The 230686-nt window shown below is 46.7% G+C and carries 182 protein-coding genes and 3 tRNA genes (2 of these 185 only partly in view); 119 read left to right on the top strand and 66 right to left on the bottom strand.

Features of this window, described 5'->3' with window-relative positions; all coding sequences use genetic code 11:
* Positions 1-76: the 5' end (the start) of a FecR domain-containing protein gene (locus PV783_RS21675; protein WP_420989531.1), read on the bottom strand. The gene continues 989 nt to the left of window position 1, outside the view; only the first 76 of its 1065 coding nucleotides appear in the window; it begins with the start codon at positions 74-76; its stop codon lies off the left edge, out of view.
* A gap of 115 nt (positions 77-191) precedes the next feature.
* Positions 192-785, bottom strand: coding sequence for an RNA polymerase sigma-70 factor (locus PV783_RS21670; protein WP_159454450.1), 594 nt, complete (start codon positions 783-785; stop codon positions 192-194).
* A 165-nt stretch (positions 786-950) separates the two neighbouring features.
* Here PV783_RS21670 and xseA point away from each other — a divergent pair, with 165 nt between their 5' ends.
* Entirely contained in the window at positions 951-2390 is a 1440-nt protein-coding gene (gene xseA / locus PV783_RS21665) for an exodeoxyribonuclease VII large subunit (RefSeq protein ID WP_111579317.1), read from the top strand.
* Positions 2368-2583: an exodeoxyribonuclease VII small subunit gene (gene xseB, locus PV783_RS21660; RefSeq protein WP_079472732.1), complete on the top strand. Its 216-nt coding sequence runs from the start codon at positions 2368-2370 to the stop codon at positions 2581-2583. Before xseA ends, xseB begins: the two co-directional genes overlap by 23 nt.
* 202 nt (positions 2584-2785) lie before the next feature.
* On the opposite strand, the gene PV783_RS21655 is transcribed toward xseB, so the two are convergent.
* From PV783_RS21655 to PV783_RS21645, 3 genes are all read right to left on the bottom strand, one after another.
* Complete coding sequence (locus tag PV783_RS21655) at positions 2786-3940, bottom strand: BamA/TamA family outer membrane protein (RefSeq protein WP_079472733.1); 1155 nt, start codon at positions 3938-3940, stop codon at positions 2786-2788.
* Positions 3941-4074: 134 nt separating this feature from the next.
* Positions 4075-6303: a hypothetical protein gene (locus PV783_RS21650; protein ID WP_420989530.1), complete on the bottom strand. Its 2229-nt coding sequence runs from the start codon at positions 6301-6303 to the stop codon at positions 4075-4077.
* 79 nt (positions 6304-6382) lie between these two features.
* Positions 6383-6502, bottom strand: a tRNA-OTHER gene (locus PV783_RS21645).
* A gap of 243 nt (positions 6503-6745) precedes the next feature.
* Between PV783_RS21645 and PV783_RS21640 the strand changes: the two genes are divergently transcribed.
* Positions 6746-7756 carry a helix-turn-helix transcriptional regulator gene (locus PV783_RS21640; protein ID WP_079472735.1) on the top strand — a complete coding sequence of 337 codons (1011 nt, stop codon included), beginning with the start codon at positions 6746-6748 and terminating at the stop codon, positions 7754-7756.
* Between the two features lie 22 nt (positions 7757-7778).
* On the opposite strand, the gene PV783_RS21635 is transcribed toward PV783_RS21640, so the two are convergent.
* The 5 genes from PV783_RS21635 to PV783_RS21615 all read right to left on the bottom strand — a co-directional run bounded on the left by PV783_RS21635 (position 7779) and on the right by PV783_RS21615 (position 15345).
* Positions 7779-9218, bottom strand: coding sequence for a c-type cytochrome domain-containing protein (locus tag PV783_RS21635; RefSeq protein WP_420989529.1), 1440 nt, complete (start codon positions 9216-9218; stop codon positions 7779-7781).
* On the bottom strand, positions 9215-10147 hold the full coding sequence (locus PV783_RS21630) for a sugar phosphate isomerase/epimerase family protein (protein ID WP_420989528.1): 933 nt from the start codon (positions 10145-10147) through the stop codon (positions 9215-9217). Before PV783_RS21630 ends, PV783_RS21635 begins: the two co-directional genes overlap by 4 nt.
* A gap of 7 nt (positions 10148-10154) precedes the next feature.
* Positions 10155-11642, bottom strand: coding sequence for a DUF1501 domain-containing protein (locus PV783_RS21625; RefSeq protein WP_079472738.1), 1488 nt, complete (start codon positions 11640-11642; stop codon positions 10155-10157).
* Positions 11643-11648: 6 nt separating this feature from the next.
* Positions 11649-14387 carry a DUF1553 domain-containing protein gene (locus PV783_RS21620; RefSeq protein WP_420989527.1) on the bottom strand — a complete coding sequence of 913 codons (2739 nt, stop codon included), beginning with the start codon at positions 14385-14387 and terminating at the stop codon, positions 11649-11651.
* 76 nt (positions 14388-14463) lie between these two features.
* Entirely contained in the window at positions 14464-15345 is an 882-nt protein-coding gene (locus PV783_RS21615; RefSeq protein WP_420989526.1) for a helix-turn-helix domain-containing protein, read from the bottom strand.
* A gap of 161 nt (positions 15346-15506) precedes the next feature.
* Here PV783_RS21615 and PV783_RS21610 point away from each other — a divergent pair, with 161 nt between their 5' ends.
* Both PV783_RS21610 and PV783_RS21605 read left to right on the top strand, forming a co-directional pair.
* Positions 15507-15866, top strand: coding sequence for a hypothetical protein (locus PV783_RS21610; protein WP_420989525.1), 360 nt, complete (start codon positions 15507-15509; stop codon positions 15864-15866).
* Between the two features lie 3 nt (positions 15867-15869).
* Positions 15870-16250: a hypothetical protein gene (locus tag PV783_RS21605; RefSeq protein WP_079472742.1), complete on the top strand. Its 381-nt coding sequence runs from the start codon at positions 15870-15872 to the stop codon at positions 16248-16250.
* Between the two features lie 67 nt (positions 16251-16317).
* Here PV783_RS21605 and PV783_RS21600 read toward each other — a convergent pair whose 3' ends face one another.
* Complete coding sequence (locus PV783_RS21600; protein ID WP_159454452.1) at positions 16318-16902, bottom strand: pentapeptide repeat-containing protein; 585 nt, start codon at positions 16900-16902, stop codon at positions 16318-16320.
* A gap of 124 nt (positions 16903-17026) precedes the next feature.
* Between PV783_RS21600 and dinB the strand changes: the two genes are divergently transcribed.
* Positions 17027-18145 carry a DNA polymerase IV gene (gene dinB, locus PV783_RS21595; protein WP_420989524.1) on the top strand — a complete coding sequence of 373 codons (1119 nt, stop codon included), beginning with the start codon at positions 17027-17029 and terminating at the stop codon, positions 18143-18145.
* A gap of 195 nt (positions 18146-18340) precedes the next feature.
* Here dinB and PV783_RS21590 read toward each other — a convergent pair whose 3' ends face one another.
* From PV783_RS21590 to PV783_RS21570, 5 genes are all read right to left on the bottom strand, one after another.
* Complete coding sequence (locus tag PV783_RS21590; RefSeq protein ID WP_079472745.1) at positions 18341-18748, bottom strand: contact-dependent growth inhibition system immunity protein; 408 nt, start codon at positions 18746-18748, stop codon at positions 18341-18343.
* A gap of 332 nt (positions 18749-19080) precedes the next feature.
* Complete coding sequence (locus tag PV783_RS21585; protein ID WP_079472746.1) at positions 19081-19392, bottom strand: hypothetical protein; 312 nt, start codon at positions 19390-19392, stop codon at positions 19081-19083.
* Between the two features lie 98 nt (positions 19393-19490).
* Complete coding sequence (locus PV783_RS21580; protein ID WP_420989523.1) at positions 19491-20390, bottom strand: NAD(P)/FAD-dependent oxidoreductase; 900 nt, start codon at positions 20388-20390, stop codon at positions 19491-19493.
* A gap of 72 nt (positions 20391-20462) precedes the next feature.
* A complete protein-coding gene (locus PV783_RS21575) occupies positions 20463-21299 on the bottom strand; it encodes an ankyrin repeat domain-containing protein (RefSeq protein ID WP_420989522.1) in 837 nt (278 codons plus the stop codon).
* Positions 21300-21393: 94 nt separating this feature from the next.
* On the bottom strand, positions 21394-23154 hold the full coding sequence (locus PV783_RS21570; protein WP_420989521.1) for an ABC transporter ATP-binding protein: 1761 nt from the start codon (positions 23152-23154) through the stop codon (positions 21394-21396).
* Between the two features lie 134 nt (positions 23155-23288).
* Here PV783_RS21570 and PV783_RS21565 point away from each other — a divergent pair, with 134 nt between their 5' ends.
* The 9 genes from PV783_RS21565 to PV783_RS21525 all read left to right on the top strand — a co-directional run bounded on the left by PV783_RS21565 (position 23289) and on the right by PV783_RS21525 (position 36086).
* On the top strand, positions 23289-23807 hold the full coding sequence (locus PV783_RS21565) for a DUF4251 domain-containing protein (RefSeq protein ID WP_420989520.1): 519 nt from the start codon (positions 23289-23291) through the stop codon (positions 23805-23807).
* 249 nt (positions 23808-24056) lie between these two features.
* Positions 24057-24677, top strand: a complete 621-nt coding sequence (locus tag PV783_RS21560) for an HAD family hydrolase (protein ID WP_420989519.1) — start codon at positions 24057-24059, stop codon at positions 24675-24677.
* 435 nt (positions 24678-25112) lie between these two features.
* Complete coding sequence (locus PV783_RS21555) at positions 25113-26972, top strand: family 16 glycoside hydrolase (protein ID WP_420989518.1); 1860 nt, start codon at positions 25113-25115, stop codon at positions 26970-26972.
* Between the two features lie 21 nt (positions 26973-26993).
* Positions 26994-28937 carry a hypothetical protein gene (locus tag PV783_RS21550; RefSeq protein WP_420989517.1) on the top strand — a complete coding sequence of 648 codons (1944 nt, stop codon included), beginning with the start codon at positions 26994-26996 and terminating at the stop codon, positions 28935-28937.
* A 213-nt stretch (positions 28938-29150) separates the two neighbouring features.
* Entirely contained in the window at positions 29151-29762 is a 612-nt protein-coding gene (locus PV783_RS21545) for an RNA polymerase sigma factor (RefSeq protein ID WP_420989516.1), read from the top strand.
* Between the two features lie 141 nt (positions 29763-29903).
* Positions 29904-30902: a FecR family protein gene (locus PV783_RS21540; protein ID WP_420989515.1), complete on the top strand. Its 999-nt coding sequence runs from the start codon at positions 29904-29906 to the stop codon at positions 30900-30902.
* An 85-nt stretch (positions 30903-30987) separates the two neighbouring features.
* On the top strand, positions 30988-34446 hold the full coding sequence (locus tag PV783_RS21535; RefSeq protein ID WP_420989514.1) for a TonB-dependent receptor domain-containing protein: 3459 nt from the start codon (positions 30988-30990) through the stop codon (positions 34444-34446).
* 32 nt (positions 34447-34478) lie between these two features.
* Positions 34479-35273, top strand: coding sequence for a hypothetical protein (locus PV783_RS21530; protein WP_420989513.1), 795 nt, complete (start codon positions 34479-34481; stop codon positions 35271-35273).
* A gap of 15 nt (positions 35274-35288) precedes the next feature.
* Positions 35289-36086, top strand: coding sequence for a hypothetical protein (locus PV783_RS21525; RefSeq protein WP_420989512.1), 798 nt, complete (start codon positions 35289-35291; stop codon positions 36084-36086).
* Positions 36087-36422: 336 nt separating this feature from the next.
* On the opposite strand, the gene PV783_RS21520 is transcribed toward PV783_RS21525, so the two are convergent.
* Both PV783_RS21520 and PV783_RS21515 read right to left on the bottom strand, forming a co-directional pair.
* Positions 36423-37115, bottom strand: coding sequence for a response regulator transcription factor (locus PV783_RS21520; RefSeq protein WP_420989511.1), 693 nt, complete (start codon positions 37113-37115; stop codon positions 36423-36425).
* Positions 37116-37119: 4 nt separating this feature from the next.
* Complete coding sequence (locus tag PV783_RS21515; protein WP_420989510.1) at positions 37120-38550, bottom strand: sensor histidine kinase; 1431 nt, start codon at positions 38548-38550, stop codon at positions 37120-37122.
* A 199-nt stretch (positions 38551-38749) separates the two neighbouring features.
* Here PV783_RS21515 and PV783_RS21510 point away from each other — a divergent pair, with 199 nt between their 5' ends.
* Positions 38750-39667: a hypothetical protein gene (locus tag PV783_RS21510; RefSeq protein ID WP_420989509.1), complete on the top strand. Its 918-nt coding sequence runs from the start codon at positions 38750-38752 to the stop codon at positions 39665-39667.
* Between the two features lie 32 nt (positions 39668-39699).
* Here PV783_RS21510 and PV783_RS21505 read toward each other — a convergent pair whose 3' ends face one another.
* The gene (locus tag PV783_RS21505; protein WP_420989508.1) at positions 39700-40167 is read right to left on the bottom strand and encodes a hypothetical protein; all 468 of its coding nucleotides are present in this window, start codon (positions 40165-40167) and stop codon (positions 39700-39702) included.
* A 274-nt stretch (positions 40168-40441) separates the two neighbouring features.
* Between PV783_RS21505 and PV783_RS21500 the strand changes: the two genes are divergently transcribed.
* The 5 genes from PV783_RS21500 to PV783_RS21480 all read left to right on the top strand — a co-directional run bounded on the left by PV783_RS21500 (position 40442) and on the right by PV783_RS21480 (position 46046).
* On the top strand, positions 40442-41074 hold the full coding sequence (locus PV783_RS21500) for a TetR/AcrR family transcriptional regulator (RefSeq protein WP_079472759.1): 633 nt from the start codon (positions 40442-40444) through the stop codon (positions 41072-41074).
* Positions 41064-42425 carry a TolC family protein gene (locus tag PV783_RS21495; protein WP_079472760.1) on the top strand — a complete coding sequence of 454 codons (1362 nt, stop codon included), beginning with the start codon at positions 41064-41066 and terminating at the stop codon, positions 42423-42425. The genes PV783_RS21500 and PV783_RS21495 overlap by 11 nt, the downstream gene beginning before the upstream one ends.
* 70 nt (positions 42426-42495) lie before the next feature.
* Positions 42496-43584, top strand: a complete 1089-nt coding sequence (locus tag PV783_RS21490; RefSeq protein WP_079472761.1) for an HlyD family secretion protein — start codon at positions 42496-42498, stop codon at positions 43582-43584.
* 174 nt (positions 43585-43758) lie between these two features.
* Positions 43759-45336 (top strand): DHA2 family efflux MFS transporter permease subunit, encoded by a 1578-nt coding sequence (locus PV783_RS21485; RefSeq protein ID WP_079472762.1) that lies wholly within the window; start codon positions 43759-43761, stop codon positions 45334-45336.
* 137 nt (positions 45337-45473) lie between these two features.
* Complete coding sequence (locus PV783_RS21480) at positions 45474-46046, top strand: hypothetical protein (RefSeq protein WP_420989507.1); 573 nt, start codon at positions 45474-45476, stop codon at positions 46044-46046.
* Between the two features lie 6 nt (positions 46047-46052).
* Here PV783_RS21480 and PV783_RS21475 read toward each other — a convergent pair whose 3' ends face one another.
* Both PV783_RS21475 and PV783_RS21470 read right to left on the bottom strand, forming a co-directional pair.
* Complete coding sequence (locus tag PV783_RS21475; RefSeq protein ID WP_420989506.1) at positions 46053-46514, bottom strand: DUF962 domain-containing protein; 462 nt, start codon at positions 46512-46514, stop codon at positions 46053-46055.
* 65 nt (positions 46515-46579) lie between these two features.
* Complete coding sequence (locus tag PV783_RS21470) at positions 46580-52348, bottom strand: alpha-2-macroglobulin family protein (RefSeq protein ID WP_420989505.1); 5769 nt, start codon at positions 52346-52348, stop codon at positions 46580-46582.
* A gap of 114 nt (positions 52349-52462) precedes the next feature.
* Between PV783_RS21470 and PV783_RS21465 the strand changes: the two genes are divergently transcribed.
* On the top strand, positions 52463-53350 hold the full coding sequence (locus PV783_RS21465; protein WP_420989504.1) for an NAD(P)-dependent oxidoreductase: 888 nt from the start codon (positions 52463-52465) through the stop codon (positions 53348-53350).
* Here PV783_RS21465 and PV783_RS21460 read toward each other — a convergent pair.
* Both PV783_RS21460 and PV783_RS21455 read right to left on the bottom strand, forming a co-directional pair.
* A complete protein-coding gene (locus PV783_RS21460) occupies positions 53347-53751 on the bottom strand; it encodes a winged helix-turn-helix transcriptional regulator (protein ID WP_079472767.1) in 405 nt (134 codons plus the stop codon). The two genes, PV783_RS21465 and PV783_RS21460, sit on opposite strands and share 4 nt — an antisense overlap.
* Positions 53752-53925: 174 nt before the next feature.
* Entirely contained in the window at positions 53926-55836 is a 1911-nt protein-coding gene (locus PV783_RS21455) for an SPFH domain-containing protein (RefSeq protein WP_079472768.1), read from the bottom strand.
* Positions 55837-56355: 519 nt separating this feature from the next.
* Between PV783_RS21455 and PV783_RS21450 the strand changes: the two genes are divergently transcribed.
* From PV783_RS21450 to PV783_RS21420, 7 genes are all read left to right on the top strand, one after another.
* Positions 56356-57234 (top strand): ROK family protein, encoded by an 879-nt coding sequence (locus PV783_RS21450; protein ID WP_420989503.1) that lies wholly within the window; start codon positions 56356-56358, stop codon positions 57232-57234.
* Between the two features lie 197 nt (positions 57235-57431).
* Positions 57432-58049 (top strand): RNA polymerase sigma factor, encoded by a 618-nt coding sequence (locus tag PV783_RS21445; RefSeq protein WP_111579343.1) that lies wholly within the window; start codon positions 57432-57434, stop codon positions 58047-58049.
* 71 nt (positions 58050-58120) lie between these two features.
* A complete protein-coding gene (locus PV783_RS21440; RefSeq protein WP_420989502.1) occupies positions 58121-59242 on the top strand; it encodes a FecR family protein in 1122 nt (373 codons plus the stop codon).
* Positions 59243-59362: 120 nt separating this feature from the next.
* Positions 59363-62635, top strand: coding sequence for a TonB-dependent receptor (locus tag PV783_RS21435; protein ID WP_420989501.1), 3273 nt, complete (start codon positions 59363-59365; stop codon positions 62633-62635).
* Between the two features lie 18 nt (positions 62636-62653).
* Entirely contained in the window at positions 62654-64252 is a 1599-nt protein-coding gene (locus PV783_RS21430) for a RagB/SusD family nutrient uptake outer membrane protein (RefSeq protein WP_420989500.1), read from the top strand.
* A gap of 167 nt (positions 64253-64419) precedes the next feature.
* Positions 64420-65697 carry a Gfo/Idh/MocA family oxidoreductase gene (locus tag PV783_RS21425; protein ID WP_079472773.1) on the top strand — a complete coding sequence of 426 codons (1278 nt, stop codon included), beginning with the start codon at positions 64420-64422 and terminating at the stop codon, positions 65695-65697.
* A gap of 19 nt (positions 65698-65716) precedes the next feature.
* On the top strand, positions 65717-69073 hold the full coding sequence (locus PV783_RS21420) for a DUF1080 domain-containing protein (protein ID WP_420989499.1): 3357 nt from the start codon (positions 65717-65719) through the stop codon (positions 69071-69073).
* Between the two features lie 50 nt (positions 69074-69123).
* Here PV783_RS21420 and PV783_RS21415 read toward each other — a convergent pair whose 3' ends face one another.
* Positions 69124-69474, bottom strand: a complete 351-nt coding sequence (locus PV783_RS21415; protein WP_420989498.1) for a VOC family protein — start codon at positions 69472-69474, stop codon at positions 69124-69126.
* A 239-nt stretch (positions 69475-69713) separates the two neighbouring features.
* Here PV783_RS21415 and PV783_RS21410 point away from each other — a divergent pair, with 239 nt between their 5' ends.
* From PV783_RS21410 to PV783_RS21330, 17 genes are all read left to right on the top strand, one after another.
* A complete protein-coding gene (locus PV783_RS21410) occupies positions 69714-70763 on the top strand; it encodes a hypothetical protein (RefSeq protein WP_420989497.1) in 1050 nt (349 codons plus the stop codon).
* 14 nt (positions 70764-70777) lie between these two features.
* Positions 70778-72199 (top strand): hypothetical protein, encoded by a 1422-nt coding sequence (locus tag PV783_RS21405; RefSeq protein ID WP_420989496.1) that lies wholly within the window; start codon positions 70778-70780, stop codon positions 72197-72199.
* A 164-nt stretch (positions 72200-72363) separates the two neighbouring features.
* A complete protein-coding gene (locus PV783_RS21400) occupies positions 72364-75771 on the top strand; it encodes a hypothetical protein (RefSeq protein WP_420989495.1) in 3408 nt (1135 codons plus the stop codon).
* A 131-nt stretch (positions 75772-75902) separates the two neighbouring features.
* A complete protein-coding gene (locus tag PV783_RS21395) occupies positions 75903-80267 on the top strand; it encodes a DUF6443 domain-containing protein (RefSeq protein WP_420989494.1) in 4365 nt (1454 codons plus the stop codon).
* A 7-nt stretch (positions 80268-80274) separates the two neighbouring features.
* Positions 80275-80811: a hypothetical protein gene (locus PV783_RS21390; RefSeq protein ID WP_420989493.1), complete on the top strand. Its 537-nt coding sequence runs from the start codon at positions 80275-80277 to the stop codon at positions 80809-80811.
* Positions 80812-80883: 72 nt separating this feature from the next.
* Positions 80884-81579, top strand: a complete 696-nt coding sequence (locus PV783_RS21385) for a hypothetical protein (RefSeq protein WP_420989492.1) — start codon at positions 80884-80886, stop codon at positions 81577-81579.
* A gap of 10 nt (positions 81580-81589) precedes the next feature.
* The gene (locus PV783_RS21380) at positions 81590-82207 is read left to right on the top strand and encodes an RHS repeat-associated core domain-containing protein (protein WP_420989491.1); all 618 of its coding nucleotides are present in this window, start codon (positions 81590-81592) and stop codon (positions 82205-82207) included.
* Between the two features lie 190 nt (positions 82208-82397).
* Positions 82398-82583 (top strand): hypothetical protein, encoded by a 186-nt coding sequence (locus PV783_RS21375; RefSeq protein ID WP_420989490.1) that lies wholly within the window; start codon positions 82398-82400, stop codon positions 82581-82583.
* The gene (locus PV783_RS21370; RefSeq protein ID WP_420989489.1) at positions 82580-83134 is read left to right on the top strand and encodes a hypothetical protein; all 555 of its coding nucleotides are present in this window, start codon (positions 82580-82582) and stop codon (positions 83132-83134) included. Before PV783_RS21375 ends, PV783_RS21370 begins: the two co-directional genes overlap by 4 nt.
* Positions 83135-83315: 181 nt before the next feature.
* On the top strand, positions 83316-84335 hold the full coding sequence (locus PV783_RS21365) for an RHS repeat-associated core domain-containing protein (RefSeq protein WP_420989488.1): 1020 nt from the start codon (positions 83316-83318) through the stop codon (positions 84333-84335).
* On the top strand, positions 84332-84883 hold the full coding sequence (locus PV783_RS21360; RefSeq protein WP_420989487.1) for a hypothetical protein: 552 nt from the start codon (positions 84332-84334) through the stop codon (positions 84881-84883). Before PV783_RS21365 ends, PV783_RS21360 begins: the two co-directional genes overlap by 4 nt.
* A 164-nt stretch (positions 84884-85047) precedes the next feature.
* Positions 85048-85584 carry a hypothetical protein gene (locus PV783_RS21355; protein ID WP_420989486.1) on the top strand — a complete coding sequence of 179 codons (537 nt, stop codon included), beginning with the start codon at positions 85048-85050 and terminating at the stop codon, positions 85582-85584.
* 200 nt (positions 85585-85784) lie between these two features.
* A complete protein-coding gene (locus tag PV783_RS21350) occupies positions 85785-86414 on the top strand; it encodes a hypothetical protein (protein ID WP_420989485.1) in 630 nt (209 codons plus the stop codon).
* Positions 86415-86470: 56 nt separating this feature from the next.
* Entirely contained in the window at positions 86471-86986 is a 516-nt protein-coding gene (locus tag PV783_RS21345; RefSeq protein ID WP_420989484.1) for a hypothetical protein, read from the top strand.
* A 50-nt stretch (positions 86987-87036) separates the two neighbouring features.
* Entirely contained in the window at positions 87037-87477 is a 441-nt protein-coding gene (locus PV783_RS21340) for a hypothetical protein (protein ID WP_420989483.1), read from the top strand.
* Between the two features lie 477 nt (positions 87478-87954).
* Positions 87955-88305 (top strand): hypothetical protein, encoded by a 351-nt coding sequence (locus PV783_RS21335; protein ID WP_420989482.1) that lies wholly within the window; start codon positions 87955-87957, stop codon positions 88303-88305.
* Positions 88306-88309: 4 nt separating this feature from the next.
* A complete protein-coding gene (locus PV783_RS21330; RefSeq protein WP_420989481.1) occupies positions 88310-89002 on the top strand; it encodes a hypothetical protein in 693 nt (230 codons plus the stop codon).
* A 157-nt stretch (positions 89003-89159) separates the two neighbouring features.
* Here the strand turns inward: PV783_RS21330 and PV783_RS21325 are convergent, their stop codons facing one another.
* Both PV783_RS21325 and PV783_RS21320 read right to left on the bottom strand, forming a co-directional pair.
* Positions 89160-89918 (bottom strand): M90 family metallopeptidase, encoded by a 759-nt coding sequence (locus tag PV783_RS21325; RefSeq protein WP_339546479.1) that lies wholly within the window; start codon positions 89916-89918, stop codon positions 89160-89162.
* 29 nt (positions 89919-89947) lie between these two features.
* On the bottom strand, positions 89948-91567 hold the full coding sequence (locus PV783_RS21320; protein ID WP_235016039.1) for a M28 family metallopeptidase: 1620 nt from the start codon (positions 91565-91567) through the stop codon (positions 89948-89950).
* Positions 91568-91772: 205 nt separating this feature from the next.
* On the opposite strand from PV783_RS21320, the gene PV783_RS21315 reads away from it, so the two are divergent.
* From PV783_RS21315 to rpiA, 5 genes are read left to right on the top strand one after another with little or no spacing between them, the layout of a single operon-like run.
* Entirely contained in the window at positions 91773-92696 is a 924-nt protein-coding gene (locus tag PV783_RS21315) for a dihydrodipicolinate synthase family protein (protein ID WP_420989480.1), read from the top strand.
* Positions 92693-94282: an aldehyde dehydrogenase (NADP(+)) gene (locus tag PV783_RS21310; protein ID WP_420989479.1), complete on the top strand. Its 1590-nt coding sequence runs from the start codon at positions 92693-92695 to the stop codon at positions 94280-94282. The genes PV783_RS21315 and PV783_RS21310 overlap by 4 nt, the downstream gene beginning before the upstream one ends.
* Before the next feature lie 14 nt (positions 94283-94296).
* A complete protein-coding gene (locus PV783_RS21305) occupies positions 94297-95298 on the top strand; it encodes a 4-hydroxyproline epimerase (protein WP_079472786.1) in 1002 nt (333 codons plus the stop codon).
* Positions 95299-95309: 11 nt separating this feature from the next.
* Positions 95310-96554: an NAD(P)/FAD-dependent oxidoreductase gene (locus tag PV783_RS21300; RefSeq protein ID WP_420989478.1), complete on the top strand. Its 1245-nt coding sequence runs from the start codon at positions 95310-95312 to the stop codon at positions 96552-96554.
* 27 nt (positions 96555-96581) lie between these two features.
* Complete coding sequence (gene rpiA, locus PV783_RS21295; RefSeq protein WP_420989477.1) at positions 96582-97283, top strand: ribose-5-phosphate isomerase RpiA; 702 nt, start codon at positions 96582-96584, stop codon at positions 97281-97283.
* On the opposite strand, the gene PV783_RS21290 is transcribed toward rpiA, so the two are convergent.
* On the bottom strand, positions 97249-98532 hold the full coding sequence (locus tag PV783_RS21290) for an MFS transporter (RefSeq protein WP_420989476.1): 1284 nt from the start codon (positions 98530-98532) through the stop codon (positions 97249-97251). The two genes, rpiA and PV783_RS21290, sit on opposite strands and share 35 nt — an antisense overlap.
* 259 nt (positions 98533-98791) lie before the next feature.
* Here PV783_RS21290 and PV783_RS21285 point away from each other — a divergent pair, with 259 nt between their 5' ends.
* Positions 98792-98983: a cold-shock protein gene (locus PV783_RS21285; RefSeq protein WP_079472790.1), complete on the top strand. Its 192-nt coding sequence runs from the start codon at positions 98792-98794 to the stop codon at positions 98981-98983.
* Positions 98984-99140: 157 nt separating this feature from the next.
* On the top strand, positions 99141-99860 hold the full coding sequence (locus tag PV783_RS21280; RefSeq protein WP_420989475.1) for a hypothetical protein: 720 nt from the start codon (positions 99141-99143) through the stop codon (positions 99858-99860).
* A 471-nt stretch (positions 99861-100331) separates the two neighbouring features.
* Here PV783_RS21280 and PV783_RS21275 read toward each other — a convergent pair whose 3' ends face one another.
* Complete coding sequence (locus PV783_RS21275; RefSeq protein WP_420989474.1) at positions 100332-101285, bottom strand: nitrilase family protein; 954 nt, start codon at positions 101283-101285, stop codon at positions 100332-100334.
* Between the two features lie 120 nt (positions 101286-101405).
* On the opposite strand from PV783_RS21275, the gene PV783_RS21270 reads away from it, so the two are divergent.
* From PV783_RS21270 to PV783_RS21165, 22 genes are all read left to right on the top strand, one after another.
* Positions 101406-103646, top strand: coding sequence for a helix-turn-helix domain-containing protein (locus PV783_RS21270; protein WP_420989473.1), 2241 nt, complete (start codon positions 101406-101408; stop codon positions 103644-103646).
* Between the two features lie 364 nt (positions 103647-104010).
* Positions 104011-104766, top strand: a complete 756-nt coding sequence (locus PV783_RS21265; RefSeq protein WP_420989472.1) for a (Fe-S)-binding protein — start codon at positions 104011-104013, stop codon at positions 104764-104766.
* A complete protein-coding gene (locus tag PV783_RS21260; protein ID WP_420989471.1) occupies positions 104747-106123 on the top strand; it encodes a lactate utilization protein B in 1377 nt (458 codons plus the stop codon). Before PV783_RS21265 ends, PV783_RS21260 begins: the two co-directional genes overlap by 20 nt.
* Entirely contained in the window at positions 106120-106692 is a 573-nt protein-coding gene (locus PV783_RS21255; protein WP_420989470.1) for a LutC/YkgG family protein, read from the top strand. Before PV783_RS21260 ends, PV783_RS21255 begins: the two co-directional genes overlap by 4 nt.
* 968 nt (positions 106693-107660) lie before the next feature.
* Positions 107661-109463: a polysaccharide biosynthesis protein gene (locus PV783_RS21250; RefSeq protein ID WP_420989469.1), complete on the top strand. Its 1803-nt coding sequence runs from the start codon at positions 107661-107663 to the stop codon at positions 109461-109463.
* 43 nt (positions 109464-109506) lie between these two features.
* Positions 109507-110322: a polysaccharide biosynthesis/export family protein gene (locus PV783_RS21245; protein ID WP_079472798.1), complete on the top strand. Its 816-nt coding sequence runs from the start codon at positions 109507-109509 to the stop codon at positions 110320-110322.
* Between the two features lie 17 nt (positions 110323-110339).
* Positions 110340-112733 (top strand): GumC family protein, encoded by a 2394-nt coding sequence (locus tag PV783_RS21240; protein WP_336387946.1) that lies wholly within the window; start codon positions 110340-110342, stop codon positions 112731-112733.
* A 129-nt stretch (positions 112734-112862) separates the two neighbouring features.
* Positions 112863-114176, top strand: coding sequence for a nucleotide sugar dehydrogenase (locus PV783_RS21235; RefSeq protein ID WP_079472800.1), 1314 nt, complete (start codon positions 112863-112865; stop codon positions 114174-114176).
* A 49-nt stretch (positions 114177-114225) separates the two neighbouring features.
* Positions 114226-115746: an oligosaccharide flippase family protein gene (locus tag PV783_RS21230; protein ID WP_079472801.1), complete on the top strand. Its 1521-nt coding sequence runs from the start codon at positions 114226-114228 to the stop codon at positions 115744-115746.
* Complete coding sequence (locus PV783_RS21225; RefSeq protein ID WP_079472802.1) at positions 115743-116837, top strand: polysaccharide pyruvyl transferase family protein; 1095 nt, start codon at positions 115743-115745, stop codon at positions 116835-116837. The genes PV783_RS21230 and PV783_RS21225 overlap by 4 nt, the downstream gene beginning before the upstream one ends.
* A 3-nt stretch (positions 116838-116840) precedes the next feature.
* Positions 116841-117392: a serine O-acetyltransferase gene (locus PV783_RS21220; protein ID WP_079472803.1), complete on the top strand. Its 552-nt coding sequence runs from the start codon at positions 116841-116843 to the stop codon at positions 117390-117392.
* Entirely contained in the window at positions 117389-118537 is a 1149-nt protein-coding gene (locus PV783_RS21215; protein WP_420989468.1) for a glycosyltransferase family 4 protein, read from the top strand. The genes PV783_RS21220 and PV783_RS21215 overlap by 4 nt, the downstream gene beginning before the upstream one ends.
* 5 nt (positions 118538-118542) lie before the next feature.
* Positions 118543-119913, top strand: coding sequence for a hypothetical protein (locus PV783_RS21210; protein ID WP_111579656.1), 1371 nt, complete (start codon positions 118543-118545; stop codon positions 119911-119913).
* 14 nt (positions 119914-119927) lie between these two features.
* The gene (locus PV783_RS21205) at positions 119928-121976 is read left to right on the top strand and encodes a hypothetical protein (RefSeq protein WP_420989467.1); all 2049 of its coding nucleotides are present in this window, start codon (positions 119928-119930) and stop codon (positions 121974-121976) included.
* Positions 121973-122944, top strand: a complete 972-nt coding sequence (locus PV783_RS21200) for a glycosyltransferase (RefSeq protein WP_363439335.1) — start codon at positions 121973-121975, stop codon at positions 122942-122944. The genes PV783_RS21205 and PV783_RS21200 overlap by 4 nt, the downstream gene beginning before the upstream one ends.
* 111 nt (positions 122945-123055) lie before the next feature.
* Positions 123056-124174, top strand: coding sequence for a non-hydrolyzing UDP-N-acetylglucosamine 2-epimerase (wecB, locus tag PV783_RS21195; protein WP_363439338.1), 1119 nt, complete (start codon positions 123056-123058; stop codon positions 124172-124174).
* The gene (locus PV783_RS21190) at positions 124171-126063 is read left to right on the top strand and encodes a heparinase II/III domain-containing protein (RefSeq protein WP_420989466.1); all 1893 of its coding nucleotides are present in this window, start codon (positions 124171-124173) and stop codon (positions 126061-126063) included. The genes wecB and PV783_RS21190 overlap by 4 nt, the downstream gene beginning before the upstream one ends.
* Before the next feature lie 5 nt (positions 126064-126068).
* Complete coding sequence (locus PV783_RS21185) at positions 126069-127346, top strand: glycosyltransferase family 4 protein (RefSeq protein WP_420989465.1); 1278 nt, start codon at positions 126069-126071, stop codon at positions 127344-127346.
* Positions 127321-127932, top strand: coding sequence for a sugar transferase (locus tag PV783_RS21180; protein WP_079472811.1), 612 nt, complete (start codon positions 127321-127323; stop codon positions 127930-127932). Before PV783_RS21185 ends, PV783_RS21180 begins: the two co-directional genes overlap by 26 nt.
* Before the next feature lie 20 nt (positions 127933-127952).
* Entirely contained in the window at positions 127953-128534 is a 582-nt protein-coding gene (locus PV783_RS21175; RefSeq protein WP_111579661.1) for an acetyltransferase, read from the top strand.
* 19 nt (positions 128535-128553) lie between these two features.
* Entirely contained in the window at positions 128554-129732 is a 1179-nt protein-coding gene (locus PV783_RS21170) for an aminotransferase class I/II-fold pyridoxal phosphate-dependent enzyme (protein ID WP_420989464.1), read from the top strand.
* Between the two features lie 140 nt (positions 129733-129872).
* Positions 129873-131450: a gliding motility-associated C-terminal domain-containing protein gene (locus PV783_RS21165; protein ID WP_420989463.1), complete on the top strand. Its 1578-nt coding sequence runs from the start codon at positions 129873-129875 to the stop codon at positions 131448-131450.
* Here the strand turns inward: PV783_RS21165 and PV783_RS21160 are convergent, their stop codons facing one another.
* Together PV783_RS21160 and PV783_RS21155 are read right to left on the bottom strand one after the other, a co-directional pair.
* On the bottom strand, positions 131451-132191 hold the full coding sequence (locus PV783_RS21160; protein ID WP_420989462.1) for a tyrosine-protein phosphatase: 741 nt from the start codon (positions 132189-132191) through the stop codon (positions 131451-131453). It abuts the gene before it with no gap.
* 47 nt (positions 132192-132238) lie between these two features.
* Entirely contained in the window at positions 132239-132709 is a 471-nt protein-coding gene (locus PV783_RS21155) for a GAF domain-containing protein (protein ID WP_420989461.1), read from the bottom strand.
* 176 nt (positions 132710-132885) lie between these two features.
* Between PV783_RS21155 and idi the strand changes: the two genes are divergently transcribed.
* Positions 132886-133419, top strand: coding sequence for an isopentenyl-diphosphate Delta-isomerase (gene idi, locus PV783_RS21150; RefSeq protein ID WP_079472817.1), 534 nt, complete (start codon positions 132886-132888; stop codon positions 133417-133419).
* Positions 133420-133632: 213 nt separating this feature from the next.
* Positions 133633-134607: a terpene synthase family protein gene (locus PV783_RS21145; RefSeq protein ID WP_420989460.1), complete on the top strand. Its 975-nt coding sequence runs from the start codon at positions 133633-133635 to the stop codon at positions 134605-134607.
* A 55-nt stretch (positions 134608-134662) separates the two neighbouring features.
* Here PV783_RS21145 and PV783_RS21140 read toward each other — a convergent pair whose 3' ends face one another.
* Positions 134663-135703: a hypothetical protein gene (locus PV783_RS21140; protein ID WP_420989459.1), complete on the bottom strand. Its 1041-nt coding sequence runs from the start codon at positions 135701-135703 to the stop codon at positions 134663-134665.
* Between the two features lie 11 nt (positions 135704-135714).
* A complete protein-coding gene (locus tag PV783_RS21135; RefSeq protein ID WP_159454455.1) occupies positions 135715-136419 on the bottom strand; it encodes a TMEM175 family protein in 705 nt (234 codons plus the stop codon).
* 175 nt (positions 136420-136594) lie between these two features.
* Here PV783_RS21135 and PV783_RS21130 point away from each other — a divergent pair, with 175 nt between their 5' ends.
* Genes PV783_RS21130 through PV783_RS21115 form a run of 4 tightly spaced genes read left to right on the top strand, consistent with a single transcriptional unit; the run spans position 136595 to position 143077 of the window.
* Positions 136595-137941 (top strand): TolC family protein, encoded by a 1347-nt coding sequence (locus PV783_RS21130; protein ID WP_420989458.1) that lies wholly within the window; start codon positions 136595-136597, stop codon positions 137939-137941.
* 35 nt (positions 137942-137976) lie between these two features.
* Entirely contained in the window at positions 137977-139113 is a 1137-nt protein-coding gene (locus tag PV783_RS21125) for an efflux RND transporter periplasmic adaptor subunit (RefSeq protein ID WP_079472822.1), read from the top strand.
* Positions 139114-139134: 21 nt separating this feature from the next.
* Positions 139135-142308 (top strand): efflux RND transporter permease subunit, encoded by a 3174-nt coding sequence (locus tag PV783_RS21120; RefSeq protein WP_079472823.1) that lies wholly within the window; start codon positions 139135-139137, stop codon positions 142306-142308.
* Between the two features lie 16 nt (positions 142309-142324).
* On the top strand, positions 142325-143077 hold the full coding sequence (locus tag PV783_RS21115) for a class I SAM-dependent methyltransferase (protein WP_420989457.1): 753 nt from the start codon (positions 142325-142327) through the stop codon (positions 143075-143077).
* Positions 143078-143081: 4 nt separating this feature from the next.
* Here PV783_RS21115 and PV783_RS21110 read toward each other — a convergent pair whose 3' ends face one another.
* Together PV783_RS21110 and PV783_RS21105 are read right to left on the bottom strand one after the other, a co-directional pair.
* A complete protein-coding gene (locus PV783_RS21110) occupies positions 143082-146006 on the bottom strand; it encodes an FAD-binding and (Fe-S)-binding domain-containing protein (RefSeq protein ID WP_420989456.1) in 2925 nt (974 codons plus the stop codon).
* Between the two features lie 86 nt (positions 146007-146092).
* Entirely contained in the window at positions 146093-146986 is an 894-nt protein-coding gene (locus PV783_RS21105; RefSeq protein ID WP_079472825.1) for a DUF72 domain-containing protein, read from the bottom strand.
* A gap of 177 nt (positions 146987-147163) precedes the next feature.
* Here PV783_RS21105 and PV783_RS21100 point away from each other — a divergent pair, with 177 nt between their 5' ends.
* The 3 genes from PV783_RS21100 to PV783_RS21090 are packed head-to-tail and all read left to right on the top strand — an operon-like array spanning position 147164 to position 151378.
* The gene (locus tag PV783_RS21100; protein WP_420989455.1) at positions 147164-148579 is read left to right on the top strand and encodes a glycogen synthase; all 1416 of its coding nucleotides are present in this window, start codon (positions 147164-147166) and stop codon (positions 148577-148579) included.
* 43 nt (positions 148580-148622) lie between these two features.
* A complete protein-coding gene (locus PV783_RS21095) occupies positions 148623-149894 on the top strand; it encodes a glucose-1-phosphate adenylyltransferase (protein WP_111579668.1) in 1272 nt (423 codons plus the stop codon).
* 14 nt (positions 149895-149908) lie between these two features.
* Positions 149909-151378 (top strand): glycoside hydrolase family 130 protein, encoded by a 1470-nt coding sequence (locus PV783_RS21090; RefSeq protein ID WP_420989454.1) that lies wholly within the window; start codon positions 149909-149911, stop codon positions 151376-151378.
* A gap of 9 nt (positions 151379-151387) precedes the next feature.
* Here PV783_RS21090 and PV783_RS21085 read toward each other — a convergent pair whose 3' ends face one another.
* Positions 151388-152389: a glycosyltransferase family 4 protein gene (locus PV783_RS21085; protein WP_079473118.1), complete on the bottom strand. Its 1002-nt coding sequence runs from the start codon at positions 152387-152389 to the stop codon at positions 151388-151390.
* Between the two features lie 219 nt (positions 152390-152608).
* Between PV783_RS21085 and bshC the strand changes: the two genes are divergently transcribed.
* The gene (bshC, locus tag PV783_RS21080; RefSeq protein WP_420989453.1) at positions 152609-154192 is read left to right on the top strand and encodes a bacillithiol biosynthesis cysteine-adding enzyme BshC; all 1584 of its coding nucleotides are present in this window, start codon (positions 152609-152611) and stop codon (positions 154190-154192) included.
* A gap of 226 nt (positions 154193-154418) precedes the next feature.
* Here bshC and PV783_RS21075 read toward each other — a convergent pair whose 3' ends face one another.
* Positions 154419-156650 carry an FUSC family membrane protein gene (locus tag PV783_RS21075; RefSeq protein ID WP_420989452.1) on the bottom strand — a complete coding sequence of 744 codons (2232 nt, stop codon included), beginning with the start codon at positions 156648-156650 and terminating at the stop codon, positions 154419-154421.
* A gap of 415 nt (positions 156651-157065) precedes the next feature.
* Between PV783_RS21075 and smc the strand changes: the two genes are divergently transcribed.
* Together smc and PV783_RS21065 are read left to right on the top strand one after the other, a co-directional pair.
* A complete protein-coding gene (smc, locus tag PV783_RS21070) occupies positions 157066-160596 on the top strand; it encodes a chromosome segregation protein SMC (protein ID WP_420989451.1) in 3531 nt (1176 codons plus the stop codon).
* Between the two features lie 77 nt (positions 160597-160673).
* Positions 160674-161069, top strand: coding sequence for a DUF4259 domain-containing protein (locus tag PV783_RS21065; protein WP_079472833.1), 396 nt, complete (start codon positions 160674-160676; stop codon positions 161067-161069).
* 266 nt (positions 161070-161335) lie between these two features.
* Here PV783_RS21065 and PV783_RS21060 read toward each other — a convergent pair whose 3' ends face one another.
* Positions 161336-162601, bottom strand: a complete 1266-nt coding sequence (locus PV783_RS21060) for a NupC/NupG family nucleoside CNT transporter (RefSeq protein ID WP_079473119.1) — start codon at positions 162599-162601, stop codon at positions 161336-161338.
* A gap of 153 nt (positions 162602-162754) precedes the next feature.
* Between PV783_RS21060 and PV783_RS21055 the strand changes: the two genes are divergently transcribed.
* The 3 genes from PV783_RS21055 to PV783_RS21045 all read left to right on the top strand — a co-directional run bounded on the left by PV783_RS21055 (position 162755) and on the right by PV783_RS21045 (position 167275).
* A complete protein-coding gene (locus PV783_RS21055) occupies positions 162755-165049 on the top strand; it encodes a DUF7133 domain-containing protein (protein WP_420989450.1) in 2295 nt (764 codons plus the stop codon).
* Positions 165050-165317: 268 nt separating this feature from the next.
* On the top strand, positions 165318-166883 hold the full coding sequence (locus PV783_RS21050; RefSeq protein WP_420989449.1) for an FMN-binding glutamate synthase family protein: 1566 nt from the start codon (positions 165318-165320) through the stop codon (positions 166881-166883).
* 17 nt (positions 166884-166900) lie between these two features.
* The gene (locus PV783_RS21045; RefSeq protein ID WP_079472835.1) at positions 166901-167275 is read left to right on the top strand and encodes a GreA/GreB family elongation factor; all 375 of its coding nucleotides are present in this window, start codon (positions 166901-166903) and stop codon (positions 167273-167275) included.
* 78 nt (positions 167276-167353) lie between these two features.
* Here PV783_RS21045 and PV783_RS21040 read toward each other — a convergent pair whose 3' ends face one another.
* The 5 genes from PV783_RS21040 to dnaE all read right to left on the bottom strand — a co-directional run bounded on the left by PV783_RS21040 (position 167354) and on the right by dnaE (position 175909).
* On the bottom strand, positions 167354-167884 hold the full coding sequence (locus PV783_RS21040) for a DUF192 domain-containing protein (RefSeq protein WP_420989448.1): 531 nt from the start codon (positions 167882-167884) through the stop codon (positions 167354-167356).
* A 12-nt stretch (positions 167885-167896) separates the two neighbouring features.
* Positions 167897-169078, bottom strand: a complete 1182-nt coding sequence (gene mqnE, locus PV783_RS21035; protein WP_079472837.1) for an aminofutalosine synthase MqnE — start codon at positions 169076-169078, stop codon at positions 167897-167899.
* Entirely contained in the window at positions 169075-171216 is a 2142-nt protein-coding gene (locus PV783_RS21030; RefSeq protein WP_420989447.1) for a M43 family zinc metalloprotease, read from the bottom strand. Before PV783_RS21030 ends, mqnE begins: the two co-directional genes overlap by 4 nt.
* 617 nt (positions 171217-171833) lie before the next feature.
* Entirely contained in the window at positions 171834-172151 is a 318-nt protein-coding gene (trxA, locus tag PV783_RS21025) for a thioredoxin (RefSeq protein ID WP_079472839.1), read from the bottom strand.
* Positions 172152-172261: 110 nt separating this feature from the next.
* Complete coding sequence (gene dnaE, locus PV783_RS21020) at positions 172262-175909, bottom strand: DNA polymerase III subunit alpha (RefSeq protein WP_079472840.1); 3648 nt, start codon at positions 175907-175909, stop codon at positions 172262-172264.
* A 157-nt stretch (positions 175910-176066) separates the two neighbouring features.
* Here dnaE and PV783_RS21015 point away from each other — a divergent pair, with 157 nt between their 5' ends.
* The 8 genes from PV783_RS21015 (at position 176067) to PV783_RS20980 (ending at position 183192) form a co-directional block, all read left to right on the top strand.
* On the top strand, positions 176067-176741 hold the full coding sequence (locus tag PV783_RS21015) for a C40 family peptidase (protein WP_111579676.1): 675 nt from the start codon (positions 176067-176069) through the stop codon (positions 176739-176741).
* Positions 176742-176830: 89 nt separating this feature from the next.
* Positions 176831-177769 carry a hypothetical protein gene (locus tag PV783_RS21010; RefSeq protein WP_420989446.1) on the top strand — a complete coding sequence of 313 codons (939 nt, stop codon included), beginning with the start codon at positions 176831-176833 and terminating at the stop codon, positions 177767-177769.
* The gene (locus PV783_RS21005) at positions 177762-178454 is read left to right on the top strand and encodes a methyltransferase domain-containing protein (protein WP_420989445.1); all 693 of its coding nucleotides are present in this window, start codon (positions 177762-177764) and stop codon (positions 178452-178454) included. Before PV783_RS21010 ends, PV783_RS21005 begins: the two co-directional genes overlap by 8 nt.
* 25 nt (positions 178455-178479) lie before the next feature.
* The gene (locus tag PV783_RS21000; protein WP_420989444.1) at positions 178480-179478 is read left to right on the top strand and encodes a polysaccharide deacetylase family protein; all 999 of its coding nucleotides are present in this window, start codon (positions 178480-178482) and stop codon (positions 179476-179478) included.
* A 3-nt stretch (positions 179479-179481) separates the two neighbouring features.
* Positions 179482-180723, top strand: coding sequence for a glycosyltransferase (locus PV783_RS20995; protein WP_079472845.1), 1242 nt, complete (start codon positions 179482-179484; stop codon positions 180721-180723).
* A gap of 8 nt (positions 180724-180731) precedes the next feature.
* On the top strand, positions 180732-181487 hold the full coding sequence (locus PV783_RS20990; RefSeq protein ID WP_363439390.1) for a glycosyltransferase family 2 protein: 756 nt from the start codon (positions 180732-180734) through the stop codon (positions 181485-181487).
* Positions 181488-181597: 110 nt separating this feature from the next.
* Positions 181598-182314, top strand: coding sequence for a class I SAM-dependent methyltransferase (locus tag PV783_RS20985; protein ID WP_079472847.1), 717 nt, complete (start codon positions 181598-181600; stop codon positions 182312-182314).
* A 5-nt stretch (positions 182315-182319) separates the two neighbouring features.
* Positions 182320-183192 carry a glycosyltransferase family 2 protein gene (locus PV783_RS20980; protein ID WP_420989443.1) on the top strand — a complete coding sequence of 291 codons (873 nt, stop codon included), beginning with the start codon at positions 182320-182322 and terminating at the stop codon, positions 183190-183192.
* 72 nt (positions 183193-183264) lie between these two features.
* On the opposite strand, the gene PV783_RS20975 is transcribed toward PV783_RS20980, so the two are convergent.
* On the bottom strand, positions 183265-185796 hold the full coding sequence (locus PV783_RS20975; protein ID WP_363439396.1) for a YfhO family protein: 2532 nt from the start codon (positions 185794-185796) through the stop codon (positions 183265-183267).
* 343 nt (positions 185797-186139) lie between these two features.
* Here PV783_RS20975 and PV783_RS20970 point away from each other — a divergent pair, with 343 nt between their 5' ends.
* Entirely contained in the window at positions 186140-186946 is an 807-nt protein-coding gene (locus PV783_RS20970) for a queuosine precursor transporter (RefSeq protein ID WP_079472851.1), read from the top strand.
* Between the two features lie 42 nt (positions 186947-186988).
* Here the strand turns inward: PV783_RS20970 and PV783_RS20965 are convergent, their stop codons facing one another.
* On the bottom strand, positions 186989-187441 hold the full coding sequence (locus tag PV783_RS20965; RefSeq protein ID WP_079472852.1) for an NUDIX domain-containing protein: 453 nt from the start codon (positions 187439-187441) through the stop codon (positions 186989-186991).
* 18 nt (positions 187442-187459) lie between these two features.
* A complete protein-coding gene (locus PV783_RS20960) occupies positions 187460-188398 on the bottom strand; it encodes a magnesium transporter CorA family protein (RefSeq protein WP_079472853.1) in 939 nt (312 codons plus the stop codon).
* An 89-nt stretch (positions 188399-188487) separates the two neighbouring features.
* Here PV783_RS20960 and PV783_RS20955 point away from each other — a divergent pair, with 89 nt between their 5' ends.
* Entirely contained in the window at positions 188488-189987 is a 1500-nt protein-coding gene (locus tag PV783_RS20955) for a polysaccharide biosynthesis C-terminal domain-containing protein (RefSeq protein ID WP_079472854.1), read from the top strand.
* 64 nt (positions 189988-190051) lie between these two features.
* Here the strand turns inward: PV783_RS20955 and dapF are convergent, their stop codons facing one another.
* Complete coding sequence (gene dapF / locus PV783_RS20950; RefSeq protein ID WP_079472855.1) at positions 190052-190834, bottom strand: diaminopimelate epimerase; 783 nt, start codon at positions 190832-190834, stop codon at positions 190052-190054.
* Between the two features lie 30 nt (positions 190835-190864).
* Positions 190865-191743: a nucleoside phosphorylase gene (locus PV783_RS20945; RefSeq protein WP_420989442.1), complete on the bottom strand. Its 879-nt coding sequence runs from the start codon at positions 191741-191743 to the stop codon at positions 190865-190867.
* Between the two features lie 205 nt (positions 191744-191948).
* Between PV783_RS20945 and PV783_RS20940 the strand changes: the two genes are divergently transcribed.
* Positions 191949-192019 (top strand) — tRNA-Cys (locus tag PV783_RS20940).
* A 472-nt stretch (positions 192020-192491) separates the two neighbouring features.
* Complete coding sequence (locus tag PV783_RS20935) at positions 192492-192986, top strand: GNAT family N-acetyltransferase (protein WP_079472857.1); 495 nt, start codon at positions 192492-192494, stop codon at positions 192984-192986.
* Between the two features lie 54 nt (positions 192987-193040).
* Here the strand turns inward: PV783_RS20935 and PV783_RS20930 are convergent, their stop codons facing one another.
* From PV783_RS20930 to PV783_RS20915, 4 genes are all read right to left on the bottom strand, one after another.
* The gene (locus PV783_RS20930; protein ID WP_111579686.1) at positions 193041-193778 is read right to left on the bottom strand and encodes a 3-keto-disaccharide hydrolase; all 738 of its coding nucleotides are present in this window, start codon (positions 193776-193778) and stop codon (positions 193041-193043) included.
* A 49-nt stretch (positions 193779-193827) separates the two neighbouring features.
* Complete coding sequence (locus PV783_RS20925) at positions 193828-195150, bottom strand: Gfo/Idh/MocA family protein (protein WP_111579687.1); 1323 nt, start codon at positions 195148-195150, stop codon at positions 193828-193830.
* 305 nt (positions 195151-195455) lie between these two features.
* The gene (locus PV783_RS20920) at positions 195456-196961 is read right to left on the bottom strand and encodes a sigma 54-interacting transcriptional regulator (protein WP_079473121.1); all 1506 of its coding nucleotides are present in this window, start codon (positions 196959-196961) and stop codon (positions 195456-195458) included.
* Positions 196962-197042: 81 nt separating this feature from the next.
* Positions 197043-198137, bottom strand: coding sequence for a vWA domain-containing protein (locus PV783_RS20915; protein ID WP_079472860.1), 1095 nt, complete (start codon positions 198135-198137; stop codon positions 197043-197045).
* 165 nt (positions 198138-198302) lie between these two features.
* On the opposite strand from PV783_RS20915, the gene PV783_RS20910 reads away from it, so the two are divergent.
* Positions 198303-199148 (top strand): sugar phosphate isomerase/epimerase family protein, encoded by an 846-nt coding sequence (locus tag PV783_RS20910; RefSeq protein WP_420989441.1) that lies wholly within the window; start codon positions 198303-198305, stop codon positions 199146-199148.
* A 214-nt stretch (positions 199149-199362) separates the two neighbouring features.
* On the opposite strand, the gene PV783_RS20905 is transcribed toward PV783_RS20910, so the two are convergent.
* From PV783_RS20905 to PV783_RS20890, 4 genes are all read right to left on the bottom strand, one after another.
* Positions 199363-202599, bottom strand: a complete 3237-nt coding sequence (locus tag PV783_RS20905) for a DUF2723 domain-containing protein (protein WP_420989440.1) — start codon at positions 202597-202599, stop codon at positions 199363-199365.
* Between the two features lie 184 nt (positions 202600-202783).
* Positions 202784-203077 carry a putative quinol monooxygenase gene (locus tag PV783_RS20900; protein ID WP_336387913.1) on the bottom strand — a complete coding sequence of 98 codons (294 nt, stop codon included), beginning with the start codon at positions 203075-203077 and terminating at the stop codon, positions 202784-202786.
* A complete protein-coding gene (locus tag PV783_RS20895) occupies positions 203074-203901 on the bottom strand; it encodes an SAM hydrolase/SAM-dependent halogenase family protein (RefSeq protein ID WP_079472864.1) in 828 nt (275 codons plus the stop codon). The genes PV783_RS20900 and PV783_RS20895 overlap by 4 nt, the downstream gene beginning before the upstream one ends.
* Before the next feature lie 247 nt (positions 203902-204148).
* Positions 204149-204961 carry an SDR family oxidoreductase gene (locus PV783_RS20890; protein ID WP_420989439.1) on the bottom strand — a complete coding sequence of 271 codons (813 nt, stop codon included), beginning with the start codon at positions 204959-204961 and terminating at the stop codon, positions 204149-204151.
* Between the two features lie 191 nt (positions 204962-205152).
* Here PV783_RS20890 and PV783_RS20885 point away from each other — a divergent pair.
* The 7 genes from PV783_RS20885 (at position 205153) to PV783_RS20855 (ending at position 210119) form a co-directional block, all read left to right on the top strand.
* A tRNA-Lys gene (locus PV783_RS20885) sits at positions 205153-205225 on the top strand.
* A 253-nt stretch (positions 205226-205478) separates the two neighbouring features.
* Positions 205479-206039 (top strand): Crp/Fnr family transcriptional regulator, encoded by a 561-nt coding sequence (locus PV783_RS20880; RefSeq protein WP_420989438.1) that lies wholly within the window; start codon positions 205479-205481, stop codon positions 206037-206039.
* 86 nt (positions 206040-206125) lie between these two features.
* Positions 206126-206527, top strand: a complete 402-nt coding sequence (locus tag PV783_RS20875) for a hypothetical protein (RefSeq protein ID WP_420989437.1) — start codon at positions 206126-206128, stop codon at positions 206525-206527.
* 159 nt (positions 206528-206686) lie between these two features.
* Positions 206687-207019: a hypothetical protein gene (locus PV783_RS20870; protein WP_420989436.1), complete on the top strand. Its 333-nt coding sequence runs from the start codon at positions 206687-206689 to the stop codon at positions 207017-207019.
* Positions 207020-207054: 35 nt separating this feature from the next.
* Entirely contained in the window at positions 207055-207597 is a 543-nt protein-coding gene (locus tag PV783_RS20865) for a hypothetical protein (protein ID WP_420989435.1), read from the top strand.
* Positions 207598-207617: 20 nt separating this feature from the next.
* A complete protein-coding gene (locus PV783_RS20860; RefSeq protein WP_420989434.1) occupies positions 207618-208739 on the top strand; it encodes a catalase family protein in 1122 nt (373 codons plus the stop codon).
* A 30-nt stretch (positions 208740-208769) separates the two neighbouring features.
* Complete coding sequence (locus tag PV783_RS20855; RefSeq protein WP_420989433.1) at positions 208770-210119, top strand: Dyp-type peroxidase; 1350 nt, start codon at positions 208770-208772, stop codon at positions 210117-210119.
* A 165-nt stretch (positions 210120-210284) separates the two neighbouring features.
* Here the strand turns inward: PV783_RS20855 and PV783_RS20850 are convergent, their stop codons facing one another.
* Positions 210285-210779: a hypothetical protein gene (locus PV783_RS20850; protein ID WP_420989432.1), complete on the bottom strand. Its 495-nt coding sequence runs from the start codon at positions 210777-210779 to the stop codon at positions 210285-210287.
* Positions 210780-210952: 173 nt separating this feature from the next.
* On the opposite strand from PV783_RS20850, the gene PV783_RS20845 reads away from it, so the two are divergent.
* From PV783_RS20845 to PV783_RS20835, 3 genes are all read left to right on the top strand, one after another.
* Complete coding sequence (locus tag PV783_RS20845) at positions 210953-214012, top strand: DEAD/DEAH box helicase (RefSeq protein WP_420989431.1); 3060 nt, start codon at positions 210953-210955, stop codon at positions 214010-214012.
* Positions 214013-214354: 342 nt separating this feature from the next.
* Positions 214355-214930, top strand: coding sequence for a cupin domain-containing protein (locus PV783_RS20840; RefSeq protein WP_420989430.1), 576 nt, complete (start codon positions 214355-214357; stop codon positions 214928-214930).
* Between the two features lie 78 nt (positions 214931-215008).
* Positions 215009-215359 carry a lipocalin-like domain-containing protein gene (locus PV783_RS20835; protein ID WP_420989429.1) on the top strand — a complete coding sequence of 117 codons (351 nt, stop codon included), beginning with the start codon at positions 215009-215011 and terminating at the stop codon, positions 215357-215359.
* A gap of 215 nt (positions 215360-215574) precedes the next feature.
* Here the strand turns inward: PV783_RS20835 and PV783_RS20830 are convergent, their stop codons facing one another.
* Positions 215575-216357 carry an NIPSNAP family protein gene (locus tag PV783_RS20830; RefSeq protein WP_420989428.1) on the bottom strand — a complete coding sequence of 261 codons (783 nt, stop codon included), beginning with the start codon at positions 216355-216357 and terminating at the stop codon, positions 215575-215577.
* A 270-nt stretch (positions 216358-216627) separates the two neighbouring features.
* Here PV783_RS20830 and PV783_RS20825 point away from each other — a divergent pair, with 270 nt between their 5' ends.
* Positions 216628-217932, top strand: coding sequence for a hypothetical protein (locus PV783_RS20825; protein WP_420989427.1), 1305 nt, complete (start codon positions 216628-216630; stop codon positions 217930-217932).
* 52 nt (positions 217933-217984) lie between these two features.
* Here PV783_RS20825 and PV783_RS20820 read toward each other — a convergent pair whose 3' ends face one another.
* Entirely contained in the window at positions 217985-218431 is a 447-nt protein-coding gene (locus PV783_RS20820; protein ID WP_420989426.1) for a hypothetical protein, read from the bottom strand.
* A gap of 219 nt (positions 218432-218650) precedes the next feature.
* Between PV783_RS20820 and PV783_RS20815 the strand changes: the two genes are divergently transcribed.
* Entirely contained in the window at positions 218651-219172 is a 522-nt protein-coding gene (locus tag PV783_RS20815) for a dihydrofolate reductase family protein (protein ID WP_420989425.1), read from the top strand.
* Positions 219173-219177: 5 nt separating this feature from the next.
* Here PV783_RS20815 and PV783_RS20810 read toward each other — a convergent pair whose 3' ends face one another.
* The 3 genes from PV783_RS20810 to PV783_RS20800 form a co-directional block, all read right to left on the bottom strand.
* A complete protein-coding gene (locus tag PV783_RS20810; RefSeq protein ID WP_420989424.1) occupies positions 219178-219939 on the bottom strand; it encodes a hypothetical protein in 762 nt (253 codons plus the stop codon).
* Between the two features lie 149 nt (positions 219940-220088).
* Positions 220089-221099, bottom strand: coding sequence for an OmpA family protein (locus tag PV783_RS20805; protein ID WP_420989423.1), 1011 nt, complete (start codon positions 221097-221099; stop codon positions 220089-220091).
* Between the two features lie 88 nt (positions 221100-221187).
* A complete protein-coding gene (locus tag PV783_RS20800) occupies positions 221188-222810 on the bottom strand; it encodes an NADP-dependent glyceraldehyde-3-phosphate dehydrogenase (protein WP_111579707.1) in 1623 nt (540 codons plus the stop codon).
* Between the two features lie 327 nt (positions 222811-223137).
* Between PV783_RS20800 and PV783_RS20795 the strand changes: the two genes are divergently transcribed.
* Positions 223138-223974 (top strand): hypothetical protein, encoded by an 837-nt coding sequence (locus tag PV783_RS20795; protein WP_420989422.1) that lies wholly within the window; start codon positions 223138-223140, stop codon positions 223972-223974.
* Between the two features lie 94 nt (positions 223975-224068).
* The gene (locus PV783_RS20790; RefSeq protein ID WP_111579710.1) at positions 224069-224458 is read left to right on the top strand and encodes an STAS/SEC14 domain-containing protein; all 390 of its coding nucleotides are present in this window, start codon (positions 224069-224071) and stop codon (positions 224456-224458) included.
* A gap of 59 nt (positions 224459-224517) precedes the next feature.
* Here PV783_RS20790 and katG read toward each other — a convergent pair whose 3' ends face one another.
* The 5 genes from katG to PV783_RS20765 all read right to left on the bottom strand — a co-directional run bounded on the left by katG (position 224518) and on the right by PV783_RS20765 (position 229094).
* On the bottom strand, positions 224518-226794 hold the full coding sequence (katG, locus tag PV783_RS20785; RefSeq protein WP_420989421.1) for a catalase/peroxidase HPI: 2277 nt from the start codon (positions 226792-226794) through the stop codon (positions 224518-224520).
* Between the two features lie 327 nt (positions 226795-227121).
* Positions 227122-227856, bottom strand: coding sequence for an NADPH-dependent F420 reductase (locus PV783_RS20780; protein WP_420989420.1), 735 nt, complete (start codon positions 227854-227856; stop codon positions 227122-227124).
* An 11-nt stretch (positions 227857-227867) separates the two neighbouring features.
* Positions 227868-228326 (bottom strand): SRPBCC family protein, encoded by a 459-nt coding sequence (locus PV783_RS20775; protein WP_420989419.1) that lies wholly within the window; start codon positions 228324-228326, stop codon positions 227868-227870.
* 11 nt (positions 228327-228337) lie between these two features.
* Complete coding sequence (locus PV783_RS20770) at positions 228338-228661, bottom strand: ArsR/SmtB family transcription factor (RefSeq protein ID WP_111579714.1); 324 nt, start codon at positions 228659-228661, stop codon at positions 228338-228340.
* Positions 228642-229094 carry an SRPBCC domain-containing protein gene (locus tag PV783_RS20765; protein WP_336389592.1) on the bottom strand — a complete coding sequence of 151 codons (453 nt, stop codon included), beginning with the start codon at positions 229092-229094 and terminating at the stop codon, positions 228642-228644. The genes PV783_RS20770 and PV783_RS20765 overlap by 20 nt, the downstream gene beginning before the upstream one ends.
* Before the next feature lie 232 nt (positions 229095-229326).
* Between PV783_RS20765 and PV783_RS20760 the strand changes: the two genes are divergently transcribed.
* On the top strand, positions 229327-230148 hold the full coding sequence (locus tag PV783_RS20760; protein WP_420989418.1) for an alpha/beta fold hydrolase: 822 nt from the start codon (positions 229327-229329) through the stop codon (positions 230146-230148).
* A gap of 157 nt (positions 230149-230305) precedes the next feature.
* On the top strand, positions 230306-230686 hold the 5' portion of the coding sequence (locus tag PV783_RS20755; protein WP_159454456.1) for an RNA polymerase sigma factor. 222 nt of this gene lie beyond the right edge of the window; only the first 381 of its 603 coding nucleotides appear in the window; its start codon is at positions 230306-230308; its stop codon lies off the right edge, out of view.

The raw sequence follows: 230686 nt of genomic DNA, 5'->3' as shown, positions 1-230686 counted from the left end.
ATGCTGCGGCTTCTTTTTCAGTTAATTCGCCGGCCATTTCGCGGGCCAGCAACGCATAAAGTTTTTCCTGATCCATAGTGTCAGTGAAGAATAAAAAGGCGCCAGTTTAATGTAAGCAGCCATTTTGTTCCTGCATCTGTAAGAAGGACAAACTAAACAGTAAAAATTCCCTAAAGGAAATCAAAAAAAAATTATGAGTCCAGCCGGAGGTAGGTTTGAGCGGTTTCGTCCGACAGGTCGAAACGGATGGCCTGGGATATTTTTTTAACGGCGATAGTGAGTTGCGCATCTACCGTTTTTGTGGAAATATTGAGCAGTTCCGCAACTTCGCGGTAACTGAGGCGGTCTTGTTTTATTAAGCGGAAGATAAGCTGGCAGCGGGCGGGCAGGCTGCGGATAGCCCTTTCTATTTTTTGCGATACTTCGGCGGATACCATTCCGTTTTCTGCATCGGGGGCAATGGCCAGCATGTCTGTATTCAGTGTATCCAGCGAATGGTGCTGGTGTCTTTTCTGTTGGCGCAGGGTATTCAGGGAAAGATTTTTGGTGCTTACATAAAGATATACCACCGGGTTTTGCACATGCGATAAATCATTCCGTTTTTGCCACAATGATAGAAATACATCTGACACAATTTCTTCTGCCAGGTGAAACGAGGAAACAATGGATGCAGAAAAATGTATCAGCCGGGTACATAACGCTATGTATAATTCATTATACGCCTGAATACTGTTATCATAGCAGACCCTTTCAAAAAGCCCTTTTATCTGCTCATTTTCTCTCATGGCGCAAAAATATATAAATCGGAATAAGTCTGTTATTAAGTGTTTGTTACGGTTTTGGTTGACCTGGTAATCTATTCGCTGTTCAATGCGTAGCAATATATACATTTCCCCCGGTATTCCATGAGCGTGTTCATAATAAACGTTTTCTTATCTTTACCCACTACCATGACCGATTCTCCGTCCATAAAACTATCCGTTCTTACCGGGAAAATCCAGCAGGCGCTTCAACAGGTGTTTGCAGAGCAAACCTATTGGGTAGTAGCGGATATCACCAATCATTCCTACTACCAGCAAAAGGGATATCATTATTTCGACCTGGTGGAAAAAGAAGAACATGCGGGTGGTATTGTAGCCAAGGTTTCGGCAGTTGCGTGGGGAAATGGCGCTATCCGGATCAAGGAATTTGAAATAGTTACGGGGCAGCAGTTTAAAAATGATATTCATGTATTGGTAAAAGTATCGGTAGGGTACCACCAGGTGCATGGATTACAGATCACGCTGCTGGATATAGATACCAGCTTTACAGTAGGGTTGCTGGAACAGCAGAAGCAGCAAACCCTGTTACGGCTTACTACTGAATGCGCGGATTTTATCCGTAAGTCGGGCGACCGGTACATTACCCGCAACAACCAGTTGCCTTTGCCTGCAGTGATCCAGCGGCTGGCGGTGATCACCTCCGGCAACTCTGCCGGCTACCAGGATTTCCGGCATACCCTGGAGCACAATCATTTCGGGTACACATTTAAAATCGATAACTACTTCACGGTAGTGCAGGGCGAAACCAAAGCGGAGCTGGTACAACAACGGCTGATAGATATCTACCAGCGCCAGGTACCTTATGATGCGGTGGTAATTATCCGCGGGGGCGGTGCGCAAACCGACTTCCTGATCTTCGATACTTTTATCCTGGGCAGGGCGGTGGCAAAATTCCCGATCCCGGTGATCACCGGAATTGGGCATCAGAAAAATGAAACCATTACGGATATGATGGCGCATACCGCCACCAAAACGCCTACCAAAGCAGCAGAGCTGATCATTGCGCATAACCGCCTGTTTGAAGAAGCGGTGATCAATATGCAGCAGAATATTGTGATCCGGTCGCAACAGCTGTTTTCCGGGCACTTCCAGGCACTGTCTTATCTCAACAGCGCCATTATTAACCAGTCACGCACGTTGCTGGCCAATCATAAAGAAGCCTTGCATGCCCGCAACAATGTGGTGCTGCATACCTCGAAATCAATACTGCTGAACCGGCACCGGGAGCTGATGACCGTATCCAACGCCGTGTTATCGAAACCACGGATCATGGTTTCCAACCGGCTGAATGACCTCGACAATATGATTGGGCGTTTCCGTTCTTTCAGCAGGTTATTTATTCAAAGCAAAAGGGGGCAGGTAGCGCATTACGACTCCCTGTTCAAACTGATGAGTCCTGCCAGTATCCTGAAACGTGGCTTTGCCATTGTATACCAGGACGGGCATATTCTTCCCGATGCGTCCACTCTCCAGCCCGGAAGCCATATCAGGGTGGTGCTGCAGGATGCATCACTGGAAGCCACTATTACTGAAAAAAACATTTTACATGAGCCAGGAACTGACATATGAAGCTGCCTACAATGAATTGCAACTGATTGCGGAAGAAATAGAGAATGAAGCTGTTTCGGTAGACCTGCTGGCAGAAAAGGTAAAACGGGCAGCTGTTCTTATTGAATTTTGTCAACAGAAATTGCGCGCCACGGAAACGGAGGTGAATAATATTATCAAGCAAATGGAGGGGACGAAGGGGGGAGAGAAGTAAGGGCTTTCCACTCAGCTTTGAAACCGGGAAGAAGATATACCGGATCCGGGTAGCACCCACTTAGGATATGCTTAGGACATGGGGAATACGTGCACTGAAGGTGGAGGTGACGTGGAGGGGATGTGGACTTGATCTGGAAACGGTCTGCTGTAAAGGGTTTTGAGCGAAATTGAAGGTCGTGGTTCTGTACCCGGGGATCTCCCTAAAAAACCTCGTTAATACCAAAGTAAAAACCCGATTGATCCTTGCCCATGCCATAATCCAGCCGGATATTGATCCGTTTTTTAAACTCCCAGCGATAGCCGATGCCATAGCTGACCAGCGACTGGCGGAATTCCAACTCATTAAAGCGGGGAAATACGTTACCACCTCCAATCCAGGCAACCACGCCGCTGCGGTTGTAGATCTTCTGGCGTAGTTCCACCTGGGCAGCCAGGTAGTTCTTATCGCGGAAGCGGCCTTCGTAGTAGCCCCTGAGGCGGTTGGAACCGCCGGCTTCTCCGAGGAGGCTCCAGGGAACATCGCCGCTGCGTTCTTCTGCGTAGAGGTCGGTAGCCAGTACGGCGCCTTTCCATAGTTGTTTGTACCAGTCGAACTGCAGATCCAGTTGTGAAAATACGGTTTTATTGCCCAGGAACGAGGGGAAAAAGCGATAGCCCAGTCGTATGTACATGCCTTTATAGGCATTGGGTATAAAATCGCGGGTATCGTATACAATAAACGGGCCGGCGCCGATGCCCAGTACCTTTCCGGGAACCATGAGGGGCTTGCCGCCGGCAGTATCGAGTTTTTTGGTTTGTACATTCTGGATTTGGGTACAGAGGCCCATGAACAGGTTTCCGTTCAGGTTGATGCTGAAGTCGGCCTGGAGTTTTTCGGTGAGCTGCACGTATTCGGTATAATCATCTTTATGGCTGCCGGCTTCGTAGCCGATGCCCCAGTATTTATTGGGCCGGGAGCTGAAAGAGGCTTTCAATGCCAGCCGGAACCGGTCGTGCGGAAATATGGTGGTGTTGCTGATGCCGATTCCATAAAACCCGGTGAGGGCGCCGGAGGCGTATACCGCGGCGTTGGAAACGGGCAGCAGGGAATCTGTTTTATCTGTTTTGTATTGTGCGGCCATCATTACGGCGATGCCGAAGCTGGTTTCGGGGGTGTATACGGGGCCGCCGATGAAGCTGAGGTCTACCTTTTTCTTTTTCTTTTCTACGTTGGTATTTTTAAGATAATACTTGATGTTATCAAAAAATCCTTTAGGCGCTGAAAATGTGGCTGTTGAGTCTGCCCGGTCTTCCTGCTGGGCATACCCTGCAGCAGGTGCAACCAGTAGCAGTAGTAGTAAAATCTTTCTATCCATGTATGACAATGCAATGAATATAGGACGATTTTCAGAAAACTGATGAAGTGGTATGCAAAAAGTGTGTTAAATCATAAAACGAACAGCAGCGCGGGTTGGCCCGGCTGCTGTTGTTTTTTATAGGGGTAAACAAATTAATCGATGAGCAATTGTGTCACGGCGGCGGTGTTGAGCGCCCATTGCATGTTATACACTTCATCGGCGTGCGCTTCAGGGGCGGCCTGCAATTGCTGGGCCTCGGCCTTGGCGGCCAGGAGCTGACCAATGCTCAGTTTGCTGTCCAGTTTTTTCAGGATAGCCTGTACATTAGCCGTGCTGAGGTCCTGGATGATCTGGCCATCGAAGGCCATTTCCAGCCAGATGATTTCCCGGGCTGCCACATCCAGTACACCAAATACGAGCCCTTTGGTTAATCCGCCGGTGATGCGCACCATATGATCCACGCAGGACGGATCGTAGGCCACACCCTTTTTGGATACCTTCATAGGGTGTTTGCTGTTCATCCACCCCAGTACCAGGTTCATGGCGATGGCGCCCTGGCTGTAGGCATTGCAGGTGAAGGTGACATACTGCGCGCCGGCTTTGGCCAGTGCAGGAATGTCTATTTCGATGTATTCGGCCGTACCTACTTTATCTGGTATGGAACGGATATCGCCGCTATGGATACATCCGGTTGTTTGCAGGTATTGGAAGGAGCAGGTATCCGTACGGTTGTTTTCGTAGGCGATACGGCAGCTCAGGTCCATATCCAGGTGCTGGGCAGGTAATCCTTTACCCCATTGCATGAACAGGATAATTTTATCTCCTTCCACTTTAAACCGGGTTCCCATCAAAGCGCCGGGCAGATCCTGCACCTGTTCGCTGCGGTCGCCGATAGCCAGTGGTATTTTATACAGTTCCGGTGCAATGTAGATGCTTTTGGCAGTGGTGGCCACTGCGGCAAAGCGTTTCTTCATGGCCGAGATACAGAGATTTGTTACGGCCTGCTGCATTTCCTGCAACTGTTCGTCTTCGTAGATGTTCAGCTGCCGGTTAGCCGGGATGCTTTTCCCTACGCCGCCCAGTGGTTTTACCGCACGGGTGGTGGATTTATCGAAGTAATACAGCGCGTACATCTGTAAGGTCAGCAACAGGCGGGCCGGCACTTTATCCGTGATTTCCGCAAAGGCGGCGGTTACCGCTTCCGGTCCGAACCACAGCATGTTGGCAAACAGCGAGCGGGCAAAAAGACCCGGACGTTGTTTCAACAGTTGCAGGGTGTTGGCTTCATCGTAACGCAAACGGTAGTGGTTCACCTGGCCCTGCCACACGGTATAATCCTGGCGGTAGAACCGGTCCATCAGTTCGCGCAGTTTGTCAAAGCCATCGCGTTTGCTGAACTCGGCCAGGCGCAGGGCGCGGATGAAGCGTACCCACATGTTACGCTGCGGATGCATGATTTCGCACATGGCCGTTACATCCATATCCAGGCTATTCAGCCAGCGGGCTGCCATCAGTCCCTGTTGGCGGTTGTATTTCAGTTTCAGCGCCGCTTCCGCGGATGCCACTTGTACTGTAGGATAAATATCCCCGTAGATCTGCCGCTGGTTTTTATTTTTTCGTTTGGTGATGGTACCTGGCTTCACCAGTTGCAGGAACCCGGTATGTTTGTACCACAGGTAACGGAGTATATCCGTTGGCGTGGTAAACAGTTTTGCGGCTTTTTCTGCCTCATCTTTTTCAATCAGCACATCTACTACTGCAATGACGGTTTCTTTCATACCTGGTTTTACAGCAGGCAGCGGAAAGATATGCAGCAATGTTTTCAGGCTCTCCACCTGGGTAGCATCCAGTGCTGTTTTGGAGGTCAGCAGGTTTTCCATGTATTGAGCCGCCAGCTCGTTGTTCCAGCGTTTCAGCACACGGATCTTACTTCCCTGGCCCATGTTTTCCAGTTCGCCGAACTCGAACGGCGTACCGCAATAAGGACAACCGTTATATCTTTCCAGTGGAAAAGTATTGGCAGGAATAACATGGCCGCATTGGAGCTTAGTACCGGCGCCCGTGAATTTATTGGTCAGGTATGTGATAAAGTGATCAATGAACGATTCATTGGTAGGTACCTGCCAGTCTTTTATCAGCGGGGTCCAGTTGGTATTCACGCCCATCACTTCCCGGAATGTTTCCAGGATAGTAGCCTGGTAAGCAGGAGAGGTATGGTTTAACGCATGCAGGAGATCTTCTGTTACCCCAAATCCCAGTTTAGCGAGATTGGCTACCAGCATACCGGCGGCCGGGGTAATATGCAGCGTGTCTGTATTCACCACTGTATCAGGAATGTAAATAGCCTGTTGTCTTAATCCTGTTCTTAATAAAGCGTCCATTGTAATTGTGTTTAAATAATCAGATAATTTTGCTGCTGTTTATCCAAAAAAGAAGTAAGCAGCAATTGACCTCGATTTGTAAAGCAGGCTGGATTCGAACCAGCAACTCCGGATTGGAATCAGGAAGTAAGTTTTAATTGACCCTGAAGATAATTTTAAAACTACAGGATCCGGTGTTCAACCATTGAACTACTGCTTTTCCATCTTCTGCGTTAATTATAAATGTTCTTTTGGATCGAATGAAGTAACATTTATTTGACCGCTTCCGATGACACAAAGATGCGCAGGTATCTACGCAATACACTTGCGCACTTAAATATTTCTTAAAAAATAATTTTAACTACTTGATTATCTGTCATTTATTTTTTCTTCTTCCAAAGAAGAAAAAATACTACGCAGGTATAATGCGCAGTATTTTTGTTTCTTTGTATAAATTATTAGTATGTCCATCAATAAGCTGGCCCTGATCCGGTACAAGGCCATCGATGAATGCCTGCGTAACCGCTATCGTAAGTGGACGCTGGAAGATCTCATTGAAAAAGTAGCAGACGTGTTGTATGAACTGGAAGGCATCAGCAGCGGCGTGAGTAAACGTACCATCCAGGCGGATATCCAGTTGATGCGCAGTGATAAGCTGGGTTATAATGCGCCCATCATTGTAAAGGACCGTAAGTATTATGCCTACAGCGATGCTGCCTACAGCATCACCAACGCGCCCATTAACAACGCGGATGTAGATAAAATGAAAGAAATAGTGGCCGTGCTGAAACAATTTAACGGTTTCAGTTACTTCGATGATATGAGCGATATGATTGCGCGGTTGGAAAACAACCTGTATAAATCTACCGACGCGCATCTCAACTGTATCCAGCTGGAAAATAATCATCGCCTGCTGGGCTTATCGCATATCAACCCGCTTTACCAGGCTACGCTGCATAAAAAAGCGCTCCTGGTAGAGTATAAATCTTTCAAAGCCAGCAAGGCACAGGAGTTTATCTGTTATCCCTACCTGCTGAAAGAATACCGCAACCGCTGGTTCCTGATCACCCGGAATAAACGTACCCCGCAGCTGCTCACCCTGGCGCTGGACAGGATCATCAGCCTGCAGGAACTACCTAAAGAAAAGTTTATTGCCTGGGAAGGTATTCCCTTTGACGAATATTATGATAACCTCATTGGCGTTACCAAATCAGAAAAAGATCCTGTACATAAAGTAGTACTGCAAATTGATGCAAAGCATGCCCCTTACGTGCTGACAAAGCCATTGCACCATTCGCAGGAAATATTAAAGGAAGATGAACAGGCCACCATAGTGAGTATCGACGTGGTGCTGAACTTTGAACTGGAGCGGGAAATCCTGGGATTCGGGGAACATATGAAAGTACTGTCTCCCAAATCCCTGGCTAAAAAAATTGCATTGCGACTGGCACAGGCTGCGCAGGCGTACGAATAACGGGTACGTCTGCACGTATTTATTACCCGCTGACTTTATGATAAATAACCGTATCGGAAGCCAGCTGTTGTAAACGGTAACCGCCGGTATCCAGTTTCAGTTTTGGCAAAGATTGCTGTAGCTGCCGGAGCGCAGCAGGCGTAAAGCCCGCCTGGTATACATATAACTGTTGCAGCTTTTTATTTTGCTGCAGGGATAATAATCCTTCGGCATTTACCGCCGTTCCGGCGAGATTGAGATAGCGCAGCTCCCTGCAGTTGCCCAGTGCTTTTATACCATTGCCCTTAACCGCTGTATTCCTCAGATCAAGACGGGTGAGCTTCTTCAGCTGCCCCAATACAGCAAACGCGCTGTCGGTAACAGCCGTACCGGAAAGATCCAGCCAGATCAGCTGCTCCTTTAATCCCAGTAACAACTGCATATCACGGTCGCTGAACCCGGCGGCGTTGATCGCATCTACCGTGAGGTAGTGACTGCCGGCGCCCACAGGCATTACTTTTACTTTTAAGGCTTCCAGTGCGGCCATCTTCTGTTCACTGGGTGCGCCGGTACTTTCTTCCGGAACAAATTCCTGCTTATCCAGCGGGGTAGCGGGTTGCATTCCTTCCAGCACCGCCACGATCCGGGGTGTTTTTTCCAGCTCTTTTACTGTTTTACCGGCAGGCGCACCTGCTGCAATCCACCAGTGCAACAGTTCTAATTCCTGCGGCGTTACGGATGGCTTGCCTTTTGGCGGCATCCGGTGTTCGTCTTCTTCAGGAAGCAGCAGCCGTTTGAATAATTCGCTTTCTTCCGGTAGACTGTCCTTCAGCACCGGTCCGTGCTCTCCGCCTTTACGGATGAGGGCAATGGATTCCAGGCGCAAACCGCCTTTCAGCTTCTGTTCATTATGGCAGCCATAGCAGCGGTTGGTGAGTACCGGCCGCACAAGGTCTTCATACAACCGGGCATCGCCGATATTCGTATAGGTGGCAGCGTTAGCCACCGCTTTGTTCATGCCGGTGATCCGCTGTAAAGGAGCGGGCATGGCCTGTGTGAGGTAATCGTCGCCGTGGGTAAGACTACCGCCGTAATGCCCTGCGGCGCTCAGCAGCAATACCATCAGCAATGCTGCCGGTAGTTGCAGGCGGGGAAAGCGGTGTTTATTTCTTTCCAGCAGGTATAATGCGGTGCTGATAACGGCTACGCCTATACCGAGATATTTATGCGTTTGCAGTAATTTTTCTTCATAACCTCCATCGAGTGAAAGGAGGTAGCCGGTGATGCAGCTGAATATAGCCGACACGGCTGCCGCCAGTAATACTGCCGGCAGGGCTGTTTGTACGTGCCGCCATTTTTCCCTGCAGGCCAGCAGTGTTAATATAAATGCGATAATTAAAATGCCGATAGGCAGGTGTACCAGTAAAGGATGCGAACGTCCTATAAACATACTCCAGCTGCCGCTACTGATCAGTAATCTCATGGTTTGCTGTAACGTTGTTTTAGCTGGTTCATCATAAATACATTGATATCCCATTGGTCGGCCACCGGCTGCCGGGTATAAGGCAGGGTAGGCAGGTAGTCGGCCGGACCAAACTCAGTAAGAAACGTGAGCGGTTTGCCGGCGGCCTGGTGCCGTTGCACAATCTGATCCCACCAGCTGAAATGCGCTTTCACCGCAGCGGCCCATTCCGGCGCGCGGGGATCGTTCACCTGTGGTCCTTCCGGGTGCCCGATGCGGGCGTGTACATGACCTGCACGTGCCAATGCTTTGGCTACAGTGGCCTGCTGATCCTGCAGTAAGGATTCGTGTACGTTGCACCAGTGCGAAATGTCGAGCGTAAGCCGCAGGTCGGGTTTTGCATCGATGAATTTGCCGGCGATATGTGCGGCAAACAACATCCGTGAACGATGCGTTTCATGATATACCGGTATGCCTGTTTGTTTGGATATCCGGGTGGTCATATCTATTAACGCGCTGTTTTGTTCAAAGGAAAAATAATCCCTTCCGGAGTGGCAGTTAATATACAGCGGTTTAATTTTATTGTTCCCGGTGGCTGCTTTCAGCATGGTTTCAAATTGCTGCGCATGTTTCGTATAGTCGCTGTCGTAGCCCGCGCATAAATAGCCCACTTCCAGTCCGTGTTGTTCCAGCGCGGCAAATAATTCCTGTTGTGCGGCGGCTTCATTGGGCCACCAGATTTCGAGTCCGTCGTATCCGGCCTTTTTGGCCTGTGCACAAAATTCGTTGATGCTGCCGGTGTAGCCCCAGTTGGTGGCCAGTACAATAAGGCGGTATCCGTCTTTTGCGGCAGCAGGTGTGGCTGTGGCAAATGCCGGCAGGGAAGGGATACATAATGCGGAACCCAGTATGGCTGATTGTTTGATAAAATTTCTTCGGTTACTGTTCATGTACGGTTTAGCTTAGTATGGGTGTAATTACTTTTCCGCCGGTGTCTGTAAGGCGGAATGGCCGGCCCTGGAACTGGTACGTGAGCTTTTCATGATCAAAGCCCAGTTGTTGCAGGATGGTGGCGTGAATATCGTTGATCGCTACTTTTCCTTTCACGGCGGCATAGCCTATTTCGTCGGTTTCTCCGTAGGAAAATCCTTTTTTGATACCAGCGCCGGCCATCCACATGGTGAAGGCTTCTACGTGGTGATCACGGCCCAGGAAAGGCATGTCTTTGCCGTCCCTGTTTTCCTGCATGGGGGTTCTGCCAAATTCGCCACCCCATACTACCAGGGTTTCATCGAGCAGGCCGCGTTGCTTCAGGTCCTGCAGCAGTGCGGTAATGGGACGGTCAATTTCCCGGCATTTATTACGGAAGCCGTAATCGATAGCAAGGTTTTCGTCGGTACCATGACTATCCCAGCCCCAGTCGTACAGTTGTACAAACCGCACGCCTTTCTCAACAAGTTTACGGGCCAGCAGGCAGTTGTTGGCAAATGATTCTTTGCCTGGCTGTGTGCCATACATTTCATGAATGTAATCCGGTTCTTTGTTAATGTTCATTACTTCCGGTACGGAGATCTGCATTTTATACGCCAGCTCGTACTGTGAAATACGAGACAGGGTTTCCGGGTCGCCAAAGGTGGTATATTCCTGTTTGTTGATTTCATTGATGGCATTGATGGATTCCTTGCGCAGGTCCCTGCTCATGCCTTCCGGATCGGTGAGATAGAGTACGGGTTCGCCCTTGGTTCTGCATTGCACGCCCTGGTATACGGAGGGGAGGAAACCGCTGCCCCACACGCTTTTACCGGCATCGGGTGTTTTACCGCCGGAGGTGAGCACTACAAAGCCGGGGAGGTTATCGTTTTCGGAGCCGAGGCCGTAAGTTACCCATGAGCCGATGCTGGGGCGTCCTAACCTGGCGCTGCCTGTTTGCATCAGCAGCTGGGCAGGGCCGTGGTTAAACTGGTCCGTTTGTACTGCTTTCAGGAAGCTTACTTCATCGGCCATTGTAGCGAAATGCGGCAGGTGGTCGGACACCCAGGCGCGCGATTCTCCATGTTGGGAGAAGATGGCTTGCGGTCCGAGCATTTTGGGAACGCCGCGGATGAAGGCAAACTTTTTACCTTCCAGCAGGGACGGAGGACACAGCTGGTTATGTAATTTCTGCAGGGCAGGTTTATAGTCGAACAGTTCCAGCTGGGAAGGTGCGCCAGCCATGTGGAGATAGATCACGCTTTTGGCCCGTGCGGGGAATTGTGGCACCCGTGGCGCCATTGGGTTACCCGCGAGGTCCAGCAGGGTTTTGCTGCTGCTGCCGCAGCTGGCCAGGAAAGAGCTGAAGGCGGCGGCGCCCAGGCCTTTTACACAGTCCATCAGGAAGTGGCGGCGGGTGAAATACCGCAGTGTTTGATCGTTTGCTTCCTTTATCAGTCGTGCGTGTTTAGTCATACCGGATCAGGATTTAGTCAGGAATTCATCCAGGTTCATAATCGCGTTGGCTACTACGGTGAGTGCTGCCAGTTCCGCCTTTTGTGGTGTATTATCTTTATGCTGCAACAGTTTATCGGCTTCCGCGGGCTTTTGTTTGTATTCCGCGAGCGCTTCTTTATACAGTGTTTGCAATACTTTCAGTTTATTATCGGGCAGTGGTTTATACATGGCGGTTTGATAACCCCAACGGATACACGCCGCAGCGTCGTTGCCGCCGTTTTTCAGCATATGCCTGGCCAGTGAGGCGGCTGTTTCCACATATACCGGATCGTTGAGGGTAACCAGTGCCTGTAGTGGTGTGTTGGTGCGGATGCGCCGTTGCAGGCATACTTCGCGGCTGCTGCCGTCGAAGGAGAGCATCGACGGATAGGGGCTGGTACGTTTTTGAAAAACATATACTGCCCGGCGGTACTGGTTGCCGTCGTCGGCGGTTTTCCAGTAGGCGCCGCTCCAAACGGATTGCCAGATGTTATCGGGTTGGTACGGCATGATGCTGGGGCCGTGCAGCTGGCGGTTCAGCAGGCCGCTCACGGTGAGTGCCTGGTCCCTTACTTCTTCTGCTGTAAGCCTGAAATGCGGGCCCCTGGCGAGCAGACGGTTAGCAGGATCTTTTTCCTGCAATTCAGGGTTGCTGGCAGAGGATTGTTTATACGCCGCAGATAATACTATTTCGCGCAGCATTGGTTTTACATGCCACTTGTATTTGTGCATAAACTGGTAGGAGAGATAGTCGAGCAGTTCAGGGTGCGATGGCGTGAAACCCTGTGTGCCAAAGTCTTCTATGGTTTCCACGATACCGGTGCCAAAGATCTGTTCCCATAAACGGTTCACCATTACACGGGCGGTGAGCGGATTTTTTGTATCGGTGAGCCACATGGCAAAACCAAGACGGTTACGTGGCGCTTTTGCCGGGAATGGGTTCAGGGAGTGTGGTACATCCGGCGTCACTGCTTTTCCTTTTACCATCCAGTTGCCGCGTTCAAACACGTTGGTAACGCGTGCCATTACAGCAGGGTTTTCTATCATCACCGGCACGTCGTCGGGGTTTTGATTGATGAGTGATAACCAGGCGTTGTTGATTTTATCATAGCCGGGCTTTCCTTTACCGGGAATATCGTCGCGGTAGGCAAACCATTCCACGCTGCACACCGCATCTGCAGGGTTGAGGGAAGGGTTGCGGAAAATGAGGTAAAGATCGTGCGTGCCTGTTATGGGCGGCAGCGGCATGCTGATGGCGAGCCGTCCGTTGGTGGGCGCCAGGGTATGTTTGATAATGGTACGGCCATTTAAGCTGTCCAGTCTGAATTCTACGGTGCCGCCATTGCTGCCGGTCCAGTAGTTCATGAGCAGTTGCGTTTTGCCTTCCATGTTTTGTTTGGGAAGGCGGCAGCTGCCATTATTCCGGATGCCCATGTATTTGGTGTCCAGCAGGGCGCCGTTGATATAGTTATCGGCTACGTGTGCGTGTACTTTCGGTTCCAGTACTTTCAGGAATTCCTGTACATCCTTTGCCTGTTGGGTGGTGCCGTTTTGCGCTACCCAGTCGCTCACCTGTTTTACTTCTGCTGTACTAACGCTGTCGTACAAACGAAGTTTAGGGTGTTCCATGTGGGTATCTTCATCACGGGTATTATTGAGGAAGGCCATCAGTTTATAATAGTCTTCAAAGCGGAAAGGATCGTAAGGGTGACTGTGACATTGTACGCAGGCGATGGTAACGCCCTGGAATACATCCATGGTGGTGCTTACCCGGTCCATTACGGCGGCGGTGCGGAACTCTTCGTCCTGGGTACCGCCTTCGTCGTTGGTCATGGTGTTGCGGTTAAACGCGGTAGCGATGAGTTGTTCGCGGGTAGGATCGGGGAGCAGGTCGCCGGCCAGTTGTTCGATGGTGAAGCTGTCGTACGGCATATCGTTATTGAATGCATCAATCACCCAATCGCGGTAGCGCCATATTTTGCGGCTGTCGTCCCTTTCATAGCCTTTGGTATCGGAGTAGCGGGCGAGGTCGAGCCACATGGCGGCCCAGCGTTCGCCGTAGTGTGGCGATTTGAGGAGGCTGTCTACTATTTTTTCGTAGGCGTGTTCGTCGGTGCTGGCGGCAAACTGCTGTGCCATTTCAGGTGTTGGCGGCAGCCCGGTAAGATCGAGGCTTACGCGGCGGAGCAGGGTCATTTTATCTGCTTCGGGCGAGGGTTTCAGTCCTTCCTGTTTCAGCTTTTCCTGTATGAAGTGGTCTATTTCATTACCGTTGGCGATGGTAATATCCGGTACCGGAACATTTTTGGGAGATATATACGCCCAGTGTTCTCCCCATTCCGCGCCCTGTTTCACCCACCGGGTAAGCATATCTATTTCGGCGCTGGTGAGCGGTTCTCCTTTCTGCGGCATCCGTTCTTTTGGATCTTTGCAGGTAAGGCGGCGGATAAATTCGCTTTTTTCAGGATGACCTGGAATGATGGCGGGCTTGCCGGATTTGGTAACGCCCAGGGCTTCTTCCCGGAACAGTACACTGAATCCGCCGCTTTGCTTCACTCCTCCGTGGCAACTGATACAGTGCTTGTTAAGCACTGGTTTTACCTCGGTACTGAAGTCTACCTTTTTATCAGTGTGACAGGCGGCAAACAGCAGGCCTGCCCCCACCGCTATAGTGAGGCTCACTGTAATCCTCAACGTGGAAAAATGGGACATTGTTTTTTTCATTGACGTCCGTAAAAATAAGCAGGTGCCACTGAATAGTGGCTAGATGATATGCTGATTATGATGGATTATCTTACGGTTAGAATTTCCTTTCCCGGTATTGATTGGGCGATACACCCATCACTTTGGTAAACATGCGGGAGAAGTAGTAGGGATCTTCCATGCCGAGTTGTGCGGCTATTTCCTTGATGCGTGATTGCGTGAAAAGCAGGTGCTGGCAAGCCTTCTGTACTTTCAGCTGGTTGAAGTATTCGATGGGAGAGAAGCCGGTGTTGTTTTTGAAGAGATAGGAGAAGTGCGACTGGGAGAGGTTTACGGCCTGCGCCATCTGCTGCAGGGTAAGCATCTTGTCCAGGTGTTTATTCATATAGTCGATGCATTGATCAATGGCATCGTGCTGCTGGGACGGCTTTCCGGGTTGGGTGAAATCCGGGTAAATGCAGGACGACAGGAACGACCAGAAATTCATATTGGACCAAACCAGGTTTTCATCACGGTAGCCCCGCTGAAGCTGGTGATAGATCCGCTCAAACAACTGGATCCTTTCCGGGGAATGGGGGAGGAATATGCGGTGCCCGTTCCATGCGCTGACCGCTGTCTGCACAATCCCATCTGCACTGGTTCCCTGGAAGTGCGCCCAGTAGATGGTCCACGGGTCGCTTTCATCCGCAGTGTATTCATGCGCCCATTTGCGCGGCAGCAGGAAGCAATCGCCCGCCTGGATGGCATGTACGTCTTTTTTCAGCGTAATACTGCCTTTGCCCTCTACGCAATAAATTAAAATATGCTGCTCCGCGCCCTGTGCCCTTTTGCGGTGGTGGAACAATGCTTTCGGATAATAGCCGATATCCGTGATGTACAGGGGAGTAAGCGCCGCTTCCCGGGCGCATTTCCTGCTCAGGATGTTACGTGGAATCACTATCATACGCTGGCCCTGAAAGCCTTCTTTCTTCCTGATCATAACGCAGCCGGTTTTCTTCCCAAAGTAAGAAAATCCATTTTTATAACATCATGCAGCGAACGCCATCTTATCTTCTTACTATTTATTTTACCAAACTTTCAGAATATTTTGAAAATACAATAAGTTTGAATAATTTTGATGCCGAAAGCAAATGCACTGATATGAACACCATTGCTTACGCGATCTATCTCGCAATAACATACCTGATTACGGTGAAAGTGGGATGGCGGTTTTACCGCAACGGAAGGGTTTTTATCCTCGGACTGCTGGAGCAAAACCACACGCTGGCAGATGCTATTAATAATATTTTACTGGTGGGATATTACCTCGTTAACCTGGGCTACGCAACTGTGATGATCAGCACCTGGGATACGATCCACAACTGGACGGAAATGCTGGTGAGCATTACTGCCATGACCGGCCAGATCCTTTTGTCGCTGGGCATTTTACACTGTTTTAACATGCTTGTTATATATATTATCAGTAAAAGAAATCATTCCATTCAACCACTTAAATTATAGTATATGTCTTCCTCTTTTAATTTCCTGGCCTACATGATCTATTTGCCTGTTGTGATCAGCGTTACCTGGCTGGTAGCCATTACCCTGTTCAAAAACAGTAAAGTATTTATGCTTGATATTTTTCATGGCAACAACGAGCTGGCCACCGCTACTAATAAACTATTTGAAACAGGATTTTACCTGCTGAATGTAGGCTTTGCGTTCTGGATCATGAAAATTGCGGAAACTATTTCCAACCCGCGTTCCATGATGGAAGTCCTGAGCGGCAGGATCGGCGGCTTCTTCATCTGGCTGGGCATCATGTTGTTCCTTAATTTATATCTCTTCTTCCGTGGCAGAAGAATTTCAAAAGCAAAAAGTAAAGTTATCATCCCTGTAGCCTGACGCCAGCCTTTATCCATTGTTCCGCGGATTTTGTCTTTCCAAAAGAAAGATAAAATCCGCACTTTTTTTATTCCACGATCTCCACACCCAATCCATCCAGCAGCGACAATGCATCCGGCAAACTGAATTTAGCCTTCTTCACTTTATTGGTGCGTACATCAATGGCATACCGTTGTGCGCCTGCAAAATTAGCCTGGGTGAGATCTGTTTCGAAGAAGCGCGCCCCGGCGAGGTCTGTACCACCGAAATCGGCCTGTGATAAATTGCAGCCGGAAAAATCTGCTTCGTCTGCCTGGCAATGAAGGAAGATGCCTTTTTTCAGGTTCTTGCCGGAAAAATTGCAGTAGCTCAAACGGCTGTGATGAAACTCCACCGTAAGCGCATTACGGGCATTATGCCAGGCAATACCAATTGCTTTGCTGTGTTGCAGGATTACTTTGTTGAAAGATGTTTGTTTGAATTGTATCAACGACAGATCGCATTCTTCAAAGGTGCATTTATCAAAAACACATTCTTCAAAAACGCACTCCTTGAGGCTGCATTTATAAAAATGACAATCATAGAACTCCCTGCCGGAGATGGTTTTACCTTCCCAGATGATGTGCTCGAATTTTTTATGTTCGTGTGAAATTTCCTGATCGTAACCGGCCACGGTGAAAAGTTTAAGGTGTGAAGGTAGCAATTATGTTTTAGCAGCGAAGCATGTAAAAAAAATCAATTTTGTGGTCTGAATAGCCAAATACTGAATATCTTTACTTTGCTTCCGGGATGTAGAAATGGAGAACAGTTCAAACAGCATACAACGAAAAATTATTCATATTGATATGGATGCGTTTTACGCATCTGTAGAGCAACGCGATAACCCGATGTACCGCGGCAAAGCCATTGCTGTGGGCGGTTCGCCGGAAGGCCGTGGTGGAGTGGTAGCCACCGCCAGTTATGAAGCGCGCAAATTTGGCGTACGTTCCGCGATGCCTTCCAAAAGAGCGCTGCAGTTATGTCCTGAACTGGTTTTTGTGCGCCCCCGTTTTGATGCTTACAAAGAGGCGTCCCGGCATATCCGGGAAATATTTTCCCGTTATACGGATCTGATTGAGCCATTGTCGCTCGATGAAGCCTACCTGGATGTAACGGAAGACAAGCAGGGCATCGGCTCCGCTATTGAAATTGCCAAACTGATCAAACAGGCCATCCGGGATGAGTTGCAGCTGACTGCTTCCGCGGGTGTGTCTGTGAACAAGTTTGTAGCTAAAATAGCCTCGGATCTTAATAAGCCGGACGGGCTTACGTTTATCGGGCCATCGTCTATTGAATCATTTATGGAAACGTTGGCGGTGGAAAAGTTTCACGGCGTGGGAAAGGTGACCGCTGATAAAATGAAAAGGATGGGGCTTTTTACCGGGGCTGATCTGAAGAAGCTGTCAGAGCAGGACCTGAAAACCCATTTTGGCAAGGTAGGTAGTTTTTACTACCGGATTGTGCGGGGGATAGATGACCGCGAAGTGCAGCCGCACCGGGAAACCAAGTCACTCGGCGCGGAGGATACGTTCCCATACGATCTTACGGTGATTGAAGATATGGAAGCGGAGCTGGAGAAGATCGGGAAAACGGTGTACGACCGGCTGCAGCGCTATAACCTGAAAGGCCGCACTATTACCCTGAAAATAAAATACAGTGATTTTAAACAGATCACGCGGAATCAATCCTTTCCGTTTCCGGTAGGGGATTACGATATCATTGTAGACACGGCAAAGCAGTTGCTGGCGGCTACTTACCCGGAAGATAAGCGGATCCGCCTGTTGGGCATTACCCTGTCTAATTTCAATGATGGGCCGTTGAACCAGGAGAAACTACCTCCGTCGGGACAGCTGTCGTTGTTCAATTTTGAGGAATAACGATTGCTTCTGCAGCCGTACAGGCAAAGGTTTCACTATCCCGCAGTATTTACTGTCAGCTGCTCCGGTAATATCATTACTGAAAATTAACGTGGAGTTGTCTTGTAGTGTGTACTGAAGGAGATGTTACAGGTTTTCCGGTGATGATGTTATTTTATGCGGGAGAAGATAAGTTGCCGCAGAAAACAACAATGGTTACATGACCAGGTTGTTACGCCAGAATTCAGGTAAGTCTATTTCTGTTTCAATTTCTTCGCTTCTTTCCTGCATCAGGTCGAGCAGGCTTTTGTGAAGGTCGGGATGTTCTTCCCAGAAAGCAGCAGGAACATCGAGTACGGCTTTCAGCAGGTCGCCGGGATACATACCGGCAGTTACCAGTACGTCGTTTTGTAATATCTCCAGTGCTAAAGGAACCAGGTAGGAAGGATTAAAGGATTGTCCGATTAAGATCCGCAATTCGCTTGCGGCTAATTTTACTACTGGTACTTTAACTAAGGCAAGACATTTCTGAATTATTCCCGAATCTTGATCTGTGGCCGGTCCCCAACTCTTATTCTCCAACTGCTCCAAAGATTTATATCTCCAGATATCTTTCTTATTCATAAAAATGTGTCTCTCTTTTCGTGCTAATAAAATGTTTAATTATGAAGATGATTTCAACGCGCAATTTTTTCTTTTGATGGTGATCATCTGTCAGAACCTGCGGAGTATTGCAGGTGTTGCGGTAGCCGGTTAGTGCCAGCGGTTATAAGAAACCAGGATCAACAGGTATAAATATAATGAATATTGTTGATGGCGAAAGAAAATTTTCCACCTTTAACATTTTATGTAACAAAACGGACCGTTAAATGAACATAAACGACCGTATGGATATGATTTATATATAAAATCCCCCGGCTGCACGCCGGGAGATTTTCGTATAATCTGTTCCGTTATTACACGGCCCTTTGGTATTTTGGCAGTACCAGCAGTTTCACGATGCTGTGTGCTGCGGCCGACAAAACCAGTGCTATCACGATCAGCAGGGAGGCTTTGCCGGGGGTATCAAATACATCGATCACGCCGGAAACATTTTTACCGGCGAAGAGGATGGCAATGAGGCAGGCAAGCGCTCCTGTAATCCACAGGGTAATATGCGACCACAGGTATTTTCGTTTTTGAAATCCTTTTTTTCCAAATGAGGTAAACAGGAGGTAAACGTGGGCAAGGAAAAATAAAACGGCTAAAACAGTAAGTGTTGTGAGCATGCTGGTTAATTTAGGTAATGGGTAATAATCATTCGTTCTAAAATATGAAATTATTTCTACATGTACAAATAGCTGCGCACAACACCCTGGCTGCTTTATTAAAATTCACTGATGATGAGTTCCCGGCTAATCATAGCGCCGGCGAGGGTGCCTGCTGCTACCGATATGGAAACGCTCCTGAAAGGATTGGTGGCATCGCCGGCTGCATATACGCCGGGTACGGTGCTGGCCTGGAATTCGTTCACTACAATATGACCAGCCGGCGTGAGTTCGCAACCCAACGCTTCCGGAACGGCGCAGTGCTGCCGGAAAGCAGGCTTGTGGTATAGTGCATTCAGCGTAAAGGAACTGCCGTCTTTGAAAAGCAGTTCGCTTATTTGTCCGCCTGTATGTGTGATTTCCGCGATTTCTTTTTCGTTGACACCGATATGATGTTGCTGCAGTTTTTCGACCTGTTCCGCTGTGAGCGTGGATGGGCCGTTGGTAAATATGGTCAGCTGACTGGTCCAGTTGCGGATCATTTTAACGTATTCAAAAGCGTCATCACCGTTGGCGAGGATGCCGGTGGGTGTTTCCTTTACTTCATAGCCGTGGCAATAGGGGCAATGCAGTACAGAGATACCCCAGCAGGCTGTAAATCCTTTGATAGCAGGCATTTCGTCCTTTACGCCTGTGGCGAATAACAGTTTTTTAGCAGCAAACTGTTCGCCTGCGGCGGTGGTAATTGTAAAGCCTTCCGTGGTGGGCGTAGCGCCGGTTATTGTTCCTTCCTGGAAATGTATTCCGGGATATTGCGATACCTGGGCTTTGGCCGTAGCCGCTATGGCAGCGGGTGTAGCGCCATCCTGTGTGAGAAAGTTGTGGGAGTGTGGCGTTTGCCGGTTACAGGGTTTGCCGCTGTCTATTATGAGTACCTGTCGCCGTGCGCGGCCCAGGGCCATAGCGGCCGATAACCCCGCATAGCTTCCCCCGGCAATGATCACATCGTATGTTTGCATATGGTGGTATTTAAGCATGACGTAAGACGGCAAAAATACAGTATTGCAACATTGTTGCAAAATTAAAATGTATTACACGTTATCGCCGGCATTGGCGCGGATGGTGGAGATATGTTCTGCGATGAGGTGAAGGCGGTAGTAGTATTTTTCAAAGATATCGTCGTACATGCGGTGCCTGTTTTCCAGGAAGGCATTCAGGGCTTCGTAAATAAATTCTTCAAAAGTATGGTGTTCACTCACTTTGATCACGCATTCAAATACGGGTTCCATGCTGGTGGCAAACTTTGTTTTCACCTGGATATCGGTCATGCAGGTGATCATATCTTTATACAGGTTAGGGGCTTTGGCAAACGGAACATAATGGATAGCAGTAAACCCATCTTCATCGTACACGTATTTGTTCACTTCTTCCGATAATAAAAACTGCACTACTTCCCGGTTATTATTATGCCGGGTGGCCAGCAGCAAAGGCGTATCCATACTTGCCAGCACAAAATTGAAGTGGATGTTGTGCTCAATCAGGATCAGCAGGATATCGGTGATCGCCGCGAGCCGGTGATGTTTAAAGATATAGGCAATGGCAAAAAGGTAATCGGCGTTGCCGATATAAAGCGACGCGCCTTTTTTCAGCAGGTATTGCACTGCCTGCGGCTTATTGGCGCCTACCGCGCAGAAAATGATCGGAATAATGCCTTCCTTCTTATAACAGATATCCGCCCCGCCTTCTTCAATCAGCAGTTCCGCGGCCTCAAAAAATATTTCCTGGTATTCAAGTAAATCGCATAGTAGTTGTGACCGTTCCTCCCGCGTAAAAAACGAGAGGTTATATCCGAGCAGCGTGATAATTTCATCCGGCTCCTGACTGTTTCTTAGCTTACGTTTCAGGTCGTACAGCGAAATTTTTTGCATAGAGTTTTCATAGTGTAATATTAGCCGGTGGGAGAGAACCATTACATAGGATGAAAACGCGGCTGCAATGATAATGCAATATTATCAAAAAAAGTTATTTGTTTTCCTGGTGTTTCCAAAGTTCCTGGAAAGCGGCGCTATTCGCGCGCAGGTAATGAAAAGTACCTTCAGACACGATGCGGCCCTGATCCAGCACATATATGTAATCAAACTGCGGCAGCAGGTGCAGCCGGTGCATGGCAGAAATAATGGCTTTGTCGGAGAATGCCTGGAACATTTTTTCATAGATCATAGCCTCGGTTTTAGGATCTACGCTGCTGGTGGGTTCATCCAGCAGGATCACCTGGCTGTTGCGGGCCGCAAGGATACCGCGGGCCAGCGCCAGCCGCTGTTTTTGTCCGCCGGAGAGGTTCACGCCTTTTTCACGGATGTCGGATGCCAGTCCCTGTGGCAGCATTTCCACCACTTCCGAAAAGTGGGCGCTGCTGCATACGGCCATGATCTCATCGGGCTGAAAGGGCAGGCCAAGCGTAATATTATACTCGATGGTATTTTCAAAGATCTCCGGTTCCTGCGGGAACAGGGTAACGCTTTCATTTACGGTGGCTAACGGTAACGCCTCTCCGTTTATCTGTATCACCACACCGGGTTCCGGTTCATAGAGACCGCGTAAAATAGCCAGCAGCGTACTTTTTCCGCTGCCGCTTTCACCAATTAACGCGATCCTTTTTCCTTTTTCAATCAGGATGTGAAGGTCATGCAGTCTTTGCGGAGCGGCGTTATCCTCGTAAGTAGCCGTATGCGAAAAGCTCAGGGAGCTGATGGTGATCTGCTGCCAGTGAACCGGCAGTTCCGGCGCGGTATCTGCCCGGTGATGCTGCGTGTAGGCGTCGCTGATATTGCCGGCGGTATCTACTGCAGTATTGTATTGCACCACGTCGGTATATTGCCAGGCAACATCCTGGAACACGCTGGTGAACTGGTTTACATAACCCAGGAGGGTAACCAGCCCGGCTACATAAAACATTTCTCCCGGCACCCAATGCTGGAAAACATAGCCTATGGTAATAACGCAGTAAATAAGGGTGATCATCATTTCTGCCACAAACCATTTCCATTCGTTGATCAATGTGTTTTTCCTGAAGGGCGACAGGATGCGCTGCACCTTTGCCAGCAAACCGTTTTCCATACTCTTTTCCAGCCGCAGGGTAATAACGGTCATGATATTGGAAAGACTGTCGAACAACGTGGCGGATACCACATGTTCCCCTTCATTTATTTCATTGAGCGTTCTGATAAAGGGGCGGTCGAACCGCAGCACGAGCCATATACACAGTACACCCAGCGCGATGCCGATACCGCCGTACAGCGGTGAAAAATACAGCATAGCGATCATGGAAAACAACAGTTTGCAGATCGCATGGAGATACATAAAGCCCCTTTCGAAAAACTCTTTCAGGGCCTCATATGCTTTTCTGATCCGGTTGATCACGGAGCCACTGTGATTATCCTGGTGCCATTTTACGGGGAGATGCAGGGCCTGGTGGTAGCGTTCCTGCAGGAAGTTCCGGCTCAGGTTAAATGCCAGTTGCCGTTCCATCACGCGGGCGGGGCCATGAAAGCACCACTCCAGGAATTTAAGCCCGAAGTAGGAGGCGGCAAAGATGAGGGTATACCGGGGCAGATGGGCGCTGTCGCGCTGTATGCTTCCAATAAACCAGCCGAATAACACCGGGTTCAGGGAAAAGATCACATTGGCCATCAGGAACAGGAAGTACACCAGCAGGTATTTTTTACGTTCCTTCCGGGCATATTTCCAGGCAGTTTTCAGTAACGAGATATATGGGTTGGGCATGTTTCCGGGTTTAATCATTGGCCCTTAAAAGTAACATTTTAACAGCAAATTGTATTTCCGTGGTGGTGAACAAAACGTACCGCCGGCTGTTATGGTACGATATTAGCACTTCCCCTTATGTAAAAACTTACCATATGAAAAGGTTCTTTGTATTAAAAACAGTGGTGCTTCTCTTTATGGGAGCCCTTATTTCTACCGGTCTTTTTGCACAGGAAACAAAGGCGCAGCAAAAAGCGGATAAAGTGGCTAAGATCAAATCCCTGATAGATTCGCAGAATTATGTTTTTGTAGCGCAGAATGCCCTGCCCATGAGTGGCCGCATGCGTAATTTAACATCGGAGTACAACGTGATAGTAGGGGCGGACTCGGTGATCAGCTACCTGCCTTATTTTGGCCGGGTTTATACATCCGTGGATTATGGTGCTACGAAGTCGCCACTGGATTTTAAAACCAAATCTTTTGATTACAATGCAACGCCCGGCAAAAAGGACGGCTGGAATATTACCATTAAGCCCAAAGATCACAGATCGGTGCAATCAATGAACCTGAGCGTTTCCAGCGAAGGATATGCATCGCTCCAGGTAACCAGCAGCGACAGGTCGCCGATCAGCTTTAACGGTTATATAACAGAAAGAAAAGTTAAAAAGAAATAACGCGGATGTTGTCTTTCTTGCTGATTAGACTGATTTAGCTGATTTTGTTGATTTGATCATTTTTGATTTTAAAAGATTGGGGGAGACATAAGCGAGTATATATCCGCTTATGTCTCCCCCAATCTTTTAAAAATCTTACAAAATCCCAAAAAGTAAAATCAACAAAATCAGCTAAATCAGTCTAATCAGCAAGAAAGACAAAATCCGCCATCTTCTTCTTACATTAGTATAGCAATAAATTTTCTGCAAATGGACAACCATGTAAAGATTACGACGCTGTTCCTGGATATAGGCGGTGTGTTATTAACCAACGGATGGGACAGGGCTGCGCGTAAACTGGCGATACAAACTTTTGGGCTGGATGCGTTAGAAACGGAAGAACGGCATCACCTTACTTTTGATACTTATGAAGAAGGTAAACTTACGCTGGATGAATACCTGAGCCGCGTAGTGTTTTATGAAGAAAGATCCTTTAGCCGGCAGGATTTCCGGGAGTTTATGTTTGCCCAATCGGCGCCATACCCCGAGATGCTGGAGCTGATCCCGCAGCTGAAAGAAAAGTACAAGCTGAAAATTGCTATTGTTAATAATGAAGGAAGAGAGCTGAATGAGCATCGTATCCATCATTTTAATATCAGTCGTTTTGTTGACTTCTACATTTCCTCCTGTTTTGTACATTTCCGCAAACCCGATGCAGATATCTATAAAATAGCGCTCGATATTGCGCAGGTAAAACCTGCCGAAGTGGTATATGTGGAAGACCGCTCCATGTTCATCGATGTAGCGGCGGGTCTTGGTATCAATGGCGTTTGCCATACGGATTATGAAAGCACGCTGAAAAAACTGGCGGCTTTCGGATTAACATTATAGATTGTTGCGAATTTTGTCTTTCCCAGGATTACGCTGATTATATTGATTTTTTCTTTTTGATTTTATAGAGGATTAAGGGAGATAAGAGCGGGTATATATTCGCTCTTATCTCCCTTAATATATTACTGAATAAGAAAATCCCCAAATAAAATCAATATAATCAGCGTAATCCTGGGAAAGACAAAATCCCCTGCGATCCACTCCGCATTTTTACCGCTGGTGTAATTTTTTTTCCCTCACTAACAACTTTCTTACAATTAATTTCTATTTTGGCACCCGTGATTCAAATTTAGTCCAGTCCCACGTTTAGCGATAGTTGAGAATTTAAATTTCATTAACAATTGGGGTTGCCTATATAAAAAATAATGATGTATCAGCTGCAAGGCTAAATGCATTTAGCAATCAATGTAAACTTTTTAAAAAAAATCCAGATCTATGCTTAGATGGAACAAGTTCCGTCCAAAGTTGAAGCAGTTACGTGTGTACGACCGGAGAACTTTGGTATTGATTTTAAGTATTGGCAGTTGTCAGCAGATGATGGCACAGAACAAATTGCCGTTAACAGATTTATCTGCATTTCAGCAGCCTGCAGCCAACTGGCGTATAGCCGGCGGCGTTAAAGCAGACCTGCAACAGAACAACCTGCTGCAAACGACTGCAGGAACAGGCATCCTGGTAAACCTGCCTGAAAAGAATGCACATGGACAGGACCTTTTCAGCACCCTGCAACACGGTGACCTGGATCTCGAACTGGATTACATGATGTCTAAAGGCTCTAATTCAGGTATTTATCTACAGGGAAGGTATGAAATCCAGTTGCTCGACAGCTGGGGTACTTTAGCTCCCCGCGCTTCCGACAACGGAGGTATCTATGAACGCTGGAATGACAGCAAACCGGAAGGACAGCAGGGCTATGACGGTCATGCTCCCCGGCAGAACGTAAGCCGCGCACCCGGTTTATGGCAGCACATGAAAATTTCATTCCAGGCGCCCCGCTTTGATGCCGCCGGCAATAAAACCGCCGATGCCGTTATCCTGAAGCTGGAACTGAACGGCGTAACCATCCAGGAAAATGTAGTGCTTTCCGGACCTACCCGTGGCGCCATACAAAATAATGAAGTGGCTTCCGGGCCGCTCCGTATCCAGGGAGACCATGGTACCGTGGCTTTCAGGAACATCGTGATCCATAACTTCAGCGCCCCCAGGCCAACACTGGAAAACGTAAAATACAGCGTGTACAAAGGCGGCTTTGATAAAGAACCCGACTTTGCTACCCTGAAACCCATAACTAGCGGAACTTCTGCGCTGCTTACCTCCAACATAGCAGGTTTGCCGGACAATGAGTTCCTGGTGCGTTACACCGCTACCATCGCCATTAAAACCGCTGGTAAATACAACTTCAACCTGCATACTTCCGGTGGCGGAGGCGTATTAAAAGTGAATAACCAACCTGTTATCACACCACAGGGTTGGGATGGCCGCGGCAGCATTGAATTGCAGCCCGGCAGCTACCCGGTGGAAGTGCTGTATGTCAAAAATACCGACTGGGCAAAACCATCCATCACTTTATCGGTGAGTGAAGCCGGTATCCGCGACTTTGTGATCAGCGATACCAACGTACCCGTAGATGATCCTACCGATCCTATCCTGGTAACCGCCAACGAAAACACCGTATTGCGCAGCTTCATGGATGTACGCGGTGGCAAACGCGTGGTACACGCCGTATCTGTAGGCAGTCCCACCAAAGTGCATTACACCTACGATATGGACAACGGCTTACCCTTCCAGGTATGGCGCGGCGAATTCCTGAACACCACTCCTATGTGGCACGACCGTGGCGATGGTTCTTCCCGTCCGCTGGGGACTGTGCAGGTACTCACCAATCAGCCTGCGCTGGCCATCGGTAAACTGGCCACTAAAGAAACTGCCTGGAGCACGGATACTGCCGGTACCGGCTTCCGTCCAACCGGCTATGCACTCGATGAAAGCGGCAAGCCAACTTTCCGTTATAATATCTATGGTACTGCTGTAACAGACGATATCAGCGTGCTTCCGGAAAACCAGGGCATCCACCGTACTGTTACTGTGCAGCAACCTGCTTCCGACCTGTATCTGCGTATAGCCGTAGGGGATAGTATTGAGCAGGTGTCTCCGGGATTATATGTGATCGGCGACAAATCTTATTATGTGAAGATGGATGATGCCAAAGCGAATCCTATTATCCGCAACCAGAACGGCCGCGCGGAGCTGATAGTGCCGGTACAGGCGAAAACAGGTTATGCGGTTATCTTCTAAGCAGCAACACTAATGACTATTATGAAACTGAATTATAAAAGTATTACAGCAGGAATAGCCGCAGGTATGTTCCTGATGACAACGGCCATCACGCCTGTAAAAGCACAGGAGTCCCCGAAGGAAGAGGACTTTTTCCGCATCGCGCGTATCAGCTCACCCGAAGGTACCCTGCTGGAAGTAGGTGGTTTATGCACCCTTCCCAACGGCGACCTGGGCGTAGCCACCCGCCGCGGCGATATATTTATAGTAGAGAATCCTACCAGCAAAACACCTTACTTCAGGAAAGTGGCCTCCGGGCTGCATGAAGTACTGGGACTGGCCTACAAAAACGGTTCCCTCTACTGCGCACAACGCGGTGAACTCACCAAAATGACCGATACCAATATGGACGGTAAAATGGACCTGTTTGAAACCGTGTACTCATGGCCTTTGTCCGGTCATTATCATGAATACAGCTTTGGCCCGGTACTGGGCACAGATGGCTCTTTCTTTGTTTCCGGCAACGTGGCCTTTGGCGATGAAGAATGGTGGCGCGGTGAAAGCCGGGTACCCTGGAGAGGTTGGATGATGCACATTACAGAAGACGGTAAAATGGAACCATTTGCGACCGGTTTCCGCTCTCCGTGCGGACTTGGTACGATCGATGGAGAACTGTTCTATACAGAGAACCAGGGCGACTGGATGGGTTCCGGTGGCTTAACCCACGTGAAAAAAGGTAGCTTTGTTGGTCATCCTGCAGGTTTACGCTGGACCAACCTGCCTAATTCCCCGGTAAAACTCACCACAGAAGCGCTCTACAGCAAAGTAGATCCACGCTTCCGCAAAGATGCCAACGGCCGTGCTATCAAACCGGAAAACGTAGAGAATGAAAAGTTTGTGACGCTGTTTGATATGAAGAAATATTTCCCGGAAGTACAGCTGCCGGCAGTTTGGCTGCCACACGGTATCCTGGGTATTTCCAATGCACAGCTTACCACCATCCCCGAAGGAGCCTTTGGCCCGTTTGCCAAACAGGTGCTGATCGGCGACCAGGGACAGAGCAAAATTGTACGTGTATACCTGGAGAAAGTAAACGGCGAGTACCAGGGTGCTGCCTGGGATTTCAGAAGCGGCTTCCAGTCGGGCGTACTGCGCCTCGCCTGGGGTAAAGACGGTTCCCTCTTTGTAGGTGAAACCAACCGTGGATGGGGTTCTGCCGGTGATGCCAACCAGGGCCTGCAACGTTTGGTATGGAACAACAAAGTGCCGTTTGAAATGAGAACGGTAAGCGCCATGCCCGATGGTTTTGAAATTACCTTCACCTTACCGGTAGATAAAAAGTATGCAGAAGATATTGCTTCTTACAATGTAGAAAGCTTTATCTATAAATATCACCCGGTATATGGCAGTCCTACTGTTAACTCAGAAAAGCTGACCATCAAAGGAGTACAGGTATCTCCTGACGGTATGAAGGTGCGCCTCGTGATCGACGGGCTGCGCCAGTACTACATCCATAAGCTGTCGCTGAATGGTATCCGTACCCAGGAAAATTCCTATTCACTGGTACACCCTGATGTGTACTACACCCTGAATAATATTCCTGACGGCGCAAAGCTGGCGGTTTCCGCACTGAGCACTAAAAACTCTGCTGCCAAACCAGCTACCACTGCCACGAAAATAGCAGATGCAAAAGCCGCTTCCACAGCAGCCAAAGCAGCTCCTGCAAAGGCGCTGACTTATGAGCAGATCAAACCGTTGCTGAACAAGTATACCTGTTCTTCCTGCCACAATCCTGATAAAAAGCAGGTGGGACCCGGTTTCCGCGATGTAGCCAAAAGGAATTATTCTGTTGCCAAGATCCTGGCGCTGATTAAAAATCCGCAGGCAGAGAACTGGCCAGGCTATGCTACGCCAATGCCGCCGTTCCCACAGGTACCGCAGGCAGATGCCACGAAAATAGCTACCTGGATCAATTCGCTGAAATAAGTCAATAACGTAATAATGGGGTGCCCCGAAAGGTCTGTGCCCGCAAAAAAGAAAAACATATGGCCTGCCTCGGCGGGCCATATGTTTTTGTAGATTATTTTCACGCTCCCTCTCGTCCACGATATTCCTTTGTGATCTTACCCATACCATAACCGTTAACTTTATGATAATATTGCAAGATTATATTTGCCCTGCACAAGGACAAATCAGTACATGGCTTCAGGCATCCACGATCACGCTGCATTATGGCAACAGGTAAAACAGGGAGACCGCACCGCTTTTGACCAGGTGTATCATTTGTATGCCGCTCCTATTTTTAGTATGGTGTACAAACATATCCGTAGCCGGGCCGATGCGGGAGATATTACACAGGAAGTTTTTATGGATTTGTGGGATAAGAGAGCGGATATTATTATACAAAGTTCCCTTTTCAATTACTTATACAGCATAGCCCGTAACAGAACACTCAGATATATAAAACGTAATGCTGCCCGTCCGGAAAGCCTGGACTTGCTGCAGGAACTACTGAATGAACAAGGCATGCCACCGGTTTTCCAGGAGGCTTATTCTGCATCTGTCATCCGCACGATGGAATCCTCTGTAGCCAATGAAATTGCCGGGTTGCCTGCACAAATGAAAAAGGTGTACCACTTGAATCAGGAAGCTGGTATGAGCGTACCTGAAATAGCTGAATTGCTGCTGATTTCTCCCAACACGGTTAAAAACCATCTTTCCAAAGTGCGCAAGCGCCTCCGCCAGGCTGTATCCCGGTTAACTTTCCTGTTCTTTATGTTTTTTATTGTTTTGCTCATCGCAGCAAGGTGACTGTGATTTAATCCCCCCTCGCAATATTACCAAATTATTAACTCCATTTTCCGGAGTAGTCTGCTTTTCGTTTTTAGGCTCTATCCTGTAAGGGGGTACTATAAATAGTATTTACGGCCCTCCCTTCTTAAATAAAAAGCTATGCAAACAGAACAACGTTTCAGGGAACTTTTAGACCGGTATATAGCTGGTACCTGCACTTCTCAGGAAAAAGCCATTATGGAAGAATGGTTTGAAAAAGGGGGGGATATGAAGAAAGCAGACCTTCAGTTAAGTGCGGAAGATGAAGCGCGGTTACTAAATAATATTCACCGCTTGCAGGATAAAACGACCGTTCCTGACAGCCTCCCGGTGCACAGGAGTAAGCTGCTGAGGCCATTATCCAGCTGGCGTGCCGCAGCTGTGTGGATGGGGGTGCTGATTACCGCAGGCGCCGGTATATGGAAGGCAGGAACAATCCAATACGCAGCTACTCCTGCACAAACTGCCGTGGTGTTCAAAGAAATAGCAACTGGTAAAGGGGAAATAAAGCAGGTGGTATTGCCCGATAGTTCAGTAGTGCTGCTTAATGCCGGTTCCACATTGCATTATCACGCCGACTTTGCCCGTCACCGCCAGGTGCAGCTTTCGGGTGAAGCGTTGTTTACCGTAACCCATGACGACAAACATCCTTTTACCGTGCAAACTGCCGACAGCCTGGCCACTTTGGTACTGGGCACACAGTTCAATATCAGCAGCTACGCCCAGGGAGAAGATATACAGATCACCGTTGTATCCGGTAAGGTGCAGGTCAGTAAGCCGGGCAGCGCACCGGATATCCTTACCCGGGCACAGGCCATCCATTACAATAAGGCCAGCCGGGATTATACCATCCAACGTGCTGTATCTGTGGAAAGCCTGACCAGCTGGGCAAAAGGCGAATGGGATTATGAAAATGTCCGGTTCAATGATCTGGTGGTGCTACTGCAAAATCAATATGGTGTTACCCTCCATACGCGGCGGAATCCGCATCAACTGCAAACCAATGTCAATGTCAATTTTAATAAGGAGCAATCGGCCAGTGAAATCGTGGAAGTGTTTTGCAGTTTAACCGGATGCCGGTTCCGGATCATCACCCCTGCTGAAATAGAGATCTATTAACCGCTATAAAAGCAAAAGCCCTGCTGTGAACAGGGCCAATGCCATTTTTTCATTCGTTAAAATAAAAAAAGTAAAAAACAAAGTTATGCTACTAACATGGTTGAAGCAACCTGGAGGGAAATTATTTATCCTGCCCGCCCTGATCCTATTATTGTTACTGTCACCTATGGTAATGCTGGCGCAGGAAACGAGGTATTCGGTAAAATTTCAACAAGGCAGTTTAGAACAGGCGCTGGGTGTACTCCGTAAAACAACGGGTATGAGTATTGCCTTTAGTAAAGAAGAAGTAAATGGAGTTGCGATAAAACCAGCGGAATACAACAACAAAACGGTGGAGCAGATTTTAAGCGGGCTGGTCACCAACATTCCGTTTACTATAGAAAGAAGAGGCACTGCCTGGCTGGTTAAAAAATCCGCGGATAAACAAACGCCATCTGCCACTCCTCAAAAAGCTCCCGGAAAAATCAGCGGGAAAATCATTGATGAAGAAAACGGTGATCCTATACCAGGTGTCAGTATCCGCATTGGCAATAATGGAACAACCACCAGCACAGATGGTTCTTTTAGTATTGCACTGCCAAAGGGGGCCTATCAGGCAGAAATCTCGTCCTTAGGTTATGGTACCAAACAGGTCACCGATATCGAAGTAAAGGACAATCAGATTTTTGCATTAAACGTAACGCTTAAAAGAACGAAGCATACACTGAGTGGCGTAGTGATTACCTCTTCTGCAAAAAAAGAAAGCATCAAAGCGCTCTATGCCCGCCAAAAGAACGAAGCAGGTATCTCCAACGGTATAAGCAGGGAACAGATTGCAGCGTTGCCCGACAAAAACATAGGGGAAACATTAAAGCGGATTTCGGGAGTGAGCACTAATGACAACCGGCGTGTGGTGATACGAGGTATTGCGGAGCGCTACAACCTTGCTATGATGGACGGCGCCACATTACCCAGTACGGATGTACAGGTGCGCGACTTTGAGTTCGATATTGTTCCCAGTAACCTGATCGACAATGTAATCGTATCTAAAACGGCAACGCCTGATATGAGCTTTGGCTTTGGCGGCGGGTTGGTACAGATCAACACGTTTGCGATTCCTGATCAAAACTTTACAACAATAGGTATTGGCGGAAAATATACAAGCGGAAGCACAGGAAAAGACTTCCTGGGTTATGGCCGTGGAAAAAATGACTACCTCGGCTTTGATGACGGCAGCAGGGAGCATTTCCCCAAAGACCTGCTGATCTTTACCAATCAAAACTATAATCCTATCAAGCCGTATGATCTTCCTCCCAAAGATATTCCGGCAATAACACCTGAAATGATTGCAGCGCAGAACAAAAGAATAGGTGGTTTGGAACGGATAGGCACCAGGACCTACAAGGCATTACCGGGACAAAACTACCAGTTCAGCCTGGGACGTAGCTACAATATTAGAAATAGCCGTTTCGGTTTTGTGGCTTCACTCAGCTACCGCAATGAGCAATCTATTGATGATATTTCCCATTTTGAACGGGGCGACTGGGAGAAGATCGGCAATCGCGTTTACAACGTAGCCACCGGGGAAGAAATCGACCCTACTTTTTCCAACCAGTATAATTTCAATACCACCTGGGGCGCCCTGGTCAACCTGGGGTGGCAATCAAAGCATCACAAAATCACTTTCCGCAATTTCTATTCACGGGTATTTAACAACCAGTTTTCCCGTATCGTGGGATATGGTAATGACATTGGTTATGGCGAACATCCTGCCATCCGGGAATACGACCGTCCAAAGTTTATTGACCTTTTGCAAAACCGTATCAATGGTGAACACACCTTTGGTGCTTTCCGTTTTGATTGGAATGTGGCCCGGAACAAACTCACCAACCTCGAAAAAGATGCCGTGGAAGCCTGGCTGATGCCTGCAAGTACGCTTAATGGAAGCAGTTACAATATAACACCCAGTGGCGTTACCAATCCAGGTGGCGGAACATTTAACAGGGCGCAATACCGGTACGAGGAAACCAATAAAATAGCGGAAGGATCCCTGAGCTATCATTTCAACGTACTTGGAAAAAAGCAGATAGTAAAGTCCGGCTATCAGTATATGGAGCGCCACGGTCTTTACGACTGGACCCTATTGCCGATCAGTACCGTACGAACAATAGGTAGCATATATGCGCATGTTCCTGTACAGGAATGGGGACAATTCCTGGAATTCAAAGATCCCATGAAAGACTTGTTATATTATCCTGCCAGTTTTTCCCGGAACGGATATGAAGGAAAGAATACCAATCAGGCAGTTTATGGTATGATGGATAACCGTTTTACCAACTGGCTGCGTTTGGTATGGGGTATTCGGGCTGAATACTACGATTACGAAAGGATCAGGAGCGGTGCCAATGACCTATCTATCAGTACACTCATAGAACGGGGCGAAAAATACAGGTTCGTGGACCCTGAAACCGGAAAAATCGTAACACCTACAGCTGATCCGGAAACTGAAGAAAAAAAATGGCGTTACCTGCCTTCAGCAAGCCTTACTGCCACACCATTGAAGGATTTTAATATACGGGCTGCTTATTCACAATCGGTGGTAAGACCCGCACTGATCGAAAACTCCCGGATGATCCGCTATGATCCGGCCATAGGTGCTTTTCGCCGGAATGAAGGTGTGCTTTCTACCTTGATTGACCACTATGACTTACGACTGGAATGGTATCCCAAACCTGGTGAGGTGATTTCTGTTGGTTATTTCTATAAGTATTTTGACAAGCCGGTAGAGCTGTACCGTATACAACCGGATGCCACTATGCGCGTATATGTATCTACCCAAAATTCAGATTGGGCAAAGGTGAACGGGTGGGAATTTGACCTGCGTAAAAGCCTGGGTTTTATCTATCCGCAGTGGAAATTGCTTGATAATATTTACCTGAGTGGTAACCTTACCTTACAGCGTTCCGAAGTACAGGCTGCTATGTTTGTAGGAAAGAGTATGATTGAAGACAAATACGGCAGAAGCTATGAATACCGCAGCAAAGTATTCCAGAGAGAAAAAAGACCATTATATGGACAGGTGCCTGTGCTGTACAATATAGGATTGCAATATGATGGCAACCGTTTAGGGGTCAATATGGCCTTTAATCACATGGGCTACAAAACCTTCTCCACAGGCATTACGCCGAATATTGTAGAGTATGAACGTCCACGCGATCAGCTGGATGCCCAATTAAGCTATAGTTTTCTGAAAAACAAAAAGCTGAAAGCAAAGCTGAACATCAGCAACCTGCTAAATACTCCTTACCGCTTTTATATTAACAGTACTGACACGTATAAGCTGCTTGATAAATGGAAAGGTCTCCCTATGTCAGAAATTTCTTCTACCGGAGCCACAGAATGGAGTGATATCTACGAATGGAAATATGGCTTCTCCCAGAAATATGAAGAAGGTTATTATGAAACATCAGCAGACGGGAAAACTAAAACCCGGATTGGCGACAAGGATACCTTCATTCGTAAGATTGGCACCTCTTTCAGTTTATCCGTTTCTTATTCCCTTTAGATTTCATCTGATTATAATAAAACCGTAGCGTCATGAAGACAATAAAGATATCTTATACCATACTGACAGGTGCCTTCCTGTTGATACTGGCTGCCTGCAACAAAGGGAAAGACGATTTTTTATACAAGGAAACGATAGCGCCTGTGATGTTGAAAGGCTATAATAGCAGCAATGAAACATTGGAAATAAAACTGGATACCTTTAAGATCAATTATCCATTGTCACCCAATAGTGCCTTTGATCTTATCGATGCGTATACGTTCCATGGCAATACCAATAAAGTAAAGCTGTCATTAACAGAAACAGGAACGGGAAAAGTGGTGCTGGAGAAGGAAATAAAAAGGGGAGACGGCCCTACCAACCTCAAATTTCTTTATCTGAATGGTAAAGTAAATGACCTGCCGGAAAAGCCGCTGGTTGAACAGGGAAAAATAAAAATCAGTTACCTGTTCATGCCAACGCTTACTAATTATACAGCACCTGTAGATATTGTGCTGATAAAATACTATTTCACACCCAAGGCTTTTGAGGAGATCATCCGGATTAAAAATGTAAAGCCTTATGAATGCAGTGAGCCTGTCACTATTTCCAGCTTTCCAACTTCGGGGCAAGAATATAATGGACAACCTACCAGTGTGCTGTTTAAGGCTTATATCTACAAAGCAGGTACGAATGAATTTTACACGGAGGGAACGGGATATACCTGGCATGCCACTTCCTCCAGTGCCCCTACACCACCTGCATCAGTGGCATCTTCCAATTTGTATATATTCAATGAAAGCACTGCAGGAAATAGTATAAGGTTTACCAAACTATTTGAACTATAACTAATAAACGAACCAATGAAGCAATTAATACAATACATGAAAATAGCTGGTATCATTACCATGCTTAACGTGCTTGCAGCGTGCAACAAAGAGGAGCTCAATCCGGAAAAAGCAATACAGGTGATTATCAGTGGCTACAATGGCAGTGCGAACGAACTGGAAGTATCAATAGATACCACCAGGTACGACAAGAGTTTGGCCAACGGAAAATTTATACTCCAGCCAGCCTCTTTAATAGGCTTTAACGCAGTATATACCTACCGTGACCCGGCGTTACGTTCGAAGGTTACCCTGACAGATCCTGCTACCGGGGAAATAGTCTTTAGTAAACCACTTCCTGCATCAGGCACAAAAGCCTGTTTTAATTACATCTATTTAGATGGTAAGGTGGTAGAAGTAAATCCACCAGCCGCCGAAGCCACCACCAATAAATTGGGATTTTATATTCACTATGCGGATAGCGATGCCCCCTTTGATATTTTCCTGTACAGAATTGATAACACCACCGGGCAGGAATACCGGGAATACCTGGCAAAGGATGTAAAACGAAAATCATGGATTTATATAGATTATATTCCTTCCGCTGATTTTGATAATAAAAATGCCCTGAGCAATAGCAGTGTTTGTTTTACGAAGGCAGGTACCACAGATCAATGGGCCTTTCAGGATAATGAAACCATGAGTAAAGTGCCGGCAATGGGAATGGGTTTTCCCCTTGCCGGTGAAAAAGGTTTGGTGTTGCCTTATTTTATTACGCCTGGCTCCTGGCAGTTAGAGCAGTCCCGTTTGTTTTTTTACCCGGACAGGTTCTAGTAAATATGGATCATCGCAACGCAATTTGCAGATAAAATTCCCGGGCTGACCAAAAAGTAATGGTCAGCCCTACTCCTGACCACCCGCTGGCCAGCACCCTAAAGTCAGACCCTTTTTCTGAAAGACTACCACCCGCTGGTGAACTTTTTCCGGTTACCCCTGTTAACTATGTATCACTATGAAAAACACCTATAGCGGCAAAGCCCTCCTGTATTTGTTTTTCCTTTACACGACTTTACTGAAATGATGAAGATACGGTTGATAAACAGGCACAACATCTTGTAAAAGATGTGCAGGGGCGGGCCCTTAAGCGATGTAGCGCCCGCCCTTTTTTATTTAGGTAAGGCTGAACATGAACCCGATCCCATAAATGTTCCGGATACTGATATTTTCATTCCCCTGGAAGTATTTGCGGAAGCGGGATACAAATACATCTAAACTTCTTCCTACAAAATAATCATTCGCTCCCCATACCTGGTGGAGGATATCTTCCCGCCGGATCACCTTATTGCTGTTGTGATAGAAGTGCAGCAGCAGATCGCTTTCCAGCGGCGTGAGAATGGTTTCCTTGCCATTGCCAATAAGCTTCAGCGAGTCTTTGTGAAAACGCATCCCTCCAAGTTCAATGGCGTTGCTGCCGGCTATGCTGTTTACGATCTGGTTTCTTTTCAGGATGTTTTTTATGCGGAGCACCAGTTCATCTACATCAAACGGTTTTACGATGTAATCGTCTGCCCCGATCTTCAGGCCATACAGGCGGTCTTTCTTTTCACCACGTGCTGTGAGGAAGAGGAACGGAACGCTTGGTTGTATTTTCACCAGTTCCTGGGCCAGTTCAAAGCCATCCATTTCGGGGAGGTTGATATCTATCAGGATGATATGCCAGGCCGTGGGAGTGGCGGCAAAAGCCTCCAACGCCGCCCGCCCGTTTTGTTGCCAGTCGACAGTGAAATCCATCAGTTCCAGGTATTGTTTTACAACGTTACCGAGATCCGTTTCATCTTCTACCAGCAGAATGTGATGTTTCATAGCGTTATATTTTTGAAGGTATGGTAATTACGAAAGTACTGCCTGCACCGGGTTCGCTGCTCACTTTAATGCTCCAGCCATGTGCATCCACGCACTGTTTTACATAATAAAGCCCAAGGCCCAGGCCCTTCGTGGGCCTGGACAGATTGGGCTGGTGCCGGTAAAATTTCTCAAAGATATGGCGGAGGGTAGCGGCGTTCATGCCGATACCATTGTCTTGTATGATCAATGCGATAGATTCTTTTTCCTGCAGCGTAGTAATGGTGATGATTTTCTCCGGCTGGTCGTTGTACTTCACGGCATTATCCAGGATGTTTTGCAGCAGGGTGGTAAAATGAAAGGTATCTGCTTCAATCATCACCGGCTGGCCGCTGTTGTTGAACGTGAAGCGGATGGCCTGCTTCATGGTATTAAGACTATACACCGCCAGTATCCCGCTGATCAGTTCATTCAGATCTGTGGTAGTGGTTTTGAGCGCCAGTTTTTCCGTAGCTGCAATATTGATCACCTTTTCCACCAGTAGTTTCAGGCGTTCCGCCTGCCGGTGGATAATCTCGGAAAGTGCGGTAACGCTTTGTTTGTTATCCAGCGTTTTTTCATTCTGGATATTTTTATTGGCAACGATAATAGCCGTGATGGGCGTATTAAACTCGTGGGTGATATTATTGATAAAGTCTGATTTCATATCAGACAGGTGTTTTTGCCGGATCCATTTGAACAGGGTGATGGCAAACAGTGTAATCACCGCCAGCAGGGTGAGTATGCCGGGCAGGATGGTATATTTCATTTGCCGGAGTACAAGGGTGCGGCGGTTATAGGGGTCTGCATAAAATGAGAACGACAGGGAATAGGAGTAGGGCAGGGGCGAATTGGCCACCAGCGAGGATGCTGCGCTGTTTTCATTGAGCTGCGGCAGGTTGCCGCAAATAAAAAGCCCCATTTCCTTTTGTCTGTTGGCCGGGATGAGCGGGTACTTTTTAAAGCGGTTGTATATGTTCACGTACTGACTGTCTTTGAACTTGATATCCAGCCGGTGAATGCATAAGGCAAACAGCAGGGAATCCTTGATCCCGTCGTTGGCTTTAATGGCTTTCAGCATGCTGTCGGTGTTCTCGTGCTTTACCAGTTCGCGGATAATGCGGTTCACGAGGTTTTGTGCGGCGGTGTCGAAGCCGTGGCGGTTGGTGTTATACAGTTGTTCCAGGTAAGGATATTGTGGCACAATGATGCTGTCCAGCAGGGGTTGTCCTCCCGGGAACAGCTTATCGTTGGCGATAGCCAGGTTGTAGGCTTCACCGATCCTTCCTTTTTCCACGTAGTTAAAACGACTGTCCAGCAACTGATAGGTATTATATATCAGGAAAAACTGTACAATAGCCAACGCGATAATACAGATAACAGCTGTCAGGATATACAGCTTGATAGAATGCCTCATGCTTCGCTTTGTTACTTTTGGTTGACCTTTCCTGTTCATCAATTGATAACGACGTCCGCTCCTGATACTTTTAAGTTTTGTTTACAATCCGTTAGGGATTTTTTAAAATTGATTCGATTCCTGTTGGCTATTTTCACCATTAAGATACTACTTTTTTGGTATTAGAAAATCGATTTAGCATTTTTTATAAAATCCCTGTATGAAGAGATATTTATGCTATGTATTATTAGTTGGTGGCAGTCTTTTTACCCTTGCCTCCTTTGCTTCGAAAAATACCGCGTGGATGGCGCCTGTGGTGAAGGATACCATGGCTGCACCACCACTTACCTGGAAGGAGCATTGGTTTGAGCATGCGCAGGTAATGCGCCGGGTGTTCAGCAATTCGTCGGTAACGGTGTATTACGACAAAGAAACGCCTGAGAGTATTACCTGGCCGGATACGCTGTTAACGAAGGTATGGAACTACACCACTAAAACTTATGGCGCCTTTGGCAAGGATAACCGCCTCTTTGTATTGCTGCATACCGGCAAATACGGCGGCGGGCATCCGTCTACCTATTTCGACGGCAGCCACGACTACCGCAATGTAATTGATGTAGGGCATGAAGGCGATTGGGTGAGCAATACCGGCTGGAACCTGGATGCGGCCGTGCATGAGGTAGGGCATATTGTGGAAGGCGCAGCCAAAGGCGTGCATGGGTCGCCGGCTTTCCCGATATGGAAAGACAGCAAGTGGATGGAGATCTATCAGTATGATGTATACCAGGCATTGGGCTGGGATGCAGAAGCCAGGCGCTGGTTTGATATGCAGATGAAAGGCACGGACAATTTTCCGCGGCCGGGAACACAGTGGTTCAAAAACTGGTTTTACCCGATTTACCATCAGTACGGCGGGGCCAAAGTGCTGAACAATTTCTTTACATTACTGGCCGCCAATTTCCCCCGTAACGGCAACGCATATACGCGGGATTTGAACTGGGGAGAGTTTATCCATTTCTGGAGCGGCGCTGCGGGTGTAAACCTGAAACCACAAGCCACTATTGCTTTTGGCTGGCCTGCCAGTTGGGAGGAGGAGTTTCTGCAGGCGCAGAAAGAATTTCCGGGAGTAAAATATTAAAGATAAAAGGCGGAGGGCACGCCCTCCGCCTTTTATCTTGTGTAATACTTACGGGCCATGAAGGAAAGTGGTAATCCAATCATCGCCATCAGTATCAGTATATTAATAACGGAGTTGACTAAACGCAGCGGCCCATGCGGTACCTGGCTTAACGGCACTACCACCAGGTTCATTACACACCATACCAGTAAACCATAAACAAGCCCGGTGGCCACCGGGTGTTTGTGCAGCCCTGCTATCTTCGGATAGAGGACAAAGAAAACAAACGACCACGTCAGCGCAATAAGATAATGAAACAATAACCCCCACCACATCATGGCCGGCCCCCCGCTAAAGGCCGCTTTACCAAATACCCCGCTGCTGATGTATACCAGTATTTTGCCGACAGGCTGACCATGACTAACAACCGAAAAATACACAAACGCAGAAAGAATGTCCAGCGTACCGGTAATAAGGCCGGCCAATAAAACAGTTCCCGGAAAGGAGGAAAAAGGACGCATGTAATTTGTTTTTATATGGTAAAACAGGGCGGTATGAGTATATCTCTTAAATTATAAAATTCTGCTATGAAAACCTCGCTATTGGTAGGATTTTCTTCTTTTTTATTAAGCTATTATTAAGAAATATTAAAAATAGCTTAAAATTTTAGACAATTTTATTGATTATCAATTATATACAGTTTTAAATATTCAAAATTTAAACAAACAGTTAAATAAACGCTTGTTTAAATTAAACGTTTGTTTAACTTTGTCCTGTCAAATCTAAAAAAGGAACATGGAAGAGTATAGTGAAAAACAGCTCTCAATTTTAACGGTTGCGGAGCGGCTATTTGCCGATCAGGGCTTTCATGGCACATCGGTGAGAGATATAGCACAGGAGGCGGATGTGAACATCGCCATGATCTCCTATTATTTTGGTTCAAAGGACAAATTGCTGGAATCTATTTTCAAATATAGAATGGAGGCTTCCCGGAAGTTCATTAATGAATTACTGGAGAACGACACGATGGAGCCACTGGAGAAAATAAACAGCCTGATCGACCGGTTCATCAATAAAATGCTTGGGGAGCAGTATTTCCAGTGCATTATGAGCCGCGAACAGCTGAACAGCCAGCAGAGTCCGGTCAGGGATCTGATCTGGCAACTGAAAGGGGAAATGCTTGGTCTGATGCGCCCCATCGTTACAAATGCCCAGGAAGCGGGCATCTTTTATAAAGATGTAGATGTGGAAATGCTGATGACTTCTTTATTCGGGACTATCCATCAGGTAATACCTGCCAAGCATATATTAAGAACGAACCCTGAAGCAAAGGATCTGAACGACGATGAATACAGGGAGTATTTGAAAAACAGAGTAAGTACACATTTAAAAAAATTGTTCAAAGCAATCCTAACACATGAATTCTAAAAGCATATACACACGATTATATGCGCTTGCATCGGGAATCCTGCTGACTTTTTTCTTTCAGACAGCATCCGCACAACAGAGCGTAAAACCGCTTTCGTTAAATGAAGCCATATCGCTGAGTATACAAAACAGCAAACAACTAAAGGTGAGTCATGCTAAAGTGGATCAGGCTACCGCCTCACTGAAAGAAGCCAATGAACGCCAGTTACCGGATGTAAGTGTTTCCGGTTCTTATCTCAGGCTTACACAGCCTAATATCGACATGAAACTTAAACTGGGAGATGATAGCAACGGTGGCACCAAAAGTGAAAGCCCCAAGGTGAATTCAGCAGCTTATGGTATCGCCAGTGTATCCGTACCCATCTTTGCAGGTGGATTGATACAAAGCGGTAAAGAGTCTGCCCGTTACCTGGCAGAAGCAGCGCGACTGGATGTTGATAAAGACCGTGAAGATGTGATCCAGAACACCATCGCCGCCTACAGCAATCTTTATAAGGCAAAAGCTGCAGTAGCACTGGTACAGGAAAACATCCGGCAGTCGGACGAAAGGGTGAAAGAATTTTCCAACAAGGAAAAGAATGGTCTCCTTGCCCGCAACGATCTCTTAAAAGCAGAATTACAGCAATCTAATTATCAGCTGGCACTGATGGACGCTGAAAACAACCTGAAAATTGCCAATCTGAATATGGATATCATGCTGGGCCTGCCGGATAACACCATGATCCAGGTAGACAGCACCGTATTCAAAGTAGATGATAAGGTAGATGGCCGCGGAGTAGCAGAGTTTGAGCAACTGGCTTACCAGAACCGTAAGGATGCAGCCTCTCTCACTGCACGGGAAAAAGCAGCGAATGCAGGAATAAAAGGAGCTAAAGCGGATTATTTCCCATCACTCGCTGTAACCGGCGGATATGTGGCTGCTTACATTCCTAATGTGATCACCATTACCAATGCCGTAAATGCAGGAGTAGGGCTGAAATACAATCTTTCTTCCCTCTGGAAAACAGGATCAAAAGTAAGCAATGCAAAGGCGCAACTGGCGGAAGTACAGGCCAATGAGGCGAAGCTCGTGGACGGTATTCACCTGGACGTATACCAATCTTACGAAAACTACCTCCTGAGCCACAAGAAAATGGATACTTATATCAAAGCGATAGAACAGTCGGAAGAAAATTACCGGATTACGAAGAACAAGCACGATAACAACCTGGCTACTACAACAGATCTGTTGGATGCCGACGTTGCAAATCTGCAGGCGCATCTCAATTATGCGTACGCAAAGGCAGATGCACTGGTAGCATATAACAAACTGTTACAGTCTGCAGGTATACTGGAATCCAACAACAAATAATACCAACAAACCAATAAATATCAAAGCCGTGGAAACGCAAACTCAAACAAAACCTACTAACAATATAAACATGCAGGAAACAACCGCGCCTAAAAAGAAAAGCAAAGGATTCGTTATAGTGCTGGCAGTGCTGGTGCTGGGTGGCGGTGCATTTGGTATCACCAAGTATGTTCATGGTCAGCACCATGAAGAAACTGATAATGCGCAGATCGATGCTAATGTGAGCCCGGTTATACCCCGCGTATCCGGTTATGTGAAAGAAGTAAGAGTGAAAGATAACCAGGTGGTGAAGAAAGGAGATACATTAGTAATCCTGGACGACCGCGACCTGGCCATAAAAGTACAACAGGCAGAAAACGCCCTTTATGCTGCACAGGCTAACCTGGGCGCTGCACAGGCCAGCACTGCTGCTGCGGAAGCAGGTATCAGCACCGCACAGGCGCAGGTAGGTACTATCGATGCACAGATCGAAGCCGCCAAAGTAAACCTCTGGAGAGCCAGCCAGGATTACGACCGTTACGCTAACCTGATCAAAGATCATTCTATTACCCAACAGGAATTTGAACAGGCTTCTGCTGCCAAACAAACTGCTGAACGTCAGCTTGATGTACTGGCCCGTCAAAAGGCAGCTGCCAGCCGTCAGACAAACGTAGTGAGTTCCCAGAGCGGCGCTACATCCAAACAAATTAACGTAGCGAATGCAGGTATCAAACAACGTGAAACAGATGTGGAAGATGCTAAACTGAACCTGTCTTATTCCGTGATCCTTGCTCCGGAAGATGGCGTACTGTCAAAAATCTTCGTACAGCCGGGACAGTTTGTTACTGCGGGTCAGTCTTTATTCAGCGTGGTACTGAGCACTACTCCTTGGGTAGTGGCCAACTTCAAGGAAACACAGCTGGATAAAATGAAACTGGGTCAGAAAGTAACGGTACACATCGATGCTTATCCTGAAAAAGGACTGGAAGGTAAAGTAACTTCCTTCGCACCGGCTACCGGCTCCAAATTCGCCCTGCTGCCTGCGGATAACGCTTCCGGTAACTTCGTAAAAGTAGTGCAGCGCTTACCGGTAAAAATTGAGTTCGATAACCCTAACGATGAACTGGTAAAACAGTTACGCCCGGGTATGAACGTACTGGTAGACGTGCATCTCAACTAATCATATACATGAACAGCAACGTATCCGGAGTTAATAATTAGTGGGAACCATGCAATAATTAACAGACAGGCATAATCGATTAGCATAAATAACAGATCATCAACAGAAAGGTCATGTTCGTCATTAATTATTAACTCCGGGTAGTGTTGTTTTCATTCAAAATATAAGTGCTGCATGCAACAAGAATCATTGATAGAATACGGCTCGCGCAGGGTGATCATTACGATCACCGCTATATTCTGCGCTTTGCTGGAGATAGTGGATACCACTATCGTAAATGTGGCGTTGAATGACATGCGTGGTAACATGGGCGCCACACTCAGTGAAATCGGATGGGTCATCACCGCATACGCTATCGGTAACGTAATCATAGTACCGATGACCAGCTGGTTATCACAGCAATTTGGTCGTCGTAACTATTTCGCGGCGTCTATTATTATATTCACCGTTTCCTCTTTCCTCTGCGGTAACGCAACTGCCATGTGGGAGCTGATCATATTCCGCTTCATACAGGGTTTGGGTGGAGGTGCATTGCTGGTGACCTCTCAAACGATTATCACTGAAAGTTATCCGCCTGAAAAACGCGGTATCGCCCAGGCCATTTATGGATTGGGTGTAATTATCGGCCCAACGTTAGGCCCCCCGTTAGGTGGTTACATCACCGATAACTATTCCTGGCCTTATATCTTTTACATCAACATTCCGATCGGTGTAATCGCTACCCTGCTCACTTTGCAGTTTGTACGCAGCCCGAAATATGGTGAAAAAAGAGCAATGTCGGAGATAGATTTCCTCGGTATAGGACTCCTGGCGGTGATGGTAGGGTGTTTACAATTTGTATTGGAACGCGGACAGGAAGACGACTGGTTTAACGACTCTACCATTACAGCCCTGACCGTAACAAGTGTATTGGCCCTGTTCTTCTTTGTATGGCGTGAACTTACCTATAAGAACCCCATTGTGGAGCTGAGGGTGCTCAAAAACGGAAACCTCCGGGTAGGTACCATTCTGTCGTTCATCATGGGCTTCGGATTATACGGATCTACCTTCATCATCCCGCTGTACACACAAGGTTCGCTGGGATGGACAGCTACCCAATCCGGTATGCTCATGATTCCTGCGGCGTTGACTACCGCAGTGATGATGCCGCTCATCGGTAAGATGCTGGAAAGAGGTATTCCACAACAATACCTGGTGGCAAGTGGTATGTTCCTGTTCTTTGTGTTCTGCTTCTGGGGATATAAAATTATCACACCGGCAGATACCGGTTCAGACGCTTTCTTCTGGATGCTGATTGTTCGCGGTATAGGTATGGGTTTACTCTTTATTCCTATCACCACGTTGTCGCTGTCTGGTTTGAAAGGACAACAGATTGGCCAGGGAGCAGCCTTCACCGGTATGATGCGTCAGCTGGGAGGTTCATTTGGGGTGGCTTTGATCACTACGTTTATGGCCCGTCAGAATATGCTGCACCGGAGCGACCTGGTAGCAAAACTGGATACCAATAACCCCGATGTAATTAACCGGGTAAACGGGTTACAGCAGAGCTTCGGCGCCAAAGGAATGGACCCTCACCAGGCACTGAATTCGGGTTATAAATTACTGGATTACAGTGTTACCAAACAGGCCGCCATATTATCCTATATGGATGTGTTCCTGTACCTGGGCCTGATATTCCTGATTTGTGTACCGTTTGTACTCATGGTAAAAGCTAAGAAAGCTGCAAAACTCGATCCGTCTGCTATGCACTAACGGAAACAGTTTTTCAAGATAAATTATTGTTGCAATAACAGTGTAACAGTTGTAGGTTTAGGTAAATAAGCCCCGATTTTAATCGGGGCTTTTGTTTTTTCAGGAGCAATGAATTAAATTCATAGAAACACCCCGCTATGGAAACATTCGGCCATGTAAGAATGGTGATAGGATTTATCCTGAGCCTCAGCATTGCCCATCTGCTCAAAGGCACTGCTAAATTCATCCAGCATCCCAACCGGGAAAAACCTTACTGGGTACACCTTTCATGGGTAGCTTACATCTTTGTGCTGCTGGTACATTTCTGGTGGTGGGAAATGCCATTGCACGCATTGAAGAAATGGACTTTCCCGGAATATATCTTTATCATCTCTTTTATTACTACCTTTTTCCTGCTCTGTGCACTGTTGTACCCGGATGATCTGAAAGATTATAAAGGATACCAGGACTACTTTTACTCACGACGAAAGTGGTTTTTCGGGGTACTGGCATTTTCGTTTATTGCAGATATAATAGATACGCTGATAAAAGGACAAGACTACTTTCATCATTTCGGGATAGAATATCCGATCCGCAATATCATTCACTTTGTCCTTTGCCTGTTGGCCATCAGGATCAGTAACCGCACCTTTCACGGGGCGCTGGTCATTATATTTATGCTATACGAAATGAGCTATGTGCTGCGGCTTTATTTATCCGCCGCTACATGAGGACTTTTACAGGCGGATACCCACTTTTTTATAGATAAAGCTCAGCAGCCAGGCCGGCCCGATGAGCAGGAATTGCAGATCCTTGAAGAAAGAAGGTTTGGCGCCTTCTATTTTATGACCAATAAACTGCCCGATCCAGGCCACTACGAAAATAAACAATGCCACCTGCCAGATCACCAGCGGAGTGGCTGCTATGAGGCGCCATAGCCATAAACAGATCACGCCGATGAGCAGCATACCTGCCGCCAGGGAAGGAGAGAGGCGCAGATAGTAAATGATCAGTAATAGCAATACCACATGTGCCACCGAAATATAAGAACGCACGCCACCAATGGGCAACGGGATTGCGTATAAAAATCCGACGATACTGAAAAAAATAGCGGGCACACAAATCCAGTGAATCAGTTTGTTGGTGTGGTTACGGTGGCTGCTGCCGTACTCGTCCAGCCATTGATGGATTGTTCTCATAGCGGTGGCGGTTTATAAAGTGCTGCTATTAAAATACGTTAAATAACCCAAAATGAGTGATGATTTTATTTGCCCCTGATCGCCACCTTTTTCATGCCTTCTCTCCCAAAAAATACCGGGAAATACATCATTTCTGCTTTGGCCGGGTTCAGGTGGTAATACCCTGTATAGCGCGGCATCAATGACACCGTAAAGCGGTAAGTACCTTTGTTTAAATAATCACTGAAGATGCTTACCTTGTTTTTAAAGTACTCGCGGTGTACTTCATGGTTCGACCACTGACTGTTTTTTCCCTCATAGGAACAGCCTGCCGGCACCGGTATTTCCACCATCACGTAATCCGCATCTGCCTTTACTTCCACGGTAACTTCAAGGGTAACAGCGCGGCCTGCGGTGAGGAAGTTCACAGCCGTATCCTGCTGCAGGAACTGACTGCTCACGCTGAACTGGTGTGCTGCAGGTGGCGGCGCCGGATTCCAGTGCTGTTGCCAGCCGGTAAAATATACGGTGGAGCCGCCCTGCTTAACGACGTTTAATGGCTTACCGGCTGTAAAAATATGCGTATAAGGAAAGGCACTCACCTGTTCCCCGTTAATACTAAGCCCCGGCGTTTGCATCTCCGAAGTTTGCAACGCATCCGGCAGGATGGTAGCCAGGATAGTAGCAGATTCGTAGGTATTGCGCCAGTTGCCGCTGCGCCGCTTTTCCATGAACCAGTCGCGGATAGTGCGTAACAGGGCGTCATGTCCTCCTTCGGCCCGCAATATTTTATATGCCAGCAAGGTGAGTTGTACATCATTGTTAAAGAGCTGGTAACTATCTTCCCCCCAGTAACTATTGCCCATCATGGTGGTTTGCCGCGCAGCCATCAGTGAGGCTGTATTTACGTGTATGCCTGTCCGTTGTTTCAGGTATAATAAACGGAACTGGTCATACTTACTGCCTTTGTTTGCCGGTATGGTATCGAGGTAAGCCGGGAAATTAATTTTGGCGTCCAGCTCGTACAATGTTTCCAGCAGGGTTAAATTATTGGTGTACGCATCCCTGGCGTGCACGGAACTATTCAGCTGGAATACGGAGTAATCGATCAGCGCTGCTTTGTTGATGTTGGGCTTAAATCCCTCTTTTTCAGCCATCAGCAAGGCTTTTGTTACATGTTGTGAAACCCAGTACACAGAAGTGCTTTTATTCCACCAGCCCCAGCCGCCATCTTTATTTTCATTCTGTTCCAGTTTACGGATCAGCTCAGAGATCTTTTTCAGATCCTTAAACGGTAGCCCAAGGAATTTACGGGCTTGTTTCTCCAGCAGCAGGCCGGTGAGTTTGGAGGCCAGTTGTTCATTGCATAGATATTCATAACGCCGGAGATAATCTATTTCATCCAGCAGTACCGGTAGCATGCCGGTGCAGGCATACAGGTGAACAGCAGCGGTATCGTCTGCAAAAGACAGGGAGAAGCTGGTATCGGCCGGTAGTGCGGCAAAGAAGCCTTTGGTTTCTGTTACGCCTTTTTTAAAGACAGGAATAGCGCGGTATTCTCCGTCGAAGTAATCCTGGTTACCGGTGATGGTATATTTAAAGGAGATGCTGTCGCCCGATAGGGGAACATGCACCGGGAAGGTATCAATCAGGCTGTTGCGCACGCCAATGGAACGGGTGTTGGTGAGTACCTGGTTGGTGTAGAAGCTGCGGCTGACAGTAGCGCTGTCGGTGCCATAGTTCAGCACCTTACCGATAATGTTTACGCTGTCGCCTTCAACGGCAAACACCGGGAGCGACAAGTTTGCGCTCAGCGGTTTATATGATTTGATCTGTACCTGTGCACTGCCGGTTTGTCCCTGGTCAGTGAATGCCAGTGCATAGGTTTTCCAGTTGGTGATATCATCCGGGAAGGTTACCTTAAAAGAGGTTTCTCCTTTTTCGTTGGTGCGTAACCGTGGTTGCCAAAATGCATCATCCCGGAAGTTGCTGCGCAGGCTATTGGCTTCTGCCGGCAGGGCTTCCTGGCTGGCTGCCGCTATAAAACCCGCTTTGCTGCTGGTGATGAGGATTACTCCGTTGGCGGCCCTGGCGCCATAAATAGCGGTGGCGGCGGCATCTTTCAGCACCGACATATTTTTAATAAGAGACGGATCCAGGCTTTCCAGTAAACCTTCATAGGGAACACCATCAATGATAATCAGTGGCGGCGTGTTAATGCTGTCGGCGCCCCGTATAGTGACGCCTGCCACTACGCCATTAAGATTGCCGGTAATGAAGTGCGAAGCAGCGGCGGTAATTTCCTTTTTGCGTTGCGTGCCGTAACCCACTACCACCGTTTCACTCAGGGATTGTATTACCGGTTTTAATTTTATCTCAATAAAATCCTGGTCCCTTAAAGTAACAGTTTCGGCGTTATACCCAATAGCATTAACGGTGAGCTGTCCTTTTTCTGTAACGGCTAAGGAGAAATATCCTTTTGCATTGCTCAGGGTGCCATACCTTGTTCCCTTCAGAATAATGGAGGCGCCGGGTACGGGGCCGTTCGCATCTGTTGTTATCACCCCGGATATACGACGGGTGAAGCCGGAAGTATCCAGGTATTGGTTGTTGAACGGCGTGGTAAAGTCGGTCGTCGCGTTGGTCGACATCTGTTGTGTTTCATAACCTCTCCAGTCCAGTATCGCTTTTGATAATGCAGCGCTTGTGGAGTCTTTTTCCATTACTTTCCGGGCGTGTAACCGGTAATAGGTATTGCCGCCGGCATTAGCTTTCAGGCTATCGGCCACATAGTATTTATTTTTCTTCAGCAATACCAGCAGGCGGTAATTGCCAGGCTCGAGGTTATAAAACCAGGTGGTTTGTCCGCGGTAAATACGGATATAAGTGGGATCATCGTAGCGGTAAAGGAACAGCTGCCGCGGTTCATTCCCTTTGAAGGCAGTATCCGGCGAAATGATGAGGTTAGAGGTATTCCCGTCGCCTCTTGCATTGGAGTATAGCTCCTGGTTTATCTGCAGGCCATCCAGGTGATCATTCCAGATACTGTCCATTTCACTTTCTGTGATCACATGATCATATAGCTGTGGCTGATCCACTTCTTTCGGCAAATAGAATCTGAGTCGCTGATCGCTGGTACTCGTTTCTTTCACTAACCCTTGCCGGATCTCAAATGTATAACCCGGTTCAGGTACAAAAGATTGTATAAACCTGCCTTTTACAATATAGTCGGCATCATTGTTTTTCAGTGGTCCGGCCAGCTGGATGCTTTTGCGGTAACCATAGATGGGGGTAAACCATTGTATATTTCCATTCTGGTTAATATACGTATACCCGTCATTGTTATCCGTGAGAAATGGTACCACGTAACGCTTATATAGATTTACTTCCAGCGGGGTAAGTTCCGTTGGCATTTTGGTGATGCGTACGCGTTCATCGGGTTTATCGGCAGCGATGCTGATAAAGGTTTTAAGTCCTTCTTCGGCGTAGATGCTGTCGATGATAATTTCCTTATCAGAAGTACGGATTTCCAGTTTGTGTTTGCCGGGCCATACCGCAAAGCTATAGGCTGGCCGGAGGTCCGTATTGGCGAAGAACACCGGTTGTTCATCTATCTTCACACGACTGATAAACTGTACAGCGCCATTTTCTGTAACAAACGGGGATATCTGTGTGATATCATTCTTCGCAGGTTCCGTGCTGTAACGTATTCCATCCGGATGCAGGAAGCGATAATACGCGTTGCTATCCAGCGTCATTTCGTTTTTCCACCGGTCCCAGTTCATGATCTGTTTGCCGGATACGGTTTTTCTATCAAATAACCGCTGTTGGCTATATGCTTTCCGCATAGGATGCCTTTTATCAAGATTGGGCAGGTTAGGCATGGTATAGTTAAACCTGGTAGTCATCGCATAAGCCGTAACATCTGCATCCTTTACAGGCCGGCCTTCTGCATCAGTAACTGTGATGCCTATACGAACTGTTTGCCCCGGGTACACAGCTACCGGGTTATTGATGGTTACCTGTAATTGTTTTTCAAGATAAGGGATGATGAAGTGCTCATCTTTCACCTGGTCATTCCAGATATATTGCAGGGAAACAAAATAATACCCGCGGGTGGCGGTGGCGGCTTTCCACGACAGCTGCCGGTCGTAGCCCTGTGCCACCAGTTTGTTGCCGGCAAAGATGCTATACCAGAAGTACAATTTTTTTGGATTCACAATATCTGCAAATACGGAATCGCGGGTACGGCTGGCATTGCACTGGATCATGCCATTTTCACCGGATGACAGGTAGCTTTTAGTGACGTTGCCTGCTGTTACCCGGTAGGTATTTACATAAGGATGCAGCGGCAATACGGCGGGCAATGAGATAGCAGAAAGAGCAACCGTATCACGCTTTGCATTCAGCAACAGCAGCGTGGCCTGTGAAGGTATGACGTGGCCGGAGCGTTTAAAGTCAACAGATAAGCTATCGCCTTTTGGTGTGAAACTGATTTCATCCGTATCATAATAATATTGCTGGGAAATACGGCTGCTTTGGCTTTCATTGTTGCTGTTCAGAAACTGCGTGCTGATGTTATAGGAAAAAGAAGCGGCCGGGAAAATACTGTCCGGCAGCGTTACTTTGGTTTCCCCGGTCATATCCAGCGCTACTTCATGTTTCCATAACTGGTGGGGTATAAATACCACCGGCGCGTGATATTGTGAAATGTTGTTAGGGGTAACGGTGATGGTTACACGCCCATCCATTACCGGCAGGTCGTTTTCATCGGTGGCCTTCAGGAACAGGGATACCGGCGTGCCACGGGTATGTTCTTTCACATCGGTGCGGGCGGTAAAACGGATCGATTTCAGCTCATACTCTTCATATTCAAACGTACCGCGCATCAATACTTTCCGCCTGGCAAAGTATTCATCATCATCCAGGTCGGTTTCGTTATTGTCGGAGGTATATTTCCTGCTGTCCAGGGTTTCCAGGGTAAACAGGTAGTCTGTGTCCAGATCGAGGTCCAGGCTGTCACTGAGCACCATTTCGTAATCATAGCCTCCCGGCCGGTAAGGACGGATAGTGGTGAGGATTGTATCGATATCCATGTCTTCACTGTAAAGTCGTAACAGCAGGGGTTCATTTACCGGCTTTGTATGGCGATTAATGATGAATGCCTTCATCCGCAGGGTATCGCCGGGCCTGTATTTCGCTTTACTGAAGGCCATGAAGCCCTTGTATTTTTTTTCGGTGGAAGTAGACTGCGAAAATCTGGGTTCATTATGATAATAATTTTTTTTGCGGGGGAGCAACTTTTTCCAGAAGTGGAGCCTGCCCTTACGCTTGGGGACCGTCAGGTTAAAAAGGTTCAGCACCTGGTTATGGTACACCTGTATGATACCGCCTTTTTTGTAGCGCGGAATGCGATAGGTTTGTGTGCGTGCATCCCAGGGAATAGTCCGTTGGTTGATCCGCACGCTGGCATTGGAAATCGGTTTCCCATTTTTATCATGTAAGAGCAATGCCAGATCGTAGTTATTGGTAACTACCTTCAGGATTACATTCTGTACGGGTTTGTATTCATACGCCAGGTTATTCTGCAGGCCGGTTACCACTACATAATTTCCGGGGGCAGTACCCGCAGGGAAGCTGGCGCCAAACGGATAAGTGCCGGCTGCGGTATGCAGGTATTTTTCATCTGCCCAGGGTTTGGATGCTCTGCTCAGCTCAAATATCCGGAGCGCTTCCTTATCTGTTATTTTATAGATGTTATTTCTTTCACTGGTGGTTTTACTTTGGGAGATGTATTGCTGGGCGCTGGCTGTGATGCTACATAAGCACAGCAGAAACAATGAAATTCTTTTCAAGGTATAAGGATTATATGCTGAATTTAAGGAAAAGAAGGGAAACTAAAAATCCACATATCTTTATATAATCATTTTGAAATGATAGATTTGAACCAACAAGATAACTGAAGAATTATGGAAACCATTGGATTTATCGGCACAGGCCATTTGGGCTATCCCATTGCAGAGAACCTGCTGAAGGCAGGTTATACTTTAAGAATTTATAACCGTACCCGGGAGAAGGCATTGCCGCTGGAACAGCTGGGTGCCATACTGGTGAACAGCCCGGAGGAAACCGCTGTGAAAGGAGGGGTTGTTCTGAGCCTGGTGGCGGATGACAAGGCGCTGGAAGCAGTGGCCACCGATGCGTTGGTGCAGGCGCTTGGAGAAGGCGGCATCCATGTGTCTATGAGCACTGTTTCGCCGGATATATCGAGGGAGTTGTCGGTGCGGCATGGGAAGCACGGGGTGTTGTTTGTAGGTGCGCCGGTATTTGCGCGGCCGGAGGCGGCAGCGGCGAAAGCAGGTAATTCGGTGATTTCCGGTCCTGCTGCGGCTAAAGAAAGGATACGCCCTTTATTGGAGGCAGGGTTTGCCCGTAATATTTTTGATCTTGGAGAAGATGCCGGTAGCGCCAATGTGCTGAAGCTGATGGGTAATTTTATGATTGCCGGGGCGCTGGAACTGATGGCAGAGGCTTTTGCGCTGGCAGAGAAAAACGGGGTAGATCCCAGGGAGGCGTATGAAATGCTCACCACTACGTTATTTTCGGGCCCTATTTTCAGGAATTATGGCGCCATGATCCTGGATCGTAAATTTACCGGTAATCCTTCTTTCAGTGCGGAATTAGGGTTGAAAGATATGGACCTGGTATTGCAAACGGCGCGGAAATCATATACGCCGATGCCGCTGGCTAACCTGGTGCAGAACCGGCTCACCACCATCCTGGCGAAGGATATACATGATGCCGACTGGACGGCGCTGGCTTCCGGTGCGCTCGAGGACGCCGGACTGGCAGTTTAACCTTTATCAGCCATAGCCGCCACGGTTTTTTCTTTGGATGCCTGGCGTGCTATGGCATCTTCCCGGTGCATAGTGCCCCAGTCGGAGATATGCTGCAACATGCTTTCCATGCTCCATCCCAGCGGGGTGAGTTCATACTCTACCCGTGGAGGTACTTCCGGGTACACGATCCGTTTAACAAGGTGGTCGTTTTCCAGTTCCCTCAACTGCAGTACCAGCACTCTTTCAGAGATGCCGGTGATCGACTTTTTCAGTTCATTATAGCGTAGTTTACCATCCAGTAAGCGCCACAGTATGCTGGGTTTCCAGCGTCCGCCGATCAACGACAGGGTATACGCTGTTCCGCAGTCGCCGCGCAGCTGTTTTCCGTTGATGGCATTAGAGGAATTTTCTTTTCGCATACGTTCATATTTTCTTTCCGGGTATAAAGATACGCAATGCACTGCTATAGTGAAGGATACCGCTATCCTTTTGGTAACCCTGTTCTCTGGTGACTTACAGTATTGATAACCGCAGGGCATAAAGCAAAAAGGGGAAGGCGCACACCTTCCCCTTTTGTTATGCTTCTTGCAGTTTTATTCTGCCTGTTTTCCGGCTTCGTTTTTCTTTGCCACATCTTCCAGTAATTTGAGACCGAGCAATCCGCTGATCGGACCGTTGGCGCCGTCTCCGCCGCTGATGAGCACATCCGGCATAATGCGGATTTGCTGTGATCCGATGGCTTCCATTACTTTCAGTTGGGTAAAGTTGTTGCCACCCATTGCTTCTACTGCCAGTTTGTAGGATTCCGCGCTGGACTGACCAATGGCCAGGATCTTTTCTGCTTCTGCTTTACCGGTGAGGGCAATTTTTTCCGCATCGGCTTTTGCAATCCACTCGGTGCGTTCCGCTTCTGCTTTGGCCAGCAGGCGTACTTTTTCTGCTTCACCGCCGGCCAGTAATTTCATCCGGTCGCTTTCCGCGTTGGCTTGCAGCCGCACGCTGTTGGCGTCACCGGTGGCTTTTTTCACGGAGGCGTCTGCATGTCTTTCCGCAATCCAAACGCCCTGGTCGGCTTTTACAATTTCCTTCTGCATTTCTGCAATGGCGGTTTCTTTTTCCAGCGTCTGACGGGTTTCCTGTGCCAGTCGCTCTGTATCATAGGTAATTTTCTGTTCTTCTGCAATTTTACGGTCGGTCAGTGTTTTCATCAGTGTTTCCGGTGGCACAATGTCGCCGATAAGGGTATCTACCCCGAACACATTGTACTGATCCAGTACCTGGCCGATATGTTCCTTCGCGGAAGTTTGCCGTTCCTTACGGCTGGTGAGGAAACTGATCACATCTGATCCCTGGGCGGAGTTACGGAAATAGTTACCGATGGTAGGTTCCAGTACCTGTGTTACCAGGTTGCTCATGTTACCGAAGCGGGCAATTACTTTAGGGGCTTCAGTAGTTGGGATGTGGATGATCTGCGCTACGTCGAGATTAAAAGTAAAGCCATCTCGGCTTCTCACGGTGATGGTAGAGAGGTTTTTATCCAGCTGGTGGGCCTCACTTCTGGCGGTGGCCCAGTTCAGCACCAGGTTGGTGGTAGGCACCAGTTCTACTTTCATGATATAGGGATTAACAGGATACTTACCCGGTCCCAGTGGCTCGGCCCATACACCTTTGGTGCCTTTGGCCACGATGTTACCGTGTTTGAACTCTGCGCCGCTGAGATCCACGCCATCATTACCCACGAAGGAGATCACCACGCCTACGTGGCCGATGGCGATTTCCGTCATACGCACCATTTCCAGTTTGGCGAACCATGGGTTAATAAAGTAGGAGCCGGCCAGGATCACCTGTTCCTGTAAGCCTTTGTAGCCGCCTTTTTCGAGGAAGGCATCCACATCCTGGAAGTTGTTGTGGTTTTCGATGGTTTTACCCGCAATGGAGCCGGTTTCAATGGCCTGTCCTTCGAGAGTGGTAACAATTCCCACGGCATTATCGGGGATGGATAGCATGTCGGTGATTTCCACTTCAAACAGGAAGGTATTGATACGGTACGATCCGGGCGTGATAATGGCGGTTTGCCGGCCTTTGCGGCCACCGTTCTGCAGGAAGGCCACGGCGTCCTGGAAGGAGTCGCAGGGAACCTTGCGGGCCAGGATGGAACCTGTTTCCAGTTCTGAACCGTCTTTCGCCAGTACCAGTCCGATTTTACCGGTGGGGATGATGGTAAACGGTTGAAAGGTAACGCTGTACTGCCAGATCCATTTCCAGAAGTATACGCCGGGAGCGAGTGTTTGCGCCTGGAAGCCAGCTTCGCCATTGGTGGCAAGGATGCGGCCTTCGGGCAGTTCCTGTTTACCGATCAGTACAAATTTTTTAGTAACCAGACCGATACGGTCTTCCGGTACAATGACTACGCCAAAGCATATACGAAGAATTACTTTGTACAGTACAAGGCATAGAATGGGCAGGCCGATAAGCAAAGCCCATCTGAGAAATGTGTTTTCCATTTGTAGGGTTGTTGTTAAGGTATGTGTGTTTGTAAAGATGAATTTAAATGCACGGCGAAACTGCTGACGGACGTGTCACTTCAGGGTTTGGGCCATGCATATCTATTTCAGAAAAGTGGGGGCGAAGTGTTGAAGTTCGTAGCGATATAAGCTATCAGGATGTTGTTGCCGGAGCAATGATCAGATTCCATTGAAAAATGAATTTCGGATGTAAAAGTGATGATTATTTTTCATCTGTCAAAATAATTTCCGGCAGATGATCATGGAGGTTAGCCGGGAATTTCAGATAAATGTTTCCGGATGACCTTTGCTGATTATTTCAGATAATGGCAGGGAGGTTTCTTTGAGAACTATTGAAAAATCTCCCGTTTTTTTTGATTTTTGGAAAAACGCCCTATATTGAGAGCTGTTTAACTGTTTTTCACTTTGCTAAAACGATTTTTCTGAGCATGTCAACCAAATAGTTTTTTATATTTGTATAGCTTTAACGATTTAGCAAACATTCTATTTATTGAATTTATGACAAATTCCACGGCGTTAGGAATAGATATCGGCGGCTCCCACATTACCGCAGCACTGGTAGATCTTAACACAAGATCGATCATAGAAGGCACATGGAACCGCACCCGTATTAACTCACAGGGCGAAGTAGCGGATATCATCGATGGCTGGGCGGCTGTTATCAGGGAAGTATTTACCCACGCTTCAGCAGATGTCCGGCATATTGGTATCGGCATGCCGGGTCCGTTCGACTATGAGCACGGGATCAGCCTCATGAAAGGGCAACATAAATATGACGCATTATACAACCTGAACGTAAAAGAACTACTGGCAACAAGCCTCGGAATTTCACCGGAACAGATCCGCTTTATCAACGATGCCGGCTGCTTCCTGCAGGGCGAAGTGTTCAGCGGCGCCGGCAGAAACCACCAATGCGTGATCGGGCTTACACTGGGCACGGGCCTGGGTTCAGCCATTTACCGCGATGGAGCAGCCAATGATGCCAACCGCTGGTGCTCTCCTTTTAAAGACGGCATGGCGGAAGACTATCTTTCTACCCGCTGGTTTGTAAAACGCTATGAAGAAATAAGCGGTGAAACAGTAGCAGATGTAAAAGCACTGGTAGCTCGTATAGGCGTTGACGATAGAATACCGCAACTGTTCAACGAGTTTGCCGTAAACCTCGGCACTTTACTTACTGCCTTTATTAAAGAAGAACAACCCGAAATTGTAGTGATCGGCGGCAACATTGCCAACGCGGCTGACCTCTTCTTCCCTCAACTGAAAAAAGAACTGGAAAAACAACAGATCACCGTTCCGGTAGTTACTGCTACCCTCGGTGAGGCGGCAGCCCTGATCGGCGCAGCCAGCTTATGGCATGCCTTCCAGGAGGCATAGCACAGCCTGTTCAACGAAAACATAAATTTAAAAGAAGCTATTGGCGCAACAACCAAAGCAGGTAGGTTCCGGGCATATCCATCTCCGGAAAAAATATCCGCCCTGGTGTTTGTGCCAATAGCTTTTTGTTTAATGCTTTAACCTTTCTGCTTTTTCCTTTATATTAGGGGCATCAACCACTTCTAAATATTTACTGTTTGAAAGACCGCCTAATTGCAGCTGATAATATTTTGTGGAACAATGTCATCCTGGGGGATCAGCAAGCCTACAGGGAATTGTATGAGATGTATGCGGATATGCTTTTCCGGTATGGCTTAAGATATATAAAAGATACCAGCACTATAAAGGATTGTATCCAGGAGCTTTTTACCAGTCTTTATCACTACAGGAGTAACCTCGCTCACGACGTGAACATCCGGTTTTACCTGCTCCGGTCGTTCCGCAGGAAGATCCACCAGGCCGTAAAAAAGAATGCCACCATTCTCCATACCGTCAATGCGGAGGACTATTTCTCCATTGTTTATGAACCAGATGCCGAACAGCTGTTGATTGCGGCCGAACAACAGCAGGAAATGCTGCGATTGCTGGCCCGTGAACTCAATGAATTACCTGCCCGGCAGAAAGAAGTCCTTTTCCTTAAGTTTAACTGCAACCTGTCGTACGAAGAAGTGGCCGGTATCATGAAAATAAGTGTACCTACCTGCCGCACCCTTGCCTACAGAGCCTTCCGGCAACTGCGCGCCAACATGGAAAAAGTGCCGGTGCTGCCGTTAATGATCCTCTTAATGTCCTGGATTTCCCGGGAGCATCCCTGAATAAAAAAAAGTTTCGTTCCGGAGTCTATATCCTGTTTGTTTGTTGCTCTATATAGCAAAGATGCCGCAAGATGCCTGATAAGAAACACCTGAAATTGGAAGACCTGCTTGGTAATGACCATGAACAGCCTGTACAGAGCGATGATCCCGTGCAGCAACAGATGGCAGATGCCGTGCAGCGCATGATCACAAACGCCGGCGCAGAAACATGGGATCCGGCCGATAAAGCCCTGCTATGGCAGGACATTGCGGCGGGTTTAGTGTCCAAACCATCCATACACAGGTACCTGTTCCTAAAAATCGCCGCCGCCATATTATTATTGCTGTCGGTAGGCGCCTGGTTGTTCTGGCCCCGGCCCACGCACTCACTGGTACAGTTTGCCCGGCAACAACACGTGGAAAGCGCCACCGATACCCGCCTGATCCTCGGACAACAACAGGCCATTGTGGTATCCGGGAAAAACGCATCGCTTGTATACGGAGGCAAAGGAGTAACCATCAATGCAGACAGTACCCTGTCGTCGGCAGCCCCGTACAACACGCTGCTGGTGCCTTACGGCCGCCGCGCCCGCCTGCAGCTGGAAGATGGGACCATCGTGCTGCTGAACGCCGGCTCCCGCCTTGTTTATCCCGCTACCTTCCGGCAAAAGAAACGGGAAGTATACCTGGAAGGAGAAGCCTTTTTTGAAGTGGCCCCTGATGCCCATGCTCCTTTTTTCGTATATGCTTCACGTATAGAAACAGAAGTGCTCGGTACCTCCTTTAATATCAGCGCTTATCCGGACGACCGGCAACAAAGCCTGGTGCTGGCGTCGGGCAGCGTACGTATGCAGCTGCCGTCACAACATCTTTTCGGAAAACATTCCCGTAAGCTGCAACCCAACGAGATGGCTACAGTAGGTGTGGAAAGCGGAGACCTGCAGGTAAGCACCGTAAACGTAAGTACTTATACCGCCTGGAAAGACGGACGCCTGTTGTTTTACAGCACGCCGTTGAAAGAGATCCTGAAAAAACTAACGCGTTACTATAATATACAGCTGGACCTTGCATCAACACAACCCGGACTGGAAACCTGTTCCGGTGACCTTGACCTGGAAGATAATCTTGAAAACGTATTGGATGTGATCTGCGCCACCAACTCGCTGCGCTATGAGCGCCACGGACAGCGCATCATCCTGAAAGAGAAAGACTAAATACCATATATATCGCCAAAAAAAACCGGAAGATGGTGGGACATCTTCCGGTTGCACTGCCCCGCCGGAAGCGGGGACGGGCTTGTCTTTTTGTTTAACTAAAAAAACTGTAGTGAAGTTATGAAAAAAATCTATGCACAATGGCGCGTACCGCCAGGCAATGTTTTTGCCATTAAACTCGTGAGAACAATGAAACTGACTGTAATTTTACTGTTCGCCGCTATTCTTGGGGTTTCTGCTACGGGTAAGTCGCAGGACGAACACCTCAACATTAAACTGCACCAGGGCACTTTACCCCAGCTGTTTAACCAGATCCAGTCGCAAAGCCGCTGGCGTATCTTTTATAAAGATGAACTGGTAAACAGGGAACAACCGCTGACCCTTGAACTGCAGGACAAAAAGATCAACGAAGTGCTGGACAAAGCCCTGTTAAATACAGGACTCAGCTACCGCATCATGCGCAACCAGGTAGCCATCATCCCGAAAGAAAAAAGTAAACCCGACCAGCGCCTGTCCTCCGCCTCGCCTTCGGAAGACAGTACCTACCTCATACGTGGACGGGTATACGATACGCATGAACCGCCGCAGGCATTACCCGGCGTGACTATACGGGTGAAAGACAATAACAGTCTTGGTACCACTACCGACGCCGATGGCTATTTCACCTTCCATGCTAAGAAAAACGCCGTGCTTGTTTTTACGCAAATGGGTTATCTCCCGCAGGAATACACCATTATCCGCAGCCATAACGCGCTGAATATTTCCCTGAAAGAAAACGTAGCCGCACTGGATGAAGTAGTGGTGGTGGGCCTTTCAGAGCAGCAACGTAAGCATATTGCCAGCTCCATCAGCTCCGTAAATATTGCGCAGCAAACCAATGGCAAGCCTATTACTGCATTATCACAGGCGTTGCAGGGTGGCGTTACCGGTTTACAGGTAACGCAGAACTCCGGCCTGCCCGGTGGTGATGCCGCCGTGATAAAGATCCGTGGCATCAGCACGCTCAATGCCTCTAATCCGCTCGTAATGGTGGATGGCGTGCCGATGGACATGAACTACATAGATCCCGTTACCGTAGAAAGCGTAACGATCCTGAAGGATGCCGCCGCTGCTGCTGTGTACGGCGCCCGTGCTGCCAACGGCGTAATACTGGTAACTACCAAACGCGGCGTAGCCGGAAGGGTAGCCGTTACCTATGATGGTTATTATGGCGTACAATCGCCATCCTCCATGCCCAAACTTGTAGAAGCGCCGGAATACATGCGCATGTTTAATGAAGCACAGGTGAACGCGGGAAATGCACCGTTCTATTCCGAAGAAGATATTCAACATACCGAAGCCGGCGACGACCCGGTAAAGTATCCCAACACCGATTGGCAGAAAGAAATCCTGAACCGCGCAGCGCCTATTACCAGTCACTCGGTGGGCGTGAGCGGTGGTAATAGCCTCGCACGTTTTGCCTTAACCGCCAATTATCAGAACCAGCAGGGGATGATCCCACTCAACCACTCCAATAAATATAATATCCGCGCCAACACTTCCATTACCCTTACCAAAAAGTTCCTGGTATACATGGACATGCTGGCCATTAAACGGAATACTTTTTATCCTAACCGCCCCAATGGCAGTAATGGAAACAGGATACTGGAGGATATTTTCCGTGTACCGCCCACCATTCTTCCCAAATACCCGGCAAAAGACGGCGCCCCGGTAATATACGGGCGCTACGTGGATATTGTAAACCCGGTGGCTTATGCAGAACATGGCGGTAAAGCCGCCAACGAGTACGGGCAATCCAGTATCAATTTACAGCCTAAGTGGGAAGTTTTACCCGGACTGAATCTCCGCGGACAATTCAGCTTCCGGCTGAACAGTGATGTAACCCGTACTACCCGCGATAATTATTACTTCTTCGATTATTATACCGGTAAACTGGTGCAAACGTGGGGTGTGCAGCGCTCTGCCACTATGGGTAGGACTACTTACTATTATGCAGGCGTTACCGCCGACTATACCTATGATCTGAAAGATCATCATTTTTACCTCATGGGTGGTTATTCACAGGAAGAGAACAACAGCGGAAACTGGGATGTAAATTCCCTGCTGTCGTTTTATGGAAAAGTAAATTATTCTTATAAAGATAAATACCTGCTGGAAGGAGCCATTCGTACCGATGGTTCATCGCGCTTTGGTCCAGGTCATAAGTACGGTACTTTCCCGTCCGTGGCATTGGGCTGGAATATACATAAAGAGCCCTTTATGGCGCCGGTGTCTTTCATTAATAGCATGAAACTCCGTGCATCTTACGGCCGGCTGGGCAACGAGAATATAGCGCTTTACCAGTATCAGAATATGATCAGCGCTAGTGATGGCGTGGAATCCGTATTCGGTAACCCCGACATCACCTGGGAGACCGTAGATATGCTGGATCTTGGTCTGGACCTGGCTTTGCTCCGGAGCAAACTGGAACTCACTTTCGACTTCTATAACAAAACCACCAATGGTATCATCCTCTGGCCGCCGGTATCTTATGTGGGCGGTATGGGAATTCCTCCTATCAATGCAGGCCGGTTACGGAATAAGGGCGTGGAGTTGTCGCTGAATTATAACGGTCGCATTGGTAAGGATATCACTGTTTCTGTGCGCCCCGGTGTTTCCTATAACAATAACACCTTCCTCACGGTATTGGGTGGTCCTTATATCGATGGCAAAAAAATTAACAAAGAAGGTTACTCGCTGAATAGTTTGTACGGATATAAAACAAATGGTTTGTTGCAGGCGGCAGATTTTAAGCCGGACGGTACGCCACTGGTGCCGGTGATCGCTAACGCCAAACCGGGGGATATCCGCTACCTGGATCAGAACGGTGATAATATCATTGATGGCAACGATCAAACGGTGATCGGCAACCCTACGCCCCGTGCCGATTTCTTTGCCAACTTCCGCATTACCTATAAAAAATGGGAGCTGGAAATGCTGTTGCAGGGCGTGAGCAAAAACGATGCGGTACTGGCAGGTATGCTGGCTTATCCGTTGGACATGTCTTTTGATGGCGGCGTCCCTACGAAATACTATGCAGATAACTACTGGACGCCGGAACGCACCAATGCACGCTTTCCGCGCTTAACCACTACACCGGATATCAACAAGTTATCGTCCGATTTCTGGATACAGAACGGCGCATATATCAGGATGAAATATATCCAGCTGGGTTACAATTTCAGCAGTACCACATTAAAGCGTATAGGCGTTAACGGTGCCCGGGTGTATGTGAATGCACAGAACCCGTTTGTATTCACTTCCATGAAACTGGTAGACCCCGAAAGCCAGGGTAACCAATGGACTTATGGCATTATGAAAATGTATACAGCAGGGGTAAGTATTCAACTATAACCATTCAACTTTTTCACGATGAAAATGAAATTCAACATAACAATGATACTGGGCCTGATATTACTGTGTTCATCGGCCTGCAAAAAATTTCTCACCCACGATAACCCGTCCGGCGTAACCGATGAGGAATGGTGGAAAACGGAGAGTCATGCCTATAGTGCGCTCGGCTCTATTTATGCAGGCGTACCTGCAGGTTCCAGCGGCAGGAATGTAATGTTCTGGTCGGGGCTGAGCGATGAAGCTGTTTGCCGCGGCGACTTCAGGGGCAACTATGATATTTATACACGTGGCTTGCAGAACCCTACCTGGGATGTGGCGGAATGGATCTGGCGGGATGATTATATAGATGTACGCCGTGCCTGTCGCTTTCTTGAAAACGTAGATAAATGTTTTATGGACGACCAGCTGCGTACCCGTATGAAGTATGAAGCCCGCGCATTGCGTGCTTTTTATCATATGGAGATCATGTTGTTTTTTGGTGACATCCCCATTGTAACGAAGTCGGTTACCCCGCTGGAGAATCACCTGAAAAGAGATCCGGCAGAGAAAGTGTATGAATTTATTTTGAGCGAATTAAAAGCGTGTGCGGAAAATTTGCCGAAAGAATATGACAGCGATGAAACCTGGCGTATTTCTGCCGGCGCCTGTAATGCGCTGATCGTGCGGCTGGCCTTATTTTTTCATCATTATGATGTGGCCAGGGACGCAGCGGCAAAGATCATCGGCACCGGGGTTTATAAATTGCACCGCAGCGAAAAAGCGGGTGTAAACAGCTATGCGGAATTGTTCAGTTATACCGGTGAGCTGAATAAAGAGCGTATTTTTTTCAAAGCCAATGGTTGCGATAACGCATGGACCACCTTTGCGCCTTATGGTATTGGGGGGGAAACTTATGTATCGCCCACCGCGCAGGTAGTAGATAACTTTGAAACAAAGCAGGGTAAAACGCCGGCGGAGCTGGGAGCGGATTCTGTGGCGGTATACCGCAAGGATCCCAACTACAAAAATAACCGTGATCCCCGGTTAGCCGTGTCTGTTCTATATCCCGGCCAGTCGTATTTAGATGCTAATTATATTCTTTCTCCCTTTGATAATTCTACCAACAACACCGATAAGATAGGTGTGCAGAAATCTACCGCTACCGGTTACTGGATCCGGAAATATCTCGATCCGCGCGACCGGCAGGGCAGAGGGGGCTCACTCGATTTTATGTATATCCGTTACAGTGAGATATTGTTATCCTATGCAGAAGCCGTGATTGAGCTGGGCAACTGGCAGGATCCACTGATCATACAATATTTGAATGACGTTCGTACCCGGGCAGGTATGCCGGTAGTAGACCAGCAGCGGTATAACAGTGCGGCCACGCTGCGGCAGCTGGTGCGCCGGGAACGGCAGGCGGAGCTGGCATTTGAAGGACAGCGTTATTTTGATATCCGGAGATGGGGACTGGTTAAGCAGGTAATGAACGGGCAGGTATTCGGCGCCACCAATCCGGAAACGGGTGTTGCTGTAAAGGTGCAGGACCGTTCGTATATCGACCGGGATTATCTCTGGCCTATACCGGAAAAAGAAATGTTATCTAACCCGGAAATGACACAGAACCCCGGGTATTAATTTCTTACCGTTTATCAAATTTCCGTTACTGTATTTGCATATCATCTAGTTAGATTATATCTTACCATCCAGACGAACCACGATGTGACAAAACAGTGAATATATCATCATACAGTGAACTAATACTATCAATCAAAACAAATCCAGGCATTCAATTAAACTGAATTATGGCGAAACAAAACAGCGATTCAAGGCGGGCATTTCTCAAAAATTCCCTGGGAGCGCTTGCTGCATTTACAATTGTGCCCAGGCATGTGCTGGGCCGCGGTTACCTGGCGCCCAGCGACCAGCTGACCAAAGCCGTTATAGGCACCGGTGGCATGGGACGTGGCCACTTTGGCTACGCCGGCACACGGGTAGTAGCGCTCTGCGACGTAGACCGCAGTCACCTGAAACTGGCGATGGACCAGCTGGGTGATAAAAGTAAAGGCGTAAAAACCTTTGCCGACTACCGCGAAGTGATCACCTTACCGGAGGTAGATATTGTACACGTGGCTACCCCGCCGCACTGGCACGGTATCATTGCCGCAGACGCCGCACGCGCCGGCAAAGACATCTGGTGTGAAAAGCCGATGACCGCCACCATTGGCGAAGGCAAACGCCTCGTGGAAGCAGTGCAGCAACATGGAAGGATTTTCCGCCTGAATACCTGGTTCCGCTTTGAAGACCGTTTTTATGGAATGGGCACCACGGTGAAGCCGATTAAAAAACTGGTAGACAGCGGTCTGCTTGGCTGGCCGCTGAAAGTGACCGTGAGTAAGCATACCGGTTTCGACTGGAAATTTTACTGGGTAGGTAAAACCAACCTGGAAGCAATGCCGGTGCCGAAAGAACTGGATTATGATATGTGGCTGGGGCCTGCGCCTTATCGCCCGTATAACCCGCACCGTGTACACCAAACCTTCCGTGGTTATTGGGATTATGATGGAGGTGGTTTGGGAGATATGGGCCAGCATTACCTGGATCCTATCCAGTATTTCCTGGGGAAAGATGACACCAGCCCGGTAAGTGTAGAAGTAGATGCACCACAACAACACCCTGATGCAGTGGGCACCTGGAGAAGAATTACTTACACCTATGCAGATGGTTGCCAGATCATCCTGGATGGTGATGGCGCCGATGAAAAGGCCGCTTATATAGAAGGACCAAAAGGAAAACTGTACCCCGGTTTCCGTTCAGATATCCAGGACCTGGAAAAGAAACTGGCTGCATTCCCTGACCCTGCGCCTCAGCAAACAGATTTTGTGGACGCCGTAAAGAACCGCCGGAAATTTGCGCTGAATGAAGAAAATGGTCATCGTTCCGCTACCCTCGTGAATATGGGTAAGATTGCCCTGCGCCTGAACCGCTCGTTGAAATTCGATCCGGTGAAACAGGAATTTATAGATGATGCAGGCGCTAATGCGCTGATCTATCAGCCAATGCGCGGACCGTGGACTATCTAAACAATCAAGTAAACGAATTATGAAAAAGATACAATACTTACTCGTTGCATTACTGGTTGGCTGGAGTAGCCTGGTTTCCGCACAGGGGCCATCAGATCAGCGTGCGTTTCATACCAAAATAGCCGATGTGCTGGCGTTGATGCCGGCCCCCAATAAAACGCAGTTTAATACCAATATGGAGTCGATTGCAGCGCTGGGGGAAGAAGGGCTTACTACTATTGCCGGTATGCTGGCAGCGCCCGGAAAGGGCAATAATACGCAGCTGGAATATGCGCTGGCAGGATATGCCTATTATGTTACCCAACCGGGAAAAGAAACCGCCCGCAAACAGGCTTCTGTGGCGCTTTGCAAAGCATTGGCAAAAACAGCGGAACCGGAAAATAAATTTTTCCTGATCACCCAGCTGGAAACATTGGCAGATGATAATGCTGTCAGCACGTTGCAATCATATCTCACGGATAACCGTTTGTGTGATCCTGCTGCACGTGCACTGGTAAAAGTTAATACGCCCGCCGCACAGCAGGCCCTGTTACAGGCGCTCAGCGCAGCTTCCGGCGACAACCGCATCACCCTTACAGAAGCGTTGGGTGATAGCCGTTATACTGCCGCTGCTGCCGCTATTGCACCACTGGCAACCAATGCAGATAAAAAACTCGCTAAAGTAGCGTTATATGCACTGGCGCAGATCGGCGCACCGGCTTCTGCACCGGTATTAGCCACTGCTGCCGCCAATAGCGGTTATTCCTACGATGTAACCGACGCTACTGCTTCTTATCTGTATTACGCTGCCAATATCACTGATAAAGCAGCAGCTGCAAAAATAGCAGAGAACCTGCTGAAGCAAACAAAAACAGACGCACAGGTACACACCCGTACAGCAGCATTAAAATTGCTCACCTCTATCCGTGGTGAAAAAAATATGCCGCTGCTGTTAGCTGCTGCAGATGATAAGAATGCGGAATACCGTGATGCTGCGCTGAAATTTGCTGGTCAATACGGCCTGGCTGGCAATGCACTGTGGCTGAAGAAACTGTCAGGTTCCGATAATGCCAATAAAGCCGATGTAATAGGTATGTTGGGAGATAATAAAGTGGCCGCTGCTTTACCTGCCCTTCAGAAATTACTGGGTAGCAAAGAGGAGAGCGTGAAACTGGCTGCCATCAAGGCGGCCGGCAAAACCGGCGGCGCCGCTGCCTTGCCTTCCCTGCTGCAAACCATGAAAACAGGAGATGCTGCTACCGTGGAAGCGGTAAAAGAGGCGCTCCTGATTATGCCGGGTGACGAAGTTGCTGCACAGTCGGGCGCCTCGCTGGCAACTATGCCGGCAGCCGCGCAAACGGCTTTACTAACGGTACTGGCTGCACGTAAAGCAGACAACCGCGTAAACGATGTATTACCGCTTACCGCCAGCACAGACGCCGCTACCCGCAGCGCGGCCATCGCCGCATTGAAGGATGTGGCTACAAAGGCAAATCTTCCTGAACTATTTACGTTACTCAATAACACCACCAGTGAAACGGATATCGCCAGCATACAGGAAGCGCTCATCAGCGCAGGCGCCACCAGCAACGATGTGCTTGCACAGATGAAGCAGGCGCCCGCCGGTCAGCAATCCCGCTACCTTCCTGTATTGGCAGGTATTGGTGAAAAAGATGCCTTATCACCGGTAGTGGCCTCCTTTAATAACGGTGACGCTGCTACGAAAAAAGCAGCAGTAAAGGCATTGTCTTCCTGGAAAGATATTGCCGCCACACCTGCGCTCTTAAAAATAGCCCGTGAAGATGCTACCTATCGTGATGAAGCGCTTGCCGGCTATGTAGTGCTTACCCGTCGCTCCGCTTTGCCTGCCGATCAGCAACTGCTGATGTTCCGCAACGCAATGGAGCTGTCGCCCTCCACCGTTATACAGCAAAAAGTGCTGGAAGGCGTGGAGCGTTGCAAAACATTGCCTGCATTACTATTTGCGGGCAACTACCTCGACAACGCACCGGTGCAACAAGCAGCCGCCAATGCTGTAATGAACATCGCACTGGCGGATAAAAGTTACAATGGCGCCATCGTACGCTCTCTGTTAGAGAAAACATCCAAAGTACTGAACGGACCCGATGCCGATTATCAACGGCAGTCGATCCGCAAGTACCTCGCGGAAATGCCTGCCGGCGAAGGATTCGTTCCGCTCTTTAATGGTAAAGACCTTACCGGCTGGAAAGGGTTGGTGGAGAACCCCGTAGCACGCGGTAAAATGGATGCCAAAGCACTTGGCAAAGCGCAGGATAAGGCAAACGACAACATGCGCAAAGGCTGGTCAGCGAAAGATGGTCTGCTTGTATTTAGCGGTAGCGGCGATAACCTCTGCACCGAAAAGAAATACGGCGACTTTGAAATGCTGGTAGACTGGAAGATCACCTCACAGGGCGACGCCGGTATTTACCTCCGTGGCTCCCCCCAGGTGCAGATCTGGGATACCTCCCGCACCGATGTGGGCGCACAGGTTGGCTCCGGTGGTTTATACAATAACCAGCAACATGAAAGCAAACCACTGAAACTTGCAGACAACGCTATCGGCGAATGGAATCATTTCCGCATCCTCATGCAGGGCGATCGCGTAACGGTATATCTCAATGGCGAACTCGTAACCGATAACACCATCCTGGAAAACTACTGGAACCGCGGATTGCCGATCTTCCCCGAAGAGCAGATCGAATTGCAGGCACATGGCACCTATGTAGCATACCGCGATCTTTACATCCGCGAAATTCCCCGTCCGAAGCCTTATGTACTGAGCGATGAAGAAAAGAAAGCCGGCTACAAAATGTTGTTCGACGGTACCAACATGCACGAATGGACAGGCAACACCAAAGACTATGTGATCGATAACGGTAATCTCGTGATCTATCCAACCAATGGTGGTCACGGTAACCTCTATACGAAAGATGAATACAAAAACTTCTCTTTCCGTTTCGAATTCCAACTCACACCCGGCGCTAATAACGGTCTGGGTATCCGTGCGCCACTCGAAGGCGATGCTGCCTACGAAGGTATGGAGTTACAGATCCTCGATAACGAAGCAGATATCTATAAAGACCTGCAGGTATACCAATATCATGGCTCCGTATATGGTGTAGTCCCTGCCAAACGTGGTTTCCTGAAACCCGTTGGAGAATGGAATACAGAAGAAGCGATTGTAGATGGCACTCACATCAAAATAATACTGAATGGCACCGTTATCCTCGACGGTGACATTGCAGACGCCCGTAAAAACGGTACGCTGGATCATAAAAAACATCCTGGTCTGAACAGGGAAACCGGTCATATCGGCTTCCTGGGACATGGATCGATTGTAAGGTTCAGGAATATCAGGGTGAAAACGCTGTAGTTTTTTGTTTGAGATATAGAACCGTTCCTGCGCAAGTGGGAGCGGTTTTTTTATGGTTGTACCAGTTCAATTTTTCTTCCGTCAGGATCCTGGATAATGGCGGTATATCCCCATGCTGTTGATGCAGGTGCGGTGAGGATATTTTCTTCAGGGAGTTCTTTTATCAGGTTATCAAGATCGGCAATTTTGAAGCCCAACCTGGTAGTATTATCTGCAACAGTAATTCCTTTGGGCAAGGGATAGATTTCCAGTACGATGTTCCCATTGATGCTTGCATAATGATAAGGTCCTGTACCATGCCGGTGATAATCAAACTGAAAATGAAAACCAAGCTTAGCATAGAATGCAGCATGTTCGGCAAGTTGGCTGGTTTTTATAACGAGCAGATTCAGGTCGGGCATTATTTACTATTTATTTTAATGTGAAGTTAATATTAAAGTACCTGGCAAAATACCACGAATGTGGGATGATCCGGTTAATGATAAGTTAATTACTTTTGGCCTTGGATTTAATTGATTTTTACTATTTTGCGTCAGAATTAACTGTAGTGTTCAACCCAGTAAGAATGTAATTGTTTACCCTGATAGTAAGTCATAGTCATATACCTGATAAGTTTGTTTAATTGTTTTATCCTTTATTTATGAAATATTCTTGTTCCCTGCTCCTTTCTTTTGTTGCGTTAAGCAGTTATGCCCAGAACAAACTGGAAGCCACTGGCAATGCGGGTATTGGCACTACTGCGCCTACTGAAAAGCTGGAAATATCTTCCAACGGTTCTTCAAACATTAAACTAACGCATACCGCGGACGTATTAGGCGTGGTAGGTGCACTCAAATTCAATATGGCAGGTTCTGATCTGGGAAGGCTGGAAGTAGAGAGAACTGATGCTTCAGGAAGGATGTCTGCCATGAAGTTTTTTGTGCGGGGTAGTGGGGGCGAATTTGAAACAATGAGGATTGTGAATAATGGATTTGTAGGGATTGGAGAAACCTCTCCATCTGCCAGGCTGCATGTTGATGGTTCGCCTGGAACTGTATTTGCCAGATTTACACAAACAGATGTTTCCGCGGCGGATGGCGCACTGAGTTTTATGAATGGCACTGGTAGCACAGGGAATTATATTCCCGTTATCAACGGACGGAGTTATATGCCAGGTCGTTCGTTGGGTCTTTATCTTATAGCCGATGTAGAGGACGTACTTCCAGCTTCTGATATTGCCTATGGCGCGATGATACTTGACAGCAGAAGTAAAACAGGGGCGAGGCTGACAACCAGTAATGTTCTGGCGGTTAACAGCGGAGGAGTAAACCTGATGCTGGTAAAAGCCAACGGCAGTGTGGGCATAGGCACCACGGATACTAAAGGATATAAGCTGGCCGTAAACGGCAGCGGCATCTTTACAAAAGTAGTGGTGAAATCCTATGCCAATTGGCCCGATTTCGTTTTCCGCTCAGATTACAAATTACCAGCCCTGTCTGAAGTAGAACGGTTTGTTGCAAAAAATCAGCATCTCCCAGGTATACCATCGGCCAGCGAAGTAGAAAAAAACGGAGTGGATGTAGGAGAAATGAACAAACAATTATTGCAGAAAGTTGAGGAACAAATGTTGTATATTATAGAGATGAATAAGCAACTCGCCACTCTTTCAAAAGAAGTGGAAGTGCTTAAACAGAAGATCGCCACGAAATAACCCCCTGATTTGCCATGAAAACTATTTATCAACTGACCTTACTATTGTTCGCCTGCCTGTGTACTGCTCAGGCCCAGGACAGCCTGTTGCAAAAAGCGAATGCCATTCCGGGTAAATACCTGTCGCAGGTAAAACAAAAGTCCGATAAAATGGAACGGCAAATCACCCAGCGCAGCGAAAAAGCCCTGAGCCGGTTTATGAAACAGGAAGAGAAGCTGAAACGCAGGCTGGGTCGTATCGACTCCCTGAAAGCCAATAATCTTTTTGCGCATTCGATCGATTCCCTCGGAAGTTTGAAGTCCCGCATGAAAGGCAAGCTTGGGAAGTATTCCGGTGCTTTAACACAGTCCGGCGGTCCTTACCTCGATAGCCTTAGCAATTCCTTGTCTTTTCTGAAAGACTCCAAAGGCTTGCTGGAACAATCCAAAGGGATTACCGATAAATTGAATGGTTCGTTAAAATCTGTCGATAACCTGAAAGACAAACTGGCCCAGGCAGAGCAGATCAAAGCGTATATCCGTGAGCGTAAACAGCTGCTGAAAGAACAGTTAAGTCAGTATACCGGTTTCACCAAAGATCTGCAGAAGATGAACAAGGAAGCCTATTACTATGCACAGCAACTGAAAGAGTATAAAGAGGTTTTTAAAGATAGGAAGAAGGCGGAGCAAAAAGCGATGGAAGTGATTAAGAAGATACCTGCTTTCAATGACTTCATGCAGAAACATTCCCAGCTCGCCAGCCTGTTTAATATACAAGGCGCTACTGCATCAGCGCCAAACCTAGAAGGACTGCAAACACGCAACCAGGTGGAACAGCTCATCCAGCAGCGCTTAGGTAGCGGCCCCAATGCCAGCGCCGCCGTAAGTCAGCAAATGGCCGAAGCCCGCAGCAAATTCGACGAACTGAAAAGCAAGTTCCCCGATCTTGATAATGCCGCGGAGATGCCGGATTTCAAGCCAAAGGAAATGAAAACAAAAAGTTTCCTGCAACGATTGGAGTTTGGAAGCAATATACAGTTCCAGCGCAGCAATAAATTCTTTCCCACCACCGGCGACCTCGCCGGGCAAGCCGCCTATAAGTTTCATAAAAATGGAAGCGCTGGTCTTGGACTTTCTTACAAACTGGGCATGGGCACCGGCTTTGACAATATCCAATTCTCCGGTCAGGGTATGGGGATCCGCTCCTTCATCGACTGGAAACTAAAAGGCACCTTTTTCCTGAATGGGGGCTATGAACAGAATTATCAACCTGATTACGCCGGTGTGCCGGAAGGAGTAGGGCAGAAGTGGACCCAGAGCGGGTTGATTGGTATCAGTAAGAAGTATAAGATCAATAGTAAGCTGAAAGGGAATATGATGGTGTTGTTTGATTTTTTGTATAACCAGCATGTGCCACGCACGGATCCCGTGAAGGTGAGGCTGGGGTATAATTTTTAAGCCATTATATACTATTACTATTTATTGAGGGATAGTTATTTTAAAACCTATACTTAGCTTATTAAACGGTGAAATGCCGGTTCAATAAGCATATCAACCAAGATTAATACAATATGTCCAGTGATTTCTATCAAAAAGTAAGATGTCTTTCAATCTTTCTTTCTATGCTCCCTTCATTTCTGAGCGCCCAGAATAATTATCTTAATACAAAAAATGTTGTACTACCTTCTCCTAATGTGGCAGCTATACAACGATATGGAAACTGGCCGCTAGGTAGTTTCACAGGAACTGCACCTGTCAGTATTCCTTTATTTGAAATTAAATCCGGAGAATTGTCCTTGCCGGTTTCACTGTCTTACAGTTCCGGAGGGATAAGGGTCAATGATGTTGGCTCAGAGGTAGGAATAGGATGGTCTATGAACGCTGGTGGTGTGATCAACAGAACAATGATGGGGGGACAGGTGGATGACAACTCAAATGACGGATTCTGGGCCCGCTACCCAATAACATTTGTGCCAGACAATCCTTATATGGAATATGAAAGGGTGAACCTTTATAGTTTAGGAAAGCTGGATGCACAGCCTGATCTTTTCAGCTATAACGTTGCTGGTATGAGCGGTAAATTTGTTTTTGATTACCAGAAGAATGTTTACCCAATCCCTTATTCCAGTAATCTGATAACTCCGATAATCCAGGGTAGCTATATAAATTCATATACAGGTATTACTGTAACAGATGCTATTGTAGGGTTTAATCTTACAGACGAAAATGGTACTCAATACCAGTTTCTGACACCAGAATTGTCTGTAACTACACCATATACCTATATCAATGATGATTTCAGTCCCCAGCCCCCTGATGATTTTACCCATGTATCTGAAAGTTATATATTCAATTGGCATTTGACCAATATTATAAGTGCCAGTAAGAAAGATACCATCAGTTTTGTCTATGAAACTGCAGACACCTATTATTGGACTTCCGGCTCAAGTGATATTCATTCCACCAAACAATTAGCTGGTAATCTCTCACCAAAACTTTCACCGTATAAAAGCAGGACCAATTTTAAAAATCAGATCCAATCACAGCGGATAAAGTTTATAAAGTTTAATGGTGGTTATCTGCAATTCTACGGAAATACGGACCGGAAAGATATGCAGCAAGGAAAACGTTTGGATAGTATTGTTCTTTATAACGTGAAGAATAATAAAATAAAGGCATACAATTTTGACTACCAATATTTGTATAAGACTTTTTTATATAAAGATGCTGAAGTACCGGGAGCCGCGCCTAAAGAGGAACTGAGATTAATGTTATACAGTGTTAAAGAAACAGGTGGAAATGGTAGTTCCTTACCGCCTTATCTTTTCGACTATGAGCACTCAATAGAATTGCCTTCAAGACTGATGTCTGGTGGAGATGCGTGGGGATTTGCCAATGGAAAAACTTATAAAGGGATTGGCGATATTATTCCAGGCAGAAGCTTTGACGCATTTATGGGATATCAAAAGGATTTGACACTTTTAAAAAAGCCGGATTTTAATTATGCAGTCCAGGGGGTTCTTACAAATATTCAATATCCTACCGGTGGCAGTACGGCTTTTGCGTATGAGCCTCACTTCAGTGAACTTATATCCACAACTGAGCCTGTTGAGATATGTGATGGTAACATTAACACTAATTTTACCGGAGTACAGTTTGCACCTCTTATTCCCAATGATCCGGATGCGCTCGCGCCACGTGAATTTCATGTTTCTGTTAATAGTTCTGCTGTAGAAGTTGTCACTTCACTTGATGCCAGGTATAGTAATTTTCCGCCGTATTACTATATAGAAATAAGGGATAGTGCCACTAATAACCTCATTTATACCTATCGGAATAGCTCGTTATTTTGTGATAGTTATTCGCAATATCCTTATCCCACGTGTACAAAAGGTTTGATATTGAATAAAGGAACATACTATATATATCCTAAGAATACCGGCCAAACTTACCCGGGAAGCGCGGATGATATTTTTTGCAATATGAGGATTGCGCCTTTTAATTGTCATACGGAGTATATCACGACAGTAGACAATGTTGCAGCGGGAGGAATAAGACTTAAAAGTGTTACAGACATCGATTCTGTATCCGGAAACAAAACGGTGAGAGATTATGAATATAGTAATGGTATAAGACCGCCCTGGAACGGAGATTATTATTTTGAGAAGTATGCTGATTTTCTTTATACTGATTTATCCGGGCAAAACGATGGCTACTCAAATGAACAGGAGAAGGTAATCTCTTCCAGTAGTCTTTATCCCATTATTGATATGATGGGCGGCGTAATTGGATATGGTACAGTCAAGGAAACACAACGTAATCTTATAACTGGTGCTACCAATGGATACACGATTACCTACTTTGATAATAATATTGACGACTCGCCCGGTGGAGAAAATTATAAGTTCATACCTTATCCACCATTTACAGGTAATAGTTGGACCTATGGAAGATTATTAGGGAAATCTGTATATAAAATTCAGGGAACTGGAACATCCCTGGTATCAGAGGAGAAGAGAAGTTATTCCGACTTAAAGCGTAATAGAAAAGCTTATGGGGAGGCATTTTTTGCATCCAGGTATTTGGTGCCGGGTAGCTCTTATCCATTTTGGAGCAATGGTCACCATGAATACCAGTTACAGGAGTATTTCAGACATGCCACCTTTAACTATACATCTGGATATAGCACACTGGATAGTGTTGTTGTAAAAACATATGACGATAATGGCAATGTAAATATTGTTAAAGAACAATACGATTACGATACTACGACCACTTTACTGAAGCAAACAAAGAAGAACGACAGTAAAGGAGAAATGAGTATTACCAATATTCTGAGAGCATCTGATTATGGGAATCTGACAGCTACAGATCCAACAACTGCCGGCGTTAAACTATTACAGCAAAGGCATGTATATGCACCAGAAATAGAGCTTAGCAGTTATAAGGCAAATTCGGATGGTACTAATGCACGGTTGTTATCCTCTTATTTCTCTTCATTTCGTTCAGATTTGCCTTTAAAGGATAAGGTTTACAGTTTGCAAAGCAATGCGCCAATAACTGATTTTGTAGCATCAAGAAATCTTACAGGAGCCGTTACCAAAGATACCCGCTATACAGAACGTATTTCTTTCAATAAATATGATGTCAGAGGAAATCTGACAGAGCAGCAAAAAACAAATGATGTTAAAGAAGCTTATTTATGGGGATACGGAGGGATGTACCCTGTTGCCAGAGTGATCGGAGTAGAGTACGATACGGCGAAACAGTATGTTAATCAAAATATTCTCGATAATCCTACTGATGATGTCCAATTACGTGCAGAATTGGCCAATCTGAGAATCAACCTTCCAGGGGCAATGGTAACCACATATACCTATAGCTTGTTGAAAGGGATGACATCTGAAACAGATCCTTCTGGTAAAACAATCTTTTATGAGTATGATGGTTTGGGAAGACTTAAGCTTATAAAGGACCAGAACGGAAAGATATTGAAACAGTTTGATTATCAATACAAGCAAACGAATTAACTAAACTAATTGCAGATACCTAAAGTAACTATATGTTTTATCTGTCAGCCCGTATTTTAAAAATAACCTCTTGTATATGGCTACTTTTAATTGTAGTCAACGTACAAGCTCAAACACCCGGTGGAACGCAATTGCCAACAGCAACGCCTGTACCTTTGCCTTCTGCCTATACCAATCCACTCATCAACTACGTCCGTACCTGGGAGCCCGCACTGCCAACTACAGACACCGCATATGTGGCATCAGCCAGTCGATCGGTTACTGAGGTGAGGCAAACAACAGCCTATGTGGATGGACTTGGAAGGCCGTTACAAACCGTGGCCAAAGCAATGAGCTTTGGTGGTAACGATATTGTATCTCCCGTAGTTTATGATCAATTTGGAAGAGAACAGACTAAATATTTGCCTTATGTTCCGCAGGGTGTGAAAGATGGCAAGTTTAAAACGGATCCATTTAACGCGCAGAAAAGTTTCTATCAAACACAGGTGCCCGGTGCCAGTGGAGAAAGTGTATATTATAGTCGTGTTGATTATGAAGCATCGCCTTTGAACCGGGTCTTAAAAACCTATGCCCCTGGCAACAGCTGGGCAAAGAACGATCCTTCGACAGTGGAAAGGGGAGGAAACCACCCGGTGGAAAATCAATACCTGATAAATGCCGCGACAGATTCAGTGCGCATCTGGGACTTGGCTGCCGGAGCCATCATTCCTACGAGTGCAGCCGGGCGCATATATGCCGCCGGCCAGCTGTATAAAAATATATCAATCGATGAAGCAGGTAGCCAGGTAGTTGAATACAAGGATAAAGAAGGTAAGGTTCTGCTTAAAAAAGTACAACTGGGTACAAATCCTGGTACTGGTCATATGGGCTGGTTATGCACCTATTATGCCTATGATGACCTGGGTAACCTGCGTTTTGTAATACCTCCCAAAGCAGTGGAAGCCATTATCAGTAACTGGACAATCAGTACGGCCATCGCAGCCGAACTCTGTTTTATCTATCGTTATGATGGTCGCAACCGTATGATCGTTAAAAAAGTACCCGGTGCCGACTCCACAGAAATGGTCTATGATGTGCGGGACAGGCTGGCTTTCTCACGGGATGGCAATATGAAGGGGGAAAGCTGGCTGGTGACTTTCTATGATGGGCTGAATCGTCCTACAATGACAGCCCTCTACAACGTTGCCACCGACCGGGCCATATTGCAGGCAACTATGAATACGGCAACCAGCAATACGCAAAGCCTGTCGTATAACTTTCCGGGAACAGCGGACCTGGTACTGGCGTTTCATAATGGGAGTAACTCCTACGTGGCTACCAACAGTATTACTCTTACAGATGGTTTTGACACCGGAACAGGAACGGAGGTGATCGCAGAGATCAATACCGCAGCCAGTAATGGTACCGCCAGTGTTACTGTTACTAATCCGCTGCCTAATATACCCATCAGTGCACTAACACCGCTGACTTACACCTTTTACGAGAGTTATGGATTTGCCGGTAAGCAAAACTACGTCAGTACAGATATTACTAAACCGCAAGCCGGTAGTAACTTAAATGCAGAAGCGCTACCTGCCACTGCAAGCACTATGATAAAAGGGCTGGTTACTGGCACTAAAGTAAAAGTGCTGGATACTGACCAATGGCTGACCACCACCAACTATTACAACGACAAAGGACGACTGATCCAGACGATATCGGACAATGTCAGCAGAGGGCAGGACGTGACCACTAACCTGTATGATTTTAATGGAAAGCTGTTAAGCACTTATCTCAGTCACAGGAATCAGCGCAGTGGTACCCGTCCTCAAACGGACGTACTAACTATGTTGACATACGATGCCGGCGGGCGTCTGCTTAACATCAAAAAGAAGCTGAATAATGACGCAGATCTGGAAAGGACAATAGCCGTAAATGAGTATGATGAGCTTGGTCAGCTAAAGAAAAAGCGTTTAGGTATAAACGGAACTGGCGCTCCGGTGGAAACGTTAAATTACGACTACAATATCCGGGGCTGGCTAAAGGGAATTAACAAGGATTTTATTCCTGCAGCCGGAAGCATAACAAACTGGTTTGGGCAGGAGCTTAGTTATGATTACGGTTTCACCGCTTCTCAATTCAATGGAAACATTGCAGGCGCGAAATGGAAAAGCCGTAGTAATGGAATTGTACGCGCCTATGGATACAGTTATGATAAGGGTAATCGCCTGACGGGGGCACAGTTTACTCAGCAAAACACGGGCAGTACCAACTGGACTGATAATCTGGCAAATTTCTCCGTAAGCGGATTATCGTATGATGCCAACGGCAATATCCTGTACATGAACCAGAAAGGGTTGAATGGCGCCGTAGTGCAAACCATTGACAGCTTAAAGTATGGTTATGTTGCAGGAAGTAATAAACTATCATTTGTAACAGACAGGAAAAACAACACGCAAAGCCAGCTGGGCGATTTTAAAGAGATCAATAACAATGAAACAGCGGATTATATTTATGATGTAAATGGTAATCTCACAAAAGACGCCAATAAGAATATAGCCGCTATTCGTTATAACCATCTCAATCTGCCGGATAGTATAGCTATTACCGGTAAGGGCCTCATCAAATATCAATACGACGCTGCCGGGAATAAACTAAGAAAGATAGTTTTAGATAATACCCTTACCCCTGCCAAAACTACCACGACGGATTATATCAACGGTTTTGTTTACCAGAATGATACCCTGCAGTTTTTGGCTCATGAGGAAGGGCGGGTGCGTGCTGTTTTTGAATCAGGTCAACCACCTGCATTTGCATACGATTACTTCGTAAAGGATCATCTCGGAAATGTACGGATGGTGTTGACAGAGCAAACAGATCTTTCGATGTATGCAGCCACAATGGAAACATCCGCGGCAGCAACAGAAACTGCTTTGTTCAGTAATATTGATAACACCCGTTCAGCTAAACCTGCAGGGTATCCATCAGATGAGAGTGCGGGGACTAACGCTTCTGTGTCAAAATTGACAGCAGCCAATGGTGGTAAGAAAATAGGTCCTTCGCTTGTACTGAGGGTCATGGCTGGAGATACGATCCAGATTGGAGCAAAAGCCTTCTATAAATCCGCGGGACCTCAGAATAAGAATACCCCAACAGCGCCTGCGGAAAGTATGCTGGCGGACCTGGTACAGGTATTTAATGGCAACACTTCAGCAGACGGTACTCACGGTGTGGCATCCTCTGAACAGGCAACGCCGTTTAACAGCAGTTTCTATAATAATGATTACCAACGTTTGAAGGAAAAGGAACCTGATCAGCAGAACCCTGACAGACCTAAAGCCTATCTTAATTTTGTTTTGTTTGACGATCAGTTTAAATTAGTAGACGGGAATAGTGGAGTTAAGCAGGTGAAAGCAGAACCGGATCAGCTACAAACATTGGCCCAGGATAAAATGGTGATAGAGAAGAGTGGGTTCCTGTATGTTTACACAAGTAATGAAAGTCCGCAGGATGTGTTCTTTGATAATGTAGTAGTAGCGCAGGCGAGTGGGCCGTTGTTGGAGGAAACGCATTATTATCCGTTTGGGCTGACGATGGCGGGGATTAGTTCGAATGCGTTAAAGGGGACGAATTACCCTGAGAATAGGATGAAGTATAATGGGAAAGAGTTACAGAGTAAGGAGTTCGGAGATGGTAGCGGGTTGGAGTGGTATGACTATGGAGCGAGGATGTATGATGTGCAGATTGGAAGGTGGCATTTGATAGATCCTTTGGTAGATAAATGGAACAGTTATTCACCTTATAATTATACACTAAACAGCCCTGTGAACTACGTAGACCCTGATGGCCAGGATGTACGGATTGGAATTCAACAGGATAAAAATGGTAGTTGGACAATTACACTTTCCTCAACAATATATGTAACAGGATATGAGGCTGACAAACGGGTTGGTGAATATAATAAGTACTTAAAAGATCATCCTGGTTTGTTGACTAATACAACCAAGAATCAAGACGGTACCACAACCAGTATCAATCTGGATTTTAAATATGAATTGGCCACCGATGAAGATATTGCCCGAGTTGGGAATGAAGACACGCGCAATGGTGATAATTTAATCAAATTAGAGAATAATGAATACCAGTCAGCTTCCGGTGGCTATAGCAAAGAGATTTATAGTAAGGAGAAGAATCCCGCAACTGGAAAATGGGATAAAATTGGTATGGAGGTTTTTACGGATTTCAAAGTGGCAATGGGTAATTCACAAAAGGAACTTGGACGTTATTTTGGCTCGCCACATACAGCCTTTCACGAAGTAATGCATTTATTCGGATTAAAAGACTGGTATAAGACTGCGGCAGCACAAAAAACGGTAGGCCCTAATGACATAATGAATAGATCGATTTCCCCCACACCTATTATTCACCAAACACATTGGAATAGTTGGGGAAAGGATATCCGAACAAGGCAACAGCAACAGGGAAATAATTTCATCTTAAATCATTTTGTAGAATAGCATGATTATGAAAATATATTTAATCCTCAGTTTTTTCTTTTTTTGTATGTCCTGTAATATGGCTTTGTTTGTTCCCCAAAAGGATGTAATCCGTAATCAGAAAGGATATATAGTTTTTTATTATCAGGGCGAAGAAGCGTTATTTTTCCCTTGGAAGGACACGGTTGATAATCAGTTTTTAGGCAGAAATCATTTAGACGGTTACAAGATAAATAATGGGGAGAGAGATCTTGAGTATTTAAAGGAACTGGCAATAGATCAGATAGTAACAAAAAATGTATTGCAAAATGGAAAGGCAATCCAAGTTGATGAGACAGTAAAGCTAATCCCTGTTAATATTAGATACTTCTGGGGTGAGGGGTGGCAATTGAAGAAAATAAAAGGGAAAGAACAAAAAGTGAATATAAAGTATACATTTCTAAACAGAGATGTTGATCTTATATACAGGATATACAATGACAGGCAAATAATGTCAATCACACCAACACGTGTAAGTGATAAAGTGAGAGTTAAAGAAGTTGAACCAGTTGATCTTAAAAATTAGTTATAAGTATATAGCCACCCTGAAGCTTTAATATTATGAAGTGAGGATCTTGTCGTATTAGTAGTAAATAGTATGAGAGTATTTACAATAGTTGCCATTATAATCTTCTTTTCAATATATGGCAACTGCCAAACACTAAAAAAGGAACCTGTTGCTAAAAGTGATAGGATGAATGGTGTTTTCCTTAAGTTCAACTTTTCAGCTAAAGACAGTCATGGTGCTATTAGCTTAATACTGAAAAGGGATAGCACTTTTTCTTATCGTGCAAATACTTTTGCAACTCATGAAATAAGTGAGGGTAAATGGAAAATGAGTAAAGGTCTTTTAATATTGGAAAGTACATTTCAAATGGATAATATTCCGGCAGAGGTAACTTATGGGGGAAATAGAAGATTTGTTGATAGTTGTGATATTGCTGTTGTAGAAAATATCAAACATGAACTTCTGACGGATGCTTTTGTGGTAGTTAATAATGATACCATAAAATGTCTTCCAATGATTGGAAAATGCAACAGCTCATTTGAGAAGATAGATAGGGTAAAAATTGTTTTTGAGAATGGTATGTCTTCAGAATGGATTCCAGTTAAATTTAATGAAAAAAAAATAGCGCTTACTGTATTGACCGATATTCTCATCAGGAATTATGTCGTTATGAACAAGCGAAAATTTAAACTAGTTGGAAACCCATTTAAGACAGCTTTGATCATGAATAATATTGCTGAAGGAGACGCATTATTATCCGTTTGGGCTTACGATGGCGGGGATTAGTTCCAATGCGTTGAAAGAATCGAATTATCCGGAGAACAACTTGAAGTATAATGGGAAGGAATTGCAGAGTAAGGAGTTTGGAGATGGAAGTGGGTTAGAGTGGTATGACTATGGGGCGCGGATGTATGATGCACAAATAGGGAGATGGGGAGTCATAGATGGAAAATCTGAAAAATATATTTCTTCTTCACCTTACCATTATGCCGCAAACGATCCTATCAGGAATTATGATATCGATGAGAATGAATTTACAGCTGCTGCCTGGAACTGGGTTAATCGCTTGACGAAAGATATAGATAATCAATTAGCATCCTATGATAGTAAAATAAAAGGTACACAAGCGTCATTGAACAAAGAAGGGCTATCTGATAAACAAAAACAAAAGCTTAATAACAAACTTCAAAGATTGCAAGATGGTCGTTCAGATTTATTAAGTCGCTCCAATGAAGTTTGGAGCGAAATAACAACATTGGCTTTATCGAGTCAAATGTACGATGTCACTTCAAGTGATAGATTTAGTGATGCAGGAGTAAATAGGGCTGGAGCATCTTTTAATTTTCAGAATGGGTATTTTGAAATGGTTCTTTTCAGCGGTGCTGGATTGAGTTCATCGTCCAGAGTTAAGTGAGCATATTGGAGGAAAAGGAAGTGAAAATAATATCATCGCAATTGATGCTAGGTCAGCAAAAACTTCAAGTGAAGGACTTAACGTTTCACCTGAGGAAGGTACGGCTTTCTTCATAAATCATGGAGCGGGTCATAATGCAGATCTAAATGATGGAGATAGAAATAACAATTTCTCTCTTTACACATCAGTAATGTCAGACGGGCAAGCTGTTTATAATTTTGTTAACCAGCATAAGGCTTGGAGCAATATTAATAACCCAAATTTTAAAAAATTGGGAGATTTTATAAGAACAAATGATAATCGCGGCATGATTCAGCAAAGTTATTTAAGAAGATTCGGTAACAATACCCCTAAACCTAAATTACCTGTAGAATGATGAGAACATCTAAGTTATCCTTCATAGTTATTGCAATGTTTTTTTTAGTCTTCTGCAATAGCAGCAATAAGTATTATTCTCCTGAACTCTATAAAAGTTTTTCAATTAGGGTACCTGTTTCTTGGGATTCAATAGCGTATAATTATAACGATGGTGGTAATCAGGGGCAGATATTGTGCGACAAGTTCATAGGTGAACGCAATATGCAGACAGGAATGGTCGCCGAGGTTTATGAGATTGGAGATCGTAGTTCTTTATTATTGGATTCTTTGTTGGAAAGGCAAATGAAAATACAGATTATAAAAAATATTACAACAGAAATACTTTATAAAGGAAAGAAAGATATTAACAACAATAAGGTTGGAATTATACAATATCTTTTTACAAAGAATAATAGAAAATGTTATGGTGAAACATGTTTGCTGATTAACGGAAATGAATTTTATCTTTTTGATATTTATAGTATAAAGTATAACCCAAAGGAGTTTCAGGATCAATGTGCCAAGATAATTGAATCTATTGTTTTTTCTAAAGAAAAAGAGAAGAGTTGATTAGGTACCGTCTGTATGATGGTGCTGAATAATACACCTTTTCATTTCGATAAAGTAAAGAGTGGAGCAAAACCGATTTAATATTGATTCCTTTTAAGCAAGAATATTCAGAAACGATCCTTCGCGGAAATTATTGTTTTTTGACTTTAGAGAAATCTTGTTAAGCGCAGATTCTACCCAAATGTCAGCTAAGAAAGAAATCAGAGAGCTAAAGTCAAAAGTGACACTAGAAACCTCACAAGAGGTGTTCTTTGATAACGTAGTAGTAGCGCAGGCGAGTGGGCCGTTGTTGGAAGAAACGCATTATTATCGGTTTGGGCTGACGATGGCGGGGATTAGTTCGAATGCGTTGAAAGGAAGCAATTATCCGAAAAATAGAAAAGAGTTTAACGGGATAGAGCACACAACAGATCTAGATTTGAATCAATATGATGCGTTTTATAGGAACCTTGATCCACAGATAGGTAAATGGTGGCAAATAGATAGTAAGCCCAATCATGTCGAAAGCCCATATGCATCAATGAGTAATAATCCGATTGGAATGGTAGATCCGTTAGGAGATACGACTCAGTACATGGATCATAATGGGAACTCACTTTATGTATCAAATGATAATCTTCCTAATGCACTAACAGTTACACCCGAACAAAATAGCGGAGGTTTTGCCTTAATCTTAGCTTTTTTAAACACAAAGTATGGAGCAAAGTATAAGAATAATAATAGTTTAAATGAAGTTTTAAGAAAAACTGGAAAGAGTTATTCAGCCGATCAATATTTCAAATTATATGATGAGCATCAGGATAAGTATAATGGGAAAGATGAAGTGCCTGTTGATGGGAAAGGACCTTTGTACAAGGAATTCAAGATTCAAGTATTTGATGATAACGGAGATATGACAGCGCGTGGGAATTCTGATAATGATGGCACTCCTGGCCTTAGTATAGTGGATCAAGGTGATGCCGCGGCAACCCTACATACTCACCCTAATGAGGGCCGAAGAGTTAGAAAGAATTCAGGTATTGGATCTTATGGAGTGGGTGAAAGTGGAATGGAAACTGATCTATGGAAGACAACTCAAAAACCAGGATCAGGCTATTTCAATATTGTTGTGACTCAGGGTCAGGTTAGGTTATATAACAGTAGCGGCGTCAAAATAATTATAAACAGAAATGGTCATATTTTTAAAAAGACTAAAGAATGAAATGGATTTTAGTTATACTGGCTTGCTTCAGTGGATGTAATATAGCTAATGAAAAACATAAAATTGATTCGGATTCCCAAAGAACTACTCAGGTTTATGTGAGTGATGAATTTGGTAAAACTGAGAGAAAAGAGGTTATAGACTCATTAAAATGGATATTTTATAGTTTGAATTATGAATATAACGCCAGGCATTATATTCACAGTAATTCTAAATTGAAGTCGATTGAATGCGACCTTCGATTACGGAAAATTGTGAGAATAAAAGATACCTCTGAATATTATTTTTTAAGTTATAGCAGAGAACCCTCCGAAATATATTTGATAGAGCCAGATGACTATATTGGAATCGCTACAGTAGATGGGCGGGTACGCTATACTATTGGTGGGAATTTTACTTATGATAAACCTGTTACTTCGCAAGCAGCGGATTCATTCTTTCGACGTAATGATTCACTTTTTATCAATTATATAATTCATTATAAGGGAGCTATGAATGGATGGTTGAAAAGTGAAGTGGATAGGAGGAGAATAGTTGTCGGGCAATAATTTGGGTCATCGAATATCTTTGGAAGAAACACATTATTATCCATTTGGACTGACCATGAGTGGGATATATACGAATGCTTTGGAGGGGGAGTTATTCGTTGAAATTCGAAGATTTGGTAATAATACACCTACTCCTGAATTACCTGCAGAATAAGATTAATCTTATGAAAAAAAGTATTCTAATTAGTATATTAATAGCAATAGCAGGTTGCGTAGAGCGAAAAGAGAAGGCTGCTACAGAATTATATAATGACAAATCGGTTTTTTGCATAAGGGCACAGCTCCCTGAAGCATGGTCGGACTATAAAGGAATACGTGCGTTTTTAGATGAAGATTTTATATTCCAAAATATAAAGGGGGCAAAAGACACTTCATCATGGATGGTATTACGTGTCTATGAATTTAAATCGGTGGAGCAAAGCAGATTGAATATTGATTCAATACTAAGCTGGCAGATAAATTTAGTTCAAACAGAAAATAAAACTACCCATCTTTTAAGTAAGAATGTAAACAAGCGGTCTTCAGGGAAGGTTATTGGTTATTTTGATTTTACGACAAAGAATGCTAATAGACTGGATTATTCAAGGTTCCTGGTTTTTTTAAAAAGAAAGAAAATCGGGGTTTTGGAATTGCATCATAGAGTTAATCAGGATACGTTTTTGAAGATAGCTAATCCAATAACAGAATCTTTAGATTATTGAGATAGCTACAAGAATAACGTAAAAAAATAGATTTGATATAAGAATATGGAAACAGATGTAAATAATCCGCAGGCATTGTCTACGGATTATTTACATCTGTTTAAAGTTATCACTTTTAACAAGAGCATCCGGTGTATATAATATGCTGTTTATCTTTTTCCGGGAAACCAGCAATATCATCAGGCGTTTGAGCATATAATATGAGAACAATTTTTATAGTTGTCATTATAACCTTCTTTTCAATATATGGCAACTGCCAAACGCTAAAAAAGGAACCTGTTGCTAAAAATGATAAGATGAATGGTGTTTTCCTTAAGTTCAACTTTTCAGCAAAAAACAGTCATAGTGTTATTAGCTTAATACTGAAAAAGGATAGTACTTTTTCTTATCATGCTAATACTTTTGCAACTCATGAGCTAAGTGATGGTAAATGGAAAATGCATAAAGGTATTTTAATATTGGAAAGTACATTTCAAATGGATAATATTCCGGCAGAGGTAAGTTACGGGGGGAATAGAAGATTTGTTGATAGTTGTGATATTGCTGTTGTAGAAAATATCAAACATGAACTTCTGACAGATGCTTTTGTGATAGTTAATAATGACACTATAAAATGTCTTCCAATGATTGGAAAATGTAACAGCTTAGTTGAGAAGATAGATAAGGTAAAAATTATTTTTGAGAATGGTATGTCTTCAGAATGGATTCCAGTTAAATTTAATGAGAAAAAAATAGCACTTACAGTATTGACTGATATTCCCATCAGGAATTATGTTGTTATGAGCAAGCGAAAATTTAAACTAGTTGGGAAGCATTTAATGCAGCTTTGACCACGAATACTACGGCTAGCTGGTTTTATAAAGAATTTTTTATTATTTGAGTCTATATGAAAAAAGAACATCTCGATAAATTGATTGCCTACATTATAAAAGAAGATATTTCCTCTCCCAGGTTTAAGTTTGATGGGAGAGTACTGTATATTTTCTCGCCCATCTTTAGCTATAATAGGGTCATTACCTTGATTCTATTGATATTGATAATAATTTTAATGCAGCATATAAATCTTTTAATAGGATTTTTAGTGTTGGGCGCGGCAGTCTTTTCCCTTTGGTACGATTTCGAATCAGTTAACAGCGTAGAGATCGATCTGGATAATGATCGTTTCATAATAAAGAAAAGAAGCCCATTTGCAAGATTACTTTTTTTTATTAATAAGAATGTGGCGTTTTCTATTGCTGATATTGAGAGATTCTCCTATAGATCAACGCAGCAAGAAGCTTCCTCCAGAAGATATCGTTTTTATGTAACTCTGATAAATGGTGATGAATTTTTATTTTCAGATATTGGGCTAGAAGAGAGGGCAAGAGAGATTGTGTTTTTTTTGAATAAGGCATTTAAATAGACAGCTTGAGAGTGTAACAAATATCATTAAGTTCCCCCATTCGATTAATTATGTTGGTATATTTTACTGAAGAGCTGTCAATAGAAGTCGAACAAAAGTTTAAGGATGTTGTTCTTCTCGAAAAACAGGTACAACGTGAGTTTAAGGATAAGGCTTATGGTGAGGACTTAACAGCGGTGTATATCTCTTTACTATGTAATAGCACTAAATTTGAATCTTTTATTAAAACCAGAAAACCTAATTATAAAAGTGAGAACAGAACATATGTACATCAGGCGGTTGAGATAGAGCGTGAAGGGAAAAGCCTAAGCTATGACTTGAAGTTGAATTATGAATTATATGTTGGCACTGAGAATATAAAGAAATTGTTGGCCCATGATATATTGAAATCGCTGGATGTGATTGATACGATCAAAAAGATAAAAGATTTTGACTTGGATCAATTTAAGATTGATTTTGAATCGTTTTTTCAACGAAATGGTTTGATATAATTATTTTTATACAACTGAGTTTGCAAGAAAAAATTTTACAGGATATTGCCGATAGAATTGGACATACTTTTAGAGTAAATGGAACTACCTACTGTAACTCAAAATAAATATGAGAAGCTATATATTCTTTTTATTATTTCTCTTATCAGGTTGCACTTTAAGAACAAATAAACTTATTGGGCGCTATAGAAGTAGTTGCTATATAAATCTTTATCCAAATGTCATTTTATCGTTGGATAGCGAGCATGCTTTTTCATATAAAATGGCATATTTAGACGATAAAATTAAAGGTAATTGGATGGTGCGAAAAGACACCTTGTTTTTATTTTCGGAGTAGTTTAAGAAAAAAGCAGTTGATCCCTTTGAGCCTATACACAAAATCACTGATTTAATCAGTTACCGGCAAATGCCACAATAGGAGGTACCAAATTGGGATTTGCAAATAATCCTGCTGGAGTGAGTCAGATCGCGGTGGTTATGAGTATTACAGGTAGTGCAAACGCCGTGCATGAGATTACTCACGCTTATCAAGGAGGGATAAGCCACTCTATAAGGCTTAATGGGACGGGAGCCGCCTTCTCTGGTGCAAATCCCTTCATGCAACAAATCTCTAATGCAAATTCTGAGATTGAAGCCTATAGGGCACAGTATGGGTTTGATCCTGCTACAATGCCTTCGTCAACAATGGGAGCAACTCCGCAAAGTATGGACGCTGTAAATAGTTTTTATGTGGGTGGAATTAATGATAATTCAAATTCACCTCAGCCTGTCTATCCAAACGTTCGAAACTTGACTAATACAATTTTTCAATTACTTAAAGTTCTTTAATAGTATGAGAACACACCCGCAAACAACAACGCTAATTTTTGTGTTTTTATTTATTGAAGCTTGTACTTCTGCCGGTCAGGTTAGAGGGAGATATACCAATGTGTTTGCAGATCTGACGGTAGACGAGCTTAGGTTTTCTCAAGAGTCCAATAAATTTGATTATTATTCCAGGACGGAAGGAGCATTAAAGGGCTATTCTTTGGGGACCTGGAAACAGAACAATAGAACAATTTTCTTAAATGGGTTCAATGATAAAAATATCAATATCTTGGATGTTGAAAGTAAGGTCGAAGATTATTCAAATGAGAATAAAGACAGAATTGTGGTACAATACAAGAACGATCCACTTGATACATTCACCAAAGTTGATATAGTAGTAAATGGAGGATCTGGAACTCGAGTCTCAGGTGATACCACTTATTTTGTGGATGCAATAGTTAAAACACTTCAGGTAAAGTCTTATCTGGTGCATGAAGGTTTGCTATTAGGGGCTCCTACTTATATTGATACACTTTATTCTCCTGGAATAGAAATGGGGAATCTAAATGGGCATAAAAAAATACTGCTTAGTCTCAATGTTGCTCAAAGGGATTTCTACAGAATAAAGGTCACAGATACTTTATTTATTAAGAATAGACATACTATTATATGGCGTAAGAAGCAGTTTAAAAAAACAAGAGAATACGAGCCGAGGTGAATAGAAACGAAGGAGCCTCAGATGTCTGTTTTTTTGTGATTAAGATGGAAAGTATCAATTCGTATCATAATTTATCTTATAAAGCTAAATGTAAAAGTCGAAGGAGGAAAATAAAGAAGCCGCAAGTTAAATGCTTACGGCTTCTTTATTTTCCTCCTCACCCCTTCCCCGCAGGGTCCTGCCTGAATATCCGCACCAGCATCCCATACAACTCCGGGTGCTTCTCCGCCAATAAATCCGGCCGCTCAAAAAAGTACTCCGATATCACCGCAAAAAACTCCGCTTCATTCATGGCGCCATAAGGATTTATATCCGTATGCCCTTCTGATATCTGTTGAATCGTTTGATGCACCAGCTTCATCCACGGAATGCTATAGCTATGATCCAGTAGTTTACTGGGGAAGCCATCTATGGAGCCATCCGTTTTATCGAGGAGGTGTACAAATTCATGAATGGCGGTATTGTTTTTATCGGTTACATTGGAGAACCCTTCCCGCAGGGCGGAGCGGGAGAGGATCATTTGTCCGTTCAGTGCGCCGGTGCCTACCATGCCGAGGATGTTACGGCGATTGCCTTCATACTGGTAAGTTTCGTCGAAGGTATCGGGATAAAGGATTACGTTGGTAAGATTGAAATATTCCCAGTCTTTGAATCCAAAGATGGGGATGATGGCGCTGGCGGCTACCAGCACGCGGTCCAGCGGTTCTACTTCGGTGCCTACGCCTTCTATGCTGGTTCTTTTAAGGAAGCGTTGCAGCATGCTTTCAAAGCGCGTTTTCTCTGTGGGTTGCAGCTGCTGGTAGTAGCGTACATGTTCTTCTAACAACGACTGGTACCCTTCGGGGACCGCCGTTTTCTTCCCTTTCCTGCGACCGTACATATTCTGGAAGTACAGGAACAGGATAAGTCCTATCATTATCAATCCGAATAAAACCATGTCTGTAGTTATTTTCTGTATGCTTTAAACTCTGAACCTTTCTTCCATGCAGGGAAACTGCTTTCATTGCTGAGGTGGTAGCCCACGTCGAACAGGAGGCGGATATCTTCTACCATGCCATCCATGTTCCAGGTGGCGGCGTCAAATTCATCGGCGGGGGAGTGGTAACGCAAACGGTTATACGCAGCGGTCTGTTCTTTTCCCCAGCCGGCCTCATGCCCGATGGCGTCGTTACCCGGACCGATATACAATCCCGGTACACCTTTCTTGGCGAAGTTGAAATGGTCGGAGCGGAAAAACCAGCCACCTTCCGGATTGGCTTCAGGAACGGTGATACGGCCCTGCTTTTTAGCGGCGCGCAGCGCGTATTCATCCAACTCTGACTGACCAAAGCCAATAACCGTGATATCACGGGTACGGCCAAACGTATTGAGTACATCCAGGTTGATATCTGCTACGGTTTTCTCCATCGGGAACACGGGATGTGCGGCGTAGTATTCCGATCCCAGCAGCCCTTGTTCTTCGCCGGTAACGGAAAGGAACAGGAGGGAGCGGGCCGGTGGCTGCGGCAGCTTAGTGAAGGCAGTGGCCAGTTCCAGCAGTCCTGCGGTGCCGGTGGCATTGTCTACGGCGCCGTTGTATATGGAGTCTCCTTTAACGGGCTCGCCTATACCAAAATGATCCCAGTGGGCCGAATATACTACGCATTCCTGCGGACGTTTAGCGCCTGGCAGTATTGCCAGCACATTATGGGAGGTAGATTTTTTGATAGTATTATTTATAACGAGAGATGTATTTAAGTGGAGGTCTACGGGCTTGAAACCTTTTGTCCTGGCCTGCTGCATAATATCGGGCGATACGCCGGCCAGCTGAAAGATTTTCTTTGCGGCGTCCAGTGTAATCCATCCTTCCAGTGCGGTACGATGCATATTGTTATTAGCGGTTTGCAGGTGCAGCTTGGAGTTGGACCAGCCACTGCGCACTACCTTCCACGGATAGCTGGCGGCGGCAGTTTCATGGATGATGATCACGCCGGTGGCGCCCTGCCGCGATGCCTCTTCAAATTTATAGGTCCAGCGGCCGTAGTAGCTCATGATGCGGCCTTTAAACAGGGTGCTGTCGGCAAAGCCGGGGTCGTTGATCATCACGATCACGGTCTTGCCTTTTACATCCAGCCCCTTATAATCGTTCCAGTTATATTCAGGCGCTACAATGCCATAGCCGGCAAACACCAGTTCGCTGGTGGGAATGGTTACCTGCTCCTGCACGCGGCGGGTTGCGGCTACAAAGTCTTCGAGGTACTGCAGCGATACTTCGCCACCGGCGCCTTTTATGACCAGGTTACCGGCGGGTTTGGAACTGATAGACACCATCGGTACTTCCTGGAAATAGCTGTTGCCATTACCAGGCTTTAATCCCAGCTGCTTAAACTGTGCCGCCAGGTATTGAATGGAGCTGTCTTCTCCGCGGGTAAAGGGTTTGCGGCCCTCAAAAGCATCGGATGCAAGTACGCTGATGTGCCGGGCGAAATCTGCCGGGTTAATAGCTTTGATGGCCGCTGAATCCTGCGCTTTCAGCCCGATACCGGGTAAAAGCGCTGTGAGGGCCAGTATAATAGGTACTTTCAATGTTTTACGGTTTATTCAGGGCAAAAATTAGCGGACTTAAGCTAGAATTCCAAAAAATAGGTACAGTGATAATATGCGGATATTTTTTAAATATCGGTAGATGAAGGGTTTTTTCGGTTAAAATCTGCGCAGTATTGATTAATTACAGCAGCGTGCTATCGGGCCTCTCCGGCTATTTTTGTTGACATAAAAAAGATAGGAAAAAATGGCAGCAATTAACTGGCAAGGCGTATTTCCCGCACTGCTCACCCCTTTTACTGCGGATGATCATATTGATTATGAGATGTTCGACAAAAACCTGCAGGCACAAATCGATGCAGGCGTTAATGGTATTATCCTCGGCGGCTCGCTGGGAGAAGCCAGTAGTTTACTGAACGAAGAAAAGTATGCGCTCGTGCGGCATGCAGTGGCTTTTCTGGCCGGTAAAGTACCGGTAATCATGAATATTGCAGAACAAACTACTACAGCAGCCATCGCCTGCGCTAAAGCCGCAGAAGAAGCCGGTGCAGCAGGACTCATGCTCCTGCCCCCCATGCGCTATAAGGCAGACGACCGCGAAACAGTGGCTTACTTCCTCGCCGTGGCAGGCAGCACTGCTTTACCGATTATGATCTACAACAACCCGGTGGATTATAAGATCCTTGTAACGCTGGATATGTTTGAAGAGTTGTCAAAAGCACCAAACATCCAGGCAGTGAAAGAATCTACCCGCGATACTACCAACGTAATCCGTATGATCAACCGCTTTGGCGACCGTTTCAGCATCCTCGGCGGCGTAGATACGCTGGCGCTGGAATGCCTGGTACTGGGCGCTAATGGCTGGGTAGCCGGACTGGTAGATGCTTTCCCGCGGGAAACAGTAGCCATCTATCGTTTGGTGAAAGCAGGCCGCATCGCGGAAGCACTGGCTATCTACCGCTGGTTTATGCCACTGCTGGAGCTGGATATCGATCCTAAACTGGTACAGTATATTAAGCTGGCAGCCACCGCTACCGGTATCGGCAGTACGAATGTACGTGCACCACGACTGGTACCACAAGGTGCTGATCTGGCCTATGCGGAAAATGTAATTGCAACAGCACTGGCTGTACGCCCCCAACTGCCGGATTATTTAAAACTCCCTGCATGATAACAGGCAAAAATATTATAGGCTTCGCGGCAGCTGCAACGGGAACGGATACACTTCGTGCATACGATCCCGTTAGCAACGCCACGCTGCCGGAAATGTTCGCAACCGCAACAACGGAAGAAGTAAACCAGGCGTTGGAAAAGGCCACCACGGCTTTTAAAACATACCGCCACACTTCCCCGGAACAACGGGCAGCATTCCTCGAAGCCATCGCTACAGAAATACTCGCCATCGGTGATCCGCTGCTGGAAAGAACGGTAGCGGAATCCGGACTCCCGCTGGCCCGCATCACCGGCGAACGTATGCGTACGGTTAACCAGCTCCGCCTGTTTGCCGCAGTGCTGCGGGAAGGCTCCTGGGTAGAAGCTATTATCGACCCCGCCCAGCCGGAACGTACCCCGCTACCGCGGGCGGATATACGGAAAATGCTGGTGCCGCTGGGTCCCGTGTTAGTATTTCCTGCCAGCAATTTCCCGCTGGCATTTTCTACTGCCGGAGGCGATACGGCATCTGCACTGGCTGCGGGCAACCCTGTTATTGTAAAGGCGCATGAATCACATTTAGGCACCAACGAACTGGTGGCTACTGCTATTCAAAGAGCCGCCCAATCCTGCGGTATGCCTGATGGTGTGTTTTCCAGCCTGAACGGCGCCGGCGCTTTATTGGGACAGCAACTCGTAAAACATCCCGGCATTAAAGCCATTGGCTTCACAGGCTCCTTCAAAGCAGGCACGGCTATCTTTGATGCAGTAAACCAAAGGGCAGAACCCATCCCCGTGTACGCGGAAATGGGTAGCATTAACCCTGTATTGCTGTTACCCGGCAAACTGACCGCATCTGCGCAACAAACGGCGCAACAATATGCGCAATCCATCACGCTGGGCACCGGGCAATTCTGTACCAATCCAGGCCTGCTGATAGCGTTGGCCGGCGATGCCACAGAACAATTCGCAGTGGCATTGCAAAAGGAAATGGCTGCTATCAACGCAGGAACCATGCTCAACCCCGGCATCTGTTATCACTATTATGAAAACAGGGAGCAGTTGTCGCGCCGCAAAGGAGTGCAAACATTGTATGCCGGTCCGAAGGAGAAGGATGCCACCAAAGGCTCACCCGCGCTCTACCGCGTAGATGCAAAGGATTTTATAGCCAGTGAAGAACTGCAACAGGAAGTGTTTGGACCCGCGTCCCTGCTGGTAGTGTGTAAGGATGATGCAGAACTATCAAAGTTGTTATTACATTTACATGGCCAGCTAACCGGTACAGTAATGGCTTCCGCCACCGACTTGTTAACATATGCGGATGCAGTGGAAATCCTGTGCCAGAAAGTAGGCCGGGTTATTTTGAATAATGTGCCTACCGGTGTGGAACCTGGTTATGCTATGCATCACGGAGGCCCGTTCCCCGCTACCACGGATATACGAAGTACCTCTGTGGGCGCATCGGCGATCGTTCGTTTTGCAAGACCGCTATGCTTCCAGGATTGGCCACAGCAGCTGCTGCCGGATGCCCTGAAAGATGAGAATCCGCTTGGCATCTGGAGAAAGATAGATGGTCAGCTGACAAAGGACACCGTTAGTCGTTAAAATATTAAATGATTATGTCGACCAAGACTTTTTTTTGTATAGATGCGCATACCTGCGGCAACCCGGTTCGACTGGTAGCCGGCGGTGGCCCCGTGCTGAAGGGAAACAACATGATGGAGAAACGCCTGCATTTCCTGCAGGAGTTCGACTGGATCCGTAAGGGGCTCATGTTTGAGCCCCGCGGCCATGATATGATGAGCGGCAGCATCCTGTACCCGCCCACTGATGAAGCAAACGATACCGGCGTATTATATATTGAAACCAGTGGCTGCCTGCCAATGTGCGGTCATGGTACCATCGGTACCGTAACTATCGCCATTGAACAGGGGCTTATTATTCCAAAGGTTCCCGGCCAGCTGCGACTGGAAACACCAGCCGGACTGGTACTGGTGAGCTATGTACAGGAAGGGAAGAAGGTGAAATCCGTAAAGCTCACCAACGTGAAATCTTTTCTCGCTGCAGAAAACCTGGAAGTGATGTGCCCCGATCTCGGATTGCTGAAAGTAGATGTGGCCTACGGCGGTAACTTCTACGCAATAGTAGACCCGCAGGAAAACTTCAAAGGACTGGAAAATCATACGGCCGATCAACTGGTATCCTGGAGCCGCGAATTACGGAAAAGACTAAACGAAAACTATTCCTTTGTGCATCCGGAAAATGAGCATATCAAAGGATTAAGTCATATTCTCTGGACCGGCGCCACTATCAGCCCGGAAGCAACGGCGCGTAACGCGGTGTTTTATGGCGATAAAGCCATTGACCGTTCCCCCTGCGGTACCGGCACATCCGCAAGGATGGCACAGTGGCACGCCAAAGGAAAACTGAAAGCAGGCGACCGTTTCATCCATGAAAGCATCATCGGCTCACAATTCACGGGCACCATTGAAGCAGAAACCACCATTGGCGGGAAACCCGCTATTGTACCGGGTATCGAAGGCTGGGCAATGGTAACCGGCTATAACACTATTATACTGGATGACGACGACCCGTATGTACACGGATTCCAGGTGATCTAACTTATTAAAACATGAAAGCAATCGTCATCGGTGGTGGAATTATCGGCCTTTGTACCGCTTACTATCTGAACGAAAGCGGTTGGGAAGTAACCGTACTCGATAAAGGAGATTTCAGCAACAACTGCTCCTATGGAAATATGGGCATGATTGTTCCAAGTCATTTTGTACCACTGGCTGCACCGGGCATCATCTCACAGGGAATCCGGTGGATGTTTAGCAGCAAAAGCCCTTTTTATGTAAAGCCTTCGCTGAATAAACAACTCATCGGCTGGGGGCTTAAATTCATGAAAAGCGCTACGGTAAAGCATGTAGAAGCCTCCGCGCTGCCACTGAGGGATATCAATTTACTCAGCCGCTCGTTGTATACATCGCTGGCGCAACAGCCCGGGTTTAACTTCGGACTGGAGCGCAAAGGCATTATCATGTACTATAAAACCGCTGCGGTGGCGGAAGAAGAAGCACACCTCGCCGCCCAGGCCAATACAATGGGACTGGACGCGGTAGTACTGGATAAAACCGCACTACAGGCACTGGAACCACAGGTACAGCTGGATGTATTGGGCGGCGTGCATTATCGCTGCGATAGCCATCTCTATCCCAACGACCTGATGCAGCAACTGAAACAATACCTGGAACAAAAACAGGTGAAGTTCCTGCCACAGCGCGAAGTAACAAAAATCAAAACCAGCGGCAATAAAGTAACGGCAGTAATAACCGGGCAGGAAACACATACCGCAGATGTATTTGTACTGGCAACCGGCTCCTGGAGCCCTGCTGTAGCGCATCTGGCGGGTGAACGTCTTCCCATGATGCCGGGTAAAGGCTATTCAGTTACCCTGGAGTCGCCGTCCGTGAACTTAAATATCCCGGCGATTCTTTGTGAAGCACGGGTGGCACTAACGCCAATGGGTAATCGTTTACGTTACGGTGGTACCATGGAAGTAGCGCCGGTGAACGACCAGGTAAACATGAACCGTGTGGCCGGAATCGTGGATTCAGTGAACCGGTATTTCCCCAATCTCCCTATACAAACACCCGATAAAAAACAGGTATGGAGCGGTTGCCGCCCCTGTTCACCGGATGGCCTGCCCTATATCGGTTATGCGCCCTCCCACACCAATTTGCTGATCGGTACCGGTCACGCTATGATGGGCCTCAGCCTGGGACCCGCTACGGGCAAGCTGTTGGCGGAACTGGCTAATGGTTCCAATACCAGTATGGATATTGCTGCATTTTCTCCCGCAAGATATCGTTAGCTAACAGCGAATAGTTATATTTGTTCCATGCAAACAGATATCGGTAAAAAAGCAGCAGGCGAAAAAGCCGCTGAATATATTAAGCCTGGTATGACCGTTGGTTTGGGTACAGGCAGCACAGCGTATTATACAATTCTGCGTATAGGCGAGTTAGTTAGAGCGGGCCTTGATATAAAGGCGGTGGCTACTTCCGCACAATCGGAGCAACTGGCCATAGAGCAGCAGATTCCCCTGGTAGATTTTGAACAGGTTGAGAAGATAGATATTGATATAGATGGGGCAGATGAAGCAGATGCGCAGCTGCAACTGATCAAAGGAGGGGGCGGCGCATTGCTGCGGGAAAAAATTATCGCAGCAGCATCAAAAGAGATGCTGGTAGTGATAGATGAAAAAAAACTGGTAAAGCACCTGGGCAAATTTCCTTTGCCGGTAGAAGTAACCACCTTTGGATGGGAGCTTACCTTCAAACAACTGGCGGCGCTCGGAGCGCATCCTGTTTTACGTTTAAAAGATAACAACCGTTTTGTTACGGACAATGGCAACTATATCCTCGATTGCCATTATCAGAAAATACATAATGCGGCAGCGCTGCATGCACAACTGAATAATATTCCCGGCGTAGTGGAAAATGGATTATTTCTCCACTACGCTACCCGGTTGATCATCGGTAATGCCGATGGCTCCATCAGGGAAATTACGCATCCCTATCAAGCAAAGACATCTTTTTAGTATCCCGCGAAGTAGCATATACCAGCAGCGAAATAAAAATGCAAATGGTTACATACCAATAGTACAGCGGTTCGTATCCTATCTTTTTAAAGTAAAGCGCAATAGGTTCCGCGGTGCCGCCAAAAAGCGCCACCGTAATGGCATAGGGGAAACCAACTCCCAGCGCCCGCACTTCCGCGGGGAACATTTCCGCTTTTACTACGGCATTGATAGAGGTATAACCGCTTACAATCAGCAGCGCCATTAAAATAAGCCAGAAGGCCGTCCATTCGGAGGTAGCATGACTGATACCCGTTAAAATAGGAACGGTAAATGTTGTCCCTAACACACCAAACCCGATCAGCAAAGGCTTCCGGCCATAGATGTCTGAAATCCAGCCAAAGAGCGGTTGCAAAATGGCAAAGATGAGCATGAGGAAGAAGGTGAGGGTAGTGGCGTGTTCTATGGTCAGATGCACGGTATTTACCAGGAACTTCTGCATGTAAGTAGTATAGGTATAGAAGGCCAGTGTGCCGCCCATCGTTAATCCCACTACCGTCATCACTGCCCGGGGATGCTTTTTAAACAGCAGTTTCAGGGAGCCTTTATCTTTTGTTGCTTTTATTTTTTCGAAAGAAGTGGATTCCTGCATATGCCGGCGCAGGTAGAGCGCAAAAAATGCCAGCGCGGCGCCAATCACAAACGGGATACGCCATCCCCATTCATGCAGCTGGGCCGGCGTAAGGAATACCTTCTGCAGCAGCATCTGCACACCAAGTGCCACCAGCTGCCCGCCTATCAGCGTTACATACTGAAAACTGGAGTAAAAACCCCGCAGATCTCTGGTGGCCACCTCGCTGAGGTAGGTGGCGGAGGTGCCGTATTCGCCGCCTACGCTGAGGCCCTGTAGCAGGCGCGCTATCAGCAGCAACGCGGGCGCCGCCAGGCCAATGCTGTTATAGGAGGGCGTAAATGCAATGAGCAGGGAACCCAGCGACATCAGGAGCACGGAGAGCGTCATGGAGGCTTTACGCCCCTGTTTATCGGCAATGCGGCCAAACATCCAGCCGCCAATGGGCCGCATCAGGAAACCCACCGCAAATATGGCTGCCGTATTGAGTAACTGGGCGGTATAACTGCCCTTCGGAAAGAAGACCGGCGCGAAATAGAGTGAAAACGTGGCGTAAATGTACCAATCATACCATTCTACGAGGTTACCGGCAGAACCGGTTAATATGGCTTTTATCCGCCATGCGTCAGGATGTTTCATATAGAATGCGAAAATATATTTTAATATGGAATTATGAGCCAGCAGGCCATAGTGGCGAAGAAAAAGTTTAAAATAAATTAGGGTTGTATTCAGGAAATCATTTATCTTCGTACCGCTTCTTAAGGATAATGTATTTCAATTCTGTTGGTAGATCACCTCTTCACATTCAGCTTTTTCTTACAGTCTTTCTTCTAGTTGCCCAGGTAGCCGCCTGCTGTAATAATGGCGAGAACACGTTCACAATTAAATATTAAATATAATGCAAACAGGTGTAGTAAAATTTTTTAATGAAGCTAAAGGTTTTGGATTCATTAAAATCGAAGGTTCAGGACAAGAAATTTTTGTTCACGTATCTGGTATCAAAGAAAGCATCGGCGAAAATGACCGCGTAGTTTTTGACGTGGAAGAAGGTAGAAAAGGCCCGAATGCTGTTAACGTAAGACTGGCATAATTTATTTTATAATAGTTCGTTATAAACCGCGCTGGCTTTGCCAGGGCGGTTTTTTTATGCATGTAATCCTGCGCGCTGTTCATTTTGTTCAGTCTCTTCTTCCTGTCTCTCCGGCCAGCCTGTTTTCGTAATTTTAAGGAAACAGATTTATCAAACGATGGCAAAACAAACAGGGATCGTCCTTTTTACCGGTAAGCTGGAAAACCAGGTAGGTTACCGGAGAAATGGAATTTATTTTATCCGCGCAATGGCGCAATCAGTGCGGCAAACCGGCGCTACCAGGCAATCTGCCCGCGAGTTCGGCATAGCCAGCACAAAGGCGAAGCTGATCAGGCACGCCATTGGCCCGCTGCTGGATATTATGCCGGACGATACCTGCGTGAACCGCCTCAACAAAGCACTGATCCGGGCCGGGAAAAACGGCATGCAGGAACTGCAGGGCTTCCGGTTCAACAGGCATACCGCGGTGGAACAGTTTTTTAGCCGGCAACCGGTGTTAACGCCCTCCGGAACCTGGAACATACCCGCACAGGAGCTGCTTCCCCAGGGCAATGCCACACACCTCCATATCACCGCTATTGCTGTCCGTATCAGCTTTATGCAACGGCGCATCATCAGCAGCTGCGCAAAGGTGGTCACCATCGATTTAAGTAAGCCCTTTCAAGGCGCAGCACTGGATACACGCCTCAGTGGCCACGGTACATTGCTGCACGTATTACAAATAAATACATCCGCTAACAAGGCCGCCCTGGCCAGCCGCCGTTTCACCGCCGCCGATATCATGCACGTGGTACCCCCCATAACCAGCAAAATAAAAACCGCCGGAACCCCTACTGGCAGTGCGTTTCCCGATCAAGTCCACGTCCCCTCCACGTGAACTCCACGTTCACTCCATGTAATCCCCATCTCCACTGTATTTCCTATCCCATCTCCAGGTAATATCCCTGTAATAGCTATGTATATCCATCTCACACAATAATAACTATCTCTGATAGCCAAATCAGTGAAATCAGCATAATAAGTTTAATCCTGCTCTAAGACAATTTGAAAGCGCCGAAGGCGCTGCACACCCCCGTCCCGGAAAACAAAAAACCGCTCCACAAGGGAACGGTTCTTTTATACAAGAAGCTAAAAAACGGGTTATCTTAAAGCTCTGTAAACATGTGTCAGGAGTTGCAAAGATAACCGGCCAGATGGATTTCCCGGTTTTATTTAGGGCCAATCGGCTAAAACCCGCAACCAATCGTGTTTTTTTATTTGTATTATAATTTAGTTTAAATTATCAAGTCCCCGTGCTGCCGGTCAGGAATGCCGTATCAGCAGCGCCTCCGCTGCTGCCATAGCGTATCTACTCCTTTTCCTGGAGCCATACCACCTTTTGTACCGGCGTATGCGCCGCTGCAATCACTTCTCCATACAAATCGGGCCGGCGCGCCAACCGGTACCGGTGCCCACCGGCTTCGGTCAGTTTATTTCGTGTAAGCGTGGCCGTTACTACGTCATTGTCCAGTTTCCGGCATTCTGCAATTACATCACCAAACGGATCAATGATCATGGAGCAGCCGTTTTTCAGCTGGTCGTCGTCCATGCCGATAGGGTTGGAGAAAACGGCATACACCGCATTGTCATACGCACGCGCGGGCAACCACTTCATCAGCCAGGAACGGCCTTTCATACCGTCAAATTCCAGTCGCAGCGAAGTAGGGTCTTCCCGGCGTTTTTCCCAGAGCGCCGGGTCCACAAAACCCGCACCGGGCCGTGTAGATGGCGTACACATGGTTACATGCGGCATGAAAATGATTTCGGCGCCCAGCAGGGCCGTTGCGCGTACATTCTCCGTAATATTATTATCGTAACAAATCAGCATACTGCACTTCCATCCCTTCAGATCAAAAATAACATATTCATTTCCCGGCTGCAGATGCGGATTGATAAACGGATGCAGCTTGCGGTACTTCGCTACCAGCCCGTTTTTATCTACACATACATAGGCTTTGAATAAATTATCGTCTGCATCTTTTTCAAACAATCCCGCCAGCACGGCAATATTATTTTCAGCAGCAATATCCTGCAACGCCTTGATAGACGGACCTCCGGGGATTATCTCCGACAACTCCAGCATCTGCTCCCGCGATAAATTCCTGGCAAAAGTATAACCCGTCACAGAACACTCGTGGAAAGCCACCGCATCAGCGCCGTCGGCAGCGGCCTGCCGGGATAACTCCCGGATAACACCCAGGTTATAGGCTTTATCATTACTCCTGTTTTCAAATTGCGCGGTAGCAATTCTGATATCGTTCATGTGAAAAAAGTTTTTTGTTGACGGAAAGTAAAACGAAGATACTTTACATTTGGTTACACGCAATATCTCCGCCGTTTTCGCCACTTTTTCTGTATATTCGCCCTTTCAATTTAACAGCAAATGCCCCAACCGGATAATACAAATACTATCTTTCACCTGGCGGCAGATTTCATAAACCACACACACCGCCATATCTTCCTTACCGGTAAAGCCGGTACAGGGAAAACTACGTTCCTGAAATATATCAAAGAACATACGCGTAAAAACACGGTAGTAGTAGCGCCTACAGGAGTAGCCGCTATCAACGCCGGTGGTGTTACCATGCACTCTTTCTTTCAGTTGCCCTTCGGACCTTTTATTCCCGGCACTAAAAGAGGATTTGGAATGGATGAAATCAGCAGTACAGATAAACACGGCCTGTTCCGCAATATTCGTTTCACCAACGATAAAAAAGTATTGCTGCAGGAAATGGAATTACTCATCATCGATGAGGTAAGTATGGTGCGCTGCGATATGCTGGATGCTATCGACGTGATCCTCCGCCATTTCCGCAATAAACCACTGCTGCCTTTCGGCGGTGTACAGGTATTGTTTATCGGGGATCTGTACCAGCTCCCGCCGGTGGTGCCGGATGCAGAATGGCGCATGCTCTCTGAATATTACAACAGCACCTTTTTCTTTGCCGCCAAAGTAATAGAACAGGCGCCGCCACTGTATATTGAACTGAAGAAAATTTACCGGCAAAATGAACAGCACTTTATTGATGTGCTGAACCGGATCCGCAATAATGAAGTACTGCACGAAGACCTGCAGTTGCTGAATGAACATTATCAGCCGAATTTTAAGGGAGAAGACGAAGAGTACATCGTACTCACCACCCATAACCGGAAGGCCGATGAAATCAATGCCCGGCGACTGGCAGATATGCCCGGAAAAGTATATCGCTTTGAAGGAAAGATAGAAGGGGATTTCAGCGACAAAGCATTACCTACAGAACTATTGCTGCAACTGAAAGTTGGCGCACAGGTGATGTTTCTCAAAAACGACCTGGCGCAACCCCGTCGTTATTACAACGGCAAAATAGCTACTGTAAAGGAAATCAACGACGATGAAATTATGCTGGTGCTCGCAGGCTCCCATGAAGAGCTTAAACTGGGAAAGGAAACCTGGCGAAACATCCGCTACTCCTACAACCAGGATGAGAACAGCATTGAGGAAGAAGAAATAGGCAGCTTTACCCAGTTCCCGATACGCCTGGCATGGGCCATCACCATCCACAAAAGCCAGGGCCTTACCTTTGAACGCGCCATCATCGACGCAGGATACGCCTTCGCACCCGGGCAGGTATACGTGGCACTGAGCCGCTGTACTTCACTCGATGGACTGGTACTGCATTCCCGCATCGGGCACGGCAGCATCAGAACAGACCGACAGGTAATTGAATTTGCAGAAAAAGAAAACGAAGCCAATGAACTGGTAGTGCTGCTGGAAATGGAAAAGAAAAAGTTCCAGGCTACGTCGCTGCTGCAGTTGTTCGACTGGTACCGTATGCAGGCCACCATCCGCAGCCACGCCGTATGGATCCAGGATAAAAAGCTCCCCGACTTCGACGCAGCCATTAAACTAAGCCGCGCTATGTCTGCCAAAGTAGAGCAGCAACAGGAAGTAGCGGCCCGGTTTGTAACACAGCTGCACCAGCTGCTGGATACCGCAGTGCAAACAGGGGAAATGGAACAGCTGAAGCTACGGGTAAATAAAGCCATCGGCTATTTTACCCAAAGTATTTATGAAGATCTTATCCAGCCTTTGCAAACACACATCGCTGATGTGAAAAAAGCAAAGTCGAAAAAATATCTCCTCCAGCTCATGGCCCTCGAAGCCGATTGCTGGAATAAGCTGCGGCACGTTTGGGAAGTATCCTATGCTGACCTGGACTTTACCACCGGTTTAAAAGACTACACCAAACTCAGAGACGCGGATGCCGCCGCCGCCGCGGCGCCTGTTACCGCTGCCAAGGAAAAAGCTGCCAAAGGCAAAGTAGAAAAGGGCAGCAGCCGTCGCGGTACACTGGAACTATACCTCGCCGGTAAATCTATCCCCGATATTGCCACGGCGCGCCAACTCGCCATCAGTACCATTGAAAGCCACCTGGCCCAATGCGTGGAAGCCGGTGAAATGGACATCAACCGTTTTGTTACCGAACGCACCATGCGCCTTATCCTCAAGCATATCGGCGAATTGGGCGCCACAGCCGCGGGTCCCATCAAGGAAAGAGTAGGCGATGCCGCTACTTTCGCTGAAATCCGCGTGGTACAATGGTATCTCAAAAAGAAACAGGAAGAACAGATCATGAACGATTAGCGCGCCTTCGGCGCTTTTAAATTGTCTTGGAGCAGGATTACGTTGATTATACTGATTACCTTGATTTTATTTTTTGGGATTTTTTTAAGGATTAAGGGAGATATAAGCGAATATCTCCCTTAATCCTTAAAAATCAAATATGATCAAATCTGATAAATCATTATAATCAACGTAATCCTGCTCCAAGACAATTTAAAAGCGCCGAAGGCGCGCAACAGGACAGACCGGGTTGCCAACCTCCAAACACTGCTTTAATTTGGATCAGTGAAAAATAAGCCAGTAACCGGTAAAAAAGAGGGAGGATTACTGTCGCGTTGCCCGCTAAATTTGCAGGTCAGCAATGATCATTTAAATTACTTTACCCGTGAAAGTAGGATTATTTATACCATGTTATATTGACCAGTTCTACCCGCAGGTAGGCATTGCCACCCTGCAGCTGCTGCAGAAACTGGGTTGTGAAGTGGAGTTTCCCCAGGGGCAAACCTGCTGCGGCCAGCCAATGGCTAACTCAGGATACGAACATCTTACGCACCAGTGCAATAGCCTGTTCATTAAAAACTTTGCTGACTACGACTATATTGTAGGCCCCTCCGGTAGCTGTGTGCTGCATATCAAAGATCATTTGCACGATCCGGCAGCAGAAACAGCAGCTACTCATATACGTGAACGGATCTACGAACTCACGGAATTCCTCACAGATGTACTCAAAGTAGAAAAGCTGACAGCCCGTTTCCCCTGTAAAGTAGGATTGCACCAGAGTTGTCACGGTCAACGTGGCCTCGCCCTTGCGCAGATGAGTGAACTGGTGGCGGCGCCTTTCTCCAAACCGGAGCGGTTACTGCGTATGGTGGAAGGAGTGGAGCTGGTGCCACTGGACCGGCAGGATGAGTGCTGCGGCTTTGGAGGCACTTTCTGTGTTACCGAGGAAGCCGTATCCGTAAAAATGGGAAAAGATCGTGTAGCCGATCACGTTAAACATGGCGCAGAGGTGATCACCGGAACAGATGTGAGTTGCCTCATGCACATGGAAGGCATTTTACGCCGGCAGCACGCTGGGGTAAAGGTGATGCATATTGCAGAAATTCTCAATCAGAATATCCATGAACAGGCAAACAGCTGATCACGCCACGCTGGCAGACAAGTTCAACGAGAATGAGCCGCGGGTGGACTGGCACGACCAAACCCTCTGGTGGGTACGCGCCAAAAGGGATAAGATGGCCTGGAGCATCCCGGAATGGGAACAGCTGCGGGAAACCGCTTCCGCCATCAAGCTGAACGCCCTGGGCAACCTGCACGATTATCTCGTACAGTTTGAACAACAGGCAATACAGAATGGCGCCATCGTTCACTGGGCCGCAGATGCGGAAGAGCATAACCAGATCGTAACAGGCATACTGAAAAAACACGGGGTGCATCACCTCGTGAAAAGTAAGTCCATGCTCACGGAAGAATGCCATCTGAACCCTCACCTCATGGCCAATGGCATCGAGGTAATTGATACCGATCTGGGAGAACGGATTGTGCAGCTTGCCAAAGAGCCGCCCAGTCATATTGTACTGCCCTGTATTCATAAAAAGAAAGAAGAGATAGGAGAGCTGTTCCACGAACACCTGGGTACGCCCGCAGGTAATGCAGACCCGCAATTCCTGACCGCTGCCGCGAGGCAGCACCTGCGGAAGGAATTCCTGCAGGCCAAAGCAGCGATCACCGGTGTGAACTTCGCAGTAGCGGAAACCGGTGAAATGGTGGTATGCACCAACGAAGGTAACGCCGACATGGGCGCGCACCTTGCAGATGTGCATATTGCCTGTATGGGCATCGAAAAAGTAATCCCGCAGCGTAAGCACCTGGGAGTGTTCCTGCGCCTGTTGGCCCGTAGCGCCACCGGGCAGCCCATTACCACCTATTCCAGTCATTTCAGGCAGCCCCGGCCCGGCCAGGAGCTGCATATTGTACTGGTGGATAATGGCCGTTCCAGGCAGCTGGGGCGGGAAGACTTCCGCAATTCACTGAAGTGCATCCGTTGTGGCGCCTGCATGAACACCTGCCCGGTATATCGCCGCAGCGGTGGACATAGCTATCATACCGCTGTAGCGGGCCCTATTGGCGCTATTCTGGCGCCTAACCTCGATATGAAGGATTATGCCGACCTCCCCTTTGCATCTACGCTGTGCGGCTCCTGCTCCAATGTATGCCCGGTGAAAATAGATATTCACCAGCAGCTGTATAAGTGGCGGCAGGTATTGGTAAAGGAAGGCTATACTACGGCTGCAAAAACAGCCAGTATGAAGGCAATGAGCGGCGTGTTATCTACGCCCGCTGTTTACCGGACCGCCGGTAAAATGGGCCGATGGGTAATGCGCGCTTTCCCCGGTATGGTAAATAACCGTTTAAATCCCTGGTATAAACAAAGGGAGATGCCGGCTCCGCCGAAGCAATCCTTCTCCCAGTGGTACGAAAAAAATAAAAAATCATGAGCAGCAGGGACCAGATATTAGCCGCTGTGAAGCAACATCAACCGGAGGCTTCCGTATTGCCGTCTTTAGAAGGATTATCCGGTAATATGCCGGGTACGCTGGAGGCCTACCGCAAAGTATTGGAAGGATTAGGCGGCAGTTTGTTTGAGATAAAGGATGAAAGTGAAATACCAGCATTACTGGCGGAGCATTATCCGCGCCTGCAGCGTATTATCAGGGTAGGGGATGAACAACGTGCATGGATAAACGAAGATCCGCACCTGCTGGAAGATGTGGATATGGCGGTTGTGCCCGGTCAGTGGGGGGTAGCGGAAAACGGCGCCATATGGCTTACTGAAGCCGAAATACCGGTAAGGGTATTACCTTTTATCTGCCAGCATCTGGCCATTGTACTGCCAGCCGGCAGGCTCCTGCCTACCATGCATGAGGCTTATGAAAAGATCGGTGCGCCGCAAACCGGGTTCGGGGTATTTATTGCAGGCCCATCCAAAACAGCAGACATCGAGCAATCGCTGGTGCTGGGCGCACATGGGGCGAAGAGCCTGGTCGTATTTATTACCGCCGGGTAATATCTTTTACGTATACGCCATTACGTTATACTCACTAAAAAAACGGACTCACCGGTAACCGGTGAGTCCGTTTTTTAGTGAGGCATCCTGAGTGAGTATGCTATAATTATCTACAGAATATTTTCGTTATTTTTTAACAATTAAAGGAGTATAATAAATACTTCATTAACTTTAGGCCGGGAAATTAAACAGATCCCTTAAATTGGTATGGTGTTTGTTCAATTGCGTGCGTTGCAAGAATCGATAGCGCAGTGATTTTTTTAACCATATTATTATAGCCATATTTTTAGCAGCTGCGTTAACCAGAAAAATTGAAAGACCATGTTTCATCTATTTAACACTTTAGAGCGGCATCAGAACAAGTCGTTACAGCAAAAGATCGGGGTGCATCACCACCAATGTAGCATCACAGGAAAATTTTCTTTAATAGTATGCAAACTGGACAGCATGATTGGCTGATCCGCATTTTTCGTTTATCCGGCGGGGTTATTTGTCGTTATGTGCCAACAGACCAGTGTTTGAGCAGATAGCCCATAGGAAAAATGGTAGTCATAATCGCTTTGTTAAAAGGGGTTCGGAAGTGCTTTGTGTGATTAATCTTTCAGAAGAGTAGAACGTTGAAAAAAAAATTTAACAGTTTACTTTTTCATAACAGAACTTTTCATTTTTAGTAGTTATCTTGCGCTAACTTTGAAAACCGAAAGAAAGATTATAATCAATTAATTCTCCGTCCTGTATTCTAACTAAGCGCCTCTATGAAAACCTTGAAACTTGCGCGACCTTAGTTGAACAGGCGAGCTTATATTTAATAACCATATCTTATTATTGAACCTATGGTGCGTAATTCATCATGGATTACCCCGTCATGGCTAATCTTACTGTTAGACCTGGGGTGCTCTGTCATCGCAATCAATTTAGCATTTCTCCTGAGACTAAATTTTGATGCATCTGCTATTGTTTTGTTTCCATTGGAAAAGATAGCATTGCTTACCGGAGCTGTAACGCTCGCGTTATCTTTGCTGCTGCACACTTACAGGGGAATCGTCCGTTTTACCAGCCTCGCTGATATCGGGCGTATTGCAGCATTGAACATTATCAGCTGTGGTATCTATCTCGCTGTCAGCTACAGCCATCTGCTGGATCGGGAACAGGCGCTTTTTCCCATGTCTGTGATCCTGATCAACTTCTTCATCAGCTCCTTCCTCCTGTTATCCTACCGCCTGCTGGTGAAATGGATCTTCAAATATTATAATAATTTCCGCGCGGTGAACAGAACCCGTGCTGCGATTTATTATACAGGACATTCCAGTCTCATGCTGCGGAAAGCGATCAGCGATGATCCGCACTCTGATATCCGTATCACCGCTTTCCTGGCAGACACCAATGCACATGCCGGTAAGTCGCTGGAAGGATTACCCATCTACGCTTCCCGCAAAGGAGAACTGTATAAGCTCGTAAAACAGGCAAAGGCAACTTTGTTGCTGATTCCGGAAGATCACCTGGACAGGACACATCTCAATGAACTCGTAGAAGAATGTATCGCATTAAACATACGTGTACAAAAAATCATTCCCGTGAGCCAGTGGACAGAAGGTAACACCAATAGCGGTATCCAGTTAAAGGATATCAACATAGAAGATCTTCTTGAAAGATCTGTTATCAACATCAAAAACGTACAGCTCAGTAAAGAACTGAAAGGAAAGAGTATCCTGGTTACAGGAGCTGCCGGTTCTATTGGTAGTGAAATTGTAAGACAGGTAATAAAATATGAACCATCGGTAGTTATACTCTGTGATAAAGCAGAATCGCCGCTGCACGAACTGGAGCTGGAACTGGCGGAAGCCATCAGCGGGGTTCCGGTGATTCCTTTTATCGGTAATGTATGCGACCGTATACGGATGCAGCAACTGTTTGAAATCTATGCGCCGGTAATCGTTTATCATGCCGCTGCCTACAAACATGTACCCATGATGGAAAAAAATCCTTCCATCGCAGTAATGAATAATGTACTGGGTACTAAAATAGTAGCGGAACTGGCGGTGGAATACGGCGCCGAGAAATTTGTCATGGTGTCTACGGATAAAGCGGTGAACCCTACCAATGTAATGGGCGCCTCCAAACGTATTGCCGAAATCTTCTCCCAGTCGTTCAATAACCATCTGAATGAAAAATACCAGAAAATAGGACCGGTGTATGGTACACCTCCCACACGCTTTATCACTACCCGTTTTGGCAATGTACTGGGCTCAAACGGATCTGTAATTCCACGTTTCAAACAACAGCTTGAAAAGGGTGGCCCGCTAACGGTTACCCATCCGGATATTACCCGTTACTTCATGACCATCCCCGAAGCCTGCCAGCTGGTGCTGGAAGCCGGTTCTATGGGACAGGGAGGCGAAATATTCGTGTTCGATATGGGTAAACCCATGAAGATTGCGGAACTGGCGCGTAAAATGATCCGTATGTCCGGCAAGGAACCCGGAAAAGATATACAGATCGTTTTCACCGGCTTACGCCCGGGGGAAAAACTGTATGAAGAATTACTGAACAATGCAGAGAATACCTTACCCACTTACCACGAAAAAATTATGATTGCCAAAGTACGTGCATCAGATTTTACGGAGGTGAATGAACAAGTGAATCAACTGATAGAATCTGCCAGGAAACATTATCTCACGCCAACGGTGGCCAGGATGAAACAACTGGTACCGGAGTTCATCAGCAAAAATTCTACTTATGAAGAACTTGATAAGGGAAAGATGATCATCTGATCATCCGGTATTCATTACTAAATAAGAAACAAGAGCAATCAATATGTGTGAGCGATCTATCAGAGATTTTAAAGGATTATTAATGGTGTTGTCGGGGGTGGTCACGTTATTTATCACGTCCTGTTCGGCGCCAAAAAACATTACGTATTTCAGAGATGTACCGGATACTATCAAACAACATGAAATACAACAGGCCACTTACTCAACGCCGTTAATCCAGGCAGATGATATCTTACAGATAACCATCCAAACGCTTGATCCAACGGCTACCGCCATGCTGAATCAATCCGGCGCAGCAGTGCCGGTAAGCGGTAATACCGCTGCAGCACCCGCTGCCGCAGCAGTAAGCGGCTACCTGGTAGATAAAGACGGATATGTGGTACTGCCATTGATTGGTAAAATAATGGTGCAGGGCAAAACAACCGACAGCGTCAGGGAAGAGATCAAAACAAAAGCAGCTACCTACTATAAAGATCCGGTAGTAAACGTGCGGTTTGCCAATTTTAAGATCACCGTATTGGGAGAAGTGAACAAGCCTTCTACCTATGTGATGCCCAATGAGAAGGTAACTTTACTGGACGCACTGGGCGCAGCCGGCGATCTTACTATCTACGGAAAAAGGGAAAATGTACTACTGATCAGGGATAATAATGGAAAGAAGGAATTTGTAAGACTGAACCTGAACCAGAGCAATATTTTTTCGTCTCCCTACTTTTACCTGCATCAGGGAGATGTAGTATATGTAGAACCTAATAAATCGAAAGTGTCCAGTACGGACTTTGCACAGGTAAAACGTATTTCAATCCTGGCATCTGTTTTATCACTGTTGATCGTGGCGGTGTCGAGAATTAATTTTTAATTTTTTAATAAGAAAATATGCCAGAGCATATCTTTACGAATCACGCAGCTCATTTAAATGGGCACGAGGCAAGGGAGCCGGAAAAAGACGGTGGGATCAACCCCCGTTATATACTGGATACCCTTATGAGACATTGGTACCTGTTTGTTATTTTCATAATAATGGGTGTGTCTGCTGCGTGGTTGTATCTCCGCTACGCCACTCCAAGTTATAAAATCAGTGCTAAAGTACTGGTGAAGGATGACCAGAAAGGTGGCGATATCCCCGGTCAGGAGATACTGCAACAGCTGGAAGTTTTTTCCAATAAAAGCAGCGTGGACAATGAAGTGGAAATATTAAAGTCACGTACCCTCATGCAGAAGGTAGTGAACAACCTGCAACTGAACACATCTTATTTTGTAGATGGAAGAGTGAAAGAATCCGAGCAATATGGTAACCTTCCTTTTTCATTGCAATGGCTTTCCCTCAATGATACCATTAACAAAACCTCTTATGTTATTACGCCATTGGGGAATGATAAATTTGAATTGTCCGGCAAAAAAGGTACACGTACCGCTGCCTGGAATGATACGCTTCACCTCCAGGAAGGCGTGGCAAAAATAACCCGTACAGAGTTTCCTTTCACCCGGTCGGCTTACACCGTCAAAGTGGCGTCTGTAGATGAAACTACGGCTAATTACCAACTGCTGCTGGATGTGCGTATTCCCAATAAACAGGTGAGTACCATCGATCTGAGTTTAGATGCACGGATTCCTGAAAAAGGAGAAAAAGTGCTGAACAACCTGCTGACCACTTACCTGAAAGCAAGTGTGGAAGACAAAAACCGTATTGCCGACAGCACCATCGCCTTCATCGACAACCGTCTTGTTATTGTAACACAGGAGTTGTCGGGGGTAGAAAAAAATATACAGCAGTTCAAACAGGATAATGAACTGGCAGATATTGAATCACAGTCGAAATTACTGGTAGAAGGTACCGGCGACGCCCGCAAACAGCTACTGGAACAACAGGTACAGTTAAACGTGGTAGAGTCGCTGGAACAATATATGCGCGACACCGAAAACAATAAAAGGGTAGTGCCTTCCTCCCTCATTGTACAGGACCCTACCTTTGTAGGATTGGTACAGCGTTATAACACCCTGCAGCTCGACAGGGAACGCCAGCTGATGTCCAGCACAACTACCAACCCGGTAGTGGTGAATATGGACCAGCAACTCGCAGGCATCCGTTCCGACCTGCTCAGCAACCTGGCTTCCCTGAAAAGAGGTATCCAGGTGGGTATCGAAGAACAGCAAAAGAACGCCAGCGCCCTCAATCAGAAAATCAGGCAGGTGCCTGCCAAAGAAAGGGTATTCCTGGACATCTCCCGTCAGCAGGCCATCAAACAGGAACTATACCTGTTTCTCCTGAAGAAAAGAGAAGAGTCCGCGATTTCCAAAACTTCTAACCTGGCTATCGCCCGCATTATTGACGATGCAAAAAGCGATGCACTGCCTTTCAAACCAAAACGCATCCTCATCCTTCTGTTAGGACTGGTACTGGGTGTAGCACTCCCGGCCGGATACCTGTACATGAGAGAACTGTTAAGCAGAAGGATCCTCAATAAGCAGGACATTACCAGCAACACACCGGTGCCGGTACTGGCGGAAATTGGCCACGCTTCATCAAATATGATTGTCACCAAAGCCGATTCACGTACGCCGGTAGCGGAGCAGTTCCGTGCTTTAAGAACCAATCTCCAGTTTGTATTATCTGATATCAGTAATAAAGCGGTGATTGTTACTTCCAGCATGGGAGGAGAAGGAAAGTCCTTTGTGTCTACCAACCTGGCGGCCATCCTGGCCCTTTCAGGAAAGAAGGTAGTGCTGATGGAAATGGATTTGCGCAAGCCTAAGATCGCAGAGCGACTGGGCCTGCCCAACCACGAAGGCTTCAGTACTTACGCCATCGGTAAAACTTCTATGGAAGCGCTGATCAGGCCATCAGGGATTCATGAAAACTGCTGGATCATCAGTTCCGGTCCTATTCCGCCAAATCCTACCGAGCTGTTATTGCAGCAAAGGACAGAAGCGTTGTTTAAAGAACTGAATGAACGCTTTGATTATATCGTGATCGACTCCGCCCCGATAGGGCTGGTAACAGATGCGCAGGTACTGGCCCGCTATGCGGATGCCACCCTGTACCTGGTTCGCCACGGCTTTACTTTCAAACAGCAGCTGCAGATTTCTAAAGACCTGTACCTGCAACGTAAACTGCCCCGGATCAATATCGTTATCAATGATGTGAAGAATAAGAGCGCCTACGGCTATGGCTACGGGTATGGATACGGGTACGGTTACGGCAATGAAGACGGCGGTGGTAAGCGTTTCCTGGGGAAATGGAGGAAACGGGCCGTGCTGGACGGGAAATAGCATTACGATATTATGTATATTCGTGTATGCATCGCCATTTTGCCCCGGATATACCCTGTACTTATCAGTTGGATGGATGGCAGGACTGTATTAAAAGACTTAAAAAAATAAAAGACAGACAAATATTTTATGGTTAAGATTAGCAACAGCGTTGAGAATATCCATCTTGCCGTTATAGGCCTGGGCTATGTTGGTTTGCCGTTAGCAATTGAATTTGGCAAAAAATACGATGTGTTGGGATTTGATATCAACAAGGAAAGAGTAAAAGAACTGGCTGCGGGCGCTGACCGTACCAGGGAAGCTAACATGGAAGATCTGACCGCCGTGATAGCATTGAAAGCCGGGAAGAAATCAGACATCGGGCTTTCTTTCTCTTCCAATGTGGAAGATCTGAAAAAGTATAACACGTTTATTGTAACGGTTCCCACACCGATAGATGCCTACAAGGCGCCGGATCTCCGCCCGCTTATCAAAGCGTCTGAAATGCTGGGAAGCATCCTGAAAAAAGGTGACCTCGTAATTTATGAGTCTACCGTATACCCAGGCTGTACAGAAGAAGATTGCGTTCCCGTACTTGAAAAAGTATCCGGACTGAAATATAACACCGACTTCTTTGTGGGATACTCCCCGGAAAGGATTAACCCGGGTGATAAAGTAAACACCCTCACAAAGATCAAGAAAGTAACCAGCGGCTCTACCCCTGAAATTGCAGATAAAGTGGATGCCCTGTATGGTTCTATCATTGAAGCAGGTACCCACAAGGCGCCAAGCCTGAAGGTGGCCGAGGCTTCCAAAGCTATTGAAAACGCACAGCGCGACGTGAACATCTCATTTGTGAACGAACTGGCGCTGATCTTCGATAGGATAGGTATCGATACCAACGACGTTATCGACGCCGCCGGCACCAAATGGAACTTCCTGAAATACAAGCCAGGATTGGTGGGTGGTCACTGCATCGGTGTAGATCCTTATTATCTCGCACACAAAGCGGAATCTGTAGGCTATCACCCGCAGGTGATCCTGTCCGGCCGCCGTGTAAACGATCATATCGGTCACTTCGTAGCCAATAAGGTAGTGAAACTGATGATCGATAAAGATCATAAAATCAAAGGATCAAAAGCGCTCATCATGGGAATTACCTTCAAGGAAAACTGCCCGGATGTACGTAATACCCGCGTGGTGGATATTTATCACGAACTGAAACAGTTCGGTCTGAATGTAGATATCTACGATCCCTGGGCTGATCCCGCAGAAGTGGAAGAAGAATATGGCGTGAAAATCTTAAACGCTATTGATAAAGGCGCTGTATACGACGCTATCATCGTAGCAGTAGCACATAAAGAGTTTTTAACCTTTGATTACCTGAAGTACAGACGTAACAACGGGGTCATTTTTGATACCAAAGCTTGTGTAGATAGAAGCCTGGTAGACGGCAGGCTCTAAAAGCAGTTAACGCAGAAACATATATAAATAATTTGGAAATTGATATTTGATGTCAACGAAAGGGGTGAGCTATGAGATGTCGCTAAACTTAGGGACTAACTTTCTGGCTTTGGTTTTAAATATTTTACTGGGGCTGGTAGTAGTACCTTTTTATATCGCGAAGATCGGTGTGGATGGCTATGGTATCATAGCACTGGCTACTTCTTTCAGTTCATACTTGTCTATCATTACCATTGCTATTGACGCGGCGGTAGGAAGGAACTTTACACTGGCAATGAGAAAGGATGATCATGCGTCTTCAAACGCCATCTATTCATCCTCCATCATTTCAGCCACCCTGTTAATTGTTGCTATCCTGCCGCTGATAGGCTGGTTCTTATATAAAATAGACAGCATCATCAGTTATCGCGGATACGCCGTGGGAGAAATGAGGTGGGTGTTCATCGCCATTATCACCTCTTTCGTACTCACCTTTATCCGCGGACTTTTCCTGGTACCGGCATTTGCGTCGAATAAAATTTATATCCAACGCATCATTGCCATCCTGGAAATAGTGGTAAGAACAGCGCTGATCTTTTTACTGCTGAATACTTCGGCAAAGTTAAGCCTGATAGGAGTTTCCTTCTTCCTGGCTTCACTGGTGTCATTTGCAGCAGCGCTGATCTGGATCATCCGGAAATTTCCGTTTCTGAAATTACGGATGGCCAGTTTTGATAAGAAGATAGTGAGATATGTGGCCTCCATGAGTTTCTGGCTGGTGATTAACCAGATAGGCACCTTGCTCTTTATCAATATTGACATCATTTTACTGAATCATTACTATGGAGCCACAGCTACCGGTGAATTCAGTACCGTAGCCCAGTGGCACACGTTATTACGTTCATTTGCAGGGGTATTTGTAGCCATATTTACACCAGTGGTATATAAATATTATGCAGATAAAGACTTCAGCAACCTGCTGAAGTTTTCGAAGTATTCGGTGGTGGCAATGGGTCTGGTACTGGCTATTCCAATAGGTATTATCGTTGCCTATTCGGATGTGATTCTCCGGTTGTGGGTAGGTGAAAAGTTCACCCATTTTTACCCGCTCATGATCCTGCTGACCGGTCATTTGATCTTTAACCTGTCAGTATTGCCCATACTGTCTATCAATTCGGTATATAACAAAGTAAAAGTACCGGGACTCACGTCCTTCTTCTGTGGCATACTGAACCTGGTGTTAGGCATACTGGTCATAAAATATTTTAACTGGGGCATCTATAGCGTAGCCATTGTATCGGCAGTATTATTAACGGTGAAGAACCTGATATTCTCACCCACCTATGCTGCCAGGATCCTGGAGCAGAAACCCTGGTTTTATTATCCCAGTATTTTGCGTGGATGCGGATTGTTTGTGTGGGTACTGCTATTATCGTGGGGGTGCAGGAAATTCATGTTGCCCGGTTCCTGGGGTGGGCTGATGGTATCAGCTATCATAATTGGCATTGGCAGTGTTCCTTTTGCCTGGTTTGTAAGTTTAAATAAAGATCAGCGATCATTGATCGGAAAATTGATAAGAAGACAAATATGAAAAAGGCGTTAATCATTAATGAAGGGTTTTCCAATAATCTGGGTGATCAGGCCATCCGTGAAAGCATGACCAGTTTATTGCGGGATAGCGATTTCAGTACAGATTTTGCCTATTTCACCAATCCGGGTATGAACAGCATGCCGGCATATAATTACCTGGAAGCAGGAACAGGCGCTATAGCACCGCCTGCGCTGTCGTTTGCAAAAAAAGCAAAGTTGAAACTGGCTGGTTTATACTGGATCGGTATCAACTATAAACATATCCGCGCCAAATTACGCAAAGGAAACTACGACATCGTGGTGATTGGCGGCGGACAACTGATTGAATCATCAGGAAAAGACTATCCCAGCCGCTTTGCAATTGCCATGTATTGGTGGACGCTCCTGGTAAAGAAATTTACCCGTGCGAAAATTTATATCATTGGCGTGGGAGTGGGTACTACCTTCAATGCAAAGGAACAGTCCCTGTTCTCAAAAGCATTGTCAAAGGCAGACCTCATCTGGGTCAGAGACAGTTATTCCAAAGCATCCCTGTTTGAAAAGTTTGGCCACAAAGCAGTGCTCACGCCGGACATCGCTTTTTACAGCGGTAAAAACAGGATTGAAGAAGGAAATACAAACAGGAAAGCACTGGTAGGAATTACCAGTTTTAACGAGGTGTTTGCAAAATATAACCAGCCCGGTAAAACCAATGCAGATTACTATGAAGAGTGGTTTGCAGTGGTAAAAGGATACCTGGATGCAGGATTATCTGTAGAGCTGTTTTATACTACCATCACCGATGCGGCCGAAACCATTGCTTTCCGGAATTATATAAAACTGAATTATCACCTGGAGTTGCCGGTGGCAAAACTGTCTTCTGTCAATGACCTGAAGCAGCTGTACCAATCCGCTTCCGATGTGTATTCCGGCAGAATGCACGCATTGATCTTAGCCATGAAACATCAATGCACCGTGAAGGCTTACCTGATTTCGCAGAAATTAAAATCCTTTCACCAGGAATATATTTTGCCGGGAAACCAGCCTACGGAATACAGCCGGAAGATCCGTGGAACATTTAATGATCTGATGCTCAACAATGTTAAACCGTAGTTTATGAGAGTCAGGCAATTGATTAAATCAGATTTACACCGGTATCACGGGAAAACAGATGCAAAAAGCTTTGTAAAGGCTTTCTTTTTAATAGAAGGATTCCGCTACATGTTTTTTTTCAGGCTGCATAAAGGCGCTGCGGCGCCATTCAGAATTTTGCTGCGGTTAATACTCCGGCATTATTCTTATAAATATGGATTCCAGATACCACATACCACCAAAGTGGGTTATGGATTGTATATCGGGCATTTCGGCACGATTGTTATCAATGGGAATGCGCAACTGGGAAACAATGTAAATCTTTCGCCCGGCGTAGTGATAGGGCAGTCGAGCCGCGGCCGCCTTATGGGCGTGCCGGTGGTAGGCAACCGGGTGTGGATTGGATCCAATGCAATAATTGTAGGTAAAATTAATATCGGAGATAATGTGATGATAGCACCGGGAGCATATGTAAACAGGGATATTCCTGCTAACTCGCTGGTGATGGGTAACCCCGCAGTGATTTACGAGGGAAAGGATGTAGAGGGGTATATCTGTAACGAATGGGGTCTATGAAAAATGTTTTAATCATATCTTACGAATTTCCGCCTATCATCGGAGGCGCGGGCGTGTATGCACACGACCTGGCCATAGGACTGGTGAAAAACGGGCACCAGGTGAGCCTGCTCACCTATAAAACGCCACGTAATGAAGCCTTCCTGGCATCATTTGAAAAAACGTATGGCATTCACTGTTATACTATCCCCGAAAAGAAATATGTTCACTTTTACCTGTTCTTCCGTCAGCTGAAGAAGATAGTAAAGGAGCAGTCGTTTGATACCATCATTTTCAGCGACGCCCGTGCAAAAAAAATGGGCGCCCTGTTCCACCCGGCATTAAAGGACTTGTCGGCCCGCTCCTTGTCGGTGCTGCATGGCAGCGAAAAGGCCAGCTTCTTTGAAAAGCCTTCCTTCCTGTTGCGCGCTTTTGGCATGCAGCGGCGGATGCTGAATTTCCTGCAACAACAGAAGAAAATAGTAGTGGTTAGTGAAGCCGAATATGAGTTGTGGACGAAAACCGCACTCAAAGAAAAGCTGCTGCTGATCCGTCATGGAATTGATACGGATATTTTCCACCAGCGTACCCCGCAGCAGGTAAGCGCTATCAAAGGCAGGCTGGGCATAGATCCTGATCGCCCTGTGCTTTTCAGCGCTTCCCGCCTGGTAAAAGAGAAAGGACAGGAACTGGTCATTGAAAGCCTGCCCGGAATAGTGGCTGCTGTGCCGGATCTGCTTTGCATTATTGCAGGTAGCGGTGCTTATCTCCCTGCATTACAACAACAGGTAAAGGAACTGAAACTGGAAAAACATGTATTGTTTACCGGGGGCGTTGCCCGCGAAATACTCTCCGATTATTTCGCCGTCTGCGATCTCTTTATTCTTCCCAGCCAGTTTTATGAATCTTTCGGATTGGTATACCTCGAAGCGGCAGCCTGCGGCAAAACAGCCATTGCAGGCAACCGGGGAGGAACCAACGAAGCGGTGGTGAATGATGTAACCGGCTACCTGGTAGATCCGGTATCAAAAGAAGAAATTATCAATAAAGTGGTGACTGTTCTGAAAGATGCAGATCTGAGAAACAGGTTGCAAACCACTGCTTATACACGGGCCATGTCGGAGTTTTCAAATGTAACGATGGCCGGCAAAATTATTAATATCTGATAGGAATGAGGAATAGCAATGCCAATACCAATTTACTGCTCCTGCTGAATTTTATATTCGCTTGTATTGCTGGTATTGTATCAGTGAGTGTAGCCACTTTCCTGTTTAATATGATCCTGCTGGGTACCGGCATGCTGATTATAACAGCCATGTTTAAAGAACCGGCCCGCAGGCAAACAGGGCTGCGGCTTTTCCTCTCGTTTTTCCTGGTGTATGGTATCTTTATGCTGGTAACGAATGCTATCTATATCCAGGATCCTTTCCGGGATATTTTCTATGCAAAGGATTCGGTAACGTTTTATACCTACATCGATAAAGTAGCATCGATGCGGACGTTGGGCGATATTACAGCATATTACCGGGATGACTTCTTCTCGGCCGACTGGAAGGGCTTCGCCTGGTTTTCCAGCGTGCTGGGCTTCCTGGCCAAAGGCATTGATAATAATACGCTGGTATTGCAGAAATTACAGATCGTGTTCTGCTCAGCGCTGATCCCCGTGATCCTGTTCAGCATTTTATCAACTTATATCAATCGTGAACTCAGCATAAAGTTTACGGTTGTATATGCTTTCCTGTCTTATAACTTTTTCTTTTCTGCTGTATATCTGAGAGATGTACACATCGGTTTGCTGTTTGGCTTGTACTTCCTGCTGATCATTAACAGGCAGGGACTGGCAGGTATTTTTTATGGCATCCTGCTTACAGTACTGATCTACTTATTCCGGCCGGAGCATGGCTTTTTCAGCGCCTCGTTCTTAATGGCGTATATCTATCTGCTGGTAACAGACAAGAATAACAAAACACTCAATAAATTTAAAATACCCATCTTAATCCTGCTGGCATTACCGGCGTTAACGCAGGTGGTTTACCTGCAGCAGGGCTTCAACACTATTCAGAGTACCAGTGAAAATTACCTGGACTCTTCTATGTCAAACGCAGGGTTAGGCTCATTTGGCAGCCTGCTGCTGAAACTGCCTTTTGGTGTGCGGCACGTGGTGGTGGGATTGTTTTCCCAAACGTTGCCGTTTCCTTTTTATGCGGTGCTGGAAGAAAACCCCTTCTTCATTCCCTGGGCATTGGCGGCCCTTTTCTGGTTTGTGGTTTGGGGCGTTATTATTTATACGGCTATTATTAAACCGCGTAATCCATTCTTTAAGATCAGGGAATTACGTTTCCTGTTCATCATTGCAGCGCTGCTGATCCTCGGGGCCAGCTCCAATGCGGATACGAGAAGGATTATGTCGGTATACCCGGTTATATATGTTGTTTTTGCAGGTGGATTTTTATCACTGGATAAAGTAAAGCGGAAGCAGCTCATCGCAGCATCGCTCCTGTTTTACTTTGGGTTGGTATTTGTTTATGCGTTGATTAAGTGACAAATTTTTTTGCTATGGTGAGATCAGTATTTTTCCTTTTTTGCATGATACTGGCGATACAGTTTCCCGCTGTCTCCCAGCAGGCCATCTCCGGGTGGCAATGCAAGGTAACGCCTGCACCAAATTATAGTCTTACGAAAGATCAAAGCCAGGTAAGCTCTTTATCTGACGGAAAATATATTACCGGTAATTCTTTCTGGAAAGATCCCGGAACGTTGGGCTGGCAAAACACCGGTAAAATTACCATTGATATTACCTTGCCGCAGCCGGTACCGGTAACGGGTATTAACCTCAATACCGTAACGGGGCAAAAAGCCCAGGTAACGCTGCCTCTGAGCGTATTGGCATTTGTAAGCAATGATCAGCAGAACTGGTCATTTGCAGGTGATATGATGGGGCAGTCGTCCGTAAAAGATGAGTACTACCGCATTGTGCCGTTATCGCTCCGGAATATTGGCATAACGGGAAAGTATATACGGCTGATAGTAGTTCCCAATGGCAGTTACTTTTTTACAGATGAAATACAGGTGTTCACAGGCAAGCAGGCCGCCGGCAAAAAATCAATGATGGTGGCTTCTTCTGCGATGGAAGGATTTGTAAAGGAGCAGCGTACCGCTACTATCAATAAACGTTTCTCAGCAGAAGGCGCGGGCGGGGATGCACCGGTTGCCAAAAGTATGGCGCCTGCCGGCGGAAGTGGTATAACATTAACGCCGCTGGCCTCCGGTTTGGCGGGTTCCGGTCAAACAGCCGGCGGGGATATTGCGATCCAAACCCTGCCCGGTGTTTCTGAATATGCGGCTTTTTCCTTAATCAATAATACAGCGGCGGCTACCGGTGTGAAGGTTACTTTTACGGCCTCCACACCAGCTGTCCGTTACCAGGTGTACTGGGCGAAGCCGGTGAAAAGCCGCGATTTTAAAGTAGTGCCCGATGCACTCATGGAAATAAAGAGCGGGGAAACAATGAACCTTGCCCAAAATGAGTCGGGGCTATTGCTGGTAAAGGCGGTGGCAACGCAAAGCGGCGCGGGTAAACTTACATTGAGTGCAGGTAATACCAGCAGGACGCTTACCGTTACCGCCGGCAACGGCGCTTTATCTGCCTACCGGCAATACAAACCCGATGTAAATGTATGGCCTTACTTTAATGATACCTTCTTTAAAGGACGCGAAGAAAGCGCCCGGCAGGATTTGCTGGCGCACTATGTAAATACCTTTGTGTTTCATCCGGGTATTTTGCTGCCCAATATAGAACTGGCTAAAAATGAAAAGCTCCGTAATAACCTGTCGTATGTAAAAGGATTTCAGAATGTGTTACTCTTCCTTGATTTTTCCGGGAAGAAGGACGACTTTTTATCCGACACCTGGAAGCAATCTTTTTTAACGTGGTATGATGCGATGGTAGCTGCCTTGCAGCAACAGGGCATTGCGGCATCCAATATTTACCTCTATCCTTTTGATGAAATTAAACCGGCGCAGTTACCGGTGTACAGGCAGTTTGCCACCTGGGTGAAGTCGGTCAGGAAAAATGCAAAACTCTTTGCTACAGTGTCCAATGCCACTGTGTTAAACGGCTTATCCGGGCAGGTGGATATTTTCCAGCTATACGATAACGGCAATGTGCTGAAAGCTTACCGTCAGCAACGTTTATCGGCCCAACAGGTATGGCTATACGATACAAAGAAACCTACCAAGTCATTGTCGCCCTACGGCTACTATCGCTTAATGGCCTGGAAGGCGTATGCAGATGACGTTACCGGTATCGGGTTCTGGCAGTATGCAGATGCGGGACACGAGGCGGGCGCCACCTCACTCTGGGATGATTTTGATGGCAAGTCGGCCGACTTTGCCGTAGTATACGATAATGGCAGCCAGGTGATTTCCAGCAGGAGATGGGAGGCTTTTAAGATGGGTGTGGAAGATTATATGCTGCTGAATGCCTATGCTAAAAAGTATGGTAAAGCTGCGGCCATGAAAATATGTAACCGGGTGTTAGGCGATGCGGACAACCCGCAAACAGGCGATCAGGCAAGGACTCAACTTATAAAAGAACTGGAATGAAGCAACGCTCAAAATTATTAATACTGGCTACCATGCCGCCGCCTATTGGTGGTGTGACCATCCATATACAAAGACTGTTACAATACCTGAATAACAACGGATATGAGTATACGTTTACCGATTTCCGGAGAAGTACCAAAGGTGATATTTTAAAGCAGATCAGGCAGCACCGGTTCATTCATTTTCATATTTATCACCCGGTAGTCCGCTGCTGCTTTGTGTTGTTGGGTACAATATTTGGTAAGAGGATGCTCTTTACTTTGCACGGAAACCTTGGCAGGCACAATGCTTTGTACAACCTGCTGGATCAGCTTGCATTCAGGATCGCTTATATGCCTATTGTACTGAACCAGAAAAGCTTTGAAAAAGGCAGGAAATGGAACAAACGGACACAGATGATCGGCGCATTTATTCCGCCACAGCAGCCGGAAGAGCTAACAGCGTCCATCCAGGCCGCCGTGGCCGGCATGCGGGCGAAATATGCAGGAATATATGCTACCAATGCGTCTACTGTTTCTATTGATAAGGCCGGTAATGAAACCTACCAGGTAACACTGCTGGTGAATATTTTCCGGAAAATGAAGGACGATGCGCTGGTGATTTCAGACGCTTCCGGCCGCTATAAATCTTTCCTGCAGCAACAGGGACTTGAAATACCCGCCAATGTTTTATTGATCAGTGAACCACATCCATTCTTCGAGATCCTGAAAAGGTCGGATGTGTTTTTAAGGATCACTACTACAGATGGCGATTCTTTATCAGTGAAAGAAGCCCTGTTTCTTGGCAAACAGGTGCTGGCTACTGATGTGGTGAACCGGCCTGCCGGCACACAGCTGGTGGCATTGAACGAATGGGATATTGCAGACGCGATCGGTAAAATGCGGCATGATAATACCGTATACAACCGCCACACGTTAAGCAATGGGGGAGAGGAATTACTGCAACTGTATAAAAAAGTAGTAGCATAACAAACGTGCCGGGTAAACGAAGTATCCCGCACGCATAAACGAAAAACCAGATTGAAAAATCCCCTGCACCTCCGGGACCGCAGGGATAAACCATATTAAAACCATATCGATATGAAGTTAACCATCATCGCGGGTGCGCGCCCTAATTTTATGAAAATAGCTCCTATCATCGCTGCCGTTCAGGAAAAGCGGAAGGAGGGTTATAACATCAGTTACCGCCTGGTGCATACCGGGCAGCATTACGACAAAAACATGAGCCAGTCGTTTTTTGAGCAGCTGGGTATTCCTGAACCGGATGCAAACCTGGAATCAGGTGGCGGTACCCAGGCGGAACAAACGGCGAATATCATGATCCGCTTTGAAAAAGAACTGACGGCGCACCCCTGCGATCTGTTGCTGGTGGTAGGCGACGTTACTTCCACCCTTGCCTGCGCCATTGTAGCCAAGAAAATGAAAATAAAAGTAGCGCATGTGGAAGCAGGCATCCGCTCCGGTGATATCACTATGCCGGAAGAAATTAACCGCCTGGTAACAGACTCTATCACCGATTACTTCTTTACCACCTCGGTAATTGCAAATACAAATCTTCAGAAAGAAGGTAAGTCACCGGAACAGATCCTCTTTGTAGGAAATACCATGATTGATACCCTGCTGAAACAGCGGAGCCGCTTTACACCGCCCGCGATCTGGCAACAGGCAGGATTGCAGCCGCAGCAGTACCTGGTAATGACCCTGCACCGCCCGGCGAATGTAGATGAAGAAGAAAACCTCGCTTTACTGATCAATGAAATTATGATTCATAGCCAGCAATTGCCGGTCATCTTCCCGGTACACCCACGTACCGCTAAGAACCTGGAAAAAATTGCAGTGGAACATCCGCGTTTGCACCTGGTAGAACCACTGGGATACCTGGAGTTTAATTACCTCGTGGAAAATGCAAAAGCCGTTATCACCGACTCCGGCGGCATTACAGAGGAAACCACTGTAATGGGCGTTCCCTGCATGACATTAAGGGATTCTACAGAAAGACCGGAAACATGTCTCACCGGTACCAACGAATTACTGGGCACTGATCCCAAGGCATTGGCGCCGGCTATGCAGAAATTATTTGCCGGCCAGTGGAAGAAAGGCTCCATCCCTGCTTTATGGGACGGCAAAACATCAGAAAGGATTACCGAACATTTAACACAAATATTTGCTGTAAAACAGCAACAGACAGAAGTGGTATGAGTAGTTTGAATACAGTAATAAATGGATTGAAGGTAGTGAGGAATATGGGTTGGCGCTATGTGGCATTCCGTTCTGTTCACGAGTTGAACCGCAGAACCGGGCGCCTCAAAAAGCGCTTTCCCCAGGCGCCTGCATTTCAGCGTTATCTGTCATTGGAAGAGTGGAAAAAACAACCAGTGGTGTTCTTTTTCCAGAGCAGGGAAGAAGTGACTGCGGTACGGAAGCCGGAACCGGTGCTGGCAGAGCGCTTTAAACAGATCAAAGGAGGAAAGCTCACTTTTTTCAACGGCGCTACTTTATCGCTCGGCAAAGATTTCCCCTGGATGAAAAACCCGGATTCGGGATTCATGTATAATGGAGAACAGCACTGGACGGAAGTAAACGATTATTCAGCAGAAGCCGGCGATATCAAGTATGTATGGGAGAAAGCCCGTTTTGCTTACCTGTACGATATTATCCGGTATGATCATCACTTCGGAAAAGACAATGCCGCGCTGGTGTTTGGCGATATCCTGTCGTGGATCAGCGCCAATAAAGTAAACAGTGGTCCGCATTACAAATGCAGCCAGGAAATAAGTTTGCGGGTGCTGAACTGGACCTTTGCCTTATATTACTACCGGCACTCGCCAGCACTCACCGAAGAAGTTTTTGACCAGATCCAGTACGCTATTTACTGGCAACTGCATCATGTATTTCATAACATCAATTTTTCGCGGATCGCTGTACGTAACAATCACGCGATCACGGAAACGCTGGCATTATACCTCGGCGGATTGTTGTATCCAACATTGCCCGGCGCCGCTACCTGGAAAGAGCAGGGGCGGAAGTGGTTTGAAGAAGAAATTGCTTACCAGGTATATGACGATGGCACCTTCCTGCAGTTTTCCATGAACTACCACCGGGTAGTGATCCAGCTGTTTACCTGGGCATTGCGGTTGTCGGCGCTCAACGGGGAATCCTTTGCGCCGCATGTGAAAGAAAAAGCGGCTAAGTCGCTGCGCTTTCTGCGTGTATGCATGAACGATGGCAACGGCTGGTTGCCGAACTATGGGGCCAACGACGGCGCGCTGTTCTTCCGTCTTAATAATGAGCATTACCGCGACTACCGTCCGCAGCTGCAGGCGCTTGCCACGCTGCTGCAAATGGATGCAGAGTTCCCGGAAATCAGTGAAGACCTTTACTGGTACGGATTGCAGCCGGCAGCATATGAAACCACGGTGCTGGAAAAAGATCAGATGCTGTATTCGTTTCCCGAAGGTGGATATTTTATCTGCCGGGAGAAGGAAACGCTCACCTTCCTGCGTTGCGGAAATCACCGGGACAGGCCCTCGCAGGCGGATAACCTGCACCTGGATATCTGGTATAAAAACGAAAACCTGCTGATGGATGCAGGCAGCTATAAATATAATACCGATGAAGAAACCCTGCGTTACTTCATGGGCACCGCTTCGCATAACACCGTTATGCTGGATAACTACGACCAGATGTTGAAAGGTCCGCGATTTATCTGGTATAACTGGTCGCAGTGCTCACGCGCAAGACTATACGAAACTACGGATGAATATATCTGGGAAGGCGCCATAAGCGGATTTCAGCATGTGGGGCCAGATATTGTCCACATCCGCCAGGTACGGAAGAAAAAGAACGCGCCGGTATGGATTGTAAAAGATCATATCCAGCACAAACCTCCTTACCTGGTGATGCGGCAGTTGTGGCATACCAGCACACCGGAGAAATTAATTACCAAAGCGGAAGACAGCAGTGGCGCCATTTTGCAGCCGCTGTGTAAACCGGGCATGTATTCATCTCTCTATGGCGTGAAGGAAGAAAACAGCAGCATCATATTTACTTCGGATGCTGATACCATTATTACTGAGATCATAATTTAATATCCATGAAAATTTTATTAGTACACCAATATTTTTTAGAAGAAGATGATCCGGGTGGCTCGCGGTGGAATGAAATCACGAAGTCCTGGACAGATCAGGGCGCAGAAGTGACGGTGCTGGGTGGCATGATGCATTACAACGGTTCCGCAAAAAGAGAGGAGTACAAAGGGAAATACTTTGTAAAGAAACAACAGGGCGCCGTTACCGTATGGCGTTGCCATGTGTCGGAGTCTTATAACACTAACTTTCTCGGCAGGCTGTGGGGATATTTCTCTTTTATGTTTTCCTCCCTCTGGGCCGGCCTCTTCAAGGTGAAAGGTAAGTTCGACGTAGTAGTGGTTACCTCTCCGCCTTTATTTGTGGGCTTCTCCGGCTACCTGTTGTCCAGGTTGAAACGGATGCCGCTGATATTTGAGGTGCGGGATCTCTGGCCGGAATCAGCCATTGATACCGGTGTTCTGAAAAATAAGTTTGTTATTAAACTGGCCTATTGGGTAGAAGATTTTATTTACCGGAAAGCAGACCTGATCAATGTATTAACGCCTGCGTTTTATAATACACTCCGGGATAAGAAAAAAGTGCCGGAACAGAAACTGATCTTCATTCCCAATGCAGCGGATTTTTCCTTGTCGGATCACCTGCTGCAATCCTTTGACAGCGGGGCTTTCCGCCGGGAACATCAGCTGGATGGAAAATTTGTGATCACTTATGTGGGAGCACACGGAGTAGCAAATCACCTGGAACAGATCCTGGATGCGGGCAAAGCGCTGGAAGATACGCCGGTGTTATTCCTGCTGATAGGACAGGGAATGGAGAAGCCCAGGCTGCAGCAACTGGCCGCCGAAAGAGGAGTCACAAACGTGCGTTTCCTGGATGCAGTACCAAAGGCTGAAGTATTCAAATATATCCTCGCGTCTGAAATGGGCGCTTCGGTATTAAAAAGAGTAGACACGTTTAAAACGGTTTACTCCAATAAAACCTTTGACTACATGGCCTGCAAAAAGCCGATCCTGATGGCCATCGACGGCGTATCAAGAGAGCTGGTGGAAACAGCCGGAGCGGGTTGTTATGTGGAGCCGGAAAACACCGCGGCCTATAACACTACGATCCGCAGCTACCTGCAGGACCCGCAGCGCCTGCAACGTGAAGGTGAGAGCGGCTTTCAGTACGCCAAACAAAATTTCGACCGGCAGGTACTGGCCCTCCGCTATCTGAATTATATCAGGCAAAAAGTAACAAAAGAAATAAAAGCAACCGATGCATTGGTACAGGAATCTATTTAAACCACTCGTGGACATTTCCGCGGCACTGCTGGCACTGGTATTACTATCACCGGTGATGGCAGTGCTGATCGTATTACTGACCATCGCCAATAACGGTAAGCCTTTCTTTTTACAGCCCAGGCCGGGAAAGAATGGCCGCGTATTCCGTGTCATCAAGTTTAAAACCATGAACGACCGGAAAGGTGCGGATGGCCGGCTCCTGCCGGATGAAATCCGGCTCACACCCGTGGGGAAATTTGTCAGGAAAACATCGCTCGATGAAATTCCCCAGCTGATCAATGTACTGAAAGGAGATATGAGCCTGATAGGCCCGCGGCCTTTGCTGGTAGATTATCTCCCGTTATACAACGCCACGCAGCACCGCCGTCATGAAGTACGGCCCGGTATCACAGGCTGGGCGCAGGTAAATGGCCGGAATGCCATCAGCTGGGAGCAAAAATTTGAATACGATGTGTGGTATGTAGATAATATCAGTTTGGCCCTTGATATAAAAATAGCCTGGATGACCGTACAGAAAGTAATTAAGTCAGAAGGGATTAACGCGGCCGGTGCAGCTACTATGGAGCGTTTCATGGGCAATGGATGAAATAATTAAAATAAGCAGATATGTATTTATTCGGCGCAGGCGGACACGCTAAAGTGATTATCGAAATATTACAATCCCGGGGAATCCCTGTGGACGGTTTGTTTGATAACAACCCGGATATAAAGCAGATCTGGCAGTACCCGGTAACGGCGTATTCACCCGCATTATCATCTCCGGAAATTATTATCTCCATAGGTAAAAATTCAACCCGGAAAACCATTTCAGAACAACTGCCGGGCCGCTTCGGAATGGCCCTGCACCCGCGGGCCAATATCTCCGTTACTGCCATGATCGCGGAAGGAACAGTGGTGATGGCCGGTGCTACCATTAATGCCGACGTGCTGATTGGCAGGCATTGCATCATCAACACCAATGCTTCGGTAGATCATGATTGTGTACTTGAAGATTTCGTTCACATTTCCCCTAACGTAGCCTTATGTGGAAATGTAAGGGTGGGGGAAGGCGCACATGTTGGCGCCGGCGCTGTAGTTATTCCTGGTATTACTATTGGCAAATGGGCCGTGATCGGCGCCGGCGCTGTAGTTACCAAAGATATTCCTGATCATAGTGTAGCGGTGGGAAACCCCGCACGTAAAAGATAAACGCAAAAAAATTATCGTCATGAACAAAAAAATATGGTTATCGTCGCCTCATATGGGAGCAAATGAACAGGTGTATGTGAAAGACGTATTTGATTCCAACTGGATCGCCCCTTTAGGCGCCTATGTGGATGGATTTGAAAAAGATCTTGCGGACTATACGCATACTGCATATGCCGCGGCTTTGTCGTCCGGAACAGGCGCGCTGCACCTTGCCCTGATATTGGCAGGTGTGGGTGCAGGCGATGAAGTGATTTGCCAGAGCATGACCTTCTCTGCGTCAGCCAACCCAATTGCTTACCTGGGCGCAACGCCTGTTTTTGTTGACAGTGAAACCAGTACCTGGAATATGGACCCGGTGCTGCTGGAGCAAGCCGTGAAAGACAGGATTGCAAAAGGTAAGAAGCCTAAAGCCATTATCCCTGTTCATTTGTACGGCATGCCGGCACAAATGAATGAAATCATGGAAGTAGCCAATCGTTATGAAATTCCGGTAATTGAAGATGCGGCGGAAGCATTGGGTTCGTTATATCACGGACAGCCATGCGGCAGCATCGGCAAGCTGGGGATTCTTAGTTTTAACGGCAATAAGATCATCACTACCAGCGGTGGCGGCGCCCTGATAGGCAATGACGAAGCGGCCATCAGCAAAGCGCGCTTCCTGGCTACACAGGCCCGTGATCCTGCTCCGCATTATGAACATACGCACATCGGTTACAACTACCGGATGAGCAATGTTTGCGCTGCTATCGGCCGCGGACAAATGGAAGTGCTGGACGTGAGAGTGTCCCAGAGAAGAGCCAACTACCAGCATTATGTGGAGCAGTTGTCAGATCTGCCAGGTGTTACGCTGGTAGCGGAACCAACCGGTTTTTTCAGTAACCGCTGGCTTTCCACTATCCTGATTGACCCGGTGCTGAGCAATGGCATTACCCGTGAAACGGTGCGCCTTGCACTCGAGAAAGAAAATATTGAGTCCAGGCCCTTATGGAAACCCATGCACATGCAGCCGGTTTTTGAACACGCTCCTGCATATGTAAACGGTGTTTCAGAAAACCTGTTTAATAATGGACTGTGCCTGCCGAGTGGGTCTAATCTCACCACAACAGATCTTTCAAACGTTACAAATCGTATAAAGGAATTATTTGCGGGGAATACAGCAGAAGTGAACGTTTCCCCCGCTTGTCTTTCCCAGGATTAGACTGATTATATTGATTACGCTGATTTTATCTTTTTGAAAGCGTAGTAGAAAAAATAAAATTCCCACAAAAAAATTAAAATCAGCGTAATCAATATAATCAGTCTAATCCTGAGAAAGACATCCTCAAAAACATACTAACTATGAAACCACTGCTGTTAAAATATTCCGATATTATGTACGGTGTATGTAAACACCTTGCAGCAGTATTGTTCTGTACTATGAGCGCCTTGCATCCCCTTACCGCGCAGAATATTCTACTGAAAAATCCTTCCCTGGAAGGAACCCCGGGGCAGGGTAAAGTGCCCCCTTCCTGGAGAGGAAGAAATACGCCTGATATACAACCGGGCACTCTCAATATCACACAACCCGCTTCGGATGGAGCAACTTATATAGGACTGCACAGCGGTCCCGCATGGCTGGAATCCATTAGCCAGGAGGTGCCGCTTATTGGCGGTAAAAGTTATACGGTATCAATGGATCTCGCCTATGCTCCTGAATACGCATTCCTGGCCTGTTACGCAAACCTTACGGTGTATGGTGGCAATGCCCCCAGCGATACGGCGGAAAGACTGGCAAGTACCGGCGCTTTCTTTCATACCAACTGGAAGCGCTATACTTTTGTTTTTCATCCCACCCGCAACTATAAGTTTATCACTTTCATGGCCGATCCGGCCATTCCCTGCGATAAAAGTATTTATGGTTCTGCACTGTTGATAGATAATATTTCTGCTGCACTGCTGGAAACGCCGCAGCTTTCCCTCACGCTGAAACATACGTGTAAAGGGGAACGCACCGGTGAGGCAAGCGTGAGCATTACTGGTGTTACCAGCAATTGTACAATCCGCTGGAGCCCGGGCGGAGAAACCACTTCACGCATCACCGGACTGGCGCCCGGCGATTACGAGGTAACGGTAACACATCCCAATGGCGTGAGCGTAACAAAACGCGCCACGATTATTGGAAAGGAAGTGAAAAGTAAAGTGACCGTAACGCCTTCGCCGTGTTATGGCGATAACGATAATACCATCGCACTGGAAACTGATGGCGGTACGCCGCCCTATCGTTATTATTTCAACGGCAGTACCAGCGGTACCTATACGTCTTCTTTCCCAAAACTGTCGCCGGGCAATTATAGTGTGCTGGTGAAGGATGAAGAAAATTGCGCTGAGCAACTCGATAGAATCGAAGTGGTGGAGCCTTCGCCGGTGAGCATTGCAGGAGTGCGTAAAAAAGATGTGAGCTGCACTACCACGATGGATGGAAAGATCATGCTGGATATCACAGGAGGTACGCCTCCTTATGCATATAGCCTGGATAATGGCCACTGGCAGGGGGATAGCAGCTGGTCGGGGTTAGACGCGGGCACGTTTCATTTCAAAGTGAAGGATGCACACAGTTGTGAAGTTGAGGGCAGCGCGGATATAATCCGCAACGTCCGTGAATGCGCCGTTTTCGTACCCACTGCATTCTCTCCCAACGGCGACGGGCAAAATGACCTGTTCCGGGCAAAAGTACATGACGATGTGCATGATTACAAGCTGGAAGTGTATACCCGCTGGGGACAAACGGTATTCAGTACCAACAGTCCGGATGGCGCGTGGGACGGCCTCTTCAAAGGAAAGATGTTACCAACTGCCGCTTATGTATGGGTACTTTTGTATACTGATAGCAAGCAGCAGGCGAGAAAGCAAACCGGTTCGGTGATGCTGATCCGCTGATTATAGTGCGGCGTTGCCGAATGGATAGGCTTCCAGTGTTTTGCGGAGCTTCGTGTTTTTGGCAATGCCGGCAATGGCGCGCAGGTGCTTCTCGTGATGAAGGTCGGTGCCGATCAGGTCCGGTAAGCCGGCCGCCATGAGTTTTTCAGCCGCCTGTTGTACATGTTTTCCATAGTAGCCGGTGAGTGACAACAGGTTAAGCTGCAACAGGCAGCCCTGTTGTTTCAATTGTTCGTACTGCGGTATGTTAGCGTGGTAATAGCCATATCTCTCGGGGTGGGCCAGTACCGGCTGATAGCCGGCCGCCTGTATATCAAACAGCCATTGCGCCAGTTGTGGCGGGGCCGACATAAACGAAATTTCCACCAGTACCATATTCCCGGAGATGGTAAGCAGCGGTTGCTGCATCAATGGCACAAACTGTTCATCAAGATAGTATTCTGCAGCAAAGTGAAAAGGAAGCGGACTGTTTTTCCGGAGCAGTTCCTGTTGTACCTGCTGATATGGATCGGTTAAGGTGCCGGCGGAATTGGGGTACCGGTCCATCATGATGTGTGGGGTGGTAATAATTTTCCGGATCCCCATTGCCTGCAATTGTTCAATAAAATGTAAAGACGTAGCCACGTCGGGTACGCCATCATCCACACCCGGTACAAGATGCGAGTGGATATCTGTCGTCATAAATGCCAGCAGATCTGCAGGTGGTACTGTTTCGGTATTTTTTTTTCTGAAAAAAAGCATAATAATGGTTCCTCAATAAAGCGATGATACAAAAATCCGCTTTGTTATCACACAATCAGTGCCACAATTTCTTCCAGGTATTGCTGATCAGTAACATCAAAATGAGCAAGATGTTCACTATCCACATCCAGTATGGCCGTTACTTCGCCGTTGCGGATTACCGGTACCACTATCTCAGATTTTGATAAGCTGCTGCAGGCGATGTGTCCGGGGAAGGCTTCCACGTCCGGCACAATAAGTGTACGGGCCTGTGCCCAGCTGCTGCCGCAAACACCCCTGTTCTTACGGATACGGGTACACGCTACCGGACCCTGAAACGGACCAAGCACCAGTTCATCTTCTTTCACCAGGTAAAATCCTACCCAGAGCCATCCAAACTGCTCTTTCAGCGCAGCGGCCACATTGGCCATATTGGCCACCAGGTCGGTTTCCCCTTCCAGTAATCCTTTGATCTGGGGAAGAAGGGAAGTGTACTGCTCTGCTTTATTTCCTTTGATGATTTGTAAGTCTTCTGCCATTTTTGTGGTTGTTAATATTGCAAAAGTCCGGAAAATTTATATTATATTTATCTAAGTAACCGTTAAAGTATTGCTGTTAACCATTCAACCAATTATTATTTGTTTAAGCATAGTTTTTTGATTCTTTGTCCTATTTTCATCTGCCGGAAGCGTAATTAAAATATCTTTGACAGTCTATGAAATCACCGGATGTAATATTAGTGAACGAACAGGATGAGGCTATTGGAACGATGGAGAAGATGGAAGCCCACGAGAAAGGATTGCTTCATCGCGCTTTTTCTGTATTTATCATCAATGATGCAGGCGAGATTTTATTGCAGCGCAGGGCGCTGGAGAAATATCATTCTGCCGGGCTATGGACCAACGCCTGTTGCAGCCACCCGTATCCCGGTGAAGATACTGCGTCAGCAGCGCACCGGCGTTTAAAAGAAGAAATGGGATTCGATTGTGACCTGCAGGAAATTTTTTCTTTTACTTACAGAACCGGTTTTGATAACGGGTTAACCGAACATGAATTTGATCATGTATTGCTGGGTACCTATAATGGCAGCATATTTCCCGAAGCATCCGAGGTGTGTGATTACCGCTATCTGTCACCCGGCGAAATACTTGAATTAATGGAAAAAGAACCGGCTGCGTTTACCATCTGGTTCCATCGCGCACTACCATTGGTACTGCAATATCTCGGTACGCCGGTCAGCGCCGTTTAATTAAACTTTTATTTTACTATGCCAGTTTTTTCGCTGTTAACCGGGTTGTTTTAATTTAAGAGATTATAACACACCTACCTGCCTTGTTTTCTGCTTTTAAGTAGCGGTTGTTTACCTGTGCCCCGCTCCTTTGCACCCTTCCGGGATTCCCTCCCGGTAATGCCAACGTCATTTTTATTACCCACCATAGTTAACTATTAAACCAAAAGACACATGACAACCATCCAAATGCCAACTATCAGTTATCCATTCCCTTCCGGCGTTAACCAACACGCAGATGAAGCCCAGCAACACATTGCTTCCTGGGTACAAACTTATGGTCTGATCACCTCCGAGCTTGCCTGGCGGCGTTTTGAGAAAGCCCGTTTCGCCTGGCTGGCTGCCAGGGCCTTTCCTGATGCGGCTTTGCACGAGCTTTGCATCATCGCGGATTTTAACACCTGGCTGTTTATCCTTGATGATCAGTGCGATGAAGCTGCTATGGGGCGCAAAGCGGATTACCTCAAAAGCATGATGGCCGGGTTAATGGACATCCTGTATCATAACCGCCAGGTAACCCTGGAAAGCGGCGGCCCGCTGCCGGCAGCCCTGAGCAGCATATGGGAACGTATGCGTGCCATCAGCAGCCCGGCCTGGCGCCTGCGCTTTATCCGTAGCATGGACGATTATTTCACATCCTGTATCTGGGAAGCCGAAAACCGCGAGGCCGGTATTGTTCCCTCCGTGGCCGATTATGTACATATGCGGCCCTTTACCGGCGCCCTCCTGGCGGATATTGAAGCCATAGAGATTATTGAGAAAGTGTATCTCAGCCGGGAAATAATAGAACAGCCCCTGATACAGCGCATGATCCAGGCCTGCAACAATATTGTTTGCTGGGCTAACGACCTGTTTTCCTGCACGAAAGAAGCCAGGCAGGGCGATGTGCATAACCTGGTGCTGGTGCTGCAACATGCGCGGCAATGCAGTCTCCAGGAGGCTATTAATGAAGCCACCCGGATGCACAACGAAGAAGTAGCCATTTTCGTTACGCTGGAAAAACTGCTTCCCCTGAAAGGCGTTGAAACCGATTATGAATTGTTAAGGTACGTGTCTGTGCTCCGGTCCTGGATTACAGGCAATTACGACTGGAGTGTGAAAGATACCGGCCGCTATGGTATGGCCGTAGGAGATGTGGTAGCAGCGTAGAAGAGCGCCTGCGGCGCTTGTTTTTTCAGCAGGAAGCATACCGCCGCAGGCCTTTCTATTTCCGTTCATTTCCCTGTTTCATCCGCTTTTCAATGAGCCGTCCTACCCACCAGAACGACAGCGCCAGGATGGCAAAGAAGAGTCCCTTATTGGTGAAATCCCAGAGATATTCAAAATAGCGGGTGTACAGGTCCAGCAACAGGAAGGCAACACCCAGGTCGCGCAGCAGGTCGTCTTTTAACCGCAGCCCCAGCAGGAATACGCCGGCACACAGCACCGTGTAAATGATCACCCATTGCAATAAGTGAACCTGCCGTAATTGCTGCCATTCGTCCCAGGTACCACAGTTACCAAAAATAGAGATCAGCCAGCCGGAAATCAGCAACAGCAGCCAGCCCCCGCTCCAGGTAATATCCTTGATGGGCGCATATACTTTGAACTGACGCAGGAGCCAGGCCACACCGGTGAGCAGCACTCCCAGCAGGGCCATGCGGCAGGGGAGATTCATGCCCAGGAAATAAGCCGCGTCTCCGGTAAGGAAATAGGTGAGCTTTACATAAGCCGGGATCAGGCAAAGCAGGGTGGCAACCCATAGCAGCCGGGAGTGAAGCGTAATGCCCAGCACGCCGTAGCAGGCGGTAGCCAGCAACCAGAAAGCGCCATAATTACCTTCCAGGTAGTTCAGGCTTTTACCCAGGTAAACCACGCTTACGCCTATACTAAGAACAGGCAGCAGCCAGAAAAGTTCCCGGTTAAACGAAAACAGCGGTTGATGTTTATTACGGCGCCATCCTTCGTAACAAAGAAAAACAGTGAGCGCACCAAATACCAGGGCAATTACACTGTCGGTCAGCGAAAACTTCTTCCTGATAATCTCTATCCACTTTTCATCCAGCACCAGCGACCCGAAAGCCATCAGCGCGCAGGATATGGCCGCAATAAAAATATAAAGCGTAAGGGTTTGCCAGTCGGTGTTCACCACTTTATAGCTTTTCTGCAGCTCGCCGGCCTGCTCATCGTTGATGAGGCGGTCGCGCTGCCACGACTGAATAGCCCGTTGTACTATCTGCGCTTCCTTTTTGTCCAGTTCTAACATAGGCTGCTTTTTCAGTTGTTTGCCCCCATTTTGTGTACCAGGCGGAGCGTATTGCGTTTCTTTATCTTTAAACGGAAATAATTAAACAAAGCCAGCGCAGGGATCAGCATATAACTGATACGCTGGTACGCTGTATTCTCCGGGTACAGGAAATAGGTCATGGCTATGCAGGTGAAACCCGTTGCCATAGTGAGAAAGCCGTATTTAAACCGCTGGTATAATAGTTCTTTTTCGGTATGATGACCGGCAATGGCCAGGTCCGGATTTTTCTGGAATACATAATAGCTGATCCAGAACAAGGCTGCCAGGCAACCCGCCAGGTTGCAGAGGTAGATAAAGAAAGGCAGCATAAAATGCGAACTGGTATGCAGCAACGCAGAAGTAGAAAAAGGAAACGTCACAATAAAAAATAAAAAGAAAAGATGCCGGTGAATCAATCCTTCATTGTAATTTTGGAGAAACCGGCATAATTGAAGATGCCGTACCCAGAAGTTCCCGATAAAGACAAAACTTACCACGAATGTTAAAAATTCAATAGCGGTAGGTTCAAAAAAATCCCAATAGCCGTTGGCAGGCATTTTCCCCGGAAGGGCAGGCAGTTTTATTCCGATGATCAGTAATGTAATAGCAATGGCAAACACCGCATCACTGAAAAACATCAATCGCTCCAGCTCAAACTCACGATGAAACGGTTTGGGTTCTTTTATGACAGACATAGACATAGTTAACAATAACTTTTCCGAAAGATACGAAAATAGCTTTTAGCTGGCAGTTATTAGGCATTCTGCCCATTTTCCGGAGCCCGTGCAATAGCCGGCTCCCCAACAGAACCTTTTTACCTGTTTGTTGTTAAGTATTTATCAATCATCATATACTTTCAAAGTAATACGTATGCATTGTCGTCTTTTTCTATTCACCTTTGTTTTACTTTCAGGGATAACAAGAGCTTACGGGCAAACAGATACGGCGCAACAGGGACCCTTTGCTTTTAATCTGGCGAATTGCATACAGTATGGCCTGGCCCATCAGAATGATGTCGTAAATGCCCGGCTGGATATCAATTTCTCCCGGGAACAGATCAAGGAAGCTACCGGAAAACTGCTTCCCCACGCAGATGTCAACGCCAGCTTTACCGATAACCTGAAACTGGCCACGTCTTTAATACCCGATCTTACTGATCCGACTTCCGGCGTAAGAATCCCCGTACAATTCGGAACCCGCTACGCCTCCTCCGTAACCGGGCAGGTAAACCAGACCATCTTCAACAGCGACTACTTCCTCGGACTGAAAGCCGCAAAAGTATATGGCGGCCTGGCAGAAAGAACCTATAAAAGAACAGAAATTGACACCCGCGTGGCCATTACCAAAGCCTATTACGCCGTGTTGGCCAACGAAGAAAATATCCGTCTCTCCAAAGCCAATATGGAACAGCTGGAGAAAACCCTGAAAGATACCAAAGCCCGCTACGATGTAGGAGTGGCGGAAAGAGTGGATGTGGACAGGATCCAGGTGTCCTATAATAATGTGGTAACCGATATCGAAACCCAGATCCGTTTACTCGTATATACGACCCAGTTATTAAAATTCCAGATGGGCATGCCCCAGGAAGCAAAACTGGACCTCACAGAATCCGTACAGGACCTCAACGTGGAATCATTTATTTCAGATACTATTGATTACCAGGTGCAGGACCGGGTAGAATACGGGATACAAACTACCCAGATTGCCCTGAATCAACTGAACCTGAAAAGTAAGAAGATGGCCTACCTGCCATCTTTAAATGGTTTTGTGAATTACGGCTGGAACTATTTCTCCGCAAATTTCGGGGATCTGTATAAAACCGGCTTCGGCGCCTCCGCACTGGGACTAACCCTGGCATGGCCCATTTTTACCGGTACCGAAAGATTACACCAGATCAGGCAGAATAAAATTACGCTGGAGAAATCAGAGAACGACCTCAGTTACCTGTCGCAGCAGATCAAACTGGAAGTGACCAACGCCAATACACAATATCTTAATAACAAGTCACGGTTCGTGACCCAGAAAACAAACATGGGATTGACCCAGGGCATTTATGACCGTATTGTGCTCAAATTTGAACAGGGAGTGGCGAGCAGTCTTGATGTGATTTCAGCGGAAAGTGAACTGAAACAGGCGCAGGTGGATTATGTGCAGGCCCTGTTAAACACCCTGATCAGCAAAACAGACCTGGATAAAGCTATGGGCAAAATTAAATAAGTATCAGCATTCGTAATTCGCAATTAATTTCTCATATGTATCTAATAAATTACAAGCGGACCTTTTATGTGGCAGGAATGATACTCTGTGTAGCCTGTGGCAACAGCAAAAAGCAACAGCAACAGGCCGCTATGATGGGGAAGATGAAGCCAACCGTAGTAGCCGCAGAAGTAGTACCGGCCGTATATACCGTGTCGGAGAAATTCCCTGCTACCCTGATGGCCCACGATATTGTGCAGCTAAAGCCGGATGTTTCCGGTTACCTGGAAGCCATCCGGGTGGCCGACGGCAGCAACGTAACGAAGGGCCAACCCCTGTATGATATTGACAGAAGCCGCTATGCCGCCGCCTACGGGCAGGTAGCCGCCACCCAGCAACAGGCGGAAGCCGAACTGGCGCAACGGCAACGCGACTACGAAAGATATAAATCCCTCCTGGACCACGATGCCATTTCCAAACAAACGGTAGATCAGGCTTACACCGCCATGCTAACCGCCCAGGCCAATGTGGCGGCTGCAAAAGCTTCCGTGACAAGGGCCGGCACCGATGTAAGCCATGCCGTGGTGCGGGCGCCTGTAACCGGTAAAATTGGTATCGCCCAGATAAAAGTAGGAGACGTGATCAATGCCGGGCAAACCCTCATCAACACCATCGTAAATGAACACCCCATGTTTGCAGATATGGATATTCCACAGGCCCGCCTGCCGGAATTCCTGCGCATCCAGAAAGGCCAGGGCGGTGATGAAAAATTCTATATCCAGTTTGGCGATGGTACCCGCTACGGCGAAACTGGTAAAGTGTTAACCATCAATAATATTGTAGATCCGCAAACCGGTACCGTAAGGGTACGACTCGTTTTTGAAAACAAGGATAATATGCTGAAGTCAGGTATGAGTATCGTGATTGTGATGCAATACGGCACTCCCGCCACACAGCTGGCTATTCCGGCGAAAGCCATTATCCAGAATTTATCGGAAACAAGCGTATATACAATTTCAAAAGACAATGTAGTTGGCGCCCAGGACATTGTTCCCGGCCCGGTTACAGATACCATGCAGCTGGTTACCAGCGGACTGAAAGCCGGCGACAGGATCGTGGTGGAAGGCATCCAGCGGGTGAAACCCGGAGATACCGTAAATATCGCCGGAGCAGGAGCAGGGGCAAAACAATAAATCCTAAATCACCATCACAGTATGATCTCAAAAACATTTATAGAGCGCAAGAATACTACGATCGTAATTGCTATCATTATTGTGATTGTAGGGCTCATCTGTATGTTTAACCTCCCTATTGCACAGCTGCCGGATATTGCACCGCCGGTAACGGATGTAAGGGCCAACTACGTGGGAGCCAACTCCACAACGGTAGAGGAAACAGTGACCACCCCCATAGAAAACCAGGTGAATGGTACGCCCGGCGCCATGTACATACAATCAGTAAGTGCAAACGATGGCTCCATGAGTATTACCGTGAGCTTTAAACTGGGTACCAACCCGGATATCGCTACCCTGGATGTACAAAACCGTGTGAGCCTGGCGCTGCCAAGTACGCCGGATGAAGTACGTCGTGTAGGGGTAACCGTTAAGAAACGTTCCAATGATATGTTGATGGTAATCGCGCTGAACTCTCCCAAAGGAAAACACTCGCGCGAATTCCTCGATAACTACATGAACATTTACCTGAAACCGGAGCTGGCCCGTGTGTCCGGCGTGGGCGACGTAAATGCGTTTTCACAGGATTATAGTATGCGTATCTGGCTGAACCCGGATAAAATGGCCGCCCTCGGATTAACCGCCGGCGACATTGCCCGGGCCATCACGGAACAGAACCAGCAGGTACCTGCCGGTAGTGTGGGCGCGGCGCCTATGCGCAGTACACAGGCTTTTGAATATACCGTAAGCGTAAAAGGCCGTTTGGCCACCACCGAAGAATTCGGCAACGTAGTAGTGGCCACCAGCCAGAATGGAAGCCTCGTTCGCCTCCGCGATGTGGCCCGGATAGACCTCGGCTCCTTTACCTACGCCATCGAAGCAAAAGCAGATGGTAAAACCGGTAGCGGTATGGCCATTTACCTGGCGCCCGGCGCCAACGCACTGGATGTAAACGACCTGGTAATAGCCAAACTGGAGGAGATGTCGAAACGCTTCCCGGAAGATGTGAAATGGCTGGTGCCGTTTGAATCTACCTCTTTCGTAAAAATCTCTATCGAAGAAGTAATAGAAACCTTTGTGGAAGCCCTGATACTGGTGGTGATCGTGGTATTTGTATTCCTGCAGAACTGGCGGGCAACCATTATTCCTATCCTGGTAATCCCGATTTCACTGATAGGAACCTTTATATTTTTCCAGCTGCTGGGATTTTCCATCAATACCCTCACCCTGTTTGGTTTCGTACTGGCCATCGGTATTGTGGTGGATGATGCCATTGTGGTGGTGGAAGCCGTGCAGCATCATATTGATGCTAACCTGATGACGCCGCGGGAAGCCACTTTCAAAGCCATGTCGGAAGTACAGGGGCCGGTAATTGCCATCGCCCTCATCCTGGCAGCGGTGTTTGTACCAGTAGCCTTTATTCCCGGTGTAAGCGGACGGTTGTACCAGCAGTTTGCCTTAACCATTGCCTTTTCAGTATTGTTGTCGGCGTTCCTGGCACTAACGTTAACGCCTGCACTCACTGCGATCCTTTTAAGGCCCGCGCACCTTACCCAGAAATCAACAGGACTGAATAAGATCTTCTTCAAATTCAATGAATGGTTTGCAAGAGTTACCAACCGATATGGTAAAGGCGTGATGTTCAGTATCCGTAAAACGCCGGCAGTACTGGTGATTATGGCGGTACTGTTTGTGGCCGCATTCTATCTCTTTAAGAAAACACCCACCACCTTTGTGCCCCAGGAAGATATGGGCGCCATGTTCATAGCACTGGAACTGCCGGAAGCATCTTCTTCCCAGCGAACAAAGGAAGTAGTGGCGCAGATCAGTGATATTCTGCTGAAAGACAGCGCAGTACTGCACTTCTTTGGTATAACGGGGATCAACTTCGTGGCAAATGCCACCAAGCCCAACTCAGGCACCTTTTTCGTGAGCCTCCGGCCCTGGGATGAACGGTATAAACACGGAGATAATATGGGGACGGTTTTAGGAAGAATTCAAATGGCGACCAGTCGTATCGTTGGCGCCAATATCATCTGTATTCCTTCACCCACGCTCCGTGGATTAGGTAATACCGGTGGGTTCTCCTTTATGCTGGAGCAACGGAGTAATCCTGATATCAACCAGTTCCTCCAGGTAATGGGTCAGTTCCTGATGGCCGCCAATCAGCGGCCGGAAATAGCGCGGGCATACGCTTTCTTCAGCGCCAATACCCCGCAATTCAACGTGGAGGTGGACCGCGATAAATGTAAGCAACTCGGTGTAGCCGTCAGCGATGTATTCAATGCATTGCAAACTTTCCTCGGAGGGTTGTATGTAAACGACTTCACCAAATTCAGCCGGAGCTTCCGCGTGGTACTGCAGGCAGATTCTACTTACCGTACCAGCATCAATAACCTGAACACGTATTATGTCCGCAATGCTACGGGGCAGATGGTGCCGCTCAGCGCACTGATCACCACCAAAAAAGCCTCCGGCGCCCCGGTAATCAACCATTTTAACCTGTACCGCTCTGTTGAAATCAACGGCGACAGTAAACCCGGCTACAGTAGTGGTGACGCCATCAATGCACTGAAAGAAGTGGCCGCACAGGTGCTGCCGGAAAACTTCTCCTTCGAATGGGCCAACGTATCCCTGCAGGAAATTGAAGCCGGTAACAGTAGTACACTCATCTTTGGATTATCTATCCTGTTTGTATTCCTGCTGCTCACAGCCCTGTATGAGAGCTGGTCTGTTCCGTTCTCTGTATTGCTGGCCGTACCCATCGCATTGTTCGGGTCTATCCTGGCGCTGTCGTTAACGAAACAATCCAATAGCGTTTATTCCCAGATTGGTTTGATCACCCTGATCGGTTTGGCGGCGAAAAATGCCATCCTGATCGTGGAGTTCTGTAAAGAGCGCGTGGACAGGGGGATGCCGCTGCTGGATGCCACACTGGAGGCCGTAAAACTACGTTTGCGTCCTATCCTCATGACTTCCTTCGCCTTCATATTAGGGGTGATGCCATTGTGCCTGGCAAAGGGCGCCGGCGCCGCTTCCCGCGTTAATATAGGCTTTACCGTAGTGGGAGGGATGCTTGCCGCTACTTTATTGGGAATCTTTACCGTACCGGTTTTGTATGTACTCATCACTAAACTGTCTTACGGTAAAAAGAAACTGGCCGACCTCGAAGCACACGGTAATGAAGAGAAAAAGCCAAAAGGATTAGGAGAATAACCCTAACTTCATTACGATGAAAAATACAGAACGCTTCAGCACCCGCGTAGATAACTATATCAAATACCGGCCACATTATCCTGTGGCCGTTATTCCTTATCTCGAAGCCGAAACCGGCCTGACACGCCACACCATTGTGGCAGATATAGGAGCAGGTACCGGTATTTCCGCCCAGCCATTCCTCGACAACGGCAACAAAGTATATGCAGTGGAACCCAATAAGGATATGAGAGAGGCCGCCGAAAAGCTGCTGAACCGGTATCCGAACTTCATTGCCGTTAACGGCAGCGCTGAACATACCACCCTCCCGGATGCTTCTGTGGACCTGATAGTGGCCGGCACCGCCTTTCACTGGTTCGATCAGCAGGCTACTGCCGCAGAGTTCCGCCGCATAGGCCGCGAAAACGCAAAGGTAGTGCTGATGTGGAATGTACGCCAATCGGAACTGCCATTTGAGAAAGGCTACGAAAAACTTCTGCACCAATACGGCACGGATTATAAAGATATGCAGCACAGAAACGTTGGGGCGTCACAGTTAGCCGGCTTTTTCCAGCCCGGTACTATGCAGGAAAAAGTATTTCAGAATGCGCAGCTATTCGATTTTGCTGCGCTTAAAGGAAGATTGCTCTCCTCTTCCTATGTCCCCGAACAGGGCCACCCGTCGTATACGCCCATGATGCGCGCGCTGGAAGACCTGTTCGGGAAATACAAGGAGCAGGGCATGGTGAAGTTTCACTATGAAACAAAGCTCTACGTGGGAATGGTATAGATCCCTATGCTAAACTGTTATACAATATCTCCACCGGGTGCAACGCTTTCACGCCGGTACCATCCTTCACCTGGTGACGGCAACTGGTGCCTGGCGCGGCTATAATCGTTCCCTGCGCCGCATTGCGTACTGCCGGGAATAACACCATTTCACCAATTTGCATACTCAGGTCGTAGTGTTCTTTTTCGTAACCAAAAGAACCGGCCATACCGCAGCAACCGGAAGGAATTACTTCTACGGAATAATTCTGTGGCAGGGAAAGCATTTTTTTGCTGTGCAGGGCAGATGATAATGCCTTCTGCTGGCAATGTCCATGGAGTTTGATATGTTGTTTGTCGGCGGTAAACTGTTGAGCGGTGATATGTCCTTTGTCTGCTTCCGCGGCAATAAATTCATCTATCAGGAATACATTTTTTGCCAGCGCTTTTGCCTGTGCGCGGAGCCCTTCACTCACAAGGTCGGGGTATTCATCGCGGAAACTCAATATGGCAGAAGGTTCTACGCCGAGTAAAGGCACATTGTCGTTAATAACGTTGCTGAATATACGAACATTGCGGTCGGCATATTCGCGTGCTTTGCGCAATAATCCTTTCGACATATAAGCGCGGGCACTTTCCGGGTGTTCAATCATTTGTACATCGTAACCCAGGCGGTGCAGGAGTTGTACCGCTTTGATACCGATAGTGGTATCGTTATAGTTGGTGAACTCGTCACAGAAAAGATATACTTTTTTATTACCGGCAGCGCCCTGTTTTTCCTTCGGCCATTTTTCGTAGAACCATTTCCGTAAGGTAATGTTATGCAGGCCAGGTAGGGAGCGTTTGGCGGCAAAGCCGGCGAACTTGCGGATGATCCCACCGGTGAAGGAGTTATTGATCATCGCATTATAAACGCCGGGCGCAATAGCTGCCAGTCCGGATAGTTTGGAGAAGTTGCCGATCATATTGGCACGCAGCGGAACGCCGTTGGCATCATGGTAATGCTGCAGGAACTCCATTTTCAGCTTGGCCATATCCACGTTGGAAGGGCATTCGGATTTGCAGCCTTTACAGGCCAGGCAAAGATCCAGCACGTCATAAATTTCTTTATGGTCGAAACGGTTTTCTTTGGTGCTGTTGGTGAGGAACTCGCGGAGGATGTTGGCCCTGGCGCGGGTGGTATCCTTTTCATTGCGGGTAGCCATGTAGCTGGGGCACATGGTGCCGCCGCTGAGTTGCGTTTTGCGGCAGTCGCCGGAGCCATTGCACTGCTCTGCGTGTTGCAGCATGGTTTGATCCGGGAAATGAAAAATGGTTTTCAGTTCCGGTGCTTTTTGTCCGGGTTCGTAGCGCAGCATCGTGTTCATGGATGGTGTGTCTACGATCTTGTTGGGGTTGAAAATATTTTCAGGGTCCCAGGTATACTTGATCTGGCGGAGCAGTTCATAGTTTTTGTCGCCCACCATCTGTTTAATAAACTCGCCTCTGAGCCTGCCGTCGCCATGTTCCCCACTGAGGGAGCCGTGGTATTTTTTTACGAGGGTGGCAATTTCTTCTGCGATTTTACGGAACAGTAAATTTCCTTCTTCCGTTTTCAGGTTGATGATAGGACGGAGGTGGATTTCACCGCTGCCAGCATGTGCATAGTGCACGGCGTATAATTTGTATTTCGCCAGTATATCGTTGAAGTCCCGGATAAAGTCGGGGAGGTCTTCCACGGCAACAGCGGTATCTTCAATCACAGGTACAGCCTTTTCATCGCCGGGGAGGTTGCTGAGCAAACCCAGACCTGCTTTACGCAGCGCCCAGATCTTTTTACTGTCGTCGCCGAATAACAAGGGGAAATGGTATCCCAGTCCAGCCGCCCGCAGCGTGGCTTCCAGCCGGCCGGTAATTTCAATGATCTCTTCCCGTGTATTGCGGCAAAACTCCACCACCAGGATAGCGCCGGGATCGCCCTGTACAAAGAAGCGATTCTTGCTTTGTTCGATGTTATCCTTTGTACATTCCAGGATGTAATGGTCGATGAGTTCACTGGCGCTGGGTTTGTATTCCATCACGAGGATGTTGGCCCGCAGGGATTCATCTATATTATTAAAATGTATGCAGAGCAAACCTGTTTCCTTTGGAGGAAGCGGGTCTACATGCAGTTTTATTTCTGTGAGAAAAGCCAGGGTACCTTCAGAACCGGCAATGAGTTTACAGAAGTTAAAGTCCTCCGTACCGGCCGTGAAGGGATTTGTTTCCAGCAGCATATCTACCGCGTAGCCGGTATTGCGGCGGGGAATGCTTTTTTTCGGGAACTCCTTCCGGATTTCTTCCTGGTAGCTGTAGTTACTAAGACTGGTACGGATTTGTTTATAGATCCTGGTTTCCAGTGTATCGGGGCCTTCGCATTTCTGGTGGAAGCTTTCTGCGTCCATGCTGCCAAAGGTTACTTCTTCTCCGTTGCTCAGGAGGGCTTTTACTTCCAGCAGGTGTTCGCGGGTGCTGCCGTATACTACGGAATTGGAGCCGCAGGAGTTATTGCCCACCATACCGCCTATCATGGCGCGGTTGGCGGTGGAGGTTTCCGGGCCAAAATAAAACCCGTGCGGTTTGAGGAACATGTTCAGCTCATCGCGGATAACGCCCGGCTGTACGCGTACCCATCCTTCTTCTTTATTAAATTCCAGTATGTTGGTGAAAGTGCGGGAAACATCGGTAATGATCCCATTGCCCACAACCTGGCCGGCCAGCGAAGTACCGGCTGTACGTGGTATGAGGGATGTTTTATTTTCACGCGCAAAACTGATCAGTGTCTTAAGATCGTCGATATGCTGCGGAATAGCTACTGCCAGCGGCATTTCACGGTATGCCGACGCATCGGTGGCATAAAGTGTCCGCATGGTATCATCTGTATAAAGCGTGCCTTCCAGTTTCCCGGCTAATTGCTCTAGCTTGTCGCGCATCATGGTAAAAACCTGTTTTGAGAGGGCGAAATTAATATTTCAGTCCGTCTTTTTCATCCCTTGTAATGTATTCGTAAAAAAAACCGCTATTCTTTTACAAATTGGGGCTTTTTTACGTCTATCCCGCAAACGGCTTCCAGCTTGTCTACCAGGTATACGGCCAGCTCCGGCGAGGTGGCTTCATCGTGCATATGCATAAAAAAATAAACCTCTTTCAAACCGTTGTCCAGCCAGTATTTGATGCGGTTGGCCCAGTCGTCGATCCGGGTATAATCCGTTGGATGCAGGCTGTTGCCTACAAACCGGATAAATACTTTTGGGATGGTGAGGTGCATATGCGCTACATCCCTTCTGCCGGCGGTGTCGGTAATAATGAGGCCCACATTGAGTTTGTTGAGCTTTTCGTACAATTCCAGCCGCACGGCTTCATCTTCAAACCATTCTTTATGACGTAATTCCACAAAAAACTGCAGGTCGGTGGGCAGGGAGGCGAGGTATTCGTATAGGTATTCCCGTTTGGCGGGACCATATTTATCACTCAATTGTAAAAAGATGGGACCCAGGTGTTTGCCAAAGGCCAGCACTCCTTCCAGGAAGGCGGTGGTTTTAGGCCCGGAGCTTACCAGGTTGCTGAAATGACTGATCGCCTGTGGTACTTTGGGGCAGAATTTAAAGTCCATTCCCTGTGCGTTGGCGTCCCATTTGGAAATGGTTTCGGGGCCATAGATCTGGTAGTGGGTGGCATTCAGCTCAATGCTGTTGAAGTGTTTTACATATTCGCCGAGGAAATTGGCCTCTTTCGTGCCTTTGGGGTATATTTTCCCGATCCATTCCTTTCGTCCCCATTTGGCGCATCCCAGCCAGGCCTGCGGCTTTTTCACGGGTTTGCCTTTCAATACCTTCTTATTAAAAACAGGTTCTGCGGGCAACTTAAAATCAATGTCCATCAGCATATCAGTAGGAACGCGACCAAAATCCATGAGCATTCAGCATTTAGAGGTGAGACACATAACAATTTGCTGTTACAAATATAAACTATCGTAACGGCTCCTATCCCCGCCGGCGGGGATATTCATAATAATCATAAAAAATCGTGGGGAAGTCTTTGTTTTCTTATTTTTCCAGTTTAACTTAATAAGGATTATCAACTAACCAGCATGGAGATTTTACACATCAGCGCGGAATGTTACCCGGTAGCCAAAGTAGGTGGACTTGGTGATGTGGTGGGGGCATTGCCCAAATACCAGCACCAGCTTGGCAACTTTGCCAAAGTAGTGATACCGGCCTACAGGAATAAATATTACCACACCCACGAATTCGACGTGGTACACCAGGCCGGCATGTGGCTGGGACACAACTGGTATCACTTTAACGTTATAAAGGAACGCAGCAATGAGCTGGGTTTCGACCTGTACCTGGTAGATATCCCCGGTTTGCTCGATACCCCCGGCGTTTATGGCTATCCTAACGATACAGAGCGGTTCCTGGCCTTCCAGGTGGCCGTGCTGGACTGGATCAACGAATGGCAGCATCAGCCGGACGTGATTCATTGTCATGATCATCATACCGGGTTAATCCCTTTCCTGCTGAACTACGGGTATAAATATGAGCGGCTGAAAAGTATTCCCACAGCGCTCACTATTCATAATGCACAGTACCAGGGCCAGTTTGGCTGGGACAAACTATACCTCATCCCGTCTTTCGATTTGTGGAAGTCCGGTATGCTGGACTGGGGCGGGGCTATTAACCCACTGGCTTCTGCTATCAAGTGCGCCTGGCGGGTAACTACCGTTTCGCCGGGTTACCTGGAGGAGTTGTATTATAATGCCAATGGCCTGGAAGCGCTCATCAACCAGGAGAGGGCGAAAATGGTGGGTATCCTGAACGGGATCGACAATGTGGTATGGGACCCGGCCACCGACCGGATGTTGCCGCTTAATTATGATGAGGATACTATCACTGCAGGCAAACAAACCAACAAGCAGCACCTGTGCGAACGCTTCGGACTGGATGCCTCCCTGCCGCTGATATCCTTTATTGGCCGCCTGGTGGGCGATAAAGGCGCCGACCTGCTGCCGGAAATAATAGGCAGATCCCTGCATGAATTAACCGGAGAGGTGAATTTCCTCGTACTGGGGAGCGGCGACCCACATATTGAATGGTCACTGCAACAAACCCGCTCAGTAGTGAGTTACGGCTTCAATGTACACATTGGTTACGACGAATCATTATCACATCAGATATATGCCGGCAGCGATTTTCTGCTGATGCCGTCCCGGGTGGAACCCTGCGGCCTCAACCAGATGTACGCATTACGTTATGGAACAGTTCCTGTGGTACGCAGTACCGGCGGACTGAAAGACACGGTCATTGACTTTGGAGACAAGGATGGCGTAGGCATCCGATTTAACCAGGCCAGCGTTTGGGATGTTTGTTACTCCGTAAAACGGGCCATCGAATTGTACCGCGATTCCAAACACCTGGACGAAGTACGATTAAGAGGCATGAACATTGATAATTCCTGGGACAGTTCGGCGCAACGGTACCTGGAAATGTACAAGAGTATGAAATAGTAAAGAATAATTGAGTGATGACCTTCTAAAACCAATTCCCATTATGACTAACGATGTAATATCCATTATTCTCGGAGGAGGGGCCGGCACCCGCCTGTATCCGCTTACCCGTCGCCGCTCAAAACCAGCGGTGCCCCTGGCAGGTAAATACAGACTGGTGGATATTCCTATCTCCAATTGTTTGAATGCAGAACTGAACCGCATCTTTGTATTAACGCAGTTCAATTCCGCCTCCCTGAACAAGCATATTAAAAACACTTATCACTTCAGCAATTTTGATAAGGGTTTTGTAGATATCCTGGCAGCGGAGCAAACCCCCGATAATCCCACCTGGTACCAGGGAACGGCAGATGCCGTGAGGCAATGCCTTCATCACATGGAGAATTTTGAGTTTGAGTATATCCTCATCTTATCCGGTGACCAGTTGTACCAGATGGATTTTAAAAAGATGATCAAACATCATATCGACACGGGTGCGGAAATATCTATTGCAACTATTCCCGTAAGCGCCAGGGATGCTTCTGATTTTGGTATTTTAAAGGAAGATGAAAACGGCGCTATTGTATCTTTTACAGAAAAGCCATCCCAGGCCGTTCTTCCGCCATGGGCGTCGGAAGTAAGCGAGGAAATGCAGCGGGAAGGCCGCATATACCTCGCCAGCATGGGCATTTATATTTTCAGCCGTCAGGTACTGTTCGATATGCTCAATGCACAACCGGAAGCCGCCGATTTTGGTAAGCAGCTCATCCCGCAGGCCATTGAAAACAAACGCAGGATCTTCAGTTATCAGTATGAAGGCTACTGGACTGATATCGGGAACATCCAGTCTTTCTTTGAAGCCAATATCGGTCTCACCGATGAAATCCCCTTATTTAATCTCTTTGATGAATCCCAAACCATCTACTCCCGCGCCCGCATGTTGCCGCCTACAAAAATTTCCGGCCACATGGAGAAAACAATGATAGCCGACGGTTGTATTATTATGGCAGACAAGCTGGAAAGAGTAGTGGTAGGCATCCGTACCCGCATCGGTAAAGGCAGCGAAATCAGCAATGCCTATATCATGGGGAGCGATTACTACCAGACGCTGGATGAAATAGAAAAATCACGCGCAGAAGGACGGCCGTTAATGGGAATCGGGGAGAACTGTGTGATCAGTAATGCTATCATCGATAAGAACTGCCGCATCGGAAACGGCGTACATATAAATGGCGGAAAACACTTAGCTGATGGGGACTTTGAGAAATATACGGTAAAAGACGGCATTGTTGTTGTTAAAAAGGGAGTGGTCCTGGAAGACGGATTCAGTATTTAACAAACAAGATAACCATGCGATTGTCCATAGAGCGGAAGAGTACAAAAATTTATCCTGACCTGAAGAGGGTAGTAGCCAGGTTTTTTTTCAACGGAGAGGCCCGGGCCAAGTCTATCATTCAACTGGTAGCAGCAATGAACGACGCTGAGGTGGAGCTAACGGTCATGCCTATACTAAGAGAGTTTTCCCGGCGTCACCGGAACATCACAAGGATATTTGAACGACATGCAGACCGGCTGAGACACCTGTTTCCCGGTTTGCAGATCGACTACGAAGGACTCTCGCTCAAACGTAAATTGCTCACCGGTTCTTATTTCACCAACGAATACTCCATCGAATCAGCCGCGTTCTTCAATCCTTCCCTCGTGGAAGATGTGGACCAGAGCGGGCTGGAAGAAGGACAAAAGCGCGTGATCATGAGCTTCCGCGCAGTAGGGGAAGGACACGTATCTTCCATTGCCTTCAGATCCGGTATCATTGATAAGAACAATGAAATTTCCCTGATAGCACCCGGTAATTATGTAGATGAAGCGGAGATTATCCGCAATTCTATGTACCATAAACAAACGTTTTTTCAGAATGCGGCATCCATCCGGCTGCCGGATTCTGTAATGCGCGAAATACAAAACTCCCTGCCGGACCAGTTTGAGTACCTCGTGCTTAAAAAGGTGATCCGGGAAATGCAACAACGGTTCCAGGTAGATCATCTCCTTAAAAAAGGACTGGAAAGGGTACTATGGCTGGCAGATTCCTACTATGAGCTGAACTTCTCACTGGATACCGACCTGTCTGACCGCGTAATTTTTCCTTATTCAGATGCTGAAAGCAGGGGCATTGAAGATGCCCGTTTTGTAAAATATACCAGCGAAAACGGAAATGTTACCTATTATGCCACTTACACGGCCTATGATGGGATTACGATCCAGCCTAAGCTGCTGCAAACAAAAGACTTCTATAACTTCAAGATCATGCCGCTCTACGGAGAAGGCGCACAGAATAAAAACCTGGCGCTTTTCCCCCGTAAGATCAACGGTAAATATGCGATGATCTCCCGCATTGATGGCATCAACGGGTATATTATGTACTCCGATAAAATCAATATATGGGAAAACCCGCAGATCCTTCATGTGCCCAAGTATGCCTGGGAGTTTGTACAGGTGGGCAACTGCGGCTCGCCCATTGAAACGCCGGACGGCTGGCTGGTGATCACCCATGGCGTAGGTCCTATGCGTACCTATTGCATCGGCGCCAGCCTGCTGGACCTGGAAAATCCTGAAAAGGAAATAGGCCGCTTACGCGAGCCCCTGCTCATGCCCAACAAGGACGAAAGGGAAGGATATGTGCCTAATGTATTGTACTCCTGCGGATCTATTATCCACAACGATGAACTGATCATTCCTTACGGCCTGTCGGATTATGCCTCCGGCTTCGCCACCGTCAACCTGGAAAAACTGCTGACGCAGATCAAGGAAGACGGCGTGTAGCCCGGCTTTTTACAATTGGTTATATACTGCGATATACTTCTCCGTCATTGTTTCCGCGCTGAAATTATTTTTTGCGTGCAGGTGGCAATCCTGCCGGTTGATCAGCGAAAGATCTTCCACACAGGCAGCGGCTTCGTGTAAATTATTTACAAGGAAACCCGTTTTACGGTCATTGATCAGCTCCGGCATGGAGCCGCGGTTATAAGCGATAACGGGCGTGCCGCAAAGCATGGCCTCCGCCACACTCAGGCCAAAAGGTTCTTCAAAATAGATAGGATGCAACAGTGCGCTGGCTTCGCCCAGCAGCATGCTGCGTTCCTCTCCGCCTACCGCGCCAATGTAAATGATTTGTTCATCATCTATATAAGGCTTTACTTTCTCATTAAAATAGGCTTCATCCTGTATGATCCCGGCTATAATCAGCTTGCGGCGGGAGTGCAGGGCTATCTGCACCGCATCATGGGTGCCTTTGTCAGGATGGATCCGGCCATAATATAAGAGGTAGTTTTCAGGCGTGGGCTCAAAGGCAAAATCTTCCGTGCGGATACCATTATACACAGTGGCCGCGTAATTCAGCGACGCATGGCGGTCGGAATTACTGATAGACACATATCTCCCTATATCGTTATACCGCTGGTACACCGGTATTATTTTGTGAGAAGAAAACCCGTGAATAGTTGTTACCACAGGCGTTTTGATCAGCCGGGAGTAGGTGAGGGGAAGGAAATCGAAGTGGTTATGGATGATATCAAAGTCCCTGGCCTGCTCCATCAGATAACTAATATGCATACACTCGTTTACTTTGGCGTCTGCCTCCCGGTCTTCTTCATACCCTTTGGCGCAAATGGCCGCCAGGATACCTGAAGTGAGCGAATCGGCCGTAGCAAAAAGGGTTACGTCCATTCCTTTGGCTACCAGTCCTTCTGCCAGATTGGAAGCCATCTGTTCCCAGGGGCCATAGTGCCTTGGAGGTGTACGCCAGGCTATTGGTGCCAGTATTGCAATCTTCATAATGGTATATTTTTCCAACAGCACCGCTGTAAGGCGTCTGTTGTTTGCAACATAGCTGTCAAAACAAGCGCCAAAGAAACCGGTGTACCGGAATGATTGCCGGTCAACCAATAATCTGATCAACCAATTGACTAATTACCTAACTTCGTACATTCAAAAATTTCGATGTGTTGGCACTGCATCGTTTTGTAATTGGTAATTTGTAATTCGAAACTCAATATGCCCGAATATATTCCTTATGGGAAAACTGGTTATTTTAACCAGCTGGTAACAGATTTTTTAGCAGAACGTCCGCAGATCAGACCATTTTACACCTATTCTCCTGTACATCCGGATTTTGCCGCCGCGATAGCCGCCCGTCAACATTTTGATACACCAAGAACCGCACTGGTAGCCGCACTGGAACAGCAATACACTACCCTGGAACCCGTAAAGGCAGTACAGGACAATATTACCGCCCTGTTGCAGCCCAATACCTTTACGGTGTGCACCGCGCATCAGCCGAACATTTTTACCGGCTACCTCTACTTCGCTTATAAGATCCTGCAAACCATTAAGCTTTGCCATGAACTGAAACAGCAATACCCGCAACATAATTTTGTACCGGTTTATTATATGGGCAGTGAAGATGCCGACCTCGAAGAACTGGGCAGCATCTACCTGGAAGGGAAAACCCTCACCTGGAACACGGATCAGCAGGGAGCTGTAGGACGTATGAAGCCGGAAGGACTGGAAGCGCTGATCGGTGAAGTGAAGAAAGGACTGGGTTATGCGCCTCACAGCGACGAACTGATAGATCTGCTGCAAAAGGCTTACCTGGAGCACGCGAATATCCAGGAAGCCACGCTGTACCTGGTGCATGCGTTATTCGGCCGCTTCGGACTGGTAGTACTGGTACCGGACAACGCCGCATTAAAACGTTTATACCTTCCCGTTATAAAGGATGAATTGTTTAACCAGGCGTCACATGCTATTGTAAGTGATACATTGGAGCAGCTGGGCGAACATTATAAAGTACAGGCCAATCCACGGGAAATAAATCTTTTTTATTTACAGGATGGCTCGCGCGAGCGTATTGTTCAGGACGGCGATCAGTGGAAAGTATTACACACGTCGTTGACTTTCAACGCCGCTTCCCTGGAAGCAGCATTGGAAGCACATCCTGAAAATTTCAGTCCCAATGTTATTTTACGGGGAATGTTCCAGGAAACCATCCTGCCGAATATCGCATTTATTGGCGGTGGCGGTGAAATTGCCTACTGGCTGGAATTGAAAGGACTTTTTGCGCATTACAAAGTGCCTTTCCCTGTTTTGCTGCTGCGTAATTCCCTGTTGCTGACCGATGAACTTTCACAACAGCGGATCCATAAGCTGGGACTCACTACCACTGATCTTTTCAAGGGAACAGAAGATATTGTAAACGATTATGTGAAGCGGCACACCAATGCGTCGCTGGTATTGAAAGATGAATATGCTGCCATTGAGCAGTTGTTTGATGCGCTGGAAGAAAAAGCCCGCAGCATTGATGTAACACTGATTGCTACCACAGCCTCTGAAAGAAAGAAAGCGCTGAAGTCGATTGGTAAGCTGGAACATAAGTTCCTGCGTGCCGAGAAGAAAAAATTCGCGTGGCAAACAGATCAGATCCGTCAGATTAAAAATAAATTATTCCCTGCGGGTTCTTTACAGGAACGTAAGGAGAACTTCATGCCCTGGTATGCCCAGGAAGGTCCTGCCTTCTTTGACAGGGTGCTGGCTGCGCTTACGCCGGTTACCGACCAGTTTACCATTTTAGGGGAGTGATCGCCTTCGGCGATGGGGAAATTGTCTTGGAGCAGGATTACGCTGATTATACTGATTAGCTGGATTTTAACTTTTTGATTTTAAATAATAATTAAGGGAGATAAAAGCAGATATCTGCTTTTATCTCCCTTAATCCTTTATAAAAACCTAAAAAAACAAAATCAAATTAATCAGTATAATCAGCGTAATCCTGCTCCAAGACAATTTCATCGCCGAAGGCGATCTCCTACGCGCTCTGCGCTAACGCTTTACTCATATCTTTTACGAGCGACAGGATCGCCACGAGCTGATCGTGCACCTGCTTGGTTTCCAGCATCTCATCGCGGGTTGCCGTAGGCCCTTTGCCTTCATTGATTTCCTGCTGACGAAGATGCACCAGGCTTTCCAGGTGGGCATCCAGCCGTTCAAAGGCATGTACCTGCGGAGAAGGCTGGGCGCTGCTGCTGGTGGCCGGATCTGTGAGCAGGGTGAGCTGGTCCATATAATGGAGGAGATAATCCGTGATTTCGCGGTATTCCGGGCGTGGAAACTGCACCCCGTGATGCATGTTGTAAGCCGCCAGGGTGGCGGTGTGCGAGGTGAGCGTATGATTCAGCACCACGAAATGATACACTTCGGAAGCGTTTTTCTGTTTGCTTTTTGGCTCCGACAACATGCGCTGGAAGGCCGACATCATATTAGCGGCGGCCACATAAGTATCTTTCCTGGCCAGTTTGAAATCCGTAACGGCTACCTTTTCATTGGAATAGGGGCGCATTACCAGCTCAAAATATTTCCGGTTGGCTTCCATCATCTTTTTCATGTAATCCGGGAGGAAGTTATGCTCCCAGGTAGGCCACAGCAGCATGTTGGCAAAGAAGGCGATGCCTCCGCCGATAAAGGTATCCAGCACCCGCTGCGCTACATTGTAGAGGTCTGAAGGATGAAGGAAGTGCAGCAGGAAGATGATAAACGGCGTTACAAAAAATACGCTGACGGTATACTGGAAGCTCATAAAGCTATAGGCGCCCAGGATGCAGATCAGCATCACAATAAAGATCACCGTATCGTTATGTGTGAGGTACAGCAGGCCTGCGGCAAACAGGGCGCCGGTAACGGTACCGATTAAACGTTGTATGCTGCGCGATTTTGTGAGCCCGAAGCCCGGTTTCAGGATCACTACTATGGTTAAGAGGATCCAGTATACCCGGTCGAGGTGAAGTGCGATGCCCAGCCCGTAACCCAATACGGTAGCCAGGCTCACGCGGATGGCGTGCCGGAAGATATGTGATTTGAAAGTGAGGTTGTCCCGGAACGTTTCAAAGTCATATTTCTGGCGGGTAGTGAACTTCGACAGCTCCAGTTTTGGATCTATGGATTCGTCTTTCAGTCTTTCCAGGCGGGTGAGCCGGTGCAGGTTATAAATGCGCTGGGCCATGTCCTGCAGGTTTTGCAGGATGTTGCTCAGTGGGATGGTGCGGGTTCTTTCTTTGAGGGTAGGCAGTTTCATGGTAATGTCGGCAATGGCCTGTTTTACCTTTTCCATCTCAAACTTCAGGTTTGTTTTTGGCAGGGAGCGCTGACCTGCTGCCACGGCCATTCCTATGTTCTTCAGTTCCTGGGTGAATTCAAGGATGAGGGCATGGAATTTCTCCAGGATCGCCAGGTCTTTAAAATCGGCCTGCAGGGCGTTGTAGTCGGTTTGAGAGGCCATGATCTGTTCCTGGAGGTCTACCATATCCAGGAAAATGAGTACCATGCTTTTATTGAGACTGGTGGTGCCCTGTTGAGCCGACCGTCTTTTCAGCAGCAGTTCGCGTACATTTTCCTGTTTTTCATTGACGATCACCTGCTGGTCCAGCACGGCTTTATAATTCTCGCTTACATTTACCCCGGGAGTATAGAAGTTGGCCCTTACTTCGAGGTAGCGGGCGGTTTGCAGGATACAGTCGCCCAGTGCCTGCTGTACGTTGAGGTAAGGGCGGATCTGCCAGAGGATAAGCGCCAGCACCGCGTACCAGATGCTGCCCAGCAACACCATAGAGGAATGCAGGAGCGTAAGCTTCGGGGTAAGCTGGGTTTCCCCGAGGATAGACACTACTACCAGCAGGCAGCCGGTACCAATGTTACCGCCGCGGTTACCATATACCAGCAGCATGGCAAACATAAAACAGCATACCGCTATCCAGATGGCCATCGGGATTACGTAAGGGATCAGCAGACCTGTGCCCAGTGCAGAAAAAAAGATCAGGATGGTGCTGATGATCAGGCCATTCCGCTTATGTACAATGGTGCCGGGTACGTCGCTGAGGGCGGTACACAGGGCGCCCATCGACATAGCGATGCCCAGGTCCAGCATACCAAAGTATGCGCACACCAGTGAAGGTACTACCACGCTGATGGTGGTACGCATACCGTTGCTGAAATGATAACTGTAAAGGAAATTTTTTATGTTATTGATCTGCTGTTCTGTACGCAAACGTAAATAGGTTTTTGATGGCGCAAAGATAGCGGATTACGCGGATTTTGTCTTTCCCGGGATTACGCCGATTAAGCTGATTACATCTTTTTTATTTTTCTGAAGATGAATATATTATTTTTAACTTTAATTTAATACCTGGCTCAGAAAATATCATCACATGAATCAGTTTAATCAGCGTAATCCCGGGAAAGACAAAATCCGCGTAATTTTCTAACAGCGAATTAAATTCTAATTGTTCTTTTTACTATATTTATAACCAGTCTTTTAGACTTTAGTTGCGTGCTGCGGACAGAGGCAAATGACCGGTAATTGTGTATAAATAATTACTGTATATTATTGCATCTCACTTAAATTACTTTTTGATTCGGGTAAAATTATATCTTTGACGCCTTAAAAAACCTCGGAGTACGACGTGCGCTTAAAAACACTAGAAATTAAAGGCTTTAAAAGTTTTGCAGATAAAACCGTTTTGCAGTTTGATGAGGGCATCACTGGGGTGATTGGGCCAAACGGTTGCGGCAAAAGTAATATCATCGACTCCATCCGCTGGGTAATCGGCGAGCACAAGATCAGTAACCTCCGGTCTGATAACCAGGCTGGACTTGTGTTTAACGGTTCTAAAAGCCGCTCTGCAAGCGGTATGGCGGAGGTTAGTCTAACTTTTGAAAACACCAAGAACGTACTACCCACCGAGTTCACTACGGTGACGATTACACGCAAATTTTATAAAAACGGCGACAGCGAGTACCGCCTTAACGATGTGGCCTGCCGCCTGAAAGATATCCATAACCTGTTCATGGACACGGGCGTAAGTACCGATTCCTATGCCATCATCGAACTGGGAATGGTGGACGATATCATCAAAGACAAGGAAAACAGCCGTCGCCGTATGCTGGAACAGGCGGCAGGCATCTCCATATATAAAACCCGCAAAAAAGAAGCTAAGTCCAAACTGGACGCCACAGAAGGAGACCTGAACCGTATTGAGGACCTGTTGTTTGAAATCAATAACAACCTCAAAACACTGGAAAGCCAGGCCCGTAAGGCAGAACGCTTCTACGAAGTAAAAAAAGAATACCGCGAAATCAGTATAGAACTCGCTAAAGCCGCACTGGAAGGCTTTAACGTGACCTTTAAGGAATTGTCGGACACCCAGCAAAACGAAAGCGACCGCAAACTGGCGCTGGAAACCGAGATCCTCACCGCAGAAGCGGCCGTGGAACAGGATAAACTACACTTTGTAGCAAAAGAAAGGGAACTGCAAACCATGCAGAAATCCTTTAATGAGCTGGTATCCACTATCCGCACCAAAGAAAATGATAAGAACCTTGCCACGCAGCAACTGACATATCTGCGCGAGCGGGAAAAAAATATCAGCGACTTCCTCAACAATGCGGAAGGACAACTGCAGGGACTTACCACTTCCATTGAATTTACCGAGAAACAAGTGGAAGAAGAAGGGGAAGTGTTTGAAACAATGGCAGACGAACTGGACACCCTCCGCGATATGGTAGAGGAAAAGAAAGAACGCTTCCATCAGAAGAAACAAGCCCTCGAAACCCTGCGTAACGACCAGCAACGCTGGCAACGTCAGCAATTTGAGGCCGAAAAGAAAGTAGCCGTTGCTGATACTTCCGTCATGAACCTGCAACGCAGCATGCAGCAGCTCCAGGAAGAAAAGACCAGCCGTCAGCAGCAGATCGCCCAACTGGAAACAGAAAAGGAAGCACTGCAGCAAACACTGACCGGCAGCAAAACGGAACTGGAAAACATGGTCCGTTTCCAGGAAGAAACCAAAAGTAAAATACTCGCCACCCAGTCCGATATAGAAGGACTGCGTGATAAACTGGTAGATGAGAATCGTACCCTCGATTCCAAAAAGAACGAATTCGACCTGCTCAAATCACTGGTCGACAGCCTGGAAGGCTACCCGGAGAGTATCAAATTCCTCAAAAAGAATCCCGACTGGAACAATAACGCCCCCATCCTGAGTGATATATTTTTCTGTAAAGAAGAATACCGCACCTGCGTGGAAAATCTGCTGGAGCCTTACCTGAGCTACTATGTAGTAAACAACGTACAGGAAGCGGTACAGGCCATCCAGTTGCTTGATAACAACAAAAAAGGGAAAGCCAATTTCTTTATCCTCGATCAGTTCCGCACTGATTACAGTTCGCTGCTGGCGCCGGCAGGCACCATTCCTGCGCTGGAAGTAGTGGAAATTGAAGAGAAGTACAAGGGCCTGGGACAACACTTGTTGGGTAAAGTATTTATCGGTGAAGATCTTACCCGCCTGGAATTCAGCCAGGTGGCAGATGAAAGGATGCTGCTGGTGGAAAAATCCGGCCGCATGCATCGCGGTAAATACAATATCAGCGGAGGTTCTGTAGGATTGTTTGAAGGTAAGAAGCTGGGAAGGGCCAAGAACCTGGAAAAGCTGGAAACCGAGATCAAAGACCTCGAAGGAGTAGTGGGCCGCCTGAAAGTAGCGCTGCAAAGCAAACACGACGAAGTATTAGGCTACAACAGCCAGTTAAATGAAAATAATATCAATGCTGCGCGGGAAAGGGTAAACCAGTTGAGCAATCAGCTGTTTGGCTTACAGAACAGGATTGAAAACTTCCACCACCTCATTGAAGCCGGTGATAAACGCCTCGAAGAAATGCAGCAATCCCTGGAAACCAACCAGGAAAGCATTTCCGGCGTGAAAGACGAATTGGAAAGCCTGAACGAAAGGGTCACCGAATTGCAGGACAGCATCGCGGACGCCGACAGGATGGCCCAGGAAGCAGAGCAGCAGTTCAATATGGCTACAGTGCAGTTCAATAACCAAAACCTGCAACATACCCGTCAGCAAAGTAAAGTACAGGCCCTCAAACAGGAACTGGAATTTAAACGCAAACAACTGGCAGACCTGCATGTGCAGATTACCAGCAACAAATCGCAACTGGAAGACGCCGTGGCCAACATTGCCGGCGCCGTGGATAAACTGAGCCACGCGGACGACGGACTCGTGGAACTGTTCCGCCAGCGCGAAGAAGAAGAAAAAGCACTTAACGAAAAAGACCAGGAATACTATAACTTCCGTAACCACCTCCAGGAACTGGAAACCACGCTGAGAACAAAACAGCGTGCCAAACAGGAACTGGAACAGCAACTGAATACCATCAAGGATAAAGTAAATGAACTGCGACTGCAACTGGCTTCCATGAAGGAAAGGCTCAGCGTGGAGTTTAAAGTGAACCTCGATGAAATTATTGATGAGCAACGCAGCTCAGAGTTGTCGGTGGATGAATTAACGGGTAGTGCAGAGCGACTGAAAAAGCGCATGGAGAACATGGGGGAAATTAACCCTACCGCCATTGAAGCCTACCAGGAAATGAAGAAACGGTACGAGTTTATCCTGGAACAGAAAACGGACCTGGTAAATGCGAAAGATTCCCTGCTGGCTACTATCCAGGAGGTGGAGTCTACCGCCAACCAGAAATTCCTGGATACCTTTAACCAGGTGAAGGAAAACTTTATCCGCGTATTTAAAGCTTTGTTTACAGAAGAAGATCAGTGCGATATGATCCTGAGCGATCCCGAAAACCTGGCGGATACCGGTATTGAAATCATTGCAAAGCCAAAAGGGAAGCGCCCGGCAGCGATTACGCAGTTATCCGGCGGTGAAAAAACACTGACGGCTACCGCATTGCTGTTTGCCATTTACCTGATTAAGCCGGCGCCGTTCTGTATCCTGGATGAGGTGGATGCGCCATTGGATGATGCCAATGTGGGTAAGTTTACCAACATGATCCGCAAGTTTTCGGATAATTCACAATTTATTATTGTAACACATAACAAGCAAACGATGGCTGCTGTAGACGTGATCTACGGCGTAACCATGCAGGAACCGGGTGTAAGCAAGCTCGTTCCGGTTGATTTCAGGAGTTTGAACTAGCCAGTTGGTTTGGTTGTTGTAAAGAGAGTTCATTACTTTTATTCTTGATTCTAAAAAAATAAAAAAACGTAAACACTATGGGCGCATGGGGCACCAGGAATTTTGAAAATGATGGATCACAGGATTGGATTTTTGACCTGATTGATAATAAAGACGGTGGTTTGGTGGCTGACACGTTAGCGCGTGTTATCAACAACATCGAAACACTGGAAATTTCGGATTGCGAAGAGGCGTTGGCCGCTGCGGAACTGGTGGCAGCATTGGTGGCACGCCCAAGCGAAGATTTCCCGGAAGATCCGTTGGATCAGCTGGATGTGCTGAACCTTATTGGTACACGCGCACTCAGAAACCAGGCAATCGCTGCTGTAAATAAAATTGTAGCAGCTTCCGAAATGAAGAATTATTGGGAAGATGCAGGTCAGGGCGAAGCATGGGCCGCTGTACAGGCAGGTCTCATCAAACGTTTGGAATAACTAACAGCAGGCATACCGGAACCTTTGTTTTCCGGGAGAACTGTTTTCCACTATATTATTGAAGCAGCGGATTGCAAAGCAGGTGTTACTCCTGATTGCTGTCCGCTGTTTTGTTATGGGCGTAAACTAACCGGTTCGCAGCAATTATTGTTGCAGGCCCCTGCCAGTTGTAGCGAAGGGCCTGCGTAAAAATGTAAAGAGGCTGCGCAAAAAAAAAGGCCGATCCGCAGATCAGCCCTTTGAAATATCTTTCGTTATCTATCTCCCTAAATTAAAATACCCGCAATAGAGGCCGACATGTAAGACGCCAGCGTTCCACACAACAGCGCTTTCAGGCCCAATTTAGCCAGATCCGCCCTTCTGTCGGGTGCCAGTTCACCGATACCGCCGATCTGCATGCCTACGCTGCTGAAATTGGCAAAACCCGCAATGGCAATCGTAACAATGGCAATCCCTTTGGCACTTAGCACGGGTACTGTTTTATCAGTAAGACTTTTGAACGCCACAAATTCGTTGATGGTAAGTTTTTGGCCAAGCAGGGTAGCTACGTTCTGTACATCTCCCTGTGGCACGCCCATTGCCCAGGCCATTGGCATAAACACCTTTCCAAAGATCCAGTCGAGGCTGAGATCAAACTTAGGGTTGAAGATATGACCGATATGAATGAGGCCCCAGTCGATCAGCGCAATGAAAGCAATAAACCCGATCAGCATGGCTATCACGTTCATGGCTATCTTAAAACCATCGCCGGCGCCATGTGAAATAGCGTCGATCACGTTGGTATAATTACTCTTTACTTCCATTTTAACGCGGCCCATCGTTACGCTTTCCTCTGTTTCCGGGAAAACGATCTTGGATATTACGAGTGCGCCCGGTGCGGCCATCAGGCTGGCGGTGATCAGGAAGGGCGCAATATGCAAACCTGCCTGTAATCCCATGTTCACATACACCACCAGGATACCGCCGGCAATACAAGCCAGGCTTCCACTCATGGAGGCGAGGATTTCACTTTTGGTCATGCTTGATAAGTAAGGACGGATCATCACCTGCGCTTCTACCTGTCCTACGAAGGCGCTGGCCACATTGCTCAATGCTTCTGCGCCGCTTACACGCATCACATAATTCATGGCGCGGGCAATCACCGCTACCACACGCTGCATGATGCCATAATGATATAAAACCGCTACCAGCACACACACCAGGATGATGGTGGCCGTAACGTTAAAAGCAAATACAAAACCACCGGCAGCATAATCCTTGATCCCGGTGCCATCGGGCTGCGATACGCCAATACCGCCATACACAAAGGCTGCACCTTTACGGGCAAAGGCTTCCAGCTTTCCCATTGCATCACCTACCCGCTGGAAGAACCAGGTAATAGGGGGCACCTTAAATACCAGAAAGCCGATTAGTACCTGTAAGCCAATACCACTGAACACCAGCCTGTAGTTGATCTTACTTCTGTTGTTGGAGAATAGAAAGGCGATACCCAAAATAAGTACAATGCCTATGATGCCCTGAAAGCGTTCCATAAATGCAAATAAATCGTAAAATGTATGCAATGAAGCGACGAAGATAAGTTTTTTTGCCGTCGCTCACATAGTAAACTGTTATCTCATATAATTTTTCAGAAAAAATATATTTAGAAATGTATTTTTATCGCTTTCGCAATCGAATAATAACAAATGCAGCGTATTCATTATCGTTTAATCACCACGTTATCCCTGGCTTTATTTGCCTGTGGACAAGGGAACCAGCAGAAAAACGGGAACAAGCACGAAAAAGATTCTATTGCCATGCGGGAGCAGTTTGCTACTTCACCCGTACTGGATGGCAAAACCGCCATCGGGCACATGCAGGTTGATGAAGGACTGGAAGTACAGCTGGTGGCCGCAGAACCAATGGTAGTGGCGCCTGTAGCCATGACCTTTGACGAACGCGGACGCATGTGGGTAGTGGAAATGACCGGCTTCATGCCCGATACTGCCGGTACCGGGGAAGATAAACCCGATGGTAAAATTGTGATCCTGGAAGATACCAACCGCGATGGCGTAATGGATAAACGCACCGTATTCCTCGACTCACTGGTACTGCCACGGGCCATATGCCTGATAGAAAACGGGGTACTGGTAGCCACACCGCCGCAATTGTGGTTTATTGAAAACAACAGCGACAAACCCGGCAAGAGAACACTGGTGGATGACCAATACGCTGCCGGCGGAAATGTGGAACACCAGCCAAACGGATTGTTGCGCGCAATGGATAACTGGATCTATAACGCAAAATCGGATAGGCGTTACCGTAAGGTGGGAGATAAGTGGCTGAAAGAACCCACGCATTTCCGCGGACAATGGGGCATTACGCAGGATGATCACGGTCGTCTTTACTATAATAACAACTCCGAAAACCTGCTGGGTGATTATTTTTCCCCGGGACTTGGTGGCACCAATCCGCAACAGAACAATGCCGATGGTTTCGACCAGAAAATAGTACCCGATAACCGCACGTATCCCGCGCGTCCTACGCCCGGCGTAAACCGCGGTTACCAGAAAGGTTCGCTGGACGATAGTCTCCGCCTGGTGAAATTCACCGCCGCCTGTGGTCCGGTGATTTACCGCGCTAACCTGCTGCCGGCTACCTATGCCGGAAATGCCTTTGTAGCTGAGCCTTCGGCCAACCTGATCAAAAGAAATATTTTATCAGACAGCAGCTACATCGTAAAAGGTGTACAGGCGTATCAGCGGAAAGAATTCCTCGCCAGCACCGATGAACGTTTCAGACCGGTGGACCTGCGTACCGGCCCGGATGGCGCTTTGTATATCGCCGATATGTATCGCGGCATCCTGCAACACAAAACCTACCTCACCGAATACCTGAAGAACGAAATAAAGATGCGTAACCTTACGCAGCCACTGAACTGCGGACGTATTTACCGCGTTATTCCTGCCGGCAGTAAACCACAACAGGTAACGTTTGAACTTACGCCCGCCTTCCTCGGTAAAATGCTTGGTAATGAAAATGGTATTTTGAGAGATAAAGCGCAACAGCTCATCATTGATCAGCACTTAACCACGATGGCGCCGGAACTAAGGACCATGCTGAAAGACGCGGCGCATCCGCTGACGCAGATCCACGCCCTCTGGACGCTGGAAGGGCTGCACAGTCTTACCGCAGAAGATATCAGCGGTATCTGGCAACAGCCGGATCCTGTGTTGAAGATGCAGGCACTGGCAGCATTGCCGGCTGTATTAAACAGCAGCAGTATCAAAGCAACAATAGCGGCACTGGACTCCCTGTCGGATAACCCATACCTGGCGCCGGTTGTAGCCTATGTATTGCCTGTGGTTGGAAAACTGGATAAAGCCGCCGCCACCCGCCTGGAAGATAAAATGATAAAAACGTATGCCCCTGACCGTTATGTGGCAGCAGCACTGGTAAATAACGCGGCAAACCGCGAAGCGGCATTGCTGAAACAGGTAATTGCCTGGAACCCTGATACCACGCTGGTGTTGCGCCGGCAGCTGGAAACAGTGCTGAAGAACATGGACAGCAAAGCCAATGCGAAAAAAATGGAGGCATTGCGGAAAGAACTGCCACGGGGATATAAGATTTTCAATACCGTATGTCAAACCTGTCATGGTAAAAGCGGGGAAGGCATTGCTTCTATGGCGCCGCCGCTGAATGAAAGCAATTGGGTAAACGGCAACAAGAAAGCATTTATATCTATTGTATTATACGGCCTTACCGGCCCGGTGGAAGTACACGGCAAAGTGTACAAAGCACCGGAAATAAATGGCGATATGCCGGGCATCGGCGCCAGTGATGAATTCAGTGATGCAGATATTGCACAATTACTGACGTTCCTGCGCAGTGCCTGGAATAATAAAGCCGATAAAGTTTCTGCTGCAGATATCCAGCAGGTGCGGAAGCTGAACAATGGCCGCCAGAAGCCTTTCACAGCGGGAGAATTAACGAATTGACCGTTTGTTGTAAATAAAAGCCTTATCTTTGCCGGATACAATTATTTATTAATTGAATCCGGCAACTAACATATTAGTCTTACTCAATACACCCCGTGCATCCAAATGCACGTGCGGGTTCCTGTTGCCGTTCTTATCCTGCCCCAAAGACTTCAACAATTAAGCCCGGGCAACTTTTAGTACATAAAGTGTTGTACCCGGGGGGATAACTACCTGCGTAGTTTTATTCCGCTAGTATTTTCCAAAACAATCTTATAAAATCAGTTTTATGAATCATCGGATAGCACGATGGGCAGTTTATTTTTTATGCCTGTTGCTGGATGTGAGCGTGGCTGCCAGCCTTTATCGCGGTTATTTAAGCGGATGGATCCTGTTACCGGTAGCGGTAGGACTTACCCTGCTGACGATCTACGACCGGCTGCAGGGTAAGCATGCGTTGTTGCGTAACTACCCGTTACTTGGCCGGTTGCGTTACCTGCTGGAGCAGATCAGACCCGAAATGCGCCAGTACTTTTTTGAATCGGATACAGACGGGCGGCCTTTCAGCCGCCGTCAGCGTGCAGTAGTGTACCAGCGCGCAAAAGACGTAAAACAAACCGTTGCTTTCGGCGCACTGGATAACATGTATGAACCCGGCTATGAATGGGCCGCCCATACTGCCTTTCCAACGAAGGTAAAACCGGAGTCGTTAAGGGTAAATATCGGAAATGAACAATGTGATAAGCCATATAATGCCAGCCTGCTGAACATCAGCGCCATGAGTTATGGCGCATTGAGTAAAACGGCCATCGCTTCCCTGAACGGAGGCGCGCAGATAGGAGGGTTTGCCCATAACACAGGAGAAGGCGGGATTAGTCCTTATCACCTGCAGCATGGCGGCCACCTGATCTGGCAGATCGGCACCGGCTATTTCGGTTGCCGCGATGAAAAGGGAGATTTCTCTCCCGAAATATTTGCCGCTGCGGCAGCAGCACCAGCTGTAAAAATGATTGAAGTGAAACTGAGCCAGGGCGCCAAACCCGGCAAGGGCGGGGTATTACCGGCAGCGAAGAACACACCGGAAATTGCAGGCATCCGTAAAGTAAAGCCGGGTGTGAGCGTGTTATCGCCCGCCGGTCATACGGCCTTTAGCAATGAGTATGAGATGCTGGCCTTTTTACAGCAGCTGCGTAAACTTTCCGGCGGTAAGCCTGTGGGGTTTAAGCTGTGCGTAGGCCGTGCGGACGAGTTTGAGCGTATTTGTATTGCGATGATCAACACGGGTGTTTACCCCGACTTTATCACCGTAGATGGTGCAGAAGGTGGCACCGGCGCGGCTCCGCTGGAATTTACCGATTCCATCGGGATGCCTTTGTATGATGCACTGGCTGTAGTGGTAAACCTGCTGAGGCATCACCAGCTGAAGCAACATGTGCGCATCATTGCCAGCGGTAAGATCATTACCGGCTTTGATATTATGAAAGTACTGGCAATGGGGGCGGATGCGTGTTACAGTGCGCGGGGAATGATGCTGGCGCTGGGATGTATCCAGGCGTTGCAGTGCGACAGCGGCAGCTGTCCCGTAGGCGTGGCTACGCAGGATCCGCATTTGTACCATGGCGTAAATGTGGCCGACAAAAAGGTACGTGTGGCTAATTATCACCGCAATACTATTGCCGCATTGGCAGAGCTGATGGGCGCCTGCGGATTTGCTGATGCAGAGAAGGTAGACCCTGCAGCCATGTACAGGCGTGTAACAAGAACGGATATACGATCTTATGAAGAAATATATGCGCCGGATCACAACAGCAAAGCGGGAGCATCGCTGTATCCGGGGCCATCTGTAAACAACTGACATAAAACCCGGTTATCATGAAAAAGAAACAGATTATTGTGTCCCTACATGATTACGAAATCCTTAAAACCCTGTGCTATCATGCACCGGGTACCGATAAGCTGAGAGAAGAGCTCGACAGGGCCACTGTTAGGAAAGGTAAGGTGCCAGCCGATGTGGTACAGGTAAACTCCACCCTTAAATTCAGGGATGAGCGTAGTGGGGCTATTAGAAGTGTACAGCTGGTATTGCCGGCTGCCAGCAATTTACAGCTGGGTAAGTTATCGATCCTTTCTCCCATAGGCACGGCCTTACTGGGATATAGCACGGGGGATGTTATTGACTGGGAAGTACCTGCGGGAAAAACGCAGCTGCATATCCTGGATGTAACAAATCCGGAGGGGAGCGTATAAAAGAGGCTATTAGTGTTAGCGATCAAATATGTATCATAGGAGCGAAAAAAGCCCTGGCGTCTGCCAGGGCTTCCTTTTTTATTGATAAGTTATTTTGTCGCCGTATTTGATGTGATACTTGTCGCAGAATCCACCGTTTACTTCCAGCACGTATTTAGCCTTTTTGAAAGAAGGAAGACTTTCTTCCGACAGGGGTGTCGCGTATTTCTGAATGGACACAATTTCCAGTTTATCATCTATGTAGATAATATCAAGGGAGATGTAGGTGTTTTTCATCCAGAAGGCGCGTTCTTCCATGTCGGGGAAAATGAAAAGCATGCCCTGATCATCTGTCATGGATTTGCGGTACATCAGCCCATCGGCGCGCTGTTCATCTGTTTGGGCCAGCTGGATATCTATTTTCCGCAGGGTATCTGCTCCTGATTTGGAAACGAATGCCAGGGCGCCTTGTTTTTTGAACGCGATGCCGTTGGAAGTTTCACCGGCAGTTTCCGTAGTGGCGGCCGTGTTGGTGCCGGCAGCTGCGGAACTGTTGGTGTTACTGTTGTTCTGATGACAGCCAGCGATATATAAACTGGCTATCAGGATACATTTCAGGTGTAATTGCATAAAACAGCGATACTATTTGGTCAGTAGTTCTTCGTCTGAAAAAACTACATCTGTGTAATCTCTTATTTCGTTGTACACGGTATCTCTTTCCACGGGTCTTCTGCCGGCCTGTTTGATGAGCATGGTGAGCTGGGCGGTGTTCATAGAAGGGTTTTGTTCTTCCGAACCGGCCATAGAGTAAATTTTGGTGGTATCATCTATGGTGCCGTCCAGGTCATTCACACCGAAAGACAGGGTAAGCTGTGCGGTGTTTCTTCCCAGCATAGGCCAGTAGGCTTTCAGGTGGGGGAAGTTATCCATGTATAAACGTGCGATGGCGTACAGCCTGAGATCTTCCACGATGGAGGATTCCGGGATATGCGACATATCGTTGCCTTTATTACGGAACTTCAGCGGAATGAAGGTATTGAAGCCACCGGTTTCGTCCTGCAGGGAACGTAAGCGTTCCATGTGGTCGATGCGGTCGGCAAAAGATTCAACATGACCGTACAGCATGGTGGCGTTGGTGTGCATGCCGCGGTTGTGGGCAGCTTTATGAATGGCGAGCCATCCGTCGGCATCAACTTTATCGTGACATATTTTAGCGCGCACTTCTGGTGCAAATATTTCAGCGCCGCCGCCTGGCATGGATTGCAGGCCGGCTTCGTTGAGAATACGCATACCTTCTTCTATGCTTACTTTGGCTTTGCGGAACATGTAATCCAGTTCCACAGCAGTAAATCCTTTGATGTGCAGGTCCGGACGGTGTGCCCTGATCTTCTGGATCAGTTCCACGAAGAAGTTGAGCTGCATTTTTGGATGTACACCGCCAACAATATGTACTTCTGTAACGGGTTGGTTATCGTATTTTTTAACGATGTCCATCATCTGGTCGATACTCAGTTCCCATCCGTCTTCCCTGTTTTTATACAACCGGGAATAGGAGCAGAAGTGGCAGGTGAATACACAAACGTTGGTAGGTTCGATATGGAAGTTACGGTTGAAGTAAGTCTTGTCACCGTGCATTCGCTCGCGTACCAGGTTGGCTAACGCACCCAAAAAGCCGATATCGCCTTTTTCAAATAAGATCAGCCCTTCTGCGGGTGTAATTCTTTCCTGTTGGAGGATCTTTTCTGCAATGCCCTTCAATGCTGCGTCCAGGTTGGGTTGCTGAAGGAGCGTTTGAACAGCCGGATAATCTTGTCTCATCGTCATCTTACTTTCATTAATTTGATGGTGTTGGCCCTGTTCCTGTAAATTAATTTTACAAAATAAACACCATTTGGCTCATTTACCAAATTAAAGGTCAGCCGGTTGCCGGCGCCGATAGCTGCGGCCGGGCGGCTCATAATAAACTGTCCCTGTACATTGTAAATGGATACCTGCAGCAGGTCTTCCGGTATTTCCAGGAATGTTACCCAAACAATACCGTCTGTAGGGTTGGGATTCACCAATACTCCTTTTTCACGGAGGGTTTGATTCACTGATTTGGTGACAATATTAATATTATCAATATAAATGTTATTCTCTGAGTTTGAGATGTTTCTGAAGGCTACCTGGAACTTTCCTTTATGACTTACAGTGGTCAGATCCACAGAATCCCGGCGCCATTCGGTGGCGGTAGGGATGTATTCTGTTTGAACAGCTGTGGGGCGTGTAATAAGATTCGGCCCCCATTTGGAATACAGGACCTGGCCGGTTTCGCGGCAGTCGTTGGTAACCAGCACCTGCAGGGTATCCCATGCGTTTCCGGTGGCAGCGGGGTCGGTAAATACGGCTGCGGCTACATCGAAAAAGAGGAATACGGAGTCTGCGCCCTTTGGATCAATGACCGGTGTAATGAGGTCATCAGTCTGGTCGTTGGTATTGTATCCGAGGTTGCGTATGAGGGCGGAAGCGCTGCTGCCTTTGCCCACATTCCGCACGCGTTCCCAGGTAAAGCTGTGGTCAGGATTATAGAGGTCCCAGCCCGGGGGCGGGAAGCTGTCGTTTTCAAAGCCCTGTTCAAAAGGCAGGGTGGCTTCCGCATCATAACGGAAACGGATATCCGCTGTATCGTTGGTAACGTTTCCATCCGGCTGGCCGTTGGGCGATTGCGTATATGCTTTCAGGTTATAGCTGCCGATTGCCACATTGGAAGAAGGAAGTGTTACGGTGGTTTGCTGCAAACTGGCCAGGTTGCCTGCCCACTGGTAAGAAGTAAGGGCGCCGTTGTTTACCTGGTACCAGATCCTCACGGCAGTGAGGGCATTGGCGCCGCGGTTACGCAGGGTTACTACCGGTGTAATATTGTTGTTGCATATCTTGCCATCCGGGGCGTTGATGCTTACCAGCGAGGCGTCGTTATTCACCATAACAGGAGGTACGCAACCGTTGGACGTTATCAGGCTGGCGGTTGTATTTTCCAGTACAAAGCGCATGCGATCCACCTGTCCGGCGGTAAAGAGGTGCATACAGGCGTCATCGGTATAGTCCATGTAGTTCATGAACATTATGCCCGGCGAGGTGGTAGTGCAGTTGTCGAGCCGCGGAAAGGAGGGGCATCCATACGTGTTGTCGCCTTGCACAGGTGTATCGGTGATACCATCATCAACGGTACATCCTCCGTTATCATCTCCCCAAATATGTTTTAACCCGAAATAATGGCCTATTTCATGCGTGGCGGTTCTGCCGAGGTTGTAGGTACTGCCTACGCTGCCGGTAGTGCCAAAAGCGGTGTATTGCACCACTACGCCCTCTTGTTCAACAGGGTAGCCGGTACCCGGAGGGGCGGCCACGCCGAGGTAATTGCCGGAAAGGCGGGTAACCCAGATATTGAGGTATTTGCTGTGATCCCAGGCGTCGGAGCCGCCGGTATTGTTGTACTTGGCGTCTGCCGCGGCGTTGCTGATAGAAAAGCTTTGGCCGGCAGCTGTTTGTACCCTTACAATGCCATTGGTAGGTTCATCGTCGGGGGTTCTTTGGGCGAGGCAGAAATTGATGCGGCTGTTGCCGATCCGCGCCTGCCATACTGCGGGCACCTGGCTGATATCGGGATTGGCGGCGTTGTAATCCCGGTTCAGGGCATCGATCTGTGAGGCGATCTGCGCATCGGTTACCAGCGCAGGATTATCCAATACTACGTGGACCACCACGGGAACAGATACTGTTTGCGGAATGGCTTCCACCATTGCCCGCAGCTGTTGCCGTTGCTGGCCCAGCATCATTTTATTTTCGTTATTCTGTATAATATTTTGAAGATAAGGAATTTCTTTTACCCGCTGTTGCAGTGCTTCGGCGGTGCCGCATTTACGTTGACCGTTGGCCGTAGCGCAATAAAAAAAGGTAACCAGGGCGAGGATATAGTGACGCAAAAAAATAGATTTTGGCTTTGAAGATACGCGAAAAATCGCCTTCGGCGATGAAATTGTCCTGGAGCAGGATTAAATTGATTACACTGATTTAGCTGATTTGATTATGTGTTGATTTTTATGGATTTTATAAAAGATAGAAGTGGATTTTGTCTTTCCCGCTGATTACGCTGATCAGGAGGATTTTTTTCTTTGGGAGATGGGGTATTTACGGATGATATGAACAGTAGATAGCACATGCTTTGCATATACTTTTGAGATGCTTTACACATGCCTTTGACGTGCTTTATACCTGCCTTTGATGTGGAGATGACGTGGACTTGATCGGTAATGTGTTGTGTATCAATACGCTATAAGGGGTTTCAAGACATTCGTTAGATAGGTTTCATCAGAGAAAGAAACTGGATATCAATGCTTTAGACACATTATAAAGATAAACAAAATCCGCTTCTATCTTTTATAAAATCCATAAAAATCAACACATAATCAAATCAGCTAAATCAGTGTAATCAATTTAATCCTGCTCCAGGACAATTTCATCGCCGAAGGCGATAGATACCTGCAAAAAAAAGCGCTCCGGATCAAACCGGAACGCTTTCAAAACTCAGTTTTTATAAAAATTACATATTGGCCTGTATTTTTTTATCCAGTACGGATTTAGGCACAGCACCTACCTGTTTGTCTACAACCTGACCACCTTTTACGAAAAGGATAGCAGGGATACTGGTGATACCGTAGTTTACAGACAACTGAGGATTCTGATCCACGTTAACCTTTCCGATATTTACTTTACCTGCGTAATCTTTAGACAGTTCTTCGATTACCGGACCGATAGCGCGACAAGGGCCACACCATTCTGCCCAGAAGTCAATAACAGTTAATTTATCGGAATTCAGAACTTCCGTTTCAAAGTTCGCATCAGTGATTTCTAAAGCCATATTCTTTGATTTTAAAATGTTTTTATTTTAACGATTGTTTTGATTTTTATGATTATGTTATATTATGATCAAATCTTGATCCGAGTGCAAATTACTGCATTTTTGACATCTTACTTATTGATTATCTCTATATACACATCGATATCCGGCTGTTTGTGAAGGAAACCCGCCAACTCGTCATTCATCTCTATATTCCGGTTAAAAGTATGCAGTTTTGCCTGGGTTTGATCGTCGCGGTCGGTCAGGTGTACATGCAGTACGCTGTTGCCCGGGAAGCGGTTTACATTGTCTACCAGGAAGTCTACCATCTCCTTTTTGATGAACTTGGGCATCGTGTTCAGGTATACCTGCTTGGTGTGGGTTTTCTTTACTTCCTGTAACAGCTGGATGCTGCTTACTTTGAACTCATATTCATTGTCGTTAAACCGTTTGGATTTGAAGCCGCCGTTGATAAACAGGCAAAGGCCCGGTTTCAGGTAGGGGGCAAAGCGGATGAAATCTTCACTCCACAGGGCAAATTCAAACTTACCGGTGTAATCTTCTATGGTCATCACGCCAAACTGGCGGTTATTGCGGGAAATCCTCTCCTGGGCGTTGGTGATATATACCGCCAGGCGGAAATTGCGTTCCCGGGAGCGGCCACCGTTGCCGCCCGGCTGGGCTATTTCGGTCTGATATTCCACCAGTTCCTGCACGGAATTCATGTGGTAATGCTTCATTTCAAAGCGGTAGTCATCCAGGGGATGGCCGGAAATGTAGATACCGGTGATATCCCTTTCGTTGTTGAGCTTCATGATCAGCGGCCAGGCGTCGCAGGCCGGGATCTTTGGCGGCTCCACATCGGGGAGGTCGTCGGCGCCGAAGAGGCTGCCCATGTTGGAAGAGCCTGCTGTTACCTGCTGCCCGAATTTCACAATCTTATCCAGGCCGGTGAGCTGTTCGCCTTCCGGTTTGTGGAAATACTGCGCACGGTGCAGTTCAGGGAAGCTGTCGAAAGCGCCCGACATTACCAGGGCTTCCAGTGATTTTTTATTTACAGCGCGTTGATTAACGCGTTTGATAAAGTCGAAGATATTTTTGAAAGGACCATCCTTTTTACGTTCTTCCAGCAGGTTTTCGATGGCGGCTTCACCTACGCCTTTCAGGCCACCAAGACCGAAACGTACCTGGCCCTGCTTATTTACAGCGAAACCTTTGAAAGATTCATTCACATCGGGCGGCAATACGTCGATGCCCATGCGTTTGGATTCTTCCATGAAGAAGGTGATCTTTTCAATATTGCTGGCGCAGTTCAGTACGGCGGCCATGTATTCGGAAGGGTAGTGGGCTTTCAGGTAGGCCGTTTGATAGGCCACGAAAGCATAGCAGGTGGAGTGGGATTTGTTGAACGCGTAGGAGGCGAACGCTTCCCAGTCGGTCCATACTTTTTCGCAAACCTTTGGATCGTGGCCGTTTTTGGCGCAACCTTCCATAAACTGCGCCTTCATTTTATTCAGTACTGCGATCTGCTTTTTACCCATCGCTTTACGCAGTACGTCCGCGTCACCTTTGGAGAAGCCTGCCAGTTTCTGGCTCAGCAACATCACCTGTTCCTGGTATACCGTGATACCGTAGGTATCGTTGAGGTATTCCTCCATTTCGGCGATATCGTATTGCACCGGTTCCAGTCCGTGTTTACGGCGGATAAAGGAAGGAATGTACTCCAGTGGTCCCGGGCGGTACAGGGCGTTCATGGCGATGAGGTCATCGAACCTATCGGGTTTCAGCTCGCGCAGGTATTTCTGCATACCGGGCGACTCGAACTGGAACGTAGCGTTGGTTTCGCCTTTCTGGTAGAGGTCATACGTTTTGGCGTCGTCCAGCGGGATATTATCTATTTCGATGGAGATGCCGTGGTTCTGGCGGATCAGTTCCAGCGCGCCTTTGATGATGGTAAGGGTTTTCAGCCCCAGGAAGTCCATCTTGATTACGCCGGCAGATTCAATGATGCTTCCTTCAAACTGGGTTACCAGCAGGTCGGAGTCTTTTGCAGTAGATACGGGGATCAGGTCGTACAGGTCCTGCGGGGCAATGATGATACCTGCCGCATGGATACCGGTGTTACGCACGGAGCCTTCGAGTACGCAGGCTTCGCGGAGTACTTCTGCCTGGAGGTCGGTGCCTTTGATGAGTTCCCGCAGCTTTTTCACGTTCTCAATGTCTTCACCGGCAAGACCTTCCTTATCGGCGAGGCTCTTTTCACCTTCGAGAGGAGCGTTGAAGATACGATCCAGCTGGATACCGGGTTTATCCGGAACCATTTTAGCGAGGATATTGGATTCTATCAGGGGGAGGTCCATTACGCGGGCCACGTCCTTGATACTCATTTTGGCGGCCATTGTACCGTAGGTAATGATCTGTGCTACCTGGTTGCGGCCATATTTCTGTACAACGTAATCAATTACTTTCTGACGGCCTTCATCATCGAAGTCCGTATCAATATCGGGCATGCTCTTACGTTCCGGGTTAAGGAAACGCTCAAACAGGAGGTTGTACTTGATGGGGTCTATATTGGTGATGCCAATACAGTAGGCTACGGCCGATCCGGCGGCCGATCCACGACCCGGACCAATAAATACGCCCAGTTCACGGCCTGCCTTGATGAAGTCGGCCACAATGAGGAAGTAACCGGCAAAACCCATGTTTTCGATTACCTGCAGTTCAAAGTTGATACGTTCTTCAATATCGGCGGTCATTTCCATATACCGGGTACGGGCGCCTTCATAGGTGATATGGCGCAGGTACTGGTCCTGGGTAATAAATTCTTTCGGAATAGGGAAGTTGGGCAGCAGGATATCTCTTTTAAGATCCAGCAGCTGTACTTTATCTACAATTTCGTTGGTATTATCGATGGCCTGTGGAAGATCATGAAACAGTTTGCTCATTTCTTCCGTTGTCTTGAAATAGAACTGGTCGTTATAAAAAGCGAAACGCCTGTTCTTTCCGCCACCACCACTATCGTCGTCAGAAAAATCTTTATTGGTAGGGGTGCTTTTCTTTTCACCGGTGTTAATACAAAGAAGGATGTCGTGCGCGTTGGCATCGGCCTGGTCTACATAGTGGGAGTCGTTGGATGCGATCACCTTTACATTATACTTCTCTGCAAAGCGGAGCAGTACTGCGTTTACCTGTTCCTGTTCCGGAATACCGTGGCGTTGTAATTCTACATAAAAATCTTCTCCGAAAATATCCAGCCACCAGCGGAATTCTTTTTCTCCTTCTTCTTCTCCTTTGCGCAGGATGATCCTGGGTACAGAAGCGCCGAGGCAGCAGGTGGTGGCGATGAGCCCTTTGTGATATTGTAATACGAGTTCTTTATCGATGCGGGGATACTTACCATACAGTCCTTCCATATAGCCCAGGGAGCAAAGTTTGATGAGGTTGCGGTAACCTTCATCATCTTTTGCCAGTAACACCTGGTGATAACGTACATCTTTTTCTTCCCTTGTAAAAGCTCTCTTGTGGCGGTTTTCCACTACATAGAATTCGCATCCTACGATGGGCTTTACTTTTAGTCTTTTATCTTTCGGATCGCCCGGATTTAATTTATTGTTGTATGCTTCTGCCACAAACTGAAATGCGCCAAACATATTACCATGATCTGTAATCGCCAGTGCGGGCTGATTGGAAGCCATCGCCTTTTTATACAGCGATTTAATGTCGGCTGCCCCATCCAGTAAAGAGTATTGGGTGTGAACGTGTAAGTGGGAAAAATTCATCTGCTAATCTGTTTCGTCAAGCGACAAAAGTAGGGATAAAAAATCAACTGTGATTAATGATTTAGTTGATTGTATTTCTGTCTGTCATATAAATCATATTAATCGCAGTTGTAAATCCCTATATATTTGTATTTTAGCGAAAATTTAGCCAGAGCTTATGATCAGAGTAAAGGGACATCTACTTGTGAAGTTATCGATATGTGCATTATCGCTCAGTTCCTGCGCTTCATTAAAGAAAGGTACCGCTAATAAGAAACCTGCCACCACACCAGCCACTGCCAACAACAACCGTATTGAATTTATAGATGGTATCGCTACCAGCCGTACCTCCCGCAATAATACTTCTCACTATAACAGCAAAGATGTAAGCATCAGTAAAAACATTACCAGGGGCAGTGCCAACCTGGAAAATGCACAGAGCTGGCAATTTAAATATGCGCAGTTACTGGATGTGGCTGTAGAAGAAGTACTGAACCAGAAGCTCTACAGTTTTATTGACGACTGGTACGGCACACCTTACCGGCTTGGCGGCAAAACGAGAGACGGCATCGATTGTTCGGGGTTTGTGAATACCCTCATGAACACCGTGTTTCAGCTGGGCCTTTCCGGGAACTCCACCGACCTGTATTCACAGGTGAAAAGATTAAAGCCGCATGACCTCCATGAAGGCGACCTGGTATTTTTCAGGATCCATCATAAACGTATTTCCCATGTAGGTATCTACCTGGAGAATGATAAATTCGTACACGCATCTACCAGTGCCGGCGTCATGATCAGTGATCTGAAAGAGCCTTACTGGAAGCGTTATTTTGCCGGCGGAGGAAGACTATAGCCACTTCTACACATTTGTTTTATTGTTAATTTTATACGATTTTTACCGTTTTAACCTAACAACTGCGCTGCGCAGTACTTTTTCATATCATGGAATTTGCTCCCATCGTATTATTTGTATACAACCGGCCAGAGCTGACCCTGAGCACTTTACAGCATCTGAGTGAAAACAGGGAAGCAGAGGAGAGCACCTTGTATGTTTATTGCGATGGCGCAAAAGAAGGCGCTTCCGAAGAACAACGGCAGCTGATCAAACAGGTGCGCGACATCGTGCATAGCCGGCAGTGGTGTAAGGAAGTGATTATTTTAGAAGCGACAAAGAACAAAGGACTGGCTACCTCCGTGATCGACGGGGTAACAGAAGTGATTGGCAGGCATGGGAAAATAATTGTATTGGAAGATGATCTTACAGTATCTCCCTTCTTCCTGAAATATATGAACGATGGGCTCACAAAATATGAGCACAACGAAAAGGTAATGTCGGTGCATGGATATCTGTATCCGTTTAAGATGCCGGCAGATTACAACGCCTCTACTTTCCTGGTGCATGATCCGGGCAGTTTGGGCTGGGGTACCTGGCAACGGGCATGGAATAAGTTTGAGCGGGACACCGACGTGGTAATTGCCAAAATAAAAGAACAGGGTTTGAAAGCAGCGTTTGATTTCTGGGGAGCTTATCCTTTCTTCCGGATGCTGCACCAGCATAAGCACGGGAAAGTAAGCTCGTGGGCTATCCGCTGGAGAGCCACCGCCTACCTGCACGACATGCTTACGTTATACCCGGTAAAATCGCTGGTAAGGCATGATGGCAACGTGGCCTCGGCTACGCATCATTATAAGGAAGAGGATTGGCTGTATACAGACATTTATCAGCATCCCATCGCGGTAGATGACATTCCCGTAAAGAATAATTTGCCGATGGAAAAAGTGTTTGCAAAATTCCTGCGGGCGAATGCCGGTATGACGATACCTGCGAAGATTAAAAACAGGCTTAAAAAATACTGGAGAAAAATAACCGGCCATGCTTAAAGTAATCAGGAAGATATTCAAAAAGATGAAACGGGAAGTAATATCTCCTGTTTCCTGGGATAATTTAAGAAGATTGCAACCGCTTGCCACCGGCTTTGGCTACAATCGTGGTACCCCGGTAGACCGGCACTACATTACCTCTTTTCTCAGTGCCCATCGTGCCGATATTCACGGGCAGGTACTGGAAATAGCCGAAAGCAGTTATTCAAAGCAGTTTGGTACCAACGTGAGCAGCTATGAAGTACTGCATGTGCAGCCAGGTAAAGACGTGACCATCATCGGCGACCTGACCAACAAAGCATCGCTGCCGGCCAACTATATCGACTGCTTCATTTGTACGCAAACATTTAATTTCATCTACGATTTTAAGACAGCCATCGAAGGAGCGCATCATCTGCTGAAGCCGGGAGGCGTATTACTGGCCACACTGGCAGGCGCTACACAGATCTCCGTATACGACGAACAACGTTGGGGCGACTACTGGCGGTTCACCATACAATCGGCTGCGAAAGTTTTCGGCGAAATTTTTGGTAAAGACAATATCGAAATCATTTCTTACGGCAATGTACTCACCTGTACGGCTATCCTCCAGGGAATTACCGCAGAGGAATTATTGCCGGAAGAAATGGATTACCGCGATCCGGTATATCCTATTATCATTGCGGTGAGGGCAAAGAAAGCGTAACGATTAAAAACTGTACTATTATCTAATGGGAGACCTGAGTAAAAAAATATTTTCAGTGGTGCACTATGTGGCCAACAAAGTGCAACAGCCGGCGGTTATTTTATTGTACCACCGGGTCACCACCCTGCAGCAGGACCCACAGGACCTCTCTGTTACGCCGGAACACTTCAGCTCACACCTGGCGCACCTGGCCACCGATTACAATGTGCTGGATGCCGAACGGTTCCTCTATCATGTTAAAAACAAAAAAGCCTTTCCGGAACGTTCCGTATTTGTGACGTTCGACGATGGCTATGCAGACAACTACCTGGAAGCATTGCCTTTACTGACGAAGCACCAGGTGCCTGCCCTGTTTTATATCACTACCTCTAAAATCAATACTGCCTACGAATTGTGGTGGGACGATCTCGAAAGAGTGCTGCTCACACCCGGTAACCTGCCACCTGTTTTACAGATCACCATCAACGGGCAGCCGGCGCAATACACCACAGATACGCTTGCGGCTATACGCGAAACATACTACGCGTTGCAGCAGGTGCTACGTTTCTGTAAGCCTGCGGAAATTGAATTGGCCATGCAGCAGTTGTACGAATGGTCCGGCAAAACCGCTACCGGTCGCCCTTCCCACCGGTTAATGACCTGGGAAGAAGTAAAAGCGATGGGCGATGCCTCCTATGCTGCCATTGGCTGCCATACCCACCGTCACCCGGCAGTGGGCATGCTGACTTATGAAGAGCAGTATACCGAAATAGGGATGTCCAAAGAAATACTGGAAGGCGTACTGGGCACTCCACAGGTACATTTTTCCTATCCTTTTGGCGGCAGGAAGTTCCTCGGCACCAAACGCTATTACAACGCAGACAGTATCAAAGCCTGTAAGGCTTTGGGTTTGCAGATGGTATGCGCCAACTATCACGGACAGGTACACAGCTGGAGCAATCCGTATGCACTGCCCCGCATCCTGGTGCGCAACTGGCCACCGGATGTATTCCGTAAACAAATGCAACAGTTCTTTAAATACTAGCTGGTGAAAGTACTTTTTATCAATAAATATGAGAACAGCGGCGGCGCTGCCATAGCGGCGCAAAGGATTGCAGCCGGGCTGGCGGAGTATTATCATACCGTCAATGATTTCCTGGTGGGCACCCATACCGCTTCTTCCCGTGCTACCGCTACCCGTCCGGGTGCGGTGCGGAATGTTATTGAAAGAGGACTCAATGTACTGAGTAACCGGGCAGGACTACAATATTTATATTTTCCTTTTTCCACTTCTGCCATCATGCGGCACGCACAGGCTTATCAGCCTGATGTGATCAGCCTGCATAATATTCACGGCGGATATTTTGACGCCACCTTATTACCGCGCTTATCCGCTATAGCGCCTATTGTGTGGACCCTGCATGATATGTGGGCCATCACGGGCAACGCGGCGCATACCTTCGGCGACACTTCCTGGAAAAGCGGCCTGGCCGGCAAAGGGGAACACAAACGTGCCCCTGCTATGGGATTGCCTACCGGCAATTATCTCATAAAGAGAAAACAAAAGCTGTATGCAGGCAGTGATCTGCATATTGTTTCGCCTTCGCGGTGGTTGTACGATATGACCGCTGAAAGTCCGCTTACCAGGAACAAACCGTTGTATCATATTCCCAATCCTATCGATACGGATTATTTCCGGCCGCAGGATAGAGCTGCTTCCCGCCAGGCACTGGGCCTTCCGGCAGACGCATCTGTGATCACTTTTGTATCCGAGCGGTTGTTTAACAGCGAGTTTAAAGGCGGCGCAGAACTGCTGCATATTTTACACCTGCTGGATGCACAGCTGGACCGGAAAGTATACCTGCTGATGATAGGTAAAGATCAGCTGCCCGGAACATTTAAACACCTGGAATGCGTGTATACCGGTTATGTGAAGGAAACCGGGAAAATGATGCAATGCTACAGTGCCAGCGATATTTTTTTCTATCCCACCAAGGCGGATAACCTGCCCAATGTGCTGATAGAAGCCGGTAGTTGTGAAACTGCCTGTATTACCTTTGATGTAGGCGGATGCCGGGAAATAGTGCAGGACGGCGTAACGGGGTATGTGGTTGCACCCGGCAACCAGCAGGAGTTTGCCGCAAAAACGCTGCACTTGCTGAACCATCCGGATACCTGCCGGCAGTTTGGCAAAGCGGCCAGAACATTTACAGAACAGCATTTTGGAATGAAAGTAGTAGCCGGACAGTACTATCACCTGTTTCAATCAGTGGTCAGGAACCCGCAATAATCAGATACATGAACAAAGCATCTTCGCCGGTATTAAGCATTATTACGGTATGTTTTAATGCCGAGAAATTTATTGAGAATACCATCCAGAGTGTGCTGGCGCAAACTTACCCGCACATTGAATACATCATTGTGGACGGCGCTTCACGCGATAATACAATGGGAGTGATCGAAAAATACCGCTCCCGTATTGCCACGGTGATCTCTGAAAAAGACAATGGTTTGTACGATGCCATGAATAAAGGCATGCAACTTGCTACAGGCGGATACCTGTTGTTTCTCAATGCAGACGATGTACTGGCATCGCCCGATGTGATCAGCAACATGTTCGCCACCTGTGAAGATGCCGATGTGTATTACGGAGAAGCCATGTTTATGGATGAGAACGGGCAGGACATTGGGTTGAGATCTGAACAAACACCGCACCAGGTACCGGAGCAACTGACCTGGAAAAGCCTGAAACACGGCATGGTGGTATCGCACCAGGCATATGTGATCCGCCGCAGTTTGAGTCCGTTATACGATTTGCAGTACCGGGTTTGCGCAGATATTGACTGGATGATCCGTACATTGAAGGCATCGCGGAAGATATGTAACACGCACCTGGTAGTGGCGAGGTTCAGGGTGGGAGGCACGTCCAAGCAGCACCAGCAGCTGGCGTGGAAGGAGCGTTACCGGATATTGAACCACTATTACGGTAAGCTGGCCAACCTGGTAAATCACCTGTTTATTGCAGGCAGGTACCTGGTTCGCAAAAAGTACTGATTGTTCCGTAAAATGAACCGCAACGGATATCGTATATTGAAAATGATGTCTATCTTGTGACGGTCGTCTTTCTGCGGAAAGTGAATGATTTAAAAAATTAAACCATTATAATGAATCGCATTGCTGTCATTAAATCTTTGTTGCAGAGAACAAAGGCCAAAGTTTACGTTGAAATAGGAGTAGATACCGGGTATGTGTTCTTTTCACTGAATGCGCCGGTAAAAGCAAAAATTGCTGTAGATCCTGAATTCAGGTTTTCCTTCAGGGCCTGGTTACGCACAAAGCTGAGACCGGGCAACGCCAAATACTTCCAGGTAACCAGCGACCAGTTTTTTGCAGATCAGAAAGAGATGCTTCGCCGGGATGGTATTGATGTAGCATTTGTAGATGGTTTACATACTTACAAGCAATGTTACCAGGATATCGTTAACTGCCTGGAATACCTGAACGACGGTGGTTTTATTGTGGTGCATGATGTGAATCCTCCCAATGCAGCCTGCGAATCGCCGGTAGGCGCTTCACAACAGGAAGTGCTGGCAAAGGCTGAAAGAGGGGAAATTCCCGACTGGACCGGCGCCTGGACCGGAGATGTGTGGAAGTCGATTGCCATGCTGCGCACCCGTAAGGATTTGCAGGTGTTTACCATCGACAGCGACTGGGGCATCGGTGTTATCACCAAAGGCACTCCGGAAAGTGTACTGGATGTAAGCATACCGGCCATTGAAGCCATGAGTTATGCCGATCTTGAAAAGAACCGGTATGAACTGATTAACTTAAAACCTTCCCATTACTTCTTTGAATTCCTGCAGGAGAAATACAGAAAATAGCCGGAATGAAAAAGGTATTTGTTGTTATTGTCACCTATAACGGAGCGAAGTGGATACATCAATGCTTTGGCAGTTTACGGTCGGGCAGTTATCCGGTGCAAACGATCGTAGTGGATAATGGCTCAACGGATGCCACCATTCCTATGCTGGAAGCGGATTACCCGGAAGTAACACTGATCCGTTCAGGCAGGAACCTGGGATTTGGACAGGCCAATAATATGGCTATTAAACAGGCGTTGCAGCAGGGGGCGGATTATGTTTTCCTGCTGAACCAGGATGCCTGGACAGAAGAGAACACCATTGCCGTGTTGATCAATGTAATGGAGCAACACCCCGAGTATGGGATCGTAAGCCCGGTGCATCTGAGTGGCGACTATAGTGGTATGGATGCAGGGTTTGCACAGTACTACAGTGTCAGTCAACCTGCACCCGGAGAACCGGTAAAGGACATATACCCCGTGGAATTTGTAAATGCCGCCGCCTGGATGATGAGTAAAGCCTGTCTGCAAAAAGCAGGATTGTTTCACCCGGTATTTTTTCATTATGGAGAAGATAATAATTTGGCGCAGCGGGTACTTTACTACGGGTTCAGGATAGGTGTTTGCCCGGCAGTAACCATTTGCCACGACCGCCACGCCCGTAAGGAAACTGAAGAGATGATCATTAAACATTACAAGGTGTACGGGTTGGTTACCTTAATGGATATACGAAGAAGAAACCTCTTTATCGCTTATCTGAAAGCGCTGAAAGACCTGGGAAAGCCGTTCCTGCTGGCATTGGCGAAGCTGAAATGGGGCAATGCGTGGAAAATCATCCGCACTTATACCAGTTTGATATCCCTTTACCCGGTAGTAAAAAAAGGCAGAAGCGAACAATAACAAAATATTATATAAAAGAAGAAGGGCGGAGAATCATCTCCGCCCTTCTTCTTTTATATAATATTACAATGCTTATTTTTTAGCAGTAGGTTTTTGCGGAGCCACCGGTTCCGGTGCAACACCTGTTTTGCTTTGCCTGATCACCTCGAACACGAGGGAAGCTGCTACCAGCAAGAGCAGGAGTACAGAAGTGATATTGGCTATTTTCAGTCCTTTCAGGAATGTTTGCGGCTCAAATTTCATTTCTATCTTATGTTCTCCGGCGGGTATTTTCAGCCCGCGCAGTGCATAGTCGGTACGGATAATATCAGTGGGTTTGCCATCGATAAATGCGTTCCAGCCGGCAGGGTAGTATATTTCAGAGAACACGCCGAAACCTTCCTGGCTGTTGCGGGAAGTGTATTCCAGTTTATTCAGGCCGTATTTGGTGAGTTTGATGGCGGCGGTACTATCGGCGCCTGGCTTGAAGCTGCCCAATTGTTTTTCAAACCGTTTGTCGATCACGGCGGAGTCGCGGGTATTCAGCGCATCCAGCGTTTTCATCTCTGTATTGGCATCGGGCGCCCATACGATGTCACGTACAAACCATGCATTACCATAGGCATCCGGGTTGCGCTGCGCCACCGGCTGCCCTGTTTTCTGATCGGGTACGATAAAGTATTTCGTGTTGAGCATGTTCAGCACATGCATATTGTTTTTGGCGATCTGGTGGGAGATGAGATCCTGGTAGATCCACAATTTAGCGGGGCTGTAACCACCGATATTTTTGTGGAAGTAAGAAGGAGAGGCATCATCAAACGGAGAGGTGGTAAGATTGAATACGCGATAGTATGGGTCCGGGTCCTGTTTGATCTGTTGATCAGCGGCAGAGGGCTGCAGGTCCTGCATATAGCTCATATCATCTACGAAGCTTTCGCTGCCGAGGTAGTTCTTATCTACCTGCCACAGATCGATGGTAACGGCTGCGGTGATGATGATAGCCGATACCTGCCATTTCATTTTGTTTACCAGGAAAGCCCAGATAGCGCCGGCAGCCACGAGGACGAAGAATGCAGAGCGGAAAGCATCTGTCAGCAACAGGCTGGCGCGGTCTTTCTCGAGGGCGCGGATAAGCAGTTTTCCGTTTTCCTCGCCACCCATCATTTGGGCGAAATATTGCAGCATGTTATCGTCGCTGGCGGATTTGAAGCCTACAAAGAAGTAGCTGATGAGGATAAAGCCGAGAAGGCATGCGCCGGTGATCAGGGCCGATTCTTTCAGTTTTTTCAGCAGTTCTTTGGTGGTGTGTTTACCATTGGCAATTTCCTGTAAGCCCCAGCAGGCCAGCACTACAAAGGTGAGTGATGGCAATACCAGCGCCTGCGCGGGTGCGCGGAATTTATTATACAGTGGCAAATAGTAGAATAGCGGATCATTGATGAACGCCAGGTTTTTACCCCATGCGAGGATAAAGCCGATCACCGTTATGGCGATCAGCCACCACTTATGCCAGCTCTTCACTAACAGTAACGACAATACGAAAAGGAAGCAGATGATAGCGCCTACATATACAGGGCCGGAAGTACCTTTCGACTGGGCGCCGTAGTAGAGTGGTAATTTCTGCTGGCTCAGGAACTGTTCTACCTGTGGTTCAGCGGCGCCAAGACTGATCATTTGCTGACCAAAGTTGGAACTTACCTTCAGCTTCTGGCCAGAGGAATTACCCACGTAGCCAGGGATGAGGAGCGTACCTGATTCTGCTTTACCATAGCTCCAGTCGTATGCGTAATCGATATCCAGGCCGGTAGACTTCTTCTGGTTTACGTCATCTTTATCCAGGGTGAGTTCCGATTTGCTGCCACGCATGGTGTAATCGGTGTATTCACGCAGGATCATAAGACTGTCCATAGAAGTGAGTACGGCCAAAACGCCGGCCACGGCCAGCAAGGCCGAAGCTTTGAAAAACTGGAGCAGTTGTTTCTCCCGGAAAAAATGTATAAATGCACACACGGCCAGGCAAAGCACCATGATCAGTGTGTAGTAGATAATTTGCAGGTGGTTATTGTAGATCAGCATGGCAGTGGCCAGGGCTGTTAACGCAGCGCCGGTGATCAGGCGGCCGCGGTAGGTGAGCACAATGCCTGCGAGTACAGCGGGCATCAGGGCGATGTCGTACATCTTGGTAACGTGCCCCACATCGATGAGGATCACATTATAGGAGCAGAAAGCAAAAGCGATGGCTCCCATTACCCGGATCCAGTATTTAAAATCCAGTATACAGAGGAGCAGGTACATGGATATCATGGCCAGGAACAGCATATTAACAGGATCCGGCGTATACAGCGTCACAATTCTATTCATGTACGCTATTTTATTGGCACCCGGACCTGTATATATCACGTAGGAGGGCATCCCTGCAAACATACTGTTGGTCCATAACGGACGTTCGCCGGTTGCTTCATAAAAGTCCTTTGCCTCTTTCGCCATTCCTTTTACATTCTTCATGTCGCTCTGATTCACCACCTTGCCTTCAAGGACAGGAGCGCAATACACAAATGCCAGCAGGAGGAAAAGCCCTATTGCTGCAACATGTGGAAGAATGGCTTTTAGCCAGTTTTGCTTCATCGGATATTTTGGATTTAGTTTTAAAGAAACAAAAATAACTGTAATTTATCCGAAATTTCAATATGCACTGGATCCGGTTTCTCTTAAAATTTGCATTTATATGCAATCTGTGCTTTATAATCAGTGAAATCCTGCGCATTACAGCTTATGACCATTCTTTTGATAACGTGGTGAATCATATACTGGTATTGGGTGTAGGTATTGCTTTTCCGTTGAATGCCCTTTTATGTGTGCTGACGGGTGTGTTATTATTGTTAAAAAAAATACAATGGAAAACATTACCGCCCTGGTTATATTTGTTCAATATTGCTATCCTTATATTTCAACTTATAGTTAATTACTAATGCTCAGAAATCTGTTAAACGATAAGCCCACCAAACTGTTCGTGATATTTACCAGCTTCTTTGTGGCGAATGCGCTGATTGCAGAATGTATTGGCGGTAAACTATTTTCCCTGGAGAAGTTACTGGGATTGCCTGTGCACACCTTCACCCTGTTCGGCGAAAGTGGATTGGCGTATACCTTAACGGCAGGGGTGTTGCTATGGCCGCTGGAATTTGTGATGACGGATATTGTGAATGAATACTTTGGCCCGAAGGCCGTGCGCCGTATTTCTTACATCGCCGTGGGGTTGATCTCCTATGCGTTTATTATGTTTTGGGTAGCCATGAGCGTGCCCGCCGATGGCTGGTGGAAAGGCAGCCGCGCCGATGCCGGTATCCCCGATATGCAGAATGCCTTTACCAGCATTTTTGGTCAGGGTATGTGGATCATCCTGGGTAGCTTAACAGCCTTCCTGGTAAGCCAGATCGTGGATGTGACCGTGTTCCATAAAATTAAAAAGCGTACCGGCGAAAAGCATGTATGGCTGAGGGCAACAGGTTCCACCATTGTATCGCAGCTGGTAGACAGCTTTATTGTATTGTACATTGCCTTTAAGCTGGGTAACGACTGGAGTTGGCAACGGGTACTGGCTATATGCCTGGTGAACTACAGCTATAAGTTTGTGGTGGCGGTGGCGCTTACACCGCTGATCTACTTTATAGAGCACCGGATAGAGCGTTACCTGGGGCATGATACCGCCAGGCAGATGAAGGCGGCGGCCATGGGGAAGGAGCAACCGTTTGAAGAACCTGTTACCAACAACTGATAAAAAGAAAGGGGCTGTTTGATTAAACAGCCCCTTTCTTTTTTAATATTTTGCTTTTACCATGTCTGCCACTACTTTATCGATCGGCAGGGTTACGGCGCTTGACGAAAACTCGTCCCAGCTGATCCAGCGGGCGCGTTCCACTTCTTCCACGCCTTCCGGTATGGTAAAGTCGAACGGTGTAGTGCTGACCGATGCCGTGAACGGCGACAGCGGCGTTACGAGGTAATAAATAGAAATGATCTGTGTAACATTATCGAAAGCCGAGATCTGGAAGAAGTCGGTGGTATAGATATGTTCTACCACTTTTACGTCCTGGCCCAGTTCTTCCTGCCATTCGCGGACGATGCACTCCAGGGTGCCTTCCCCGAACTCCAGGCCGCCGCCGGGGAATTTGGTATAATAACCCCCACGGATATACTCATCGCTTACCAGCACCTGCTTCTGATCGTTGATCATGATGCCGTATACTCTTACGTTAAATCCTGTTTGCATATGCTTATTTAAAAAGGGCTAAAACCACTTCTTCTTCATAAAATACCAGCTGATGACTACCGAAATAGCGATCGACAAAATAACCGGTATATAGAAGGCGTGAAGGGTGTGCTGGTAGGGGATATCCACGTTCATGCCGTAGATACTGGCCACCAGCATGGGAAATGTAAGGATAATGGTAATGGAGGTAAGCCGCTTCATCACCACGTTGAGGTTGTTGGAGATGATGCTGGCAAAGGCATCCATTGTACTGCTGAGGATGTTCGTATATACGTTGGCCATTTCCAGTGCCTGGGAAGTATCTACGATCAGATCCTGCAGGAATTCTTTTTCATCTTCATTCAGTCCCAGGAAATTGGTCCGTTCCAGCTTCATGAGCAGCAGCTCGTTACTGCGCAGGGCGGTTACAAAATACACCAGGCTTTTCTGGATACGCATAATACCCAGCAGTTCCTCGTTCCGGTTGGAATCGTATAATTTAGCCTCCAGCATGTTCCTGCGCTGGTTAATTTCCTTCAGGTAATCGAGGAAATTGATGACCACTTTCTCAAATATTTTCAGGACCATCATGTTCCTTTTTTCGGGAGACCGGTTATGAAAAGTATTCAGGAACTTTTTGATGGCGGTATTGTCGAAGGAGTTCACCGTAATGATCTGGTGGTGGGTCAGGATAATTACGATGGGGATGGTGATGTAATAGGCTTCGCTTTCGTTGATCGAATTATTTTCGGTCGGCGTTTTCAGAACAATGAGCTTTACATTGTCTTCCAGCTCAAACCTGGCTTTTTCGTCAATATCGAGGGAATCCGTGAGGAAGTCCAGGGGAATATCGAGTTCCTCGGATAACTGTTCAAATTCAGCCTGTTTAAGCGGGGGGGTAATATTTACCCAGGCACCGTTTTCCGGCTGGTGTATTTCTACAGTTTTGGAATCTATATTTGTAAAATACTGGATCATCGGGCGCAAAGGTAGTTAAAATGTTGAATCCTGTTTTCATTTGATGTAATATTGTGCAACAGGAAACAGTTAAAATATTTTATATATAAATGGGAGTTGTAAAACATCAGAGTCTGCGGTCGTCGGTGTTGATTTATTTGGGCTTTGCGATAGGCGGGATCAATACGTTATTACTGTTTCCGGTATTTTTCAGCGGGGATCAATTCGGGTTAACCCGGATCATAGGGGATATAGGGGTGATTGTGGTACCGTTTTGCACGTTCAGCACGGGTTTGATGATCAACCGGTTTTATCCTTACTATGCCTATCATTTGCCGGAGAAGAAAAACGACCTGATGGGTTGGGTGGTAATTGCCACCCTGATAGGGCTGGCGTTATTCTTTGTCGGGACGGTGGTGTTTAAGGATCTGATTGTCAGGAAATATGTAACGAAATCGCCCCTGCTTATAGAATACTTCTATTTCCTGTATCCTTTTGTGACGGGGATTGTATTGTTTTCGGTATTTGAAAGCTATAGCTGGTCGCGGCATGAAACGGTGGCGCCCAACTTCCTGAAGGAGCTGCTGATCAGGATTATGACTTCGGCTATTATTGGCCTGTATGTATTCAAGCTGATCAGTTTTATTGTTTTCATGTGGCTTTTCAGCCTCCTGTATATCATTGCGCTGGTGCTGTTGCTCTTTTATCTCTGGCGCAAGGACCTGTTGTATTTCTCCATAAGGGTGAGCAGTGTTACATCCCGGCTGTATAAGCGGATGATGATCTATGCGTTTTCCCTTACGTCGGCTACTATTTTTAACCTCCTGTCGCAGAACATCGGGGCGTTGATTATTGCGAGTATCAGCGGATTGGATGAGGCGGCGTATATGACCATTGCCACTTACATGGCCCAGCTGATACAGGTGCCGCAAAGGAGTATTTCTTCTATTGCCACACCTATTATTGCCCAGTCGTGGAAAGATAAGAACATGGCTAAGATTGACGAAATTTATAAGAAGTCGTCGATTTTACAGCTGGTAGCTGCGCTTTTTATTTTCTGGGAGATATGGCTCAACATTGATGATATATACCGGATCATGCCGCATGCGTATTCTTCGGCTAAGTACCTGGTATTTTTTATGGGTGTTGCCAAGATCATTGACATGGGCACCGGGGTGAACCAGCAGTTACTGGCTACTTCCCGTTTCTGGCGGTTTGATCTTACTTCGGCCACGGTGCTGGTGATATTGTCTATTCCACTGAATTATTTCCTGATAAAGAAGTATGGCATGGTAGGATCGGGTTATTCCATGATGATCTCGCAGTTTGTGTTTAACGGTATCCGCTTATTGTTTATCCGTAAGCGTTTCGGACTGCAGCCATTTTCTATTAATACGCTGAAGGCAGTAGTCGCCAGTGTGGCGATATACTATATCAGCAGCCTGCTTCCGCCCCTGGGTAATCCTTTTATCAGTATTGTAGTACACGGACTGTTGTTCCTCGTGTTGTTTGGTGGCGCCATATTGCTGATGCAGGTATCGGAAGATATTAATCATACTGTTGCGGCTACGTTACGTAAGGCGGGCAACAAGGTGTTCAGAAGAAAATAAGGTTACGGATATAAATAAGAAAGCCGCCCAAGTAATTGAGCGGCTTTCTTATTTATAGTTTTAATTATTTAGCAATCTCGCCTTCAAACACCAGCGTAGCCGGGCCACAGAGCCAGATATTTTCAAAGGTCCGTTCACCGGTTTTGGTGAAGCGTACTTCCAGTTGTCCGCCTAAAGTTTGTACCGGCACTATGTATTCCTTTTCTTCGGCGCCTGCGAAAGTGAGTGCAGCGGCGGTTACGCCGGTGCCACAGGAGTAGGTTTCATCTTCCACACCTCTTTCGTAGGTCCGCACAAATATGCCGCTTTCAAATTTCTGTACAAAGTTCACGTTGGTACCTTCCGCTGCGAAGCGGTCGTTGTAGCGGATGCCACGGCCTTCGTTAAACACATCTACTGCCTGTACATCTTCCACAAATTTTACAAAATGGGGAGAGCCGGTATTGAGGTAGTAGTAGAGGGGGCCATGTTCCACATCATCCACATTCTGCATTTTCAGGTTTACCCAGTTGCTGCCATCAATGGTAGCTTCATGTTCTCCGTCGACTGCAATGAAGTAGAGATTGCCATCGCCAACGCCCATTTTATTGGCAAAGGCTACGAGGCATCTGCCACCGTTACCGCACATGGTGCCTTCGCGGCCATCTGCGTTGTAATATTTCATGGCAAAGTCGTAGTCTTCACTTTTGTTGAGCAGCATTAAGCCATCGGCGCCGATGCCGAAGCGGCGGTCACAGAGTTCATTCACCTGTTCGTCTGTAAGCCAGTCGTATTGCCCTTCCCGGTTGTCCATGATGATAAAATCATTGCCGGTTCCCTGATATTTATAGAAATGAATATTATGCATGGGTACAAAGATAAAAAATTAATGCCGTTGTTAAATAGCGGCGATGATCCCCAGTCCTTTTTCAATCATTGCTGCCACTGCTGCGCCGCCGTCTTTGCTGAATTCCTGGCGGATACGGTTGGCAACGATGGCGCTTATGGAAAGGCATTCGTGTCCCAGTACGCGGCCCATGCCATAGATGCCGGAAGTTTCCATTTCAAAGTTGGTGATGCGGTGGTGTTCGTAGTTGAAGCTGGTGAGCTTATCGATCAGGTCTGGATTAGACAGGGCGCCACGGAGTACGCGGCCCTGCGGTGCATAAAAACCCGGGCAGGTAACGGTGATGCCTGTATGAAAACCATCTGTGAAATGTTCCTGTAGTTTGGCGGATGCTTCAAAGAGACAAGGATTGGCGCCGCCGGGCTGCAGGAATACCTGTCCGCGGAACGACTCTAACAATTGCTTTTCTGCGCTGGTATTTTCAAACACATAATAGTTCATGAGGTTGTCGAGGCCAAGCCCGTGCGACGATACCACGAAACTATCCACCGGTATGTTTTCCTGCAGCGCGCCGGAAGTGCCGAGGCGGATGATTTGCAGGGAAGTGAGCGTTGATTTTACCTGGCGTGTTTCAAAATCTATATTTACGAGTGCATCCAGTTCATTGAGTACGATATCGATATTATCGGTGCCGATGCCGGTAGAAACTACGGAGAGTCGTTTGTTGCCGATATAGCCGGTATGCGTTACAAATTCACGGTGCTGATATTTACCTTCTATTTTATCAAAGTGTTTGCTTACTTCACCTACACGGTCAGGATCGCCTACGGTGATGATGGTATGAGCCAGTTCATCCGGTCTTACGTCGAGATGATATATGGCTCCGCGGTTGTTGATGATCAGTTCTGATGCTGCAATACGATTATCCATTGTACTAATTTTTATTTTTCACAAATCAACATTTCCTGTTTTCCTGCCTCAATATTCCTTTGTTCTGCTATATTATCAAAATATTTTTTCAGATATTTTTTAAATAATATTTGGTGGTTGTTAGAAATTCACTACTTTTGCAATCCCACAAAACGAATGAGATGTACGCCAGTGGGGGACTTACGGCGAACATTTTGAAACTGATGGTTCCGTGGCCGAGTGGCTAGGCAGAGGTCTGCAAAACCTCGTACAGCGGTTCGAATCCGCTCGGAACCTCTACATATCTTCTTCTCAAAGCCGCGTAAACCGCGGCTTTTTCATTTCCGGTAAGGCTTTAGTGAATTTTTGCAATAACAGAGAGGCATATTTATGTGCTATTGCGGGGATATGGTATACCCGGCGTATTCCCGGGGTATCTATGAAGCATCTACGGCGTATAGGTGGACTTGATGCGGAGATGCCCGCTGCTGGCTGGCTTCAGGGGTAAAAAAGAAATAATGCAAAGTATGCTGAAATATCAATTCAAAAGATTATATTGCATACCCCGCAAGAGGCAGGTGAGGTTATCAGAAGGCAAGAGATTTATCAATAATTTACTATAGCTATCTAAACACAGCGTGTGTAATTGATAATAAAGATATCGGCGGCATTTTCTATTAAAATATGGAGCTGCCATCATTTTCCGGTCAACAAGCCTTCTGCATGCAGAAGGCTTGTTGCGTTTTATATACATTAAAAAGAAGTGGTTATGACAGAGATTATTAAAGTAACCGCCGAAGATTCCAAGCACCTGAACCAGGTGAAGCTGCTTTTTCGCGAATATGCCAATTGGCTAAATGTAGATCTTAGTTTTCAGCAATTTGAAGATGAGCTGGCAAACCTGCCGGGTGTGTATGTGCCTCCAACCGGTGCATTGTTCCTGGCATTGGTAGATGGACAGCTGGCCGGATGTGTGGCTATCCGGTCGTTTGACGACAGTACAGCTACTGCAGAAATGAAGCGTCTTTTTGTAAAGGATGCATTTAAAGGACATGGTGTTGGGAAAGCCCTTGCCAGTGCAGCTATTGCAGAGAGCCGCGAGCTTGGATACAAGCGGATCCTGCTGGATACATTAGCGCATATGCGTCCTGCAATTGATTTGTACACTTCACTCGGATTTCAGCCGATAGCTGCGTATTATGATAATCCGATCAGCGACGCGGTGTATTTGTCGTTGAATATTGAAGAGGACAGTTTAACTTAAAAAAAATGCAGCGGAGGATTTCCTCCGCTGCATAACATATAAAAGGATGATGGCTTACAGGGGTCTTATCCAGATGTTCCTGAAGCTTACCGGATTTCCGTGGTCCTGCAGTGCGATGGATTTAGCACCGTGTTTTACATAGGTTGGTTTGCCGATATATTCTGTTTTACCTTCCAACTCCACATTATTCTGCACCAGTACGCCATTTTGCAGTACAGTGGCTCTTGCAGGAGATTTCAGGGAACCGTCGCCGTTAAAGCGGGGAGCGGTCCAGATCACATCATAGGTTTGCCATTCGCCTGGTTTTTTGCAGGCATTTACCAATGGAATTTTTTGTTTGTAGAAGCTGCCGGCCTGCCCGTTGGAGTAGGTACGGTTATTATAGTTGTCCAATACCTGCAGTTCGTATTGTTCCTGCATAAAGATACCGCTGTTGCCGCGGCCCTGGCTTTCGCCTTTTACTTCAGCAGGAGTGCGCCATTCGATGTGCAGCTGGAAGTCTTCAAACTGTTCCTTTGTTTTGATAACGCCACCTCCTTTTACAACGGTCATAGCATCGTCTTTCACTTCCCATTTGGCCGGGCCTCCTTTTTCTGATTCCCAGCTGTCGAGGTTCTTTCCATTAAACAGTACGATGGCATCTGATGGCGCCGTAAGGGTTTCTGTGCCGGGTGTAATTACTTTTGGTACCGGCTCCCATACTTCCGTGGCTTCAGGCTTCATCTGCTCTTTGTTTTGTGCTGCTGCGCTAACGGCGAGCAGGGTACAGGCAGATAACAGTAACGTACGCATGTGTCTTTTATTTTTTTTCGGGTAGATGATATTTAAATTATGTTTTCGTTCAGGCGGTAACGTTAGGCAGATGGTACCCGTTATGGTATTCTGCTGCTAACAGTTTGTTGGCATCGCTGTCGGTGAACTTACCTGTTTGCTGATCCCAGTACACTTTTTTACCGGTGCGATAGGCGATATTACCCATTTGTGCGGTAGTGGCCACGAGAGAGCCCACCTGTACGGAAGCATGGAGGTCGTCCAGTTTCCTGGATTTTATCACTTCCACAAAGTTGGTAGTATGGAGGTCGAGGCCGTTATCAACGGATTTTTGGCGTGGTACGGCTTCCATTTTTCCTTTTTCGGGGATTACTTCCCAACCGCCGCGGTCCAGCACCAGCGTGCCGTTGTTGCCAATGAAGGCAATACCGTGATCGCGTCCGTAAGGGCCACCATCAATACCTATGGCCTGTTCCCACTGAATGTTATAGTCTTCAAATTCATAAACGGTGGTGAGTGTATCCGGTGTTTCGGCTGCATCATCGGGGTAGGCGAATTTGCCGCCTGCTGCCATGATGGATTTTGGTGCGCCGGATTTCATGCCCAGCAGGGCATAGTCGAGGAGATGCACGCCCCAGTCGGTCATTAAGCCGCCTGCATAATCCCAATACCAGCGGAAGTTGAAGTGAAAGCGGTTGGGGTTAAAAGGCCGTGTGGTGGCGGGGCCCAGCCAGGCTTTGTAATCCACGCCTGCAGGTGGAGTGCCGTCTGGTTTTACGGGAATGGATTTCATCCAGCCCATATAGGCCCAGGCTTTTACCAGGCGAACCTTACCCAGTTTGCCGGAATGCACAAATTCGATGGCATCTCTGAAGTGTTTTTGGCTGCGTTGCCACTGACCTACCTGTACGGCGCGGTTATATTTCTGTTGTGCGCCTACCATTGAGCGGCATTCTATGATAGAGTTGCCCATTGGTTTTTCTACGTATACATCTTTACCGGCGGCGCAGGCATCTGTCATTTGCAGGCAGTGCCAGTGGTCGGGTGTACCGATAACAACGGCATCGATGTTTTTGTCTTCCAGGAGCTTGCGGTAGTCGCTGTAGGCTTTTACTTTGATGCCTTTCTGCGCGAGTTCGGCCACCCGTTTGTCCAGCACGTTTTTGTCCACGTCGCAGAGGGCAACGCATTGTGCAGCGGGGTTTTTCAGCATGGAGGTGAGATCTGCCCATCCCATGCCGTTAATGCCGATGGCGGCTACATTGAGCCGGTCGCTGGCGGCTACTGTTCGCAGTGGGAATGCCTGCAGCCCGGCAGGCAGTGCAGACACGAGACCTGCTCCGGCCATCAACGTGGAGGCAGATTTGATAAAGTTTCTTCGGGAATTATTCATGTAATAAAACGTTTTGTGGAATTGTTAAAATGACAATTAAAAATACAAAATAGGGAAAAAAGCGGATTTATTTGTGCGGATTTTATGAGCGGTGGGGATCGCCTCCGGCGATGAAAATTGTCTTGGAGCAGGATTAAACTGATTACATGGATTACGCTGATTTTATTTTTTTCTTTGGGAACTGGAATATTTTAGATGGGGGCTTTTGGGAGCAAGGTATCCATCTTGCTATTTAAATACTATTTTAAAATAGTATCGGCGTAATCACTGAATGATTACGCCGATATTAAACAAGAGCATTAATACTATTCTTCCTCCGGTTCTTCGCTTTCCCCGCCAAGACTGAAGTTCATCATAGTGCCCAGCAGATCGCTGAAGCGTGTTTCGTTTTCCACTACTTTTTTGCTGATGAGCGAGTAGGACGAGAGGCCATGCAGCACGAACTCCATGAGCAGCAGGGCTTCTTTGCTGTTGGCTTTCGGGAAGCGGGCTTTGATGAGATCTTTCAAACCTTCTACTTTACTGAGGGTAGCATCGTATTGTTTGTCGCTGATATCCTGCAGGAGTTGAACGGAGTTACCTTTGTCAAACCACTGAATCACGCTACGGTAGGGGTTTTCAGCGGGTGCGCCGGCTTTCTTTTTCTTAAAGGAGTCCGGGTTGGGGAAGTAGATGGCAAAGAGCGTGCGGATGGCTTTGTCCAGCAGGTTATGGGCTACCTGGAGCGGGCCTTCCTGTTCGCCTTCGTATACCAGTTCTATTTTCCCGGTGATAGCGGGAATGATGGCCTGCAGATCGGCGATGCGCACCTGTGTTTCCTTTTCCTTGTTGATGATGGCGCGTCGTTCGCCGGCGCTCACCGCGTTTTCGTAGGCGGCGATGGTTAAGCGGGCAGATACACCGCTTTTCTTATCAACGTATTCACTGGAGCGGGCTTCAAAGGACACCTGTTCGATAAGGCGTTTCACCATATCGGCGATTTGTACTTTGGCTTGTTGCTCTTCGTGGATATCGGCTTCCTGTTCTGTGATGAGCAGGGAGTTTTCTATTGTTTTCGGGTAGTGGGTAATGATCTGGCTTTCGATCCTGTCTTTCAGCGGTGTTACAATAGAGCCGCGGTTCGTATAGTCTTCCGGGTTAGCCGTAAAGATAAACAGGATATCCAGCGGCATTCTCACTTTGAAGCCCCTGATCTGTATATCGCCTTCCTGGAGGATGTTAAACAGGGATACCTGTATGCGTGCCTGGAGGTCGGGTAGTTCGTTGATCACAAAGATGCCGCGGTTTGACCGTGGAATGATACCGAAGTGGATCACTCTTTCATCTGCGTAGCTGAGTTTCAGGTTGGCGGCTTTGATAGGATCGATATCGCCCACGAGGTCGGCTACGGAAACGTCCGGAGTGGCGAGTTTTTCACCATACCGTGCGCTGCTGTGGAGCCACGTAATGGGCGTTTGGTCGCCTTTTTCGGCGATCAGGTCTTTCGCATAGCGGGAGAGCGGGTGAAAGGGATCATCATTTACTTCAGATCCTTCCACTACGGGAATATATTCATCCAACAGGTCGGTCATCTGGCGGGCCATGCGTGTTTTCGCCTGACCGCGTAAACCGAGGAAGAGGATATTATGTCTTGAGAGCAGGGCTCTTTCTGTATCGGGGATCACGGTATCTTCATAGCCGATGATGCCGGGGAAAGTGCTTTCTTTTTCTTTTAGTTTTTTGATCAGGTTACGCCTGATCTCTTCTTTTACGGAAACTGGTTTATAGCCGCTTTTTTTGAGTTCGCCTAGTGTTTTTATGTTTGTGTTCATCATTGATAATTACGCATTACAAATTGGCAGTAGTTTCTGGCGGATGCGGAGATCCGGTTTTCACTATGCTGCTGTTTACTATTAATAAAACTTTCTTTTACCGCTTTCGAAATCGCGGAAGAGAAACTGTCCCAGTTTATCGGTGCCGGAAAAGAAGGCTTTACCGCTGTTGGTTTCGGTAAATTCCGTTACGAACTTCTGGAGCCACGGATCTGTGGCTACCATGAAAGTGGTGATAGGTATTTTCAGTTTTTTGCATTGGGCGGCCAGGTTGAGGGTACGGTTGAGTATTTTCCTGTCGAGGCCAAAGCTGTTTTTATAATACTGTGATCCAATTTTCAGGCAGGTGGGTTTTCCATCTGTGATCATAAAGATCTGTTTGTTCGGATTGCGCCTGCGGCGGAGCAGATCCATCGCCAGTTCCAGTCCTGCTACAGTATTGGTATGGAAGGGGCCAACCTGCAGATAGGGAAGGTCTTTGATTTCTATCTGCCAGGCGTCATTTCCAAACACAATGATGTCGAGGGTATCCTTCGGGTAGCGGGTGGTGATCAGTTCTGCCAGCGCCATTGCCACTTTTTTGGCGGGCGTGATCCTGTCTTCCCCGTAAAGGATCATGGAATGGGAGATATCGATCATCAGGGCGGTAGACGTTTGTGTTTTGAAGTCGGTTTCTTTTACTTCCAGGTCGTCCTGGCTGATGGAGAAACTGTCTATACCGTGATTGATCTGCGCGTTACGGATGGAGGCGGTAATGTCCAGCTGATCTACGCCATCGCCAAATTCGAAGGGGCGGGTTTCGGCATTGAGTTCATCGCCCATGCCGGATTTGCGGACATTATGATTGCCGGTAGCTGATTTTTTCAGTTTACCGAAGATTTCTTCCAATGCGTTCTTACGGATGGTTTGTTCTCCTTTGGAAGTAATTTCTATGGCGCCGCTTTCCTCGTTTTCACGGATGTATCCTTTATCTTTCAACTCCTGAATAAAATCGCCGATACCGTATTCCTGGCTGGTGAGATTATATTCGTTGTCCAGCTCGGTGAGCCATTGCAGGGCTTCTGACACGTCTCCGCTGGTGTAGGTGAGGAGTTGGGTGAAAAGGTCCAGTAGTTTCTGGAAAGGTGGTTTTTTGTTTTCGTCCGGGTTGAACCTGGTAAATTGTATTCCTCTCATAGCTTAGCTCATCTTCTGAATTAAATTTACCACTTTTCGCGGAGAAAGTGCAACCTCCGGGGAGGGGATCGCCTCCGGCGGAAGTAATCTACCATGATTTTCTTCTCCTAAAACTTGCATTTTAGATTGAAAGCAACTACTTTCAATCATCAAAAAAATAGCTATATGAAAAAACTGAGAAATGCATTGATGCTGGCAGGTGGCCTGGCGGTTGCATTATTTGCAAAATCGGCAGCTGCCCAGAGCAGGGCAGATGCATTGGGATGGAAGCTGGGAGCGCAGGCGTGGACATTCAATCATTTTACCTTAGCGGAAGCGCTGGATAAAATGGACAGCTGCGGTATCCAGTACGTGGAAGCATATCCCGGCCAGGTGATTGGTGGTGGTATTGAAGGTAAATTTGATTACCATATGTCGCCTTCCAAACAGGAAGAGGTAAAAGCGCTGTTTAAGAAGAAGCACAAAGTGCTGCAGGCTTTTGGCGTGGTAGTGCCTGAATCGGCTGCTGAATGGCGTATGCTGTTTGACTTTGCCAACAGGATGGGCATCCAGAGCATTACTTCTGAGCCTAAGCCGGAAGACCTGGACCTGATTTCTTCCCTGTGTGATCAATACCAGATTAAGCTGGCGATACATGATCACCCGAAACCAAGCCGTTACTGGAGCCCTGAAACGGTGCTGGAAGCGATCAAAGGCAGAAGCAAATTAATGGGCGCCTGTGCGGATATTGGTCACTGGGTGCGCTCAGGACTGGATCCGGTAGAATGTATCAAAAAACTGGATGGTCATATTGTAAGCCTGCATTTCAAGGATCTGAACGACAAATCTCGTGATTCCCACGATGTAGTTTGGGGTAATGGTGTTTGCCAGATGCCGAAAGTGCTGGAAACACTGAAAAATCAGAAGTTCAAAGGTTTGTTTTCTGCAGAATACGAATACCACTGGGATTACAATGTTCCTGAAGTGAAGGCCAGCGCTGCTTTCTGGAGAACTATTGTAAGTAACCTGTAATAACATAGTTATCATTGTTGGATGATGGATCCGAAGATAGCGGCCTGGCCGGGATCTTCGGATTTTTTTGTGACTGTCCCATACCGGACATGACCGAGGCTGCGCTGGTTAACCCGGTTAAGAGTTTAAGCGGAGCATAATTCCCTTTATTATAAAAAGGAAAGCCCATACCAACCGGTACGGGCTTTGCTTTTTATATCGGGTATGTTGACGGTTACTTTGCGGAGTCCGCAGCGCCTTGCGGTACTGCATTGGAATCGCTGGTATTCACCTGTACGGCGCCGTCTTTATTTTTTCTTGTGCCGTTAGGACCAAATTCACCTTTCATCTGGTTTAACCAGGTAATGAACTGTTGTGCATTCTGACCATCGCGTTGTAAGTCGTTGGTCATCCTGTTTGGCGGCAGGGAGCTGTAGTAGCGCAGCTGCTGTTCACAGTCCTTGATTACCTGGTTCGACAGTTCTTCTGCCCTTTTCGCATCGCCGGCCATGTAATAGGCGTAGATGGTTTGGATAGAAGTATAGTTGTGCATGTTACCAGGTGTGGTGAGTGCATACGGGAAGTTGGTTTCCATGATGTTTTTGTCCATGTAGCGGAGCACGTTGAGGGCGCTGTCTTTAGAGGCGCCTTCCTGTGTCATGGCTACCGACAGTTTGGTAAATGCCTGACGGAGGTACATGATCATTTTCCTGTTTGGCTCATCGAAGTAGGTACCGCGTGTTTGAGCGCCACCGAATTCAAATTTGTGCATCAGGTTATCGTACATCACACCTACGTTCGCATTGATGTCCATGCCCAGCGGATCAGTAGATGTAGCTTTTGGCAAAGGCACCAGGTGGTAGGTAAGACCATCGGTTTGCATGTATTCATTCAGGCCAAGATCGGTAGGGCTGGTAAAATAGATAGGCCGTTTCCAGTCGTTGGCAGCGATGATATCATATACTGCGAGGTCATTTTTCAGCAGGTAGTTTTTGGTGATTTTGAAAGGCATGGAAGCTAAGATCTTCGCACTGTCTTTCGCCGCTACCACTCCATTGGCGAGGATCGCCTGCTTGTCTACCGGGATAAACAGCTGACGGGTAGGCAGGAAGTTTTCTGCGCCGCCATCCTGCGTGGTTACTTTACTGTTTACATCATCGCTTCCCATGAAGTTCATGATTTCTTTCAGGTTAAAGTATTTGTCGGCAGGAATATTTCCCGGATCGAAGAAGCGGATATAGTTGCGGTTTTCACCTTTATATTTATCGGCAGACCAGGTCATTGGAATAGCAGGGCTTTCGTTTACGGCTCTGCGCATCTGATCGATGTACCAGTCCACTCCGAGGAGGCTGAGGTTGATTACCCTGATATCAGGGCGGATGCCTTCTACTTCCTGTGCGTACCAGAGGGGGTAAGTATCGTTATCTCCAACGGTGAACAGGATGGCATTTTTCTGGCAGGACTCCAGATAATCTTTGGCCACGTCCCTGGCTACGTATTTGGTAGAGCGGTCGTGGTCGTCCCATTCCTGGAAGGCCATCAGTACCGGTACGGCGAGCAGGCAGATAGCAGTAGCCAGTACGGGGGTGATGGCACTCTTGATCCTCTTTTTCAGGAAGCTGTATACCGACAGTACGCCCAAACCGATCCAGATAGCAAAAGCGTAGAAGGAGCCTACGTAGGCGTAGTCACGTTCACGCGGCTGGTTACCTGCCTGGTTGAGGTAGATGACGATTGCGAAACCTGTAAAGAAGAACAGGAGGGATACGATGAGGGTATCTTTACGGTGATTATTATATTGATAGAAGAACCCGATGACACCGAGAATGAATGGCAGGAAGAACAGGGTGTTGTGTGCCTTGTTATCTTTCAGACTGTCTGGTATCATGGACTGGTCGCCATATAAGAAGTTATCGATGAACGGAATACCTGAGATCCAGTTACCGTCACGTACGTTGCCGTAGCCTTGAGTATCGTTTTGTTTACCGGCGAAGTTCCAGAGGAAATAGCGGGCATACATGAAGTTCACCTGGTATTGGAAGAAGAATTTCATGTTATCGATAAAACCTGGTTTTTCGCCTTGCTGGAGGCCCAGCCAGGTGCGGTAGTAGTCGGCGTGGCCCTGATCGTTGCTGGCATCCCAAACGCGTGGGAAGAGCATCATATCAGCCGGATCGTATTCCGGTTCCATTTTCTTGCCGGCGATTTCATATTTTTTCGCACCGCGTGCGTAGATGTTGCCGCCTTCTTTGTACCCGGTTGGGCGGGCAGTGAACACCTGGCCGTATACCAGCGGGAAGTCGCCGTATTGTTCACGACCGAGGTAACCTACCAGGGAGATGGGGTTATCTACGTTGTACATGTCTACTGAAGGATTGGCAGTAGAGCGTACCATTGTGGTGATATAAGTAGAGTAGCCTACCAGCATGAACAGCACGAAGGAGATAGTCAGCCGGCTGAAGTGTGCTGTTTTGGATATATCCATTTTCACGCCTACTGTTTTCAGCAGGTATGGGATGGCTATAAAGAAGCCAGCCAGTAAGAATTTGAAGGCGATAGTGCCACCGCTTGCCTCGTTAAATGCGGGTACCAGGATGATGGTAGCGATAACGATGAAAGGTGCGTAGATACCGAATTTTGGTTTACGGTAACCGATTACCAGCAGGGCTATGATGAGTACGAAATAGAAGATAAATCCGGAGAAGTATCCCATTCCGAGGCTATTTACGAAGAATACGTCCATATATCCGGATGCCTTTACAGTATCCTGGATGAGGTATTTCTGTACGAGGCCGGTGATGCCGCAACCGATAACGAAGGCCCAGAAGGTGCCCCAGCCGGTTACTTTAAAGCGTCTGAAGTAGTACACCATTACCATAGCGGGGATGGTGAGGAGGTTGAGCAGATGGACGCCGATAGAGAGGCCGAGGAGGTATCCGATGAGGACGATCCAGCGGTCTGCATAGGGTTCATCGGCTTCATGTTCCCATTTCAGGATGGCCCAGAAAACGATGGCGGTAAAGAAAGAGGACATACCATATACTTCACCTTCCACGGCGGAAAACCAGAATGAGTCGGAGAAGGTGTAGGCCAGGGCACCTACGGCGCCTGCGCCCATGATAGCGATCATTTTTTCACGGGAGATCTCTTCACCGGCTTTCACCATGAGTCTGCGTGCGAAGTGGGTAATGGTCCAGAACAGGAACAGGATGGTGAAACCACTGGCCAGGGCTGTCATGGTATTTACGCCCAGGGCGGCCTGAGATGGTTTCAGGAACATACTAAACAATCTTCCAAGCAACACGAACAATGGCGCTCCGGGCGGATGGGGAATCTGTACTTTGTAAGCACTTGAAATAAACTCGCCGCAGTCCCACAAGCTGCCTGTAGCTTCCATCGTTTTAATGTAAACAAAGCAGGCAATGATGCAGATGACCCAGCCGACCATGTTGTTGGTCCTTTTAAAATTCATAAGGTTGTTTTAAGGTCCGACAAAAATATAAAAAACAGCAAATTATGCTAATCTGGCGAACAGTTTTAACTTTTTGTAAATATCTTTTTAGCTGTTAGCCTTTGGCTAGCAGCATCCGGGCGCCGGATGGGAGTTTTCCGGGAGATTAAAAAAGCATTATAATTCAATGATTAAGCGCTGAAGGTTACAGGCTCACGGCTGTTTGGACGGTCCATGCGGCGGGTTTCGCATTGAAAAGCGCTTTGGTGGCGGCCCATGTTTCCCGGAAGAGGGGGGACTGGCGGTACTTTTCGAGTGCGGTTTCAGATTCCCATTGGCTGAAGGTGAACCAGGTGTTTCCGGAGGCGGCATGTTCCCATAGTTCCAGGTGGAGGCATCCGGGGAAGTTCCGGATGAGTTCCTGTTGTTTGGCAAAGAGTTCCCGGAAGGTGTTTACTTTTTCCGGGTCAAATTCCATTTTAACGATACGGTTAATCATTGAAAAATTATTCTGACAGTTTGGTAGTATGACAGTTGCTGGTATCCGGCGGGCTGTGTGAGCTGGTCGCGGCGGAAGCCCTGCAGGCCGAACAGGCCGGCTGCATTTCCTTTATTGATGGCTATTTCCAGGTAACCGGCAGCGTTGAAGAGGGCAAGTTTGGTGCCTTCGGGAACGTCTGCATAGGTTTCGCTGATCTGGCTGATGACTTCATCGCGGCGGAAGAAGATGCGGAACTTCCGGTTTTTACATTGCATATCGAACTGTTGGCGGGTAATATTTACTACTACGTTTTCGAAGCTGTCGATATGAATGATCTGTCCTTCTATGAAGTCGTCGCCTACAAGTGGCTGCAGGTTGTGTTTTACGTGAATCTGCTGTGTGAGCGGGCCCAGTTCACCGAGGGCTTTGCCGCGGCTTAGTTCCCGGGCGGCAGAGGCCATGAGCTGGATAATGGTAAATGTGTTCCTGGGTGCATCCGGCGGAAGGGGCAGTTTAATGACCTTCTCCGGCATACCTCCGGCAATCATGGTGAGCAGGCCATTGTCGGCGCAGCCGATGTATTGTCCGTTGTGTTCAGCTACCAGTACGTGATCCGGTCGTTTATCGAATAAATTGATCAGTACAAAGTGGAAGGTGCCCAGCGGGAAATAAGCAAAGGCGCTTTTGCAGATATAAGTAGCCTGTGGTAAATTAAAGGGGCTGATATGGTGTGTGACGTCCGTAACATGACATTCCGGGCAGTATTGCCAGAGCTGCCCTTTAATGGCACCTACCAGGTAATCCTGCATTCCTATGTCTGATGTTAAAGTTATAATGGACATGCCCGAAAATCTAAATCCAAATCCCAGTGTTCAAAACCCACGAATCAATTCCCGTCCTCACTCGTCTATCCGTTTTTCATTTATCCGGAATGGCAAATTAAAAGTGCGCTTTCCTTCCAAAAAAGATGCCATTGGGGGTTAAGTGAAATAAACTTAGTGCAAATAAAGACAAAAAAGCCGAGGCGATCGTATTTTAAGCAGAATTTTTTGCACTAACGTTAACGGCTACAGTGAAAAGATTGGTTACTTACTGAAGAGGAGAACCGGGTTCTTTTTTAAAGTGATTGTAAACCATTTTGTCGAGGAAGCCGGGGAGAAGTTTACTTAACAGCACGGTGAGCTTGCCCTGGCTGGTGAGTACCAGCGTACGTTTTCGTTTGGCGATAGCGGTGGCAATAGATGCTGCCACTGCTTCTGCGCTCATCAGCTTACCTTCATCCAGCGGAGTTTCGCTCTGTGCCTGTCCCTGTGGATTGAGAGCGGTATTACGTATATTCGAGGCCGTGAATCCGGGACATACCCACATCACGTTAACGCCTGTATGTAAATTTTCGGTACGCAGTGCTTCCAGGAAACCCTGCATGGCGAACTTGGAGGCAGAGTAGCCGGTACGCGCCGGTAAGCCCCTGTACCCGGCAATGGAAGATACGCCTACAATGGTTCCTTTGTTAGCCTGAATAGAAGGATATGCAAATTTGGTACAGTATACAGTTCCCCAGAAATTGATATCCATCAGCGATTTCAATACGCTTACATCCAGGTCGCGGAACAGGGCGCGCATGGAAATGCCTGCGTTATTGATGAGGATATCTATTTTTCCGAACTTGCTGATGGTACTTTCAATAAAGGCTTTACATTCGGCCTCTACACTGACATCCGCAACGAAAGTAAACAGCCGGGTGTTATTGACTTCCTGTTGCAGGTCAGTGAGGGCAGCCTGCTTTCTGCCGCAAACTGCCACATTAGCGTCATGTGCCAGTAATTCTGTTACAAGGGCTTTACCAATTCCTGACGATCCGCCGGTGATGACAACCGTTTTATTCTGAAAGTACGTTTTCATGGGTATAATTTAGCCCCACAAAAATAGGTGAGTAACATCAATTTATTACAAGGTATTTACAGAAATGTAATGAACTATTTTTGGGTATGAGGTGTTATAATACTTTGTGGGAGTGGGTTTGGGAATATTTTTGAATAAAAGTTTGGCGGAAATAAAAATATTCCTATTTTTGCAACCGCTTAACAGCAAAGGATCTCCTAGCTCAGTTGGTAGAGCAATACACTTTTAATGTATGGGTCTTGGGTTCGAGTCCCAAGGGGATCACTGGAAAGTTTCAAAGCCTGCGCTAGTCGCGGGCTTTGTTGTTTTGGTCTATTTGTTAGTCTATCAAAGTACGAAATCGCGATTCGTTGTTACTTAGTTTTATTCGGGTTGACTTGTCAATACACAATCACAACATTTAGATTTTAAGTGCATATTTGTGTTCAGCTGTAATTCCTATTTTAGAGGCATTATATCATAATTTTTATGCACCAGCAAAGATCGACTTGTTCCATTTTTTTTTATATTTGAGACAATGGAACTGATACCTTATCTGCTTACCCACACAAAATTAAACCCCGTCGAATGCGAAGCGATTAACAGCGCCTTTGCAACAGAAACGTTTGTAAAAGGAACCATATTGTCGCAGCCCGATAACCACCTCCAAAATGTTTATTTTATTGAAAAAGGATTGTTGCGTGCTTTTTATTATTTAGATGGAAAAGATATCACCCATTATTTTTTTGATGAGAATAATTTTACGGTATCTTTTGAAAGTGTTTTTTTTAACCGTCCCCATCCCTATGGCCAACAGGCTTTGGAGGAAACTACTTTGCGTATTATCCCTTACAGCAAACTCGATGCGCTTTGTAATGATATCCCTGCATTTAAAGACTACCGGCTGAAGGTATCGCTGCAAGTGGTCAGCATGTTATCAGATAAAATCCTTTCCCTGCAATTTCAATCCGCCGAACAACGCTATAAGAACCTGCTCGACAAATTTCCCGGCATATTGCTAAGAGCGCCCCTGGGGCATATTGCGTCCTACCTGGGCATTACGCAGCAAACGTTAAGTGTGATACGGGCGGGCAGGTAGCCGCCTTCATTTTTTAATATATCTTAAAAATAAGTTCCTAAGGTCTTACTTCATTTGCATAAAGAAACCCGGAGAAAAAAAATCATATGCAAATTACAAATAACAGTGCCCATCACCTCTTTATTTCCGATGCAGTAGGCCTGGCATCTATCTTTCCATTGCTTAAGCAAACGCTTGCTGTAAGTGCCGGTGCCCATGTATCGCTGCTATATAGCTCGGCACAGGGTGATTTTCATTTTAAAAAGGAGCTCGTTATTTTACAAAGCCGTTATGCCACGCAATTATTTGTTTATTATATCTCAGGAAGCGATACTGAGCCGGGAGTAGATTTACAAAAAGAAATAGAAGCGGCTATAAATGCCAATACAAAGCCTTGCATGGAATTTACAATTTCGGGCAACAAATTTTTTACAGGTCGCGTGGAAGTAATACTCCGTTTTTTAGGCATACAAAACTACCGCCTGCAGGAGCAGTATTTTAAGGAATAAAAACATAATCATTTTGATACAGTTCTTTGTTGTTATAAACTGAAATGAGTTATCGGTTCTGGTTAAAGCAAATCTATCTATCATTTTTTAAGATATATTAAAAGCATTGCAGTTTTTTTGAATTTGCTTTACAGTGTAAAATTATTAAATAATCAAATTATGAAGAAAGTATTGTTCTGCCTTGTATTAATGTTTATAACAGTTATTGGCTTTGCCCAATCCGCCAATGATAATTTTGCAGGTAAATGGAAAACCGAAGAAGGCGTCATTATCACCATTTCCAAAAGCGACGGAAAATTTACCGGTATTGACCCCAAGGGGCGTCCTACACTCTATAATGTACGTTTGGAAAAAAATGAGTGGAAGGGCACAGTTGAGAATCATGAAACAAATCAAAAGGGAAATTGTGAAATTTACCTGGAGGGAAAAAAACTGAAAATTGTAGCGCATAAAGGCATTTTTTCAAAAACTATGTACTGGGTAGAACAGTAAGCACCGAAAATTGTTTATTTCTAAATTAAATGTATATGGACATCAAACAACTCGCACAGGATGCGGCATTAAAATTGAAGCTGTATCTGGCCACACTGGGAGAACCGCTGGACAAAGCACATGAAGTAAGCAGCGCCGGGGATGCCGGCTTGCGTAGCGGCGAACTCTCTGAATTGACTATTATCACAGATTTGAAACCCGATGGAGCTCGAAATCTGCGGCTGATTTTTGAAACGTTAAAAGGTAACCTTACAGGCGCCAGAAAAGTTGGTACGCTCCACGACATGCGTTTTGTGTTTTTAGAAAATGACACCAAGCTGCTTTTCTGTACTTGCTATGACGGTGATTGGGATACCTATATCAATGACTTTGCAACCAAAATACCGGAGATGATGGATCTGATTTTTGGAAATATTGAAGGCTGGCCAGGCATAAAATCTCCTGCCGTAAAAGAATTTATTTTGAGTAAGCAAATAACAGCCTCGGCCTGGTTTGTAAGCCATCCAAACCTTACAGTTGCCGATACAACACGTTTGGAAAAAATTGGGGCAGGTCTGAACAAACTTTTGGAATTGTAGAGGCTTTAAACACTTCTTTAATGAAACGGGAATATATTTTGTTTTCGCGGGAAGCCGAAGATTTACCGGCAGATTTCGAGCAACATATAGCGACCATCAATGCAGATGTAAAGACGTTTGTAGAAAGGTCGCCTTCTGTAAGCAGTACAAATTATCATACACGGGATGCCCATGCAAAAGGATATGCAGCCCTGAAAGCGGAATTCACAATTCTTAATAATTTGCCGGATGAACTGGCGCAGGGAATTTATGCATGTTCGGGAAAACATGAAGCTGTAATTCGATTATCTAATGGAGCGGCACGGGTTTCCCTGGACAGGTTTAGCAGCAATGCCCAGGGCATGGCGATCAAAGTCCTGAATGTGCCGGGCAAAAAATTGGCCCCCGGAGAGGAAGATACTCCCAATGTGGACTTTAACCTCATTAATCATCCTATCTTCTTTTGCAACTCCTCCCATGACTATATGTTTATAGATAAGCTGTTTCACAGATTGCACGAATACTTTGGCAAAGGCGCCTGGGGTAAAATTGAATTAGCTTATCTGTGGACAACCGAAATGGGCAAAGCATTTCCAAGCAGAAACACCCTCAGGGAGTTAAAGGCATTGCTGTCTTTCCAGGATATTAAGCCCCAAAATACATTTTTGTATAATTTTTATAGTATGGGAGCGGTACGACATGGCAAGTATATAGCGAAGCTGAGGGTGCGCCCCTGTGAGGAGTCGGTAAAGAAGGTACATCAAATCGACGTGAACATTGACAATGACGACGAGGCCTATCGAAAATCCATTTTAGAAACCATTCGTAAGCAGGACTTTAAATTTGAATTTCAGGTACAGCTTTGCAAAGATCTTAATAAAATGCCTGTAAACGACCTCACCGTAGAATGGTCCCAGGAGTTGTCCCCCTTTCAAACGGTTGCAGAATTGTATGTTCCCCGACAGGAAGTTGATGATGATGGAAATTTTGAAATAATGGAGCATCTTTCCTTCACTCCCTTTCGCTGTTTAGAAGCCAACCGCCCAATGGGCGACCTTCAAATGGCAAGATTGAAGGCATACCAGATTTCGTCGGAAACCAGGCATCGGCTTAATGGAAAGGAACGGAAAGAACCCCAAACGCTGAAAGAACTTTTTGGTTAACATTTCAAATTCTCTAAGTTCAATAGTCTTATGTTCTTAAAAAATTTATTTAAACGCACTGCCGAAAAAATTGATTTGCAAGATATTCAAGCTATCATATTGCGTGACAGGCCTCTTCCTTATCATGGTGTAAATGTTTTTTTGGAAATTCTAAATGCTGCTTCCGCCAAAGCGTTATTGAGAGAAATAGTACCTTATGTTACCAATGCCAAAAATTGGTGGGATAATGATGACGCCTGGCTTGCAATTGCCTTTACTTACGAGGGACTAAGGAAACTTGAACTTCCACGGTCCACAATTGAGAGTTTCCCTGATGCCTTTAAAAAAGGAATGGCTGCCCGCAGCGAAAAACTAATGGATATTAATGAGAATGCCCCCGAAAAATGGGATGCCGTTTTTAAAGCAACCAGTAACCATATTGCCGTTTCCATCATTGCAAAAAATATTGATGCCCTGAACTCCAAAAAAGCACATCTCCTTCAGGTATTGGAAAAACACCAAGGTGTTAAACTGTGTTTTCAAGCCGATTTTGACACCCCTATAGAAGGCAATTTCAATCATTTTGGCTTTCGTGATGGCATCAGTAACCCGGAAATTGAAGGCAGTGGGGCAGAGCAATTAAATTCAAAAGAACGACCCATAAAGGCAGGTGAATTTATATTGGGATACACTAACGAAGCTGGTAATCATTATCCAATGCCACAGCCACTTGAGTTTGCCAGGAATGGCACGTTTGTCATTTTTAGAAAATACCATAGTCATGTAGCTGCTTTTAACAGGTACCTTAATGAACAGGCAAAAACAAAAGATGAGCAGGAATTGCTTGCTGCTAAAATGGTAGGCAGATGGCGCAGCGGTGCCCCATTAAATATGTGTCCTTTTAAAGATAATGCGGCATTAGGAGCAGATGCCACGAAAAATAATGATTTTGATTTCAGCAATGACCAAAATGGTAAGTTAGTACCTTACTCAAGCCACATGCGCCGGATGAACCCACGTAATAGTAAAATGGCTGTAATGTCGGATGTGAACCTGCACCGCATTATACGCAAAGGCGTAGGTTACGGGTCTGCATTGCCAAATGGTAGCACTAAAGACGATGGTAAAGAGCGAGGGCTTTATTTTATAGCATTTAGTGCAAAAGCTATGGAAACCCTCGAGTTTTTACAAAAAGAATGGGTCAATAGTGGCAACTTTATGAGCCTTAAAAATGAGAAAGACCCTGTTATTGGCTTGAACGAAGGTAGAGGTACATTCACTTTGCCCGGCGAACCTTTGCCTAAACGCCTTACTGGTATGCCTACATTTAATACATTAAAAGGTGGCATGTATTTATTTATGCCGGGTATAAATGCTATAAAATGGCTGAGTGAGTTGTAAATGATGTATGATAAGTTAATTTCAATTCGGAAGATTTAAAAATTCCAAAAATTATCATTTAAATTATCCATCCAGGAAAAGACGGCTTAGTGCTTTGCCTGCCCACAAGGCAAGCGCTTCAAAACACTTTACGGTTTATAATGATGTCTTAATAATTTTCCTGTTTTATTTTAATCCCGGCCTATATTTTAATGGGTATGTTTGCATTATTACTGCATTTACAAAATTCTTATCTTCTCCTGGATAAACAAACAGATCCTCAACAGTATATTCATAAAATGTAGCGTTGTTCTCCATGGGATTGTAGGCAACGAATGGAATTATAAGTGAATGTTCTTCTTTTACCTTTTTACCAAAAATAGCTTGCCAGTTAATTCCTTTATAAATATTCGGATTTGTGAGATAAGGTGCCATTTCTTTAGGAAAAAACTTCGAAACTTCAATTTTGATTATTGAGTCCGACTCTGATAAATTAATGCGGAGAGAAAAAACGGCCGATATTTTCTTATCAGCCAATGCCATTGGCCACCTTATATTTCTGTCTAATATCCTAACCAAATCTGCCCTAACTTTCTTTCCATCATTGTTTTGCGCATAAAGCTTATGCGAAGCATGCAGAAAAAACAAACTAAATAAGATAATTGGAAAAAGGACACGCATAGCTATATTGTTTATTATTTAACGATTAATTAGTCAATTTGTTAGTATTAATGGGCAACGTGTACCTTAGTATGGTTTTTATCATATTGATCAGCAATTTTTGGTAAATTACATTTATAATCCACCTAACAATACTATCCGAATTATTCGTTATTTAAACTAATAATCTCCTATTGAAACAACAAAATATCCTTAAGTTTTGGCGTGACATTGAAGTTTTCAATTTACCTGATGTCAAAAAAGATTTCAAGTTTCTCTCTGAAGAAGATCTTTTGTCATGGTTCGGTAGCAGGCCTCCTGCCCGTCGAAATTATATATGGCAACACACCCTGATTTTCGGATATATCCCTAAAAAGCAAGTAATAGACTGCATTTATCAAAGGTTAAATACCATTGCTCCAGATGTAGATTATGAGCAACCCGTTACTGGCTATACTTGTCTTGCGGCCCTTATATTAGATGAAAACGGTTGCCCGGACCAACAAAGCTATATCCCAGCTGCATATATTTTCGGCATGCAATGCCTTAAGGAGAAGGAGGGTCTTGCAAATGTGAAAGAACTGCTTAATACTGCTACGCTGGAGTTTGAACGGCGATATAACTTGCCACCGGTACCGGAGGAGTCTCCTGAAAATTCAGAAGGGAAACAAAAGAAGCGAAAAGGCCCTCAGGTTAACTGGTCTGAGCTCAGAAAGGAAATAAAGTATCTCGAGGGGCTATGTGACTGGTTACACGAGTCAATAAAGATACTCATATTATCACAAGAGATACATAAAGACGCACAACCTGATACCAACTTTCTGAACAGCTTTTATCTGGAAGATCTAAATACGCTTTCGGAGAAATCAGGCTATTTAAATAATTCCCTTGCTCAATATCTGCAGGCAAACATTCACATGGCTAATCGCCAGGATTTAATTCAGGAAAGGGATTATCTTATGAATTGGGTTCATCCAAAATTGATGTCCCCTGGCCGATGGCCATCTCCTGTTCAATATGGAATGTACACAGCTCAACTTGGAGCCGTTAATAGTATCCTTACTCTCAAACATAAAGAAGGCATTCAGGGGGTAAATGGGCCTCCGGGTACAGGAAAGACTACATTGCTGAAAGACGTGATTGCGGACATTATTGTTTCGAGGGCAAAAAAAATGCTCTCTTATGATTCTTCCTATTTGTTTGGGGCTTATAATAGAATTACCAGAGAAGATGGATTTGATTGGCATATTTACACTATTAATCAGGAAATATCAGCAGGGACCGGTATTGTCGTTTCGAGCAATAATAATTCCGCTATTGAAAATATAACCAAAGAACTACCCGCTGCAGCATCTATCGACCGAACAGCATTTTCAGAGGCAGATCATTTCTCTTCTGTAGCCACCAGGCTCGTTAATACCGAAGCATGGGGGATATTGAGTGCTGCATTAGGCAATAGTGAAAACAGGTATAAGTTCCTTCAGAACTTCTGGATATCCACAGAGGACATGGTCGGATTTGAAGATATTCTTTGGTCTGTTTACAGAGATCAGGATCATGATCAAACACCTGTTTATCGGGAGAAGTATACAGCATGCAGCTCCGAACTTCGTGGACTACTGGATTTCTTCGAAGATTTTCAGAAGAAGTCGGGGGCCTTTCATGAACTATTACAACCATACCTCCAGGCAGTTGCAGATTATAATAAGAATAAGGAGATTCTGAAGCAGTTGAGCATTGAAAGCAAATCTCTGGATGATAAACTTACCGAGATAGACTTATTGCATAAAGCTGTAGTAGATGATATTGAAGATATTGAACGACTGATAAAGCTATCTAACCAGCAAAAACCTTCTTTTTTCTGGTGGAAGAAGCTATTTGCGACATCACAATACAGACAATGGAAAGTTGTTAAGGATAAATATCTCCAGGAGCAAGAAACAGCTGTCAATAAAAAACGAGGGTTTGAAAAGAGGAAAACAGAAATCAGGTCTGCTATAGCTGAGAATAAGAGGACAAAAGGTGAAATTGAAAAAAAACTGCAGGAACTAAATATAATAATCGAAGAATATCAAGAGTTTAAATTACAGCTTGGCGAGCAATATGGTATTTCGACTGATAATCTGGTTGACGAGATCTTCTATCATGCGCCAATGGCCGATATACACCTGCGTACCCCTTACTCTTCAGAACAAATTAATAAATTGCGAAGTGATATATTTTTAAAAAGTCTTGAGTTACATAAATATGCAATTCTTGCAAATGCCAAAAAGTTTAGGAACAACCTAAGGGTATTTTTCGAATTACTTAGCGGTCGGGGAACTATGAAAGAATCAATAGCCCATAATTTATGGGATACTTTCTTTTTCTGCGTGCCGGTAGTATCTACAACCCTGGCATCAGTAAGCAGGCTTTTTTCCTCGATAGGTAAAGATAGTTTTGGTTGGCTGCTACTTGATGAAGCAGGTCAGGCAACACCACAGTCAGCAGTGGGTATAATCTGGAGAGCTCAAAGATGTGCTATTGTTGGAGATCCCCTTCAGATAGAGCCGGTGCAGACGATTCCACCGAGCCTTGTGTACAAATTAAACCAACAATATCGAGTTGATGACACCTGGAATCCAATAAGCAGCTCGGCGCAAATACTTGCGGACAGAATATCTAAACCTGGAACGTATATACGGACAAGTAACTCTGAGGGTATTTGGACAGGCTTTCCATTAAGAGCACACAGACGGTGTGATGATCCAATGTTCCGGATTGCCAATCAGATTGCCTACAACAAGCAAATGGTTAAAGTACATATAGAACGAAAGGAAGAGAATTATATCGGTCCTTCCTGTTGGTTTCAGGTGAAGGGTCAGTCTTCTGGCATTAGGCATGTGATCGAGGAAGAACTCATATTTTTACAAGAGAAAATTGAAGCCTTGCTAAAAAGCGGTTTTGACAAGAACAAGAAGATATATGTTATTTCCCCTTTTGTAGCGGTAGCCAATGAATGTAAAAGTCGATTACGAAGTATTGGAAATGTTTCCGCAGGTACTATTCACACTTTCCAGGGAAAAGAAGCAGAAGTTGTCTTTTTAATACTGGGAAGCAATCCTAATTCAGAAGGGGCAAGAGCTTGGGCAGCCCAAAAGCCTAATCTCCTGAACGTTGCACTAACAAGGGCCCAAAGACGGATTTATGTAATAGGAAATAAAGAGCTTTGGGGCCGTCAATCATATTTTGAAGATCTGGCTAGGGCATTATAATTTTTATAGAAGATATACATGGCAAAACCAATCAGGGTTTCATCAACATGTATGTTAAAAACAATGATATTTTAACTAATATTGGCAATCACTATACAGTTTCTGCTAATTTTCGCAAATCAAAAACAAAAGTTGACTTTATAGCCACAACTCAATATTGTGCCAATTCGCTTTGTAAGACTGCCTGTTTGATGCAACCCATAAATTAATGTAAACCCACAGGTCGGGCAGATTTTCTTTTCACACCAGTTTTATAAATTATAGTAATTTTAGAGTCAAATAACATTTGTGGACGCCTGTCCACCGGAAGTTTTGATTTTGTCACCCCCAAAAACAAAATTTATGAAACGTAGTTCTTTTTTAAAATTAGGGCTTGCATTTGGTTCCTTTGTTATTTCTTCTTTCAAAATTCATGCAAACGCTAAAACCAAACACCAGGACAACAAAGGTTTCAAAGTTGATGCAGGAAAAGACAGATTCGATAAAAGCATTTCTCTTTTTGAAGGAGATACCTTTTACACTAAAGTATCCGGCAAAGACACAGATGGAGGTATGTATGTTTTTGAATCAACCCGGATAAAAGAAGGTGGACCGATACTTCATACGCACTATCACACGGATGAATGGTGGTATGTTCTGCAAGGAGAATTTCTTATCAAAGTAGGTGATAAAACGTACAATGCCAAAGCCGGGGATTTTGTATTTGGTCCGCGAATGGTTCCGCACACCTTTGCGAAGATTGGTAAAGGAGAAGCTAAAGTGATGATATGCCATCAGCCTGCAGGTAAAATGGAAGAGTATTTTAAGAAAATAAGTGAGGGTGTTGCTACAAATATGTCGGAAGCAGAAAGAAATGATCTTAGAAAAGAACACGGATTTGAAAAAGTCGGACCTCCCTTATCCTATTTAAAACAGTAGAAAAGATATGATAAATCCCAAAAAAAACAGAAGATTCAGATATTCAGAAAATTTTTATCTTAGAATAAAATATCAACTATGAAACCCTCTTTTTTTCTGACATGTTGCTTTTTTATTGCAGCTTTTACATGCAAGGCCCAAACTTCAAAGGAGCTAATTGGTAAATGGAAACTAGTTAAAGAAACTAAAGATGGGGTTGTTAAAACCCCCGAAGAAACATACCAGGTTTTTAATGAGGGTGGGGAATTTCAGGGAATCAATGGTAGTAAATCCCGTAAGGGTAAATGGAAGCTCTCGGAAGACAACAAGGAACTCACGATCAGTATCAGCATCGTTTCTTTAAAGTTCTCAGTTGATTACTTCGATGCCAAGAAGAGGATTATCACCAACGATAAAACAGGAGTGCTGGAATATGAAAAAGTTGATTAATATAATTTAGTGAGAAAATGGGCTTTCGGGAAGAGCCCATTTTTTATTTAAAGTTTTCATTGAGTGATTGGCGGTATTTAAGAGTAAGATCTTCGTTTGATCCTTGTTTTCACACTTCTTTTATTTTGCTCCCGGCTTCTTCAGGACTGATACGGATGTACTTATGGAAGTCATACCAATTATTGTGACCACAATGTCACTATGTACCGCCGCCGCTATACCTGCGAATATGATGTCGGAACCAGGAAGGTGTTACTGATTTTCGAAATGGTATTTGCATACTGGGGATCCGCTAATAATTTTTTCCATTCAGGATCCGCTACAAAAGCCGACCATCCTTTGTCGCGTTCTTCCATGTTGTTGCACGTGAGCATATAAGTGAGACGAGGCAGCTTGTCGCCGGCAATTACTTCACCAAAGAATACAGGATTCAGTTTCGCCCTGGTAAAAATGGGGAATTCGCCGTCATTGAACATTTTAATTTTTCTTCTTACAGCATCTTCACTATAGCCCTCATAGGTTCTTAATTCAAATATCCGGGATTCACCTGGGGGAACAACCATTGCAGGGAAACCATCAAAAGCAATCATCAAAGAAGAGGTAAAGCGGTTGTATATGGATTTATCAACGGGAATGCTGTTATATAACGCGCTGTTTTTAATATACTCAGCATCTGCTTTTACTTTTACATTTACCGACAGATAGTTATCCAGGGAAGCATAAGGTGTCAGTAAATAAAACTTAGCCGGTTCCGATGGCCTCCATTCCTTGAAAACCCCAACTGTTTTTACGCCGTACTTATTCAATGCAGGAATAAGCGCTGTCCTGAAATAGTTTTCCAGTTGTTCCTTGTCGGAGCCAAAGCGCATTTCATATTCACGCCATTCGTATACTTCTTTTTGTACTGCATGCTTATCACCCGCTATGGCAGGACTGAGGTTTGCTGCTAAACCTGCGGTAACCGCAAGCGAAGATTGGAGAAATTTCCTGCGCTGCATATTGGTTGTTTTAAAGTGTAAATTAGTTTGTGTGGTAATCCTTCTGTCATCGCTGGTATTCCATCAATCACGGAATTCAAGTTAAGGAAAGTTAGTAACACAAGTTGCTGAAAAGAATAATATTTTTTAAACCGGACATTATCTTATTTGGAAAAGAGGGAAGCAATAGTATCTACCCGGAAACAGGTATATCGGCATCCTATTATTCAGGTATATTCTGAGCCTGCCGGATTATCTATTTTTGTATCGTCAGATAAATCTATCAGAACCATGCTTTCTCAATTTCGTAAATCGATCCTGATCTCCTCTGCTTCGTTTCTGCTGACAGTCATTGTTGGCAAGAGCCAGGCGCAGGATAAATTCGACAGTAAACTGCTGAAGAACGGTAAGTATACCCTCGCCTGTTATACTGTAAATAGCGGCAGCGAATCAGCAATCGGCACTTTTACCGTCGGTATCAATGCCTCCGGCGATAAGCTGGCACTAACTACCACCACTGCTCTTGCCGGATTGGAAGAGTGGAGAGATACCGCCGTATCTAACCTGAACAACTTCAAACCTATTTACGTCGCGTCGCATAGCACCCTGAAAGATATGGTGCTGCACTTCGGGAATAATGTTACCGGCTATTATGTTGATAAGAAAACCGGGAAGAAGACCCAGATCCAGGAAGCAGGCAACCAGTATTTCGTAGATAGTTATACCTATCCGTTTATCCTGTCGTTGCTGCCACTGACTTCCGGCTACAGCACTGATTTATCTGTGTATGAATACAAGCCCACAAATAACGGTAACCTGAAAAAAGCGGTGGTGGATGAAGTAAAGAACAGCACCTGGGTCAGTAAATACACCGGCAAACACGATGTATGGGAAGTAACCGTGGTGGAACCTACTACCGATGAAAGATCTGTTTCCTATATCGATAAGAAAACCCGCCGGTTGTGGCAGATAGACATGTGGAGCAATGGCCAGCAGATCAGGATGGTGGATATGGAAACAGATTTCAACTCCATCAAGGCTCCTTTTGATAAAGCCGCAACCATGAAGATGGTGAAAGGCGGTAACTCCATCATCAACGGACAAGTGTTTGCCCGCGATTTTGACGACAACGGTACTATCTGGGCCAAAATGAAGGTGGTGAACATCCAGGCCAAGCAGGTAGCGCCCCGTGGTACACAGGTAATCCTGATTCCTTACAACGATTACTTCAAAGAATGGATCAAGGTAAACGAATCGCAACGTAAAAAGGGCCGGGAAGGTATTGGCCTGTTGGACGAAGCGGCCCAGTGTATCAAAACTACGACCGTTTACGATGATGAAGGGCATTTTGAATTTGTAAACCTCATGCCCGGCGAATACCTGTTATATACCGAGTTCGGATACGACCATTCGTACAGCCAGTCGGAAGTGGTGGGTTATACCGATCACTACATCAACGGTATGTTCCAGAGTACAACTGCCAATACGGTCAGCAGGAACTATAGTACCAACGCCGGCGCCGTAGTGAAAAAGGTAGTAACGGTAAGCAAACCCGGTGAAAAAGTGGAAGTGAAACTGAAGAAAACACGTGCCTGAGTGCAGGCAAAGATTATAAGCAAGAAAGGCCGGGTTCCCGGCCTTTCTTGTTTTATTGTATTGGCTTAACTGGCTTAGGAATTTCCCGTACTTCCACTGTGCCGTCATATAAAAGAATAGGGCAGGATTTCGCCAGCTCTAACGCCTGTTCCATCGTTTCCGCCTGAAGAACAATATTACTTACAACTTTAAGGTTACCGGAAAGAACGGTTTCTTTTTTTACCGATTTCCCGCCTCCCGACACCGTGTAGCTCTCTCCCGGAAAAGCGAAACTCAAAACATACACACTGTCGGCTTTCCATTGTGCGAGCAGCTGCTCCCATTTTGGGCCTGCTACTTTTGCCTGTTCTGAACCATAAGTTTCGGGGACTCTTACCAATAAACTGTACTGTTTCATTGCATTATTTTTTGATGGTGACGCAGTAGTATTTGCCTGTGCATAAGTTTTACTACTCATGAATGCGAAGCAAATAACAATTGCTAATAAACCTGGTTTCATTTGTTGTATATTTTGATACAAATGTCGGTCGGGAGGGTTCCCCATCATTGTAAAAAATCATTGATTTACTCATGGCGTGAGTGCTGGAACTTGGGGTGTAAATGGAATAGCCTGTCGCAAATACACCCTCAAAATGTCGCGTCTACGGGCTGTGTGATCTATTTAGCCAGCGTATTTTTGTAATGATAGAACAATAGTCATTATTATAAAATTTAAGAGATGAAAATCATTATTTACCTCGCTGCTTCTGCGAATGGATTGATCAGTAATAACAGGAATGTACCGGATTGGTTGTCGCCGGAATACGGAGCGGGATTTATGGCCATAAGCCAGCGCACACAAGCTGTGATCATGGGGAAAACAACCTATAATATTTTGTCACCCGATTACCTGCCGCTAAAAGAAGGTTCGCTGGTGGTATTAACGCATGATACAAAAGCAACGCCGTCGCAATCCAATGTATTGTTTACCAGCGATAGCCCGGAGAAAATCGTGGCAACACTCGCCTCTAAAGGGCACACCGAAGCGGTAATCATCGGCGGTACGCAAACAGTAGGCGCATTTTTGAAGGCAGGATTGGTCAATGAAATAATCCTGGTGGTGGAACCGGTGTTATTTGGGAGCGGATTGCTGTTTGTTGACGATGCGGACTTTGAATATCAGTTGGCATTACTGGATGTTAAAAAATTAAACAACAACACCATTCAATTGCATTACGAGGTAAAGGATAAGCGGATTTAGGTTGGCTACCATCCGGTGGCAAACAGCTTTCTTGCCGCTTTTATACCACAATGCTGATATTGGTGATACGCCTGTGCAACCTGTTCATGAATGGCGGCAGATTTTTCCTGCTGTATCCATCCATTGATCACAGGTACCAGCGTATATGCTTCCGGGGACATCAGGTGTGTGGTCCAGATCAGGGGATGTGCGCCTGTTTGCCGGATAGCTTCGTAGAAGTAAGGCTTGCTCGCACAGGCAAATATAGCGATGTCCCTTCGCTGGTTATCCGCTTTTTGAGGAACCTGGTTCAGCGCGAAATCCATTAGCCCGTTATGGCCTATAAATACAATTAGTCCCGCATAGCCACCGGTCCGGATAGTAGCGGTATCCACATTAATCCTTTCTTTATTCCGGCCTGCTGCATACTGCATAAAATCAGTGATGGTTTCTTTCATCTTAGCCCCGTCATAAGCATCAGCGATGAGATAAACATGGGTTCTTTTGTGCCTGAAAATGATCCGTTCATATATATTGTTGTGCGGACGAGGGATTTGTTTGATGAATTGCCAGTCGGTTTGTTTTTTTAGAAAAGTCTTCACCCCGTACCCACAGCCCCAGTAGAGGTTATTCGCAGGATCCTGGCCATTCCCGATCTTCTCGGGTACTTTTACGATACCCTGGTGTTTGTTGTCGCAGAGCGCTACCAATACGTGGATGGATGCCGGTTGGCAATATCCTTTTATTCCGGTGAACAGGATACAGGAAAACATGATAAATCTGAGCATTGGGGGAATTTTCAACATAAGACGTAGCAAATGCCGGATTCCATAAAGTAGGGGGTAACCTCAGGCGATTCCTGTTTTTCGTATAGGTCAAATAACAAAGCGGCGTTTCACCAGGAAACGCCGCTTTGTTATTTGAGGTAGTTAACTGCCTACTTCTTTACAAGCTCCACGCGTCTGTTCTTCGCTTTGCCTTCCTCTGAGCTATTGTCTGCAATTGGCTGCAGGGAACCAAATCCTTCAGAACTCAGGCGGGACTTATCAATACCGGATGAAACCAATGCATCCAATACTGCTTTCGCCCTGTCTTTGGACAACTGGAGATTATGTGCATCGTTGCCGGTGTTGTCTGTATAACCGTTAACCGCAACCTTTAAACCGGGGCTTGCTTTCAACGCCTTTGTAATTTCTGCCACAGCATCTTTGCCGTCCGGCTTCAGCGTGGATTTGTCTGTGTCGAAGTTGATATATAGTATTGCTTTGCCTTTCTGATTGAGTTCTTTACTTATTTCATCGGCTTTCAGCATAGTAATGGTTTGTTTAAATCCTTCCTGCTGTAAGATATCGAGCTTGCCTTGTGCGGAATTGCCCGTCAGCTGGATATAGATATCACCTCCATTGGCCCGGCGGATGATATAAGTTTTGATATTCTCTTCTGTATAGCCGATAGAACCATCTTCTCCCAGGTAAGAAGCTCCCTGGCTGTAACGGTCGTATTCTTCCTGGGTAATTGACCCGTCAAATATCTTTACTCCACCGGCAGCTTTGATTGCTTCATCATAACTTTTCTCAAAGAATGGAAGAGACCAATCATCCTGTTTTATTTCGACAACATTACTTTTCCATATACGACCCTCTAACGGGGTCATTTTACCATCTATGGCGAAGAAAAGACGGTCAAACTTGCGTTCAACCGGTTTATTCATTGTGGTTAGTCCTTCCGGTAAAGTAAAAAAGGGGAAAGGGCCCAGTTCTTTCTCTGATACCGGAACGTCATTAATGTTAAAAGCGGTTGTTCCTTTTTCTTGCTTTTCTTCAGTGGGAGTAACAACATCCGTCTTCGGTGTAGAATCGGCAGTGGCGGCCTGTTGCTTTCCTTCATTATTGCAGGCGTATGCAAAGACCAAAGCGGAAATGCCGAAGAATAGTGATCGAATATTCATAATGGATACTTTTTAAAGATTGTATATGATGCGGGTTAATGATTCATTTTAACGAAGTCCATCATCATATCGCAAAAATACAGGTATTTTAGAAAATGAAATTGGTGCTGAGGAAGTCGGAGCTGTGTTCATTCACAATATCTTCCAGCAGTTTTTTATTGGTGTCGTTCATCTTTGTAGCTACCAGTGAGCGGATAGAGAATGAACGCAGGGCATCATGCACAGAGAGTGTGCCTTCTGCACTGTCTTTCCGGCCGGTGAAGGGGAATACATCTGGTCCGCGCTGGCACTGGCTGTTGATATTCACCCTGCTTACCTGGTTTACCAACGGATCAATCAGTGTAGCCACTTCATCAGGATTGTTGCTGAAGATGCTTACCTGCTGGCCATGTGGCGACTCGATCAGGTAGTTGATCGTTTCTTCTATATCATCATAAGGCACTACAGGAATTACCGGTCCGAATTGTTCCTCGCGGTAGAGTGTCATCTTATCATTCACCGGGTATACCACTGCCGGGAATACAAAGGATTCGTTGGTAGCGCCACCGTTTTCATTAACAACGGCCGCACCGTGAGCGATGGCGTCATCCAGTACTTCACGGATATAGGCAGGTTTGCCGGGTTCCGCTACCGGTGTAAGTTGTACGCCTTTCTCCCAGGGCATACCGAATTTCATTTTGCTGATGGACTCACCGAGGCGGGCATTGAATTCGTCAGCAATAGAACGGTGTACAAATAATATTTTGATGGCGGTACAACGTTGACCATTATACGATAACGCACCGAGGATACATTCATTCACGGCCACCTGTATATCCGCGTGTGGTGTAATGATGGCGGCATTTTTGGCATCCAGGCTCAGCACGGCGCGCAGCCGGTTCAGCTTGGGATGGTGCTTGCGCAGATCGTTGGCTACTTTACTGGAACCGATAAAGGCCAGTACATTGATTTTACCGGTAGCCATGATACCGGGTATCACGGCGGCGCCGCGGCCATATATGGTGTTTACCACTCCTTTCGGGAAAGACTCCATGAATGCGCGTAACAATGGGTAGTGCACCAGTGTACCGTGTTTCGGCGGTTTGAAAAGGATGGTGTTGCCCATGAGCAACGCAGGAATCAGCGTGGTAAAGGTTTCATTCAGCGGGTAGTTGAACGGGCCCATACAGAGTACGACCCCTAATGGTGAACGGCGGATCTGTGCGATGGTGCCTTCCTTGATTTCGAAGCGGGAAGAGCTGCGGTCTATTTCTTTGAGCGCATCTATAGTGGCGTTGATGTATTCTATGGTGCGGTCAAATTCTTTGATGGAGTCAGCAAAAGATTTCCCGATTTCCCACATGATCAGTTTTACGATCAGGGTGCGTTGCTCCGTCATTTTGCGGGCAAATACAGAAAGACAGTTGATGCGCTCATCCAGCCGCATCGTAGGCCATTCGCCGCGACCGTTATCATACGCCGAGAGGGCGGCATTCAGCGCTTCAAACGCCTCCTTTTCGGTGGTTAACGGGTAAGTGCCTATCAGTTTGCGTTTCAGGCCATCTGCCGTTGGAATGTTGATAGGGGAGTACACTTCACTCACCGGCCCATCCCATTGTTTCATTTCCCCGTTTACCAGGTATTCTCTCTGATGAATTTCAGAAATACGGAACTCTTCGGGTATTTCATTTTCTTCAACAAAAAGTTTCTTCAGCTCATCTTGAAAACTCATGTGTTAAAATTTTATGCGTACAAATTACACAAAACAGACCAGATAATAAACATAGAATGTTTCGATCGGGGTGTGGGGAAAATCTATAAGATAGATTTTTGGGAGATGAAAAATATTGGCTGTACCGGTGCTAACTTTTTTATTTTCAACGATTCACCTAATTTCGCCGGATGTTTTACAGGAGAAAATTAATACAGCGCATCATGGAAACAGGTCACCGCAAATCGTTTTATTATCCATCATTCACAGGAAAAGAAAAACATTTATAGTAGCTCCATCACCAGCTACCGGCGAAACCATTTGCATATTTTATAAAACATCTTGCGCATGCCCTTGACAAAAGTTTTGATCACCGTTAAAAGTTATCCCACCGTATCTTCCCATTATGATGAACAGGTTAGCATCGCCGGTTTCAGGGAAGATGGTGTTTTTATCAGGATATATCCCATCCCTTTTTCAAAGAAAACCTATGAAGAACAATATCAGCTCTACAACTGGGTAGAGCTGGACCTGGTGCGGAACAACAGGGACTTCCGGCTGGAAAGTTTCAGACCGGTAACAATGGATGCACCGGTAAAAAAGATGGGGCATCTGGGCACGGAAGAGCATTGGCAGGAACGGAAGGCCATTGTGCTGAAGAATGTATACCGCGACTTTTCCACGGTGATCATGGAAGCGAAACACGAAGCATTTTATACCTCACTGGCTGTATTCAAACCTGCGCGGATACTGGATTTTGTGATAGAAGAAACAGAGCGGGAATGGAACAGCGACCGGTTGAAGATCCTACAGGAAGAGATGTACCGGGGCCAGGTATTTGAACAACCGGAAGATCCTTTTGCCGTGATGGAAAAGCTGCCCTACAAATTTTCCTTCCGTTTTACCGATAGCAGAAATGAAGAAATTACCCTGCCGGTGGAAGACTGGGAGCTGGCATCACTGTATTGGAAAAGCCTGAAAAAGCAGCGTGGTGCTGATAAGGAGCAGAAAGCCATTCATGAGGTCAGGAAGAAATACCTGCAGGAATATGCCAGGAATACCGATTTGTATTTCTTCCTGGGTACTACGCAAAATGCACACGCCGGTTCCAGGCAGCCGTTTACCATTGTTGGGTTGTTTCATCCTACTATGCCGCCGGCGGTGATACAGGGGAGTTTGTTTTAACGGTTGAATTCAACCGGTGTCCGTAATCGTGGTTATTGATGATGGATTTAAAAAAGTAAATTACACGGTGAAATAAAACAGCAATTATAATAACATGAACCCGCCTGACAACATTCAACTTATTGAGGGAGAAATAGCGGACTATTATTATGATAATACCGGTATTTTATATTCCTACTCAAAAAGCACGCTGAGAACGGTGGAGAATATTTCACGCAATATTGCACTGGTAAAACAGATTACCGGGAATAAAAAAGTACCGTTGCTGATTTATCTTACTAATTCCCCTGTTCCCGATAAAGAGACCAGGAAGTTTTCAGCAGAACAGCTGCCTCATGTTTATACTGCCATGGCGATGGTTTCAAAACCAGGCTTGTCAAAGCTGATCATGAATATTTTATTTAAGTTGAAAACGCCTCCTATCCCGATGAAGTCGTTTACGAATGATGCGGAGGCGAAGGAGTGGCTGCAGCAGTATCTTTAACGTGTTTGCATAAAAAAAGAGCCCCCGGTGACGGAGGCTCCTGTTATTCTTCTCACTAATTAAGCAAGATCAAACCTGTCGAGGTTCATTACTTTATTCCAGGCTGCTACAAAGTCTTTCACAAACTTTTCCTGACCATCTGCACTTCCGTATACTTCTGCATTAGCTCTGAGTTCTGCGTTAGCGCCCAACACGAGATCTGCACGGGTACCGGTCCATTTTACTTCGCCGGTGGCGCGGTTGCTGCCTTCATAAAGTTCCCTGTCTTCAGCAACTGCTTTCCATGCAATGCCCATGTCGAGCAGGTTTACAAAGAAGTCGTTGGTAAGCTGGCCCGGGCGCGTTGTGAAAACGCCATGTTTAGAACCATCAAAGTTAGTGTTCAGCACACGCATACCACCCAGCAATACGGTTAATTCCGGCGCAGTAAGCGTGAGCAGTTGCGCCTTATCTATCAGCAATTCTTCTGTAGATACGGGGAATTTTGATTTGCGGTAGTTGCGGAAGCCATCTGCAACAGGTTCCAGGAAGCCTACTGATTCAACATCGGTTTGTTCCTGGGAAGCATCCATACGACCGGGGGTGAAAGGAACTGTGATGGTATGTCCAGCATCTTTCGCTGCTTTTTCCACCGCAGCGGCGCCGGCCAGTACAATGAGGTCTGCCAGTGAAACCTTTTTACCGCCGGACTGGGCGTTATTAAATTCTTTCTGAATGCTTTCCAATGTATCCAGTACTTTTTGCAGCTGTGTTGGATTGTTCACTTTCCAGTATTTCTGGGGAGCCAGGCGAATGCGGGCGCCATTGGCGCCACCGCGTTTGTCGGAGCCACGGAAGGTAGAGGCAGACGCCCATGCTGTGGAAACCAGTTCTGATACGCTCAATCCTGATGCCAGTACTTTTGCTTTCAGGGCTGCAATATCTTTTTCATCTATCAATGCATGGTCAACTGCAGGGATAGGATCCTGCCAAAGCAGTTCTTCCTGTGGCACATCGGGGCCCAGGTAACGGGCGCGGGGGCCCATATCGCGGTGCGTTAATTTAAACCATGCGCGGGCAAAAGCATCTGCAAATTCATCGGGATTTTCCAGGAAGCGCCTGGATATTTTTTCATAAACCGGATCAAATCTTAAAGATAGATCGGTGGTGAGCATGGTGGGTAAATGTTTTTTAGCGCTGTCGTATGCATCAGGAATAATGCTATCTGCATCTTTAGCTACCCATTGGTGCGCGCCGGCGGGGCTTTTAGAAAGCTGCCATTCAAAACCAAAGAGGTTTTCAAAGAAGTTATTGCTCCATTTGGTGGGTGTTTTCGTCCATATTACTTCAAGTCCGCTGGTAATTGTATCGGCGCCTTTACCGGAGCCATAGCTGTTTTTCCAGCCGAGGCCCTGCATTTCAAGGTCGGCGGCTTCCGGTTCCTTGCCTACATGGGTAGCAGGTGCAGCGCCGTGGGTTTTACCAAAGCTGTGGCCGCCTGCGATGAGGGCAACTGTTTCTTCGTCGTTCATGGCCATGCGGCCAAAAGTATCACGGATATCTTTAGCAGCCGCAATTGGGTCGGGGTTGCCATCGGGGCCTTCCGGGTTTACATAGATGAGTCCCATTTGCACGGCCGCGAGTGGTTTTTCCAGGTTGCGGGAGTGGATATTGCCATCTGCATTATCATCTGATACTACTACGCCGTGATGTTCTTCCACACCGGCGGAGCCATGTGCATAGCGTATGTCGCCGCCGAGCCAGGTGGTTTCGGAGCCCCAGTATACATCTTCATCCGGTTCCCATACGTCTTTACGTCCGCCGGCGAAACCAAATGTTTTGAAGCCCATTGATTCCAGCGCTATATTGCCGGTGAGGATCATTAAATCCGCCCATGAAATTTTGTTACCATATTTTTGTTTGATGGGCCAAAGCAACCTGCGGGCTTTATCGAGGCTCACGTTATCGGGCCAGCTGTTAAGCGGCGCGAAACGTTGCTGTCCTGAGCCTGCGCCGCCACGGCCATCACCTACACGGTAGGTACCTGCACTGTGCCATGCCATGCGGATGAACAGGGGGCCATAATGCCCGAAGTCGGCCGGCCACCAATCCTGTGAGTCGGTCATAAGTGCATGAAGGTCTTTCTTCACTGCTTCCAGGTCGAGGCTTTTAAAGGCTTCGGCATAGTTAAAATCTTCACCCAACGGGTTTGATTTGGAGGAATGCTGGCGCAGGATACTCAGCTTTAACTGGTTAGGCCACCAGTCCCGGTTCCTGGTGCCACCACCGCCAACATTGTGCTTCATACTGCCATTATGAAACGGACATTTACTGATGTCGTTTGATTCTGTTCCCATTTTTAGAAGTTTTTATGGTATTGAAAGAACACTTACCTGCACCTTTTAGTTGTGCATAATGATAAAGTTATGATATAGAAAGAATAATCACAATCAATTAATTTCTATATTTCAATAGTTAAAATCTATTTGTGGGTGGGTGACTTATTAACGGGGTGGGGGCTATCTATTACTTCCCGGATACTTCTCCGGTGCGTCGGACATGGGTAGCGCATGGACTATCCATGCACTATCTATACTGTTCGCATGCACTCCTCATGCACTCCTCATGCACTGTTAATGCACTATCAATGCACTCAGGCAGGCAGAGGCCGCTAAAAATTACGTTTAATCCTGCAGGCTTTTCAGGTAAGCCGGATAGTCTGTTTTCATCAGTAGTTCGTCGGTGTTCCGTTTGGTGATGATCACATTACGCATATCGGACCATGCGGTTCCCATAGCGTCCACTCTTTTCTTTAATTCTTCAAGCGTGATGTCCCTGCAATAAATAGTTGAACCGGGCTGCTGCTTCCATGATTGGGCAATAGTACCGATGTCGAAAGAATCGAAGCCTATGTCGTTGACCAGTTTAAATACTACTTCCTTTGCAGCGGTATCATCGCCTGAAACCGCCAGTGCGATGCGGTTTTTAGCGCCTTTGGGCTGGCCTTTGCTTTCCAGGCTTTCTATCACGATGGAATTAAATACTTTGATAATGGGAATGCCCAGTTGCTCCTGCACCCACAGGCTATCGATACCGCCTTGAATCAGCGCCGGTATGATTCCGTCGCGCAGGGTGGGGTAATAATTTCCCGTGTCAATAACCACCACGTCATCGGGTAGATTTTTAAAGATGTTTTTGGGGAGATCGGGGATACTTTTTTGAGGGATGGTAACGATGATCACCTTTTTATTTTGGGTGACTTCTTCTACCGTAGCTGCGGTTGCCCCAATGTTTTCAGCCAGTTGTTTTAACGATGCGGGGCCACGGGAGTTGGCGATGGAAACGGTATGTCCCAATGCAACCAGTTTTGATGCCAGCCAGCTTCCGATAGCACCCGCGCCGATAATTCCTATATTCATAGCGTTGTATTTTATGCGGGGATATTTTCTTTGGGATTCGGCTGACCTTTGCCCGTAGTGATCAGGTTGCGCAAACTATCGTTGATATAGTGGGTCCATGCATCAAAGCAAATATTATAACATTCATAGGCCGGTACCAGTCCCCGGTGCGTGAAATGAAGTTGTGTTTTGTTTTCTTTTTCAGAGATCTCAAATTCAATTTTTGTACCGGTCCATTCTGTTTTATCTTCCGTGAAATTGAAGTAGTTGTCGAGTACCAGCCAAACGACTTTTTTATCCGGGATCACTTCTATTAACTTCATGGTACACTTGTGAACGTCTTTGAACTGATAAGTAAATTCATCATTGAGCCGGGTGGTACCGCCTTCAATATTTTCGGACCACCATCCGCGAACATTGTTGATGGCATTGAATACTTCTGCCGGCGTCTGATCTGCCAGAAGTATCGTGTTAAAATCTGATGCAGTCATTTTGTTGATTTTTAATTGGATAACTTGTTATTTAATAAAGTCTCTAATTTTTTCAGTTTCGTAGTCCAGAACTTATCGAAGTAGGAGATCCAGTGCTGCAATTCCTTAAACCCATCCTGTTTCAGCGTGCAATACCGTTCCCGGCCAATATCCTGGATAGAGATAAAGCCTGCGTTGTGCAATATTTTAATGTGCTTTGAAACGGCGGGACGGCTCATGTCAAAATTGTCTGCCAGGCTGTTGATGGTCAGACTATCTTCCGAGAGCAGCATCAGCATCTTCCGCCTGCTCGGATCGCCGATTACCTGGAATACGTCAAGCGTTGGTGTTGTCATGTTGTGCCTTGTTTATACGTTCCGCGATTTTGTGAATATTCTTAAGCCAGCCATCAGTCAGTGCGTTGAGCATACTCAGGTTTTCTTCTTTCGTGAAACCGCTGTGCTCCAGGAAAAGCTCCGTGCCGTTGTCCTTTGCTTCCAGTTTCCATAGTACTACAGAATCCAGCGTGATTTTGCCATCGCCGGGGCCGCACTTCCATGAATAGGAGAGCCTTTTAAAAGGAACAACCTCTAATACCTTACAGTAAAAGATCCCGTCGAAATCGAGGCTGGGTACCGGGTTTGTTCTGAACTGGAAGTCGAGTCCCACGATGGGCTGAAAATCATTCTTCATCAACCATTGCTCCATCAGCTCCGGTTGGGTAAGGTAGTTCCAAACCGTTTCAGCCGGATGCGGGAAGAAGAACTGGTGTTTAATTGTCTTTATCATAATAAGTAACTTTAAGGTTACATAAAAGTATGTGTAACTTTTGAGTTACGCAAATATTTTTTTAGAGATGGCAGAAGAGCGAGATAAACACCAGCTGTATGGCTGATATTTTTTTGGGTGTCAGACGAACAACATTTATTAAATCTTTGTTAGCAGGTAAGAATTCCAGCTAAACAGGCTTAAATTGATAACAGCTGAAAAACTTATCACCAAATAAATAAAGCCAAACAAAATGAGTAAAATCACAGTAAAAGACGGTACCGAAATTTATTACAAAGACTGGGGAACAGGCCAGCCTATTGTTTTTCATCATGGCTGGCCATTGTCCGGTGATGACTGGGACGGGCAAATGATGTTTTTCCTGGAGCAGGGCTACCGGGTTATTGCTCACGACCGGAGAGGTCACGGAAGATCCAGTCAAACCGCCAATGGCCATGAAATGGATACTTACGCAGCCGATGTAGCAGAGCTTACCAAAGCGCTTGATTTAAAAGACGCCATCCACGTTGGCCATTCAACGGGCGGCGGGGAAGTAATCCGTTACGTTGCGAAACATGGTAAAGGCCGTGTGGCAAAAGCGGTCCTCATCAGCGCAGTAACTCCGCTGATGGTGCAAACAGCCAACAACCCCGATGGCGTACCATTATCGGTATTTGATGAAATCAGAAAAAATACCGCTACACAACGCGCCCAATACTTCGAGGATTTTACGCTGCCATTTTATGGGTACAACCGTGAAGGAGCAAAGATATCGCAGGGTGTGAGAGACAATTGGTGGCGCCAGGGCATGATGGGAGGCATCAAAGCACATTACGACTGTATTAAGGCATTCTCTGAAACAGATTTTACGGAAGATCTTAAAAGTGTGGATATTCCCGTGCTGGTACTGCATGGTGAAGATGACCAGATCGTTCCGTTCCCCATTTCCGGAGCAAAGGCGGTGGGCCTGTTAAAAAATGGAAAACTCATTTCCTATCCGGGATTCCCGCACGGTATGCCCACTACTGAAGCTGCCACGATCAACAAGGATCTACTGGCATTTATCAAATCATAACATAGTAAGATATCAGCACCATACAGGTCAAAAAGCGTGATACATTCTTTCGGATTGTATCACGCTTTTTTGTTTGCTGGTTTGCGGGAGCCGGTAAAATTAGTTTGATATTTTTCCCGCAAAGGATTATCTTGTTATCTTAACATCTAAAGCCACTTTGCTGCCGGGTACTTTTTCATATGATGAAGAGAAGCTAGTTATAGAGATCTCGGAGGGAGACGAAGAGGCCTTTACCCGTCTGTTTTACCATTACGGTGCTATTATTCATCCCATTGTACTTAAAATAGTAAAAGATGAAGCCGCTGCTGAAGATGTGGTAGCCGAAGTATTTCTAAAGCTCTGGATAAATAGAAAAGGGCTGACCGCTGTTACCAACCTTTCCGGCTACATCTACCGCATGGCAACTAATTTCTCTATCAATCACCTGAAACGTAATAAAACGGAGGCGCATGTATTACAGGATATGTACCTGGATGTACCGAGCCATGAAGCCACCGCTGAAGAACAGTTTACTGTACAGGAACTGAGAAAGTCGATC

Source organism: Chitinophaga sp. CC14 (assembly GCF_048957795.1).
Classification (GTDB): Bacteria; Bacteroidota; Bacteroidia; order Chitinophagales; family Chitinophagaceae; genus Chitinophaga; species Chitinophaga ginsengisegetis.
This window is presented reverse-complemented; position numbering and strand designations above follow the sequence as displayed.

What these genes read in the sequence shown, in the direction of transcription:
- PV783_RS21670 (WP_159454450.1), bottom strand. Translation starts at nt 785, where the DNA reads ATGAGAGAAAATGAGCAGATAAAAGGGCTTTTTGAAAGGGTCTGCTAT.
- xseA (WP_111579317.1), top strand. Translation starts at nt 951, where the DNA reads ATGACCGATTCTCCGTCCATAAAACTATCCGTTCTTACCGGGAAAATC.
- xseB (WP_079472732.1), top strand. Translation starts at nt 2,368, where the DNA reads ATGAGCCAGGAACTGACATATGAAGCTGCCTACAATGAATTGCAACTG.
- PV783_RS21655 (WP_079472733.1), bottom strand. Translation starts at nt 3,940, where the DNA reads ATGGATAGAAAGATTTTACTACTACTGCTACTGGTTGCACCTGCTGCA.
- PV783_RS21650 (WP_420989530.1), bottom strand. Translation starts at nt 6,303, where the DNA reads ATGGACGCTTTATTAAGAACAGGATTAAGACAACAGGCTATTTACATT.
- PV783_RS21640 (WP_079472735.1), top strand. Translation starts at nt 6,746, where the DNA reads ATGTCCATCAATAAGCTGGCCCTGATCCGGTACAAGGCCATCGATGAA.
- PV783_RS21635 (WP_420989529.1), bottom strand. Translation starts at nt 9,218, where the DNA reads ATGAGATTACTGATCAGTAGCGGCAGCTGGAGTATGTTTATAGGACGT.
- PV783_RS21630 (WP_420989528.1), bottom strand. Translation starts at nt 10,147, where the DNA reads ATGAACAGTAACCGAAGAAATTTTATCAAACAATCAGCCATACTGGGT.
- PV783_RS21625 (WP_079472738.1), bottom strand. Translation starts at nt 11,642, where the DNA reads ATGACTAAACACGCACGACTGATAAAGGAAGCAAACGATCAAACACTG.
- PV783_RS21620 (WP_420989527.1), bottom strand. Translation starts at nt 14,387, where the DNA reads ATGAAAAAAACAATGTCCCATTTTTCCACGTTGAGGATTACAGTGAGC.
- PV783_RS21615 (WP_420989526.1), bottom strand. Translation starts at nt 15,345, where the DNA reads ATGATCAGGAAGAAAGAAGGCTTTCAGGGCCAGCGTATGATAGTGATT.
- PV783_RS21610 (WP_420989525.1), top strand. Translation starts at nt 15,507, where the DNA reads ATGAACACCATTGCTTACGCGATCTATCTCGCAATAACATACCTGATT.
- PV783_RS21605 (WP_079472742.1), top strand. Translation starts at nt 15,870, where the DNA reads ATGTCTTCCTCTTTTAATTTCCTGGCCTACATGATCTATTTGCCTGTT.
- dinB (WP_420989524.1), top strand. Translation starts at nt 17,027, where the DNA reads ATGGAGAACAGTTCAAACAGCATACAACGAAAAATTATTCATATTGAT.
- PV783_RS21590 (WP_079472745.1), bottom strand. Translation starts at nt 18,748, where the DNA reads ATGAATAAGAAAGATATCTGGAGATATAAATCTTTGGAGCAGTTGGAG.
- PV783_RS21585 (WP_079472746.1), bottom strand. Translation starts at nt 19,392, where the DNA reads ATGCTCACAACACTTACTGTTTTAGCCGTTTTATTTTTCCTTGCCCAC.
- PV783_RS21580 (WP_420989523.1), bottom strand. Translation starts at nt 20,390, where the DNA reads ATGCAAACATACGATGTGATCATTGCCGGGGGAAGCTATGCGGGGTTA.
- PV783_RS21575 (WP_420989522.1), bottom strand. Translation starts at nt 21,299, where the DNA reads ATGCAAAAAATTTCGCTGTACGACCTGAAACGTAAGCTAAGAAACAGT.
- PV783_RS21570 (WP_420989521.1), bottom strand. Translation starts at nt 23,154, where the DNA reads ATGCCCAACCCATATATCTCGTTACTGAAAACTGCCTGGAAATATGCC.
- PV783_RS21565 (WP_420989520.1), top strand. Translation starts at nt 23,289, where the DNA reads ATGAAAAGGTTCTTTGTATTAAAAACAGTGGTGCTTCTCTTTATGGGA.
- PV783_RS21560 (WP_420989519.1), top strand. Translation starts at nt 24,057, where the DNA reads ATGGACAACCATGTAAAGATTACGACGCTGTTCCTGGATATAGGCGGT.
- PV783_RS21555 (WP_420989518.1), top strand. Translation starts at nt 25,113, where the DNA reads ATGCTTAGATGGAACAAGTTCCGTCCAAAGTTGAAGCAGTTACGTGTG.
- PV783_RS21550 (WP_420989517.1), top strand. Translation starts at nt 26,994, where the DNA reads ATGAAACTGAATTATAAAAGTATTACAGCAGGAATAGCCGCAGGTATG.
- PV783_RS21545 (WP_420989516.1), top strand. Translation starts at nt 29,151, where the DNA reads ATGGCTTCAGGCATCCACGATCACGCTGCATTATGGCAACAGGTAAAA.
- PV783_RS21540 (WP_420989515.1), top strand. Translation starts at nt 29,904, where the DNA reads ATGCAAACAGAACAACGTTTCAGGGAACTTTTAGACCGGTATATAGCT.
- PV783_RS21535 (WP_420989514.1), top strand. Translation starts at nt 30,988, where the DNA reads ATGCTACTAACATGGTTGAAGCAACCTGGAGGGAAATTATTTATCCTG.
- PV783_RS21530 (WP_420989513.1), top strand. Translation starts at nt 34,479, where the DNA reads ATGAAGACAATAAAGATATCTTATACCATACTGACAGGTGCCTTCCTG.
- PV783_RS21525 (WP_420989512.1), top strand. Translation starts at nt 35,289, where the DNA reads ATGAAGCAATTAATACAATACATGAAAATAGCTGGTATCATTACCATG.
- PV783_RS21520 (WP_420989511.1), bottom strand. Translation starts at nt 37,115, where the DNA reads ATGAAACATCACATTCTGCTGGTAGAAGATGAAACGGATCTCGGTAAC.
- PV783_RS21515 (WP_420989510.1), bottom strand. Translation starts at nt 38,550, where the DNA reads ATGAGGCATTCTATCAAGCTGTATATCCTGACAGCTGTTATCTGTATT.
- PV783_RS21510 (WP_420989509.1), top strand. Translation starts at nt 38,750, where the DNA reads ATGAAGAGATATTTATGCTATGTATTATTAGTTGGTGGCAGTCTTTTT.
- PV783_RS21505 (WP_420989508.1), bottom strand. Translation starts at nt 40,167, where the DNA reads ATGCGTCCTTTTTCCTCCTTTCCGGGAACTGTTTTATTGGCCGGCCTT.
- PV783_RS21500 (WP_079472759.1), top strand. Translation starts at nt 40,442, where the DNA reads ATGGAAGAGTATAGTGAAAAACAGCTCTCAATTTTAACGGTTGCGGAG.
- PV783_RS21495 (WP_079472760.1), top strand. Translation starts at nt 41,064, where the DNA reads ATGAATTCTAAAAGCATATACACACGATTATATGCGCTTGCATCGGGA.
- PV783_RS21490 (WP_079472761.1), top strand. Translation starts at nt 42,496, where the DNA reads ATGCAGGAAACAACCGCGCCTAAAAAGAAAAGCAAAGGATTCGTTATA.
- PV783_RS21485 (WP_079472762.1), top strand. Translation starts at nt 43,759, where the DNA reads ATGCAACAAGAATCATTGATAGAATACGGCTCGCGCAGGGTGATCATT.
- PV783_RS21480 (WP_420989507.1), top strand. Translation starts at nt 45,474, where the DNA reads ATGGAAACATTCGGCCATGTAAGAATGGTGATAGGATTTATCCTGAGC.
- PV783_RS21475 (WP_420989506.1), bottom strand. Translation starts at nt 46,514, where the DNA reads ATGAGAACAATCCATCAATGGCTGGACGAGTACGGCAGCAGCCACCGT.
- PV783_RS21465 (WP_420989504.1), top strand. Translation starts at nt 52,463, where the DNA reads ATGGAAACCATTGGATTTATCGGCACAGGCCATTTGGGCTATCCCATT.
- PV783_RS21460 (WP_079472767.1), bottom strand. Translation starts at nt 53,751, where the DNA reads ATGCGAAAAGAAAATTCCTCTAATGCCATCAACGGAAAACAGCTGCGC.
- PV783_RS21455 (WP_079472768.1), bottom strand. Translation starts at nt 55,836, where the DNA reads ATGGAAAACACATTTCTCAGATGGGCTTTGCTTATCGGCCTGCCCATT.
- PV783_RS21450 (WP_420989503.1), top strand. Translation starts at nt 56,356, where the DNA reads ATGACAAATTCCACGGCGTTAGGAATAGATATCGGCGGCTCCCACATT.
- PV783_RS21440 (WP_420989502.1), top strand. Translation starts at nt 58,121, where the DNA reads ATGCCTGATAAGAAACACCTGAAATTGGAAGACCTGCTTGGTAATGAC.
- PV783_RS21435 (WP_420989501.1), top strand. Translation starts at nt 59,363, where the DNA reads ATGAAAAAAATCTATGCACAATGGCGCGTACCGCCAGGCAATGTTTTT.
- PV783_RS21430 (WP_420989500.1), top strand. Translation starts at nt 62,654, where the DNA reads ATGAAAATGAAATTCAACATAACAATGATACTGGGCCTGATATTACTG.
- PV783_RS21425 (WP_079472773.1), top strand. Translation starts at nt 64,420, where the DNA reads ATGGCGAAACAAAACAGCGATTCAAGGCGGGCATTTCTCAAAAATTCC.
- PV783_RS21420 (WP_420989499.1), top strand. Translation starts at nt 65,717, where the DNA reads ATGAAAAAGATACAATACTTACTCGTTGCATTACTGGTTGGCTGGAGT.
- PV783_RS21415 (WP_420989498.1), bottom strand. Translation starts at nt 69,474, where the DNA reads ATGCCCGACCTGAATCTGCTCGTTATAAAAACCAGCCAACTTGCCGAA.
- PV783_RS21410 (WP_420989497.1), top strand. Translation starts at nt 69,714, where the DNA reads ATGAAATATTCTTGTTCCCTGCTCCTTTCTTTTGTTGCGTTAAGCAGT.
- PV783_RS21405 (WP_420989496.1), top strand. Translation starts at nt 70,778, where the DNA reads ATGAAAACTATTTATCAACTGACCTTACTATTGTTCGCCTGCCTGTGT.
- PV783_RS21400 (WP_420989495.1), top strand. Translation starts at nt 72,364, where the DNA reads ATGCTCCCTTCATTTCTGAGCGCCCAGAATAATTATCTTAATACAAAA.
- PV783_RS21390 (WP_420989493.1), top strand. Translation starts at nt 80,275, where the DNA reads ATGAAAATATATTTAATCCTCAGTTTTTTCTTTTTTTGTATGTCCTGT.
- PV783_RS21385 (WP_420989492.1), top strand. Translation starts at nt 80,884, where the DNA reads ATGAGAGTATTTACAATAGTTGCCATTATAATCTTCTTTTCAATATAT.
- PV783_RS21375 (WP_420989490.1), top strand. Translation starts at nt 82,398, where the DNA reads ATGTCAGACGGGCAAGCTGTTTATAATTTTGTTAACCAGCATAAGGCT.
- PV783_RS21370 (WP_420989489.1), top strand. Translation starts at nt 82,580, where the DNA reads ATGATGAGAACATCTAAGTTATCCTTCATAGTTATTGCAATGTTTTTT.
- PV783_RS21365 (WP_420989488.1), top strand. Translation starts at nt 83,316, where the DNA reads ATGTCAGCTAAGAAAGAAATCAGAGAGCTAAAGTCAAAAGTGACACTA.
- PV783_RS21360 (WP_420989487.1), top strand. Translation starts at nt 84,332, where the DNA reads ATGAAATGGATTTTAGTTATACTGGCTTGCTTCAGTGGATGTAATATA.
- PV783_RS21355 (WP_420989486.1), top strand. Translation starts at nt 85,048, where the DNA reads ATGAAAAAAAGTATTCTAATTAGTATATTAATAGCAATAGCAGGTTGC.
- PV783_RS21350 (WP_420989485.1), top strand. Translation starts at nt 85,785, where the DNA reads ATGAGAACAATTTTTATAGTTGTCATTATAACCTTCTTTTCAATATAT.
- PV783_RS21345 (WP_420989484.1), top strand. Translation starts at nt 86,471, where the DNA reads ATGAAAAAAGAACATCTCGATAAATTGATTGCCTACATTATAAAAGAA.
- PV783_RS21340 (WP_420989483.1), top strand. Translation starts at nt 87,037, where the DNA reads ATGTTGGTATATTTTACTGAAGAGCTGTCAATAGAAGTCGAACAAAAG.
- PV783_RS21335 (WP_420989482.1), top strand. Translation starts at nt 87,955, where the DNA reads ATGAGTATTACAGGTAGTGCAAACGCCGTGCATGAGATTACTCACGCT.
- PV783_RS21330 (WP_420989481.1), top strand. Translation starts at nt 88,310, where the DNA reads ATGAGAACACACCCGCAAACAACAACGCTAATTTTTGTGTTTTTATTT.
- PV783_RS21325 (WP_339546479.1), bottom strand. Translation starts at nt 89,918, where the DNA reads ATGATAGGACTTATCCTGTTCCTGTACTTCCAGAATATGTACGGTCGC.
- PV783_RS21315 (WP_420989480.1), top strand. Translation starts at nt 91,773, where the DNA reads ATGGCAGCAATTAACTGGCAAGGCGTATTTCCCGCACTGCTCACCCCT.
- PV783_RS21310 (WP_420989479.1), top strand. Translation starts at nt 92,693, where the DNA reads ATGATAACAGGCAAAAATATTATAGGCTTCGCGGCAGCTGCAACGGGA.
- PV783_RS21305 (WP_079472786.1), top strand. Translation starts at nt 94,297, where the DNA reads ATGTCGACCAAGACTTTTTTTTGTATAGATGCGCATACCTGCGGCAAC.
- PV783_RS21300 (WP_420989478.1), top strand. Translation starts at nt 95,310, where the DNA reads ATGAAAGCAATCGTCATCGGTGGTGGAATTATCGGCCTTTGTACCGCT.
- rpiA (WP_420989477.1), top strand. Translation starts at nt 96,582, where the DNA reads ATGCAAACAGATATCGGTAAAAAAGCAGCAGGCGAAAAAGCCGCTGAA.
- PV783_RS21290 (WP_420989476.1), bottom strand. Translation starts at nt 98,532, where the DNA reads ATGAAACATCCTGACGCATGGCGGATAAAAGCCATATTAACCGGTTCT.
- PV783_RS21285 (WP_079472790.1), top strand. Translation starts at nt 98,792, where the DNA reads ATGCAAACAGGTGTAGTAAAATTTTTTAATGAAGCTAAAGGTTTTGGA.
- PV783_RS21280 (WP_420989475.1), top strand. Translation starts at nt 99,141, where the DNA reads ATGGCAAAACAAACAGGGATCGTCCTTTTTACCGGTAAGCTGGAAAAC.
- PV783_RS21275 (WP_420989474.1), bottom strand. Translation starts at nt 101,285, where the DNA reads ATGAACGATATCAGAATTGCTACCGCGCAATTTGAAAACAGGAGTAAT.
- PV783_RS21270 (WP_420989473.1), top strand. Translation starts at nt 101,406, where the DNA reads ATGCCCCAACCGGATAATACAAATACTATCTTTCACCTGGCGGCAGAT.
- PV783_RS21260 (WP_420989471.1), top strand. Translation starts at nt 104,747, where the DNA reads ATGAACAGGCAAACAGCTGATCACGCCACGCTGGCAGACAAGTTCAAC.
- PV783_RS21255 (WP_420989470.1), top strand. Translation starts at nt 106,120, where the DNA reads ATGAGCAGCAGGGACCAGATATTAGCCGCTGTGAAGCAACATCAACCG.
- PV783_RS21245 (WP_079472798.1), top strand. Translation starts at nt 109,507, where the DNA reads ATGTGTGAGCGATCTATCAGAGATTTTAAAGGATTATTAATGGTGTTG.
- PV783_RS21240 (WP_336387946.1), top strand. Translation starts at nt 110,340, where the DNA reads ATGCCAGAGCATATCTTTACGAATCACGCAGCTCATTTAAATGGGCAC.
- PV783_RS21235 (WP_079472800.1), top strand. Translation starts at nt 112,863, where the DNA reads ATGGTTAAGATTAGCAACAGCGTTGAGAATATCCATCTTGCCGTTATA.
- PV783_RS21230 (WP_079472801.1), top strand. Translation starts at nt 114,226, where the DNA reads ATGTCAACGAAAGGGGTGAGCTATGAGATGTCGCTAAACTTAGGGACT.
- PV783_RS21225 (WP_079472802.1), top strand. Translation starts at nt 115,743, where the DNA reads ATGAAAAAGGCGTTAATCATTAATGAAGGGTTTTCCAATAATCTGGGT.
- PV783_RS21220 (WP_079472803.1), top strand. Translation starts at nt 116,841, where the DNA reads ATGAGAGTCAGGCAATTGATTAAATCAGATTTACACCGGTATCACGGG.
- PV783_RS21215 (WP_420989468.1), top strand. Translation starts at nt 117,389, where the DNA reads ATGAAAAATGTTTTAATCATATCTTACGAATTTCCGCCTATCATCGGA.
- PV783_RS21210 (WP_111579656.1), top strand. Translation starts at nt 118,543, where the DNA reads ATGAGGAATAGCAATGCCAATACCAATTTACTGCTCCTGCTGAATTTT.
- PV783_RS21205 (WP_420989467.1), top strand. Translation starts at nt 119,928, where the DNA reads ATGGTGAGATCAGTATTTTTCCTTTTTTGCATGATACTGGCGATACAG.
- PV783_RS21200 (WP_363439335.1), top strand. Translation starts at nt 121,973, where the DNA reads ATGAAGCAACGCTCAAAATTATTAATACTGGCTACCATGCCGCCGCCT.
- wecB (WP_363439338.1), top strand. Translation starts at nt 123,056, where the DNA reads ATGAAGTTAACCATCATCGCGGGTGCGCGCCCTAATTTTATGAAAATA.
- PV783_RS21190 (WP_420989466.1), top strand. Translation starts at nt 124,171, where the DNA reads ATGAGTAGTTTGAATACAGTAATAAATGGATTGAAGGTAGTGAGGAAT.
- PV783_RS21185 (WP_420989465.1), top strand. Translation starts at nt 126,069, where the DNA reads ATGAAAATTTTATTAGTACACCAATATTTTTTAGAAGAAGATGATCCG.
- PV783_RS21180 (WP_079472811.1), top strand. Translation starts at nt 127,321, where the DNA reads ATGCATTGGTACAGGAATCTATTTAAACCACTCGTGGACATTTCCGCG.
- PV783_RS21175 (WP_111579661.1), top strand. Translation starts at nt 127,953, where the DNA reads ATGTATTTATTCGGCGCAGGCGGACACGCTAAAGTGATTATCGAAATA.
- PV783_RS21170 (WP_420989464.1), top strand. Translation starts at nt 128,554, where the DNA reads ATGAACAAAAAAATATGGTTATCGTCGCCTCATATGGGAGCAAATGAA.
- PV783_RS21165 (WP_420989463.1), top strand. Translation starts at nt 129,873, where the DNA reads ATGAAACCACTGCTGTTAAAATATTCCGATATTATGTACGGTGTATGT.
- PV783_RS21160 (WP_420989462.1), bottom strand. Translation starts at nt 132,191, where the DNA reads ATGCTTTTTTTCAGAAAAAAAAATACCGAAACAGTACCACCTGCAGAT.
- PV783_RS21155 (WP_420989461.1), bottom strand. Translation starts at nt 132,709, where the DNA reads ATGGCAGAAGACTTACAAATCATCAAAGGAAATAAAGCAGAGCAGTAC.
- idi (WP_079472817.1), top strand. Translation starts at nt 132,886, where the DNA reads ATGAAATCACCGGATGTAATATTAGTGAACGAACAGGATGAGGCTATT.
- PV783_RS21145 (WP_420989460.1), top strand. Translation starts at nt 133,633, where the DNA reads ATGACAACCATCCAAATGCCAACTATCAGTTATCCATTCCCTTCCGGC.
- PV783_RS21140 (WP_420989459.1), bottom strand. Translation starts at nt 135,703, where the DNA reads ATGTTAGAACTGGACAAAAAGGAAGCGCAGATAGTACAACGGGCTATT.
- PV783_RS21135 (WP_159454455.1), bottom strand. Translation starts at nt 136,419, where the DNA reads ATGTCTGTCATAAAAGAACCCAAACCGTTTCATCGTGAGTTTGAGCTG.
- PV783_RS21130 (WP_420989458.1), top strand. Translation starts at nt 136,595, where the DNA reads ATGCATTGTCGTCTTTTTCTATTCACCTTTGTTTTACTTTCAGGGATA.
- PV783_RS21125 (WP_079472822.1), top strand. Translation starts at nt 137,977, where the DNA reads ATGTATCTAATAAATTACAAGCGGACCTTTTATGTGGCAGGAATGATA.
- PV783_RS21120 (WP_079472823.1), top strand. Translation starts at nt 139,135, where the DNA reads ATGATCTCAAAAACATTTATAGAGCGCAAGAATACTACGATCGTAATT.
- PV783_RS21115 (WP_420989457.1), top strand. Translation starts at nt 142,325, where the DNA reads ATGAAAAATACAGAACGCTTCAGCACCCGCGTAGATAACTATATCAAA.
- PV783_RS21110 (WP_420989456.1), bottom strand. Translation starts at nt 146,006, where the DNA reads ATGCGCGACAAGCTAGAGCAATTAGCCGGGAAACTGGAAGGCACGCTT.
- PV783_RS21105 (WP_079472825.1), bottom strand. Translation starts at nt 146,986, where the DNA reads ATGGATTTTGGTCGCGTTCCTACTGATATGCTGATGGACATTGATTTT.
- PV783_RS21100 (WP_420989455.1), top strand. Translation starts at nt 147,164, where the DNA reads ATGGAGATTTTACACATCAGCGCGGAATGTTACCCGGTAGCCAAAGTA.
- PV783_RS21095 (WP_111579668.1), top strand. Translation starts at nt 148,623, where the DNA reads ATGACTAACGATGTAATATCCATTATTCTCGGAGGAGGGGCCGGCACC.
- PV783_RS21090 (WP_420989454.1), top strand. Translation starts at nt 149,909, where the DNA reads ATGCGATTGTCCATAGAGCGGAAGAGTACAAAAATTTATCCTGACCTG.
- PV783_RS21085 (WP_079473118.1), bottom strand. Translation starts at nt 152,389, where the DNA reads ATGAAGATTGCAATACTGGCACCAATAGCCTGGCGTACACCTCCAAGG.
- bshC (WP_420989453.1), top strand. Translation starts at nt 152,609, where the DNA reads ATGCCCGAATATATTCCTTATGGGAAAACTGGTTATTTTAACCAGCTG.
- PV783_RS21065 (WP_079472833.1), top strand. Translation starts at nt 160,674, where the DNA reads ATGGGCGCATGGGGCACCAGGAATTTTGAAAATGATGGATCACAGGAT.
- PV783_RS21060 (WP_079473119.1), bottom strand. Translation starts at nt 162,601, where the DNA reads ATGGAACGCTTTCAGGGCATCATAGGCATTGTACTTATTTTGGGTATC.
- PV783_RS21055 (WP_420989450.1), top strand. Translation starts at nt 162,755, where the DNA reads ATGCAGCGTATTCATTATCGTTTAATCACCACGTTATCCCTGGCTTTA.
- PV783_RS21050 (WP_420989449.1), top strand. Translation starts at nt 165,318, where the DNA reads ATGAATCATCGGATAGCACGATGGGCAGTTTATTTTTTATGCCTGTTG.
- PV783_RS21045 (WP_079472835.1), top strand. Translation starts at nt 166,901, where the DNA reads ATGAAAAAGAAACAGATTATTGTGTCCCTACATGATTACGAAATCCTT.
- PV783_RS21040 (WP_420989448.1), bottom strand. Translation starts at nt 167,884, where the DNA reads ATGCAATTACACCTGAAATGTATCCTGATAGCCAGTTTATATATCGCT.
- mqnE (WP_079472837.1), bottom strand. Translation starts at nt 169,078, where the DNA reads ATGACGATGAGACAAGATTATCCGGCTGTTCAAACGCTCCTTCAGCAA.
- trxA (WP_079472839.1), bottom strand. Translation starts at nt 172,151, where the DNA reads ATGGCTTTAGAAATCACTGATGCGAACTTTGAAACGGAAGTTCTGAAT.
- dnaE (WP_079472840.1), bottom strand. Translation starts at nt 175,909, where the DNA reads ATGAATTTTTCCCACTTACACGTTCACACCCAATACTCTTTACTGGAT.
- PV783_RS21015 (WP_111579676.1), top strand. Translation starts at nt 176,067, where the DNA reads ATGATCAGAGTAAAGGGACATCTACTTGTGAAGTTATCGATATGTGCA.
- PV783_RS21010 (WP_420989446.1), top strand. Translation starts at nt 176,831, where the DNA reads ATGGAATTTGCTCCCATCGTATTATTTGTATACAACCGGCCAGAGCTG.
- PV783_RS21005 (WP_420989445.1), top strand. Translation starts at nt 177,762, where the DNA reads ATGCTTAAAGTAATCAGGAAGATATTCAAAAAGATGAAACGGGAAGTA.
- PV783_RS21000 (WP_420989444.1), top strand. Translation starts at nt 178,480, where the DNA reads ATGGGAGACCTGAGTAAAAAAATATTTTCAGTGGTGCACTATGTGGCC.
- PV783_RS20990 (WP_363439390.1), top strand. Translation starts at nt 180,732, where the DNA reads ATGAACAAAGCATCTTCGCCGGTATTAAGCATTATTACGGTATGTTTT.
- PV783_RS20985 (WP_079472847.1), top strand. Translation starts at nt 181,598, where the DNA reads ATGAATCGCATTGCTGTCATTAAATCTTTGTTGCAGAGAACAAAGGCC.
- PV783_RS20980 (WP_420989443.1), top strand. Translation starts at nt 182,320, where the DNA reads ATGAAAAAGGTATTTGTTGTTATTGTCACCTATAACGGAGCGAAGTGG.
- PV783_RS20975 (WP_363439396.1), bottom strand. Translation starts at nt 185,796, where the DNA reads ATGAAGCAAAACTGGCTAAAAGCCATTCTTCCACATGTTGCAGCAATA.
- PV783_RS20970 (WP_079472851.1), top strand. Translation starts at nt 186,140, where the DNA reads ATGCTCAGAAATCTGTTAAACGATAAGCCCACCAAACTGTTCGTGATA.
- PV783_RS20965 (WP_079472852.1), bottom strand. Translation starts at nt 187,441, where the DNA reads ATGCAAACAGGATTTAACGTAAGAGTATACGGCATCATGATCAACGAT.
- PV783_RS20960 (WP_079472853.1), bottom strand. Translation starts at nt 188,398, where the DNA reads ATGATCCAGTATTTTACAAATATAGATTCCAAAACTGTAGAAATACAC.
- PV783_RS20955 (WP_079472854.1), top strand. Translation starts at nt 188,488, where the DNA reads ATGGGAGTTGTAAAACATCAGAGTCTGCGGTCGTCGGTGTTGATTTAT.
- dapF (WP_079472855.1), bottom strand. Translation starts at nt 190,834, where the DNA reads ATGCATAATATTCATTTCTATAAATATCAGGGAACCGGCAATGATTTT.
- PV783_RS20945 (WP_420989442.1), bottom strand. Translation starts at nt 191,743, where the DNA reads ATGGATAATCGTATTGCAGCATCAGAACTGATCATCAACAACCGCGGA.
- PV783_RS20935 (WP_079472857.1), top strand. Translation starts at nt 192,492, where the DNA reads ATGACAGAGATTATTAAAGTAACCGCCGAAGATTCCAAGCACCTGAAC.
- PV783_RS20930 (WP_111579686.1), bottom strand. Translation starts at nt 193,778, where the DNA reads ATGCGTACGTTACTGTTATCTGCCTGTACCCTGCTCGCCGTTAGCGCA.
- PV783_RS20925 (WP_111579687.1), bottom strand. Translation starts at nt 195,150, where the DNA reads ATGAATAATTCCCGAAGAAACTTTATCAAATCTGCCTCCACGTTGATG.
- PV783_RS20920 (WP_079473121.1), bottom strand. Translation starts at nt 196,961, where the DNA reads ATGAACACAAACATAAAAACACTAGGCGAACTCAAAAAAAGCGGCTAT.
- PV783_RS20915 (WP_079472860.1), bottom strand. Translation starts at nt 198,137, where the DNA reads ATGAGAGGAATACAATTTACCAGGTTCAACCCGGACGAAAACAAAAAA.
- PV783_RS20910 (WP_420989441.1), top strand. Translation starts at nt 198,303, where the DNA reads ATGAAAAAACTGAGAAATGCATTGATGCTGGCAGGTGGCCTGGCGGTT.
- PV783_RS20905 (WP_420989440.1), bottom strand. Translation starts at nt 202,599, where the DNA reads ATGAATTTTAAAAGGACCAACAACATGGTCGGCTGGGTCATCTGCATC.
- PV783_RS20900 (WP_336387913.1), bottom strand. Translation starts at nt 203,077, where the DNA reads ATGATTAACCGTATCGTTAAAATGGAATTTGACCCGGAAAAAGTAAAC.
- PV783_RS20895 (WP_079472864.1), bottom strand. Translation starts at nt 203,901, where the DNA reads ATGTCCATTATAACTTTAACATCAGACATAGGAATGCAGGATTACCTG.
- PV783_RS20890 (WP_420989439.1), bottom strand. Translation starts at nt 204,961, where the DNA reads ATGAAAACGTACTTTCAGAATAAAACGGTTGTCATCACCGGCGGATCG.
- PV783_RS20880 (WP_420989438.1), top strand. Translation starts at nt 205,479, where the DNA reads ATGGAACTGATACCTTATCTGCTTACCCACACAAAATTAAACCCCGTC.
- PV783_RS20875 (WP_420989437.1), top strand. Translation starts at nt 206,126, where the DNA reads ATGCAAATTACAAATAACAGTGCCCATCACCTCTTTATTTCCGATGCA.
- PV783_RS20870 (WP_420989436.1), top strand. Translation starts at nt 206,687, where the DNA reads ATGAAGAAAGTATTGTTCTGCCTTGTATTAATGTTTATAACAGTTATT.
- PV783_RS20865 (WP_420989435.1), top strand. Translation starts at nt 207,055, where the DNA reads ATGGACATCAAACAACTCGCACAGGATGCGGCATTAAAATTGAAGCTG.
- PV783_RS20860 (WP_420989434.1), top strand. Translation starts at nt 207,618, where the DNA reads ATGAAACGGGAATATATTTTGTTTTCGCGGGAAGCCGAAGATTTACCG.
- PV783_RS20855 (WP_420989433.1), top strand. Translation starts at nt 208,770, where the DNA reads ATGTTCTTAAAAAATTTATTTAAACGCACTGCCGAAAAAATTGATTTG.
- PV783_RS20850 (WP_420989432.1), bottom strand. Translation starts at nt 210,779, where the DNA reads ATGCGTGTCCTTTTTCCAATTATCTTATTTAGTTTGTTTTTTCTGCAT.
- PV783_RS20840 (WP_420989430.1), top strand. Translation starts at nt 214,355, where the DNA reads ATGAAACGTAGTTCTTTTTTAAAATTAGGGCTTGCATTTGGTTCCTTT.
- PV783_RS20835 (WP_420989429.1), top strand. Translation starts at nt 215,009, where the DNA reads ATGAAACCCTCTTTTTTTCTGACATGTTGCTTTTTTATTGCAGCTTTT.
- PV783_RS20830 (WP_420989428.1), bottom strand. Translation starts at nt 216,357, where the DNA reads ATGCAGCGCAGGAAATTTCTCCAATCTTCGCTTGCGGTTACCGCAGGT.
- PV783_RS20825 (WP_420989427.1), top strand. Translation starts at nt 216,628, where the DNA reads ATGCTTTCTCAATTTCGTAAATCGATCCTGATCTCCTCTGCTTCGTTT.
- PV783_RS20820 (WP_420989426.1), bottom strand. Translation starts at nt 218,431, where the DNA reads ATGAAACCAGGTTTATTAGCAATTGTTATTTGCTTCGCATTCATGAGT.
- PV783_RS20815 (WP_420989425.1), top strand. Translation starts at nt 218,651, where the DNA reads ATGAAAATCATTATTTACCTCGCTGCTTCTGCGAATGGATTGATCAGT.
- PV783_RS20810 (WP_420989424.1), bottom strand. Translation starts at nt 219,939, where the DNA reads ATGCTCAGATTTATCATGTTTTCCTGTATCCTGTTCACCGGAATAAAA.
- PV783_RS20805 (WP_420989423.1), bottom strand. Translation starts at nt 221,099, where the DNA reads ATGAATATTCGATCACTATTCTTCGGCATTTCCGCTTTGGTCTTTGCA.
- PV783_RS20800 (WP_111579707.1), bottom strand. Translation starts at nt 222,810, where the DNA reads ATGAGTTTTCAAGATGAGCTGAAGAAACTTTTTGTTGAAGAAAATGAA.
- PV783_RS20795 (WP_420989422.1), top strand. Translation starts at nt 223,138, where the DNA reads ATGCCCTTGACAAAAGTTTTGATCACCGTTAAAAGTTATCCCACCGTA.
- PV783_RS20790 (WP_111579710.1), top strand. Translation starts at nt 224,069, where the DNA reads ATGAACCCGCCTGACAACATTCAACTTATTGAGGGAGAAATAGCGGAC.
- katG (WP_420989421.1), bottom strand. Translation starts at nt 226,794, where the DNA reads ATGGGAACAGAATCAAACGACATCAGTAAATGTCCGTTTCATAATGGC.
- PV783_RS20780 (WP_420989420.1), bottom strand. Translation starts at nt 227,856, where the DNA reads ATGAATATAGGAATTATCGGCGCGGGTGCTATCGGAAGCTGGCTGGCA.
- PV783_RS20775 (WP_420989419.1), bottom strand. Translation starts at nt 228,326, where the DNA reads ATGACTGCATCAGATTTTAACACGATACTTCTGGCAGATCAGACGCCG.
- PV783_RS20770 (WP_111579714.1), bottom strand. Translation starts at nt 228,661, where the DNA reads ATGACAACACCAACGCTTGACGTATTCCAGGTAATCGGCGATCCGAGC.
- PV783_RS20765 (WP_336389592.1), bottom strand. Translation starts at nt 229,094, where the DNA reads ATGATAAAGACAATTAAACACCAGTTCTTCTTCCCGCATCCGGCTGAA.
- PV783_RS20760 (WP_420989418.1), top strand. Translation starts at nt 229,327, where the DNA reads ATGAGTAAAATCACAGTAAAAGACGGTACCGAAATTTATTACAAAGAC.